The organism is Nocardioides sp. JCM 18998 (assembly GCF_055391535.1).
On record NZ_AP043886.1, the window covers coordinates 2,322,518 to 2,546,077 of the forward strand.

The following is a 223,560-nucleotide window of genomic DNA, read 5'->3' on the forward strand; positions in this document are numbered from 1 at the left end:
TCGGGCGCTCCTCTCGTTGCCGGGGCCAGCCGAGTCGGCCTCATGAGCGCGGCCGCCCTCCTAGGCTGGACGGGTCTCGACAAGCTCGACCAGCGAGGCTCGGGGACATGCCGCTACCAGCTAGGCCCCGCGACTAGCGTGGAGGCGTGGCTAACCGACTCGCGTCTGCGACCTCGCCGTACCTCCTCCAGCACGCCGACAACCCCGTCGAGTGGTGGGAGTGGGAGCCCGCTGCCTTCGAGGAGGCGAAGCGGCGCGACGTCCCCGTCATTTTGAGCGTTGGATACGCCGCATGTCACTGGTGCCACGTGATGGCGCACGAGTCGTTCGAGGATGAGGCGACGGCGGCGTACATGAACGAGCACTTCGTCAACATCAAGGTCGACCGGGAGGAGCGGCCGGATGTGGATGCGGTCTACATGGCCGCGACCACCGCGATGACGGGGCAGGGCGGGTGGCCGATGACGTGCGTGCTCGACCACGAGGGCAACCCGTTCTTCGCCGGCACCTACTTCCCGGACCAGCCGCGGCACGGGCAGCCGGCCTTCACCCAGGTCCTCCAAGCGCTGTCGGAGGCGTGGAGCGAGCGGCGGGACGAGATCGCGAGCGTGGCTGCGAACGTACGGGCGCACTTGGTCTCGACAAGCTCGACCTCCGGGGACAGCTCGACCTCCGGGGACAGCTCGACCTCCGGGGGCGGCTCGACCTCCGGGGGTGCGGGGGAGATCGACGTCGCGGCGGCCGTGGAGAAGCTGGCGGGGGAGTTCGACCCGATGGCCGGCGGGTTCGGAGGGGCGCCGAAGTTCCCGCCGTCGATGGTGCTGGAGTTCCTGCGGCGGGTCGACGGGGACCGAGCGCGCCACATGCTGCACCGCACGCTCGCGGCAATGGCCGGCGGCGGGATCTACGACCAGCTCGGCGGCGGGTTCGCGCGCTACAGCGTCGACCGGGGCTGGGTGGTGCCGCACTTCGAGAAGATGCTGTACGACAACGCGCAGCTGCTCGGCCTCTACGCCCGCGTCGGCGGTGCGCTGGGGGAGCGGGTCGCGCGCGAGACCGCCGAGTGGATGATCCGGGAGCTCGGCACCGCCGAGGGTGGGTTCGCCTCCGCGCTCGACGCCGACTCCGACGACGGTGCCGGCAGGCACGTCGAGGGTGCCTTCTACGCCTGGACCCCGGCACAGCTGAACGAGGCGCTCGGCGTCGATCGCGCTGCCTGGGCGGCCGAGACGTTCGGTGTCACCGAGGCGGGGACGTTCGAGCACGGGACCTCCACCCTGCAGCTGCGCCACCAGCCGCCCGCCGAGGAGCAGCGCCGGTTGGCCGAGGTCCGGGCGCGACTGTTCGACGTACGCGAGCAGCGGCTGCGCCCCGCTCGTGACGACAAGGTCGTCGCCGCCTGGAACGGCCTGGCGATCGCCGGGCTGGTCGACGCCGCGCTGGCACTCGACGAGCCGCGCTACCTCGATGCCGCGGTCGCTGCTGCCGACCTCCTCGACACGCTGCACCGTGACGAGAGCGGACGCCTGCTGAGGATCAGCCGCGACGGCATCGCCGGGCGGCACGCGGCCGTCCTGGAGGACCTGGGGTGTGTGGCGAGCGGCTTCCTCAGCCTCGTCCAGGCAAGCGCCGACCCGCGCTGGCTGCACGCCGCCACCGGGCTCATCGACGACGCACTCGCTCGCTTCCGCGCCGACGATGGCGGCTTCTTCGACACCGCCGCCGACGCCGAGACGCTGGTGACGCGCCCGCGCGACCCGGGCGACAACGCCTCACCGTCCGGCACCTCGGCGATCATCCACGCACTCATCACCGCGCACGCGCTGACCGGTGAGGGGCGCTACCGGCAGGCCGCCGAGGAGGCGCTCGCCACGGTTGCGCCACCGGCGGCCCAGGCTCCGCGCTTCGCGGGCTGGTCGCTCGCCGCGGCTGCCGCGATGGCGGGCGGCCCCGAGGAGATCGCCGTCGTCGGACCGGGTGGTGCAGCGCGTGAGGCACTCGCTGTCGCTGCTCGCAAGCGCCCCGGAGCGGTCGTCATCGTCGCCGACGGTCCGGTCGACGGGATCCCGCTGCTCGAGGGGCGCACCGCTGTCGGCGGCCAGCCCGCCGCGTACGTCTGCCGTGGGTTCGTCTGCGAGCGTCCGGTCACCGACCCTGCGGACCTGGGAGCCTGACGCAGGACGGATCGATCGTCGGCGTCGGTCTCGGAGGTCTCCCGGTGCTTGGCGCGGCGCCCCATCCACGACCGGAGCGGGGTGGTCTGACGCGGCCGCTGCGAGGGGTAACACGATGTCCACGGAGGTAGCACGGTGACGCAGCGGGCTGCTACCCACGTGGACATCGTGTTACCCCTGCCGGCGGCAGGCGGAGCTGACCGCGCCCACCCACCCAGGGGACCGACTGCGCGCCCTCAGTATCCGCAAAGTGTCACCGTGACACTTTGCGCCTCGAGTGACAGTTCAAGATGTCACTCGAGCCGCGAACTATCACGGTGACAGTTCGGATCTATCACGGTGACACTTTGGCCACCGGCCGAGCCTCAGCGCAGCGCGTACGTCGCGAGCGACACGCCGGTGTAGTGCGCGGCGAAGGCCAGGATGGTGAACGCGTGGAACACCTCGTGGAATCCGAAGGTCCGTGGCCAGGGGTTGGGCCGCTTGAAGCCGTAGACCACTCCGCCGAACGTGTACAGAGCGCCGCCGACGCAGATCAGGGTGAAGATCGCGACGCCGACCCCGACGCCCAGCGCCTCGGCGCCGTGGAAGAACCCGGGGATGAAGAAGATCGCGGCCCAGCCGAGCGCGATGTAGAGGGGGACGTAGAGCCAGCGCGGGGCATCGGTCCAGAACACCCGGAAGAACACACCGCCGATCGCGCCGGCCCACACCACCGAGAGCAGCACCCAGCGGGACGTGCCGTGCAGCAGGAGCAGCGAGAACGGCGTGTACGAGCCGGCGATCATCACCATGATGTTGGCGTGGTCCCAGCGCTTCAGCATGCTGTAGACGCGGGGTGACCAGTAGCCGTTGCCGCGGTGGTAGACCGCCGAGACGGTGAAGAGCGTCAGCGCAGCCAGCGTGTAGACGACGGCGCCGATCGCGGCCGCGCGGGTGGGGGAGAGGGCGATCAGCACGATGCCTGCGGCGAGCACCAGGGGTGCCGTCGCGAGGTGCAGCCAGCCGCGCAGCTTGGGCTTGATCTCGGCGACCTTCTCCGAGATCGTCTCCGCGATCTGACCGGTGATCGAGCCGGCGACGGTGCCGAGACCTGGGCGCGCGTTGTCGGACGTCTCACTCATGCCCTGACGGTACCCGTCCGGGCCAACCCGCAGGCAACCCCGGAAAGGGTGATCCCCGATAGCCTTAGTGGGTGGCTGATTGGAAGGAAGGCGTACGACGGGTCTTCTACCCGGCGTACGAGGCGCGGCTCCAGAGCACCCTCGCCAACGAGAAGCTGCCGCAGCACATCGGCGTGATGCTCGACGGCAACCGCCGCTGGGCCAAGGCCGTGGGTCGCGACACCGCGCACGGCCACCGCGCCGGCGCCGCGAACATCGAGCCGCTGCTGACCTGGTGCGAGGAGGTCGGCGTCGAGGTCGTCACGCTGTGGCTGCTCTCCACCGACAACCTCAATCGGCCCGCCGCCGAGCTCGAGCCGCTGCTCCAGATCATCACCGAGGCCGTCGACTCCCTCGCCGACCAGCGCCGCTGGCGGATCCATCCGGTGGGCGCCCTCGACCTGCTCCCGGAGGCGGTGGCCGACCGGCTGCGCACCGCCGCGGACGCGACCCGCGACGTCGAGGGGATGCTGGTCAACGTCGCCGTCGGCTACGGCGGTCGCCGCGAGATCGCCGATGCCGTACGAGGGCTGCTGCAGGAGCACGCCGCCAAGGGCACCTCGCTGGAGGAGCTCGCCCAGATCCTCGACGTCGAGCACATCGCCGACCACCTCTACACCGCCGGCCAGCCCGACCCCGACCTGGTCATCCGCACCAGCGGGGAGCAGCGCCTCGGCGGCTTCCTGCTGTGGCAGAGCGCCAAGTCGGAGTTCTACTTCTGCGAGGCCTACTGGCCGGAGTTCCGCAAGGTCGACTTCCTGCGGGCCCTGCGGGCCTACTCGCAACGCGAGCGCAGGATGGGGCGCTAGCGATCCCTGGGACTGCTGGGACGCGCGAAACAGACTGTTCACATTCCCGCGGCGGCGTGTTGCGCTGATCCTTCGGGTACCGGTCGTACCGTCGAAGACAACAGCGGGTGGGGAAGCCCGCTGCACCAGGAGGCCCGTTCGTGAGCACTCACGACTACATCACCCGGCACACGCCGTGCTCGGGTGTGGGAGGTCGGCACTCCGGCCTTCGGGTCGCCCGGTCCGTAAGCGACAACTAGGACCGGGGCGCCGAGTGCGCGTCTGGGTTCGTAAGGGGTAAGCGCCGTGCCCAACCAGACCGCTTCGACCGAGACCGCCCGCAAGACCGCCACCACGAGCGGGAAGTCTCCGGTCAAGACCTACGTCCTCGACACCAGCGTGCTGCTCTCCGATCCCGGGGCGCTGAAGCGGTTCGCCGAGCACGAGGTGGTCCTCCCCGTCGTCGTGATCACGGAGCTGGAGGCCAAGCGCCACCACCCGGAGCTCGGCTACTTCGCCCGTACGGCCCTGCGCCAGCTCGACGCCCTGCGCGTCGCTCACGGCCACCTCGATCAGGCCGTGCCGATCGGCGAGGACGGCGGCACGATCCGCGTCGAGCTCAACCACACCGACTCCTCGACGCTGCCCTCCGGCTTCCGCCTGGGCGACAACGACACCCGCATCCTGGCGGTCGCGTACAACCTCTCGACCGAGGGCTTCGACGTCACGGTGGTCTCCAAGGACCTGCCGATGCGGATCAAGGCCTCGGCCGTCGGGCTCAACGCCGAGGAGTACCGCGGCGAGACGATCAGCGACTCCGACCCGGGCTACTCCGGCATGGCCGAGCTCGACGTCAGCGCCGCCGACCTCGACGAGCTGTACGACGACGGCGTGATCGACCACGACGCCGCCCGCGAGTACCCCTGCCACACCGGTCTCGTCCTGCTCTCGGATCGCGGCACCGCGCTGGGCCGGGTCGGACCCGACAAGCAGATCCACCTGGTCCGCGGCGACCGCGAGGCGTTCGGCCTGCACGGTCGCTCCGCCGAGCAGCGCATCGCCCTCGAGATGCTGCTCGACCCGGAGGTCGGCATCGTCTCCCTCGGCGGCCGGGCCGGCACCGGCAAGTCGGCGCTCGCGCTCTGCGCCGGCCTCGAGGCCGTGATGGAGCGCCGTCAGCACAAGAAGGTCGTCATCTTCCGCCCGCTCTTCGCGGTCGGTGGCCAGGAGCTCGGCTACCTGCCCGGCACCGAGGCCGAGAAGATGGGCCCCTGGGGTCAGGCGGTGTTCGACACCCTCGGCGCCGTCACCTCGCAGGACGTGATCGACGAGATCCTCGACCGGGGGATGCTGGAGGTGCTCCCGCTCACCCACATCCGCGGGCGCTCGCTGCACGACTCGTACGTGATCGTCGACGAGGCCCAGTCGCTGGAGCGCAACGTGCTCCTGACCGTCCTCTCCCGGATCGGTGCGAACTCCAAGGTGGTGCTCACCCACGACGTCGCGCAGCGCGACAACCTGCGGGTCGGTCGGCACGACGGCGTCGTCGCGGTGGTGGAGAAGCTCAAGGGCCATCCGCTGTTCGCGCACGTCACCCTGACCCGCTCGGAGCGCTCGCCGATCGCCGCGCTGGTCACCGAGATGCTGGAGTCCGTCGTCATTTGACCTGTCAAGACCCAATCGCCCGGGACCTCTGGTGCTGCTGTGACTGCAGTGGCGCCAGAGGTCCCGTATTTGGGCCGTACCGGCGTGGTTGGGTTTGCATCCACTTGTCCAGTCATGCACTGTGTTCCGAGTTGTCTGACCCCCAAGACGACGCGCGACCCTGGCCCCCGACCCAGAGAACGAGACCTTGTCGAAGCACGCCGCCTACACCCCGAAGCATCGGGGAGCCGTCGAGCGACCCCTCGTCGAGGCGCCCAAGAAGGCGCTGAAGAAGACGCTGGTCCTCTCGGCACTCGCGGTCGGTGGCACCGGTCTGGTCGTGGGCGGCGGGCTCGCCATCGCCGGCGGCACGCCGTCGGTCTCGATGGCCGAGGACATCGCCAACCCGGTCTCCGCGGCCCAGAGCACCCCGGCCCCCGAGTCCGAGGTCTCGCAGAGTGCCGCGGCCGACATCGCCGCGCGCCGTGACACCGTCTCCCGCTCCGAGAGCCGCGACGCGGTCGACCCGACCAAGAAGGCCGCTCTCGGCCTCGCCGCCGGCACCGCCGCCCGCGCCGTCGTGCAGACCGAGGACCTCGGCTCCACCGGCGACCCGAAGGCGATCGCCTCGGCGCTGCTCGCCTCCTACGGGTGGAGCGGCGACCAGTTCAGCTGCCTGGTGAACCTCTGGAACCGCGAGTCCGGCTGGAACGTGCATGCGGCCAACCCCTCCGGCGCGTACGGCATCCCGCAGTCCCTGCCCGGCTCCAAGATGGCCTCCGCCGGTGCCGACTGGCAGGACAACGCCGAGACCCAGATCAAGTGGGGCCTGGGCTACATCCAGGACCGCTACGGCAGCCCCTGCGGCGCCTGGGGTCACTCCGAGTCCTACAACTGGTACTGATCCGGGACGCGTCAGCGGACCGGATCGTCGGTGGTCGAGTAGCGCCCACGGCCGAGCCTCTGAGGCCGTGACGGCGCGTATCGAGACCGTCTGCGGCACCCGGCACGCACGCTCGCGGCGTTGTCGGGCCTCGACGGCCCGCTTCGCTCGAAGGCCGACTTCGGCCCTCCGCCTTGCGATCGCACGCACCGGGCACCGCAGGTCGCAGCTCGGTGCGCGTATCGAGACCGAGTCCGCCTGCTCGGCGCTAGCCTGAGGGCGTGCTCATCGCGGAGGACCTGCTCCTGCTGCTGCTCGACGACGAGAGCGGCGCGAACCAGACCACCTTCATGCGCCCCGGGCTCGGGGGTGCGCTGCTGGTCGAGCTCGCGACGGGCGGGTGCGTGAGCGTCGGCGACCGTCGGGTGTTCCGTACGGCCAAGGTGGCGGTCGTGCCCGGCGCACCCGCCCCGGACGACGAGCTGCTCGCGGCCGCACTCGCGAGCGTCGCCTCGAAGCCGCGCAGCGCGCAGGACCTGGTCAGCCGGCTCGGCAAGGACCTCCAGCCGGTGCTCTGCGAGCGGCTCGCCGCGCGCGGCGTCCTCGAGCACCGCTCCAGCCGGGTGCTGGGGCTGTTCCCGCGCGAGCGCTGGCCGGTGCGCGACACCCAGCGCGAGGAGGAGGTCAGGCGGTCGATGACGCTGGCCCTCATCCGCGGGCAGGATCCCGACGACCGTACGGCCGCGCTGATCGCGCTGCTGTTCGCGCTCGACCGGGTGCATAAGAGCATCGACCGCGAGAGCACGCCGGCCCGTGAGGTGAAGCGCCGCGCCAAGCAGATCGCCGAGGGCAACTGGGCGGCCGCCGGCGTACGCGACGCGGTGCAGGCCGCGATGGCGGCGACGACCGCGGCTGCCGCGGCGGGCGGTGCCGCAGCCGCGACCGGTGCCGTGAGCTGACCTCTCGACCCGCAACAAGTGACCTCTCGACCCGCGAGAAGTGACGTCTCGGCTCAGGGGTGCGTCATCGACTCCACATCGAGGGCCGCATCCAGCTGTTCGAGGGTGATCTCGCCCCGGTCGACGTAGCCGAGCTGTAGCACGGTCTCACGGATGGTGGCCCCGTCGGCGAGTGCCTGCTTGGCGATCTTCGCGGCGGCCTCGTAGCCGACGTACTTGTTGAGCGGCGTGACGATCGAGGGGGAGGACTCCGCGTACGCGCGCATCCGCGCGACGTTGGCGCTGATGCCATCGACGGTGCGCTCGGCCAGGACGGTCATCGAGGTCGAGAGCAGCCGGATCGACTCGAGCAGATTGCGGGCGATCACCGGCATCGCGACGTTGAGCTCGAACGAGCCGGACGCCCCGGCGACGGCCACGGCGGCGTCGTTGCCGATCACCTGGAAGGCGACCATCAGGGTCGCCTCGGGCAGCACCGGGTTCACCTTGCCGGGCATGATCGAGGAGCCCGGCTGCAGGTCGGGCAGGTGGATCTCGGCGAGCCCCGCGGTCGGTCCCGAGGACATCCAGCGCAGGTCGTTGTTGATCTTGATCAGGCCGACGGCGATCGTGCGCAGGACGCCGGAGAGCTCGACGAGCGAGTCTCGCGTGCTCTGGGCCTCGAAGTGGTTGCGGGCCTCGGTGAAGGGCTGTCCGGTACGGCGCGACAGCTCGGCGATCACGGCCTGCGGGAAGCCGGCGGGCGTGTTGATCCCGGTGCCGACGGCGGTACCGCCCAGCGGCAGCTCGCGCACGCGCGGCAGCACGGAGGTGAGCCGCTCGGCCGCGTAGCCGAGCGTGGCGGCGTACCCCCCGAACTCCTGGCCGAGGGTGACCGGGGTGGCGTCCATCAGGTGGGTGCGGCCCGCCTTCACCAGGTCGGCGAACTCGACCGCCTTGGCGTCGAACGCGCTGGTCAGCCGGTCGACCGCGGGCAGCAGCTGCTCGGTCACGGCCAGTGCGGCGGCGACGTGGATCGCGGTCGGGAAGGTGTCGTTCGAGGATTGCGAGGCGTTGACGTGGTCGTTGGGGTGCACCGCCGCTCCGCCGGCGCGCGCCACCAGGGCGGCGATCACCTCGTTGGCGTTCATGTTCGACGAGGTGCCCGATCCGGTCTGGAAGACGTCGATGGGGAACGCGTCGTCGTGGCGCCCCTCGGCGACCTCGTCGGCCGCGGCCACGATCGCGTGCGCCCGCTCCGGGGTGAGGACGCTGAGCTCGGCGTTGATCGTCGCGGCAGCGGCCTTCACGTGCCCGATCGCGTGGATCAGGGCCGGCTCGATCGGGGTGCCGGAGATCGGGAAGTTCTCCACGGCGCGCTGGGTCTGCGCCGCCCACAGCGCGTCCGCCGGAACCCGCACCTCACCCATGCTGTCGTGCTCGATGCGGAAGTCTTGGTCACCACTCAGATCGTTCACGCTGGGCATAGCACCGAACGTACCCGGCTTATGCCTGACCCAATCCGCCGAGCCGGCGAGCCTAGGCCCGGGTGGTGGGGTCGACGCCCTCGTGCGAGAGATCGACGGTGCGGTGCGTGTTGGCCAGTGCGGTGACCGTGGCCGTGCCGATCGTGCCGCCTCGGTCGAACACCTCGGCGGTGCCGACCGCGAGGCCGTCGACCGAGACGTGGTCGACCGTGCGCAGCCCGACCTGGACGCCCTGCGGCAGCCGGGAGAGCGCGAGGCTGATGTCGGTGTTGATGTACTCGATCCCGCCGGCACCCCAGTTGGTCACCATGCTGGTGGCATCCGCGATCGAGGCCACCGCCTGGAACGGCGTCATCTGCTCCCCGGCCACGGTCGGCAGGGCGGTCTGCCAGGTCGCGTGCCGGCCGGCGTTCTGGTGATCGCTGAACGTCTGCGACCAGCCGGCCTTGCTGCGGAACCACGGCACGTGCGGCTCATCGGTCTCCGGCGCCCACTCCAGCGGCGGGGGAGTGCCGCGATCGTGGCTGCCCCAGACGTCGCCGGTCGTCGACGACGTCGGCATCAGGAAGGTCGCCGAAGCCCGCGAGCAGACCATCTCAGCGCCCGGTTCGCCCGAGGGATCGGCCTGGACCAGGTCGGCGTCCAGCAGCGCCAGCCGTGGCCCGCGCCGCACGGTCCGCACCCGGACGTACGTCGTGACCATCCGTGCCGGCCGGAAGAGATCCACGTGATATCGCGCCGGGATCAGGTCGCCGGCGCCCAGCTCCTCCTCCATCGCCTTCGCCAGCAGCCCGCTCGCCGCGACGCCGTGGATGGTGTCGGGGGACCAGAGCCCGGCCGCGATCGGCGTCGGCTCGAAGCCGTCGGGCGTACGGCGGAAGAAGACCAGGTCGCTCATGACGCCACCCTATAGAACGTGTTCTATGGAAGGGGTCGATCGGCACATCGAGCGGCTCGCGACCGGGACGCTCTAGACGTGACCGACGTACAGGAGATAGGTCTCCGCACGGCCCTGCAGGTCGACGTCGTAGGAGACCTCGGCCATCCGCCAGGGGCCGAACACCCGGCCCATCGTGGCCAGCAGCTCGGGTGACTCGGCGGCGCTCCACACCACGACCATGCCGCCCGGCCGGGTCGCACGCTGCGCCTCCTCGAGCGAGGGCGCCTCGTAGAGGTCCGCGTTGGCATCGTGGACCAGGTAGCCGGGGCCGTTGTCGACGTCGAGCAGGACCAGGTCGTACTCCGAGGGCGGCGCCTCGCGCAGCGCCACGGCGACGTCGGCCACGAGGATCGTGACGCGGGGGTCGGCGAGCAGCTCCGGGCCGTACGGGACGGTGCCGTCGTTCATCCATCCGACCAGGGCCGGCTCGATCTCGACGACCGTCACCGCCCGCACCCGCGGGTCGGCCAGGGTGGCGGCGAGGGTGAAGCCCAGACCCAGGCCGCCGATCAGGATGGTCTCGGGGTGGTCGTGCAGCTCGAGCGCACGGGTGGCCAGCTCCCGCTCGGTCGAGGTCTCGACGGTGTCCATCACGAAGACGCCGTTGGCCCTCAGCTCCAGTGAGCCGTCCTCGCGGCGCCGCAGCACCAGCTCACCGCTCGCCGACTCGCTGCGCGCCACCTCGTCCACGGGCCCAGTGTTCCAGCCCAGTCTTCCAGCCCAGTCTTCCAGCCCGGACTTCCCGGACGTGTGCCGCGGTGCGGTGCGGGCTACCTGACCGGCATGAGCGAGCAGAGCGAGGGCCAGGTCAGCGAGGTGCAGCGCCTCGACGAGGACGACGCCGAGAACCCGATCAGCCCGGAGGACGCGACGACGGGTGCGCCCGACGGCGAGTCGGGCGACGCGGACACGCGAGGCAGCGGCCCGGGCGCCGTCCCGCCGGAGAACCGGCGCGACAACGATATGAAGCCGTAGGAGTCGTGCACCTGCGAGGCGCGGGCGCCTCGCTGAGGCGCACGACGTCGATCAGCGCTCGCGGGAGCGGACCCGGATTCCGCTGAGCGGGACGGTGACGGTGCCGCTCGGGTCCTGGAAGAAGTCGTTGCCCTTGTCGTCGACGACGATGAAGGCCGGGAAGTCCTCGACCTCGATCTTCCAGACCGCCTCCATGCCGAGCTCCTCGTACTCGATCACCTCGACGGACTTGATGCAGTCCTGGGCGAGGCGGGCAGCGGGGCCGCCGATCGAGCCGAGGTAGAAGCCGCCGTGGCTGTGGCAGGCCTCCGTCACGACCTTGGAGCGGTTCCCCTTCGCCAGCATCACCATCGAGCCGCCGGCGGCCTGGAACTGCTCCACGTAGGAGTCCATCCGGCCGGCCGTGGTCGGGCCGAAGGAGCCCGACGCCATCCCGTCCGGCGTCTTCGCCGGGCCGGCGTAGTAGACCGGGTGGTCCTTGAGGTACTGCGGCATCTCCTCGCCGGCGTCCAGGCGCTCCTTGATCTTGGCGTGCGCGATGTCGCGCGCCACCACGAGCGGGCCGGTCAGGGAGAGACGGGTCTTCACCGGCAGCTGGGAGAGCGTGCTGAGGATCTTTGCCATCGGCTGGTTGAGGTCGATCGAGACGACCTCGCCGGAGGCGATGTCCTCGGCGACGCCCGCGTCGGGCATGTAGTGGGCCGGGTCGGTCTCGAGCTGCTCGAGGAAGACGCCCTCGGCGGTGATCTTGCCCAGCGCCTGGCGGTCGGCCGAGCAGGAGACGGCGATCGCGACCGGGCACGAGGCGCCGTGACGGGGGAGACGGACGACGCGGACGTCGTGGCAGAAGTACTTGCCGCCGAACTGCGCGCCGATGCCGAAGGACTGGGTCAGCTTGAAGACCTCCTCCTCCAGCTCCAGGTCGCGGAAGCCGTGACCGGAGATGTCGCCGGAGGTCGGCAGGTTGTCGAGGTAGTGCGCGGAGGCGTACTTGGCGGTCTTCAGCGCGAACTCCGCCGACGTACCGCCGATGACGATCGCGAGGTGGTACGGGGGACAGGCGGCCGTGCCGAGCGACTTGAGCTTCTCGTCGAGGAACTCCAGGATCCGCTTCGGGTTCAGGATCGCCTTCGTCTCCTGGTAGAGGAAGGACTTGTTGGCCGAGCCGCCACCCTTGGCCATGAAGAGGAACTTGTATTCGGGGCCGTGCCCGTCAGCAGTGTCCGCCGAGGACGGCGTCGAGTAGAGCTCGATCTGCGCCGGCAGGTTGTTGCCGGTCGGCTTCTCGTCGTAGGTGGTGATCGGAGCGAGCTGCGAGTAGCGCAGGTTGAGCTTGGTGTAGGCGTCGTACACGCCCTGGGAGATGACCTCGGCGTCGTCGACGCCGGTCAGCACGCCCTCGGCCTTCTTGCCCATCACGATCGCGGTGCCGGTGTCCTGGCACATCGGCAGCACGCCGCCGGCGGAGATGTTGACGTTCTTGAGCAGGTCGAGCGCCACGAAGCGGTCGTTGCCCGAGGCCTCCGGGTCGTCGATGATCTTGCGGAGCTGCCGCAGGTGGGCTGGGCGCAGGTAGTGCTGGATGTCGTGGATCGCCTCGTAGGTGAGCCGGCGGATCGCCTCCGGGTCCACCTTCAGGAAGGTCTGGCCGTCGACCGTGACGGTCGAGACGCCTTCCTTGGTGATCAGCCGGTACGGCGTGGTGTCCTCGCCGATCGGAAGGAGGTCGGAGTACCGGAACGCTGCGTCAGCCACGGTTACGCAGAATATCCGCCCGCGTGTCACATCCTGCGATCGGCCGGTGTCTGGATGTCATCAACCCCCTTGAAGGCATCGAAGAAGGAGAAATGACATGACCACCCGAGTCCCCGCCACGCAGATCACCGGACCGTACGGCGCCCTGGTGAAGATGTTCTCGCGCCGCATGTTCGGCTCGGTCCCGGAGTCCCTCGGCGTGATGTGGCACAACGTGCCCGTGCTCAAGGCCTCGATGGGCTTCGGCCAGAAGCTGAAGAAGTGGGACGCCTGCGACGAGCAGCTCAAGACGTACGCCCACATGGCGGTCGCGTCCTTCGTCGGCTGCACCTGGTGCCTGGACTTCAACTACTTCATGGCTCGCGACGCGGGCCTCGATCTGGAGAAGGCTCGCGAGATCCCGCGCTGGCGCGAGTCCGACGTCTTCACCAGCCTGGAGCGGGAGGTTCTGGAGTACGCCGAGGCGATGACCACCACGCCGCTCACCGTCACCGACGCGATGGTCGCCAGCCTGCTGCGCCAGCTCGGGCCGGCCGCGGTCGTCGAGCTGACCAACGTGATCGGCTTCGCCAACCTCACCACCCGCGGCAACGTCGCGCTCGGCATCGAGTCCGAGGGCTTCGCCGCCGCATGCGGCCTGCTCCCGCTCAGCCCTCCGTCCGCCGAGCTTGTCGAGGCGCCTCGACCCCTCGACAAGCTCGGGACGGCGCAAGCTCGGCGGGCGTAGCGGGTAGCGTCCCGGGCATGAGCGACGATCCGTTCGTCCGACACCGCAGCCTGCTCTTCACCGTGGCCTACGAGATGCTCGGCTCGGCGGCCGATGCCGAGGACGTCGTGCAGGAGAGCTGGCTGCGCTGGGACGGTCTCAGCCCGGCGGCCCGTGACGACGTGCTCGACCCGCGGGCCTACCTCGTCCGCACCGTCACGCGGCAGTCGCTCAACCGGCTGCGCACGATGGCGCGGCGCAAGGAGGAGTACGTCGGCGAGTGGCTGCCCGAGCCGCTGCTGACCGCGCCGGACGTCGCCGAGGACGTGGAGCTCGCCGAGAGCATCTCGCTGGCGATGCTGACCGTGCTGGAGACGCTCACGCCGACCGAGCGGGCGGTCTTCGTGCTGCGGGAGGTCTTCGACGTGCCGTACGAGGAGATCGCCGGCGCCGTCGACAAGACGCCGTCGGCCGTACGCCAGGTCGCGCACCGGGCGCGCTCGCACGTCGCGGCCCGCCGGCCGCGGGTGGTCGTGGACCGGGGCGAGCAGCGGGCCGTGATGGAGCGATTCGTCGCGGCGCTGCAGGGCGGGGACGTGCAGGCGCTGATGGACGTGCTGGCTCCCGACGTGGTGCTCATCGCCGACGGCGGCGGCTTCGCCCAGGCGGTGCGCGTCCCGATCCAGGGCGCGAAGAAGATCGTCGCCTTCCTCAGCAAGTACCCGCGCTTCTCGGCCGGCACCGAGCTGCGGATCGTCTGGATCAACGGCGCGCCCGCGCTGCGGATGGACGGGCCCGACCCGGTCGGGGTCTCGACGATCAGCGCGGAGATCGTGGACGGCCGGATCGCCCGGTTCTTCGCTGTCCGCAACCCGCACAAGCTGGGCCGGATCGACGACGCGACGATCCTCACGCGCTGACCGGGCATGCGGCCGGCCGGTCCCGCGTTGAGGGGGACGTGCACCTCCACGACGCGATCGTCATCGGGGCCGGCCAGGCCGGCCTGTCGACGTCGTACCACCTGAAGCGGCGCGGCATCGAGCACGTCGTCCTCGACGCCGACGCCCGCCCGGGCGGCGCCTGGCAGCACCGCTGGGACTCTCTGACGATGGCCGACGTGCACGGTGTCGCCGACCTGCCTGATGCGCCGGCGCCGAGCGGCTCGCGCGCTCGCGCCAACCAGGTGATCGCCGACTGGTTCGCGTCCTACGAGGCCGACCAGGGGCTGCCGGTGGAGCGGCCGGTGAAGGTCGATGGGGTGACGTCGGAGGGCGATCTGCTCGCCGTGCACGCAGGGGAGCGCACCTGGCTGACCCGCACCCTGGTCAACGCGACCGGTACGTGGACGCGCCCCTTCGTACCGTACTACCCGGGCGGCGAGACCTTCCTCGGCGAGCAGCTGCACACCCACGACTACCCGGGCGCCGCGCACTTCGCCGGCAAGCGGGTCCTGGTCGTCGGCGGGGGAGCCTCGGCGGTCCAGTTCCTGGGTGAGCTCGCCCCAGTCACCGACACGCTGTGGGTCACCCGCCACGAGCCGGTCTGGGTCGAGCGCGACGGCACCGACGGCGAGGGCTTCGACGGCCGAGGTGCCGTGGCCAAGGTGCTCGAGCGGGTCCGCGAGGGTCTGCCACCGGCGAGCGTGGTGAGCGTGACCGGGCTGGCGCTGCGCCCCCAGGAGCGGCTCGCCGAGAGCCTCGGGGCGTACGACCGCCGGCCGATGTTCGCCCGGATCGAGCCAGACGGGGTGCGCTGGGCGCCGGTGACCGGCCCTTCGACAGGCTCAGGGACCGTTTCAGGGGCCGGGGACTTCGAGTCAGGGGCCGGGGACTTCGAACGCGTCGACGTGATCCTGTGGGCGACCGGCTTCCGCCCGGCCGTCGACCACCTGGCACCGCTGCGGCTGCGCAGCAGCCACGGCGGGATCGCCCTGCTGCCCGGCGGGTCCGACGTCCAGACCGCCGTCACCGCCGCCCGTGACGAGCGCGTCCAGCTGGTCGGCTACGGCCCGTCCGCGAGCACGATCGGCGCGAGCCGGGCCGGCCGAGCCGCCGCCCTCGCCGTACGACGCCTGCTCGCCGCGTCGGCGAAGGCCGCAGCGGCGCCGGCCTCCTGAGCCACCGCCCGCGAACCGGCGATCGGATCAGGCCTCCACGGCGCCGACGGCCTCCTTGGCCGGGATCCTCCCGGCGTTCGACAGGTCGACGGTCAGGTTGTCGGTGCTCGACGGATCGAACAGGTGCACCTTCGCCGCGTCCATCCAGATCTTCACCGGGTCGCCGGCCTGCACCCGGCTGGAGCCGTCGAGGGTGATGACGAGCTGCGTCCTCACCACCTCGCCGTCGAGCTCCTGCTCGAGCTGGGTGAGCTGGCTCTGCACCTCCGGGGGAGCCTCGAACGGGATGTAGGCGTAGGTCTCGTTGCCCAGCCACTCGACCACGTCCACGGTCGCCTCGAAGGTGTTGTCGGCCGAGGCGTCGCGGGCGTGGGGTGCCGAGGCCTCGGCGAAGCTCTCCGGCCGGATGCCGGCGATCAGTAGACCCTTGCCCGCGACGGCGCGCGCCTTCTCCTCCGGGATCTGCACCTCGCCGAAGGGGAGCTTCAAGGTGGTGCCCTCGACCGTGGCCGGCATGAAGTTCATCGGCGGGGAGCCGATGAAGCCGGCGACGAACAGGTTGGCGGGGTTGTCGTAGAGCTCCCGCGGGGTGGCCAGCTGCTGCAGCAGTCCCCGCTTGAGCACCGCGACACGGTGGCCGAGCGTCATCGCCTCGATCTGGTCGTGGGTGACGTAGACGGTGGTGATGCCCATCCGCTTCTGCAGCCGGGAGATCTCGGTGCGCATCTGCCCGCGCAGCTTGGCGTCGAGGTTGGACAGCGGCTCGTCGAAGAGGAAGGCGTCGGCGTTGCGGACGATCGCGCGGCCCATCGCCACCCGCTGACGCTGGCCGCCGGACAGGTTGGCCGGCTTGCGGTCGAGGTGCTCGTTGAGCTCGAGGGTCTCGGCGGCGGCCTTCACCTTCTCCTCCACCTCCTTGTCCGAGGCGCCGGCCAGCCGGAGCGGGAAGGCGATGTTCTCGTAGACGGTCAGGTGCGGGTAGAGCGCGTAGTTCTGGAAGACCATCGCCAGGTTGCGGTCGCGCGGCGCCAGGTCGTTGACCCTCTTGTCGCCGATGAGCATGTCGCCGGAGGTGATGTCCTCCAGCCCGACGATCATCCGCAGCAGGGTCGACTTCCCGCAGCCGGAGGGCCCGACGAGGATCATGAACTCCCCGTCGGCGACGTCGATGCTGACGTCGTTGACCGCCGGGAAGCCATCGCCGTACGTCTTGACGATGTGGTTCATGGTGATGGAAGCCATCGGGTCACCCCTTCACCGCGCCGGACGTGAGGCCGGCGACGATCTTTCGCTGGAACAGCAGGACGATGATGATGATCGGGACCGTGACCACCACGGAGGCGGTGGCCAGCAGCCCGTACGGCGGGTTGAACGGATCCGGCCCGACGAAGAAGGACAGCTGCGCGGGCACGGTGCGGGTCGCTGTCGTGGAGGTCAACGAGATCGCCAGGACGAACTCGTTCCAGGCGAAGAAGAACGTCAGGATCGCCGCGGTGAACACGCCGGGCGCGGCGAGCGGCACGATCACCTTGCGGAACGCCTGCCACGGGGTGGCGCCGTCGACCTGGGCGGCCTGCTCCATCTCCCACGGGATCTCGCGGAAGAACGCCGACAGCGTCCAGATCGCGAGCGGCAGGGTGAAGGTCATGTACGGGATGATCAGACCGGGCCAGGTGTTGAACAGGTGCAGCGTCCGCCACAGGTCGAACAGTGGCCCGACCAGCGCGACCACCGGGAACATCGCGATCGCCAGCGCCAGCGAGAGCACCAGCCGCTTGCCCTTGAACTCCAGCCGGGCGATGGCGTAGGCCGCCAAGGTCGCGAAGATGACCGACAGCACCGTGGCGATCGCCGCGATCCCGAACGAGTTGCGCAGCGCGCTGAGGAAGTCGGTGTGGGTGCTCTCCTGGCCGGAGGTGACGCTGCCGAAGCCGAGGACGTCGCGGTAGTTCTGGATGGTCCAGTGCTTGGGGAGGAACTGCGCGCTGCCCGCGGCGGTCTCGCCGGGGCCCTTGAAGGACAGGGAGAGGATCCAGGCCACCGGGAGGAGGCACCAGACCAGGATGACGACGAAGCCGACGACGGTGCCGACCTTGTTGCGTCGCGCGCTCATCACGCCTCCCCTCGGGCCTGGGCCAGGTCGACCCGGAACAGCTTCACGATCAGCCAGGCCAGGAGCAGGACCGTGAGGAAGAGGAGCACCGACAAAGCCGAGCCCAGGCCGAGCTGGAACTGCTGGATCACCTGGCGATAGGTGAGGAAGGACGAGGACTCGGTGTCCTGCGCGCCTCGCGTCATCACGTAGATGTTGTCGAAGATGCGGAACGCGTCGAGTGCCCGGAAGAGCACCGCGACCATGATGGCCGCGCGCATGTTCGGGATGATCACCTTCCACAGCCGCTGCCACCACGTGGCGCCGTCGACCTGCGCGGCCTCGAGCATGTCCTCCGAGACCTGCGAGAGGCCGGCCAGCAGCAGCAGCGCCATGAACGGCGTGGTCTTCCAGATCTCGGAGACCATGATCGCGAACATCGCCGGCCAGTGACTGCCGAACCAGTTGGTGTCGGCGGTGATCCAGGGCAGCCAGGCGAACCAGCTGTTGACCCAGCCGTTGTTGAGGCTGAACGCGAACTGCCACGCGTAGGCCGAGACGACCGTGATGATGCCGTACGGGATCAGGATCGAGGTGCGGATCGCGCCCCTCGCGAAGACGATCCGGTGCATCACCATCGCGAACGCGAAGCCGATCACGAGCTCGACCGCCACGGTCACCACCATGATCACCACGGTGTTGACGGTGTCCTTCCAGAAGAGCGAGTCGGTGAGGACGGTGCCGTAGTTGGACAGCCCCACGAACGACTTGTCGTCGGGCGTGGTCAGCCGGTAGCGGAACAGCGAGAGGTAAAGCGCCTGGATCATCGGCCACGCGGTGACGAGCAGCATCACGATGACGGCCGGCAGCACCAGCCTCTGGCCGAGCCGGTTCTCGGCCCGCGAGCGGTCGCTCGTCACCGCCCGCTTGCCTGGCGGGGCGGTGGCGGCCGCCGTGGCGGTGGTGGTCACAGCAGGCTCCTTCCGTGGAGGACGTTGTCGATGAACGTCTGCGACGTCGCGGGCGTCGAGGAGCTGACGCCTGACGGCGGGTGCCAGGTCGACTGCAGCCCGCCGGAGATGTCGCTCCAGTACGGCGTCACCGTGCGGGGCGCGGCCTCGTTGAGGCTGTCCTGGAACAGCTGGAGCAGGTCGGCCGGATAGGTCTTCTGCAGCGCGTTGTCGTTGGCGGCGTAGCCCGCCTGGCTGGCCGGCATGTTGCCGGTGATCTCGGCGTTGACCTCTTGGTTCTCCGGGCTGGTGATGCACTTGATGGCCTGCATCGCATCGTCGACGTGCTTGGAGTAGGCGCTCACACCGAGGCCGATGCCGCCGTACGGTGGCCGCGACGGCTGACCCGCGACCGTCTCGGGGTAGCGGGTGTACCCGATGTCCTTGTTGAAGCCCTTATCGGTCGCCTCGTAGCTGTTGTAGATGTAGGTCCAGTTGACCATGAACGCGCCCTGGCTCCCGCCGAACGTGCTGCCGGCCTGGCCCTCCTGGGCCACCGACAGGTCCGCCGGCGCTGCGGAGGAGTGGGCGAGCTCCTGGATCACCGCGGCGGCCTGCTTGCCGGCCGGCGAGTCGATCTCGAGCTTCATGTCGAGGCCCTTGTCGGTGTCGGTCGCCAGCTGGCCCCCGGCGCCGGAGATCAGGGCGTTGATCCAGACGACATAGCCCTCGTACTTGTTGGCCTGGACCGCGACCTTGCCACCGTTGTCGGCGGCGGCCTTGATGATCTGGTCCCACGTGACGGGCTGGCTCATGTCGATGCCGGCCTTCTGGACGAAGGACTTCCGGTACCAGAGCACCTGGGTGTTGGACCAGAACGGCGCGACCACCATCTTGCCGTTCCAGGTGGCCGCCGCGGTCGCGCCCTTGAAGGACTGCTGCGTGAGGCTGTCCTGCAGCGCCTGCGGGATCGGCGCCAGGAAGCCGGCATTGGCGAACTCGGCCGTGAACGGCGGGTCGATGCTCATGATGTCGATGCCGGAGTCGTGGGCGGCCAGTCGTCTGGCCAGCTGGATCCTCTGCTCGTTGGCGTCCTGCGGCAGGACCTGCGTGGTGATCGTGTACTTGTCCGTGCTGCAGTTGGCCGCGACCTTGGCCTGGCCGCCGCTGTCCGGGTTCGTGTACCAGATCAGCTCGGGCTTGCTGCCGCTCGCCGCCCCACACGCCGTCAACGTCGTCGCCGCCAGGGCGCCGGCCGCCGCGACGGCGAGCCCTCTCCTTCGTCGCGATCGCGTCATGCGCGCTCTGCCCCTTCCCGAAAAATCGGCACAGTGACCTGCGTCACGCAAGCAGTTCCCCCTGGGGGCATGCCTCATGCCTCGGGGGGCATGACGTACAGTGATCGGCGCCACAGCAGTGGCGCCACTTCACTAAGGATCGTCCGGCACGTACCTGCCGGTGAAGGAGTAACTCAACATGGCATCTGTGACCTTCAAGAAGGCCCAGCGCTGGTACCCGGGGACGGACGTCCCGGCGGTGCCCGGAATTGACCTGGAGATCAAGGACGGCGAGTTCATGGTCCTCGTCGGCCCCTCGGGCTGCGGCAAGTCCACCACCCTGCGCATGCTCGCGGGTCTGGAGGAGGTGACCAACGGCGAGATCCTGATCGGCGACCGCGACGTCACCTCGATGCCGCCGAAGGACCGCGACATCGCGATGGTGTTCCAGAACTACGCGCTCTACCCGCACATGACCGTCGCCGAGAACATGGCGTTCTCGCTGAAGATGGCCAAGGTCGACAAGGCCGAGCAGAAGCGCCGCGTCGACGAGGCGGCCCGCATCCTCGGCCTGGCCGAGTACCTCGACCGCAAGCCGAAGGCGCTCTCCGGCGGTCAGCGCCAGCGTGTCGCCATGGGTCGCGCCATCGTCCGCCAGCCGCAGGTCTTCTGCATGGACGAGCCGCTGTCGAACCTCGACGCCAAGATGCGTGTCCAGACCCGTACGGACATCGCCAAGCTGCAGGCCGACCTCGGCGTCACCACCGTCTACGTCACCCACGACCAGGTCGAGGCCATGACGATGGGCGACCGCGTCGCCGTCATGAACAAGGGCGAGCTCCAGCAGGTCGACACCCCGCTGAACCTCTACAGCCGCCCGGTCAACCTCTTCGTCGCCGGCTTCATCGGCTCCCCGCAGATGAACCTCATCGAGGCCAAGGCCGACAACGGCACCGCGAAGATCGGCTCGTACAACGTGCCCGTCGACCCGGCCGCCTCGAAGAAGATGCAGGGCAACATCACCGTCGGCGTCCGCCCGGAGGCCTGGCGCCTCGTCGGCGCCGGTGAGGGCCTGCCGGTCAAGGTCACCGTCGTCGAGGAGCTCGGCTCCGACTCGTTCGTCTACGGCTCCTGCGACGTCGAGGGCACCCCGTCCTCGGTCATCGTCCGCGTCAGCCGCACCGACAAGGTCAACAAGGGCGACACGATCTACGTCACCACCGACCCGGCCGACGTCCACGTCTTCGACACCGAGAGCGGCCTGCGCCTCTCCGAGTGATCGAGCACGGCGTGATCTGACGCAGCGCTTACGAACGGCGCCGTCCTCCTCCGGGAGGGCGGCGCCGTTCGGCGTCCCACGCCTCGCTCAGGCCGTGATGCCGGCCCGGTCGGCGGTCTCGCGGATCACCTCGACGAAGACCGGCCACAGCGGCCGGGGCAGGTCGTGGCCCATGCCCTCGATGAGGCGCAGCCGGGCGCCGGGCACGGCCTTCGCGGTGGCCCGGCCTCCCGACGCGTGCACCATCCGGTCGGCGAGCCCGTGGATCACGGCGGTCGGCGCCGTCACCGAGCGCAGCGCCCGGGTCCGGTCGCGCTGGGTGAGGACCGCCATCGTCTGGCGCCCGGCGCCGGCGCTGGAGACGCCGTGCTCCCAGGACGCCTCGGCCAGGGTGCGGGTCTCCTCGGCCGTGGTGGGATAGGCCGGCGATCCGACCAGTCGCCAGAAGGCGACCATCCGGTCGAGGTACGCCTCCCGGCCCGGGGCGGAGCGGAGCATGCCGGGCAGGACGATCGGGTGCTGCCAGCCGACCCGCCGGCTGCCGGTCGTCGACATCACCGAGACCAGCGAGGAGAGCCGCTCGGGGTGCTCGACGGCGATCGTCTGGGCGATCATGCCGCCCATCGAGACGCCGCAGACGTGTGCCCGCTCGATGCCGAGGGCGTCGAGGAGGCCGATCGCGTCGGCGGCCAGGTCGGAGATGGAGTACGCGGCCCTGGTGGGGACGCCGGCGAAGGCCCGGACCATCATCGACACGGTGACGCGGCCGGTCATCCGGCTGGAGCGGCCGACGTCGCGGTTGTCGAAGCGGATCACGTGGAAGCCGGTCGCGGCCAGCTCCTCGCAGAGCTCGTCGGGCCACCAGACCATCGAGCAGGCCAGGCCCATCACCAGCAGCAGCGGCTCGTCGGCGGGGTCGCCGAACGTCTGGTAGCAGAGGTCGACGCCGCTGGGCAGCGTGACGACCCGCTCCTCGGAGGCGCTCATCGGCTCAGTCGTCGAAGTTGATCGCGGAGTAGGCCTGCAGCTTCGAGAGCTGGTGCTCGGAGGTGATCTTGCGGATCGTGCCCGAGCGCGAGCGCATCACCAGGGAGTCGGTGACGACGCTGCCGCGCGGGAGGTAGCGCACGCCGTGCATCAGGTCGCCGTCGGTGATGCCGGTGGCGACGAAGAAGCAGTCGTCGGCGGTGACCAGGTCGCTGGTGTGCAGCACGAAGTCGGGGTCGAGGTTGTGGCCGGCGTCGAGCGCCTTCTGCCGCTCGTCGTCGTCCTTGGGCCACAGCCGCCCCTGGATGGTGCCGCCCATCGCCTTCATCGCGCAGGCCGCCACGATGCCCTCCGGCGTACCGCCGATGCCGAGGAGCAGGTCGGCGCCCGAGTCGGTGGTGCGGGCGGCCGAGATGGCGCCGGCGACGTCGCCGTCGGTGATGAACTTGATCCGGGCGCCGGTCCTGCGGATCTCCTCGACGAGGTCCGCGTGGCGCGGGCGGTCCAGCACGATCACGGTGACATCGGACGGCTTGGAGCCCTTCGCCTTGGCGACCTGGAAGATGTTCTCCGAGACCGGGACGCGGATGTCGACGACGTCGGCGGCCTCCGGGCCGGTCACCAGCTTCTCCATGTAGAAGACGGCCGAGGGGTCGTACATCGTGCCGCGGGGCGCCACCGCCATCACCGAGACGGCGTTGCCCATCCCCTTGGCGGTCAGCGTGGTGCCGTCGATCGGGTCGACCGCGACGTCGACCTCGGGCCCGGTGCCATCGCCGACCCGCTCGCCGTTGTAGAGCATCGGGGCGTTGTCCTTCTCGCCCTCGCCGATGACGACGGTGCCGTCCATCGAGACCGTCGAGATCAGCACGCGCATGGCGTTGACCGCGACCCCGTCGGCGCCGTTCTTGTCGCCGCGACCGACCCAACGGGCGGCCGCCATGGCGGCCGCCTCGGTGACGCGCACCAGCTCGAGTGCCAGGTTGCGGTCCGGTGCCTGGGGCGCGGCATCCAGGGAGTCAGGGCGCTGGGAGTCGGTCATGGGGCCGACTGTAACCGCAGGTGAAGGGGTGATTCTTCGCTTGAACGATCCAGAGACGGAGACTTATCCCGCAATTTTTCCGGGCGTTACACGATCAGCTGGTCACCGCCAGCGCGGCGACCGCGGCGAGCAACGCCAGCGGGGTCAGCGTCAGCGAGACCAGGTGGAAGCGGCCGTTGCTCGGTGTGATCCCGCCACGCGCGAGGGTGCGCCGCCAGAGCAGGTTGGCCAGACTGCCGGTCCAGGTCAGGCCCGCGCCGATCGTCAGCCCGAGCAGCGCCGCGAGGATCGCGGTGTCGCCCAGCGGCACCAGCGCCGGCACGATCAGCAGGGTCGCGGAGAGGTTGGCCAGCAGCGCCGCGGCCACGGTGGCGATCACCGCGATCAGCAGGAGAGCACCGAAGCCGGTGCCGTCCGGGAGGACGCGCTCGACCAGGTCCCCGAGGAAGTCGTCGGCCAGTCCCGCGACCGTCACCCCCAGCGCCAGCACCCACAGCGCGAACGAGGGGTGCGCGGAGTGGAGGGCTTCGCGAGGCGTCAGGAGCCGACCACGGCTGGCCCAGGCCAGCAGCACGACGGCAGCCACCGCCGCCGGCACCCACGGCTCGACCCCGAGCGGACTCAGCACCCCGAACGCCACCAGCATCACGCCGACGACTCCCGCCGGGACCAGCAGCTGGGGACGGTCCCGCCCGGCACCCCGTCCGAGGGGACACGCTCCGGGCGCAAGCCGGCTCGTTCCTCGCCGCCTCGCTTCCTGCGCGGGGAGCCCCTCGGACGGCGCGCCGTTCGGGCCCGTCCCCTCACGCTGCAGGTCCCGGCGGAAGATCACCCGCAACCCGACGTACTCGACGACGAGGACGACCACGAGAGGGAGCGCCATCCGTGCCGCGAATCCCGCGAACGTCAGGTGCAGGTACGGCATCGCCAGCAGGTTGGTGAGGTTGGCGACCGGCAGCAGGAGCGAGCCGGAGTTCGCCAGCCGCAGGCAGGCGTACGCGCCGGGGGAGCCGGACGCCCCGAACCCGCGGGCCGCGACGATCACGACCGGGGTCAGCAGCACGACCGTCGCATCGAGGCTGAGCACGGTGGTGACCACGGCGGCCAGCAGGAAGACGCCGAGGAAGAGCCGCTGCGGATCGCGGCGGGAGTGGTCGCGGACCAGGTCGGCGGCGGCCTCGAAGAGGCCGGCTCGCGCGCAGACCTCCGCGACGACCAGGATCGCGACCAGGAAGCCGACCACGGGCAGCAGGTGATCGACCGCGTCCGCCGCGTCGTGGCGGCTGACGTAGCCCGTGCCGAGGACGAGCCCCGCGACGGCGACCGAGACCAGGGCCTCCGTGCGGGGGCTGGGGTGGCGGTGGGCGGTCACCAGCAGCGCCAGCAGACACACGACCCCGATCACGAGGCCAAGGGTAGGCAGTGCGCACCGCGCTCCGCGGGGCAGGTGCGGTTGGCGCCGTTTCGGTCCGGCCTGGGGGCACCTGAGACGATGGCGGGCGTGAGTGAGCAGGGCGCCAGTCGTTATCCGCGGACCTTCCGGGGTCTCCTCGCCTCGATGATCGTGCTGGTCGTCGCGGTGGTCGGGTTCTGGGCGCTGAACTACGGGCTCCACAAGCACCCCAGCGGCGATGCGGTCGCCGTCGACTACCGCTCGACGGTTTCCGACCTGCAGGCCGCCGGCGCGCCGCTCGACGTCATCTACCCGACCTCGCTGCCGCAGGGCTGGACCGCCACCAGTGCGGACTACACCCCGCAGAGCGGACTCGGCACCAAGCCGTCCTGGAGCCTCGGCGCGGTCACCGACCACGACACGTTCGTGGGCCTGCGGCTCGAGTCGACGTCGCTGGACTCGATGATCACGACCTACGTCGACAAGGACGCCGAGAAGGGCGCCGCGACGACGATCGACACCGCGTTCGGCGACTCGTGGGCGACCTACACCGACCGCGGCGGCGACACCGGCTACGCGGTCACCGTCGGCGACGACGTGCTGCTCGTCTACGGTTCGGCCGACAAGGCCGACTTCACCGCGTTCATGCGGTCGCTGACCGCGAAGAAGCTGGCCGGCGCCTCGACCGGCTCGGCGCCCGCTCAGTCCTGATCCGAGGCCGCCCTCGCGGCGGCGTCGAGTCGCGCGCGGGCGCCCTCGAGCCAGTCCTGGCAGATCGTGGCGAGGCGCTCGCCGCGCTCCCACAGCGCCAGCGACTCCTCGAGCGTGGTGCCGCCGGTCTCGAGTCGGCGGACCACCTCGATCAGCTCCTCGCGGGCCTCCTCGTACGAGGGCGTGGGCTCCTCGGCCGTCTCCGGGGTGCTCGCCGGGGCGGGTGCAGCGGCGTCAGTCTTCTTCGTTGCCATCGCCTGGCATCTCCTCGATCTCGTCGGTGGTGGCGTGCAGGCGGCCGTCGGCCAGCCGGATGTTGAGCTTGGCGCCGGGCGCGGTGCCGGCGACGCCGGCCAGGACATGCCCCTCGGCGTCCTGAACCACGGCGTATCCGCGGCGCAGCGTCTCGAGGGGGCTGAGAGCACGCGCCCGTGCGCGCTGGTGCGCGATGTCGTCGAACGCCCGGTCGAGCCGGTGGCCGAGGCTGCGGCGGGTGCGCTCACGCAGCTGGGCGATCTCGTCGAGCCGGCCGCCGATCAGGCTGGTGGGGTCGGCCAGCGCCGGGCGGGAGCGCAGCGAGTCGAGGAGGTTCTGCTCGCGCTGGAGCCACAGGGTCATCGAGCCGCGGAGCCGGTGGCGGGCCACCTCGACCAGGCGCAGCTCCTCGGCCACGTCGGGCACGACCAGCTTGGCGGCGTCGGTCGGCGTCGAGGCCCGTACGTCCGCGACCAGGTCGAGCAGCGGGGAGTCGGGCTCGTGGCCGATCGCGGAGACGACCGGGGTGCTCGCGGCGTGGACCGCGCGGATCATCGCCTCGTCGGAGAACGGCAACAGGTCCTCGACCGAGCCGCCGCCGCGCGCGATCACGATGACGTCGACGTCGGGGTTCTTGTCGAGGCGCTGGAGGGCGCCGATCACCTCCTCGGCGGAGCGCGGACCCTGCATCGCGGCGTACGCGACCTCGAAGGTCACCGCCGGCCAGCGGCGCCGCGCGTTCTCCAGGACGTCACGCTCGGCCGCGGAGTTGGGCGCGGTGACCAAGCCCACGGTGCGGGGGAGGAACGGCAGGCGGCGCTTGAGCTCGTGCGCGAATAGCCCCTCGGCGGCGAGGAGCTGACGACGACGCTCGAGCCGGGCGAGGAGCTCGCCGAGCCCGACCATCCGGATCTCCCGGATCGCCAGCGACAGGGAGCCGCGGTTGGCGTAGTAGGACGGCTTGCCGTGCACGACCACGCTGGCGCCCTCGACCAGCGGCGGGTTGAGGCCGTCGAACATCGTGCGGCTGCACGTCGCCGGGATCGAGATGTCGGCGACCGTGTCGCGCAGGGTGAGGAAGACGGTCTGCATCCCCGGGCGGCGGTTGACCTGGGCGATCTGGCCCTCGACCCACACCGCCCCCAGCCGGTCGATCCAGCCGGAGATCGCGTTGGCGATCTGCCGCACCGGTGCCGGTGACTCGAGGGAGGTCTCCAGGGCCATGCGGGTGACCCTACTGTCGCGATCCGACAGTCCGAAGCCTGCTCCGTAGACTTGCGCCCATGAGCATCGACCTCGGCACACCGCGCGTGATCTCCGACGAGGAGAAGGCGGTCCTGCTCGCCTCCCCGCGCGGCTACTGCGCCGGCGTCGATCGCGCGGTCGTCACCGTCGAGCAGGCGCTGGAGCTGTACGGCGCCCCGATCTACGTCCGCAAGGAGATCGTGCACAACAAGCACGTCGTCGGCGACCTGCGCTCGCGCGGCGCGATCTTCGTCGAGGAGCTCGACGAGGTGCCGGCCGGCGCCACTGTGATCTTCTCCGCGCACGGCGTCTCTCCGGCCGTCCATGCCGACGCCCAGGTGCGCGGGCTCAAGACGATCGACGCGACCTGCCCGCTGGTCACCAAGGTCCACCTGGAGGCGAAGCGCTTCGCCGACCAGGACTTCGACATCCTGCTCATCGGTCACGCCGGCCACGAGGAGGTCGAGGGCACGATGGGCGAGGCGCCCGAGCACATCCAGCTGGTCGAGCACCCCTCCGACGTCGACAACGTCGTCGTCCGCGACCCGAAGAAGCTGGTCTGGCTCTCCCAGACCACGCTGTCGGTCGACGAGACGATGGAGACGGTCAATGCGCTCAAGGCGCGCTTCCCCGAGCTGCTCGACCCGCCGAGCGACGACATCTGCTACGCCACCCAGAACCGCCAGCTCGCGATCAAGGAGATCTCGGCCCCCTCGGACCTGGTGATCGTGGTCGGCTCGCGCAACTCCTCCAACACGATGCGCCTGGTCGACGTCGCGCTCGAGGCCGGCGCCGGCGCCGCCTACCGCGTCGACGACGCCAGCGAGATCGACGAGGCCTGGCTCGAGGGCGTCGCTACGGTCTCGGTCACCAGCGGTGCCAGCGTCCCGGAGGAGCTGGTCCAGGCGGTGCTCGGCTGGCTCGCCGAGCGCGGCTACCCCGATGCCCGTACGGTCACCTCGGCCGAGGAGTCCCTCGTCTTCGCGCTTCCCGTGGAGCTGCGCCGCGCCCTGAAGGAGGCTGGCCGCTGATGGCTCGCTATCTCGACGTCCACCCGGACAACCCGCAGCCGCGCCTGGTGGCGCAGATCGTCGACGCGCTGCGCAACGACGAGCTGATCGCCTACCCGACCGACTCGGGCTACGCGCTCGGCTCGCGGCTGGGCAACAAGGACGGCCGCGACCGGATCCTGACGATCCGCGGTCTCGACGACCGCCACCACTTCACGCTGGTCTGCAAGGACTTCTCCCAGCTCGGCACGATGGTGCACGTCGACAACAGCGCCTTCCGGGCGATCCGGTCGGCGACGCCGGGGCCGTTCACGTTCATCCTGCCGGCCACGCCGGAGGTCCCGCGGCGGCTGCTGCACCCGAAGAAGAAGACCGTCGGCGTGCGCATCCCCGATCATGTGGTGGTGCAGGCGATCCTCGAGGAGCTCGGCGAGCCGATCCTCTCCTCGACGCTGATCATGCCGGGCGAGACCGAGCCGCGGACCAGCGGCTGGGACGTCAAGGAGGAGCTCGACCACGTCGTCGACGTCGTGGTGGAGGCCGGTGACACGCCGGCCGAGCCGACCACGGTCATCGACTGGTCGGATGGGGCTCCCGAGGTGATGCGGGAGGGCGCGGGCGACTCGTCCCGCTTCCTGGGCTGACGGGCCGGGTGCTCGCGCCCCGGGCGTGGTTGAGCCGGTTGCGCCGGATCACCAGGCAGGCCAGCGTCGCCGCGTAGCCGAGCCCGAGCGCGACCGCGTGACGACCCAGCGCGGAGACGACCGCCTGCAGGAAGCCGTCCCCGACATCGCCGCCGAGGCCGTCGCGGTTGCCGATCGCGAACAGCGCGATGACGCCGAGCATGAGCAGCGGCGGCAGCACGCCGACGGCGAAGAAGTCGCGCGGGTGCACCAGGATCGCCACCCCGGCGCAGATCATGATGAAGCAGAGGTCGAAGAGCAGGCCGATGTGCGTGCCGAGGCCGCTCTCCACGATGGCGACGCTCAATGCGAGCGCGACGGCCAGCGCCACGACGCGCGCGCCGGGCTCCTCGCCCTCATCCCAGATGGTGTGGGTCATCGCCTGAACCTTCCTTCTAGATGGCCACGTTAGGGTCCTGCCCCGCGTCGTCGACGGCGGCGCGCCGCACGGCGTGGAGCTCGACGGGCCGCGGTGACGGCAGCTGCTCGTCGGTGACGCCGAGCTCGCCGAAGCGGCGGGCGGCGACCAGGACCCGGCCCTCGAGGGAGCCGATCGCCTGGTTGTAGCGGGTGACGGTCGCGTTGAGGGAGCGGCCGACCGCGTCGAGGTGGCCGCTGAAGGTGGCCAGCCGGTGGTGCAGGTCGCGGCCGAGCCGGTGGATCTGGCGGGCCTCGTCGGCGAGGGTCTCCTGGGACCAGCCGTGGGCGACCGTGCGCAGCAGGGCGATGAGGGTCGTCGGGGTGGCGAGCACGACCTGGCGGGCGGCGGCGTACTCGATCAGCGAGCCGTCGGTCTCCAGCGCGGCGGCGAGGAACGACTCGGCCGGCACGAAGAGGACGACGAACTCGGGACTGCCGGGCAGGGAGCGCCAGTAGGCCTTCGAGCCGAGCTGGTCGATGTGGGTGCGCAGCTGGTGCGCGTGCCGGTTGAGGTGGTGCTGCCGCTCGGCGTCGTCCTCGGTGCTGGTCGCATCGAGGTGGGCGTCGAGGGGGACCTTGGCGTCGACGACGATCTCGCGGCCGCCGGCGAGGTGGACGACCAGGTCGGGGCGGAGCGCGCCATCCTCGACCCGGACCTGCTCGCTGAAGTCGCAGCGGTCGACCAGCCCGGCCAGCTCCACCGCCCGGCGCAGGTGCAGCTCGCCCCAGCGGCCCCGCACCTGCGGACGGCGCAGCGCCGTCGACAGCGTCCGGGTCTCGCGCTGCAGCTGGTCGACCTGGGCGTGGAACCGGCCCTGCCACTGCGCCCGCTCCCGGTCGAGGTGGTGCATCTGGTCGCTGAGCCGGTCGAGGCTCTGCATCACCTCGGCCTGATCGAGGGCGCCCTCCAGCGCGGCGGGACGCGACCGGATCCAGAAGACGCCGATCAGGGCGCCGAGGGCGAGGCCGACCACGAGGGCGACGAAGAGCGCGAAGATCTCCATGCGCTCACCGTGGCAGCGACCCCTGACAGTTTTGAGATCGCGCCTCGGAACGCCGTCGCGGGACCGGCCTCAGTCCAGCGGCTTGACCCACCGTCGCCAGTCCGGCTGCGGCGCGTAGCCGGCGGCTCGCCAGATGGTCTGACCCAGGTCGTTGCCCTCGAGGACCATCGCGTCGATCCGGGCCGCCCCGAGTGCACGGAAGCGCTCCTCCGCATGCGCGAGGAGCAGCCGGCCGACGCCTTGGCGGCGTACGTCCGGGTGCACGGCGAGGCGATACAGATGGGCCCGCCATCCGTCCCAGCCGGAGACGAGGGAGCCCACCAGCCGGCCGTCCTGCTCGGCCACCGTGCATGCCTCCGGGTCGCGCGCCAGCAGCAGCTCGAACTTCTCGGCGGTGTCGGTCGGGCGGGAGTCGTTCTCGGCGGCGACGTGCCACAGGGCCATCAGGTCCCGAACGTCGGAGGAGTCCGCACTCCGCAGGGTCGTCACGATCAGTCAGCGAGGTCGACGACCACCGGGGCGTGGTCCGACGGGGCGCCGGTGCCCTGGGCGGGGTCGCGCTCGTCGCGGTCGATGAAGGCGCCCGTCACCCGCGAGGCGAAGGCGGGGGAGCCGAGGACGAAGTCGATCCGCAGGCCACGGTTCCGCTCGAAGCGCTGGCGGTAGTAGTCGAAGTAGGTGTAGACGTCCGGGCCCGGGGTGTACGGCCGCACCACGTCGCGGTAGTCCTTCTCGATCGCGAAGAACGCCTCCCGCTCGGCCGGGGTCAGGTGCGTGGAGTTCTTGAACTGCGAGGGGTCGAAGCAGTCCTCGTCGTACGGGCAGACGTTCCAGTCACCCACCAGTGCGGTCGGAGAGTCGAGCCAGGCCTGCGAGGCCTCGCGCAGCCGGGCCAGCCAGTCGAGCTTGTAGACGTAGTGCGGGTCGTCGGGCTTGCGGCCGTTCGGGACGTAGAGCGAGGCGATCCGCACGCCGCCGCACACCGCGGAGATGGCGCGCGCCTCGGCGGTCTCCGGCTCGCCGTAGAGCGGCATGCCCTCGAAGCCCACCTGGACGTCCTCGAGCCCGACCCGGGAGAAGAGCGCGACGCCGTTCCACTGCGAGTGACCGACGGCGGCCATCTCGTACCCCCGCAGCTCCAGCTCCATGGTCGGGATCTGGTCGACCTTCGCCTTGGTCTCCTGGACGGCGAGCACGTCGATGTCGTGTCGGTCGATGAAGGCGTGCACCCGGTCGATCCGGGTGCGGATGGAGTTGACGTTCCAGGTCGCGATGCGCACCCCGGAAACCTACCCGCTCAGGCGAGCTTGATCGCCCGCGGCGCCTGGCCGCCCCGCTCGGCCTCGCTGCGCACGATGCAGAACTCGTTGCCCTCCGGATCGGCCAGGACGACCCATCCCGCCCCGTCGGGCTGGCGACGGTCGTCGAGCAGCGTCGCGCCGAGGTCCAGGGCATGCTCGACCTGCTCGTCGCGGCCGGCGTCGGTCGGCGCCAGGTCCAGGTGGATCCGGTTCTTCGCAGTCTTGCCCTCGGGCACCCGGATGAACAGCAGCGAGGTGCCGTCGTCGTTGGGATAGTGCGGTGCGACCAGCACCTCGTTGTCGTCCTCGTCGTAGAAGACGTTCCAGCCGGTCAGGTCGGCCCAGAAGTCGGCGAGTGCACGAGCATCGGCGCAGTCGAAGGTGATGGCGTGCACGGTCACGGTCATACGAACACCCAACACCAGCGGGCGGACGGCGTCACGCGGAATCGGCTCGACCCGCGCGGACTCCTTAGACTCAGGCCTCGTGGCTCTCACCATTGGCATCGTCGGTCTCCCGAACGCGGGCAAGTCGACGCTCTTCAACGCGCTGACCAAGAACAACGTGCTCGCCGCGAACTACCCGTTCGCGACGATCGAGCCGAACGTCGGCGTCGTGGGCGTGCCCGACGCGCGGCTGGCGGAGCTCTCCAAGATCTACGGCTCGGAGCGGCTGCTGCCCGCCACCGTCGAGTTCGTCGACATCGCCGGCATCGTCCGCGGCGCCTCGCAGGGCGAGGGCCTGGGCAACAAGTTCCTCGCGCACATCCGCGAGTCGGCCGCGATCTGCCAGGTCACCCGCGTCTTCCGCGACGACGACGTCACCCACGTCGACGGCGAGGTCAACCCGGGCTCCGACATCTCGACGATCCAGACCGAGCTGATCCTGGCCGACATCGAGACCGTCGAGAAGGCGATCACCCGCCTCGACAAGGAGTCCCGCAAGAACAAGGACCTCGTCGCGAACTTCGAGGCCGCCCAGGAGGCCAAGGAGGCGCTCGAGGCGGGTACCCCGATCATCTCCACCAAGATCGACCGCGAGCTGCTCCGCGAGCTCTCCCTGCTCACTGCGAAGCCGTTCATCTACGTCTTCAACTGCGACACCGACGAGCTGGCCGACGAGTCGCTCAAGGCGTCGATGCGGGAGCTGGTCGCCCCCGCTGAGGCGATCTTCCTGGACGCCAAGATCGAGTCCGAGCTCATCGAGATGACCGACGAGGAGGCGCTCGAGATGCTCAACGACCTCGGCATCGACGAGTCCGGCCTCAACCAGCTCGCCCGCGTCGGCTTCGACACCCTCGGCCTGCAGACCTACCTCACCGCCGGTCCGAAGGAGGTGCGCGCCTGGACGATCAACAAGGGCGCCACCGCCCCCGAGGCAGCCGGTGTGATCCACACCGACTTCCAGAAGGGCTTCATCAAGGCGGAGATCGTCTCGTACGACGACCTCATCGCCGCCGGCTCCGTCGCGAAGGCACGCGAGGTCGGCAAGGCTCGCATGGAGGGCAAGGACTACGTGATGCAGGACGGCGACGTGGTGGAGTTCCGCTTCAACGTATGAGGCTGATCGGCCGGATCTGGGAGTGGACGGATCGGCAGAACGGGTTCCGGCGTGTCGTTCTTGTCATCGCTCCCGGCGCCGGGCTCCTGCTCGGGTTGATCCTCGGCGCCGTCGGACTCCGCCAGTGGGCACACGTCCATGGTCGCCCCGTCGAGCATGCTCAGGTCGTCGTCGCCGAGCGGACCGGGCGGACCGACCACTGTGGCAAGTCCGGCTCCGCCGACGTCTACCGCTTGATCTGGGTCTCGGCGAACCCGCCGACCGGGCTGCCCGCCACATTCACCAACGAAGAGGGGTGTGACCGCAGCCAGGTCGGCGACAAGCACGACGTCGTCCGCGTTGTGTCCGACACGGATTCCGTCCACGTCTGGGATGACCCGGCGACCTCGCTCGCCGAGACGGCCGCGCTGTTCGCCGCTGGTCTGGGTGCTGGTTACGGAATCGGCTTCCTCACAGGGGCGGGCAGTTTGGTCTGGGGCCGGATCCGGCCTCGCCGAGCCAGGCACGTACGAACCACCGACGAGTCCTGAGAGGACCAGCAACCATGTCGAACGACGTCATCGCCACCGAGGCCCCGGCCGCCGAGCAGCCCGGCGAGCACCGTGCCATCGCGCTGGCCTTCCGGGCCACCGCACTGATCGAGGCCGTCACCTGGGCGGGCCTGCTGATCGGGATGCTGTTCAAGTACGTCGTCGGCCACAACGCCACCGGCGTGCACATCATGGGACCCATCCACGGGATGGCGTTCGTCGCGTACGTGGTGTCCACGACGTTGGCCGCTCGATCGTTCCGCTGGTCGTTCGGGCTGTGGGCCCTCGGTCTGGTGGCGAGCATCCCGCCGCTCGCGACCGTCCTGTTCGAGCGGTTCATCGTGCGCCGCGACCGGCTGCGCGGCTAGGCAGCGGCACAGATCCCGCACCTGCACGATCTGGCACGTGCTGAGGGGTCTCGACAGGCTCGACCTCCGGGGCTCGATCTGCGGGGGTCTCGACAGGCTCGACCTCCGGGGCTCGATCTGCGGGGGTCTCGACAGGCTCGACCTCCGGGGCTCGATCTGCGGGGGTCTCGACAGGCTCGACCTCCGGGGCTCGATCTGCGGGGTCTCGACAGGCTCGACCTCCGGGCGGGCTAGAAGACGGTCTCCCAGTCCCGGGCGATGCTGACCAGCGTCCAGCCGAGCCGGGTGCCGACGTCGGTGATCGACTCGTCGTTGGCGGTGGTGACGCCCTCGCCGGCGTAGCTGAACTCGCGGTCCGCGTCATCGTGCACCACCAGCATCGCCATCGTCGGACCGGTGCCGGCGGCGGTCCACTCGAGCATCTCCCGGTCGCCGCTGGAGTTGCCGGCCGCGAAGATCGGGCGCCGTCCCAGCTGGGTCTGGATGTTGAGCACCTTCGGCTCGCCCTCGTTGGCGTGGCCGAGGATCTGCGCGGTGCGGCGCAGCTCGGGGCGGTCGTGGGCGTCGCGCTCGAAGGTGTAGTCGATCAGGGAGCCGACCACCAGCTCGGGCGGTACGCCGTAGAGGTCCTCGCTCACCGCTCGGACGAACTCGGTCCCGCCGCCGGTGATGAGACCGACGGTGAACTCGCGACGCCGCAGCTCCTCGATCAGCTCCAGCATCGGGGCGAACACCCGACCCGGGTGGCGGGTCGCGAAGCCGCGCGCCTCGGCGGCGAACTCCTCGGGCGTCTGTCCCTCGAAGAGCTCGGCCAGGGCGAAGACGATCGCCGGCAGGCCAAGCTTGCCGATCGCCTCGTGGTCCTGGTGGATCAGCGCGGCATACTCGGCACGCTCGGCGAGCTTCGGATCGGCCTCCACCCGGCGCTTGAGCGCATCGAGGAAGAAGTACATCTGGACGTACTCCGGCTTCTCGGTCCACATCGTGCCGTCGTTGTCGAAGTAGGCCACCCGCTCGCGTACGGGCACCGACTCGGCAGCATCGAGGAAGGCCAGGATCGCGTCGCGGGTCGGGCCCGGGCGCCATGACGGGAGCAGGTTCTCAGACAAGGGTCAGTCCTTCCGTTCGGGGACGGGTGACGCATCGGAACCCGATGTGGCTCATCCCGGTGTCGATCATCTGGGGGCGGCGCGCGGCGGGCCGATAGCGCAGGCAGTAGGAGTCGGCACACAGGTGCGACCCGCCCTTGATCACCTTGCGGCCGACCTTGAACTGCGGCTGGGCGGGGTCGTAGCTGCCCGCGAGATCACCGCCGCGCGGCGCCTCGGGGGCGCAGCAGGCCGGGCCACCGTGGGCGTCGGGGTGCTGCGCGGTCCACCAGTCCTCGGTCCACTCCCAGACGTTGCCGGCCATGTCGAAGAGCCCGAAGCCGTTGGGCGGGAAGCTGCCGACCGGGGCGGTCCGCTGGAAGCCGCTCTCGCCGGTGCTGCGCCAGGGGAAGTCGGGGCCGTCCCAGGTGTTCGCCATGATCCTGCCGCCCGGACGCGCCTCGTCTCCCCAGGTGAAGGCCGCGCCGTCGAGTCCTCCGCGGGCGGCGTACTCCCACTCGGCTTCAGTCGGCAGCGCTCCACCGGCCCAGGCGGCGTACGCGGCCGCGTCGGCGTGCGCCACGTGCACGACCGGATGATCCAACCGCTTGTCGATGCCGCTCGCGGGACCGCTCGGGTGCTTCCAGCAAGCGCCCGGCTTCCAACGCCACCACTGGCTGAGGTGGCGCAGGTCGACCGGCCCGCGGGTCGGCGTGAACACCATCGAGCCGGGCTGCAGGTTCTCCGCCGGCGCATCCGGGTAGTCGGCCGGGTCGAGCGGGCGCTCGGCGACCGTCACGTAGCCGGTGGCCTCGACGAACGCGGCGAACTCCGCGTTGGTCACCTGGCGCACGTCGATGGCGAAGGCGCCGACCTGTACGTGGTGGGTCGGCGCCTCCTCCGGGTAGTGGTCGTCGGAGCCCATCCGGAAGGTGCCACCGGGCAGGTCGACCTGCATCCTCAGCTGCTCCCGGCGACCGACTGCAGCTTGGCGAGCACCTGGTCGACGCTGAAGCTCGGCGGCGTCTGGCGCACCGGGAACTCCTGGAACGACTGGATCATCTCGGCAACGTACGCCTGCGCGGGGACGAAGAGCCAGATGTGGTCCAGCACCCAGTCGAAGTAGGTGTTCGAGGTGACGTCCGCCCGCTCGTACGGATCCGTCTTCAGGTTGAACAGCTTCGGGAAGCGCAGCTCGGTGAACGGCTCCTGCCAGATCCGCAGGGTGCCGGTGGCGCGCTGCTCGAGGAAGACGAACTTCCAGTTGTCGTAGCGCAGTGCGGTCAGGTCGCCGTCGTCGGAGACGTAGAAGAAGTGGTTGCGCGGGCTCTTCTCCGCGGCCCCGGTGACGTAGTCGAGCTGGTTGTGCCCGTCGAGATGGACCTTGTACGAGGCTCCGGCCAGGTCGGTCCCGGCCTTCAGCCGGTTCGCGACGTCGGCGTCCCCGGCGGCGGCGAGCAGCGTGATGAACCAGTCGTTGTGGCTGACGATGCCGTTGCGCACCTCCCCGGCGGGGATGTGCCCGGGCCAGCGCACCATCGCCGGCACCCGGTAGGCACCCTCCCAGTTCGAGTTCTTCTCGCTGCGGAACGGCGTCATGCCGGCATCGGGCCAGGAGTTCATGTGCGGACCGTTGTCGGTGGAGTACATCACGATGGTGTTCTCCGCCAAGCCGTTCTCGTCCAGGTAGTCGAGCACCGACCCGACCAGCGCGTCGTGGTCGACCATCACGTCGTGGTATTCCGACTGCCAGCGACCCGCCTGCCCGCGCGAGCCGTCCTTGATGTGGGTGCGGAAGTGCATGTGGGTGGTGTTGAGCCAGACGAAGAACGGGGTGTCCGCGTCCTTCGCCTCACCCATGAAGCGCAGCGCCTCGGGCACGATCTCGTCGTCGATCGTCTTCATCCGCTCCTTGGTGAGCGGGCCGGTGTCCTCGATCCGCTGGGTGCCGTCCCCGTTGGCCCACGCGTGGATGACGCCGCGCGGGCCGAACCGCTTGCGGAAGTTCGGGAACTCCTCCTCGGTCGGGTAGTCGGGGAGCTCGGGCTCCTCCTCGGCGTTGAGGTGGTAGAGGTTGCCGAAGAACTCGTCGAAGCCGTGCATGGTCGGCAGGAACTCGTCGCGGTCGCCGAAGTGGTTCTTGCCGAACTGGCCGGTGGCGTACCCGAGGCTCTTCAGCGCGGTGGCGATCGTCGGGTCCTCGGCCCGCAAGCCGATGTCGGCGCCCGGGAAGCCGACCTTGGTCAGCCCGGTGCGATAGGGGTTCTGGCCGGTGATGAACGCGGCGCGCCCTGCCGTACAGCTCTGCTCGCCGTAGTAGTCGGTGAACAGCACGCCCTCCTCCGCGACCCGGTCGATGTTGGGCGTGCGATAGCCCATCAGGCCGTTGCTGTAGCAGCTGAGGTTGCTGATGCCGATGTCATCGCCCCAGATGATCAAGATGTTCGGCTTCTCCGACATGCCTTCTCCTCCTGCAGCGGCGATGAGGCCGCATCGACTGGCCCGACCCGGACACCCTGGCCCGCCGCCGACGGAGGACGCCTCCCCTGAGTCGGGTGACTCACCACGCCGACGCGGTTGGCGGTGATTCGGCGACCGCGGCGCTAGCGTCGGTCACATCCACGCTGCACCGTTCATGGAGCGCCACCCAGGGCGACGAAGGTGAGGGACCGATGATCGACTTCCTGCGCGAGCGCTGGCTCGCCGTCGTCCTGGTCCTGATCGCCGTCGTCTTCATCGCGCAGAACCCGGACGAGACCCGGATCAGCTTCCTGTGGTTCCACCTCACCTGGCCGCTGTGGCTGACCCTGACCATCGTGACGGTGATCGGGGCCGGGATCGGCTACTACATCAGCAAGCGCCGGCCCCAGGGCAAGGCCTGACCCGATGTGCACTCCGCAGGGACCCGGCGGCCGGCCACCGCGCGGTCCGGAGCAGGGACCCGAGCACGGGCTGATCGGCCGGGTCGCGGGTGCGGTGACCGGCAAGATGGTCGGGATCGTGCCGATCGAGGCGGTGCTGGACAACGTCGACGTGAACGCCGTCCTCGACGACGTCGACGTCGACCGGCTGATCGAGCGGGTCGACGTCAACCGGGTGCTGGCTCGCGTCGACGTGGACGCGCTGATGGCCCGGGTCGACGTCGAGCGGCTCGTGCAGCGCGCCGGCATCCCGCAGATCGTCGCCGAGACCACCGGGCACCTCGCCGGCGGCACCCTCGACATCGTCCGGGACCGGCTCGCCGACGGGGATCGGCTCGCGGCGGTCGTCGTGGACCGGGTCACGCAGCGCCGGCGGACCCGCCCGCAGTGGTACGACGCGCGCACCGGGCAGAGCGTCCCGTTCGCCGGCGGGGTCAGCCGGCTGCTCGCCTGGCTGGTCGACCTCGGCGTGGTCCTCGCCGCGTACGCCGGGGCGGCGTGGGTGATCGGCGTCGTCTTCGATGCGTTCGGGTTCTCCGGCAACTGGCTCACCGATCAGGGCGCCGCGCTGCTCGCGGCCGTGGCGCTGGGCGGATGGGCGGCGGTGTACGCGACCGTCTGCGTCGCCGTGGCCGACGCGACGGTGGGCAAGTGGCTGGTCGGCGTCCGGGTGCGGCGCGCCGACGGCAGTCGGGTCGGCCCGTTCCGTGCTCTGGTGCGGGCGGTGGCCTTCGCGCTCTCGGCCACCCTCGGCTTCCTCGGCCTGGTGCTGATCGCGTTCCAGCGCCGCTCCCGCGGCCTGCACGACCTCATCGCCGGCACGGTGGTCGTCCACGTCGGCCACGCCACCGCGTCATCCGTGTCGCCGGCCCCGAGCGGACCTGTAGCGGTTCGTCCACGGTAGGGAGGAATCAGTGGTGAACCACGGCTGCCGACTCCGGCCACCGACCCCGTGCCCGCGGCCCGCAGGGCTCGACGGCGTCCCGACCCGGGCCTCGCGCGCCGTCGTGCACCTGTGCCGTCATGCCCATCAGGAAGCTCACCCCGGTCCGCAACCAGGCCGAGCGCAGCCTGCGTGACAACGGCCTCGTCGGCCGGTCCTTCCTCGTCTTCGGCGCGATCACGCTCACCCCGTCACTGATCGCGCGCGGGATCCGGTTGGAGCGCGAGAGCCGCGAGGACACATGAGGGCACAGATCCCGCACGTGCGGGATCTGTGCGCCGGAACCCCGTCTCCGAGCGTGCAACATCCCGCACCTGCGCGATGTTGCACGCCGGCGGAGTTCAGCGGCTGAACGTCAGGTGGATCGTGCCGCTCTCGGCGGTCTCGGAGGTCACCGCGTAGCCGGACTCGAGGCCGCGCAGGTCGTCCCAGAGCCGGATGCCGCTGCCGATCAGGATCGGGGCGATCGCGACGTGGAGGCGGTCGACGAGACCGGCGCGGAGGAAGTCGCGCACGACGGTCGGGCCGCCGCCCACCCGTACGTCCTGGCCTCCGGCCGCCTCGGTCGCGAGCGCCAGCACGTCGTCGGGCGACGCGGTCAGGAAGTGGAAGGTGGTCCCGTTCGCGAACTCGATCGGCGCCTGCTCGCGGTGGCTCAGCACGAACACGGGGCAGTGGAACGGCGGCTCGTCGCCCCACCAGCCCTTCCAGTCGGGGTCGTCGGGGAAGGTGTGGAGGCCGAACATCCCGGCGCCCATGATCTCGGCGCCGATCCCCTCGAAGTACGCCGCGGCATACCGCTCGTCGACACCGGTCGTGCCCTCGCCGGTCTTGCCGAGGACGCGGGTCTGGAAGGTCCGGGTCGCGACGTACGCCGCCGTCATCCGCCCCCAGTCCTCGCCGAACGGGCTCTCGGGCGTCTGATCGGTCGTGGTCGCGAAACCATCGAGCGAGATGTTGAGGTCCACGCGCACAGCCATGGCCCCATCATGGACCACGGTGACCGGGAGCCACGTGCGCTAGCCGCGGATGGCCTCGACGATCGGCGTACGGCCGTTGCAGAAGCCGATCGTGCGCCCGACGGTGCTGTCGTCGTGCAGCGTCGCCGCGACCACGGCCGCGACGTCGGCGCGGGTGATCGAGGTGTCGCCCTCCGCGTCCGGGGTCACCACGTCGATCAGCCCGGTGGGGTCATCCAGGGTCAGTCGACCCGGGCCGAGGACCGTGAACGCGAGTGAGGAGGCGCGCAGGTGCTCGTCGGCGGCGGCCTTCGCCTCGGCATAGGCGTGGAACGCGTCGTCCGGCGCCACTCCGTGCTCGGGGCGGGCGCCGAGGTAGGAGACCATCACGTAGCGCGCCACCCCGGCTGCGGTCGCGGCATCCATGCTGCGGATCGCGGCGTCGCGATCGACGGCGTACGTCCTGGCCTCGTCGCCGCCCCCGGCACCGGCCGACCACACGACCGCGTCCTGGCCGCGCAGGAGCTCGGTCAGCTCCTCGGTCCCGAGCGTCTCGACATCGGCCACGACCGGGCGGGCCCCGGTGGCGGCGACGTCGGTCCGGTGGTCGGGGTTGCGGAAGACGCTGGTGACGACGTCTCCGCGCTCGACCAGCAGCGGGGCCAGTCGCAGGGCGACCTTGCCGTGTCCGCCCAGGATCAGGATGGTGGTCATCGCGCTCCTCACTCGCAGGGTCAGGTCCCCTCGACGGTACCCGCTCGAGCGCCCCGCAACCCGCGCCAGGGCGGCGTCCGGAGGCTCCGCCGGCGACGGTTAGGCTCCGGGCGTGACGTACTGGTTCAAGCGGCGACGCTACGGCTGGGGGTGGACCCCGTCGACGTGGCAGGGCTGGCTGCTGCTCGCGGCCGTGCTCCTGCTCGTCCTGGCGCCGATCCCGTTCCTGCCGCAGGGCGAGGACCAGGGTGGCCCGAACCCGTACGCCTATCTCTTCTACGTCCTCGTCGTGATCGTGGTCTTCATCCTCATCGCGATCAGGAAGGGCCCGACGCCGCACTGGCGCTGGGGGACGAAGGACGACGACGACCCCGACGAGGACTTCTGAGCATGGCGCGACCGATCACGATCCTCGTCGAGGGCGACTCCGACAAGGCGGCCGTCGAGGCGCTCGCACCGCGCTACGGCATCGAGCTGGGCCCCTCGGATGGCACGGCCGAAGATGTCGACGCCATCGAGCTGGTCAGCATGGGCGGTGCCGGCAACGCGGGCCGCTTCATCGCCGAGAAGGCGGCGGCCGGACGCCGCGTCGGTGGGCTCTACGACGAGGCCGAGGAGCGCTTCTTCGCGCGCGCCCTCAACCGCCAAGAGGGCGAGGACCTCTCCCGCCAGGGCTTCTTCGCCTGCCGCCGCGACCTCGAGGATGAGCTCGTCCGCGCGCTCGGCGTCACCGCGGTCACCGCCCTGCTGGAGCAGAAGAACGACCTGGGCGGCTTCCGCTCCTTCCAGAACCAGGACGCGCACAGCGGCGACGAGGCCATCGAGCAGCTGCGCCGCTTCATCAGCGCCAACGGCGCACGCAAGCGGACGTACGCCGCCGCCATGGCCGCGGTCGTTCCCCTCGAGGCGCTCCCGGAGCCGCTCGAGGGTCTGCTCGGCTGGATCTGGAGCGCATGAGCGCCGTACCGGACCCCGCCGAGGTCGTCACCATCCACACCGACGGCGGCTGCCGCCCCAACCCCGGCCCCGGTGGCTGGGGGGCCGTGCTGCGCTTCGGCGCGCACGTCCGGGAGATGTACGGCAGCGACCCGAGCGACACCACCAACAACCGGATGGAGCTGACCGCGCCGTGCGAGGCGCTGGAGACGCTCAACCGGCCGTGCGTGGTGCACGTCTACACCGACTCCACCTACGTCCGCAGCGGCATCACGTCGTGGCTGGCCGGCTGGAAGCGCAACGGCTGGAAGACCGCTGCCAAGCAGCCGGTCAAGAACGCCGATCTGTGGCAGCGTCTCGAGGCGGCGTGCGAGCGGCACCAGGTCGAGTGGTTCTGGGTGAAGGGCCACGCCGGCGTCGCCGACAACGAGCTCGCCGACCAGCTCGCCACCCGTGGGGTCGAGGAGGCGTCCGCCGCCGCGCGCTGAGCGATCGGCGGCCCGGGAGGCGCGCGTGAGGCGGCTCACGATCGCGGTGCGCCGGCGTTCAGGGTGTTCGGCGTGGAGCGCCCGTACGTTGGAGGCCGTGACGGTCGACGAGACACCGGGTTCGGGCCCGGCCGGTCCGCGATGACGCTGCGTCGTGTCGCGCTCGTCGCCGTGGTCGCCGTCCTCCTGGCCGCAGCCGTGGTCCTCCTTGTGGAGCGAGCGGGCGGAACCGCCGCCCCGAGCGCGGTGCCGCGCTCGACCGCCCCTTCCTCCGCGCCTCGGTCCGCCACGGCGAGCCCCTCGGCCGCCGCAACGCCGCCGCCTGCCGGCACCCGACACACCGTGGTGGCGCTCGGAGACTCGGTGCCCGCGGGCAACGTCTGCGGATGTCGGCCCTTCCCGCAGATCTACGGCACGCTGCTGAGCCGGAGCACCGGCGCGCAGGTCTCCGTCGACAACCTCGCCGTCGGCGGTCTCGACACGTCCGGCCTGCTCGGCCAGCTCGGCCGGCCCGGCTACCAGAGCGCCGTACGTCGCTCCGACATCGTCCTGATCACGATCGGTGCCAACGACTTCGTCGACCACCACGACCAGGTGGTCGCCGGCCGCTGCGGAACCGGCAGCGCCGACTGCGTCGCCGACGAGGTGGCGACGCTGCGGGCCCACCTCGCCTCGGTGCTCGAGCGGATCCGGGCGCTGCGCGGCAGCGCCCCGACCACGGTGCTGGTCACCGGCTACTGGAACGTCTTCCAGGACGGCGACGTGGCCCGTCGCGACGTTGGCCAGTCCGGGCTGGACGCCTCCCTGCGCCTCACCGACCGCGCCAACGCGGTGATCCGATCCGTCTCGACCGCCGAGGGCGCGCACTACGTCGACCTCTTCACCGCGTTCAACAGCACCGGCGAGGACATCACCGACCTGATGGCCGCCGACGGCGATCACCCGAATGCCGCCGGGCACGAGCTGATCGCGCACGCACTGCTCGATGCGGGCCTGCCTCGCGCGACCTGAGCCTGATCCCGCTCTGCAGGACCGTCGAGGCGTGCGCCGGGACGGTCGACACCGGCGGCGTCGGTGCGCCCGGCTCGAAGCCCTCCACGTTCTGGCCGAGCCAGCGCAGCGCCTCCGGCAGCAGCGAGACCCAGATCGAGAGCCGGTGTCCGGCGTTGCGCAGCACCACCGCGTGCACCGCCGTCGGATGGTGGACCGCACGCAGGAAGTCCGCGCTGGAGGAGTAGCTCAGCTGATCGGCGTGCGAGGTCTGGATCCACAGCGAGACCGGTGGCGCGTCGTGCTGCTCGGCGCGGACGAGGTCGTACCGTCGTCCAGGCGCGCTGTCCGGCGCGAACGGCTGGTAGTAGGGCCCGAAGTCGGGCCGGTAGTAGCCACCGAACACGATCCCGGCGCCGTACTGGGCGGGGTGCAGGACGGTCGCCATCGCCGCCACGTAGCCGCCGGCGGAGTCCCCGATCGTCGCCCAGCCGTTGCGGTCGGGATCGACCCGGAAGTGGGAACCCACCCAGTCCGGTACGTCACGGGTCAGCCAGGTCTCGACCGCGGGCCGTCCGGCCTGGCCGTTCACGCCCTCGGTGTCGACGCCTGCCGGGAACTCGATCTGCGGGATCACCAGCAGGGGCGCGCGGAGCTGGCCCTGGGTGGCGAGCTGCTGCGCGTCCTGCGGCTCCGGGAAGTTCTTGAGCCAGCCCTGCGGGGCGCTCGGGTAGCCGTGGAACGCCTCCAGCACCGGGTAGCGCTCGGTCGCGTCGGCCGCTGCGTCGTAGCCCGGTGGCAGCACCACGACCACCGTCCCGGTCAGGCCGCTGATCGCGCCGTGCACGGTGTAGACGAGTGCCCCCGACGAGTTGGGCGTCCCGGTCAGCGGCGGGACCTGCGCCGCCACCGCCGCCTTCACGCCGGCGACCGGCATGTTGGGCGCCTGGCGCTCGCCCCCGCCCCGGTGCACCGTGGTCTGGGCGACGGTGCCGCTGAACGAGCCGGCCAGGTCGGCCCAGTTGGCGTAGAAGAGGAAGTACGCGTTGAGCTGGGTGGCCGCGGTCAGCAGCACCAGCAGGTTGACGAGGACCAGCGAGCCCGCCCGCCCCGCGATGTGCCAGGGCGTACGCCTGGTCAGGCGTGGCCAGAGCACGATCACGGCGACGAAGGCCGCGAGGGTCACGGCGATGACCCCGTCGAGGAAGACGGCTCCGGTGAGCGACATGACCTACCCCCACTGCCGGCGTCGACTCCAGCGCCTTGTTGTGAGCGGCCGGCCTCATCATCAAAGCGCGCGGCTCTGGTCAGAACCTGATCGTGTGGGGACGGGGGCCTACGCCTCCGGCCGATGGGCCGGCGCAGGGTCGTGCCGAGGCGTCGGGTCGGCGGTCACCTCGCCGAACTGCGCGAGCGCCAGCGCCCCGCCCACCGCGACGACGAAGCCCGCCGCCGCCGGGAGGCCCCATCCGCTACGGGTGTGATCGCCCAGGAGCGCGAGCCCGGCGAGCGCCGGCAGCACCGTCTCGCCGACGACCAGCGGCGCCGTCGCCTGGACGACGCTGCCCCGCTGGAGGGCGGTGGCGTAGGCGACCAGCGCCAGCGGCGTGGCCACCAGCACGGCGTAGGTCGCCGGCGCGGTGAGCAGGAGATCGAGGTCGTGGGGCAGGCCGGGCCAGGTCAGCGTCGCGGTGAGCCCGCGGGCGGCCAGCGCGATCACGCCGAACCCGAGTCCGGCGACGGCGCCCAGCGCCCAGGCGCCGGCCCTGCCACCCAGGCGCGCCAGGGGTGCCGCGGTGATCGCCAGCAGAGCCGCGGCGCCGAGCACCAGCCACTGCGTCCGCGTGCTGAGGGGCTGCGCCGACTCCGGTGCCGCCGAGAGCCCGACCACGCCGAGTCCGACCACGACCGCCAGCAGGGCGATGACCTCGCGCCGGCGCAGCCGCAGGCCGAGGACCAGCGAGCCGACCACGGCGGTGACCGCCAGGAAGCTCGCCGCGATCGACTGCACGACGTAGAGCGGGAGCGACCGCAGGGCGACGAGCGAGAAGACGAAGCCGAGGGCGTCGAGGGCCAGTCCCACCGGATAGCGCCAGCTCCGGGCCAGGGTGACCAGCAGGCGCAGGTCGAGGTCGCCCGCGGGTGCCGCCTCCGCCGCCGCTGCGGCCTGGAGGACGGAGCCGACGCCGTAGCAGAGCGCGGTGGCGATCGCGCAGAGGAGACCCACGGGCATGGCTCACCGTACGGCGCCGAGCACCGGCGCCGTTCCCCGCGCGGCGTGACAGTCAGGTCGTGATCACACCTCGCGACGGATCGTGGAGGCGTCACCTTCCTTGGGCCGATTCTGAGGAGCATCGCATGGGCACTGTTCGCGGAACCACCACCGGCCGGGGCCCGCTCGCCACCCGTCGCCGCTCGATCACCCTGTCCGCACCGCACGCCGCCCCGCCTGTCGCCGGCCTGCCTGTCGCCGGCCCGCCTGTCGCCGGCCTGCCCTCCGACGACGCCACCCGGGTGCGCGTCAGGCGCATCGGGGAGCCGCCGGCGCGGCCGAAGCAGCCGCCGGCGGCGTACCGCTCGCGGCCCGCGAGCGCCTTCGAGCGGCTCGGCTCGCCGCGGGTGATCGCCCGGCTGGTGTGGCTGGTCGGGCTCGTCGCGCTGATCAGCGCGGCCTCGCCGGCGATCCACCACCGGGTCGAGGCCGTCACCCAGATCCTTCCGCCGGTGTTCCCGGCGGCCGCCACCACCGGCACGCTCGCGGCCGGGGTGATGCTGATGCTCCTGGCCACCGGCCTGCGCCGTGGCCAGCACCGCGCGTGGCTCCTGGCCGCCGCGCTGACCGGGTTCACCGCGATCGCCCATCTGGTCAAGGGACTCGACGTGGAGGAGGCCACCCTGACCGCGGCGGTCTTCGCACTGCTGCTGGCCACCCGGCATCGCTTCCGGGCTCGCACCGATCCGCGCTCGCCGCGAGCTGTCGTCGTGCTGATCCTGGCGGGCATCCCGATCGCCACCGCGCTCGGCTTCCTCTGGATCAGCGTCGACCTGGACGGGCTCGCCGCCGGCAGCACGCCGCTGTCGCGACTGACCGAGGCGCTGCTGGGCCTGGTCGGCATCCCGGGGCCGGTGGAGTTCGTCGATCACGGCGCCGCCACGCGGGCGGCCGTCGGGCTGGCCGTGCTCGGCGTCGCGCTGGTGTTCCTCGTCGTCCTTGCCGTCCTGCAGCCCGCCGACGGACCGCACCGGCTCGACGCCGCCGAGCGCGCGGGCGTACGCGGGCTGCTCGGCCGCTGGGGCGGCGTCGACTCGCTGTCGTGGTTCACCCTGCGCGACGACCGGGCGGTGATCTTCTCCTCGAGCGGCAAGGCGGCGGTCAGCTATCGCGTGGTCGGCGGCGTCTCGCTCGCCGGAGGCGATCCGATCGGCGACCCGCGCGCGTGGCCGGGGGCGATCGCCGCCTGGCTGGAGGAGGCGGACTCCTACGGCTGGGTGCCGGGCGTCATCGGCGCCAGTGGGCAGGGCGCCGAGGCCTATCACCGCGCGGGCCTCGACGTGCTCGAGCTCGGGGACGAGGCCGTGCTGCACAGCGCCGAGTTCACCACCGAGGGACGCCAGATGCGCGGGGTCCGTCAGGCCGTCGCGCGTTGCCACCGGGCCGGGCTGAGCACCGTCTGCGTCCGGGTGCGCGACCTCGACGGGGCCACCCGTACGGCCATCGTGGCCAGTGCCGACGCCTGGCGCGACGGCGACGTCGAGCGCGGCTTCTCGATGGCGCTGGGCCGGCTCGCCGACGCCGAGGACGGCGACGCGGTCATGGTGCTGTGCCACGACGAGACCGGTGCTCTACGCGGCCTGCTGCAGATGGTGCCATGGGGCGACGACGGGCTCTCCTTGGACGTGATGCGCCGCGACCGCTCCAGCGAGAACGGCATCATCGAGCTGATGGTGAGCGACCTGATGGCGGCCGCGCCCGACCTGGGCGTCGAGCGGGTCTCGCTCAACTTCGCCGTCTTCCGCGACGTGTTCGCCCGCGGCGAGCGCCTCGGCGCGGGGCCGGTGCTGCGGCTGTGGCGCGCGATCCTCGTGCAGGCCTCGCGCTTCTGGCAGATCGAGTCCCTCTACCGGGCGAACGCGAAGTTCCGCCCGGAGTGGGTGCCGCGGTTCGTCTGCTTCCGGTCGGTGGCCGACGTGCCGAGCGTCTCGGTCGCGATCCTGCGGGCCGAGGCGTTCCTGGTCGCGCCGGCATGGTGGCGCAACCTGGGCCGGCGCGGCCGGGCCTGAGACCCCCGGAGCCGAGCAGGCCCTGCCGCTGTTCGACGTGCGGTGGCAGGCTGGTGGGCATGCCGAAGATCCCACCGCCGGCGTACGTCGCCGCCGGGCTGCTCGCCCAGCACGTGCTCGCGCACCGAGGTCGTCGCCCCGGTCCCGTGCGGATCGCCGGGAGCGTGGCGGCCGCAGGTCTCGGTCTGGGCCTGTTCGCCAGCGCGGCCGCCGCCTTCCGTCAGCACCGCACCACGATCGACCCGGTCCATCCGGAGAGGGCGTCGACGATCGTGGAGGAGGGCCCCTTCGGCCTGACCCGCAATCCGATGTACGTGGGCATGACCGCCGTGCTCAGCGCACACGCGATCGCCCGCGGCGGGCTGCTGACCTGGCTGCCGGTCGCCGGCTTCGTCGCGGTGATCGACCGCGTCCAGATCCCCGCCGAGGAGGCGGCGATGCGCGCCAACTTCGGGGAGGCGTACGACGGCTACGCCCGGCGCGTCCCGCGGTGGACGCCCGGGACGTAGCCGGTCGTACGCCTCAGCGCCCGCGCGGGCGGGTCAGCGTGAAGGTCTCGAACGGCGTCAGGGTGCCGTACGGCCCGGCGACCTCGTGGTAGGTGACGGTGATCGTGGTCCGGCCGCCCGGACGGCCCGGGTCCACGTCGAACGAGGCGAAGCCGTACGCGTTGGCCGCATCGCTCGCGCCGAACCACGGCGCCGCCTCGGTCACCTTGGTGGCCACGCCCTTGGCCGTGCCGACCCGGTCGGCGACGGCGACGATGACGTCGCCCCGCGGCGGCGAGTAGAGCAGCTGGTTGGAGGGCGCCGAGGTGCCGCCGCCGCCGATGATCATGTGGACGGTGCCCCGGGTGGTGTCGATGACGTCGAGCGCCTCGACGGTGGGGATCGGGGTCAGGGTCTGGTTCTGCTGCCGGCCGCGGATCGCCTTGGAGCGCTCGTAGTGGTGCTCGTGGCCGCAGACGACGAGGTCGACGCCGTACGTGTCGAAGAGCGGCAGCCACTCCTTGCGGATGCCCAGGTCGGAGCCGTTGAAGCCCTTCGCGCTGGAGATCGCGACCTGGTGCATGCAGACCACGATCCAGTCGATGTCCTTGTCGGCGCGGGCGGCCTTGAGGGTGGCCTCGAGCCACCTCTTCTGCTCGCCGGCCGAGTAGCCGAGCACGCGGTTGTCACCGCCGTCCTGGAGGCAGACGTCGTCGTTGGCGATGAAGACGAAGCGGACAGCGCCGACCGTGAGGGCGTACCAGAGGCCGGCGGTGGTGTCGGTCTGGCCCTTCTGCCGGGGCAGGTCGAAGTAGGTCTGGTAGGCGGCGTAGCCGATCGGGCCGTTGCCGAGCTCGTTCTCGTGGTTGCCGGCCGACGGCTGCCAGGCGCGGTGGCGCGCCGAGCGGCTGTTGTTGGTCCAGAAGTCCGCCCAGGTCCGGACCCGGTCGTTGGCCAGGTTGGCGTAGCAGAGGTCCCCGTTGAACAGGTGCAGCAGCGGCTCGAGGCTCTCCACGCCCATGGTGGTGTCGCCGGCGGCGGGGGAGCCGAGGTTGTCGTTGACGTACCTCGTGCCGGAGAGCTTGCCGACGGTCGGGGTGCCCTGGTCGCCGAAGCTGGTGAACCGGAACGCCGCCCGGCCGCGCGGAGCGGTGCGGAAGGTGCCGAACTCCGGCTTCGCGCCCTCGTGGGAGGCGAGATACATGTACGACGTGTCCGGCTCGAGGCCGCGCAGCCGGGTGTGCAGGGCGTGCACGACGGTGCCGGACCTGGCGTCGGTGTAGGAGGCGACCTCGGCGGAGACCGCGCGCTCGAACTCGCCGCCGTCGCGGGCGATGAGGACCCGCGGACGCTTCACCGTGGTGACCGTGTGCCAGCTGACGTTGGCCTCCGAGCTGGCGTCCGCGCCGAAGCCGACGTGGAGCCCGGAGACCGGCGGGACCGGGGTGCCGGTGGTGGGTGAGGGGGCGGGCCGGGTGTCGGCGGCGGTGTACCGGCCGCCGGTGGCGCCGGGCGTACCGGCGGCTGTCGTGGCGGTGAGACCGCCGACGGCGACGACGGCACCGGTGGCGCCGAGCGCGGACAGGAGACTGCGGCGGGTGAGGTCGGAGCCCCGAGAAGAGTCAGACATGACAGCAACCTCCCGCCTCCGGTGAAGGGGTCGGGCCAACGCGGGCGGAACTCTGGACGAACCTCTGGACGACGCCCGACCGGTACCCGTCAGTAGCCCGGCGGCGATCCATGCCAAGATCGGCGGCATGAGCCAGGTCACAGGGTCGGTTGCCGGATCGGTCGCCGGGGAGCAGCAGGCGGACATCATCGTGGTCGGTGCGGGGCTGGCGGGGCTGGTCGCCGCCGCCGAGGCCGCGGATGCCGGCCGCTCGGTGCTGCTGGTGGACCAGGAGCCGGAGCAGTCGCTCGGCGGGCAGGCGTTCTGGAGCCTCGGCGGGCTCTTCTTCGTCGACAGCCCCGAGCAGCGCCGGATGGGCATCAAGGACTCCGTCGAGCTGGCCACCCAGGACTGGATGGGCTCGGCGCAGTTCGACCGCGACGAGGACCTGTGGCCGCGCCGGTGGGCTGAGGCCTACCTCGACTTCGCGGCGGGGGAGAAGCGCTCGTGGCTGCGCGAGATGGGCCACCGCGTCTTCCCGGTCGTCGGCTGGGCCGAGCGCGGCGACGGCCGCGCCGACGGGCACGGCAACTCCGTGCCGCGCTTCCACATCACGTGGGGCACCGGGCCGGGCGTGGTGGCGCCGTTCGAGGCGCGCGTACGGGCCCATGTCGAGGCCGGCCGGATCCGGTTCGCGTTCCGCCACCGGGTCGACGAGGTGATCATCGAGACGATCGACGGCACCCGCGTCTGCGTCGGCGTCCGGGGAGCGGTGCTGGAGCCCAGCGCGGTCGAGCGGGGCCAGGCCTCCTCACGTGAGGCGGTCGGCGACTTCGAGCTGCGCGCCCCGGCCACGATCGTCACCTCCGGCGGGATCGGGGGCAACCACGACCTCGTACGGAAGAGCTGGCCGGCGCGGCTCGGCGGGCCGCCGGCGTCGATGGTCTCCGGGGTGCCCGCGCACGTCGACGGGCGGATGATCGCGATCACCGAGTCGACGGGTGCCCGCGTCATCAATCGCGACCGGATGTGGCACTACGTCGAGGGCATCCGCAACTGGGACCCGATCTGGGAGAACCACGGCATCCGGATCCTGCCGGGACCCTCCAGCCTGTGGCTCGACGCGACCGGCGAGCGGCTGCCGGCCCCCAACTTCCCGGGCTTCGACACGCTCGGCACGCTCAAGCACCTGCGCACGACCGGGTACGACTACTCGTGGTTCGTGCTGACCGAGTCGATCATCAACAAGGAGTTCGCGCTCTCGGGCTCCGAGCAGAACCCCGACATGACCGGCAAGTCGGTGCGCGGCGTCATCGACCGGGCGCGCAAGGGCCCCGGCCCGGTGCACGCGTTCATGGAGCACGGCGAGGACTTCGTGGTCGCCTCGACGCTGCCCGAGCTGGTCGCGGGGATGAACCGGCTGGCCGCGGTCGCACCGGAGGGTCCACCGATCGACGAGGTCGCGCTGCGCCGCCTGATCGAGGCCCGTGACCGGCAGATCGACAACGGCTTCGCCAAGGACGCCCAGATCACCGCGATGTACGCCGCCCGGCACTACCTCGGCGACAAGGTCTCGCGGGTCGCGAAGCCGCACAAGCTGCTCGACGAGGGCAACGGGCCCCTGATCGCGGTCAAGCTGCACATCCTGTCGCGCAAGACGCTGGGTGGTCTCGAGACCGACCTGTCGGGTCGCTGTCTCACCGCCGACGGCCTGCCGCTCGCCGGCCTGTACGCCGCCGGTGAGGTCAACGGCTTCGGCGGTGGCGGGATGATGGGCTACAACGCGCTGGAGGGTACGTTCCTCGGCGGCTGTCTGTTCAGCGGCCGCACCGCGGGACGCGCTGCCGCTGCCGCGGTCTGAGCGTCCCGTATCGAAGGAGATCGATGAGCACCGGAATCCGCGTCGCCAGCCTGGACGACCTCGACGTCGAGGAGGGCCTGCAGATCTCGAGCGAGGTGACCGGCACCGAGGACGACATCGCCCTGCTGCGCGACACCGACGGGACGGTCTACGCGCTCAACGACACCTGCACCCACGCGGTCGCCTCGCTCGCCGACGGCTGGGTCGAGGACGGCACCGTCGAGTGCCCGGTGCACTCCTCGCGGTTCTGCCTGAAGAACGGCAAGGTGCTCGGCCCGCCCGCGCCGACCGACACGGTCGCGCACAAGGTCGAGGTCCGCGACGGCGAGATCTACCTGTTCCCGAACGAGGCGCCCGAGGACTGATCGGTCGGGCGTGCTGGTTCGTCGAGGTATGCAGGCGAACCAGCACTTCCCACGGTGAGTTCCGCACGGGAAGTGTTGGTCGGGCTGCATACCTCGATCGACCGACACCGGCCGCGCGGGACGTACGACGCGCGTCAGGCGGCGTGCGATCCACCCGCGTTGAGGGCGATCACGCCGGCGACGATCGCGGCGACCGCGAGCACCTTCACCAGCGAGAGCTCCTCGCCGGAGAACCAGCTGATCCCGACGACGGCGACCGTGCCGAGGCCGGCCCAGGTGGCGTACGCGACCCCCAGCGGGAGCGTCTTGACGACGATCGACAGGAGCCAGGTGGCGATGGCGTAGCCACCGACGACGACGAGGGACCACCCGACGTGGTGGAAGGACTGGGTGCGGGGGAGGACGGCGGTGGCGCCGACCTCGCAGCCGATGGCCGTCATCAGTAGCGTGACTGCGACGAACACGATTCTCACGACACTTTCTCTGCTTCTTGTATGAAGCGCTCGCTACATTAGGTGTCTCGACTGTAGCACCCGCTACGAGCTTTGGCATACTGCGCGCTATGAGCCGACGCGACGATCTGCTGGACCAGGTCACCGACCACGTCTCCCAGCACGGTCTCATCGGTCTGACCCTCCGCCCGGTCGCCGCCGCGATCGGGACCAGCGACCGGATGCTGCTCTACCACTTCCGCTCCCGCGACGAGCTGGTCGCCGCCGTCGTGGCCCGCACCTCCGACCGGTCGATGGCCGCCGTCGACGCGCTGCCGGGCGCCGACGGCGTACGGGCGGGGGTCAACCAGCTCTGGCAGGCGTTCCTCGTCGAGCCGCTGCACAACTGCCTCGACGTCTACGTCCAGGCGGCCGCGAGCGGCCTGATCGGCCAGGAGCCGTACCGCTCCGTGGTCCGCGAGTCGAACGACCGCTGGTCCGAGGCGCTGGAGCGCTACCTGGTGCGCTGCGGCGCCGACCCCGACCGGGTCGCGCGCGTGGTGACGCTGGTCGACTCCTCGCTCTTCGGCTTCCACCTCGACCTGGCCACCGACAAGCCGGACGAGCTGTTCCGCGGCGTCGACGACCTCGCGGTCGCCGCCGAGGCGCTCGCCACCGGATGAACCTCGCCACCGGATGAACCTCGCCACCGAATGAACAAGGATGAGATGAGCAGCCTGCGCGCCCGACTGATCGCCGTTCCGACCGAGCGGATGCACCTGTGGCTGATGCTGGTGCTGACGTTCACCACCGGCATCAACGACGCCGTCGGCTACCTCGGCCTCGGCAAGGTCTTCACCGGCAACATGACCGGCAACGTCGTCGTCCTCGGCATGGCCCTGGTCGGAGGATCCGGGCTGCCGGTCCTCGGTCCGGCCCTCGCGCTGTTCGGCTTCATGGCCGGCGCCGCCCTCGCTGGGCGCACGCTCAAGCACGGCACCCGCACGTGGCACGGGCGTACGACCGTCATCTTCGCGGCCGTCGCCGCCGTCATGCTCGCGCTCGGTGCGTGGCTGCTGATCGACCAGGGCGCGCCGACGCGCGCCGAGGAGATCACGGTGACGACGATCGCCGCGTTCGCGATGGGCATGCAGGCCGCCGCCGCCCGGCTGGTGGCGGTCAAGGACGTCACCACCGTCGTGGTCACCTCGACCATCACCGGCCTCGCCGCCGACTCGTTCCTCGGCAGCGGCAAGGGCGGCGGTACGGCGCGGCGCGCATCTGCCGTGCTCGCCATCATCTCGGGCGCCGTCTGTGGCGCGGCGCTGCTCAAGTGGCACCTCGGGGCCGGGCTGCTGCTCGCCGGCGTGGTGATCGCGCTGGCCACCTGGGTCGGCGACCTGCACGATCGGGCCCAGGCCCACCAGCCCTAGTCGAGGGTGAGCGTGAACGCGAGCAGGATCGCGACCAGGACGATCGCGGCGGTCAGCAGCCAGCCCAGCGAGAAGTGCGGGAGCGGCTGACGCAGCCGCATCGCGCGCTCGACCCGGGCCCAGCGGACGTAGGCCAGCACCGTGCAGGCCGCGCCGACCAGGAGCAGGACCACCACCACGACGGTGCGCAGCCACGAGGTCGCGGGCAGCTGCAGCGAGTGCAGCGCGACCGCACCGGCGAGCATCGCCAGCGCGGTGCGCACCCACGCCAGAAACGTGCGCTCGTTGGCCAGGGTGAAGCGCGGGTCCGGCTCGTCGCCGACGGCGTAGACGTACGAGGGCTTGCGCGGGGGGTGCGGAGCATCCGGGGCCATGCCGCCATCATGGCGTGAGCGGCGGTCCGACGACCAAGCGAGCGCTGGTGGCGAACGCGGAAGTCAGCCGCGCAGCGGCTAGGTTGCGGGCGTGGGCGCCGAATACGACCGTGACATCTCCGTGAACAGGACCGCCGATGGCGAGTACGCCGCCGAGCTGAGCGCCGGCTGGATCGTCGGCGGCGGCATCAACGGCGGCTACCTGCTGGCCACGATGGCCAACGCGATCCGCGCCACGCTCGCGGACAGCGCCCGCCCCAAGCCGGATCCGATCAGTGTCAGCGCCTACTACCTCAGCGCATCCGTACCGGGTCCCGCCGCGATCACCACGACGGTGAAGCGCGACGGTGGCTCGATCGCGACCGTCGCCGCCGACCTGGCCCAGGGCGGCGAGGCCCGGATCACGGCCCTGGCCACGTACGGCGACCTCTCCGCCCTGCCTGACGCGGTGGAGAGGTCCATCGAGGTGCCGGACTTCCCGCCGCTCGAGCGGTGCGTACCCAACACGATGGCGCCCGAGGAGATGCGCAGGTTCGTGCCGATGATGGAGCGCTTCGAGATGCTCTTCCATCCCGACCACGTCGGCTGGGCGGTCGGGCAGCCCACGGGCGAGGGCGTGATCAGTGCGTGGTTCCGGCTCAAGGACGGCCGCGAGCCGGACCCGATCTCGCTGCTGACGGTGGTCGACCTCCTTCCGCCGGTCACCTTCGACCTCGGCCGTCCGGGCTGGGCGCCGACGCTCGAGCTCACCGCGCACGTCCGCGCCGTCCCGGCTCCGGGGTGGCTGCGGGTGCGGCACGCGACCCGCAACGTCGCCGGCGGGATGTTCGAGGAGGACTGCGAGGTCTGGGACTCCACCGGTCGTCTGGTCGCGCAGTCGCGCCAGCTCGCCCGTCTGCCGCGCTGAGCGGACGTCATACGCCCGCTGCGGCCGATGGGCTCGCAGCGCATGACGTCCTGCGTCAGGCGCGTGGCGGCCTCAGGCCCACGATCCAGCGCTTGCCGGGATGCTCGGTGGCGGTCCACAGCAGGCCGTCGGACCAGGTCAGGTCCTCGGGGCCGATCGGGGTGGCGTAGCGGTGCTCGCGCAGGGCGTTCGCGCTCCCGACGACGAGGCTGCCGGGTCGCCGCGTCCCGCGCGAGGCCGTGATGAGGTAGCGCTCGCCGCGGCGGATCGCCCCCTGCATCTGCCGAACCCCGGGGTCGAGGGCGATGGCCGTCGCCGGGAGGCCGTCGGCATCGAGGCCGAAGCGGACCAGGCGGGTGCTCTGCTCGCCCCGGCCGTACTCGCCCGCCAGCAGCTCGCCCTCGTCGGTCACCGACAGGAACGAGTAGCGGAAGTGGGCGTGGTCGTCCGGGGGAGGCTGCAGATGCAGGCGTACGGGCCACAGCAGCTTGCCGTTCGGCAGTCGCCGGATGTCGTCGAGGTGGGCGGAGTAGAGCCCGCGGCCCGTCGCCGCCACGTGCAGCCAGGTGCCGGTCCAGGCGAGCCCGCCGGCGTGGATCGGCAGCGGCCCGAGGCCGCCGTCACCTGTGGGCAGGGCGAGCGGCACGTGCACGTACCGGTGCGTGGTCCGGTCGACGACGGAGATCCGTACGCCCCCGGCCGTGGCGTACCACGAGACGAGGAGGAGCCGGTCGCGACGGCCGGCGTCCGCCGAGCACGTGATGCCCTGCGGCCACCAGGTCCGGTCGACGCGGTCCGCCGCCGACCAGGCCCACGCCCGGCGCACCCGCAGCCCCGGCGCGAACGCCGGCCGCAGTCGCTCGCTCGCCCGCTCGAGCACCTCCGCCACGGACACGCTCTCGCCGACCTGGCCCCACCCCGGCAGGGGCGTGGGCGTCAGAAGCGGCATCACGCCCCGACCCTATGGCCGACTCGGCCCTCCGGCACCGCCGACTCGGCCCTCCGGCACTGCGACCGGAGTCGTCTAGATGGTGGTGGCCGGAAGGTCGTCGGCGGGTGGCGGCGTGTTCTGGAATGCGGCGCGGTAGCCCTGGGGGCTGAGGCCGAGCACGCGTCGGAAGTGAGGTCGTAGTGCGATGGCGCTGCTGAATCCGACGTGGTGGGCGACCTGCTCGATGGAGAGGCTGGTGGTCTCGAGGAGTCGCTGGGCATGCAGGATGCGCTGGTGGAGCAGCCATTGGAGTGGGGATTGGCCGGCAGCTGCGCGGAAGTCGCGGTCGAATGTGCGCCGGCTCGTGCCGTACCAGCGGGCGAGTTCGTCGATCTCGACGTGATGGGGCAGCAGTGTGAGCACACGTTCCTGGACGGCGGCGATCGTCGGGCTGCTCGCGCGTGGCGGATCTGTGGTGACGAACTGGTTCTGGTTGCCTGCGCGGTGTGGAGCGACCACCATGCGACGGGCAATCGCTGAGGCTGGCTGGGAACCCCATTCGCGTCTGACGTAGTGCAGGCATGCATCGAGGCCGGCCGCGGTTCCTGCGGACGTGATGACCTGTCCTTCGTCGACGTAGAGACCGGAGTCGTCGACGATGGCGTCGGGGAACCGGGTCGTGAAGTCGGCCAGCCAACGCCAGTGCGTGATCGCTCGGCGGCCGTCGAGGATGCCTGCGTGGCCGAGCGCGTAGGCGCCCATGCACAAGCCCATCACGGTCGCCCCCTCGGCGATGGCTCGCCGCAATGCGGAGCTCAGGTGCTCGGATGGTCGCATCTCGGGGTGTGGCCAGGCTGGGACGATGACCACACCCGCCTGATCGATGGCGTCGAGGTCGTGCAACCCAGACAGGCGCAGGCCCGCGGTGGTCACCGCATCCGAGGTCTCGGCGGCGACGATGACGCGTAGGGGTGGTCCGCCATCGTCCGTGCGGTCGGTCCCGAACACGCTGATCGGGACCGATGTCTCGAACAGGGGCGCGTCCTTGGTGACGACGACAGCGGCGAGATGGAGATCGCGCGGCATGGCCGGATCCTATCGAAGCAAGGCCGACCGGCCACTGGGCGATGCCCGTCGCGGCACTCAAGGTGGACCGTATGAGCACCACCGCACCCACCGGCACCCTTCCCCACGTCGCTGTCATCGGCTCAGGACGCATGGGCGAGGCGCTCACCCGCGTGCTCGCCACGAGCCCGTACGAGCTGGCATGGGCCGGACGAGACCCCGCGAGGCTGCAGCACCGCACGGATGAGCTCGGCCTGCACCACGTTCAGGTACGCAGCATCGGCGAGGCGATCACCGGCAGCGACATCATCATCCTCGCCCTCTGGCACCACCACGCCCTCGAACTCGCCGCCGACCACGCGCATCTCCTGACGGGCAAGGTCCTCGTCGACATCGCCAACCCCTTCACAGACGACTTCAGCGACTTCACCACCCCGGAGACGACCTCTGCCGCCGAGGAACTCGCCCGAACAGTTCCCACTGCCGCCGTCGTGGGCGCTTTGAAGAACACGTTCTGGGTCGTGTTGGAGGACCCGCAGTTCCCGGAAGGGACCTCGGACATCCTGGTGACAGCTGATGACGAGCACGCGAAGGAACTCGTCATCAACCTCTTCGGCGGCCTGCCGTTCCGCGCGTTGGATGCCGGGCCGCTGCGCAACAGCCGCACCATCGAACGTATGACGCTGCTGTCTCGCGAGATCGCCATCCGCTACGACCACTACCCTCGCGCAACCTGGCGGCTCCTGGGACAGCCGGCGGTCGAGACGTTGCGGTGACGCCGGGTGGGTGACGCACAAGGACGCAGCTCTTACCCCGGAAGGCCGCATCCGTCTCATCGAGCGTTGCCGTACCCGGCCGATCGCTCACGTCGCGACCGACATGGGAACCTCCCGCGCGACGGCATCCACATGGGTGGGTCGTGCCGGATGTACGGTGCGGCCGGTCTCTACGCAACGACAAGCGACCCCCGGGGCGGATCGCCGCGCTGGCCATGGCGCCCTCCGTCGGCCGGATCGCGATGTACGTCAACGCACGCATCGACGAGAGGACACGACCGCACCCGGCAGAATGGGCCCATGCGACAGACGGTGGTGGCGGCGGCGATCGTGCGTGACGGACGGGTGCTGGCATGCCGGCGGACCGCCCCGCCGGAGACGGCCGGGCGCTGGGAGCTGCCGGGTGGCAAGGCCGAGCCGGGCGAGACCCACGAGGCGGCTCTGATCCGCGAGATCGGGGAGGAGCTGGGCTGCCTCATCGACGTCGACGAGTGGCTCGACATCACCGTCCCCATCAGCGACGAGTACGAGCTCCGGGCGGCGCTCTGCCACGTCACCGCCGGCGAGGTCCGGCCCAAGGAGCACGACGCGTTCCGCTGGCTCGTGCCCGACGAGCTCGAGACGGTCGACTGGCTCGAGCCGGACCGCCCGTTCATCGAGATCCTGGCCGGCCCGAAGACGTTCCAGCGGGCGTTCTTCTACGACGAGGACGACGCGACGGCGGTCGTCGAGCGACTCGTGGCCGAGGGCTGGGAGGCGCACGCGAGCCGCGAGCGCTTCCACGGCGAGGACGACGACGAGGACCACCCGTGGGCCGTGCTCACCGACGCCCCGCAGATGATGGTCGAGGCGCTCACGGACGAGTACGACGGCTGGATGGACTTCCCCGAGGAGGCTCCCGACGCGTCGGTCGCGCCGGCACCCCTCCCGGACGCTCCGAAGCGGATCAAGCGCCCCCTTTAGGCCCTCACTAAAGTGGGGCCGTGACTCAGCCTGACCAGCGCGCCCTCTTCGTCCACGCCCACCCCGACGACGAGTCGCTCAACAACGGCGCCACGATGGCGAAGTACGTCGCGGAGGGCCGCGGCGTCACGATCGTCACCTGCACCGCCGGTGAGATGGGCGAGATCCTCGTCCCCGACCTGGAGCATCTCGCGGCCAACCGTGAGGACCGCCTCGGCGATCACCGCAAGACGGAGATCGAGGCGGCGATGAAGGAGCTCGGCGTCACCGACCACCGGTGGCTCGGCGGCTTCGGCACCTACCGCGACTCCGGCATGCAGTGGCACCCGGACGGCTACGCCATCGCCGAGGACACGCTGCACGACAACGCCTTCTTCAACACCGACATCCTCAAGTCGGCCACCGATCTCGTCCAGATCATCCGGGAGGTGAGGCCGCAGGTCGCCGTCACGTACAACGACTTCGGCGGCTATGGCCACCCGGACCACATCCAGGCCCACCGGGTGACCCACTATGCCGTCGCGCTCGCCGCCGTGCCGAGCTTCCGCCGCGACCTGGGCGAGGCGTGGGAGGTCAGCAAGGTCTACTGGTGTGCCATGTCGGAGAGCCGGATGCGGGCGGCGATCCGGGCGATGCGCGAGGCGGGCGACACCGAGTCCTTCCGTGGCATGGACCCCGAGGGCCCGATGCCGTGGTTCACCCCCGACGCCGATCTCACCGCCTTGGTCGACGGCTCGGACTTCTTCGACCAGAAGATGGCGGCGCTGCGCTCCTACCCGACGCAGATCGAGAGCGAGAACCCGCTCTTCAAGGCCGGCGACCACTCCGGGACGGCGCTCGCCCAGGAGTTCTACCGGCTCGCCGCCGGCAAGCCCGGCCCGCTCAACGCGGACGGGCTCGAGGACGACCTCTTCGCCGGGCTGTGACGAGCCGCCTCCCGAGGCGCGTCGTCGTCCCGGCGGTCGCGATCGGCCTGCTGGTCGCAGGCATGGCGATCGGGCTGGCGTCGATCGCGCTGCACACGCTCGGCTGGGGCCTGCTGCTCTCGGCGGCCGCCTCGCTGGCGGTCGTCTGGGCGCTCCCGCCCCGGCTGTGGACGCTTCCGCCGTACGCCGTCGGCTGGTGGATCCCGTTCCTGGTCGCCTGGCAGGGACGGCCCGAGGGCGACTACGCGATCGAGAGCAGCCGGTACGGCTACGGACTGCTCGTCCTCGCCGTCGCCGTGCTGGCCTCGTCGATGGTGATGGCGACCCTCAAGGCGCCGATCAGGACGCGCAGGCTCCGGCCGGCGGCACCAGGTAGCGCATCGCGTGGTGCTCGCTGAACCCGAGCCGCTCGTAGAGGGCCAGCGCGGGTGCGTTGTCGGTCTCCACGTGCAGCCAGGCCGTACGGGCGCCGCGCTCGGCGCCCCACTCGACCAGCTCGGCCAGCACGGCGGTGGCCAGGCCTCGGCGACGGTGCTCGGCGTCGACGCCCAGTCCGTGGAGGCAGAGCCAGTCGCCATCCAGCAGGGCCGCGCCGCGCGCGTGCTCGAGCTCGAGCTCGACACGTTGAGTGGTCTCGAGGCTCGTCGCGTGCGCTCCTCGCACCTCGACCACCGGCGCGATGCTCGACAGCAGCCGGTGCAGCTTCGCGACCGGCGCCGCCTGGAACGAGGAGTCGCCGCGGCCGAGGGGTGCCCAGCCGGCCGCCCGGAGCTCCTCCTCGACGGTGGAGCCGAGCTCGACCTGTGCCATCGGCGCCCGGTCGCGGTCGGCGTAGAACGCCACGAGGGTCGCCAGCGCCGCACCCGTCGACAGCCCGGGCGAGCCCAGCGCCAGACAGGAGTTGGCCCGCTTCAGCAGCCGGGACCCGGTGTCGGGGGAGGAGCGCAGCACCCAGTCGCCGAGCTCGACGGTCTCCACGCCGGGGACGAGGGCGAGCCCGCGCAGCTCGGCATCGCGCGCCGATACCCGGGCGAGATGGGACGGGCGCGGCGGCACCGGCTTGCCCGACACGATGTCGGCGAGCGCGATCATCACCGGTGCGCCGTCAGCCGGCGCCAGCGTCATCCGGCCCTCGCCCCAGGCCGTACAGATGCCGAGGAGGTCGGTGAAGGCCGGCCCGCCGGTGGGGCCGGTCTCGCCGCGCACCAGGCGGCGGATGACAACGCGGTGACCCACGACATGTGGACCTAGCAGGTGCTCGGGCACGCCGAGATACTAGGCTGTCTTCGACCGCGCTTCGAAGCTCTCGTAGGAGGATCAGGATGACCTACGTCATCGCCCAGCCCTGTGTTGACGTCAAGGACCGGGCCTGCGTCGACGAGTGCCCCGTCGACTGCATCTACGAGGGCAAGCGGATGCTCTACATCCACCCGGACGAGTGCGTCGACTGTGGCGCGTGCGAGCCGGTCTGCCCGGTCGAGGCCATCTTCTACGAGGACGACACCCCGGAGCAGTGGAAGGACTACTACGACGCCAACGTCAAGTTCTTCGACGACCTCGGCTCCCCGGGCGGTGCCGCCAAGATGGGCGAGATCGACAAGGACGCCGACTTCGTCGCCGCTCTTCCGCCGCAGAACCAGGACCACTGATCTCGTTGGTCGAGGTGCGAGGGGAGCGGGTCTCGGACCGGCTGCCCGACTTCCCGTGGGACAAGCTCACCGCTCACGCGGCGACGGCGCGCGCCCACGCTGACGGGATCGTCGACCTCTCCATCGGCACGCCGGTGGATCCGACGCCGCAGGTCGCGATCGACGCGCTGGTGGCCGGCGCGAACTGGCCGGGCTACCCCGTCACCATCGGTCTCGAGGCGACCCGCCAGTCGATCATCGACTGGTTCGCCCGGGTCCACGGCGTGACCGGGCTCGGCCTCGACCAGGTGCTGCCGGTGATCGGCACCAAGGAGCTGATCGCCCAGCTCGCGCTGCACCTCGGTGTCGGCGCCGGCGACGTGGTCGGCTACCCGGAGGCCGCCTATCCCACGTACGAGGTGGGTGCAGCCCTGGCCGGCGCGACCCCGATGGCGGCCGACTCGCTGACCTCCTTCGGTCCGCAGACCCCGAAGATCCTCTGGCTCAACAGCCCCTCCAACCCGACCGGCCGGGTGCTTCCGCCCGAGCACCTCAAGAAGGTCGTCGAGTGGTGCCGCGAGCGCGGCGTGCTGCTGGTCTCGGACGAGTGCTACCTCGACTGCGTGTGGGAGGGCGAGGCCGTCTCGGTCCTGCACCCGTCTATCTGCGACGGCAACAGCGACGGGATCCTGGTCGTCCATTCGCTGTCCAAGCGCTCCAACCTGGCCGGCTATCGCGCCGGCTTCGTCGCGGGCGACACCGCCGCCGTCCAGGAGCTGCTCGCGGTCCGCAAGAACCTCGGCCTCATCGTCCCCGGCCCCATCCAAGAGGTGATGACGGCCGTCTACGCCGACGACGCGCACGCCGCCGAGCAGTACGCCCGCTACGCCGCGCGCCGTACCCGTCTCAAGGCCGCGCTCGAGGCCGCGGGCTTCGTCGTCGACCACTCCCAGGCCGCGCTGTACCTCTGGTCGCGCCGTACGGTCGAAGGCCGGGGCGAGGACTGCTGGGATACCGTCGCGTGGCTCGCCGAGCGTGGCATCCTCGCCGCCCCGGGTGCCTTCTACGGCCCCGCGGGCCAGCAGCACGTACGCATCGCGATCACCGCGACCGACGAGCGGATCGACGCCGCCGTCGCCCGCCTCACCGCCTAACCGCCTCGAGACGGGACCTGGCGCGGGTCAGGTTTCGCGCAGCACCCCGGGGTTACCGTCGGTTCGATGACGACGGGCCGCTCGACCTCCGAGCGTCGGCGGCGGCGATGGTGGCCGCTGCTGGTGTGCGCCGTGCTCGTGGCGGTGCTGGTCAGCCCGTACGTGGGCCGGGCCGCGCCGACCGGGAGATACCGCCCGCCGCTTGCGACCGAGGCTCTCGCCGACGGCTGCTACCCGCTGCCGGCCGGGCTGACGATCGACTTCCCCTACCAGCTCCGCAGCGACCGCGACGTCCGCCGAGGCACGTCGCGCCACCGCCGGCTGGTCCTGCAGTACGACCGGATCGACCCGGCCGCCGCACGTGCCCGGATCACCGCGGCCCTCGAGCGTGCCGGACTGCCCGCGCGCGCCGCGACCGTCACCGCCTACCCGAGGATCCCGGCGGACGCGGTCGTCCGCGGGCGGATCGTGCTGCGGCTGCCGGTCGATCCGCTGACGGCCGAGGTCCAGCAGCGTGGTGCGTGCCTCGATCCGTTCGCCACCAAGCGGTTCCCGCGCTCCTGGCCACCCTCGAACAGCTATGCATGACCGCCGCGTCACCCTCGCCGGACGGATCGCGCGGGGAGCGACGCCGCGGCGTCTCGACGCCGCGCTCGCCGTCGTCCTCGGTCTCGGCGCGCTGCTCCAGGTCGTCCTCTTCCTCCAGGTCCGGCACGCACCGCTCGGCGGCGACGAGGTCGCCTACTCCGACGCCGCCAAGGCGCTCTCCAACGTCGTGCGCGACCTGGCCGCCCTGCACGCCCCCGACGCCGCGGAGCTGCAGCGGGACGTGATCGGCAACGGCTGGTTCATGCCGGGCCTGGCCGCGCTGCTGACCCCGCTCTACCTGCTCGTCCCCGACGCGAGCATCGCGCTGGTCCGGGGCTGGCTCGGCGTGCTCACGCTGGCCGTCCTCATCGTCGCCGTCCTCGACGTGCGTCGGGTGCTGGGCCGGTGGTGGGCGCTCGGCCTGGCCGTGGTTCCGGGGCTGGTGCCGATGTGGCGACTCCTCGGCTACGCGGTCTACGGCGACCTCCTGGCCGGGTTGGTCGCCACGCTCCTGATCACGCGGACGCTCGCGATGCTGCAGCGTGCCGGCGCCGGCACACCGCCCCGCCTCCGCGATGGCATGCGCATCGGCCTGCTCGCGATCGCGACCCTCTACCTGCGCTCCTCCTCGACCGTCCTGATCCTCGGAGTCGGCCTGACCGGGCTGCTGGCGCTCCGCTGGAGCGGGCGACGGGCGCTCGGGCCGATGCTCGCCGCGGCCGGCGTCTTCCTGGGCCTGCTCGCGCCCTGGTCCATCGCCGCGTCGGCGAGCTTCCACGCCCGGGTCCTCACCACCACGTCGGTGCCGATGTCACTCGCCAACACCTTCGGCGACCGCGACGCGGTCTGCTACGGCCCGTGTGACCCGGGCTCGACGATCTGGTTCTCCCCGGTGCGCTACGCCCGCGAGGTCGCCCGGGCGAGCGGCGCCAGCGAGGTCCGGGTGCTCACCCAGATGTCCGCGTACGCCCGTCGGGACGTCACCGTCCACTCGTACGCCCGCGACGTGCTGCGCGACTGGCACCGCTACCGCGACGACCCGTCGGGCTTCCTCTTCAAGCTGCACCCGCCGGGGCACGGCGAGGCGGAGTGGATCCGCACCTGGACGAACCGGTTCTTCGGGCCGATGGTCTGGCTGGCGGCGGCGGGCCTGCTCGTCGTCACCCGCCGCTCATGTCGGCTGCAACTGCTCAGCGTGCTGGTCAAGGCCTGCCTGCTCGGCCTGCTCGTGCAGCCCTTCGTGCACATGGCCGGCACCCGCTACTGGACCACCGCAGCGCCGCTCGCCGCGCTGTCGGCGATGCTGGCGCTCGCCATGGCCGGGGGATGGCTGCTCGACCGGGTGCGTCATCGTCGGCGAGCGACGGTGCCCAGCTCGCGAGCGCTCGTCCTCGCCCAGGCCGGGTTGGCGGCCATCGCCCTGGCCGCGGTCGCGTTCGTGCAGCTCCTGGCCTGATCACGCCAGCGTGACGGTGACCGAGCCGCTGGAGCCCGTGCCGGTGTGTCGCCACCGGCCGTCGTCGCCGGTCGACCAGGTCCAGCCGTCGTAGGACACCTTCCGCACGCCCAGGCGCTGGGCCTCGGCGACGATGTAGTGCGCCACCGCCCAGCCCGCGGTCTTCGAGGACACCGCGATCGTGACCGACGAGCCACGGACGACCGGCTGCTCGACGATCCCCTCGAAGAGGCTGCCGACCTCCTTGCTCAGCGCCGCCGGGTGGCCGGTGCCGGCCTCCGGCTCGTCGAAGCGGCACGAGAACGCGTGCGCCGAGTAGCCGGTGAGCGAGGAGGCGAATGCGCGGGCGTCCGGCTCGTGCTTGGCGTACGCGGTCGGGTAGGCGCTGCGCTGCACCTGCTGGGCGGCGTCGGTGATCTCGAGGGTCTCGTAGTCGGGGATCTTGACCAGCGCGTCGTAGAACGCGTTGGCCGCATGCACGGGGTCCATCACCTGCGCGTGCGTGCCCCAGCCCTGGCTGGGGCGCTGCTGGAACAGGCCGAGCGAGTCCCGGTCGCCACCCTCGAGGTTGTAGAGCTTGGACTCCTGCATCGCCGTCGCCAGCGCGATCGTCACGGCCCGCGCGGGCAGGCCCCGCCGGACCGCGATCGCGCTGATGAGCGCGGCGTTGGCGGCCTGCTCGGCGTTGAGCGTCGCCTGGTGGCCGCCGACGTCGGCGGTGCAGTCCTCGGGCCGGGGGAGCAGCGAGTGGATCCGGCTGGTGATCTCGTGCAGCCCGGTGACGGCGACCACGCCGACGATCGCGACCACCACGAGGGCGGTCACGAGTCGGCTCAGGCGGCGGCCCTTAGTTGGCGTGGAGCGCGGCATTCAGGGTGATGCCCTCGCCCTTCCACGCGACGCCCTCGATGGCGCCGGTGGTCGAGTTGCGGCGGAAGAGCACGTTGCTGGCCCCGGAGAGCTCGCTCGCCTTCACGACCGCGCCGTCGGCGAGGGTGACCTTCGTACCGGCGGTGACGTACGTGCCTGCCTCGACGACGCAGTCGTCGCCGAGCGAGATGCCGATGCCGGAGTTGGCACCGAGCAGGCAGCGCTGGCCGACCGAGATGACCTGCTTGCCGCCGCCGGAGAGGGTGCCCATGATCGAGGCGCCGCCGCCGACGTCGGAGCCGTCGCCCACGACGACGCCGGCCGAGATGCGGCCCTCGACCATCGAGGTGCCGAGCGTGCCGGCGTTGAAGTTCACGAAGCCCTCGTGCATGACCGTGGTGCCGGCCGCGAGGTGGGCGCCGAGGCGGACCCGGTCGGCGTCGGCGATCCGGACGCCGCCGGGGATGACGTAGTCGACCAGGCGCGGGAACTTGTCCACGCCGTAGACGGTGACGTGCTGGCCGGCGGCCTGCAGCCGGGCCCGGGTGAGCTCGAAGCCCTCGACGGCACACGGGCCGGCGGAGGTCCACACCACATTGGCGAGCAGGCCGAAGATGCCGTCGAGGTTCTGGCCGTGCGGCTGGACGAGACGGTGGGAGAGCAGGTGGAGGCGCAGCCACACGTCCTGGGTGGTCTGCGGGGCCTGGTCGAGGTCGATCTCGACCAGCTCGACGACGCGCTCGACTCGGCGGAGCTCGTCGCTGCCGGCGAGCTGGGCCAGCTCGGCCGCCTGGGCGGCGTCGGACGGGGCAGTGCCGAGCGCGGGGCTCGGGAACCACACGTCGAGGACAGTGTTGTCGGCGGCGTACGTCGTCAGGCCGAAGCCCCAGGCGGTCCTAGTCACGGTGCGGAAGCCTACCGGGGCGGCGGTGGTCAGCCGGCCACGATCTCGGCGTCCGCGTGCGCGAGCTCGCCGATCGGGCGCCACAGCGCGACCAGGATCACGCCGGCTCCGACGAAGCCGGCCCAGTACGGCGCCGTGATGCCCCACTGGTGCGCGAGCACGCCGCTCGCGCCCGCGCCGACGACGAGTCCTCCGGTCAGCAGCATCAGGTAGACGCTGCCGACCCGGCCCTGCAGCTCCTGCGGGACGGCGCGCTGCTGCACCGCCGAGCCCGTCGCGCTCCAGTAGCCCTCGTGCACGCCGAAGACGGTCAGGATCGCGAAGGCGACCTGCCAGCGGTCGGTCCACGCCAGCACGCCCCAGGTGCCGACCTCCAGCACGAGGCCGTAGCGCATGATGTCGCGGATCGCGACCCGCCGCTCGACCCAGCCGTACGTGCTGGTGCCCACGACGCCGCCCAACGCGACGCTGGCCAGGAGCAGGCCGTAGCCGGCCGCGGGCAGGCCCAGGCGATCGCGGGCGTAGAGCACCAGCGTGGCGAAGACACATCCGTACGCGACGTTGAATGTGACGATCTGCACGTTCAGCACCCGCATGCCCGGGATGCTCCAGGACGCGGTCCAACCGGCGCGCAGGTCCTGTAGCACCGGTCGGCGATCGGTCCGCGGGACGCCGTGCGGCGGCAGCGTGACCTGCGCGACCAGCAACAGCGCGAGGAGGTCGAAGACCAGCTCGGCGATGAACGGCACCACCTGGGAGAGGGCGAAGAGCGCCGCGCCGATCGGCGGGCCGGCCATCCGGTTGATCCCCATCATGCCGAGCGCGAAGCGTGCGTTGGCGATGCCGAGGTCGGCCTTGTCGACGATCATCGGCAGCACGGTGCGGCCCGCCGTCATCGAGAAGGTGTCGGCCACGCCCATCGCGAGCATCATCACCAGCACCGCCCAGACGGTGGCGTGGTGGCCGGCGAGCATCGCGATGAGCAGCGTGAGGGCGACGGCGGCGGGGATCCGGCTGAGCAGGATCAGCAGCCGCCGGTCGTGCCGGTCGGCGAGCACGCCGGCGTAGAGCCCGAAGACCATGCCCGGCAGCCAGTCCAGCAGCGCGGCCAGCGCGATCAGCCGCGGATCGTGGGTCAGGTGGGCGATCAGCAGCGGACCCGCCGCAGTGGCGATGCCGTTGGCCAGCGCCCCCGTCCACGTGTTGGCCAGCATGAAGCGGAAGCTCCGCCCCAGCCGCGGTGGGGCGATGAGATCGACGAGACGGCCCACCGGCGGGAGGCTACGCAGGTGAGCCGGGGGCCGGCCCTCCGGGTCCGCTCCCGGACGGCCCGCCGTCGACGGCCTCGCGCAGGAGGTCGGCGTGCCCGTTGTGCCGGGCGTACTCCTCGACGAGGTGCACCAGCACGTCCCGTACTGACGCCTCCTCGCCGTGCCGGTCGAGCCGGAGGCCGGACAGGTCCGCATCGGTGAGCCGGTCGAGGCAGGCCTCGGCGTACGCGACCTCCTCGTCCCACCGGGCGAACGCCTCCGCGACCGACTCCGGCGTGGGCGCGATCGAGCGGAAGCCGCCGGTCGGGTCGTCGGCGTCGAGCCGGGGCTGGTCCAGGTGCTCGTCGAGCACCATCCGGAACCAGTAGTGCTCGACCCGGCCGAGGTGGCGGACCAGCCCGAGCAGGCTCAGCTCGCTCGGCGCCAGGCTCTGGGCGGCGAGCTGCTCGGGGGTGAGCCCCTCGCAGCGGGCCTCGAGGATGCGACGGTGCCCGTCGAGGTAGAAACGGTAGGTCGCCAGCTCGCCGCGCTCCGGCGCCGGCTCGAACGCTCCGGTGATCGTCACAGTCCCGTCCTCCCGTCGATCAGCTCGCGCAGCAGGTCGGCGTGACCGGCGTGACGGGCGTACTCCTCGATCAGGTGCACCAGCACCTCGCGGGTCGTGCCCGTGCGACCGTCTCGATGGAGCGTCAGCTCGGTGGCCATCGCCTCGTCGCTCTGGGCGTCGAGCCAGGCGTCGGCGCGCGCGATCTGGTCGCGCCAGGCGGCCATCGCCTCGTCGACCTCGGCCGGGGTCCCGGCGAACCCGTTGAACTCGTGGTCCTGGTCGGCGGGGTCGGCGAACAGCGCCGGCTCCTCGGTCAGCCCCTGCAGCTCCCGGCGGAACCAGATCTGCTCGACCAGCGCGAGGTGGCGCACCAGCCCCAGGAGGGTCAGCGAGCTGGGCGCTGCGCTGCGGGTGGCGAGCTGCTCGGGGGTGAGGCCGTCGCACTGGTTCGCGATCGTCTGACGGTAGTGGTCGAGGTAGGAGCGGTAGTTCACGAGCTCGCCGGGTTGCATGGGTCCATGCAACCGAGTCGTCCTCGCGGCGTCCAGCCGGTTATCCTTGCCGGACAGGCGCTCGAGCCGTCATCAGCGGCGAGCCTGGGGAAGAAATCCTCGATGTCTCGAGACGGCCCTCGCGGGCCTGCTCGGCCAGCGCGGTGAGTAGAACCCCACGGGTAAGCCCGTCACAGCAGTCAAGAAGTGGCATCTCGACAGCGCTCGATCTCCGGACGCCGAGCCTGACGAGGCGCAACCGGGGTGGTACCGCGGTGGCCGGGTGACCGGCCGACGTCCCCGGGGTTTCGACAGGATCGACACCGGAATCCCAGGAGCGCACCATGGCCGAAGGCCGCTACCCGAAGGTCACCACCGACCCCGCCGCGAGCGTGGCCGCGAGCCCTCGCTTCCCCGAGCTCGAGAAGCGGGTCCTGGCCTACTGGGCCGAGGACGGCACCTTCCAGGCGAGCATCGACCAGCGAGACGCGGGCGAGAACGGCAGCAACGAGTTCGTCTTCTACGACGGCCCGCCGTTCGCCAACGGCCTGCCGCACTACGGCCACCTGCTGACCGGCTATGTCAAGGACATCGTCCCGCGCTACCAGACGATGCGGGGCAAGCGCGTCGAGCGCCGCTTCGGCTGGGACACCCACGGCCTGCCGGCCGAGCTCGAGGCGATGCGCCAGCTCGACATCAAGACCACCGACGAGATCCACGAGATGGGCATCGACGTCTTCAACGACGCCTGCCGCACCTCGGTGATGAAGTACTCCGGCGACTGGCAGGAGTACGTCACCCGCCAGGCCCGCTGGGTCGACTTCGACAACGACTACAAGACGCTCAACCCCGACTACATGGAGTCGGTGATCTGGGCGTTCAAGACGCTCTTCGACAAGGGCCTGATCTACGAGGGCTTCCGCGTCCTGCCGTACTGCTGGAACGACGAGACCCCGCTGTCGAACCACGAGCTGCGGATGGACGACGACGTCTACAAGATGCGTCAGGACCCCGCCGTCACGGTCGGCTACGAGATCACCGGCGGCCCGTCCGCGGAGCTGGTCGGCAAGAAGCTGCTGATCTGGACCACCACCCCGTGGACCCTGCCGAGCAACCTCGCGATCATGGTCGGCACCGAGATCGACTACGTCGCCGTCACCGCTCCGGACGGCCACGACTACGTCCTCGCCGAGGCGCGCGTCGCGGCGTACAAGAAGGAGCTGTACCCCGAGGCCGACGAGCCCACGATCACCTGGCGCGGCCGGGGCAGCGACCTGCTCGGCGTGACCTACACCCCGCCGTTCCGCTACTACCTCGGCCACGAGAACGCCTTCCGCGTGGTCGCGGCCGACGATGCGGTCACCACCGACTCCGGTGTCGGCCTGGTCCACACCGCCGGCGCGTTCGGTGAGGTCGACAAGGAGGTGACCGACCGCGAGCACATCGAGGCGGTCATGCCGGTCGGCAAGGACGGCCGGTTCACCCACCCCGTCGAGGAGTACGCCGGGCTGCAGGTCTTCGAGGCCAACAAGCCGATCATCGCCGACCTGAAGCGGGTCGCGACCCCCTCGACAGGCTCGGGGACCGGCGACTCGGACAACCCGGTGACCCCGGGCACGGTCCTGCTCCGGCACGAGTCGTACGAGCACTCGTACCCCCACTGCTGGCGCTGCCGCCAGCCCCTCATCTACAAGGGCGTCTCCTCGTGGTTCGTCGAGGTGACCGCCTTCAAGGCCCGGATGCTCGAGCTCAACGAGCAGATCCGCTGGGTCCCCGAGCACATCCAGCACGGCCAGTTCGGCAAGTGGCTGGAGAACGCCCGCGACTGGTCGATCACCCGCAACCGCTTCTGGGGCTCCCCGGTCCCGGTGTGGAAGTCGGACGACCCGGAGTACCCGCGGATCGACGTCTACGGCTCGTTCGAGGAGATCGAGCGCGACTTCGGCACGCTGCCGCTCAACAAGGCCGGCGAGCGCGACCTGCACCGTCCCTGGGTCGACGACCTGACCCGCCCGAACCCGGACGACCCGACCGGTCAGTCGACCATGCGCCGGGTCGACGACGTCCTCGACGTCTGGTTCGACTCGGGCTCGATGAGCTTCGCGCAGAACCACGTGCCGTTCGAGAACCAGGAATGGTTCGAGCACCACTTCCCCGGCGACTTCATCGTCGAGTACATCGGCCAGACCCGCGGCTGGTTCTACACGCTGCACATCCTGGCCACCGCGCTCTTCGACAAGCCGGCCTTCTCCAGCTGCGTCAGCCACGGCATCGTGCTGGGCTCGGACGGCAACAAGATGTCCAAGTCGCTGCGCAACTACCCGGACGTCTCGGAGGTCTTCGACCGCGACGGCGCCGACGCGATGCGCTGGTTCCTGATGTCGAGCCCGATCCTGCGCGGCGGCAACCTGGTCGTCACCGAGCAGGGTATCCGCGACTCGGTGCGCCAGGTGATGATCCCGCTGTGGAACAGCTGGTACTTCTTCCAGCTCTACGCCAACGCCGCCCAGCTCGAGGCGACCTGGTCGACGGACTCCCAGGACCCGCTGGACCGCTACATCCTGGCCAAGCTGCGCGCGTACGTCGCGGAGATGACCGAGGCGATGGACCTCTACTACGTGGCCGACGCCTGCGAGGCCACGCAGCGGTTCCTCGACGTGCTCACGAACTGGTACATCCGGCGTAGCCGCGAGCGGTTCTGGAACGAGGAGCAGGACGCCTTCGACACGCTCTACACCGTGCTGGAGACCGTCTGCCGCGTCACCGGCCCGCTGCTGCCGCTGACCACCGAGGAGGTTTGGCGCGGGCTCACCGGCGGTCGCTCGGTGCACCTCGCCGACTGGCCCACGGACGCCGAGCTCGTCGAGGCGCCCGGCGACATCGATCTGGTCGCCCGGATGGACGCCGTCCGCGACGTCTGCTCGGCGACCTCGGCGCTGCGCAAGGCGCGCAAGCTGCGCAACCGGCTGCCGCTCGCCGGCCTCACGGTCGTCGGCGCCGACGTCACCGGCTTCGACGAGATCATCGGCGACGAGGTCAACGTCAAGGGCGTCCGCGTGCTCGACGCGGAGGCGGACGAGGCGAAGTCGTACGGCGTGGAGCAGCGGCTGACCGTCAACGCCCGCACGGCCGGGCCGCGGCTGGGCAAGAGCGTCCAGCAGGCGATCAAGGGCTCGAAGTCCGGCGACTGGTCCGTCGGTGCCGACGGCGTGGTCACCTCCGGTGGCCTCGCGCTGGTCGAGGGGGAGTACACCCTCGAGACCGTGGCCGGTACGGCCGACGACTCCAGCGCGGTCGGCATGCTGCCGGGCGGCGCCTTCGTCGTCCTCGACACCGCTGTCACGCCCGAGCTCGCCGCCGAGGGCCTGGCCCGCGACCTGGTCCGCGCCGTCCAGCAGGCCCGCAAGGACGCCGGCTTCAACGTCGAGGACCGGATCGCGCTGACGATCGCCGGAGGCGACGGCGTGCAGGAGGCTGCTCGTGCGTACGAGCAGCTGATCGCCCAGGAGACGCTCGCGACGTCGTACGCGATCGTGGACGCGCTCGACGGAGTCGGGTCGGAGGTATCGGTCGGCGAGGGCGAGAAGGCGACCGTCTCGGTCGCCCTCGCGTGACCCGCAAGGTCGTCGCCGACTCGCTGGGAGTAGGGGTCGCGACGGGCGCGTACGGCATCTCGTTCGGCGCCCTCGCGACCACCTCCGGGATGAGCGTGCTGCAGGCCTGCGCGCTCTCGTTCCTGGTCTTCACCGGCGCCTCGCAGTTCGCGTTCGTCGGCGTCATCGCGGCGGGCGGCGCTCCTCTCACCGGTGCCCTCACCGCGGTGGCGCTCGGCAGCCGCAACCTCTTCTACGGCGTGGCGCTCGCCCCGCGGCTCGGCCTGCGGGGATGGCGTCGGCTGCTCGGTGCTCAGGTCGTCATCGACGAGTCGACGGCGATGGGACTGGGGCAGAGCGAGGAGAAGGACGTACGGCTCGCCTTCCACCTCACCGGCTGGTCCGTCTTCGTCCTCTGGAACCTGATGACCCTCGTCGGTGCCCTCGCGGGCACCGCGATCGGCGACCCGAAGACCTTCGGGCTCGACGCGGCTGTCGGCGGGGCGTTCCTCGCGCTGCTGTGGCCGCGGCTGACCGCCTGGCCGCAGCGCGTGGTCGCGGTCGTCGGCGCCGCGGTCGCGATGGGGCTGGTGCCCTTCACCGCGGCCGGGCTGCCGATCATCCTCGGCGGTGCCGCAGCGGTCGTCGTCGGCCTGGCGACCACCCGGAGCGACCCTGGCCCGGAGATCGAGCCTGACGAGATCGATCCTGGCCCGGTGATCGAGCCTGGCCCGGAGATCGAGCCTGGCCCGGTGATCGAGCCTGTCGAGATCGATCCTGGCCCGGTGATCGAGCCTGTCGAGATCCAGCCCAGCGAGACCAGTTCGGAGGACGACGCATGACCTGGATCGGCATCCTCGCCGCGATCGTCGGCTGCTACGGCCTCAAGCTGGCCGGCCTGTCGGTGCCCGAGCGGGTGCTGGTGCACCCGCTGACCACCCGGATCTCGGCGCTCATCCCGCCCGCTCTGCTGGGAGCGCTCATCGCCGTCCAGGTGCTCGCCGACGGGCACAGCCTCGTGGTCGACGCCCGCCTGGTCGGCCTCGGCGCGGCCGTCGTGCTCCTGCTGCTCCGGGCACCCTTCCTCGCGGTCGTCTGCGGCGCCGCGCTCGCCGCCGCGGCCGTGCGAGCCCTCGGCTGGGGCTGATCCCCGGCCGAGGGCTGAGACCGGTACCGGACTCGCCCGAGATCGAATCCGATACCGGTCGCTCAGTCGCGGACCACGAAGCTCGCGCGCAGCAGCTGGTCGTCGCGTGACGACGGGCCGACGAGCAGCTCGAACGCGCCGGGCTCGACGACCCGGTTCCCGCGTGCGTCGACGATCGTGCAGTCCGTGACCGGGATCTCCAGCGAGACCGTGACGCTCTCGCCCGGCGCGACGTCGACCAGCCGGAAGCCCTTGAGCTCCTTGTCGGTCCAGCTCGTCGAGGTGACGAGATCCCTCACGTACGCCTGCACCGTCTCTCGCGCAGGGCGGGTGCCGGTGTTGTGCAGCGTGAGCTCGGCCCGGACCACGCCCGAGCGCTCGAGGTCCTCCTGCTCGAGTCGCAGGTCGTCATAGGTGACGGTCGTGTAGGACAGGCCCTCGCCGAACGCGAACGCGGGTCGCTGGGTGAGGTCGGCGTACCGGTCACCGTGCTGGCCGCGGATCTGGTTGTAGTACGTCGGCTGCTGACCGGCGTGCCGGGCGAACGAGATCGGCAGGCGCCCGACCGGCTCGATCTGTCCGAGGAGCAGCTCGGCCAGGGCACGGCCGCCCTGCATGCCGGGGCTCGCGGCGAAGATGAGCGCTTCGGCGTCCGCGGCGGCGGCCGGAAGGACGTGCGGCTTCGAGGCCTGGAGGACCACGACCAGCGGGGTGCCGGTCGCGGCGACCGCTTCGAGCATGGCGATCTGTCCGCCGAGCAGCTCCAGCGTCGCGGTCGAGCGCCCCTCGCCGACCAGCTCGATCCGGTCGCCGACGACCGCCACCACCAGATCGGCGTCGCGGGCGGCCGCGACGGCCTCGTCGAGCTGCGCCTGGTCCACCGGCGCCGGTACGACGATGCGGGGGCGTGGCTGTCCGTCCGGGAACAGCTCGCCCTCGGGATCGGGGGCGGTCGTGAGGATCTCGGCGCCCCGGGCGTAGGTCACCGACCAGTCGTCCGGGACGAGGGCGCGCAGCCCGTCGAGCACCGTCGTGATCATCTCCCTCGGCTGGCCGGGCTCGGGCAGCCACCCGGCCTGGCCGGAGGACCCCGCCCAGTCGCCGAGCTGCGTGGCCGGGTCATCGGCCAGCGGACCGACGACAGCGATCCGCCGGGCCGCTGCGCCGGCGGCGCCCGTCTCGCCGGTGAGGTCGCCGGTGAACGGGAGCACGCCCTCGTTGCGGAGCAGGACCAGCGACTCGCGGGCGATCTGGAGATTGACCGCGGCGTGCTCGGCACTTCCGATGACGGACTCCTGCAGTGCCGCGTCGGGCAGCCGCGGGTTCTCGAAGAGGCCGAAGCGGAACTTCAGCGTCAGCACCCGCTCGACGGCCGCATCGAGCGCGGAGGAGTCCATGAAGCCGGCCTCGATCGCCTCGAGCGCGCCCTCGAAGAACAACGGCGTGTTCATCACCAGGTCGTTGCCGGCGAGCACGGCGGCCGCTGCGGCATGGGCATGATCGGGCTGGACGAACTGCTCCCAGACCATCCGGCCGACGTTGTCCCAGTCGGTGACGAGCATGCCGGGGTAGGACCACTCGCCGCGCAGGACGTCGTTGAGCAGCCAGTCGCTGATCGTGATCGGCACGCCGTCGATCGACTGGTAGCCGAGCATGAACGTGGCCACGCCCTCGCGTGCGACCCGCTCGAACGGCGGCAGGAACCACGACCGCAGCTTGCGCGGGGTCAGGTCGGCCTCGCTGGCGTCCCGTCCGCCCTGGGTCTCGGAGTAGCCGACGAAGTGCTTGGCCGTGGCCAGGACGGCGGTCGCGTCCGTCAGCCCGTCGCCCTGGTAGCCCCTGACCATCGCCGAGGAGAGCTCGCCGATGAGGAACGGGTCCTCGCCGAACGTCTCGCCGACCCGGCCCCAGCGCAGGTCGCGGGCGACACACAGGACGGGGGAGAAGGTCCAGTGCACGCCGGTCGGCGCGATCTCGCGTGCGCTGATCCGGGCGACCCGCTGGACCAGGGGAGCGTTCCAGGACGCGGCCATCGCGAGCTGGATGGGGAAGATGGTCGCGCCCCACCAGAACGAGTGTCCGTGGATGCAGTCCTCGCCGATGAGCAGCGGGATCTGCAGCCGGGTCTGCTGGTTGAGGCGGTGCGCCTCGGCGAGCCGTTCGGGTGAGGCGTGCAGCAGCGAGCCGGCCATGCGCCGCAGGATGTGGTCGGCGAGGTCGTCGCGCGCGTCCAGCTGGAGCATCTGGCCGACCTTCTCCTCCGCGGTCATGCGGTGGAGAAGGTCCTTGACCCGCTCGTCGACCGGTCGGGTCGGATCGAGGTAGGGCAGATCGATGATCAAGAGGGGTTCTCCTCGGAGAGGGCGGGGGAGGTGGGGGAGCTGGCGGCCGCAGGCACCGCGGCAGATACGGGGGCAGGCCCAGTGGCAGGCCCGGTGGCAGGGTCGGGTGCAGGTTCGGGGGAGGGCGTACGCACCGGGGTGGCGCTGCTGGAGAGGACCTGGCCGCGCTTGCGCAGTGCTCGGGCGCGCTCGCCGGCGGAGCGCAGCCGCGGGTTCACGTACTCGTCGATGCCGAAGTTGATCAGCGAGAGCGCGGTGCCGAGCAGGGCGATGCACAGGCCGGCGGGGACGTACCACCACCAGTAGGACGGGAACGCACCGTTCTGCTGGGCCCAGAACAGGATCGTTCCCCAGTTCAGGTTGGTGATCGGGATGACGCCGACGAAGGCCAGCGTGGTCAGGCCCAGGACGGCGGCCGTCAGGGTGCTCACGAAGCTGGAGGCGACCATCGCCGACAGGTTCGGCAGCATCTCCACCGCGATGATCCGCCACAGCTGCTCGCCGTTGGCGCGGGCGGCCTGGACGAAGTCGCGGTTGCGCAGCGACAGCGTCTGGGCGCGCAGCACCCGGCCGCCCCAGGCCCAGCCGGTGAGCGCGAGCACCGAGGCGACGAGGAAGAGGCTCGGGTTCTCGAACTGCGAGGCGACGATGATGATCAGCGGCAGCCCCGGGATGACCAGGAAGACGTTGGTCACCGCGGAGAGCAGCTCGCCGCGCCAGCCGGGCAGGTAACCCGAGGAGACGCCGATGACGATCGCCAGCAGCGTCGCGATGATCGCGGCGCTGAAGCCGACGATGAGCACGCCGCGGGTGCCGTAGACGATCTGGGAGAAGATGTCCTCGCCCATGTGGGTCGTGCCCAGCCAGTGCTGGGCCGAGGGGGCCTGGTGCAGTGCGTGCAGGTCGTTGTCGTGCGGCCCGTACTTGGTGATCGGGCCGGCGAAGACGGCCGCCAGCACGAAGATCGCGAGGATCGTCAGGCCGGTGAGCGACTTGCCGTTGCGGAACATGGCGAACGCGGAGCCGAAGCGTGCGCGCAGGGTGCGGTCGGTCATGGTCACGACTCCATCTGGCGGGTGCGCGGGTCGAGGATGGCGTACACGACGTCGGCCAGGATGTTGGCGGCCAGGACGGTCAGCGTGATCACCAGGAAGATGCCTTGCATCAGCGGGTAGTCCTTGGCGTTGGTCGCCTGGAGCAGCAGGTCGCCGATGCCCGGGTAGGAGAACACCAGCTCCATCACGAGGGTGCCGGTGACGATGAAGCCCAGGGCGAGCGCGAAGCTCTGCAGCTGCGGCAGGACGGCGTTGCGGGCGGCGTAGGCGAAGAGCACCCGACGCGGGCTGAGCCCCTTGGCCTGCGCGACCGTCACGTAGTCCTCGTCCAGGACGGTGACCATCATGTTGCGCATGCCGAGCACCCAGCCGCCGAGCGAGGCGACCACGATGGTCAGCGCGGGCAGGGTGCCGTGGCTGATCACCTGTTGGATGAAGGCCCAGTTCCACGCCGGGTAGTAGCCGAGCGAGTAGGCGTGCGACGCCGGGAACCAGCCCAGGCCGGTGGAGAAGACGGCGATCGCGATCAGGCCCATCCAGAAGTACGGGACGGTCCCCAGGAAGGTCGCGACCGGGACCACCAGGTCGGCGCGGCTGCCGCGCCGCCAGCCGGCGATCGCGCCGAGCAGGGTGCCGATGAGGAAGCTGAGGACGGTGGCCAGGCCGACCAGGCCGATGGTCCAGGGCAGCGCCTGCCGGATCACCACGGTGACCGGTGCCAGGCCCTGGGAGAGCGAGTCGCCGAGGTCGCCGTGGAAGAGCAGGCTCCAGTAGTCGAGGTACTGGTGGAACAACGACTCGTGGGAGTCCATGCCGAACAGGATCCGCAGCGAGTTGACCGCGTCCGGCGTCACGGCGCCGGGGTGCGAGGTCATGTACGCGGTGATGGGGTCGCCCTTCATCATCCGCGGCAGGAAGAAGTTGATGGTGATGGCCGCCCAGGCCGTGAAGAGGTAGAAGGCGGCGCGACGGAGCAGGAAGCGCACGGGCTCAGCCCTCCGTGATCGTGGTGGGGGAGCCGGCGCCGAAGTGCCGGTCCGGATCGGGCGAGGCGTCCCGCAGGGCACGGGTGTACTCGTGCTGCGGACGCAGGATGACGTCGTCGGCGAGGCCGCGCTCCACGACCTTGCCGTGGTTCAGCACCATGATCTGGTCGCTGAAGTGGCGTGCCGTGGCCAGGTCGTGGGTGATGTAGAGGAGCCCGAGGTTCTCCTCGCGCTGCAGCTCTGCCAGCAGCTGGAGGACGCCGAGGCGGATCGAGACGTCCAGCATCGACACCGGCTCGTCGGCGATCAGCAGCGACGGGCGCGAGGCGAGCGCGCGAGCGATCGCGACCCGCTGACGCTGGCCGCCGGAGAGCTCGTGGGGGCGTCGCTCGAGCGTCGCGGTGGGCTCGAGCCGGACCCGCTCGAGCAGGCGTCGTACCTCCGCCTCGAGGGCAGCGCTGCCGAGGGCCGGGGTGCCGGCGACCTTGCCCGCCAGCCGGATCGGGCGCTCCAGGTGGTGGCGGATCGTGTGGTACGGGTTGAGCGAGGCGAACGGGTCCTGGAAGACCATCCGGACCGATTGCCGGTACGCCCGCAGACCGCGGCCGAAGTGCGGGATCGGGGCCCCGTCGAGGAGCACCCGCCCGGAGTCGGCACGCTCGAGCTGGGTCAGGATCTTGGCGATCGTGGACTTGCCACTGCCGCTCTGGCCGACCAGGGCGATCGTCTCGCCGCTGGTCAGGGTGAAGGAGACGTCGTCGAGGGCGGTGAGCTGCTGCGCACCGCGGCCCGCGCCGCGGATGCGGTACCTCTTCGTGACGTTCTCGAAGGTGAGGGTGGTCATCGGGTCAGCTCCTCGGTCGCGGACTGCTCCCCGGCGGCTCCGCCGGAGCGCAGGAACGCACCGCGGTCACCGGTCAGGCTCGGGAAGGAGCCGAGCAGCTCGCGGGTGTACGGGTGGTCGGGGGATCGATAGATCCGCTCGGCGGTGTCCAGCTCGACGATCCGGCCGGCGCGCATCACTGCGATCCGGTCGGAGATCTCGAGCAGCAGCGGCAGATCGTGGGTGATGAAGATGACCGAGAAGCCGAACTGTCGGCGCAGCTCGGAGATCTGCTGGAGGATGTCGCGCTGCACGAGGACGTCCAGGGCGGTGGTCGGCTCGTCCATGATCATCAGCTGCGGCTTGAGGGCGAGTGCCATCGCGATCATGACGCGCTGACGCATGCCGCCGGAGAGCTCGTGCGGATAGGACTTGAGCCGGTCGCGGCCCACGCCGACCAGGTCGAGCAGCTCGGCGCACTCCTCGCGGCGTGCGGCCTTCCGCATCTGGGGGCGGTGCGCGGTGAAGACGTCCTCGAGCTGCTTGCCGATCGTCAGGACCGGGTTGAGCGCATTCATCGCGCCCTGGAAGACCATCGAGGCCTTCTCCCAGCGGAAGGCGCGCAGCTCGCTGGTGGAGAGGCCGGCGATATCGATGTCGGGGCCGGCGGCGTCGTGGAACGACACCGAGCCACCGGAGATGACGGCCGGCGGCTTGAGCAGTCGCTGGATGCCGTACGCGAGGGTGGTCTTGCCGCAGCCGGACTCGCCGGCCAGGCCGAGGATCTCGCCGCGATGTAGCTCGAAGGAGACGTCGCGGACGGCCTCCACCGGCGGCTCGACGTCGTAGGTGACGCTGAAGCTCGAGACCGTCAGCAGCGTCGTGTCGTGGCTCACGGGAGGGTTGCCCTTTCTGCAGGCGGATGGTGCGGGTGACGTGGTGATGACCGGGGCGGGGTCCACGATGGGACCCCGCCCCGGTCCTGCCTCACCACGAGGCGTGGATCGTCAGCTCGCGCCCTTGAGGGCCATCAGGATCGCGACGACCGAGGGCTGCGTCGGGTCCGGGTTGGCGTAGGGGTTGGAGGCGTCGGGCCAGCCCGTGTAGTTGCGGCTGCTGTAGTCGCCGATCCAGGGGCGCATGCTCACGGCCATCGCCGGGACGTCGGTGGTCGCGATCTGCTCGACCTGGGCCAGCGCGGTGGCGCGGGCGTCGTCGCTGGTGGCGTTGGCGTACGCGTTGAGCGCCTCGGTGGCCTTCGGGTTGTCGTAGCGGCCGTAGTTGAAGCTCGCGCTCTGGCCGATCTTCTTCAGGAACGAGCCGTCCATGGTGTCGTCGAAGATCTGGTACGGCGTGTTGCCGGTGTCCGTCCAGTGCTCCGCGGCCTGGAAGTTGCCGTTGGCGATGTCGGTGCTCCAGCTGTCAGCGTCGGGGGTGGCCGTCTTGGCCTCGGCACCGATCGACTGGGCGGCCTTGGCGATCAGGCTGATCCCGGTGACGTAGTCGCTCCAGCCCTCGGGGTCGGTGAGGGTGAAGCTGACCGGCTGACCCTTCGGGTCCATCAGCTTGTCGCCCTGGTAGGTGTAGCCGGCGTCGGTGAGGACCTTCTTCGCGCCGGCGACGTCGACGGCGTAGTTCTTGCCCTTGACGTCGTCGGACAGGAAGCTGTCGCCCGCGGGGCTGGGGAGGCCCGTGATCGAGGTGAGCGGGTCGACGGCGCCCTCGCGGGCGATCTGGGCGTACTGCGGGCGGTCGATGACCATGTTGAGCGCCTGGCGGAACGCCACGTTGTCGAACGGCGCCTTGGTCGTGTTCACGAAGAGCGTGTCGATGCCGAGGGTGCCGGCCGCCCAGTAGTGGTTGTGGTCCGTGTCCTTGCTGACGAAGGCCGACTGGACGTTCGGGATGACGGCCTGGGCCCAGTCGGCGTCGCCGTTGACGAGGGCGGTGGTCAGCGCCGTGTTGTCGTTGTACGAGACGTAGTTCAGCGACGGCGCGGCCGGCTTCCCGCCCCAGTAGTCGGCGTTCGCCTTGAGGGTGACGCCCTGGGAGCTGAAGTGGTCCAGCACGTACGGGCCGGTGCCGACCGGCTTCATGTTGGTGTCGGTCGAGGGGTCGCTGATGCTCTGCCAGATGTGCTGGGGAACGATGTGCTCCATCAGCACCTTGTCCTGGCGGACGTACATCGCGGTCTTGAAGGTGATCGTCGCCGTGGAGCCGCTCGCGGTGGCGCTGACGATGCCGAGGCTGTCGGTGTCGATCGCCGGGTTGTCCTTCAGCAGGTTGAACGTGAAGGCGATGTCGTCGGCGGTGAACGGCTTGCCGTCGCTCCACTTCACCCCGTCGCGCGCGGTGAGCGTGACCGTCTTGTAGTCGGCCGACCACGAGACGTCCGAGGCGAGCCACGGCTTGACCGCCGCGCTGGGGTCGACCAGGTTCACGATCGCCAGCGGCTCGTAGATCGCATTGACGTAGCCCAGGGTCTTGGCCGGGTCCGTGGCGTTCCACGGGTTGTTGTTCTCCGGGGCGATCGGGCCGTCCGGCTTGGCGATCGTCAGCGGCGCACCGCCGCCGTTGCCGCCCGAAGCGTGGTGGCCCTCGTCGTTGGCGCCACATGCGCTCAGGGCCAGGGTGGCCACCGCGAGGACGGCGGCAGCGTTCTTCAACCTCATCGAAGCTCCTTTGAGAGACCCGTGAACATCCCATGACGCACCAGGTCGATCGAGTGACGACCGTCACCTTACTGGTCTGTCAGTAAGTTATTTCAAGACCGGAAATATAACGATTAGGTCACTGAGGCCTGAGAGCGCTCTCATCTCGAATGGCCCTAAGATGCAGCTCGTGAAGGAGGTCAGATGAACGCCCAGCGTGGTCCGCGCCGTCGCCCGGAGACGGTCGAGAAGCGCAACGAGATCCTGCGCGCCGCCACCAAGACGTTCGGCAGCAAGGGGTACCAGAACGGTCCACTGACCGAGATCGCCGAGCAGGTCAACATGACCCACGCGGGGATCCTCCATCACTTCGGTTCCAAGGAGCGGCTGCTCCTCGAGGTGCTGACACACCGCGACCGCACCGACGTCGAGGGGCTCGAGGGACAGCGCCTCCCCGAGGGCGAGGCGACCTTCCGCCACCTCGTCCGGACGGCGTTCCTCAACGCTCGGCGCGCGCCGATCGTGCAGGCGTACGCGGTGCTGTCGGCCGAGTCGGTGACCGAGGACCACCCGGCGCGCGCGTACTTCGAGGACCGCTATCGCGAGCTGCGCCGCCAGCTCGCCGACGCCTTCCACAAGATGTGCGAGGAGCGAGGCATCGAGGACCCCGACACCGTTGCCCGTGCCTCGGCGAGCATCCTGGCCGTGATGGACGGCCTGCAGGTGCAGTGGCTGCTGGACCCTGAGGCCGTCGATCTCGCCGAGACCACGGCGTACGCGATCGAGGGTCTGGTCGGCCTCGTCGTCGGGGAGCCGGTCTCGCTGCGCAGCGACGTGCCGTCCGGGCCGCGCGCGGAGTAGGTCGCACGCGTCCGGGCGCAGGCCCGCTGTCCGGACGGATCGAGCACGCAGGAGGGGCCCGACACGCGCGAGCGCGTGCCGGGCCCCTCTCATTGATGCCTCGCTGCGACGGGCAGCGCCGTCGATCAGCGACGCGCCGTGACGTGCACCTTGACGTTCTTGGTGTGGTGCTGACCCTCGACGTCGACGTACATCACGGTGAACCCGTGCCTGCCCGGCGCCACCTTGTCGGTCGGCAGCTTGAGCTCGAGCCGACCGCCCGCGTGCACCTGGCCGTGCGCGACGACCTTGCCGCGGGCGTTGCGCACCACGACCCGGGAGCCGGGCTTCGCGCCCCTGATCGTGACCGCGGCACGGCGCCCGACGGGCACCCGGTCCGTGACCTGCACCTTGCTGACCACGGCGGAGGGCTCGTACGGCTCCTCCGGCGTGGTCGCGCCCGCCGACGAGCCGCCGGACGTGCCCCCGGACGCGCCGCCGGGCGTGCCACCGGGCGTGCCACCGGACGTGCCGGCGCCCCCGGTCGTGTCGCCCGACGTGTCACCGGTCGTGCCCGTGCCGCCGGCGGAGTCACCCGACGAGACGGGGTTCGCACCGCCTGAGCCGTCGGAGGAGTCCGATCCCGGGACCGGGTTCTGGTGCGGCATCTCCTGCGTCGCGCCCGGTCGGGCCGGCATCGCCAGCTTGGAGGCCGCGAGCTGCGCCTCGTAGTTGGCCTCACGCGTGGTGGACTTGAATTCGGCGTCCTTCGGTGCCGTGAGCGCGTTGCTCTGGAACGCCCCAACGAAGTCGTCGAACGTCTCGCGGCGCCAGGCGGTGATGTTGTTGAAGACGACCGGGGTGCGCCCGCCCGGCTGGGTGGAGGTGGTGGCGTTCAGGCCGCCGGCGTGGGTGATCGCCTCGACGAGCTGCAGCGGCGAGGTGTGGTCGGCGACCTGTGAGTAGACGTGGCCACCCACGGTCCACGGCGAGATGATGATGCAGGGCACCCGGAAGCCGGCGCCGGCAGGGAGCCCGCCGCCGGGCGTGCCGCGCGGCGAGGAGACGGTGACGTACTCCTCGGGGTGGAGGTCCGGGTCCGGGACCGGCGGCGGCACGTGGTCGAAGAAGCCGTCGTTCTCGTCGTAGTTGATGATGAAGACGGTCGAGTTCCACAGCGCCTCGTTGGCGGCCAGTGCCTCCAGCTTCGAGGCCAGGAAGTACGCGCCGGCGGCCGGCGTGTTCGGCGGGTGCTCGTCGGAGGCGTAGGGACCGTCGGGGAAGAGCCAGGTGACGTCGGCCAGGGTGCCGTTCTCGCAGTCCTCCTCGAAGGCGTTGTAGCCGATCTGCGCCGACGTCTGGTTGAGCGGCTCACCGGCGCCGCCCTTGCCGTTGCCGAACAGCTTGCCGTTGTTCATCAACAGGTTGTAGAGAGTGGTGTCGACCTTCTTGTTCTTGATCCCGTCGTACCAGCTGAAGTAGTTGTACGAGCCGGAGCTGGTGTAGGTCTTGACGGTGTAGCCGGCCTTGTAGAGGACCTCCGCGGCCGACTCCCACATCAGGGTGTTGGGGGCCACTGTCTCCAGGATCGGGCCGCCGCGGGCGCCGGTCGGGTCGTTGGTGCCCGACATCCAGACCGCGCGGTTGGGGTAGGTCGGGCCCATCACCGAGCAGTGGTAGTTGTCCAGCAGCGTGAAGTTCTCGGCCAGCGCCCAGTGGAACGGGATGTCGGCCTGGGTGTGGTAGCCCATCGTGTAGGAGCCCTTGAGTGCCCCGTCGGAGGCGACGTGGGTGTGCAGCCACCCGTCCATCGCGCCCTTGTTCCACGACGCGTGCTGGTCGCGCCAGTCGTGGGAGAGCGACGGCACCGCGGCCGCCGCCGTGCTCGCGGTGTCCATGTGGAACGGCTCGAGGTAGCCGTCCGGGTTCGCCGGGTCGGGCTGCTGGAAGACGGAGTTGCCGTTGGGCAGCGTCATCGCGGTCGGGTCGTCGAAGCCCCGGACGCCGGGGAAGGTGCCGAAGTAGTGATCGAAGGAGCGGTTCTCCTGCATCACGTAGACGACGTGCTTGATCTGCGACAGGTCGAAGGAGGTCGGCTCGGCGGCCGAGGCCGCCTCGGCGAGCCGGGTCGGCAGGATGCCGGACATGCCGGCCGCGCCGGCGATCGCCGCCGCGCTGGCGATGACCGTGCGCCGCGAGACGCGGTTGTCACCGGTCGAGGAGCTGGTGTTCTCAGTCATGGGATGTCTTTCGTGATACGTCGGATGCGTCAGTGCCGCAGGGCGTTGACGTGGTGGTGGTCGGCCTTGACGGTCTTCTTCAGCTGCGCGGTCTTCTTCTGGAGCCGGTCGCGGAGCTTCTGGAGGTGCTTCTTGGACGCGGGGGAGAGGTGGCCCTTGTGGAGCGCCCTCTGGACCCGCTGCAGCTTCTTCTGCTTGGCCTTCAGCACCGTCGTGTCGTGGGCGAGCTTCTGCTTCGCCTGGTGAAGGCGGCTGTTGTCGATCTGCGACGGCGACGTCGTCGGGGACCCGGTCGAGGTCGGGCTCGGCGATCCGGTCGGCGTACCGGTGGGGGTGCCCGTCGGCGTGCCCGTGGGGCTCGGGGTCGGGGTGTCGATGACGGGCGTCGGAACAGCGACCGTCGCCGAGGTGGCGCTTGCCGAGAGGAACTCGGACCTGATTGCCGTCACCGCGACCGAGAGCACGTGACCGCCGTCGGCGTACGCCACCACGTAGGTCGCCTGCGTCGCACCGTCGATCGCCGTGCCATCACGCAGCCACTGGTAGGTGAACGAGTCCGGGGTCGGGCTCCACGTACCGGAGTCGGCGGTCAGGGTCGAGCCGATCGCGGGCGTGCCCGTGACGGCCGGGGCGACCGTCGAGGTGACCGGACCGTTCGAGAGCGCCGTGCATGCCTGCGAGGCCGTCGGCGAGCTCGTGACGGCGAGGGCAGCGTCGGACTCGATGGGGCCGGAGGCGTTGCCGTCGAAACCGGCGTTGACGACCTCGGCGATGGCGCTGTTCTTGGTGTCGGCGATGTAGATCGCGTTGGTCACCGAGTCGACCGCCACGGCGTACGGCGTGTTGAGATGCGTCCCCGCCGGGAAAGCGCCGGCGCCCGTGCGTCCGGTGCCCTCCGCGCCGGCCGTGGCGCTGCTGTTCACCAGTGTCGTGATGGTGCCGTCGGGCGTCACCTGGCGGACCGCGTGGTTGAACGTGTCGGCGATGAACAGGTCGCCCGCCCCGTCGAGCGCAACGCCCTGCGGGTCGTTGAGCAGCGCCGAGGTAGCGGGTCCACCGTCGCCGGCGTAGCCACCAAGGCAGCTGTTACGGACGCCGGCGGCGTAGTCTCCCGCCACCGTCGTGATCACGCCGGTGACGGCGTCCACCCGACGGACCACGTTGTTCGAGGAGTCCGCGACGTAGACGTCGTCCTGTGCATCGACGGCTAGCCCCGCGGGCTGGGACAGGCGGGCCGCGGTGGCGGCCGAGCCGTCCCCGGAGTAGCCGGCCGTACCGGTGCCCGCCACGACCGTGATGGTGCCGTCCGTGGCGACCTCGAGGACCCGGTTGTCATTGGTGTCGGCGATGAAGACGTTGCCGTCGCCGTCGACCGCGACGCCGTTCGGGTGCCACAGGTTCACGCTGGTCGGAGTGCTGGTCGGGGTGACCGCCGCGCCCGCGCCGCCCGGCTCACCGGTGCCGGCGAACCGGTGGATGATGCCGTCCTTGTCGATCCGACGGATCACGTTGTCGCCGCTGTCGGCGATGTAGAGGTTGCCGTCGGCGTCCTGGGCGGTGCCGCCCGGCTGGTAGAGGGTGGCGTTCTTGGTGGAGTCGTTCGGGTTGACTGCCGGTCCCTCGTCGCCGTTGTCGCCGTAGCCCGCCAGGGTGCCGGCGATGATGGTGTTCCCGCCGTTGGCCAGCGAGGCGACGACGTTGTCGCCGGTATTGGAGACGATGACCGTGCCGTTGTGCGCCGAGACCCCGGCCGGACGGTAGAGACCGCCGGCAGGGGGCAGCGGCAGGCCGGTGGTCACGTCGATGACCGGGTCCTCACCCGAGGTCGCGTCGTAGGAGAGCGTGTGCAGGAACGGGCCGGTGGTGTCGACGATGCCGTAGCCGTCGGCGTACGCGTACCCACGCGGCGCGAGCAGCGTGACGTAGTCGCGTGCCCCGAGCGTCAGGCCCGAGTCGCCCGAGCCGACGACGAGGTCGGCGCCTGCGGCGATCGTGGTGCCGGCGGGCAGGCTGTACCCGGTGCCGGTGTTGTCCTTCTGGAGCACGTAGCCGGAGACGTCGATCGGGCCGCTCGCCGTGTTGTGCAGGGTCACCTGGCTGCTGGTGGCCGAGGTGAGCTTCACCGCGCGGGAGAAGCCGAGCTGCTCCAGGTCGATGGTGCCCGGACTGCTGAGTGCCGGCTTCAACGTGTAGTTGATGCTGTCGCCACCGGCGTGCAGCGAGTTGTACCAAACGGTCGCGATCGGGTTGCTGCGATCGGTGGGCATCGCGTAGTGCTCGGCGTAGTTGCCGTTGGTCGCGGTGCAGGCGAGCGTGCCGTTGAGCGTGTTAGCCGCGCACGGCGTGTCGACCCACGCCTGGGTGATCGGCGTGGAGCCCTGGTTCACCGAGATGTAGAAGGTGTGGTCGCCGCCGGAGTTGGCCATCGAGGAGAAGCCCTCGGCCAGCACCACCGAGGTGGAGGACGGCAGACCGTAGTTCGCCAGGAACTGCCCCGTCGTCTTGGCGCCGACGTCCAGGGTGCCGCCGTACTGGTCCTCGACCCACCACACGAGCTGGGTGCCATGCGCGGGGATGATCGGGTCGATGACGGGCGAGTGCTTGGACGTGTCCGAAGCGTCGTGGAACGTCATCACCGCGCCGCTCTTGGTGAGCGAGAGGCCATACGCCGCCATGTCGATCGGGTGATCGGTGGTGTTCGTGATCTCGCTGTACTCGTAGTAGTCGGTCGAGTTGTTGTCGTAGTTGGCCTCGGTGACGAGCAGGTCGTTCGGGTGGATGACCGGGGCGCCGGAGTTGGCCGCTCCCTTGGTCGGCCAGGCCGCGACGGCGAAGTCCCCGGTGCCGTCCGTGGTGCGAGCCCACGAGCTGGGCGCGAACGCGGTCCACGAGGTCTGGTCGAGGACGCTGTCGTCGCTCGCGTTGAGGTAGAGCGTGTCGCTGGCGGCGAGGTCGAAGCCGGCGGCGGCCAGAGCGGCGCCGTTGACGACGACGTACCCGTGCGCGGCGACGTCCTGGGTAGGCACCTGGTAGGTGTCGCCCGCCTCGTCGCTGAGGCCGACGGTCGCGCCGGCGATCGCGGTGCCGGTGTTGTAGAGCTCGATCCAGTCGTTGGCCGGCGTGCCGGTGGCCTTGACCTCGTTGATGGTCAGGCCGTTCGCCGCACCGGTGCCCGCCTTCGGCAACTCGACGATGGTGAAGTCCTGCGAGACCGACGAGCGAGCGACGCCGACGCCGCTGTCGCTGACGGTGACGTGCACCGCGTAGTGGCCGAGCGCGGCGGTCGGGGTGCCGCTGATCACGCCGGTGGCTGCATCGAGCGTGAGCCCGGTAGGCAGGCCGCTCGCGGCGTACGAGTACGGAGCGACGCCGCCGTGGGTGACCAGCTGGATGGCGTTGAGTGCGGCGCCCTTGCGGACCGAGACGTTCGCGATCGGGGCCAGACGGAGGGTCTTGCTCAGTGTCAACTTGAACGACACCGACGTGGTGTCACTGGGCACGCCGTCCGCGACCGTGACGGTGACGGTCGTGGTGCCGAGGTCGCTCTCGGAGATCGGGGTGCCACTGATGACGCCGGTAGAGGGGTCGATCGTGACGCCCATCGGCAGGCCGCCCGCGGAGAACTTCAGGTCGCCGTAGATCGCGGTCGCCTTGACCGGCAGGGTGACGGGCTCGTTCAGCGAGATCTCGGTATCGTTGATCGACGCGATCGCGACCCGGTCACTCGTCTGCGAGTGCAGCGTGAAGTTGCTCGGAGTCTGCACGGTGGTGAAGTCCGTGCTGTTGGCATCGGCGTCGATCGGGTAGCCGACACCGAACCGGCGTGAGATCACGCAGGCGTTGTTCGTGCCCGAGTTGAGGCCCGCGACGCCCGCCGAGCCCGTGCTCTCCGCGCCGGTGGGCTCGGTGGTGCCGCTGGCGGTCCAGCCGACGCCGTCGACCACCCCGGCGGCGCGCGCCGATGCCGCCGCCATGTCGCCGCCAGGCGCCACACCGCCGCTTGCAGCGTTGAGCAGCCAGAGCTGACCGCCGGTGCTGCAGCCGCCGAAGCCGTTGTTGACCTGCCCGGACGGGTCGTTGGCTGCCTTGGTGTCGGCGTTGTTGGTGTCGTTGGTTCCGTAGCGGAAGTCGAGGTCGGGCGTGATGCCGGCCGGCGGCTGGCCCTTGCTGTGCGCGTCGACGGTGGTGTCCCCGTTGTGGCCGTTCCAGATCAGGAAGTAGTGGTGCGGCTGCACCGTGCCGTACAGCTTCATCGAGGAGCATGTGTTGGACGAGTTGCTCCGGTAGCACTGGTAGTAGTTCGGGGCGACCGTGTTGTCGCTGTTGAGCGTGCCGAGGGAGATCGGGGCGTCGGTGGGGTTGTAGAGCTCGACCCAGTCGGCGTTGAACGTGGTGCCATCGGCGCCGTAGACCGCGGCGACGACCAGGTGGTCGGCGGCGTAGTCCGCGGGAAGGGCGTTCTGGGCGCCCCGGGTGGGCTGCTTCGAGGCCGCGAACTCGCCGGTGCCGTCCGGGTAGCGCGCCCACGAGGTGGCGGCCGACACCGCCCAGGAGGTCTGGTCGAGGACGGAGTCGTCGGCCTCGGTCAGGTAGAGGTCGTCCTTGGCCGCGAGGTCGATGCCGGACGTGTGCAGGTCGGCACCGTCGATCGTGAGGTAGGCGTGCGCGGCGATGTCCTGGGTGGGCACCGCGTACGTGTTGCCCTGGCCGTCCACGACGCGCACCGAGGCGCCGGTGATGGCCGCGCCGGTGTTGTAGAGCTCGAGCCAGTCGTTGGCCGGCGTGCCGGTCGTCTTCACCTCGTTGAGCTTGAGGCCGGCGAGCGGGTCGCTGTCGGAGGGGCCGGTGGACTTCGGCAGCTCGGTGACGGCCAGGTCGATGGAGGCCGACTGGGCCGCGCCGCCCACGCCGCTGTCGTCGACGATCACGTGCGCGGTGTAGCGACCGATCGCAGCGGTCGGGGTGCCGCTGATGACGCCCGTCACCGAGTCGATGTCGACCCCGGTCGGCAGTCCGCTGGCGGCGAACGAGTAGGCCGGGGTGCCCCCGTGCGGCGTCACGGCGATCGGGGCGATCGCGGATCCCCTGCGGAAGGACACGGCGTCGAGCGCGTCGATGTGCAGCGTGTTGCTCACCGTCAGTGTGAAGGACGTTGTGGCTGTCTCGGCTCCACTCGGCGAGGAGTCCGTGACCGTGACGGTGACCGGGTAGGCCTGGAGTGCGTCGCTCGGCAGCGGCGTACCGCTGATGACGCCGGTGGTCGCGTCGATGGAGACCCCGCCCGGCAGGCCGGATGCCCCGTAGGTGAGCGCGCCGGTGCCCTTGCTGCCCTGTACCTGGATCGGGCTCATCTGCTCGTTGCGGCTGATCGCGGTGTTGGCCACCGCCGCAACCGCGACGTGGTCGCTGATCTGGGAGTGCTGCACGAAGGTGGTGGCGGCGACGGCGGTGAAGTCCGTGCGGTTGGTGTCGGTGTCGACCGGGACGCCGTTGGCGAAGGTGCGCGCGATCACGTTCGTGTTCGCCGACCCGCCCTGGGTGCCGGTCATCGCGGTGGCGCCGTTCGTCTCGGCGCTGCCCGGCTGCGTGTAGGTCGAGGATGCGTAGTTGGTCCAGCCGACGGCGTCGACGACGCCGGCGGTTCGGGCCGCCTGCGAGGACAGGTCGCCGGTCATGGCTGCGGCGCCGTTGCTGGCTGCGTTGAGCAGCAGCACCTGGCCACCAGTGGTCGAGCCACCCATGTTGGTGCCGGTCTTGCCGGCGGCGTTCTTCGCGGCAGCCGTGAAGTCGAGGTCGGGGGTGACCCCGTTCGCCGCGGGCCCCGCCGTGCCCGACTCTGCGATGAAGAAGTAGTGGTGGGCCTTGACGGTGCCCCAGAGCGGCAGCGCGGTGCTGCACGAGGCCGCGGCGACGCCGCGGTAGCACACGTAGTAGTTCGGCGTGACCGCCGTGCCCGCGATGCTACCGAGGGTGATGTCGGCGTCGGTCGGGTTGTAGAGCTCGACCCAGTCGTAGGTGCTGCTTCCGCCTGAGCCCCCGTACGCGCCGGCGACTACGAGGTGGTTCGGCGGAGTCGGGTCCGCCTGGGCGGCGGTGGCCGTGACCACGGACGCCATTGCCGCGGTCGTCGCCGCAGCCGCCAGGAGGGCAGCGCAGCGCCGCCTCATCTTCACACGCAGGTTCAATGACACCGATAAACCTTTCCCAGTGCGGCGCCGCGCCGGGGTCGGGGTACCGGCGGAGTCGTGCGCAGCGCAGGGAATCTGACCAGTGACAGGTGAACTGTTCAGGTGCGAACGGTGAAGCAGAGGCGCGTATTGACCATCGGGTTGCCCCTGAATGGGTGACATCTCTGCCGCCCTGAGAGGCTGTCGGCGTGAGCGAGTTCGTGATGCCCCTGCCGCTGCCCCTCGACGTCGTCTCCCTGACCATGGGACTGATCAACATCGAGTCGGTCAGCCACCACGAGGGGCCGATCGCCGACTCCGTCGAGCAGGCGATGCGCACGCTGCCCCACCTCGAGGTGGAGCGCTTCGGCAACACCGTCGTCGCCCGGACGAACCTCGGCCAGGCCGAGCGCGTCATCGTCGCCGGGCATCTCGACACGGTGCCGGAGAACGACAACCTCCAGCCGTACGTCGAGATGGGCAAGCTGTTCGGTCTCGGCGCGTGCGACATGAAGGGCGGGGTCGCGGTGATGCTGAAGTCCGCCGCGCTCGGCACGTACGGACGCGACGTCACCTTCCTCTTCTACGACGGCGAGGAGGTCGCCGCCGAGCACAACGGCCTGGGCAAGCTCGCCCAGGAGCGCCCCGACCTTCTTCAGGGCGACCTCGCGATCCTGATGGAGCCGAGCAACGCCGGCGTCGAGGCCGGCTGCCAGGGGACCATGCGGGTGCGCGTCACCACCACCGGCGTGCGCGCACACTCCGCACGCTCGTGGATGGGCGAGAACGCGATCCACAAGGCGGGCGAGATCCTGCGCAAGCTCGAGGCGTACGAGCCGCGTGAGCCCGTGATCGACGGTCTGCAGTTCCACGAGGGCCTCAACGCGGTCTTCATCGAGGGCGGCGTCGCCGGCAACGTCGTACCGGACGCGTGCACCATCACGGTCAACTACCGGTTCGCGCCCGACCGCTCCGAGGCCGAGGCCGAGGCGTTCCTGCGGGACTTCTTCGACGGCTTCGAGGTCGAGGTCACCGACAGCGCCCCGGGAGCCGTCCCCGGCCTGGACAACCCGCTGGTCCGGGCGTTCGTGGAGCGCTCCGGGGCCGAGCCGCAGCCGAAGCTCGGCTGGACCGATGTGGCCCGTTTCAGCGCGCTCGGCATCCCCGCGATCAACTACGGACCCGGCGATCCTCAACTCGCCCACACCAAGGACGAGTATGTTCCTACCGCACAGCTGACGGAGTGCGAGCACGTGATGAGGGAGTGGCTTCGGGGATGAGTGCCATGCGCAGCGGGTTCAACGGCGGCCGGCCGGCGAACAGCCCGGGCGCGCAGTCGGGTGGCATGACCAGTGACCAGGCGCTCCTGGACAGCCGTGGTCCGAAGGACTGGAACCACACCGACATCTGGCGGGTGATGAAGATCCAGTCCGAGTTCGTCGAGGCGTTCAACGACCTCGCCGAGATCGGCCCGGCGATCAGCGTCTTCGGCAGCGCCCGGACGAAGCCCGACGACCCGACGTACGAGATGGGCGTCAAGGTCGGTGCCGCCCTGGCGCAGGCCGGCTTCGCCGTGATCACCGGCGGCGGCCCCGGCACGATGGAGGCGACCAACAAGGGCGCCGCGGAGGCGGGCGGCACCAGCGCCGGCTTCGGCATCGAGCTCCCGTGGGAGGCGCGGCTCAACGAGCACGTCAACCTCGGCATGGAGTTCCGCTACTTCTTCGTCCGCAAGACGATGTTCATCAAGTACTCCCAGGGCTATGTCGTCCTCCCGGGCGGCGTCGGCACCCTCGACGAGCTCTTCGAGGCGATGACGCTCGTCCAGACCGACAAGGTCACCCGCTTCCCGATCGTGCTGATGGGGGTCAGGCACTGGTCCGGCCTGGTCGACTGGATGCGCGAGACGATGCTCGCGGACGGCAGGATCGCTGCCTCCGACCTCGACATGCTCACGCTGACCGACGACGTCGACGAGGCCGTCGACCTGATGGTGAAGGCACGGGATAGCCGATGATGTGGGTCTTCGCGATCCTGATCGTGCTCGCGATGGGATCGATCGCGGTGATCGCGGCCGGTCGCGGCACGCCGATGCAGGACGAGTACGACGACCGTCCCGACGCCTTCGTGCCCGCGGAGGACGAGCTGATCGGGCCCGGCGACCTCAAGGCGGTGCGCTTCTCGCTCGCCGTTCGGGGCTACCGGATGTCCGAGGTCGACGCGCTGCTGTCCCGGCTGGCCAAGCAGCTGGAGGAGGAGAACGGCGCGCCCGTGCCGCTCGCGCTGCCGGCGCCGCAGGCCGCTGAGGTCCCCGTCGTGCCGCCTGCCGGCGCGGCCGCACCCAGCCGCGACGACGACCGTACCGACTCCCCGGAGGACCCTGCCTGATGGCAGTGGTGGTCTACGTCCTCACGGGACTGGCCGGGCTGATCGTGCTGCTGACCCGGCTGCGCTGGCAGCAGGAGGCCGTCGCCGGCCGTGCCGCCGTCAGCGACCGCTGGGCGCTGTGGCACACGCTCTGCGGGGTGCTCGCGCTGATCACGTGGACGACGTTCCTGATCGGCTCGGAGGACACCTGGTTCGGCGGCGCCGGGATGGGGATCGTCGGGCTCGGCCTGTGGTGGCTGGTGGTGATCTTCGGGATCGTCATCCTGGCCCGCTGGCTGCCCAGCCGCGGCCGGCACGCGGGAGAGGGCGGCGAGGACGGCTGGACCGGCGGGCCGTGGCTCTCCTTCCTTGCCCATGGCGGCATGCTCGTCATCACCCTGGTCTTCACCTGGGCCTACGTCCTGCAGAAAGTGTGATCCCGTGACCCTGCGACTCGGCGCAGCACTCACCACCCTGACCCTCCTCGCCCCGCTCGGCCTGGCCGCGACCTCGACCCCCGCCGGGGCCGAGGTCGGCTCCGTCAGCGCGCGGCCGCGCCCCGCGGTGGTGGGGAAGGTGGTGATCGGGCGCTCCGTCCAGCACCGGCCGATCGTCGCCTGGCACCTCGGCGAGCAGGGCCCGCACATCCCGACGGTGGTGATCGTCAGCACGATGCACGGCAACGAGCGCCAGATCCAGCAGATCCCGCAGGCCCTGCGCGACGGCGGGAAGGTGCACGGCATCGACCTGTGGGTGCTGCCGGTGATGAACCCCGACGGGCTGGCCCGCGACACCCGGCAGAACGCCCATGGCGTCGACCTCAACCGGAACTTCCCGACCAAGTGGGTGCACACCACCGGGCACTACGCGTCGGGCCCCAGCGCCGCCAGCGAGCCGGAGACGCGCGCGATGATGCGCTTCCTGCTCAAGGTCCGGCCCGACCGGCTGATCAGCTTCCACCAGCCGCTGCACGGCGTCGACGTCGACGAGCGGCGCCCCGGGTTCTCCCACCGGGTCGCGCGCGCCCTGCGCCTGCCGGTCTCGCACGTGCGCTGCGGCGGCGTGTGCGGCGGCACCATGACGCAGTGGTTCGAGGCGCACCTGCCGGGCTCGGCGATCACCGTCGAGTACGGCGACAGCCCATCTCCGCGGACCCTGCGCTGGCAGGCGCCGAGCGCTCTCGTACGCCTCTTCGGTGGGCATCGCTGACGTGCGTACACCCCATAGGGGATAATGGTGCGCGCACTCAGAGCCACAGACCGGCTCTGTTCGACTTTTGATGAAGGGGTGCCACGATGGCGGCGATGAAGCCACGGACGGGCGACGGTCCGATGGAGGTCACCAAGGAGGGACGCGGCATCGTGATGCGCGTTCCGCTCGAGGGTGGGGGTCGTCTCGTCGTTGAGCTCAACGCAGAAGAGGCCACCGCCCTTCGCGACGCCCTCCAGGGCGTCGTCGGCTGATCGTGGCCGCACCCACGCTTCCGCCCCAGGTCGTCCCGCCGCTCTTCCTCCTCGCCGCCAGCGGTCCCGAGGACCTCGAGGTCGAGGTCGTCGCGCTGCCGGTCGCGCTCCCGCTCGACGGGGACGCGACGACGGAGGACGGGCCGGGCCTGATCCTGGGGCCGGGAGCGGTGGCGCTCGACGAGCGCTACGACCTGCTCGCCCTCCTGGAGAGCGAGCGGGCCACCGGCAAGGCCGGCGAGGTCGTCTCCGTGCCCGTGGCCGGGGGCGGCACGCTCAAGCGGATCCTCCTGGTGGGGGTCGGCGCCCAGCGCGGCGACGACTTCCGGCGAGCGGGCGCGGCCCTGGCTCGTGCGACCCGCGACGTGGCCTCGGTGGCCACCACCATCCCGGCCCTCGAGCCGGACGTCGCACTCGAGCCGTTCGTGGTCGGCGCGATCCTCGGCTCGTTCGCCTTCACGTGGCGCTCGAGCGGACCGCAGTGGCACCCGGCGGCGGCCATCACGCTCGCCGACCTCGCCCCGCAGACGTACGCCGCCGCGCTCGCCCGGGCCGAGGTCATCGGACGCGCGAGCTGGCGCGCCCGCTTCCTGGCCACCGTGCCGTCCAACCTCAAGAACCCCGCCTGGCTCGCCGAGCAGGCCCTCGAGGTCGCCGGATCGACCGGGCTGAAGTCCCAGGTCTGGGACGAGAAGCAGCTCGCGGCCGAGGGCTTCGGCGGCATCCTGGCCGTCGGGCAGGCCTCGGCCACCCCGCCGCGGCTCATCCGGCTGGACTACACGCCGCCGAAGGCGGGCCGGAAGACGCCGACGGTGGTCCTGGTCGGCAAGGGCATCACGTTCGACAGCGGCGGTCTCTCCATCAAGACCGCCGACGGCATGGCCACGATGAAGCGCGACATGACCGGCGGGGCCGTGGTGCTCTCGACGATGGCCGCGCTCGCCGAGGTCGGCTGCCCGGTCCGTGTGGTCGGCCTGATCGCTGCTGCCGAGAACGTCATCTCCGGCAACGCCCTGCGTCCGGGCGACGTCATCCGGCACTACCCGGGCGAGAAGGGCCGTACGACCGAGGTCACCAACACCGACGCCGAGGGGCGTCTGGTGATGGCCGACGCGCTCGCCTATGCCGTCGACAAGATCAAGCCCGACGTCCTTGTCGACGTCGCCACCTTGACCGGCGCGATGAAGGTGGCGCTCGGTCAGCAGGTCGGCGGCTACTTCGCCACCGACGACGTCCTCGCCGGCCGGCTCGCGGAGGCCGCCGACGTCTCCGGCGAGCCGCTGTGGCGGATGCCGCTGTTCGCCGCGTACGAGGAGCGGATCGCCTCGACCGTCGCCGACGCCGACAACGCCGGCGGGGGACCGGGCGCGATCACCGCCGCCCTCTTCCTGCGGCCGTTCACCGGCGGCCTGCCCTGGGCACACCTCGACGTCGCCTCGGTCGGCGATGCTCCTGAAGAGCGCTTCGAGTGGACCAAGGGCCCGACCGGCTTCGGTACGCGCCTGCTGCTCAGCTGGCTCGGTCAGCCCGAACCGCTCGCCGGCATCAACGGCTGACTGGGCCCTCGCGCAGCTTCGCAGCACCGCGGCGACGTCTAGCGGCCAACTCGCTCGTGCCGGAGGGCCGAGTCGGTGGTGCGGGAGGGCCGAGTCGGCGTCAGGCCTCGGGGACCCACTCCTTCTTCGCGACCAGTAGGCCGTCGCCGACCGGGAGCAGCAAGGGCGTGAGCTCCTCGTGCTGCGCGACCGTGCGGACCAGGTCACGGATGGAGACGGTCTCGGGGTCGCGCTGGGCGGGGTCGGCGACCCGGTCGTGCCACAGCGCGTTGTCGAACGCGACCACGCCGCCGGGACGCAGCAGCCGCAGCGCCTCGGTGAGGTACGCGGCGTACTCGGTCTTGTCGCCATCGCAGAACACGATGTCGTAATGGCCGTCGGTCAGGCGCGGCAGCACGTCGAGCGCGGCACCGGAGATGGTGCGGGCGCGCTGGGTGGGGACGCCGGCCTCGGTGAAGGTCTGACGCGCCAGGCGCTGGTGCTCGGTCTCGATGTCGACGGTGGTCAGCACGCCATCGGCGCGCATGCCGCGCAGCAACCACAGCCCGGACACGCCCGTGCCGGTGCCGATCTCGACCACCGCGCGCGCGTCCAGGACCGAGGCGAGGAACCGCAGTGCGGCGCCGGCACCGGGACTGATCGGGGACACCCCGACCTCCTCGGCGCGCGTACGGGCTGCGGCGAGGAGCTCGTCCTCGGCGACGTACTCCTCCGCGAACGTCCAGGTGGCGGCGGTGGGCGGCGGGAACTGCTTGACCATGGGGGCCAACCTATCGCCCGCAGTGTGCCGGTGGCGGGAACATGGGGAGCGGGAAGTTCGTTGGCCCCATTAAGGAAGCGTTCAGACGACTTTCCTACCGTGGTGGGGACCGAACCCGGTCCGACGTGAGGGAGACACGAAGTGAGTACGGAACAGCAGGCGCCCGGTGTGGCTGCGACCGTCCCGACGTGGGACGAGATCGTCGAGCAGCACTCCGACCGCGTCTACCGCCTCGCCTACCGCCTGACCGGCAACCGCCCCGACGCCGAGGACCTCACCCAGGAGGTCTTCGTCCGGGTCTTCCGCTCGCTCGACAGCTACGTGCCCGGCACCTTCGAGGGCTGGCTGCACCGGATCACCACGAACCTCTTCCTCGACCAGGCCCGCCGCAAGCAGCGGATCCGGTTCGACGCACTGTCCGACGAGCGCGCGGCCCGGCTGACCAGTGCCGCGCCGACGCCGGACCTCGCCTACACCGACCAGCGCTTCGACGACGACATCGAGCGGGCGCTGTCGACCCTGCCGCCGGACTTCCGCGCGGCGGTCGTGCTGTGCGACGTCGAGGGTCTGTCGTACGAGGAGATCGCCGAGATCCTCGGCGCCAAGCTCGGCACCGTCCGCTCCCGGATCCACCGCGGCCGGGCCATGCTCCGCAACGCCCTGTCCCACCGGGCCCCGCGCTCGGGGCGCATGCGCTACTCCGGTCCGAAGGTGCTGTGGGGCGGAGCCTCGTGATCTCGGGGCTCGGCGGTGGCCTCAGCGGTTGGGGTGGCCACCTCGGCGATCGCGCGAGCGCGCTGCTCGACGGCCAGCTCGGCGCCGAGGAGACCGAGCGCGCCTGGGCACATGTGCACGGCTGCCACACCTGTCGTGACCAGGTCGAGCGCGAGGGCTGGCTCAAGCGCCGCCTCGCCGGGCTGACCTACGACCCGACCGCCCGGGCCGTCCCGGACAACCTCAAGGGCACCTTGCTCGGAGCTCCGGGCGACGTCTTCTTCGGGTTCCACGCGGAGGCGGACAACGCGGTCCGGTCGCACCGGCGTGCCATCGGCCTGGCCGCGCTCGGCGGCAGCGCCGTCGGCGCCGCGATGATGGGGGTGCTCGCGTTCGCGGCGGCCCCCGCCTCGGCCCCGACCACGCCGGCGCCCGCCGCGGTCGGCTCGGCCGTCCCCGTGCCGATCGCCGCGATCACGCTGCGCCCGCAGCCGTAGCGGCGGCACCCGCCTAGCTCTCGGCGTCGGCGTCCTCGAACGGATGCTCCGCCACGAACGCCTTGGTCTCGGCGTACAGCTGCTGGATGTACTCCTCGAGCGCCGTCGCCTCGACCCGCCACTGCCCCCGGCCGCCGATCTTGATCGCGGGCAGGTCACCGCGGCGTACGAGCGCGTAGACCTGGGCCGACGAGGTGTTGAGCGTCTCCGCCACGTCGGCAAGGGTCAGGAAGCGAGGGGTCCCCGGCATGGGGCCATGCTCCCACCTCCGTCCCACCGCAGGGCCGGTGGGCGCGCGGACTGTGGATAACGGGAGCACCGGGTTTGACGGACCCAGGTTCTGGTCATGATCCGGGACGTGGCTCGCACACTGCGCCCGGCCCTGGGCACCTCGGTGACGCTCCCGGCGGTCTCCGCCGGCGGCGTCGGCACCGCCGCACCACCCCAAGCCGCTCGTACGAGCCGACCCGGCTGGCGTGACCCGCGCCTGTGGATCGGCATCGCGATCGTGGCGGCCTGCGTCGTCATCGGCGCCCGCGCGCTGGGTTCCGCCGACGAGACGGTCGGGGTCTGGGCGGTCCGGGCCGATGCCGGGACGGGCGCCGTCCTCAGTCGCGACGACCTGGAGGTCCGGCAGGTCCACTTCGCCGCCGACTCCGATCTGGCCGGCTACCTCCGCGCCGACCAGCCGCTGCCGGCGACGATGCCGCTGGCCCGTCCGGTCGGCGGGGGAGAGCTGCTGCCCCGTGCGGCCCTCGCCGCCGACACCCCGACCGACACCGTCGAGCTCCCGCTCTCGGTGGATCCCGCGCAGGTGCCGCCGGCGGTGCGCAGTGGCTCGGTGGTCGATGTCTACGTCGTCGGCACCGGCAACGGCGCGGTGAGCGGTCCGAGCGATCCGACGCTCGACGTCGCCGGCGCCACCCCGGCGACCCCGGCGCTCAGCGCCGTCACCGTCGTCTCCGCCCCCGGCGTCGACGACGTCTTCGGCAGCGGCCAGACCCGGCGACAGCTGACCCTGGCGGTCCCGGAGAAGCGTGCGCAGGCGTTCTTCGGCCTGCTCGGCAGCGCCGCCGACCCGACCGTCACGGTCGTGCTGCGTCCGGCGGGCTGAGCGATGACGCCGGTGCTGATCCTCGCGGCCGGCGCCGGCTGGGAGACAGCCGCCCTCGGCGTGCTCGAGCGGGCGCCCGGCCTGGTCGTGCTGCGCCGCTGCGTCGACGTGGACGACCTTCTCGCCGCCGCCACGTCGGGTCAGGCCGAGGCGGCGGTGGTCGCCCTCGACGTGCCGGGTCTCGATGCCCGTGTGGTCGACCAGCTGCGCCACCACGGCGTCCGCGCGATCGGGGTGCTTCCGCTCGGTGCGGGCCAGGAGTCGGCCCGCAGCGCCGCCAGCCGCGCGGGGATCGGCCGGGTCGTGAGCGAGGACGACCTCGCCGCGCTGCCCGGCGCCATCACCGCCCCCGAGGTCGCGGCGCCGCCGACGCCGGCCGGCGGCACGCCCACCAGCCTGCGTGGCGAGCAGCCGGCGATCGCGGGGCGTCTCGTCGTGGTCTGGGGGCCGGCCGGCGCTCCGGGGCGCAGCACCGTGGCCGCAGCGGTCGGCGCCGAGATCGCGCGGCGCCAGCGTCCGGTGCTGCTGGTCGACGCCGATCCGTACGGCGGATCGATCGCGCAGCAGCTCGGCATCCTCGACGAGGTCTCCGGCCTCCTCGCCGCCTCACGCAGCGGCCTCGGCCCGGCCACCCGCCTGCTCGGCACCCACCTCGCCGTGCTCACGGGCCTGCCCCGCCCGGACCGCTGGGCGGAGATCCGTCCGGGCGTCCTCGCGGACCTCGTCGAGCAGGGTCAGCGCGTGGGGGAGGTCGTCGTCGACACGGGCTTCAGCCTCGAGGAGGCGCCCGACCCCACCGCCCGTGCCGGGCGCAACCAGCTGACCCTCGAGGCGCTCGACGCCGCGGACGAGGTGCTCGTGGTGGGCTCCGCCGATCCGGTGGGGCTCAGCCGGCTGGCCCGCGGGCTGGTCGACCTGCGCGATCTGGTGCCCGCCACCCCCGTACGGGTGGTGGTGAACCGGATGCGGCCCAGCCTCGGGTGGAGCGAGCAGGACGTCGCCGGGATGGTGGCCGGGCTGGTGCGACCGGTCGGGATGCACTTCCTGCCCGATGACCGGGTCGCGCTCGACAAGGCGCTCGTCGCCGGCCGTACGCTCGCCGAGACCGCGCCGGACTCGCCGCTCGGGCGAGCGGTCTCCGCGCTGGTCGGCGAGCTGCTACCCGGCCTGACGGCGCCCGTCGCCGGGCACCGCCGTCTCCCTACGCCGAGAAGAGCAGGTAGAGGCCGCCGATCGTGAAGCCGACCATCGTGACCAGCAGCGGGATCTGACCAGTGACCATGTGCCGGCGCGGTAGCACCGCGATCGCGCGGCGGTGTGCGGAGACGACGCCGACGATGTGGCCGATCACGACGGCGAGCACCTTGAGGTTGGCCAGCAGGGTCGGGTGGTAGGCGAAGAAGTAGTTCACCGACCAGTCGGCGGTGCCGAACCAGTTGGCGCCGTTGCTGAACGGGTCGCTGGCCTGCACCAGGGTCGCCTGGCCGCCCTCCCAGAAGTAGCTGAGGTAGTGGGCCACGACGTACCCGCCGACGATCGGCACCAGCGACGGCGCCAGGATCCCCGGCAGGGCCCGGCGCTCGAGGTCGTCGCCGACGCCCGTCAGCATCGTGCCCGCGCAGAAGAACGCCGCCACCCCGATCGGGAAGACGACGAGCGCGATGTTGTCGGCGAGGTAGGAGTGCCGGGCGACGATGTTCTCGCCCTGGATGAACTTGAGCCACGGCGTCGCGTCGCGGAACGAGTCGAAGACGATCGTGCCGAAGAGCACGGCCAGCACCGCGACCAGGCCGCGGTGCGGGGCCAAGGTGTCGAGGTTGGCGAGCGGGCTGCGCACCACGAGACGACCCTCCGGGTCGCGTCCCCAGACGGACAGCTTCGACATCAGCGTCGAGTAGACCTCGAACGGGTCGGCGTTCTCGTAGAACCGCTCGCCCCACAGCTGGCCGCCGATCAGCATCGCCGCGACGTAGAGCGCGATCCACAGCCGCACCGGGCCGAGGTAGGAGTTGTGGGTGTAGACCAGCTCCATCCAGGTGAACGCGAGCAGGCCGACGACCGCCGGCCAGTAGCCGAACCGGGCCTCGTCGTAGACGAAGAGCCCACCCCCTTCGACGCCGGCGTCGCCCCGCAGCCGGTTGATGCCGGCATTGATGGTGCGGACGGGACTGATCGCCTTCCACACCGGGCCCAGCAGCATCGAGGCGAAGACGAGTCCGACCCACCACCAGATGTAGAAGACGCCGAAGACGGGGTTGATCTCCAGGTCCTGCCCGAAGACGGCCACCATCGCCGTGTAGGCGAACAGAAGGATGCCGAAGGCGCGCAGCGCGATCGTCCAGGCGCGGGAGTCGACGAACGCGCCGATGCGGCGCACCCGGATGCCCGACTCCGCAGGGTCGGTACGGGGCGCGACCGGGGTCAGGTCGTCGGGGCCGATCCCGTCTCGGTCGCGTACGGTCCACGCCAGGACGACGAAGCTGACCACCAACGCGATGACCGCCGCGACGATCGCGGTCTCCAGCGGGACCGGGAGGTCCTGCTGGCCACCGATGCCGTGCGCGAGCGTCAGATCGCCACCGCGCGCGGCCACTCCTGGGGTCACTGGACCTGGAGCTGGACGATGGTCTTGTCCAGGGCGTGGGACTCGACCTCGATGATGCCGGGCTTGTCGAACGGCCCGACGGTGAGCTCGGTCGTGCCGGCGTTGTACTCGAGCTGCTGCTCCGGGGTGGAGTGGACGTGGATCTCGCCGGCCGCGTCGGCCTTGACCACGAACTGGACCTTCTGGCCGACGGCCACGTCGACCCGCTCGCCGTTCGGCGTCACCGAGTCGCCGTCGAAGGTCACGTTGATGACGAGGGGCTTCGAGGTCGAGCCGTCACCGGTGGTGTCGGAGTCGTTCGAGGAGCCGCAGGCGGTCACCAGACCCGCCATGCCCAGCAGCACTGCCAGGGTCGCCATCAGTCGTCGCATGTCTGCCACAATCGCATGCGAACCAAAGAACCGTCTGAGAGGGCGGACCGGGAGAGATGGGGTGACATGGCGGACCGTCTGTCGGCACGCGACCTGGCCTTCCTGACACGCGAGACGATGACCAGCCCGCACCACCTGGCCAGCATCGAGATCCTCGAGCCCGGCGAGAGCGGGTTCGACTACGACACCCTGCTCCAGCTCGTCGCCGACCGGCTCTCCTTCGTGCCGCGCTACCGCCAGCGCGTCCAGGTCGTCCCCGGGCGGCTGGCCAACCCGGTGTGGGCGGACGACGACCGCTTCGACATCGAGTACCACGTACGCCGCTCCGCGGTGCCGCGTCCCGGCTCGCTCGACCAGCTCCGCGACCTGGTCGGCCGGATCATCTCCCGCCCGCTGGACCGCACCCGGCCGCTGTGGGAGATCTACTACGTCGAGGGCCTCGCCGACGGCCGCGTCGCGCTCCTCAGCAAGGTCCACCAGGCCCTGGTCGACGGCGTCCACACCGTGGATCTCGGCCAGCTCCTGCTCGACGTCAGCCCCGACGCCAAGCCCCTCACCGAGGACGTCTGGAACCCGCGCCGCGAGAGCAGTACCGCGCTCGTGCTCGGGGCCGTCCGGGACTCGCTGACCGACGCCGACACACTCTCCTCCACCGCACGCCGTACGGGCGAGTCCCTGCTGGCCCTCGCCACCGGGCTCAGCGCCCGCGTGGTCGAGGTCGCCGAGACGGTCACCGGCCGCCGCTCCGACCGGCCCACACCGCTGTCCGGCCCGCTGTCGCAGCAGCGCCTCATCGTCACCCTCGACATCGCGCTGGACGACGTCCGCCGGGTGCGCGACACCCAGGGCGGCACCGTCAACGACGTCATCCTCGCGGTCGTCGCGGGCGGCCTGCGCGGATGGCTGATGACCCGCGCCGAGTCGCTCGCCGGGCTGCGGAAGGTGCGCGCCCTGGTGCCGATCAGCGTCAACGACGACCTGCTCGAGAACACCTCGCTCGGTGCTCCGGTCATCGCGCACTACGTCGACCTCCCGGTCGGGGAGGCCAGTCCGGTGGTGCGGCTGCACCAGGTCTCCTACTCCTTCGAGTCGCACAAGCAGACCGGGCGCGCGATCCCGGCCGAGCACATGACCGGCATCACCGGCTTCGCACCGACCACGTTCCACGCGGTCGGTGCCCGGGTCGCGGCGGAGGCCGACCCGCACGGCTTCCAGATCAGCGTCACCAACGTCCCGGGGCCGCAGACCCCTCGGTACTCGGCGGGTGCGACCCTGCTGGCGAGCTACCCGGTCAACCCGCTGCTGCCGGGACAGGCGATCGCGATCGGCGTGACGTCCTACGCCGGGCGGGTCTACTTCGGGATCACGGCCGACCGCGACCTCGTACCGGATGCCGACGTCTTCGGCCAATGTCTCGTCGAGGCGCTCGACGAACTGCTCGACACGGTCAACGGTGGTCGCCTGCAGGCGCCGCGCGGACGCAAGAAGAAGGGCGACTGATGACCCGCATCTACGTGCCGGCCACCCGTGAGCTGCTCACGGCCTGGCACACCGCCGGACAGATCCCGGCCGACGCGGTCGTCGACGCGTTCGAGGCCCCGGACGAGACCGAGGAGGGCGAGTACGCCGCGCTCATGTCGGCCGCCGACATCTCCGCCGAGATGCTCGACGGGCCGGGCCGCCGGATCGTGGTCGTCTGCGAGACCGACTACGCCCCGGCCGACTGGTCCGACGTGGTCGCCGTCCACGCGGACGCCGAGGACCGACCGGCCGGGGCCGACCCGGACGAGGATCTCGCGTGGTTCACCACCCAGGAGGTCCCGGACCTTCTGGGCTAGGCGGCGAGGTAGGCCTTGCCGGTGGCGTACTCCTTGGTCAGCGCCTTCTTCATCATGTCGGCGACCAGGGACTCGAGCTTGCCGCCGACCAGCGGCACCTTGACGCTGACCTGGAGCGTGATCGTCTCGATGGTCTGGGTGCCCTGCTCCTGCAGGGCGACCGACCCCTTGATGTCGGCGATCGGGACGCCGGCGTTGATGTCGAGGGTGGCGGCCAGCGGGGTCGACCAGGTCTCGTGCTGGGTCACCGTGATCGAGCTGCCGACGAACTTCTTGGCGAACGACGGGACGCCCTCGGTCTGCTGGCTGAACGTGATGTCCACGGTGCCGGGGATGCCGCTGATCGAGACGGACCGCGAGGTGGCGTGCTGCGCGTTGCACACCTTCTCCCGGAACGACGGGTCGGCGAGCATCGCCGTCACCGTCGCGAGCGGGGCGTCGTACGTCATGTCGAAGGTCACCGTGGTGCTCATGAGGTCATCATGCCCGGTCGGTGCAGGTCACGGTCAGGCGCTCTTCTTGGCCTTGCTCGCCGACTTCTTCGCGGGCTTCTTCTTCGCCGGCTTGGACCCCTCGGCGTCGTGGGCCTCGTCGGGCACCTTCTCCCCGCGGGCCTCCTTGGCCGCCGCGACGGAGCGCTGCAGGGCGGCCAACAGGTCGACGACCTCGCCCCCGGTCTTGGTGGAGGTCTCGGTGCGGGTGACCTCACCGCCCTCGATCTTGGCCTTCACCAGCGTCTCGACGGCCTCGGCGTAGTCGTCCTCGAACTCGGTCGGATCGAAGTCGCCGGCCAGCGTCTCGACGAGCATGTGCGCCATCTTGACCTCGGTGTCCTTCGGCTCGCCGAGCTCCTCGAAGGACAGCGAGAAGTCCGGGACGCGCACCTCGTCGGGCCACATCATCGTCTGGAGCACGATCACCTCGCCGTTGGGTGTGTCCCGCACCCGCAGCACCGCGACCGTGGTGCGCTGGCGCAGCGCGACGGTCACCACCGCCACCCGGTCGGCGTCCATCAGGGCCTGGCGCAGCAGCGCGTACGGCTTCGCGCCGGTCTTCTCCGGCTCGAGGTAGTAGGCCTTCTCGAACAGCATCGGGTCGATCTGGTCGCTCGGCACGAACTTCTCCACCGAGATCTCCCGCGACGACGACGACGGCAGCTCGGCCATGTCGTCGTTGGTCAGCACGACCATCTCGCCGTCCTCGGTCTCATACCCCTTCGCGATCTCGGAGTAGGGCACCTCCTCGCCGTCGACCGAGCAGACCCGCTGGTAGCGGATCCGACCGCCGTCCTTCTCGTGCACCTGCCGGAAGGAGACGTCGTGGGACTCGGTCGCCGAGTACAGCTTCACCGGCACGTTGACCAGCCCGAAGGAGACCGCGCCCTTCCAGATCGCTCGCATGCCCACCATCCTTGCTCCATGCGTCCCATGCTCGCCACTGCCGGTACCCACGTTCCGGCGGGTGAGGGCTGGATCCACGAGGTGAAGTGGGACGGCATCCGCCTGCTCGCGGAGCGTTCGGGTGGGGTCTCGACAGGCTCGCCCTCCGGGGGCTCGCCCTCCGGCGTACGCCTCACCACGCGCAACGAGAACGACGCCACCGCCGCCTGGCCCGAGCTGCTGGAGGAGCAGGCCGCCCACCTGCCGAGCGACCTGGTCGTGGACGGCGAGGTGATCGCGCTCAACGAGCGTGGCCTGCCGGACTTCCGCGTACTGGGGGAGCGGATGCACGCCCGGGACCCGCGCAAGGCCGCGCGCTTCGCCTCGACGGTCCCGGCGACGTTCATGGTCTTCGACGTGATCCGGCTCGACGGCGCCGACCTCACCGCGCTCCCGTGGACCGAGCGGCGCGCGATCCTCGAGCGGCTGGCGCAGGACGGCGCGCTCGGGCGCTGGCAGGTCCCGCCGACCTACGACGACGGCGCGATGCTGCACGCCGCGACGCTCGCGCAGGGACTCGAGGGGATCGTCAGCAAGCGGGACGGTTCACGTTACGAGCCTGGGGTACGTAGCAGGGCATGGCTCAAGTTCCCGCACCGCTTTCGCGCCTCCTACGTCGTCGGAGGCTGGCGGCCCCAGGAGGGCACGAGCGACCGGCTCGCGGCCCTGCTCGTGGGCGAGCCGACAGCGGCGGGGCTGCTGTACCGGGGCCGGGTGGGCAGCGGGATCACGGGCCGGCAGAGCACGCTGCTGCGCGAGCTGCTGACGCCGGCGTCAGCCAGCCCGTTCGCAGACGAGGTGCCGCGGGAGGACGTGAGCGGGACGCGCTGGACCGAGCCGCTGCTGGTGGTCGAGGTGGAGACGCACGGCGTCGGGACGGGGCTGGCCTCCGGCGGTCGGCTGCGGCAGCCGTCGTTCCAGGGCGTGCGCGCCGACGTGACGCCCGGGGACCTGGCGTGATCCGGACCGCGATCGCGTTGCTCATCGCCGTCACGGTGCTGGTCACGGGGCTGGTCACGGGGCTGGTCACGGGGCTGGTCACGGGGCTGGTCACGGGGCTGCTCGCGGCAGGCTCCGCCGAGGCCGCCCCGGCCTCGGTACGAGGCGACGTGGTCCGTCTCGACGGCGTCACCGTCCACCTGCGCTCCGGCACCCGCCAGGTCGTCACCGTCAACCACTCCCACGACACGTTCGCGCAGGTCAGCCTGTGGGCCTTGCGAGGCGGGCACTGGCGCCGGATCCTCGCCACCGGCGACGGCCGTACGGGCTACGGCGGGCTGGTCCCCGGCAACCGCCGCCACCAGGGCACCGGCGCGACGCCGTTGGGGACGTACGGCCTGGTCTCCGCCTTCGGCACCCACAGCGCGAGCGCCACGGCCACGGCGCTGCCCTATCGACGGATCCGGTCGGGGGACTTCTGGGTGGAGGACAACGCCTCCGCGTTCTACAACCGCTTCCGCAACCAGAGCGAGGGCGGGTTCCGCTGGTGGCTGCCGCTGAGCGACGAGAACGGCTCGGAGCGGTTGAGCGACTTCCCGGTCCAGTACGAGGATGCGATCGTGCTCGACTACAACCACCAGCAGGTCCGCCACCGGGGCGCCGGGATCTTCCTGCACGTGAACGGCAGCGGAGCGACGGCGGGCTGCGTCAGCGTCCCGCGAGCGGTGCTGCAGCGGCTGCTGCACCGCCTCGACCCGGCGTACGTGCCGGTGATCGCGATCGGGCGATGAGGTGGCCGACGACAAGCAGGAGATCCGGGTCGAGATCGAGGGCCGTACCCTCAAGGTCAGCAACCTCGCCAAGGTGCTCTACCCGGCGACCGGCACCACCAAGGGCGAGGTGCTGCACTACTACGCCACCGTCGCCGCGGCGATCCTGCCGCAGCTGAGCGGGCGTGCGGTCACCCGGGTGCGCTGGCCGCACGGCGTCGCCGGCCAGTCCTTCTTCGAGAAGAACGCGCCCGCCGGCACTCCGTCGTGGGTACGGACGGTGACCGTGCCGACCACCGGCTCGCGCACCGCCTCCCGGGAGGAGGACACCCTGACCTTCCCGGTCGTGGAGGACCTGGCCACGCTCACCTGGCTGGCCAACCTCGCCGCGATCGAGCTGCACGTCCACCAGTGGCGGGTCGACGAGCACGGTGTGCCGCTGGGCGCGGACCGGATCGTCATCGACCTGGACCCGGGCGAGCCGGCCGGGCTGCACGAGTGCGCCCGGGTGGCGCTGCTCGCCCGCGAGAAGCTCGCCGCGATCGGGGTGCCGTGCACGCCCGTGCTCAGCGGCAGCAAGGGTCTGCACCTCTACGCGCTGCTGGCGTCGCCGATGGCCAGCGACGACGCCACCGCTGTCGCCAAGGAGGTTGCCGAGCAGCTCCAGAAGGAGCACCCGAGCCTCGTCACCGCCACGATGACCAAGTCCAAGCGGTCCGGCAAGGTCTTCCTCGACTGGTCACAGAACGCCGGATCGAAGACCACCGTCTGCCCGTACTCGCTGCGGGGCAAGGAGCGCCCGACGGTCGCCGCTCCGATCAGCTGGGACGAGGTCGAGGCGGGGGCCGAGGACCCCCTCGCGCTGGAGCAGCTCACCTTCGGCGAGGTCCTCGTGCGGCTCGAGGAGCACGGCGACCTCTTCGCTGTTACCGCGCCGTAGAAACCTGTGGACACGGCGTGCCACCGCCGTTCGCTCGGTCGTCCTACCTTTCGGATGTGGAGATTCCGGCCGTGCCCCAGCGCCGCCCGGCGCGGGCCTGGCGCTGGCGGGTGATCGGGGTGGTGGCCGTCGCCGTGGTCGCCTTCGGGGTCCTCATCCCGGTCACACTCGGGCTGCGGGTCACGGTGGTCGGCAACGATGACCTGGCCGGTCGGGTCGACCGGGGCACGGTCCTGTTCACGCTCCGCACCACCTCGGGCGCGGTGGAGCGCGGCGACACGATCAGGTTCAAAGAGCCCGCCGACTACGGAGACAAGTCGGTGGTGCGTCAGGTCGACGGCGTCAACGACCTGGGGATCCGGACGGTGCGTACGGGCGCCATCGACCCGTGGCAGCTGCCCGCCGGCACAGCGGTGTCCAAGGTCGTCGCCAGCGTCCCGTACGCCGGCTATCCGATCCTCGGGGCCGCGGATCCGGCGGCGTGGCTGGTCCTCGCGGCGATCCTCGGATCGGGGCTGGTGGTGCTCGCCATCGCCCGGCTCGTGGTCGCGGAGCGGGGGCGCCGCCGGGGCGCTCGCGAGACGGTTGTGGCAATTGCCCGACAGACGGGCGAGTGATCCCTATCCTTCTCCCGTGAGCCATCGCGTGCTGGTCGTCGAGGACGAGGAAGACATCGCCTTCCCCCTTGTGCGCACGTTGGAGCGCGAGGGCTACGCGGTGACCTGGGTCGAGACCGGCTCGGCGGCTCTGCACGAGCTCGAGCGCGGGGCGGAGTCACCGGCCGACGTGGTCATCCTCGACCTCGGCCTGGGGGACATGGACGGCCTGGACGTGTGCCGTGAGGCCCGCTCCGGCGGCTTCGACGGCGGCATCATGATCGTGACCGCGCGCTCGGGCGAGCTCGACCGGGTGGTGGGCCTCGACTACGGCGCCGATGACTACCTGGCCAAGCCCTTCGGCCTGGCCGAGCTGCAGGCCCGGGTGCGCGCGTTGCTGCGCCGCACCGTCGGTCGAGCGGTGTCGGTCGACGGCGGCGGCCTGCGGATCGACGTCGGCGCGCACCGCGTCTACACCGAGGACCGCGAGGTCCCGCTCACCGGCAAGGAGTTCGAGGTCCTCGCCCTGCTCGCCAGCCAGCGCGGCAAGGTCGTGGCCCGCGAGCGGCTGATGGCCGAGGTGTGGGACGAGAACTGGTTCGGCTCCACCAAGACACTCGACGTCACCATCGGACGTCTGCGCAGCAAGCTCGAGGCCGCCGCGGTGACCGACAAGGTCGTCGCGGTGCGAGGAGTGGGATTCCGCCTCGAGGGCGGCCAGGAGGATGCGTAGGCGGAGCACGCCTCTCTTCGTGCTTCTCGTTCTGCTCGTCGCGTCCTTCGGCTACCTCCTGCGCACCTGGTCGGTGGAGCACAGGGTCCGTGACCACGACGACCTCCTGATCAGGCAGACAGCCGCGGCGATCGCCGTCGCTGTCCACGAGCGCCGCGACGACGGCGGGGTGATCAACGCCGAGTTCCTGCGCCCGTTCCTGGAGGACGGGACCGGGGTGCGCTACCACGCCGTCGACGGTGCCGACATCGAGGTTCGCTCGACCGGCTTCTCGGGTCCGCTCGGCCCGGACGACGGCACCGCGAACCTGTGGGCCACGGTCAGCATCGACGACGGCGGCTACGTCCTGGTGAGCGAGGACGACCACGTCCCCCACGATGTGGCCTGGCCGAGCACCGCCACCCTGCTGCTCGCCCTGCTTGCGGTCGGAGCGCTGTCCACCCTCGGGGGGATCGCCCTCGCCCGGGCGTACGAGCGGCCGTTCCACCAGCTCGCCGAGGCGGCGGCGGCGCTGGGGCGGGGCCGCTTCCAGCTCGACCTGAGACCCAGCAACGTCCCGGCCGCCAATGAGATCGCCTCGGCGCTGGAGGCCAGCGCCCAGCAGCTCCAGGACCGGATGGAGACCGACGAGCGGCTGGCCCAGCGTGCCTCGCACGTGCTGCGGACCCCGCTGACCGGCCTGCGCCTCGAGCTCGAGGAGGCCGCTCTCGACGAGGACCTCAAGCCCGAGACCGCGGCCGCGCTGCAGCGCTCGCTCGCCCGGGTCGACCAGCTCGACGCGGTCACCGGCGAGCTGGTGGCGCTGGCCCGCCATCGGGCCCTGGTGGCCGACGCCGCGATCGAGCTCGGGACGCTGGCCCGCCAGCTCACCCAGCGCTGGGCCGACGAGCTCGATACGCAGCACCGCACCCTGACCGCGGCGATCGAGGGCGACGCCACCACGACCTACACCCCGGGACCCGTCGAGCAGATCCTCGAGCTGCTCCTCGCCGACCTGGAGCATCGCAGCGCCGGGGACGTCAGGCTGGTCTTCGCCGCCGGCTCCGACGGTCACCTGCGGATCACGATCACCGCCGAGTCGGCGATCGCGGTGCGCAAGGCGAGCACCTCGCCGCTGCTGCGCGCCCGTACGGTCGCCGTCGCGCTGGGCGGACGACTGGAGGGCGAGTACGCCGAGGGTGGTGTGGAAGTGGTCCTCCCGCGGCGATGAGCACACCGGGATGAAAGGATGCGCATCATGACGACCTCGCGGCCGATCGAGACCTGGCTGACCGACATGGACGGCGTGCTCGTCCACGAGGAGGTGCCGCTGCCCGGCGCCTCGGAGTTCATCGAGGCGCTGAAGGCCACCGGCCGGCGCTTCCTCGTGCTCACCAACAACTCGATCTTCACCCCACGCGACCTGCGCGCACGCCTGCTCGGCAGCGGCATCGACGTGCCGGAGGACGCGATCTGGACCTCGGCGCTCGCGACCGCGAAGTTCCTCGCCGACCAGCGCCCCGGCGGCTCGGCGTACGTCGTCGGCGAGGCCGGCCTGACCACCGCCCTGCACGACGTGGGCTACGTGATGACCGACCGCAAGCCGGACTACGTCGTGCTGGGGGAGACCCGCACCTACTCGTTCGAGGCGATCACGCGAGCGATCCGGCTGATCGAGGGCGGCGCGCGCTTCATCGCCACCAACCCCGACGCGAGCGGCCCCTCCCAGCAGGGCACCCTGCCGGCGACCGGGTCGGTGGCGGCCCTGATCTCGACCGCGACCGGGCGCCAGCCGTACTTCATCGGCAAGCCCAACCCGCTGATGATGCGCTCCGCGCTCGACCGGATCGAGGGTCACTCGGCAACCACCGCGATGGTCGGCGACCGGATGGACACCGACGTGATCAGTGGCCTGGAGGCCGGCCTGCGGACCTTCCTGGTGCTCACCGGATCCACCCGTGCCGACCAGGTCGAGAACTTCCCGTACCGGCCCACCCACGTGGTCGACGGCGTCAAGGATCTGGTCTCGCTCGTCCAGTGAGTTGAAAAGTAAACATGTGTGAAACGCGTCACGGTAAAGGACGCGATTCACGCGGGGGATGTGACCTGGGGCACGCCTGGTCGAGTGTCCGAGTTGGATTTCGGCCGAGAGGCGTGCCTACCGTCCTGACCGCTTGCAGAGGCAAGCATCGGTCCACCGGGCACGCCGAGTCCTGTCCCTTCCGGTAACCGATCCTCGAGCTTGAAACCAGGGGCAGGAGCGGGGGACCCACGTTTTACGCCGTACGCCGGATGCCGGTGTGCGGCTCGGGGTGAAGCCGAGGCTCTGAGAGATCAGGGCACGGCCGGGCAACCTTCTCGCCCGAACCCGACAGCTCACCTCGCAGGCGTGGGAAGGACACCCACGCATGCCCACATTCATTCGCACCACCCTGGCCGCGACCGCATCGATCGGTCTGCTGGCACTTGTTCCGGCGGCTGCCCAGGCGGCCACCACCCCGGCCGCGTCGACCACGGCCACGTCCAGCACGGCCACGTCCAGCACGGCGGTGACAGCCACGGCCCCGCGCCTGACGGCCCACCAGCGCAAGGTCGAGCGCGAGCATCGGCGCAAGGTCCGCAAGCGTCACCGCGCGCACCTGCACCAGGTCCGCGAGCACCGACGCGTCGTGGCTCGCAACCACAGCGTCTACCGCGCCCTCGCGGTGGCCACGCACCAGCAGGGCGACCCGTACGTGTACGGCGCCGTCGGCCCGGGCTCGTTCGACTGCTCCGGCCTCATGCTGTTCTCGTTCCGCGCGGCCGGCATCCACCTGCCGCGCACCTCCGCGGCCCAGGCCGGCGCCGTGCGCCACATCCCGCGCTCCGCGATGCGCCCGGGCGACCTGGTCTTCTTCACCGAGGGCAGCCACGTCTACCACGTCGGCATGTTCGACGGCTGGAGCCACGGTCGTCGGATCATCGTGCACGCGCCCTACAGCGGCACCCACGTCCGCAAGGAAGCCATCTGGACCAACAGCTGGTTCGCGGGCACCGAGCGCCTCCCGCGCTGATCCCACCGCTTCACCCCACAGCTTCACCCCACAGCTTCACCCCACCGGCAGCGCCGGCGGCTCGTCCGACCCTTCGGTCACACGAGCCGCTGGCGCTGGCGTTGTTTGATCTGCTCGGCGAAGAGCGCGCGGCGCAGGGTGGTGGCGTCGCGGTTGTCGGCCTCGAGCGCGAGGACGACCTCGGTGCCCTCGTCGTGCGTGGTGACGCGATAGACCACGCCGGGCAGGGCGAACAGGTCCTCGCCGACGCTGAAGGAGGCGACCACCTCGGCGGCCTCGGGGAGGTCGGCGAGGGAGAGCCGGCAGCGCAGACCCGCCTCGCTGGCGTCCAGCATGATCCCGTCGTACGAGGTGCCGTCGTGCTCCACGGTGATCCGGCTGCTCACCGGGACCCGGACGTGCGCGCGCCGGTTGATGTGGCGCGTACGGGTGGCGCTGCTCGCCGGGCGTGTGTGCCAGACCCGGACCGGGCCGTCGACGGCGCTGCCGACGATGACGAGCACGAGCTCGCACAGGCCGGCGGTGGAGGTCCAGCACACCGTGATCTCGGTGCCCTCCATGGACCGGGCGCGGCTCATCAGCTCGAACGGCGTGGCGAGCACCAGGGCGCCGTCCTCGACGCCCTCGCTGCGGCTGGTGTACTCGGCACCCTCCGAGCTGCGGAGGATCACGGGGTGGTTCAGCGGTGGGATCTCCACGACTCTCCTTCAGGCCATGTGCAGCCGCAGGATAGGCGCGATCGGGAAGCTTCGCCCGCGACACGCGAACGGCGTTACCCGAGCGTCACTCGACCGCGAGCTGCCGTGCCCGGATCTGCTCGGCGAAGACCGCGCGTCGTACGGCGGTGGCGGTGCGCTCGTCGTCCGGCAGGCTGATGATCAGCTCGGTGTCGGAGCCCGACGGCGTGCTGCGGAAGATCGTGCCCTTGAGGGCGAAGTCCTGGCCGCCGAGGGTGAACATCACCCGCACCCGCCGCGGCTCGTCCGGCGCGGCGTCGTGCTCGGAGGTGGACTCGGGCGTCGGCTCGGGCAGCCGCTCGCGCACGAGGCAGCGCACTGCCGCCTCGCTGATGTCGAGCATCGAGGCGGCGACCTCCGCGCCGTCGATCTCGATGACCAGGGCGATGGCGACGGCGACCCGGACGTGCGCGCGCCGGTTGGCCCGACGGGCGGGGCCGGTGGGTACCGCGTGCCAGATCCGGACCTTGCCGTCGACGGAGCGCTCCGTCACCCGTACGGGCAGGGAGTGCAGGCCACCATCGCTGGTCCACTGCACGTCGAACGGACGGCCCACGTCGAGCGTGGTGTCGAGCGGGAGGCCGAACGGCCGGGCCAGGGTGAGGCCACCACCGTCGACACCCTCGACGCGACTGGCGTAGTCGCCCTCCTCGCCCCGCAGGAGAACGGGCTGGTTCACGTCCGGGCTTTGCACGGACCCATCATCGGCGATCCGGCGCCGGATCAGTGCTAAACGCGCCAAGTCGAGGTCACGTTCCTGTCACTTGACCACGAGTTATCCACAGAACGTTGTCGTCGGTTTCGCTGGCCGCTGCGGCGGAGAGAGAGCGGGCATGGGGATGTCGCCATCGGTCGACGTGCTGGCCGACCAGCAGCTGGTCGAGCTGCTCGACGCGCAGCTGCGCGAGCTGGTCCGCCGCGAGGCGGTCGATCCGCAGCGCGAGGGCGCTGTCGTACGGCGCCTCGCCGAGGCCGTGGTCCGCGCTCACGACGAGCGCTCCCTGACCGGCGCGGTCCTGCCCGTCCCCGACCCCCAGGCCGTGGTCGCTGAGCTGATCGCCCGCGTCGCGGGCTTCGGGGTGCTGCAGCCCTACCTCGACGACGACGAGGTCGAGGAGGTCTGGATCAACGACGTCTCGAAGGTCTTCATCGCCCGCAACGGTCGCCACGAGCTGACCAACCTGGTCCTGGACCCGCAGCAGGTGACGGAGCTGGTCGAGCGGATGCTCAAGGTGTCGGGGCGCCGGCTCGACCGCTCGACGCCGTTCGTCGACGCGACCATGCCGGGCGGCCACCGGCTGCATGTGGTGCTGGAGGGGATATCCCGGGGCTTCTCCGCGGTCAACATCCGCAAGTTCACGATGCGTGCCACCCGCCTGGCCGACCTGGTCGAGCTCGGCTCCCTCACCGCACCCGCCGCTGCCTTCCTGGAGGCGAGCGTCCGCGCCGGGCTCAACATCCTCGTCGCCGGCGGGACGCAGGCCGGCAAGACCACCATGCTGAACTGTCTGGCCGCCGCGATCCCCGGCGCCGACCGGGTGATCAGCGCGGAGGAGGTCTGGGAGCTGCGCTTCCCGCATCCCGACTGGGTCGCGATGCAGACCCGGCAGGCCGGTCTGGAGGGCACCGGCGAGGTGCGCCTGCGCGATCTGGTGAAGGAGTCGCTGCGGATGCGGCCCTCGCGGATCATCGTCGGCGAGGTGCGCGCCGAGGAGTGCCTCGACCTGTTGCTGGCGCTCAACAGCGGGATCCCGGGGATGTGCACGATCCACGCCAACTCCGGGCGCGAGGCACTGGTCAAGGTCTGCACGCTCCCGCTGCTGGCCGGCGAGAACATCTCACCGAAGTTCGTGATCCCGACCGTCGCCTCGAGCGTCGACCTGGTCGTCCATCTCGGCATGGACGCCCGCGGCGTGCGTCGGGTGAACGAGATCGTTGCCGTCCCGGGCCGGGTCGAGAACGACATCATCGAGACCGCGCCGGTCTTCGAGCGCCGCGGCGGCGAGCTGCTCCGGGGGAGCGGGGTGCCGCCGAGGAGCGAGCGGTACGAGCGGATCGGCGTCGATCTCCACGCCCTGTTGGCGGGAGCCCGCTGATGGGCGCCGTGCTGGGGCTGGGCATCGGCGTGGGCCTGCTGCTGTGCTGGTCGGCGTTCGCGCTGCCCCGGACCCCGCGCGGCCCCCGCGAGGCCGACCGGACCGGCGCCCTCCTGGCCCGGGCCGGGTTGCAGGGTGTCTCCTCCACCAGCCTCTGGCTGCTCTGCGGCGCCTGCGGACTCGTGGTGTTCCTGCTGAGCGAGATCGTCACCCGTACGCCTCCGGTCGCGGTGAGCTTCGCCGCCATGGCGGGCTACCTCCCCGTGGCGATCGTGGCGGGGCGGGCGCGGCGCCGGCAGCGCGAGTTCGCCGAGGTCTGGCCCGAGGCGGTCGACAACCTGGCCTCCGCGGTCCGCGCCGGGCTCTCGCTGCCCGAGGCGCTCTCGGGATTGGCGGTCCGGGGCCCCGAGGCGCTGCGCGAGCCGTTCGGGCAGTTCGCTCGACTACCAGGTGTCGGGTCGGTTCGGTGACTGTCTCGACCGGCTCAAGGACCGACTCGCCGACCCCGTCGGCGACCGGGTCGTCGAGGGCCTGCGGATCGCCCGCGAGGTCGGCGGCGGCGAGCTCGGCCGGCTGCTGCGCAACCTGTCGGGATACCTGCGCGCCGAGGCCCGCACCCGATCCGAGCTCGAGGCGCGCCAGGCCTGGGCCGTGAACGGCGCTCGGCTCGCGGTGGCGGCGCCGTGGCTGGTGCTGCTCTTCCTCTCCTTCCAACCCGACGTGATCCAGCGCTACTCCTCGCCCGGCGGCATCGTGGTGCTGGCCGGCGGCGCGGCGGCCTGCGTCATGGCCTACCGGGTGATGCTCCGGATCGGCCGTCTCCCGACCGAGCGGCGGATCCTGCGATGAACCCCATCCGGATGCTCGCTCCGCTCCGCTGTGGGCAGGGACCCCGATGAGCACCGGCGCGATCGGCGGGGCAGCGCTCGGCGCGGTCGCCGGAGGAGGCCTGCTGCTGGTGGCCACCCGGGTGCGCGCGATCCGGCGCCCCCAGCTGGCCGACCGGGTGCTCCCCTACATCCGCGATCTGTCGACCGCGCCGGCCGCGCCTCCCGCCGCCGGCCCGCTGCCGCCGGTCGTGGGAGCGGTCTTCGGCCCGGTGCTGCGCCGCGCTGCCGACGCCGTCGAGCGGGTGCTGGGAGGCGCGACCTCGGTGCAGCGTCGCCTCGACCGGGCCGGCCTCGACCGCAGCGTGCACGACTTCCGCGTCGAACAGGTGCTCTGGGGCCTCGGCTGCTTCGCCGCCGCTGCGCTCTACGGCCTGCTTCGCGGCCTGGGCGATCCGGGGAGCGCGGTGCCTGCGCTGCTGGTCTGTGCGATCGCCTTCGTCTTCGGCGTGCTCGCCCGTGACTCGTGGCTGACCAGCCAGGTGCGCGATCGCGAACGGCGGATCGTGGCGGAGTTCCCGGCCGTCGCCGAGATGCTCGCGCTCGCGGTCGCGGCGGGGGAGTCGCCGATAGGCGCGCTCGATCGGGTCGTACGCCGCAGCGACGGCGAGCTGTCCGTGGAGCTCGCCCGCGTGCTGGCCGCCGTGCGGACGGGCCAGCCGGTCGCAGCGGCGTTCGACGACCTCGCCGCCCGTACGGGACTCCCGCTCGTGGCCCGCTTCGCCTCCGGCATCGCCGTCGCGATCGAGCGCGGCACCCCGCTGGCCGACGTCCTGCACGCACAGGCCGCCGACGTCCGCGAGGCGGGCCGCCGCGAGCTGATCGAGGTCGCGGCCCGCAAGGAGGTCCTGATGATGCTGCCGATCGTCTTCCTCGTCATGCCCACCACCGTCATCTTCGCGTTCTTCCCCGGCGTCCTCGGCCTCCACCTCGGTCTGTCCTGAAACTCGGAAAGGAACATCCCATGGACCGTCTCCTGCTCGCCCTCCTCAGGCTCCATCACGACCTCGCCGAACGGCGCGACGACCGCGGCGACGTCCCGGGCTGGGTGATGATCGTGGTGATGACAGCGGGCTTGTGCGCTGCGCTCTACGGCGTCGCGCGCGACCAGCTCAACACCATGCTCACCAACGCCCTGGCCCAGGTGAAGTAGCTGCCCGGCGGTCGAGGTGCGAGCCAAGCAGATCCGAGCGACGTGGCCGTCGAAGCCACAGCGCGGGTCGGCGGTCGTCGACTTCGTGCTGGTGCTGCTCGTCCTGGTCCCGCTCGTGCTCGGCATCCTCCAGGTCGCGCTCGTCCTCTACGTGCGCAACACCCTCGCCTCGGCCGCGTCCGAGGGCGCGCGCTACGCCGCCACACTCGGCCACAGCGAGGCCGACGGCGTCGCCCGGACGCGAAGCCAGCTGCAGGGCGTGATGTCGGCCGACTACGCCCGGGAGATCGATGCCGGCCCGACGACGATCGCGGGCGCCCCGGCCGTCCAGATCACCGTGCATGCGAAGGTACCGGCGCTCGGGCTCTGGGGCCCGGCGGTCTCGCTCACCGTCACGGGGCACGCCGTGCGGGAGGCGCCGTGAGGCTCACCGGGAGGCGGGACGAGCGGGGGAGCGGTCTGGTCGAGCTGACCTGGCTCGGCATCCTGCTGCTCGTACCCCTGGTCTGGATCCTGCTCTCCGTCTTCACCGTGCAGCGTGGCGCGTTCGCGGTGAGCGGCGCCGCGCGGGCCGCGGGGCGGGCGTATGTCCTGGCGCCCAGTGACGCCATCGGTCTGGAGCGCGCCCGGGCAGCCGCGCAGCAAGCGCTCGCCGACCAGGGCATCACGGATGCGCCGCTCGAGGTCACGGTCACCTGCGAGCCGTACCCCCAGGCCTGCCACAGCGGCACCTCGGTGGTCACCATCCGGATCGGCAGCAGCGTCCAGCTCCCGCTGTTGCCGGTGCTCCTGGGCGGCGGCGCCCCGCGGTTCGCGCTCGACGCCACCCAGGTGGTGCCGGTCGGGCAGTACCGGGAGGTGGCAGCCCGTGACGCGCCGTGAGCGGAGGTACGAACGGGGGTCGACGATCCCGCTGATCATCGGCTTCGCCCTCGTGCTCGCGCTGGTCGTCGGGGTGGTCGTGGACGCCACCGCCGCATACCTCCGGCGTCAGGAGCTCGACTCGCTCGCCGACGGCGCGGCGCTGCGCGGTGCGGACCTGGGCGCCGCCGGCACGGAGGTGTACGGCGGCGGCCTCGGTGCTGCCGACCTCGAGCTCACGCCGGCGGCCGCGCGGGAGGCGGTCGACGCCTACCTCGCCGCCGTCGGTGCCTACCGCCGCTACCCGGGGCTGCTGGCCGAGGTCAGCATCGACGTGCCCGCCCACCGGATCCGCGTGCACCTCCAGGCACCCGCCGACCTGCCCCTGCACGTCCCCGGCTCACCCGCGCACCCGCTTGTGGGCGCGGAGGGCTCGGCCGTGGTCATGCTGGATCGATAGCGTTCTTCGGTTCGGGTTCGCCGCTACTTCACCTGCGGTTCTCCCGCCGGCACCAGTCTTCGTAGGTCCGTCTCGGGGCCACCCATCAGCGAGGACCTCCTGTGAAACCGCTTCACCGCGCTCTGGCCGCCGTTCCGGCCGCCACCCTTGCGCTCGCCAGCCTGGCCGTCGTCTCCGCCGCCCAGGCCACGCCGCCCGTAGGCACCGCCAACATCCAGATCACCGAGGTCGCCTATGGCGGGAAGGCGCCGAGCGCCGACACCGAGGGCGACGGTGAGTACATCGAGGTCACGAATGTCGGTGACGCGTCGCAGGATCTGACCGGTTGGTCGTACGCGGCGAACAAGACGACGACTATGCCGACCGCTGGCGTCGTGGATCTGTCCTCGTTGGGCACGATCGCTCCGGGTGAGTCCTTCGTGATCACTGACCTCACGGCCGACCACTTCCGCACTGAGTGGGGTCTGAAGGCGTCGGTGAAGGTGATCAACGACGCCCCCGCGGCGATCAGCAGCAGCGCCACGCGGGTTGCGATCTTCAACGGTTCGACCCTGGTCGACTCTCTTGGGTGGGCTGCGGGCTACCTGAGTGCCAAGGGTGTGGGCGCGTACGTCAACGCCGGCCACCTCGCCGACACCGACACGGCGACCGCTGGTGCTTGGACCACGCCAGCGACCGCGAGCGATGCTGAGGGCTCGTGGACCAGCGTCGGCGGAGCAGTGGGCTCGCCGGGCGCCTCCACCTTCGGCACCGGGACCCCGTCGAGCGTCCGTGTCGCGGGCGTCTCCATCGCGGGCGCGAGCGCGCAGAGTGCGACCGTCAACACCGCGTTCTCCTACAGGGGCCTGTCCGCCTCCGGCGGATCGGGCACGTACGCGTGGAGCGCCACCGGCCTGAGCGGCAGCGGTCTGAGCATCAACGCGACCACCGGCGCGATCGCGGGCACGCCGACCGCCGCCGGCACCATCAACGTCACCGTGACCGCGACCGACACGACCACGCCCACCGCCCTGACCGCGAGCACGTCGTTCGCGATCACGGTCGACGCTGGCCTCGACCCGAACTGGCGCGACATCGTGATCAACGAGGTCAGCTCGGACAACAACGTCGCCCAGCTCACCGACCACCTGCCCGGCGCGCTGAAGACCGCTCTGGGTGCCAACGCCGCCGACCTCGTCGAGCTCTACAACAAGGGCGCGCAGGGCGTCGACATCACCGGCTGGAAGCAGATCGACAGCGGCGCCGCCGGCTCCGCGACCGACTTCTCCGGCCGCGTGTACGACATGAGCGGCGCACTCATCACCACCATCCCGGCCCACGGCTTCGGCGTCTTCAAATCCGGCGCCGGGCTGGGCAGCGGTGGCGACCAGGTGAAGATCTACCTCCCCGACGGCACCCTGGTCGACTCGGTCGCCTACGCAGCGGGCCAGGCCGGCTACGACGAGAGCCTCGGCGCCGACCAGGACACCGACGAGATCTACCACGCGATCGCGCGCTGCGGTGACGGCGAGGGCGCACTCAACTCCGCCACGAGCGACGTCACGACCTGGTTCAGCGTCAAGGCCGCGTCGTTCGGCTCGAGCAACGACGCCAGCTGTGACACCAGCACCGACCCCGATGCCGCTGCCACCCGCTACAACGAGCAGCCGCCGACCGGACTGCCCGGCACCTGCGCGCCCAGCGTGGCCTCGGGCAGCGACGCGATCACCGTCTCCGGCGCGGTTCCGTGGCCGACGATCGACCCGGTGAAGACGGTCGACAGCACGTGCGAGTTCGTCACCGCCCAGGACCCGAGCGGCAACGACATGAGCGGCCTCGTGTTCAGCGCCGACGGCAGCGTGCTGTGGGGCGCCCAGAACAAGAACCACCTCTGGAAGCTCGTGAAGGACCCGACGACCGGCAACTACCTGCCGGCCACCGACACCGGCTGGAGCGGCGGCAAGGGCATCACCTTCGCCGGGACCGACCCCAACACCAGTCAGGTGGACAGCGAGGGCCTGACCGTCGGCGGCAACGGCCACCTGTTCGTCACCTCCGAGCGCGACAACGCCAACAGCGGCGTCTCCAAGGACGAGGTGCTCGAGTACGACCCGACCGCGACCGGCACCACCCTGGCCCCGGTCAAGCAGTGGGACCTCACCTCGGAGTTCGTGCCGTCGGTGCTGGCGGCCTCCGGCGACGACGCCAACCTCGGCTTCGAGGGTGTCACGTACGTGCCGGACTCGTTCCTCACCGGGCACGGCTTCCGCGACCAGCACCTGGGCAGGACGTACGCCCCGGCCGACTACCCGCTGCACGGCGACGGCCTGTTCTTCGTCGCCCTGGAGAAGACCGGCCACCTGTACGCGTACGCGCTGAACTCGGACGGCACGTTCCAGCGGGTCGCCGACGTCGACACCGGCATCAACGGCTCCAGCGCCGTCGCCGACGTCCAGTTCAACGCCGACGACCAGGGCATCTGGACCCACTGCGACAACGACTGCGGCGTAGTCGACAGCCTGCTCCGGATCGACGCCCACGGCGACTTCGCCCGGGTGGTCAGCTACAGCCGCCCGATCGGGCTGCCCGACGGCAACCTGGAGGGCTTCGCGATCGCCCCGGCCTCGACCGCGGTGAACGGCACGCGTGAGGTGGTCTGGTCCGACGACGGCATCTTCGGCAACGGCAACGCCTGGAACCTCGACAAGACCGCTAACGTCCCCTCGTACGGATGGGGCCACGCCCTGTACAGCAGCACGCTGCCGCTGGCGGTGCCGGTCCCGAGCGAGCCGACGGGCACCCCGACCGGCACGCCCACGGGTACCCCGACCGGCACACCCACGGGCACTCCGACCGGGACGCCCACGGGCAACCCCACGGGCACCCCGACCGGCGGCGTCACCGGCCAGAAGCCGGTCTTCCACCCGGTGACGGGCAAGCCCAAGCCGGGCAGGAAGCTGCACGTGAAGGTCACCGTGCCCAGCGGCTCGACCGTCCGGTACCAGTGGTTCGCCGGCGGCAAGAGGGTCAAGCACGCCACCACGAGCTCGCTCAAGGTGACCAAGGCCTTCAAGCACAAGGCGATCAAGGTCAAGGTCGTCGTCACCACCCCGGGCCACGCCCCGGTGACGAAGGTGATCCGGGTCCACGGACGGATCCGCTGATCGCGACGAGCGTGGATTGAGGCGGCGTCACGGGGACCGACTAGTTTGGTCCCCGTGGCAGCCACCGACTTCGACGCCGAGATCAAGCAGCTCCAGGCGACGCTTCACACCGTCGAGCAGGTCCTCGACCTGACTCAGATGAAGACCGAGATCGCCGACCTCGGCGAGCAGGTCGCCGCGCCCGACCTCTGGGACGACCAGGACAACGCACAGCGGATCACCAGCCGTCTCTCCATGCTCCAGGGAGAGGTCGAGCGCTTCGAGGTCCTCGCCGGTCGCGTCGAGGACCTCGGCGTCCTCGCCGAGCTCGCGCAGGAGGAGGGCGACGCCGACACGCTCGCCGAGGCCGACGCCGAGCTGGTCCGCGTCCAGAAGGACGTCGAGGCGCTCGAGGTCCGCACGCTCCTGTCCGGCGAGTACGACGCCCGCGAGGCGATCGTGACGATCCGATCGGGCGCCGGTGGCGTCGACGCTGCCGACTTCGCCGAGACCCTGATGCGGATGTACACGCGCTGGGCCGAGCAGCACAAGTACCCCGTCGAGGTCTTCGACGTCTCCTACGCGGAGGAGGCAGGCATCAAGTCCGCCGAGTTCGCGATCCACGCGCCCTACGCGTACGGAACGCTCTCCGTCGAGGCCGGCACCCACCGCCTCGTCCGGATCTCGCCGTTCGACAACCAGGGCCGCCGCCAGACGTCGTTCGCCGCCGTCGAGGTGGTGCCGGTGCTCGAGCAGACCGACAACATCGAGGTCGACGAGAACGACCTGCGCGTCGACGTCTTCCGGTCCGGCGGCCCCGGCGGCCAGTCGGTCAACACCACCGACTCCGCGGTCCGACTCACCCACCTTCCCACCGGCATCGTGGTGAGCTGCCAGAACGAGAAGTCGCAGCTGCAGAACAAGGCCTCCGCGATGGTCGTCCTCAAGGCCAAGCTGCTCGCCAAGAAGAAGGCGGAGGAGGCGGCGCTCAAGAAGGAGCTCAAGGGCGACGTCGCCGCGTCCTGGGGCGATCAGATGCGCAACTACGTGCTCAACCCGTACCAGATCGTCAAGGACCTCCGGACGGGCTTCGAGACCGGCAACCCGACCTCCGTCTTCGACGGCGACCTGGACGGCTTCCTCGAGGCCGGCATCCGCTGGCGCCGCGACGGCGAGAAGGCCGCCGCCAGCTAGGCCGCCGCACCGAGACGCACGACAGGGCCGCGACCCCCATCCCTGGGGTCGCGGCCCTGCTGCGTGGTCGCCGGACGCTGTGCGCCGGGCCGACCACCTGCCGCGGCTGCTCTGACTCAGCCGCGGCCCTCGGCGTGCGTGACGCCGGTGTCTAGGCCGTGGCCTGGCGCTCGGTCGTGGCCTCGACCGGCGCGGAGGTGGTCGGTACGGGAGTGCCGATCCGATCGGCCATGCGGGCACGGAGCTCGGCGGCGCCCGCGTCGTGGTGGCGCGGCACGGTGATCTCCTCGACGATCCGGCCGGCCTCGAGCACGACGGCACGGTCGGCCACCTCGAGCACCTGGTCGGCGTCGTTGGAGACGAGCAGGACCGCCGTACGGCGCGCGGCGGCGCTGCGTCGCAGCGCCCGGTGCAGGGCGAGCCTTCCCAGCGGGTCGAGGGTCTGCCAGGGCTGGTCGGCCAGGATCAGCTCCGGGTCGCCGGCCAGGACACGCGCGAGGGCGAGCCGCTGCTGGTCGAGGAACGACAGGTCGCCGACCCAGGAGGCCTCGGCGTCGAGCAACCCGACCTCCGCGAGCGCCTGCCGCGCCGGGCGACGGCTGGCAGCACCCGGAACGCCGGCCGCCACATGCTCCAGCGTCCGCTTCCACGGCGGCACGTCGGTCGAGCCGTCGAGCTGCGCGATCCGCTCGGGCAGCCGCAGGTAGCCGGAGGCGGCCACGTCGCGGTCCTGGCGGGCGAGCGCCCGCAGCAGGCTGGCGCGGCCACTGCCGCGGCGGCCCACCAGGGCGACCACCTCGCCCGCGCCCAGGTCGAGGTCGACGCCGTCCAGGATGCCCGCATCCGGCGTGAAGCGGCGGCACAGTCCGCGGGCCCGTACGACGCTGTCGGCCGGGTCGTAGGTCGGGTGGGTCATGCCGCCTCCTTGTCTAGATCGTTTAAGACAATCAAAATACTAGACAAAGAAGCCAGGCGGGACAAGCCCTGGTGTGGACGTCATGCGATCCGTGGCCATCCACGGAGTCCGCCGTATGACGTCAGGCGGCGGCCTTCGCCACCGCGAGACACCAGCGGCCGACCAGGTCGACGTCGTGGCTCTCCAGCGAGCAGCTCAGCCACGCGTCGCCGAAGAGGCCGCGCACCACTGTCGCATCGCCGCAGGCGAGCGCCGAGGTCGGTGCGCCGTAGGCGGGCATCGCGGCGACCGGTCGGCACCTCGAGGCGGGCTTCGCGGCCGCCAGCTCCTTGGCGCGATCGGCGGTCACCGGGGGAGCGAAGACCCAGGCCCGTGCCTCGGCTCCCGAGGCGGTCGCCCAGGTACAGCCGAACTCGTCGGCGACGTCCTTGACGTGCGGTGTGAGCTGGGTCCGGTCTCCCGGCTGCCACGATGCGTGCGAGGCCACCGTCGACCCCAGCGCCGCCGTGGCGGCGTCCGTCAGCCCGTCGCAGAACGCCGCGCGTCGTACGGTCATCGTGGTGGTGTCCGCCGAGGCCAGCCCGGTCGCCAGCGGGTTCGCCGGAGGCGGGGGCGTGGGGGAGGTTCGCAGCACCCCGACACCGACGACGAGGGCCGTGAATACCACAGGGACTCCCACCTTGAAGGGCAAAGAGTCGAAGAGCGACGGCACGCGGAGACCTTAACTGCTCGGTCCATCGTCTAACCTCGATCGGGTGATTCGCTTCGAGAAGGTCACCAAGACCTACCCCGGCTCGGGGAAGCCCGCGCTCGACCAGGTCTCCATCGATGTGGAGAAGGGTGAGTTCGTCTTCCTCGTCGGCCAATCGGGCTCGGGCAAGTCCACGGCGCTGCGCCTCATCCTGCGTGAGGCCCGCCCCAGCGCCGGTCGCGTCTACGTCGCCGGCAAGGAGATCAACCGGCTCGCGGGCTGGAAGGTGCCGCGGCTGCGCCGCCAGATCGGCACCGTCTTCCAGGACTTCCGCCTGCTGCAGAACAAGAACGTCGCCGAGAACGTCGCCTTCGCGATGCAGGTGACCGGGCACTCCCGCGACGAGATCGCCGAGCGCATCCCCGAGACGCTCGAGCTGGTCGGCCTCGACGGCAAGGCCGACCGGATGCCCGACGAGCTCTCCGGAGGGGAGCAGCAGCGCGTCGCGATCGCGCGCGCCTTCGTCAACAAGCCGATGATCCTCATCGCCGACGAGCCGACCGGAAATCTCGACCCGACCACCAGCGTCGGCATCATGAAGCTGCTCGACCGGATCAACCGCACCGGCACCACCGTGGTGATGGCGACCCACGACGCGAGCATCGTGGACCAGATGCGCAAGCGCGTCATCGAGCTCGAGGGCGGCAAGGTCGTACGCGACCAGGCACAGGGCGTCTACGGCTTCCAGCACTGACCCCGACCCGCGTCCGACCCACGTCGATCCACAACAGAGAGAGCCATCTCCCTCCCATGCAGCTTCGTTACGTCTTCACCGAGCTCCGCCAGGGCCTGCGCCGCAACCTGTCGATGCACCTGGCCGTCGTGCTCACCCTGCTGGTCTCGCTGACCCTCGTCGGCGTCGGCATCCTGCTCAACCAGGAGGCGGAGAAGACCGCCGACCAGTGGGGCAGCGAGCTCCAGATCACCGTCTTCCTGTGCAACGGCACCACCGACGCGACCCCGTCGTGCGTCGGGCCGGTCACCGACGCGCAGAAGTCGGCGATCGAGAAGGTCCTCGACGAGAACCCCAACGTCGACTCCTTCCGCCTCGAGTCGCAGCAGGAGGCGTACGAGCGCATCCAGCACCTCAACGTGCCGGCCAGCAGCTTCGCCGGGCCCGACCCCGCGATCAAGGTCTCGGACATGCCGGAGTCCTACTGGATCACGATGAAGGACCCGCACAAGGCCGCCACCATCAAGGAGTCGGTGCAGGGCCTGGACGGCGTCGCCAACGTGCAGGACCTGCACAACATCATGGGCTCGATCCTCGGGGCCATCGACAAGCTCCGCTTCGGCGCCTACGCCGCCGCGATCTTCCTGGTGGTCGCCGCGCTGCTGCTGGTCGCCAACACCATCCGGCTGGCCGCGTTCGCACGCCGCCGCGAGATCGCGATCATGCGTCTGGTCGGCGCCTCGACGCTCTACATCGCGCTGCCGTTCCTCCTCGAGGCGCTGGTCACCGCGGTCGTCGGCGTCGCGCTCGCGGGCGGCGCACTGGCCGCCGTGATGAAGTTCGGCGTCATCGACAGCCTCTCCAAGCTGCGCTGGGATGCGTGGATCGGCTGGCACGAGTACTGGATCGCGGTCGGGTTCATCGCCGTCCTCGGCGTGGTCATGACCGTCGCGCCGACACTCCTGCTGACCCGCAAATACATCAAAGTCTGATCCCCGTCCCGTACGGTCGAGGCGTTCACTTCCCCGAACACTCGTTAGGCAGACCCCGGTGCGTTCCTTCCCCCGTACCGTCCGTCGGCGCCTCCTCGCAGCCAGCCTGGTTGCGGTGAGCGTGGGTGGACTCTCCGTCCCCGTCGCGTACGGCAGCGACCACAGCGACAAGCTGAAGCAGCAGCAGAAGGCTGCCAAGCATCAGGTCGCGACCGTCCAGAATGACCTCGACGACTCGAGCGCCGCGCTGCAGGCGGCGGCCACGAAGCTGGCCGACGCGAAGGCGAAGCTCGCCGACGCGCAGGCGCACCTGGCCAGCGTCAACACGCAGCTCGCCGCCGCGCAGAGCGTCGAGGCCGCGGCCCAGGCCGCCCTCGACCAGGCGAAGGCGGACCTCGCCGATGCGGTCGCCGACCTCAAGGCCGGGCAGGACGCCGTGGACACGCAGCGGGCAGCGGTGAAGCAGGCGGCGCTGACCACGTTCACCGCCGGTGACCCGAGCCTGCTCGAGATGGGCGACCTTCTCAACGCGACCTCGCCGTCGGACATCGTGCGCAAGCTCGATTACGGCCGGGTGGTCTCCACCGCGCAGACGAACACGTACCAGGAGCTGCAGTCGGCCGAGGTCGTGCTGAACGTCAAGAAGCAGAACATGGCCGCCGCCGAGGCGAAGGTCGCCGCCGACGAGCAGGTCGCCGCCGACCACCTCGCCGAGGTCCAGGACCTCCAGGCGCAGGCCGAGGCGGCCGAGAGCTCGGTCGCCGGCCTGGTGGCCCAGGCCGCCACCGCGAAGTCGGACGCCCAGGCCGCCAAGGAGCACGACGAGACGCTGCTCGCCGCCGCCAAGAAGCGCGAGCAGAAGATCACCCAGCAGATCCTCGCCGACGCCGCGAAGCACGGCCAGAAGCGCACCGTCGCCTCCACCAACGGGATGTTCGTCAACCCCGTCGCGGACACCTACGTGACCTCGCCGTACGGCTGGCGGATCCACCCGATCTACCACTACTGGGGCCTGCACGACGGCGACGACTTCCACGCTCCGTGCGGCACCCACGAGGTGGCGGTCGGCACCGGCCGGGTGGTCTCGGAGTACTACTCCGACGTCTGGGGCAACCGCCTCTTCCTCGACCTCGGCACGATCAACGGCGACCAGTACACCGCGATCTACAACCACATCCAGGACGGCGGCTACCGGGCCAGCGTCGGCGAGGTCGTCGACACCGGTCAGACCGTCGGCCTGGCCGGCACGACCGGCTGGTCGACCGCCTGCCACCTGCACTTCACGATCATGCGCAACGGCACCGCGATCGACCCGCAGACGGTCCTGCAGTAGCACCGGCGGGTGCGGTGGTTGAGGAGCGAGCCCTTCGACAGGCTCAGGAGGGCCCGCAGCGAGCCACGAAGCCACCGGTGCGCGTCGAGCGGACCGGTCCGGTCACCACGGTGATCATCGACCGGCCTGCGGCGCGCAACGCCGTCGACCGGCCGACCGCCGAGGCGCTGGCGGCGGCGTTCCGCGCCTTCGACGCCGACGCGTCGGCATCGGTCGCGGTGCTGACCGGTGCCGACGACACCTTCTGCGCCGGAGCCGACCTCAAGGCGGTCGGCACGGAGCGGCAGAACTCCCTGGCCGCTGACGGCGATGCCCCGATGGGCGTCTCGCGTCTGGTCCTGGGGAAGCCGGTGATCGCCGCGATCGAGGGGCACGCGGTCGCGGGCGGTCTCGAGCTGGCGATCTGGTGCGACCTGCGCGTCGCGGCCTCCGACGCCGTGCTCGGGATCTTCTGCCGTCGCTTCGGCGTACCGCTGATCGACGGGGGCACCGTCCGCCTGCCCGCCCTGATCGGAACCTCCCGGGCGATGGACCTCATCCTCACCGGCCGCGCCGTCGACGCCGAGGAGGCGTACGGGATGGGACTGGTCAACCGCGTCGTCGAGCCGGGGACGGCGCGCGAGGCGGCCGAGGCGCTCGCCCACCAGCTCGCCGCCCTCCCGCAGACGACGATGCGCAACGACCGGCTCTCGGTGCTGCACGCGCAGGGCCGGGCGACCGAGGAGGCGATGGCGTACGAGCTCAGGATCGGTCTCGCGTCGCTCGCTGCCGACGGCGTCGGGGGAGCCGCGAGGTTCCGTGACGGCGCCGGAAGGCACGGCGAGTCTTAATCTCTTGCCCATCTTTGGGATGATGGTGGGATGCCGAAGGAGCAGGGCCGCAAGCCGATCGCGCAGAACAAGAAGGCGCGACACGACTACCACATCGAGGACACCTACGAGGCCGGGATGGTCCTGCAGGGCACCGAGGTGAAGTCGTTGCGCGAGGGCCGTGCCTCCATCGTCGACGGCTTCGTCGAGATCGACCGCGGCGAGGCCTGGCTGCACCAGGTCTACATCCCGGAGTACCTCAACGGCTCCTGGACCAACCACGCCGCCCGCCGCAAGCGCAAGCTGCTGCTCAACCGCGCCGAGATCACCAAGATCGAGCGCGAGATCTCGATCAAGGGCATGACGATCGTCCCGCTCTCGCTCTACTTCAACGACGGTCGCGCCAAGATCGAGATCGCGCTCGCCAAGGGCAAGAAGGCGTGGGACAAGCGTCAGTCGATCGCCGAGCGCACCGCCGACCGGGAGAAGGAGCAGGAGCTCGGCCGCCACCTCAAGGGCATGCGGGACTGAGCGACCGTGCCGAGCCGGCCGCCGCAGTGGGCACGGACCCGCTTCGAGGAGTCTCGGGTCGCCCGGCTCGCGACGGTCACCCCGGCAGGCGCGCCGCACCTGGTCCCGGTCGTCTTCGCGGTCCTCGGCGACACCATCGTGACGGCGGTGGACCACAAGCCGAAGTCGACCACGCGGCTGCGCCGACTCGAGAACGTCGCCGGCGAGCCGCGCGTCAGCCTCCTCGTCGACGCCTACGACGAGGACTGGTCACAGCTGTGGTGGGCGCGCGCCGACGGGCGCGCGCGGGTCGTGGCCGGCCCGGACGCCGAGACGGTCGCCGCCCTCGCCACCCGCTATCGCCAGTACGACGGCCGGCCGCCCGGCGGCCCGTACCTCCTGATCGAGGTCTCGCGCTGGAGCGGCTGGACGGCCGGATCCGACTGACGACCGGGCCGGGTACCCACACGCAGGACCCGGCATGATGATCGGGTGACAGTGCTCGAGGACCTCACGCCCGACGCCGCCTCGGTGAGGGCCTGGTGGCAGCGCCACGACCTGCCCGGCCTCTTCGACGTCCACGTCCACTTCATGGCGCCGCCCGTGCAGCGGGCGGTGTGGGAGGTCTTCGACTCCGCCGGCCCGAAGATCGGCCGCCCCTGGCCGATCCGCTACCGCCTCCCCGACGAGGATCGGGTCGCGCTCCTGCGCGCGATGGGCGTACGCCGCTTCTCCGCGCTCTCCTACGCCCACAAGCCGGGCGTCGCGGAGTTCCTGAACGCCTGGTCGCGCTCGTTCGCCAAGCAGGTGCCCGAATCGCTGTGGTCGGCGACGCTCTACCCCGAGGAGTCCGCGCTCGGCTACGTCACCGAGCTGGTCGCCGCCGGCGTCGAGCTCTTCAAGGTGCACGTGCAGGTGGGGGAGTTCCTACTCGACGACCCGCTGCTCGACCCGGTCTGGGGGCTGCTCGCCGAGAGCGGCACCCCGGCGGTCATCCACGTCGGGTCGGGGCCGGTCGGCAACGAGTTCACCGGACCGGCCTCGCTGCGCCGGGTGCTGGCGCGCCATCCGCGGCTGACCGTGATCGTGGCCCACCTCGGCGCCCCGGAGTACGCCGACTTCCTCGAACTCGCCGAACGCTTCGAACGCGTCCACCTCGACACCACGATGGTCTTCACCGACTTCTTCGACGAGGCGACGGCTGCCTTCCCTGCCGAGCTGCTGCCGCGGCTGCGCGACCTGGGCGACAAGGTGCTGCTCGGCACCGACTACCCGACGATCCCGTACCCGTACCTCCATCAGCTGGAGTCTCTCGAGGCCCTTGACCTGGGGGAACAGTGGCTGCGGGCGGTGTGTTGGGATAACGGTTCGTCACTCTTCGGTCCTGCCCGATAGACTGAGGGCTACAACTCAAAAGGGGCTGATCGGTTTCGACTTGGGACGTTAGTCCGAAGGGAAGCGGGTCGAGGAGCCAGCGTTATCTCGTTAACGATCGCTGGAAAAAATATAACTGCCAACGCTAAGCGCAGTTCCTTCGCTCTCGCCGCCTGAGCGGTGATCGAAGCGTCTGACCGGGTATCCGTCTTCGGCCCGGACCCAGGCGTCGACTAGAAGACTTACCGTGCGTGCTTCGTCAGTGAGCCGCTAGGGACACTTAGCTGACTGAGCCTGTCGGGGAGGTGTCTGTGCCAGCCCCGGGGCCGAGAAAAGCGACATCGCAGACTGCACCCGGAGAAGACTTCGTTCGACGCTCGAGGACCGGGGTTCGATTCCCCGCAGCTCCACCATGGTGGCCTTGCTCGAACTCTGCCTACGCAGAGCCGCATCGAGCATGGCGACCAAGGGACGATCAGCAGGAACAGCGCTCAGGGAGACCTGGGCGCTGTTTCTGTGTGCCCGCGTGTGGCTCCGGCTCGTGCGGTGGGAGCGGTTGTAGGTCACCACGGTCGAAGCGCAGCATCAGGGACCGTCCTGCATCGAAGTCGGTCTCTGGGTCTCCAGCTGGCGCCGTAGCGATGCCTGCTGGTGCCGCACAGTCTTTCGGTGCTCCCGCAGCTTGGCCTGGGGCCAGTCGGGGTCGCCGATGAGGTCGAAGTAGCTGTCTTCCTTCTCGTCGAGCGCAGCGAGCTGCTTGGTGGCCTCCCGGCGCAGGGTCAGCGACACGGACGAGCTGCTGGCCGCTGCCTCGTCGACCCGCGCCCGGATCTCGACTCGGAGTAGAGGAACAAGCAATGACCAACGAACACACCCCTCACAACCACAACAACGAGGGGGGTAACAACAGCCCCTCCCAGGGGCAGACTCACGTGCCTAACGTCGATCACATGACGACCCTCATCCTGAACAACAGTGTGGCGATGCCGGCCATCGGCCTCGGTGTCTTCCAGACGCCGCCGGACGAGACCCGTGCAGCCGTCAGCGCCGCCCTGGAGACCGGCTACCGCCATATCGACACCGCGGCGGCCTACGGCAACGAGCGCGAGGTCGGTGAAGCCATCGCGGCCTCTGGCGTGAACCGTGACGACATCTTCGTCGAGACCAAGATCTGGATCAGCGACTACGGCTACGAGGAGACGCTGCACGGCTTCGAGAAGAGCGCCGGCAAGCTCGGCGTCGACCAGATCGACCTGCTGATCCTGCACCAGGCGCTGCCGTCTGGGTTCGGTAAGACCAAGGAGGCCTACCGGGCGCTGGAGACCCTGCTCGGGCAGGGCAAGGTCCGCGCCATCGGCGTCAGCAACTTCATGGTCGAACACCTGACCGAGCTGCTGGAGAGCGCCAAGGTCGTACCGGCCGTGAACCAGATCGAGGTCCACCCCTACTTCCAGCAGAGCGAGGTACAGGCCTTCGGCGCCGAGCACGGCATCCTGACCCAAGCCTGGTCGCCGATCGGTGGCATCACCTTCTACCGCGAGGGCGAGCACACCAGCACCCTCGAAGACCCGACCATTGTGGGCATCGCCGAAGCGCACTCGAAGAGCCCGGCCCAGGTCATGCTCCGCTGGCACCTGCAGCAGGGCCGATCTGTCATCCCGAAGTCGACCAAGGCGCACCGCATCGCCGAGAACTTCGACGTCTTCGACTTCGAGCTGTCCGCTGACGAGTTGGCCTCGATCGATGCCCTCGACACCGGCAAGCGCGGCGGCCCCGAGCCCGAAGCCATCACGCTTGAGAGCTTCGGCCGAGAGATCCCGGAGGCCTGATGAGCGACACCAACACACAACCACGGGTCGCCGTCGTTACGGGCGCTTCTTCAGGCATCGGCGAGGCCACAGCCCGCGCACTGGCCGCCAGCGGCTACAAGGTCGCTCTGCTAGCTCGGCGCCTCGACCGCATCACCGCGCTGGCCGATGAACTCGGCGACGGCGCAATCGCTATCGCTGCCGATGTCACCGACCGCGGCAGCATCGTCGCCGCGGCCGAGCGCGTCCAGCAGGAACTTGGCGGCGCCGACGTCCTGATCAACAACGCTGGAGTCATGCTCCTCGGGCCGTTCACGAGCAATCAGCGCGACGACTACCGTCAGATGATCGAGGTCAACCTGCTCGGCGCCATCACGGCCACCGAAGTATTCCTTGACCAGCTCAAGAGCGGATCGAGTAACCGTGGCGGCGACATCATCAACATCTCGTCGGTCGCTGGCCGAACCGCCCGCGCGGGCAATGGGGTCTACGCCGCCACAAAGTGGGGCATGAACGGCTGGTCGGAGTCGCTCCGCCAAGAGCTTCTTCCCGACGTGCGCGTGACTCTCATCGAGCCCGGCGTCGTCGCGACCGAACTGCCGAACCACATCACCCACTCGGAGACCAAGCAGGCGGTCGGCGCGCTCTACGACCAAGCCGAGGTCACGGCGGACGACGTCGCGGAGATCATCGCCTTCACGCTCAGCCGTCCCAGACACCTGGCCATCAACGAGATCCTGCTGCGCCCGGCGGGACAGGCCTAACCGTCCTGTTCCAGGGTCGCGGGCGGTATGTCCAACCGCTGGGCGAGCTCGGAGAGATCCACGGAAGGCTCAAAGTTCGAGTAGATCCGAAGCGGCTCCACTCGCCGCAGGCGAGGTGTGTTCGCGCAAGGCGCGAACACACCTCGCCTCGTCATCTTGGTGGGGCCTCGCCCCACACCCCGAGCGCGTGCGGACCCACCCCCACGCGGTCAAGTCCCTCAGCGTCGAGCCCGCTGACGTCACCTTGTTCGGGGGAGCAGGCCAGCCGCGCGGTCGGTGAGAGTGCCGCTATGCCTACCGCTTGGGCTGCGCTCGGCTGGGGTGCGGTGTCCTCGGCCTCGCTCTACATCGGCCAGTGGCTCGCCGGCCCGCTGGGGCGATCCCCACGTCGGGTGGGACAGCTGATGGGCTTCGGGGCGGGCACGATGCTCAGCGCGGTCGCCTACGAGCTGATCCCGGAGTCCAATCTCGAGCACGGTCTGTCCGTGGGGATCAGCTGCCTGGTCGGCGCGCTGGCGTACTACGTGGGCGACTGGCTCGTGGATCACGGTGGCGGTGCGGAGCGTCAGGCGATCGACGGATCGCCTCCCAGCGGGTCGGGAGCGGCGATGTTCATCGGAGCCCTGCTGGACGGTGTGCCGGAGGCGCTCATCCTCGGCATCACGCTGGCGGCCGGAGGCGCCGTCAACCTCGCCTTCCTCGCCGCCATCCTGGTCTCGAACATCCCGCAGGGGCTCGCCGGCACGGCCAGCCTGCGCGATGCCGGCTACGCCAACCGGCGCATCGCGGTCATGTGGGGCGCGCTGACGCTCGCGTGCGCCGTCACCTCGGTAGCGGGCTACCTGCTCTCCGACCAGCTGCCGACCCCGGGCCTCGACGCCGAGGCGTTCGCCGGGGGAGCGGTGCTCGTGATGCTCGCCGACTCGATGATGCCCGAGGCCTTCGAGCACGGCGGTCGCTCGGTCGGCCTGCTCACCGTCTTCGGCTTCCTGGTCGCCGGCGCCCTCACCGTCGTGCAATGAGGCCTGGTCGGGGGCTATTCTCGCCACACAGCAGCCGGGAGCTCGGCTGAGCGCGACGCGAGAGGGGTGGTAGCCATGGATGGCGAGCCCCCTAGTTGCGTCACGTCGCCCCTCTGATCGATCGAGCCCCGACGCGCTCCTGCGTGCCGCGACCCTCCACCGGGTCGTCAGGCGGATCGATCGCGTGCCTTCGCGCGCCGTCCCGTTCCGTCTGCTGTCCCCGTATCGACGGGGGAGGTTTCGTCATGTCTGAGCACTCCTTCCGGTCCCTCCGCACCCTGGCCAAGCTGCGCCGGCCCACGCCGGCGGCCGGCGCCTCGCTACGAGCGATCGCGCCTTCCGCGCCCGTCGACCAGCCGCCGGTCGCCTCGAGCCTCGTGGACAGCGCGATCTACCTCGACGGCGCCCGCGTCGAGTCCCCGAGCACGCTGGCCGCGACCTATCGCTCGCTGCACTCGCACGAGAGCGCGGTGGCCTGGATCGGGCTGTGCAAGCCCAGCCAGCACGAGCTCGGCTCGCTCGCCGAGGAGTTCGGGCTGCACGAGCTCGCGGTCGAGGACGCGATCCTCGCCCACCAGCGTCCCAAGATCGAGCGCTACGACGACACCCTGTTCGTCGTCCTGCGTGCCGCTTGGTACGTGGACGAAACCGAGGAGGTCGAGTTCGGCGAGCTGCACGTCTTCGTCGGTCGCGACTTCGTGCTGACCGTCCGGCACGGCGACCAGCCCGACATCTCGCCCGTACGCCGCCGGATGGAGAGCAACCCCGACCTGCTCCGGCTCGGTCCGGAGGCGATCCTGTACGCGATCCTCGACCGCGTCGTCGACGGCTACGCGCCGGTCGTCGCCGGCCTGGCGAACGACATCGACGAGATCGAGACCGAGATGTTCAGCGGCCAGACCCACGTCTCCCGCCGCATCCACGAGCTCAGCCGCGAGGTGGTGGAGTTCCAGCGGGCGACCCGTCCGCTGCTCCAGGTCGTCCGCTCGCTGACCGCGGGCTTCGAGAAGTACCGCACCGACGAGGAGCTGCAGCGCTACCTGCGCGACGTGGAGGACCACCTCACCCAGGTGGTCGAGCAGGTCGACGAGTTCCGGCACCTGCTGCGCGACATCCTCACCGTCAACGCCACCCTCGTGGCGCAGCAGCAGAACGAGGAGATGAAGGCGCTCAGCGAGGTCAGCCTGCAGCAGAACGACGAGGTGAAGAAGATCTCCAGCTGGGCGGCCATCCTGTTCGCGCCCACGCTGGTCGGCACCGTCTACGGCATGAACTTCGACAACATGCCCGAGCTGCACTGGCGCTACGGCTACTTCGTCGCGCTCGCGCTGATGCTGCTGGTCAACCTCACGCTCTACGTGATCTTCCGGCGGCGCCGGTGGATCTAGCGGTCCGTACGCCGGGCGGCGCGCGGCGCTAGGACGGGTCCTTCGTGGCGAGCAGCCAGCTCTGGAAGAACGGGTGCAGGTCGCGTCCCGAGGCCGTGCTCCACCAGTCCTCGAGCGACTCGCGGCTCTGCGCGGAGTGCGGGTGGCTGGCGGGCCAGCGCCGGAGCAGCTCGTCGAACCGGGCGGTCCCCAGTGTCTTGGAGAGCTTCCACCACATCCGGGCGGGCGGCAGGTAGACGTTCGAGGAGGCGAAGTCCGCCGGGTCGTACGCGCCCGCCGGGCCGTACTTCCTGAGCAGGCCGCTGTCCTGGTGAGCGGTCTCGTAGCGGACCCAGGTGCCGACGGGGTAGCCGTAGACGTGGTCGAGCCAGCGGTACTGGACGTACATCGCCATGCCCTCGTTCATCCACACGTCACGCCAGTCGTTCGGCGTGACCTGGTCGCCGTACCACTGGTGCGACATCTCGTGGACGAGGGTGTCGTCGGACAGGTCTCCGCGGGTGTGACCGATGGTCATCATCGTCTCGGTCTCCATCGCGCTGGTGCTGGGCACCACCACCAGGGAGAGCGAGTCGAACGGGTAACGGCCGAGCAGGTGCTCGACCCAGCGGAAGTCGGCTGCCATGGACCTCAGCTTGTGGACGAGCTCCGGCCGATCGGTCGGCGTCCAGTACGACAGCGGCGTCCCGTTGACCCTGCCGAGGCGGGTCTGCCGGTAGCTCCCGAACGCCACGGTGGTGAGGTAGGACGAGGCCGGCGAGCCCAGGTGCCAGCGCGTCGTCGTGGTGCCACCGCGGGTGTGCCGGCCCCGGAGCGTGCCGTTGGCGATCCCGACGAAAGGCGCGGGCACGTGCAGGGTGAAGTCGTAGAGAGCCTTGTCGGCGGGCTGGTCGTTGACGGCGTACCAGGTGAAGGCCCCGTACGGCTCCTGCATCGCGTAGGCGCGGCCGTCGGGCTTGCTGATGAAGCCGTTCACGGTCTCGTCGCTGCGGGTGCCGGGTGCCGCCACCGGGCGCGGGACCCCGGCGTAGCTCAGCGTGATGGTGTGTACCTGGTCGGCGCTGACGGGCACGGGCAGGGTGAGGTGGTCGCCGCTCTGCTGCGCCCGGACGACGTGGCCGTCCACCGCGGCGGTGCTGACCCTGAGGTCGCTGTCGAGGTCCAGCGGGATCGCGCTCGCGGACGTCGCGGCGCGGAAGACGAGGTTCTCGGTGCCGCTCAGCCTGCGGGCGCGCGGGTGCCAGGTCAGGTCGAGGCCGTAGTGCAGTGCGTCCACGACGTCGTTGCCGTGCGCGGGGTAGTACGAGTCGATCTTCGGCGTGCTCAGTGCCGAGTCGTAGCCGGCTTGCGGGGCCGAGTCCCGCGCCACGGCAGGTCCTCCGTCTGTGCCCACGACGGCCGCGGCGCCGACGACGGTGGCGATCGAGGTGAGCGTGGCTGCCACGCGGTACGGGCGGCCACGCATGCGCCGGCCATGGTGTCGGCCGCGCGCGGCCCCGAGAGTGATCACGGAGCAATGGTCCGCGAGATCCCTCCTGCCGTCCCAAATTCCGGAGAACTCGCTCGAGACGGCTCGACACCGGGTCGGTGACCTCCGGCCGCTGTCGTTTTCCTGACCGGGGGATCCCCAGGCACAATGGAGATCTGAATACGTAGAGGGTTCCACGCGTCTTGGAGGTGGGTTCGGCGCGTCGTCCGACGCACCCGAAAGGTCCTCACGTGTCACCCCTCGCCTGGTATCGCAGGCTCTTCCACCTGGCCGGGACGCCGTACGTCCTGGTCGCCTTCCTGGCCCGCCTGCCGCTGGCGATGAGCCAGCTCGGCACCCTCCTGCTCGTCTCGCACGCGACCGACAGCTACGGCCTGGGTGGACTGGCCGCCGGCGCGCTCGCCGTCGGCAACGCCATCGGAGCCCCCTACGCCGGTGCGCTGGCCGACCGACTCGGCCAGCGCCACGTCGTGCTCGTCCAGTCGCTGGCCGGCGCCGCGGCGCTCATCGCACTGGTGAGCCTGGTCCACGGTGGCGCGCCGGATCCGGTCATCGTCGGCATCGCCGCTCTCGCAGGTCTCGCCATGCCGCAGGTCGGCCCGCTCGCCCGGGTGCGCTGGCGCCCGATCACGGCCGGGACCGGCCGCCAGCAGCGCCAGCTGATCGACGTCGCGTTCTCCTACGAGGGTGCCGCGGACGAGGCATCGTTCGCGATCGGGCCGGCGCTGGTCGGCCTCGGTGCGGTCGCCGTGTCCCCGGGCGGAGCGCTGCTGCTCGCCGCCGCGATGCTGGCCGCCTTCGGCACGGCGTTCGCGTTGCACCGCACCGCCCTGCTCGGCGCCGCCGAGCGCGCCGCTCGCCCGCGGGCCGGAGACGCGCGCGCAGCCCGGCTCCTCGGCCCCGTCCTGATCGTCCTGATCGGCGCCCAGCTCCTGATCGGGATGCTCTTCGGTGCCACCCAGACGGGCACGACCGTCGTCGCCACCGAGGCCGGCCAGCCCGGTATCGCCGGCCTGGTTCATGCCACCCTCGGTGTCGGCAGCGCCGTCGCGGGCGTGGCCACCGCGTTCATCCCCGAGCGCATCGGCCTCGAGCGCCGGATCCTGATCGCCGCGGTGGCGCTGCTGGTGCTGTCCACACCGCTGCTCCTCGTCGGCGGCCTCGCCTCGCTCGTCCCGGTCGTCGCGGTGCTGGGCTGCGCCGTGGCCCCGTTCATGATCGGCGTCTTCACCATCGCCGAGCGGGTCGTGGCGCCCACCCGGGTCTCCATGGCGATGACCCTGCTCGCCAGTGCCACCGGGCTGGGCTATGCGTCGGGCGCAGGCATCGCGGGGCGCCTGGCCGATGCACACGGCCACACCGCTGCGTTCGCCGTCACCGTCACGGCGATGGCGCTCGCCGTCGTGCTCGTCGCCACCAGCCGGCGCCGTCTCCGCGCCGCCCTCGTCACGGAGCCGGCACCCAGCGCTCCGCTCCTGGTCACCGCCGACGCCTAGGCTGCCCGACGTGGGTGAGTGCCTGTTCTGCTCCATCGCGGCGGGGGAGACCGCTGCCGAGCTCGTCCTTGCGGACGCCGACTTCGTGGCCTTCCTCGACCACCGCCCCGTCTTCAAGGGCCACGTCCTGCTGGTGCCCCGGCGCCACGTGGTGACCCTGCCGGACCTGCCGGGGGAGCTGCGCGACCCGTTCCTCGCCCACGGCCAGCGACTCGCGACCGCGATGGTCGAGGGGCTGGGGGCGCAGGGCAGCTTCGTCGCGATCAACAACACCGTCAGCCAGTCGGTGCCGCACCTGCACCTCCACGTCGTCCCCCGCACCAAGGGCGACGGGCTGCGCGGCTTCTTCTGGCCGCGCACCAACTACCGCGACGACGAGCGGGCCACGTACGGCGAGCGTCTGCGAGCGAGTCTCGACCGACCCGACGGGCGCGCCCCCTAGAGTCGCGGCGTGGAGATACGAGCCGCTCGATCCGAGGACCAGGGCGCCGTCGAGCACGTCATCGCGGCCGCCTTCGGGGACGAGGGCGATCACGTCGTGCTCATGAAGCGCGCGCTCGACGACAGCGGTGCGTCACGGCACGGCCTCGTGGCAGCAGACGGCGCCGACATCGTCGGGTACGTCCAGCTCAGTCGGGCGTGGATCGACGCCCGTGAGCGTCTCGTCGACGCCCTCGTCCTCACGCCATTGGCGGTGCGCCCGGGACACCAGGGGCGGCGGATCGGCCGGATACTGGTCGAGCGAGCGCTCGCGGTCGCGGAGGAGTCCGGCGCGCCGGCGGTGATGCTCGAGGGCGATCCGCGCTACTACGGCCGACTCGGTCTCATCGCCGGGTCATCGGTCGGCCTGCTTCGGCCCTCGCTGCGGATCCCCGACCCGTCCTTCCAGGTCGTGACGCTGTCGCGGTACGAGAGCTGGATGACCGGCCAGGCCGTCTACCCCGAGGCCGTCTGGGCCAGCGACGCCGTCGGCCTGCGCGACCCGCTGCTCGCCGACCTCGAGGCGAGTCGCGGCTGACGCGGGTTCTGGCCCGCGCCTGTGGTCATCTCCGACCAGATCATGTCGAGGAGCCCGTACGCCTCCGCGCGGTTCGTCTCCGCCCGCAGCCGGACCCGCTCGATGTGCGGCGCGGCCAGCTCGGGTTCGGTGCCGAGGTGGTCGAACCACACCTCGAGCAGCTCGGCCGTCACCTCGGGGTGGAACTGGAGTCCCCAGGACCGACCCCGGCGGAAGCCGACCGTGGCGTGGTCCGTGTCGGCGAGGAGCTCGACGTCGCGCGGCAGCGTGAAGTGGTCCTCGTGCAGGAAGAACCACTCGCGGCCCACGACGGGGAGCTCGCTGCGCGGGGCCGACCACCCGGTGAAGCTGCTCGGCAGCGGGTCCACCTCACCGCCCAGCGCGGCGCACAGCATCTGGCCGCCGAAGCAGATCCCGAGCGTCGGGAGGTCGGTGGCGAGGCGCTGCGCGAGGAGCCGGCTCTCGGCGGCGATCGCCGCCGTCGCGTGCGGGGCGTCGCCGAGGCGGGTCATCGGCCGGGCGACCGACCACTTCGAGCCGAGCATCACGAGCAGGTCGGCGCGCGCCGCCCGCTCGAGCGTGCCGGCGGTGATCGGGCGGTCGCGATCGATCAGGTCGAGCTCGAAGCCGCGTTCCTCGAGCCAGGAGCCGACGTGGCCGAAGCCCCCGCCGATGGAGGAGTTGAAGGTGACTGCTGCGATGGGCATGGGTCCAGCGTGATGGAGTCTCGGCATAAGCACCAATGAAGTTCTCGCATATGTCTATAAACTGAGCGAATGAACGCCGAGCGTCTCGACCCCCGCCTGCTCTCGACGCTGGAGGCGGTGGCGGAGAGCGGATCGTTCAGCGCTGCCGCCGATGCCCGGCACCTCACCCAGCCGGCCGTGTCGCAGCAGATCGCCATGCTGGAGCGCCAGATCGGCGCTCCGGTGCTGCACCGGCGCCCGCTGCGGTTGACCGCCACCGGCGAGGTCCTGCTCGCGGCCGCGGGCCGGATCCGCGCCGCACTGACCGCCGCCGATCAGGACCTGCGGGCACTCCAGGACGGCGACGGGGGCAGCATCACGGTGGCATCGTTCAACTCCGCGGCGGCCGGCCCGGTCCCGGCGGCCTTGGCGGCGTTCCACGGCGAGCGACCCGGCGTCTCGATCGGCCTGACCCAGATGGAGCCTCGCGAGGCGTACCCCGCGCTCGTACGGGGCGACGTCGACATCGCCGTCACCTACCGCTACCCGCAGTCCCAGAAGAAGATCCCGGCCGACGTCCGCGTGGACGTGGTCGCCGTCGACGATTTCGTCGCGGTCGTCCCGGACAGCCACCCCTTGGCGGGCCACGCCAGCGTCACGTTGCACGAGGCCGCCCACGCGGGTCTCATCGGCACGCCGTTGTCCGAGGTGCCGCTGCCCTGGCCCGGCGGCGCGCAGCCGCAGGAGGTCCACGGCGTGCGCTTCGCGGGCGAGGACTACGCGACGACGCTGCAGCTGGTCTCGCACGGCCTCGGCGTCGCCCTGGTCCCCGAGCTCGTCACCCGGCAGCACCCGGCCGGGGTGCGTGTCGTCCCGCTCGAGGGCCGGCCGTGGCATCGGCGCGTCATGGTCGCCTCGCTCGCCAGCGCCCGCCCGAGCGAGGCGATGGGCGCGATGACACGCCACCTCACTGCCGCGCTGCGCTCCCCGGTGTGATGAGGTTCGAGGTGTGCGCTCCCGACTGATCGCCCTTGTCGCGCTCCTGATGATCCTGCCCGCCGCGTCGACCGAGGTCGGCTCGGCCGAGGCCGCCCCGACGCCGAACGACCGCACCGTGCCGGCCCGTACGGCGCAGGGCGTGCTCGCCGCGATGACGCTCCCGCAGCGCGTCGGCGAGCTGCTGATGGTCGGCACGCCGACCACACGCCCCTCGGCGTCGGCCCTCGCCACGATCGGCCGCAACCACGTGGGCAGCGTCATCCTGATGGGCAACAGCACCGGGGGCCGCAGCCAGGTCGCCGACACCGTCGGTGCGCTCCAGGCCCGGGCCACGGCCGCCGCGACCGGTGGCACGCGGCTGTTCGTCGCGGTCGATCAGGAGGGCGGCCAGGTCCAGCACCTCAAGGGGCGCGGCTTCTCCACGATGCCCACGGCACTCACCCAGGGCACCTGGAGTCCGGCGACTCTCCGGTCGCGGGCGAACGCCTGGGCCCAGGAGCTGCGCGCAGCCGGGGTCAACCTCGACCTGGCTCCGGTCACCGACACCGTCCCGGCTGCCCACCCGGGCACGAACGCGCCGATCGGGCACTACCAGCGCGAGCTCGGCCACGACCCGGGCACCGTCGCCATCCATGCGGCGGCCTTCGTCCGAGGCATGAGCGCGGCCGGTGTCGCGACCTCCGCCAAGCACTTCCCGGGTCTGGGCCGGGTGCGGGGCAACACCGATCTCGTCGAGAACGTCATCGACCGGACGACGACGCGGCACGACGCCTACCTGCGCCCGTTCGCGGCCACGATCAGGGCCGACGTGCCGTTCGTGATGATGTCGCTGGCGACGTACAGCCGCATCGACGGGACCCGGCCGGCCGCGTTCAGCCACACGATCGTGACGGGGATGCTGCGCAAGCAGCTCGGCTTCGACGGGGTGGTGATCTCCGACAGCCTCACCGCTGCCGCCGCCCGGCGCTACGGCGTGGGGGAGCGGGCGGTCCGCTTCGTGCAGGCCGGCGGCGACGTCGCGCTGGTGACCGAGGCCGGTCCCGTTCCGGCGATGTACGCCGCCCTGCTCCGCAGGGCCCGTACGGACCCATCGTTCCGCGCCCGCGTGAACGATGCGGCGCTCCACGTGCTGGAGTCCAAGCAGCGGCTCGGCCTGCTCTAGGCGGGCACGCGAGCGTCGGGCGCGGAGCGCCTCAGGCGCTCGACGCGGCCCGATCGATCAGTGGGCGATGCCGTAGACGAAGCCGAAGATGCCGCAGGCCACGCCGGCGATGATGATCAGCCACAGCGACCACATCGCGAGGGTGTGCATGTTCTCCTGGTAGGAGTTGTGCTCGAAGCCGTTGAACTGCTCGCCGCTGACGTCGGTCATGGAACTCTCCTGCTCGCGTGATGTGTCGGGGAGCACGCTAGCGCCTCTCACTCGGCCTGTCCCAGATCGCGAGCCACCTCGAGCACTGTCGCGACGTCGGACGGCGTCGTGCGGAAGTTCACGAAGCAGGCCCGCAGGCAGGTCCGGCCGTCGACGTCGGCGGGCGCGATGAACACCCGACCGTCGACCTGCATCCGGCGCGCCAACCGGTCGTTGTGGGCGTTCGTCTCCTCGAGCGAGAGTCCCACCGGCACGTGCCGGAAGCAGACGGTCGACAGCATCGGCTCGTGCAGCAGCTCGAACTCCGGATCGGCCCGAACGGCCTCCGCCAGCAGCCGCGCCAGGTGGAGCGAGCCCTCCAGCCACGCCCGGAACTGGTCGGCGCCGTGCACCCGCAGCGAGAGCCACAGCCGCAGCGAGCGGAACGGCCGCGAGTACTCGAACGTCGAGTCGACCGGGTTCGCGACGTCGCCCTCGTGCAGCATGTAGCGCTCCTGGTGGCCGAACGCGGCCTGCAGCGCCCCCTCGCGCCGCAACAGCACCGCGCTGCAGCTCTTCGGCAGCCCGAGCCACTTGTGGGCGTCCACCGTCACCGAGTCGGCCCGGTCGAGCCCGTCGAACCAGTGCCCGGCGCTCGCAGTCGCCGCCGCCGGCACGCCGTACGCCCCGTCGACGTGCAGCCACACGTCCTCGCGCTCACACACCTCGGCGATATCGCCCAGCGGATCGACGGCGCCGGTGAGCGTCGTCCCCGCCGTCGCCACCACCGCCACCGGCGTGCAGCCTGCGGCCCGGTCCGCCGCGATCGCCTCGGCCAGCGCGGGCACGGAGAGACGCCGCATCCCGTCCAGCGGGATCCGGCGCAGCGCGCGGCTCCCGAGGCCGGCGGTCTCGATCGCTCGCACGATCGAGTGGTGCGCCTCGTCGGAGCAGTAGACGGTCGGCCCGCCCGATCCGACGCCGGTGCCGACGCCGTTCTCCCGGGTGCCGGGCAGCGCCGCCTCGCGGGCCGCCAGCAGCGCCGTCAGGTTGGAGGTCTGGCCGCCCGAGGTGAAGTGCCCCTCGGTCACCGGGAACCCGATCAGCTCCGCCAGCCAGCGCAGTGCCTGCCGATCGAGCAGGTCGGCCGCGCCCGCCGAGATCGCGAGGTTCGCGTCGTACGCCGCGGAGAGCGCCGAGGCGAGCACGCCGGTGTGCAGACCGCTCGAGCCGACGTAGGCCACGAACAGCGGACGTGACGGCGAGATGCTCGCGTCCAGCACCCGTACGGCGTCGGCGAGCGCCTCGTGCAGCTCCGTCGGCCCGGCGGGCAGGCCCGTCGCGAGCCGTCCCGCCAGCAGTGCGTCGACCTGGGGCTCGGACTCGCGGGGCCGGGCGAACGACTCCCACGCGCCGGACAGGTACTGGGAGAGGTCGCGAAGGACGTCCTGGCGGTCGGCGAGCGCCGCGTCGGCGAGGTAGGCCGGGATCCTGGGATCGATCGGGTCCGTCATGTGACCCACGTTACGGGCAGCGTCCGGGTGCGGCATCGTTACAGTGACGCTGGCAACGAGAGCTACGAGAATGGAGTCACACCATGGGTCGTTTCGACGGTCGGGTCGCCGTGATCACCGGCGCCGCGCGGGGCATCGGCTTCGGGGTCGCCACCCGCTTCGCCGAGGAAGGTGCGTCGGTCGCGATCGTCGACCTCGACGAGACCGCCGCCGCTGAGGCGGCCGCCAAGCTCCCGGCCTCCGCCGACGGGAACACCGCCAAGCACATCGGGATCGTCGCCGACGTCGGCGACGCCGCGTCGGTCGACGCCGCCATCGAGCGGGTCGTCACGGACCTCGGCGGCATCCACATCCTGATGAACAACGCCGGGATCACCCGCGACAACCTGCTCTTCAAGATGTCCGAGGACGACTGGGACCTCGTCATGAACGTCCACCTCAAGGGCTCGTTCCTGATGACCAAGGCCGCCCAGAAGCATTTCGTCGCGCAGAAGTACGGGAAGATCGTCAACGTCTCCTCGATCTCCGCGCTGGGCAACCGCGGCCAGGCCAACTACTCGGCCGCCAAGATGGGTCTGCAGGGCTTCACCCGCACCCTCGGCATCGAGCTGGGCCCGTTCGGCATCAACGCCAACGCGATCGCTCCCGGCTTCATCGCCACCGAGATGACCGACGCCACCGCCGCCCGTCTGGGCATGGACGTCGAGGACTTCCGCAAGGCCGCGGCCGAGCAGAACCCGGTCCGTCGCGTCGGCTTCCCCGAGGACATCGCGGCCGCTGCCGCGTTCCTCGCGAGCGACGAGTCGTCCTACATCACCGGCCAGACGCTGTACGTCGACGGCGGTGTGACGCTCGGCTGATAGTCCACCGGATCACCCGATAAAGGTGGCGAGGGTGCGGGCGCGCCTTCGTCACCTGGGTGGTCCATCGGTGACACTGGTGATGCATTCCCGGTTTCGAAACAGTTGGAGTTCTCCCATGCGCCCTTCCCGCACCCTCGTGCGCGCCATCGTCCCCCTCGCCCTGGGCAGCGTCGTGCTGACCGGCTGCGGTGGCGGCAGCAAGGAGAGCAGCAGCGGTGACACCACCCCCGCCGCCGCGTCCGCCCCGGCCACGCCGAAGGTCCCGAGCACCTGGCCGCTCACCGGCCTCCCGGCCGCCGACGGCGCGGCCGCGACCAAGCACTCGGTCTACATCGCCAAGATCGACAACACGTACGACAGCAAGCCGCAGTACGGCATCGGCCAGGCCGACATGGTCACCCAGGAGCTGGTCGAGGGCGGCATCACCCGCCTCGCCGTCTTCTTCTACTCCAAGCTCCCGGAGAAGGCCGGCCCGATCCGCTCGATGCGCCTCACCGACATCGGTGTCGCCAAGCCGCTCGACGCGAAGCTGGTCACCTCCGGTGCCGCCCCGGTCACGCTCCAGGGCCTGGACAAGGCCGGCGTGAAGTTCATCGACATGAACAACGACAACGTCAAGCGCGACCTCGATGGCACGCACGACACCCTGCACAGCGTCGAGGCCAACCTGCAGGGCCTGGCCAAGAGCTCGCAGCAGAAGGCCGCGATCCGCCCGCAGGACTTCTTCGAGTGGGGCAGCGACGCCGACTGGCACGGCCAGGGCAAGGCGACCACCGTCAACACCCGCATCAGCAACCAGTCCGGCAGCGACGACGTGTGGAAGTACACCTCCGGCAAGTACGTCCTCCAGAACAGCTACATGGACCCGGCCAGCACCTTCAACCCGGACACCGTCATCGCGCTGAGCGTGAAGACGAGCATCGCCCCCTATCGCGACCCGGCCGGCAACCCCGTCCCGGTCACCCACTTCGAGGGCAAGGGCAAGGCCGTGATCTTCCACGACGGCCAGTTCGTCAAGGGGACGTGGAGCAAGGACGGCGTCGAGGGCCTGCCGACCTTCACCGCGAAGGACGGCACCGCCATCAAGATCCCTGCCGGCCACGTGTGGCTGGCGCTCGTCCCCGAGGGCGGCGAGTCGGTCCAGGCCGGCTCGGTCAGCTGGACCAAGTGAGCCACCGCCGAGGCCGGGTCACTCCTCGGAGCGGCCCGGCTCCTCGGCGCTGACCTCGTCCTCTCCGCTCAGGCGCACGCCCTGGGCGGAGAGGGCCTGCATTCCGGCGAGGATGAAGCTCATCGCCTCCTCGACCCGGCGCGCCGCGGCGGCCCGGTCCTCGGCCTCGGCAACGCTGTCGCCGACCGAGGAGAGGGCGCCGAAGAAGATCCGGGCGAACGTCGTGCGCATCGCCTCGTCCACGACCTGGCCCGCGGCGGCGAGGACCGTAGCGACGATCTCCTCGACCACGGTGAACGCCGAGCGCTCCTCCTGCTCGCGGTAGCGCTCGTGGCCCAGGACGGCCGGGCCGTCCTGGATGACGATGCGCCGGTACGCGGGGTCCTGGACCGCGGTCATGAACGCGCGCAGCCCGATGATGGCCCGCTCCCAGGGGTCCCTGACCCCCTTGATCTGCTGGCGGATCACCCGCGTGGAGGCGCTCTGCACCTCGACGAAGACGGCGTCGAAGAGTGCCTGCTTGCCGCTGAAGTGGTGGTAGAGCGCGCCCTTGGTGACCTTCGCGCCGGCCACGATCGCGTCGAGCGAGGCGCCGGCGTAGCCGTTCTCGGCGAACAGCTCGGTGGCGACCTCCAGCAGGGCCTTCTTGGTCGAGGCGGAGTACTGCTGACGGCGGCTCACGCCCGGAACGGTCGGCAGGGAGGGGACCTTCGGCACGAGCTTGCTCACGGACTTCGCCACCGGGCAACTTAATCATGCGGGCGGTATGCGAGGCGGCCGGTGGCGTGGCCATGATCACGCGCGTCCCGGCTGGCATACCGTCGGTATGGCTCGTACTGTCGTTACGTACTCACGGTATGTGAGTCGACTAGCGATGGGGGCCGACCATGACCTGGAACAGCTACCACTCCCGCGGGGAGATCCTCGCCGACGTCATCGCGACCGCCGACCGGCGACGGGACGGGCGCCTCCCGATGGACGTCGAGGGCGTCACGGAGAGGTTCGACGACGAGTTCGACCTGCTCACCACCCTGCAGCTCAAGTGGCACACCCGCCTCGCGGGCAACCTCGAGCGCCTGCTCGCCGAGCAGCCGATGGACCTGCACGCCGCCGCGATCGCCGGCTGGCACGCCACCGCCGACGAGATGCCTGGCGTCCGCACGATCCTCGACGGCTACCGTGCGGCGCCGACCGACGCCCGGATGGCTCTGGCGATGAGCAAGGCGACCTCGAAGGAGCACCTGCTGCTCGCCGTCATGGCCGGCATGGGCTCCTATGCCGACGAGCTCGCGGTCCCGGCGGGCGCTCGGATCGCGGAGGAGGCACGGGCCGCGTACGTCCCGGCTCCGATCGTCGTGGAGCGGCCGACGCTCCTCGGTCGGTTGCGCTCGGCGCTCGCCGCCTGAGGGCGGCCCGGGCCTCCGGAGGCTCGCGGTGCGATGATGCCGTCATGGAGATCGCGCCCGGTCACCTCCTCGTCGCCACCGCCGAGCTGGGCGACCCCAACTTCGTGCGTACGGTCGTCCTGGTGGTCGACGTCGACGGCGAGGGCGCCGTCGGCGTGGTGCTGAACCGTCCGACCGGGGTCCAGATCGGCGACGTGCTCGAGTCCTGGGTGGACGGTGTCGTCGAGCCGACGGTCCTCTTCGAGGGCGGCCCGGTCCGCACCGAGGCGGCGCTCGCCGTCGGTCTCCTCCGTGACGAGGCCGACGTCCCGGTCGGCTTCCAGCCCGTGCACGGGCGACTCGGCCTGCTCGACCTCGACACGCCCCGGGCGCTGGTGGAGGGCTCGCTGAGCGGGCTGCGGATCTTCGCCGGGTACGCCGGCTGGGGCGCCGACCAGCTCGCAGGCGAGATCGCGGAGGGCAGCTGGCACGTCGTGCCGGCGCTGCGCGAGGACGTCTTCCGTCCCTCGGTGGACACGCTGTGGAGCGACGTGCTGCGCCGCCAGCCGGGGGAGCTGGCCTGGCAGTCGACCCGGCCCGCCGACCCCCGCGACAACTGAGAGTCCCCGTAGACTCGGCGCCATGGGATTCGGCTTCAGCAGCACGGGCACGGACACCGCTCTCAAAGAGCGGGTGGGGGAGCGCGAGGAGACGATCCCGACCGAGGAGGGCGACCACGACCGCTACTCGCACTATGTCGAGAAGGAGAAGCTGACCGAGGCGATGGTGATGGGCACGCCCGTCGTCGCCCTGTGCGGCAAGGTCTGGGTGCCCAGCCGGGATGGCACGAAGTTCCCCGTCTGCCCTGACTGCAAGGAGATCTGGGAGTCCATGACTCCCGAGGGTGACGCGTGAACAATCTGAGTCCGGCCTACCCCAACAAGGCTGCCTGGGGTACGGCGCCGTCGCTGCGCGCCTGGCAGGCGGCGGCCATGCAGAAGTACATCGACGAGCAACCCCGCGACTTCCTCGCGGTCGCGACCCCGGGCGCCGGCAAGACGACCTTCGCGCTGACCGTCGCCTCCGAGCTGCTCGGACGGCGGATCGTCGACCGGGTGATCATCGTGGCGCCGACCGAGCACCTCAAGACCCAGTGGGCCGAGGCGGCCGGTCGCGCGGGCATCCCGATCGACCCCAACTACTCCGCCGGCCAGGGCAGGACGTCCGCCGAGTTCCTGGGGGTCGCCGTCACGTACGCCGGTGTCGGCGTCAACCCGAACGCGATGCGGATCCGTGCCGACCGTTGGAAGACCCTCGTCATCCTCGACGAGGTCCACCACGCCGGCGACGCCCTGTCGTGGGGCGAGGGCGTCCGTGAGGCGTTCGAGGACGCCACCCGGCGGCTGTGCCTGACCGGTACGCCGTTCCGCTCCGACATCAACCCGATCCCGTTCGTCACCTACGCGCCGGACGAATCGGATCCCGCGCGCCCCCTCACCTCGCGAGCCGACTACACCTATGGCTACGCCGAGGCGCTCGCCGACCACGTCGTGCGTCCCGTCCTCTTCATGGCCTACTCCGGCCAGATGACGTGGCGCACGAGCGCCGGCGACGAGATCGCCGCGCACCTGGGCGAGCCGCTCACCAAGGACCTCACCCAACAGGCCCTGCGCACCGCGCTCGACCCGAAGGGGTCGTGGATGCCCGCCGTCCTCGAGGCCGCCGACAAGCGGCTGAGCGAGGTCCGGCGTCACGTGCCGGACGCCGGCGCGCTGGTGATCGCGACCGACCAGGACTCCGCGCGGGCGTACGCCAAGACGCTCAAGGAGATCACCGGCGAGCTGCCGACGATCGTCCTCTCGGACGAGAAGGACGGCTCGAAGAAGATCGCTGCCTACGCCGACAGCGACCAGCGCTGGATGGTCGCGGTCAGGATGGTCTCCGAGGGCGTCGACGTGCCGCGGCTCGCGGTCGGCGTCTATGCCACCACCATCTCGACCCCGCTCTTCTTCGCCCAGGCCATCGGCCGCTTCGTGCGTGCGCGTACCCGTGGCGAGACGGCCTCGGTCTTCCTGCCGTCGGTGCCCAACCTCCTCGGCTTCGCCGCCGAGATGGAGGTCGCCCGCGACCACGTACTCAAGAAGAAGGAGCGCGAGGACGGCGACATGTTCGCTCCCGAGGACGCCCTGATGGCGGCGGCCAACGCCACCGAGCAGGCCTCGGCGGACGAGGCCAAGGGCCCGTGGGAGGCGCTCGGATCCGAGGCCCGCTTCGACCGCGTGCTGTTCGACGGAGGCGAGTTCGGCCACGCCGGCGAGGTGCACGTCGGGTCCGAGGAGGAGATGGACTTCCTCGGCATCCCCGGCCTGCTCGAGCCGGACCAGATGCGTCAGCTGCTCCAGCAGCGACAGAGCGACCGTGCCAAGCAGCAGCAGGCCCGCGGCGACCACCTCGAGGAGGCGCGCCGTCGCGCGGCCGCCGAGGGGCTCGCCGAGACCTCGACCCACGAGCAGCTCGCCGTCCTGCGGCGCGAGCTCAACGGCCTGGTCGCCGCCTGGCACCACCGGACCGGGCAGGCGCACGGCATCACCCACGCGGCGCTGCGCCGCGAGTGCGGCGGCCCCGCCGCGGCGGTCGCCACCGCCGACCAGCTCCGCTCCCGCATCGAGCGGGTCCGGGAGTGGGCCAGCCAGCGCAAGAGCTCCTGACCCGCGACTCGGCGCGACTTGTCGTGAGATACGCGCCGAGTCGGCGCATCTTCAGAGTGAAGATGCGCCGACTCGGCGATTCGGGGTCGGGTCAGTCGACGTCGGCGGTCTCGAGGATCTCCGCCTCCTCGACCGACCCGTGCACGGGGGCGGGCGCGATGGTGACGAAGCGGCGGAAGACCACGAGCACGAGCAGCGCGACGGCGACGATGCCGGCACCGAGCCAGAACGCACCCTGGAAGCTGTGCTCGGCGACCTTGCCCGAGACGTACGCGCCGACGGCGCCGCCGAAGAAGCGCACGAAGGAGTACGCCGCCGAGGCCACCGGCCGCGGCACCGGCGCGGCACCCATCACCAGGGTGGTCAGCACCGTGTTGGTGATGCCGAGGAAGAAGCCGGCGACCACGACGCAGACCACGATGCCCCACGGCTGGCCGGTCGTCGCGGCGGCCGCGTTGTCGGGAGCGAAGACGCCCATCAGCGCCAGGCAGGCGGCGAAGCCGAGCATCGCGATCACGATGGCACCGAACGTGCCGACCGCCTTCTCGATCCAGCCCGCGCCCCAGATCGACGTGAACGCCAGCGCCAGGCCCCAGCCGAAGAAGACCCAGCCGATCTGGGCGGCATCGAAGTGCGTCGAGCCGAGCTGCAGGGGGTACGGCGCCACCGACATGAGGGCGAAGAAGCCGTAGTTGTAGAACAGCGCCGCGATCGAGACCACCAGCAGGCCGGGGTACCGGAGCGCCTTGATCGGGTCGGCGATCGAGGTCTTGGTCTCCGGCTTCGGGGTCTGCGGCAGGAAGAACAGGGTGGCGAGCAGGCCGATCGCCATCAGCACGGCGACGCCGAAGAACGGTCCGCGCCAGCCGATGTGCTGGCCGAGCTGGCCGCCGACGATCGGGCCGAGCCCGATGCCGATGCCGAGCGCCGACTCGTAGAGCAGGATGGCCTGCTTGAGCGAGCCCTTGGTCAGGCTGACGATCGTCGCGAGCGAGGTCGCGATGAAGAGTGCGTTGCCCAGTCCCCAGAAGGCCCGGGCGACGACGATGCCGCCGACGCTGTTCATCAGGCCGCCGGCGGCGGAGAAGACCACGATGATCGCGAGGCCGCTGATCAGGGTCCACTTCACGCCGATCCGGCTGGAGACGTACCCCGTCACCAGCATCGCGACGGCGGTGACCACGAGGTAGGACGTGAAGAGGAGCGAGACGTCGCCCGAGGAGGCGTGCAGGTCCTTGGCGATCGCGGTGAGGATCGGGTCGACCAGGCCGAGACCCATGAACGAGACGACACACGCGAAGGCGACGGCCCAGACGGCTCGAGGCTGCTGGAGGAGCGAGCCCTGGGGCTCACTCGTGGTGGTTGCGGGGGAGTTCACGCGATTCCTTTCTCGGTGAGGCTGGTGAGCACGGCGATCGCGATCGCGACGTCGGCCTCGGAGTGTGACCGGAGCCGGCCGCGGACCGTCTCGGTGATGTGATCGCGGCTCTCCTGCAGGTACGCCCGGCCGCTCTCGGTCAGGCTCAGCACCTGCGCCCGCGCGTCGGTCGGGTGCGGCGTCTTGGCGACGTACCCCTCCTGCACGAGCGCGGCGACCTGGTTGCTCATCGTCGGCTGCGAGACGCGGTCGGCGGCGGCGAGCTGGCTGATCCCGGCCGTGCCGAGATCGTCGAGCGAGGCCAGGACGCGGTAGGAGGCCGGCATGTTGACGTCGCGGCGCAGCTGGCGGACCAGCTTGCCGGCGAGGAGGACGAGCTCCATGGTCGCATCAGTCACATAGAGAAACTATATACCTAACCTATGCACATGTCGAGGGGTAGGCATACGAGCGGCACTAGGCTGGCGGCATGGCTCGCGCGCTGATCGTGGTCGATGTGCAGAACGACTTCTGCGAGGGCGGCTCGTTGCCCGTCGCCGGCGGGGCGCAGGTCGCCCATGCGATCGCCGAGGTGCTGCGCGCACGCAGCGCCGGGCTGCCGGGCGCTGCGAGCTACGACCGGGTGGTGGCGACCAAGGACCACCACGTCGATCCGGGTGGGCACTTCGGCGACCCGCCGGACTACGTGGACAGCTGGCCGGCGCACTGCGTGGCCGGCAGCGACGGCGAGGCGTTCCACCCCAACCTCGACCCCGAGCCGTTCGACGCGATCTTCCGCAAGGGAGAGCACCGGGCGGCGTACTCCGGCTTCGAGGGCGCGGAGGCCTCCGGCGAGGGCCTCGAGACGTGGCTCCGGGCCCACCGGATCACCGAGGTCGACGTCTGTGGGCTGGCCACCGACCACTGCGTACGGGCCACCGCGCTCGATGCCCGGCGCGCCGGCTTCGACACCCGTGTCCTCACCGCCCTCGTGGCCGGGGTCGCGCCGGACACGACCGAGCGGGCCCTCGCCGAGATGGCCGCGGCCGGGATCGAGCTCGCCTGATGGCCGAGCTCATCCGGACCGGCGACCCGGCGCTCACGTCGTTCGTCGAGGCACTGCTGCGGGACGCGGGGATCCCGTACCAGATCGCCGACCGTGGGGTGGTGAACCTGCAGGGCGCCCTGCCCGTGATCCTGCCGCGGATCCTGGTCGCCGAGGACCGCATCGCCGAGGCCCGTCAGATCCTGGTCGACGCCGATCTCGTCTGACCGGCCCCAGCCGCGCTCAGACGAAGATCGTGGGGATCGCCGGCTCGCCCTTCATCATCGACTGGACCGGGATCGGCAGCTCGGCGAGGGCCGCCCGGTGGCGGTCGCGGGCAGCGGCGAGCGGCTCGTGGCCGACGATCTCGCCAGCACGGACCAGCGGCACCAGCAGCGTGCGGTCGTCTCCGCGCCGTCCTGAGCCTGTCGAAGGGTCGTCGACGGGTGGCGTGCCGATGCCGATCACCTCGGCCTCGGCGACGCCGGCGGCCGAGCGGCGTCGCAGGGCGTACTTCCGGCCGCCGATGGAGACCTTGTCGGCGCTCTTCTTCGCCACCGGCACCATCGCGCCGTCTGACCCCTCGCGGGAGACCAGCTTGTAGACGAAGCCGCAGGTCGGGTGGCCCGAGCCGGTGACCAGCTGGGTGCCGACCCCGTAGCCGTCCACCGGTGCCACCGCGAGCGAGGCGATCGCGAACTCGTCCAGGTCCGACGTCACGATGATCCGGGTGTCGTGCGCGCCGAGGGAGTCGAGCTGATCGCGGACCTGCACGGCCAGCACGCTCAGGTCTCCGGAGTCGAGCCGGACCGCGCCCAGGCCTGGCCCGGCCACCTCGATCGCCACCCGCACCGCCTCGGCGATGTCGTACGTGTCGACGAGCAGGGTGGTCCCGGTGCCGAGCGAGCGCACCTGCGCGGTGAAGGCGTCGCGCTCGGTGTCGTGCAACAGGGTGAACGCGTGCGCGGAGGTGCCGGTCGAGGGCACCCCGTACGTGGCGCGCGCGGCCAGGTTCGAGGTCGCGGTGAACCCTGCGATGTAGGCGGCGCGGGCCGAGGCCACGGCGGCGGCCTCGTGGGTGCGGCGCGACCCCATCTCGATGCAGGGGCGGCCGGCTGCCGCGAGCGTCATCCGGGAGGCCGCCGAGGCGATCGCGCTGTCATGGTTGTAGATCGACAGCAGCAGCGTCTCGAGCAGGACCGCGTCCGCGAAGGTGCCCTCCACGATCAGGAGCGGCGAGTGCGGGAAGTAGACCTCGCCCTCGGCATAGCCCCAGATGTCCCCGGAGAAGCGGTAGGAGGCCAGCCAGGTCAGCGTCGCGTCGTCGACCACGCCCTCCAGTGCCGCCAGCTCCTCGGGCCCGAACCGGAACGCCTCCAGCGCGTCCAGCGCCCGGCCGACCCCGGCGACGACGCCGTATCGGCGACCCTCGGGCAGACGCCGCGGGAAGAGCTCGAAGACCGCGCGCCGGCGGGCGGTCCCGGCCGCGAGCGCGGCCTCGAGCATCGTCAGCTCGTAGTGATCCGTCAGGAGCGCGGTGCTGGGGAGTCGGGGAGAGGCCACGGGACTGATCGTGGCACGATGGGCCATATGTCTGCGCCGAGCCCAGTCGAACTCGACGAGCCCGTCACCGATGACCTGACCCTCGCGTCCACGCCGTGGGTGACCATCGTCTGGAACGATCCGGTCAACCTCATGTCGTACGTGAGCTACGTCTTTCGGACCTACTTCGGCTACGAGAAGAAGAAGGCCGAGAAGCTGATGATGGAGGTCCACAACGACGGCCGCTCCGCGGTGAGCTCCGGCTCCCGCGAGGAGATGGAGCGCGACGTCCAGGCGATGCACGGGTACGGCCTCTGGGCGACGCTGGAGAAGCAGCAGTGAAGCGGGGGTGAGATGTCCATGACCGGTTTCTCCTACCAGCGGCGAGGCAAGCAGATCGCCGCGACGTTCACCGGCTTCGAGGCCGACCTGCTGCGCTCGCTCGCGGCCCAGCTGATCGAGCTGCTGCACGACGAGTCGGCGCTCCCGCAGCAGGCGATCGACCCGCTCGAGGCGCTGCTGGACTTCTCCGGCCCGACCACCGCGCCCGACGACCCCGTGCTGGCCCGGCTCTTCCCGACCGCGTACCAGCACGACGAGGAGGCCGCGGGGGAGTTCCGCCGCTTCACCGAGGGCACGCTGCGCGAGGGCAAGACCGCCGGTGCCACGGCGATCGTGGAGGCCCTCGAGGAGGCGGGGCTGCCGCCCGAGCTCGAGGAGGACGGGCTGATGATCGACGTCGAGCTCTCGCGCGCCGAGGCAGAGACGTGGATGCGCTCCCTCACCGATCTGCGTCTCGCCCTGGCCACGCGGCTCGGGATCGAGGAGGACGACGAGGACCGCTGGGACTCGATGGACGACGAGGACCCGCACGGGCAGGTGTACGGCATCTACCAATGGCTCGGCTACCTCCAGGAGACCCTGGTCGAGTCGCTCACCCGCGCGGCCTGACCCGCAGGCGCGACGGGCGGCCGTGCGGCCACCGTGAGGTGTCTCACTGTCCGGGACCCGGGCATGTCAAGGGCGGGGCGATCGACGGCCTAGGCTTGGCCCGTGCTGACCATCGACCAGGCGACGTACGACGCCATCGTCGCCCACGCGAAGCGTGACCACCCCGACGAGGCGTGCGGCATCGTCGCCGGCCCCGAGGGCAGCGATCGCCCGGCGCGGTTCGTCGAGATGGTCAACGCCGCCGGAAGCCCGACGTTCTACGAGTTCGACTCCACCGACCTCTTCCAGCTCTACAAGGAGATGGACGATCGCGACGAGGAGCCGGTGGTCGTCTACCACTCGCACACCGCCACCGAGGCCTACCCGAGTCGCACCGACATCGGCCTGGCGAGCGAGCCCAACGCGCACTACGTGCTGGTCAGCACGCGCGAGCACGGGAATAACGAGGGCCCCGTGGAGTTTCGTTCCTATCGGATCGTCGACGGCGAGGTGACCGAGGAGCCGGTCACCGTCGTCGCGAGTCTTTGATCCCACCCCGAGCCTTCAGCAACAGAACCAAGGAGTAAGACATGGCCATCGAGGTCCGCATCCCGACCATCCTGCGCACCTACACGGGCGGCGAGAAGGCCGTCCAGAGCAACAGTGCAGGCGACGGCGCCACGACTCTGTCCGCGCTCATCGACGACCTCGAGGCCAACCACACCGGCATCAAGGACCGCCTCATCGACAACGGCGACCTGCGCCGCTTCGTCAACGTCTACATCAACGACGAGGACGTCCGCTTCATCGGCGGTCTCGAGGCCGAGCTCAAGGACGGCGACAACGTGGTCATCCTCCCGGCCGTCGCGGGCGGAGCCCGCTGATCGGCTCCGCCGACGGCGACGAACAACGACAGACTCGATCTCGATGACGCGCTACGACAACCTGATCAGCTCGGTCGGCGGTACGCCGCTCGTCGGGCTGCCCAGGCTGTCGGAGATGGTCGGCGGCACCAACCCGGACGGCCCCGCCGTCCGGCTGTGGGCCAAGCTCGAGGACCGCAACCCGACCGGCTCGATCAAGGACCGTCCGGCCCTGAAGATGATCGAGCAGGCCGAGAAGGACGGCACGCTGCGTCCTGCCTGCACGATCCTGGAGCCCACCTCCGGCAACACCGGCATCTCGCTCGCGATGGCGGCCAAGCTCAAGGGCTACCGCATCGTCTGCGTGATGCCGGAGAACACCTCCGAGGAGCGGCGCCAGCTGCTGCGGATGTGGGGCGCCGAGATCGTCTCCTCGCCCGCCGCAGGCGGGTCCAACGAGGCCGTACGGGTGGCGAAGCGACTCGCCGCCGAGCACCCCGACTGGGTGATGCTCTACCAGTACGGCAACGCCGCCAACGCGCTCGCCCACGAGGAGGGCACCGGGCCTGAGCTGCTGGCCGACCTCCCGTCGATCACCCACTTCGTCGCGGGCCTGGGCACCACCGGCACTCTGATGGGCGTGTCCCGGTACTTCCGCAAGGCCAAGCCGGACACCCGGATCATCGCCGCCGAGCCGCGCTACGGTGAGCTCGTCTACGGCCTGCGCAACCTCGACGAGGGGTTCGTCCCCGAGCTCTACGACGCCTCCCTCATCGACTCGCGCTTCTCGGTCGGCCCACGCGACGCCGTCCGACGCGTGCGCGAGCTGCTGGAGTTCGAGGGCATCTTCGCCGGCATCTCCACCGGTGCGATCCTGCACGCCGCCCTCGGCCAGGCCGCCAAATGCGTCAAGACGGGGGAGTCCGCCGACATCGCGTTCGTCGTCGCCGACGGCGGCTGGAAGTACCTCTCCACCGGCGCGTACGAGGGCACGATCGACGAGGCCGAGGAAGGCCTCGAAGGCCAGCTCTGGGCCTGACGGTCGCCGAGCTTGTCGAGGCGCCTGACGGTCGCCGAGCTTGTCGAGGCGCCTGACGGTCACCGAGCTTGTCGAGGCGTCAGCTGCGTTTCTTCGCGCTGTTGTGTGACAGAGCCGGTAGATCGCCGAGCCGGCCCTCGATGAACGCCCGTTTCTTCGCGTGGCTCCAGCCCTGCAGCCTCTTCTCCAGCAGGTAGGCGTCGCGGACGGGCTCGAACTCGGCGCTCCAGATCAGGTGAACGGGTCGCCGCATCGCGGTGTAGCGCGCGCCGGCGCCGTCGCTGTGCTGACGTAGGCGCAGCTCCAGATCGGTGGTGCTGCCGACATACAACGTGCCGTCGGAGCACTCCAGCATGTAGGTGTGTGCCATGCATTCGAGCATGGGCGGTCACGGGGGCTGGCGGTACCCGGATCCGAGAATCTGTGGATACGCCTCGACAGGCTCGGCGGCCGTAAGGGGTTCGTGACGTTCGCCGAGCTTGTCGAGGTGCGGTGTGGTCGGGGGTGTGCCTCGACGGGCTCGGAGGCCGCAGGGGGTTGGCGGCCGTAAGGGGTTCGTGACGTTCGCCGAGCTTGTCGAGGTGCGGTGTGGTCGGAGGGGCGCCTCGACGGGCTCGGCGTCCGCGAGAGGCGTGGTGTGGTCGGAGGGGCGCCTCGACGGGCTCGGCGTCCGCGAGAGGCGTGGTGTCGTCGAGAGGGGCGCCTCGACGGGCTCGGCGGCCGTAAGGGGTTCGTGCGGGTCGGCGTACGGCGGCTCAGCCCGCGGCGCGCGGGATCGCGCGGAGTGCCACGTCCACCGACGCGTGCAGGGCATCGCGCCCGACGCCCGCGGCTGCGTGGACCGCGTGGCCCTCGCTGAGCGCCATCACGAACCTCGCCATGGCGATGGTGTCGGTGTCGCCCGGCAGGTCGCCGTCGACCACCGCTCGCGCGAGTCGCTCGGCCAGCGCCTGCTCACCGGCGAGCCTGCTCTGCGCCAGGAACGCTGAGACCCTCCCGTCGTCGGAGCCGGTGGCGAGTCCGCCCTGCACCGACAGGCAGCCATGGGGGCGGTCGGGGCGCGTGAGGGCGTCCACGTTGTCGTGCAGGAACTGCTCCACGACCGCATAGGCCGTCGGCTGCTCCAGCGCCGCGCGCGCATAGGACATGTCGACCTCGGCGTATCGGGCAACCGCCCGGCGGAAGAGCGACTCCTTGTCGCCGAAGGCCGCGTAGAGGCTCGGCCGGTTGATCCCCATCGCATCGGTCAGCGCTGTCAGGGAGGCGCCCTCGTAGCCCAGGCGCCAGAACACCTCGACGGCCTTGTCGAGCGCCTCGTCGGCGTCGAAGGTCCGCGGTCGCCCCCGCGGTGCTCGCTCGGTCGTCATTGCATCTCCGCCTCTCCTGACTGAACGGTACAGAAATCCGCCGCGCCGGGAATGGATCGTCGCCCATCCGACTTATGTACCGCACGATACAAAATAGTGGCGAGGGGATCCTCGCCCGGACGTGAGGAGAAGGTCATGGCACGCTTCGAGAACAAGACGGTCCTGGTAACGGGCGGAACGTCGGGCATCGGCCTGGCGGCGGCGCGTCGATTCGCCGAAGAGGGGGCTCGGGTCGTGGTGACCGGACGCCGCCAGGAGGCCCTCGACAGGGCGGTGGCCGAGATCGGCGCCGGCGCGACCGGCGTACGTGGCGACGTCGCGGATCTCGCTGACCTCGACCGGGTGGTCGATGCCGTGCAGGAGCTGGGTCACGGTCTCGATGTCGTCTTCGCGAACGCCGGCGGTGGCGAGTTCGGCGCGCTCGAGGACATCACCTGGCAGCACTACGCCGACACCTTCAACGCCAACGTCGGCGGCACCCTGTTCACCGTGCAGAAGACGCTCCCGCTGCTCAACCCGGGTGCGGCCATCGTCATCACGAGCTCCAACATCGACGTGAAGGGCGTGCCCGCATTCAGCGTGTACGCCGCATCGAAGGCCGCCCTGCGCTCCTTCACCCGGAGCTGGGCCGCCGAGCTGACCGGGCGTGGGATCCGGGTCAACAGCGTCGCGCCCGGGCCGGTCGGGACGCCCGGCCTCAGCGGCCTGGCCCCGGACGCGGCTGCGGCCGACCAGCTGTTCGAGGGACTCGCTGCCGGGGTGCCGATGGGCCGGCTGGGCACCACCGAGGAGATCGCGGACGCGGTGCTCTTCCTCGCCTCCGACGCGAGCTCCTACCTCACCGGCGCCGAGCTGTACGTCGACGGCGGCGCGAGCCAGATCTGACAGACTCCGAGCCGACACCAAGGAGACAGCCCGATGGACGAGTACGTCGCACTGATGCGCGCCAACCTGCACCAGGTCTTCGGAGAGCGCGACGCCGCGCGTCGGGCACTGGCCGCCGCGACGACCTACGCCGAAGACGTCACCTTCACCGACGAGGAGGGGGTCGTCATCGGGCGGGAGGCGATCGTCGAGCGCGCGCGGACCCTCCTCGCCCGGGTGCCCGCCGGATTCGCCTTCGCCGAGGACGGGCCCGTGTACGGCGACGGGAGCAGGGCCGCACTGACACGGCGGTTCGGCGCTCCGGGAGCCGACCCGGTCGCTCGCGGGGTCGACATCGCGACGATCGCGGACGGGCGGATCATCTCGCTGGAGACACTGCTCGTCGGCTGAGCCTCGCGACGCCCGCCCGGAGGCCGCGCAGCAGTAATGACACCGATCCTCCTCGGCTGCCGGGTCGGAGACGGCAGCTCGAGGGGGCCGGTGCCCCGGCGCGGTGCAACCTGCCGCGACCACCTACGATCGCGGTGTGCCCGGCCTGACCACCACCTCCGACCGAGACGCGCCGATCGGCATCTTCGACTCCGGGTTCGGCGGCCTCACCGTCGCGCGCTCGGTCATCGACCAGCTGCCCCACGAGTCGATCCTCTACGTCGGTGACACCGCCCGCGCCCCGTACGGTGAGAAGCCGATCGCGGAGGTGCGCGAGTACGCCCTCGAGTGCCTCGACCACCTCGTCGAGGAGGGTGTGAAGGCGCTCGTCATCGCCTGCAACTCCGCGAGCGCGGCCATGCTGCGCGACGCCCGCGAGCGCTACGACGTGCCGGTCGTCGAGGTGATCCTCCCCGCGACCCGTCGCGCCGTCGCGGCCTCCCGTACGGGCCGGATCGGCGTCATCTGCACCGAGGCGACCGCCGAGTCGATGGCCTACGACGACGCGTTCGCGGCGGCGCCGCACATCGAGCTGCACACCCAGGCCTGCCCGCGGTTCGTGCCGCTCGTCGAGGCCGGCATCACCAGCGGCCCCGACCTGCTGGACGCGGCCCACGACTACCTCGACCCGCTGACCAGCGCGGGCGTGGACACCCTCATCCTCGGCTGCACCCACTACCCGCTGCTCACCGGCGTCATCTCCTACGTGATGGGCGACAACGTCACCCTGGTCAGCAGCGCCGAGGAGTGCGGCAAGGACGTCTACCGGATGCTCGCCCAGCGCGATCTGATGCGGTCCGGCGGCGAGCCCACGTACTCCTTCCTCACCACCGGGTCGCCGGACCAGTTCGAGACGATCGGACGGCGCTTCCTGGGGCCGGAGATGGCACAGGCCAAGCAGTTCGTCGGCGGGCTCTCCTAGAGGTCATCGCGACCCGCAGCCCGCAGCGCGCTCGGGGTGGGTCGCCCGCGCGGTCGTCTAGGGTCAGGAGCAGGTCACATGTGACCTCGGTCAAGACGTACTGCCAAGCACAGTGTTAAGCCCTAGCCTTGCGACCCATGTGCGGAGGTCTCCTGTGAAGCTGACGATCGTGGGGTGCAGCGGGTCCTATCCGGGACCCGACTCGCCGGCCAGCTGCTACCTGCTCCAGGCCGACGATGCCGAGGGACGCACCTGGAACCTCCTGCTCGACCTGGGCAACGGGGCGCTCGGCGCGCTCCACCGCTACATCGATCCGCTGCAGCTGGACGCGATCCTGCTCAGTCACCTGCACGCCGATCACTGCATCGACATCACGAGCTACTACGTGCTGCGCAAGTACCACCCCAGTGGCTCGCAACCGGTGATCCCGATCCACGGCCCGAAGGGCTCGGCGCGCCGGCTGGCGCACGCCTTCGATCTGCCCCGCAAGCCGGGGATGCGCGAGGAGTTCGCGTTCCACCGCTACCGGGAGACCTTCGAGGTCGGCCCCTTCACGATCGAGCCGCGCGAGGTCGACCACCTCGGCATGCCCGCGTACGGCATGCGGATCACCGCGGACGGCGCCACCCTGGCCTACAGCGGCGACACCGGACCCACGGACGTGCTGGTCGAGCTGGCCACGGACGCGGATCTCTTCCTGTGCGAGGCCTCCTTCCGCGAGGGGGACGACAACCCGCCCAGCCTGCACCTCACCGGGCGGGAGGCGGGCGAGGCGGCGCAGCGGGCCGGCGCGAAGCGGCTGGTCATCACCCACGTGCCGCCGTGGCACGACGAGCAGGAGATCCTGGCCGAGGCGGTGCCGGCCTTCTCCGGCCACACCGAGCTCGCCCGCCCGGGGGCCACCTACGTCCTCTGACGTGGTCGCGGTGCGAGTGAGGCGAGCCTCGAGACCACCTCGTCCATGACATCTGTCGTGCGACATTCGGGGTGAACCCCGATGCGCCGGAGGCCGGGACAGGGCAGGCTGTAGCCATGATCAAGGTCGAGGGACTCACCCGCACGTACGGGGCCTACACCGCGGTCGACGACGTCACGTTCACCTGCGAGCCCGGCCGGGTCACCGGCTTCCTCGGGCCGAACGGTGCCGGCAAGTCGACCACGATGCGCATCATGGTCGGCCTGACGCCGCCCACGAAGGGCCGTGCCACCATCAAGGGCGTCGACTACCACGAGCTGCCCAACCCGGGCCGCACCGTGGGTGTCCTGCTGGACGCCTCGGCGCAGCACGGCGGTCGTACCGGGAGGGAGATCCTCACCCTCGGGGCGATGACGATGGGCCTGCCCGACAGCCGGGTCGAGGAGATGCTCCAGCTCGTCTCGCTCAGCCCCAGTGAGGCCAAGCGCCGCCTCAAGAACTACTCCCTCGGGATGAAGCAGCGCCTCGGCATCGCCCACGCCCTGCTCGGCGACCCGGAGATCCTGATCCTCGACGAGCCCGCCAACGGCCTCGACCCGGCCGGCATCCGGTGGATGCGCGGCCTGCTGAAGTCGTACGCCGACCGCGGCGGCACGGTGCTGCTCTCCAGCCACCTGCTGCACGAGGTCGAGCTGATCGCCGACGAGATGATCCTGATCGGGCGCGGCAAGATCCTCGCCCAGGGCGACCGGGCGGCGCTGCTGGCCCGCAACAACAAGGTCGAGGCGCTGGCCACGTCGCTGGACAACGACGCGCTGGCGGCGGCACTGACCGCGAAGGGCATCACCGTCGTCCCGGCCGGCGAGGGCCTGCGGGTCACCGCTGAGCCGGTCGAGGTCGGCCGCACGGCCGTCGAGCACCACATCGTCCTGACCGACCTGCGCTCCGGCGACGGCGGTCTGGAAGAGCTGTTCCTCGAACTCACCGCCGACACCCAGCGCGAAGGAGTGGTCGCATGAGCGCCGCCGCCCAGAGCACGACCGCTGTCCGCCCGACCGCACCGAGCGGCATCCCGTTCGCCCGGCTGACCAAGGTCGAGTTCCGCAAGTCGTACGACACCAAGGCCGGCTTCTGGCTGCTCTTCTCGATCGGCGCGGTCGTCATCGTCGCCGAGCTGATCACCGCGATCGTCACCGGCGTCAACGACGTCAGCGACGTCGACTTCGGCACCTTCGCCGCGGTGGCCGGCTTCGTCACCCAGCTGCTGCTGCCGCCGCTGGCGATTATGCTCGCCACCTCGGAGTGGAGCCAGCGCACCGCGATGGTCACCTTCGCGCTCGAGCCGCGCCGAGGCCGCGTCGTCCAGGCCAAGCTCGTGGTCGCGCTGATCTGGACCGCCCTCACGGTGATCTTCGCGCTCGCCATGGGCATCGTCTTCAACGCGCTCTCCGGCGCGATCGCCGGCCACTACACGTGGTCCGGCGGGTCGGGCATCTTCGCCTTCGTCCTGACCCAGACGCTGGCGATGCTGATCGGCTTCTCGTTCGGCGCCCTGCTGCTCAGCACGCCCGCGGCACTGGTCGTCTACTTCGCCTACTTGTTCGCCCTGCCGATCATCCTGGGGCTCGCGAGCCTGGTGGGTGACTGGGCGGAGTCGCTGGTCAAGTGGATCTCGCTGAACAGCGCCGAGCAGCCGCTCTACGACGACTTCTTCGGCACCAGCGCGACCGAGTGGGCCCGGTTCGTGGTCGCGGCGCTGATCTGGCTGGGGCTGCCGATGGCCTTCGGCCTGCGTCGCATCCTGCGCGCCGAGGTCAAGTAGCGCTCCACCGAGCACGACGACGCGTCTGGGATCGTCTCTTCGACGTCTCGGCACACGACATCTCGACGGGGCCGGCTGGTAGCCGGCCCCGTCGGTCTTCCAGCGTGACCGGATACCTCCGCTGCGCGGCGTTGGGTGACAGCACCACCTTCGGCATCGGTATCCGTCCCGACCGTTTCTCGCCCTGGCCGCCCGGGCCGCCCGGAGCGAAAGATAGGCTCGCCCGCATGACGAGCACCCGCGCCGACGGCCGCGCCAACGACCAGCTTCGCGACATCACCATCACCCGCAACTGGCTCGACCACGCCGCCGGCTCGGTGCTGATCGAGTTCGGCCGGACCAAGGTGCTGTGCGCCGCCTCCGCCTCCGAGGGCGTGCCGCGCTGGCGCAAGGGCTCCGGCCTGGGCTGGGTCACGGCCGAGTACTCCATGCTCCCGGCCTCCACGAACACCCGCTCGGACCGCGAGTCGGTCAAGGGACGCATCGGCGGACGCACGCACGAGATCTCGCGCCTGATCGGCCGCTCGCTGCGCGCCGTCATCGACTACGAGAAGCTCGGCGAGAACACCATCCAGATCGACTGCGACGTGCTCCAGGCCGACGGCGGCACCCGGACCGCCTCGATCACCGGCGCCTACATCGCCCTCGCGGACGCCTGTGCCAAGCTCGGCGTCCCGCAGGCGCTGTCCGGCTCGGTCGCCGCCATCTCGGTCGGCATCATCGACGGCGAGGCCCGTCTCGATCTCCCGTACGAGGAGGACGTCCGCGCCGAGACCGACATGAACATCGTGATGACCGGCGAGGGCAAGTTCGTCGAGGTCCAGGGCACCGCCGAGGGCGTCGCCTTCGACCGGATCGAGCTGGACGCCCTGCTCGCCCTGGGGGAGAAGGGCTGCGCGGACCTCACCCGGCTCCAGCGAGAGTCGCTGGGCCGATGACGCTCGGCCAGGCGCAGGACGACGGCCCCCGGATCTTCGTCGCCTCCCGCAACGCCAAGAAGATCGCCGAGATGGAGCGGATCCTCGCTCCGCTCATCCCGGGCGTACGGGTGCTCGGCCTCGACGACGTCGACTTCTACGAGGAGCCGGTCGAGGACGCGTCGACCTTCGAGGGCAACGCCCTGCTGAAGGCCCGCGCGGGATTCGCCGCCACCGGGCTTCCGTCGGTCTCCGACGACTCCGGCCTCTGCGTCGACGCGCTCAACGGGATGCCGGGCATCCTCTCGGCCCGCTGGGGCGGTCAGCCGAAGAGCGACCAGCGCAACAACGAGCTCCTCCTCGACCAGCTCCACGACGTCCCGGACGAGCGCCGTGGCGCGCACTTCGCCTGCGCGATCGCGTTCGTCCACCCCGGCACCGACGGGAGCGAGCAGAGCCTGGTCGTCGAGGGCCGGATGGACGGCCACGTCATCCGCGAGATCCGCGGTGCGGGCGGCTTCGGGTACGACGTCCTCTTCGTCGCCACCGACACGCCCGACGGCCGCACCTCCGCCGAGCTGACGGTGGCCGAGAAGGACGCGATCTCGCACCGGGGCAAGGCAATGCGCGAGATCGGGCCGCTGATCGCGGCGCGGCTCGCCTGAGAGGACGTACGGAGATCGCGCAGTTCTTGGTCGAAACGCGGTCGATCGGCAAGAAATAGTCAGGATTTACTTTCGTGGGTCGGCAGCCCGGCCGAAAAGGATCGAGAGTCACGCGTCATTCACCGTCGTGACCTCCATTCCACCAGGAGAGTTCTGAAGATGTTCCACAACACCTGGCGCCGCGCTGCGGGTGCCGTCGCCGTCTCGACCGCCCTCCTCGCCGCGGGCGTCGGCACCGCCGCCGCGTTCGCTGACGACTCCGCCTCGGACCCGACGACCGTCGCGTGTGGCACCACCCCGACGGGCGAGCCGACCGAGGCCACGCCGAGCGAGGACCCGACGGGCGCGCCGAGCGAGGACCCGACGGGCGCGCCGAGCGAGGACCCTACGGGCGCGCCGAGCGAGGACCCTACGGGCGCGCCGACCGAGGCCACGCCGAGCGAGGACCCGACGGGCGCGCCGACCGAGGCCACGCCGAGCGAGGACCCGACGGGCGAGCCGACCGAGGCGGCACCGCTCGCGACGACCGCGGGGGACGACTGCGCCACCGGCACGGACAAGGGTGACGACACCTCGGGGACCGACAAGGGTGACGACACCAAGACGCCCGTCGTCGCCACGCCGACCCCGGCTCAGAAGAAGGTCGCCCAGGCCACCAAGCACGTCGCCGTGGCCCAGAAGCAGGTCAAGGAGCTCAAGGGCGAGCTGCGGGCCGCGAAGAAGGCCGGCAAGACGGTGAAGGTCGCCAAGCTGAAGAAGCAGGTCGCCGCCGCGAACAAGTCGCTCGCCAAGGCTCAGAAGAGCCTCAAGAGCGCCAAGGCCAACCTCAAGAAGGCCAACAGCACCAAGAAGTGATCAACCTGCGATGACCGACGAAGACCCTCGCTCGGGCGGGGGTCTTCGTCGCATCCGTGCGCGCGAGCGCCCGCGCTCCGGATAGTCGGTGGTGCCAATCGGGCCGAGCCACCAGAATCCGCGCATGACGCTCTATCGCCATGCGGCCGCCGCCATCGCCGGGTACGACACCGACCCGAAGGTCTGGGACCTTCCGATCGCGGACCAGCGGGCGGGCGCCCGGGCGCAGGCGGCTCGAGAGGAGCGTGAGGACGTCGCGGAGGTCCGCGAGATCGACGCCGACGGCGTGGCGTGCCGGCTGTACCGGCCCGCCGAGGCGGTCCGGCCGGGACGCAGCGGGCTGATCGTCCACTTCCACGGCGGTGGCTTCGTCTTCCACGACATCGACGTCCACGACGAGGCCTGCCGGCGCTTCGCGAACCGCAGCGGACTAGCCGTGCTGAGCGTCGACTACCGCCGTCCGCCGGAGCACCGCTTCCCGGCCGCTGTCGACGACGCCGACGCCGTGGTCGGCTGGCTCGCGCGCCAGGAGCGCGACCCCGAGCACCGCACGTACGTCCACGGCGACAGCGCCGGTGGCAACCTCGCACTGGTGGCCGCGCTGCGTCATCCGGGCGTCTTCGACGGTGTCGCGCTGATCTACCCGTTCCTCGACCCGAGCCAGGGGTTCGACTCCTACGACACCGCCGCCGAGGGGTTCGACCGTGCCGAGGCGGGCTGGTACTGGGAGCAGTACGCGGCCGCTCCAGGCGACCTGGCGAACCCGGACCTGGCGCCGTTGCTCAGCAGCGACGAGCGCCTGGCCACGCTGCCGCCCACCCTCATCGTCACCGCCGAGCACGACCCGCTGCGCGACGAGGGCGAGCACCTCGCGGCCCGACTGGACGGGCTCGGCGTCGACGTCACCGGCAGTCGTGCCCTCGGCCAGGTGCACGGCTTCTGGCGGAACGCCGCGATGCCGGCCTCCGACCGGGTGATGCGCCAGGCCAGCGGCTTCTTCGCCAGCTGCCCGTAACCGGTGCGAAGTGGCGGACGCCGGCCCCTCGTTCCTGCCACTCACCACCAGTTGTCGAGCCGAAGGCGCTCGAGGAAGAGCCGCCGCCCCGAGGGAACCCGTAGAGATCCGGCGAGCAGCGCGAGCCACGGCGTGGCCGACGGCGGCACGGGACGCCCGAGCGCCTCAGCGGCGGGGCGCAGGGTCTCGTACGGATGATCGATCACGGTCTTGGCCGTGTAGCCACGTCGGACACAGCCGGCGTCGCCGATCCGCCGCTCGCGCTCCAGGTCACGCCGACGCTCGGTGGCGTCGCGATGCTGAGCGCCGTCGTACTCCTGGAGCAGACGGGTGCCACGCACCCAGAGGTCAGCCCGGGCGGCGAAGCGTCCTGCGTCGTCGAAGATCTCGTCTGCGGCACGACGTCGATCCCACAGGCGACGTGCATCAGCCGCAGCATGGTCTCCCACGGAGACTCGGCGCGGGCATCGGTCAGCGCCAGCGCCGCGCGCATCAGCCGCACCCCACGGCGCCGCTCGGAGGCGGCCGACCGAAGGTCCGCGATGGTGGTGAGCCCGCGGTGGAGCGCCCCATCGGTCGCGACGACCAGGTCGAGGAGCCCCAGCGTGGTCGCCGCCGAGCGAAGGGCAGGCCCCGGGCTGCACGATGACGCCGTCGACCTCGACGCCGCTCGGTGCGACCGGATGGCGCGCGACCCGCAGCCGAGCTCGCGTCGGCTTCACCTCGCCCCGGACCTCGCCCATCGCCATGAAGTGCGGCAGTGCTGGCGGGAGGTCGGGCAGCCAGACGTCGTGGACGCGGAGGGCCGTGAGGCTGGACCAGACTCCGCTCGCTGGCCGGAGATGACTATGGGCGGCCAGCTCGGCGAGGAGCCGGTCTCGTCCGGTGAGGCCCGCCGGGACCTGGATGCCGTATCCGAGCTGCTCCCACCGGGCGCCCCGCCGACGCGCCGGGCGCGCGGTGGAGGTCGGGTCGGAGGCCATGGTCGCGTCCTACCCGCGTGGCGAGCTCCGAACCGCGGGCCGAGGTCCTGTGGAAAACGACCCCGACAACTGGTGGTGAGTGGCAGCCCGGCGCCGATCCTCGCCGCCACTCGACACCGGTTGCGTCAGCAGGTGGGCGTGATGGTCCTCGCCGACGGCGCGGCCGCCGCGATCCGGCCCCGGTCCTTGCGGCTCAGGGTGAAGTAGCGGACCCAGTCGGCGGTCAGCTTGGTGTGCTTCATCGACGCGCCCGGCTTGCCGAGCAGCTCGAGCTGGGGCACCAGCGGCACGCCGGGCACGGCGCCCGGGTTGTTGAGCACCGCCGTGACCTTCGCGTCGAGGAACCACACGATCCGCTTCGGAGTGATCTCGACGGCCAGGGTGTGCCAGTTGTCGCGGTTGCGCGACAGGCTGCGGGTCGTGGTCCAGTCGGTCGTGCCCCTGCGGACGCCGATGGTCGTGCTGCTGCCGTATCCGGTCCATGTGCCGAGGTTGACGCTGCGGTCGACGCCGGTCCCGGCGCACGGGGCGTACGTCGAGGAGACCGGGACCAGGTCGAGTCCCATCGTGTAGTCGGTGGTGCCGCCGGCGAAGATCGGGCCGCGGACACGGGCCTCCCAGCGACCGTACGTGTGGCCACTGTTCTGCAGCGTCGCCATCACGGTGCCGGTGCTGATCGCCCGGCCGTTGCCCCACTGGCCCGAGTCGAGGGACATCATCGCCGTGTAGATCGACGCGCGGCCGGTGCCGTCGGCGTAGATCTGCCACGGGTCGGTGGACTGACCGGTCTCCCACTCCCACGCCTCGGCCATCGGACCCCACTTGAACGTGTTGGCCGCGTTGACCTGGCCGGGCTGCGCCTTCTTCCGCGCCGCGGCGACCTGGCCCTGCCACAGCGCGGCCGGCGCGGCCGTACGGGCGGAGCCTGCTCCGACGCTCAGCGTGACCGGGAACGACGGGTACCAGCCGGCGCCGTTCCAGCTCTCCGCGCGGACCCGGTAGGCGTACGACCCGGCGCTCGAGGTGTCGAGCGTGAACGTCGCCTGGCCGCGGCCGTTCTCCGGCACGCTCACGCCGATCGTCTGCCAGGTGGTCGGGCTGGTCCTCCGCTGGAGGGCCAGGGGCCGGCCCGGCCGGACCGGCGTGCCGCTCGCGGTCAGGGTGGCGGAGGCGCCGACGCCGACGCTGTCGGCGGAGAGGGTCACCGCGACGTCGGGCTCCTGCGTCTTCACGACCTTGATGGGCGTGCTGATCGCCGGAAGGACCTTGTGGTGGATCCGCACCTTGCGCGCGACCACGCGGTAGGGGTCGCTCGGCATGCCGTTCTTCGGGATCCGGAACGTGAAGTGGCCCCTCGCGTCGGTACGTCCGCGGGCGATGTCGGAGTACTTCCCGTACATCCCACGCTGGACCGCCACGGGCCGCCGGACCTTGGTCGGCAGCGTGCCGGTCAGCGTCAGCGTCTCGCCGGGGGCGGCCTGCGCGGGGGAGACGCTCAGCGTGCCCTTCGGGGCCGCCTGGGCGGATGCCGGGATCATCAGGATCGAGCCGGCGACGAGCGCGAGAACGGGCGCCCAACGGGCGCGATGTAGGGAGGTGTGGAGGCTCATGGGGACTCCAAACGAGTGATGGGAGGGAGCAGTTGCCTCACAGGGTATCCGTGGGCTCGGGTGGCGCGCGTCTGAGAGGATGAGGCTCATGCGCGTTCACCTCGGCTGCGACCACGCCGGACTCGACCTCAAGGCCCATCTCACCAGCAGGCTCACCGAGCTCGGGTACGACGTCGTCGACCACGGACCGTTCGTCTACGACGCGCTGGACGACTACCCGGTCTTCTGCATCCGTGCCGCCGAGGCGGTCGCCCGCGAGCGCTCCGAGGGGCTCGACAGCCTCGGCGTCGTGATCGGCGGCTCCGGGAACGGCGAGCAGATGGCCGCCAACAAGGTGAAGGGCATCCGCTCGGCGCTGGTCTGGTCCGACGAGACCGCGAAGCTCGCCCGCGACCACAACGACTCCCAGGTCATCGCCGTCGGCGGCCGGATGCACAGCCTCGAGGACATGACCCGCTTCGTCGAGCTCTTCCTGGCCGAGCCGTTCAGCCAGGACGAGCGGCACGTGCGCCGGATCGGCCAGATGGCCGCGTACGAGTCGACCGGCCGGCGTCCCGCGCTGCCGGACTCAGCGGTGGGCCTCGGCCCGGCCGAAGACCAAGACTGAGCCCAGGACTCCTCCTGCATGCCTGAGGGACACACCCTCCACCGGCTCGCCGCCGACCTGACCGCAGCGTTCGGCGGGGAGCGTGTGCGTGTCGGCAGCCCGCAGGGCCGGTTCGCGGAGTCGGCCGCTCAGATCGACGGCCAGGTGCTGGAGCGCGCCGAGGCGTGGGGCAAACAGCTCTTCATCGGGTTCCCCGGTGAGCGGTACGTCCACATCCACCTCGGCCTGTACGGCAAGTTCCTCATCGCCCGCGGCGAGGCACCGGCCCCGGTCGGGCAGGTCCGGCTGCGGATCGTGGGCGCCGACGCGTACGCCGATCTGCGCGGCGCGACCCGGTGCGATCTCATCACCGAGGCGCAGCGCGATGCCGCCATCGCGTCGCTCGGCCCGGATCCGCTCCGCGCCGACAGCGACCCCGCGCGCGCCTGGGCCCGGATCAGCCGAAGCAAGGTCGCGATCGGAGCGCTGCTGATGGACCAGGGCGTCCTCGCCGGCGTCGGCAACGTCTATCGCGCCGAGCTCCTCTTCCGCCACCGGATCGACCCGATGCGCCCGGGCAACACGCTCCAGCGCAAGCAGTGGGACGCGATGTGGGCCGACCTGGTGGAGCTGATGGGCCAGGGCGTGGTCGACAACCGGATCGACACCGTCCGCCCCGAGCACACCCCGGAGGCGATGGGCCGCCCGCCGCGCAAGGACGACCACGGCGGCGAGGTCTACGTCTACCGACGGACCGGCCAGCCCTGCCACGAGTGCGGCACGGTGGTGCGCACCGCCGAGCTGCAGGGTCGCAACCTGTTCTGGTGCCCGGGCTGCCAGCGGCCCTACCGGCCGCGAACCGCCCGTTCCGGCCCTGACAGAGCACGCACAGCCCCCTTACAGTCGGGCCTACAGTGAAGCGACGAACCCCGACGCGGAGGCGAGGCTCGATGAGTGCGTTGGCGGCGATGACGCCTGCCGCGGTCCGACGGACGCTGGCGGAGCTGCGCGCTCAGCAGCGTCGATCGGGTGCCGAGGGAAGTGCGCTGCTGTGGCTGATGCTGCTCGGTCTGGTGCTGGCCGTCCTCATCGTCCTACAGCCCGACCGGGTCCCGCTCAACTCGCTGCTGGTGCCCCTGCTGGTGGGCAGTCTGGTCCTCGGTCCGCGGGTGCTGCCGTGGTTCGTGGTGCTCCTGATGGCGATGCTCGTCGTCGCGGTGCTGCTGAGACACGGCGAGATCACGACGCTCACCCAGGCCTCGATCGCGATCGAGTTCCTGCTGGGCCTGCTGGTGCTGCTGATGTCGTTCCGGCGCTCCCGGCTCGGTGTCGCCGGCTTCATGGGCGAGTCGATGCTCGTCGACCTGCGCGACCGGATCCTCAACCAGGGCGGCATCCCGGTGATGCCGGAGGGCTGGCACGTCGAGTCCTCCCTGGCCTCGGCCGGCGGCACGCTCTTCGCCGGCGACTTCGTCGTCGCCAGTCGCCCGACGCCCGATCGGCTCGACGTCGTCGTCGTCGACGTCTCGGGCAAGGGCGAGCAGGCGGGCACCCGCGCGCTGCTTCTCTCGGGCGCGTTCGGCGGGATGCTCAGCGCGCTGCCGCCGGACGGCTTCCTGCCCGCCGCCAACGCCTACCTCCTGCGCCAGGGCTGGGAGGAGGGCTTCGCCACCGCCGTCCAGCTCACCCTGCACTTCTCCACCGGCGAGTTCGAGGTCCGGACGGCGGGTCACCCGCCCGCCGTGCGCCGTACGGCCGGCGACGGTCGCTGGAAGGTGCTGGCCAGCGAGGGCCCGCTGCTGGGCCTGATCGACGACGCCGAGTTCATCGCCGCCACCGGCACGCTGCGCCACGGTGACGCGGTCCTGCTCTACACCGACGGCATGGTCGAGGAGCCGCGGCGCGACATCGACCTCGGCATCGACCGGCTGCTGGGGGAGGCCGAGCAGCTGCTGCGCGGCGACTTCCACGGTGCGGCCCGCCGACTCGTCGACGCGCTCGGCTCGAAGGACGACGACCGGGCGATGGTCGTGGTCACCCGCTCCGCGGGCACGACCCTCTGAATCCCGCTCGCCGATCACGGTGGCGAGCGGACCGGGTTGGGTCGCCGTGCCGCCGGTGTGGCACCATGTGCGGGTTGCTCGCAGGCGGCCAGCCGCCCGCGGAACAGCACGCGGATGTAGCTCAATGGTAGAGCCTCAGTCTTCCAAACTGATTACGCGGGTTCGATTCCCGTCATCCGCTCGAAGCCGGCTCAATGGGGGTCGATTCGCGGGGCGTAGCGTAGTGGCTAGCGCGCCTGCTTTGGGAGCAGGAGACCGCAGGTTCGAGTCCTGTCGCCCCGACTGCTTCACCACCAGATCTACAAGAGGAGAAAGCCTGTGAAGAGCGCCGTCGAGACCTTGAGCCCGACCCGGGCCAAGCTGACCGTCGAGGTGCCCTTCGAGGAGCTCAAGCCGAGCCTCGACAAGGCATACAAGCAGATCGCCCAGCAGGTGAACGTGCCCGGCTTCCGCCGCGGCAAGGTTCCGCCGGCAGTGATCGACCGCCAGGTCGGCCGCGGCGCCGTCCTCGACCAGGCCCTCAACGAGGTCCTGCCGCAGAAGTACAGCGAGGCGCTGCAGGAGAACAACCTGACCCCGCTGGCCCAGCCGGAGCTCGAGGTCACCAAGTTCGACGACAACGGCCCGCTGGAGTTCGTGGCCGAGGTCGACGTCAAGCCCGAGATCGTCGTCCCGGACTACGCCGGCATCGCCGCCGAGGTCGAGGACATCGAGATCAGCGACGAGGACGTCGAGGAGCAGGTCCAGGCGCTGCGTGAGCGCTTCGGCACCCTCAAGGACGTCGAGCGCGCCGCCGCCGAGAACGACTTCGTCGTGATCGACCTCAAGGCCACCCAGGACGGCGAGGACGTCGAGGGTGCCGAGGTCAGCGGCATGAGCTACCAGGTCGGCCGTGGCGGCATGCTCGACGGTCTCGACGAGGCCGTCACCGGCCTGTCCGCCGGCGACGAGAAGGCCTTTACCAGCCAGCTCGTCGGTGGTGACCTGGTCGGCGCGGACGTCGACGTGGTCGTCAAGGTCACCCAGGTCCAGGAGCAGGAGCTGCCCGAGGTCGACGACGACTTCGCCCAGCTCGCCAGCGAGTTCGACACCGTCGCCGAGCTGAAGGCCGACGTCCAGGAGCGTCTCGGTCGCGGCAAGCGTCTCGAGCAGGCCGCCGCCGCCCGCGATGCCGTCCTCGAGGCCCTGCTCGAGAAGGTCGAGATCCCGCTGCCCGAGGGCCTGGTGACCGACGAGCTCAACACCCGTCGCGAGCAGTTCGAGCAGCAGCTCGTCTTCGCCGGCCTCACCCTGGAGAAGTACCTCGAGGACGAGGGCCAGACCCAGGACGAGTTCGAGGCCGACCTCGAGCGCCGCGTCCGTGACTCGATCGCCGCGCAGATGCTCCTCGACGAGATCGCCGCCAAGAACGAGTACGGCGTGGACCAGAACGAGCTGACCCAGCACGTCATCCGTCGCGCTCAGCAGCAGGGCCAGGACCCGCAGCAGGCCTTCGCCCACCTGCAGGAGCACCCGCACCACATCAGCGAGTACGCCGCCGAGATCGTCCGCGGCAAGGCGCTCGCCGAGATCGTCGAGGCCGCCAAGGTCACCGACAAGTCGGGCAACGAGGTCGTCCTCAAGGGCCTCCTCCCCGACGGCAGCTTCGCCCCCGAGGGCGACGAGGCCGCTGAGCCGGCCGAGGCCGGCGACGAGACCGAGGCCTGAGCCACGGTCTAGCGCATCGCAGGCGCCCCGCACCCGGATCCCGGGTGCGGGGCGCTTCTGTGTCCGGCCCGGGCTCGGGACCCGCGGTCGTCGCCGGCGTCCCGGGAGGGGGAACGCCGGTTACCCGTGCGTAACGTTGGAACCCCGGCGTCCTCTAGGGTTGCCCGGGTGAGCCCGACCGCGCCGCGTCGCACCCGCGTCGGCGGTCTGCTGCGCCGCACCTGGCGTGCGGGCGCGCTGGCCCGGCGTCCGCTCACCCGCGCGATCGTGCCGATCGCGGCGCCCATCGCCCGGCCTCTCGCAGCCCTGGCCGCTCCGGTGGCGCGGACGCCGCTCGCCCTCGCCGGCGCCACCCTCGCCCGGTCCGTCGCCGAGGTCGACCGTCCGATGGTCGCGCTCCGGCACGGCGACCGCGACGTCGGGCCGGCCGAGCTCGTCGTACTGCTCGACCGGGATGCCGCGCCCACGGGGCGCCTGCTGGTCCTGGTCCCATCGCCCGGAGGCGATGAGCACCTCTGGGCGGAGGGACGCGCGACGACCGGAGCGACGTACGCCGAACGGCTCCAGGCCCTGCTCGGCTGGACGCCGATCTACGTCCGCCTCGAGCCCGGCCCGCCGACGGAGGCCGGGCTCGAGCTGGCCTCGCTCCTGCAGCGCGTCACCCGGGCATGGCCCGTCCCGGTGGAGCGGATCGTCCTGCTCGCCGCGGGTGGTGGGGGACTGGCGGTACGGGCCGCCACCGCGATGCGCCTCCCGGACGTCGAGCCCTGGACGGCGCGGGTCACCGAGGTGATCGGTCTCGGAGTACCGCGTTACGCCACCGAGCAGAGCCTGCTGTCCAGTCGGATCGGACGACGCCTCGACGAGCAGCTCGCCGGCATCGTGCAGACGGATGCCGCCTTCATCGGGCTGGAGCCGGCCGTCACGGCCGACCACCTGATGGTGGGGGAGCGGATGGCCGGTCCCAACCCGTTCGGCAGCGCCTTCGGTCGGCTCCTCTGGGGGCGACACCGCCGCGGTGGGCGGCGCCCGCGCGAGGTCGTCGACCTGTTCCCGGACGCCGAGACCTTCGACCTCCCGGCCGGCGACCCGCTGACCAACCGGGGCGACATCCACGACGCGCTGCTGCGTTGGCTCGGCTGACGGCGCAGGCGTCCACGCCCGCGCCGTCGAAATCTGCTGTCGGCGAACAGGGCACGCCATCCCGTGGTTCTGTCTGCTCCGGCGGCTAGTGTCGCCACTGTGAACCTGAACTCCAGCGCACCCCAGGGGTACGACGCGCCGACCATGAACGGTGGCGCCGGGCTCAACTTCCTCGACGACAACATCTACAGCCGGCTGCTCAAGGAGCGGATCGTGTTCCTCGGCTCCGAGGTCCGCGACCAGAACGCCAACGCGATCTGCGCCCAGCTGCTGCTGCTCTCGGCCGAGGACCCCGAGGCCGACATCTTCCTGCACATCAACAGCCCCGGCGGCTCGGTCGATGCCGGCATGGCGATCTACGACACCATGAACTACATCCCCAACGACGTGGCCACGGTCGGCATGGGCCTGGCCGCCTCGATGGGCCAGTTCCTGCTCTGCGCCGGTGCGGCGGGCAAGCGCTACGCGCTGCCGCACGCGCGCATCATGATGCACCAGCCCTCCTCGGGCATGGGTGGCTCCGCTTCGGACATCAAGATCCAGGCCCAGCAGTCGCTGCACATCAAGAAGGTGCTGCTCGACCTGATCTCCAAGCACACGGGTCAGCCCGTCGAGCAGGTCATCACGGATGCCGACCGCGACCGCTGGTTCACCGCTGACGAGGCCCTCGCGTACGGCCTGGTCGACAAGGTGATCACCAGCGCCAAGGAAGCCGCCAGTGAAGGACGGCCCGCTCATTCGAACAACGGGCAGAAGGACTGACGCATGAACTACTACATCCCGCAGTGGGAGGAGCGCACGTCGTACGGCTTCCGCCGGATCGACCCCTACGCGAAGCTCTTCGAGGAGCGGATCATCTACCTGGGCACCCCGATCAGCGACGACGTCGCCAACGCGGTGATCGCCCAGCTGCTGTGCCTGCAGTCGATGAACCCCGACCAGGACATCAGCATCTACATCAACAGCCCGGGTGGCTCGTTCACGGCGCTGACCGCGATCTACGACACCATCCAGTTCATCAAGCCCGACGTGCAGACCGTCTGCATGGGTCAGGCCGCCTCGGCGGCCGCGATCCTGCTCGCGGCCGGCACCCGGGGCAAGCGGATGGCGCTGCCCAACAGCCGCATCCTGATCCACCAGCCCTACACCGAGGGCACGTTCGGCCAGACCTCCGACATCGAGATCCAGGCCAACGAGATCCTGCGGATGCGGGAGCTGCTGGAGAAGATGATCGCTGAGCACAGCGGCAAGTCGATCGAGGAGGTCAGTCGCGACATCGAGCGCGACAAGATCCTCACCGCGCAGCAGGCCGTCGAGTACGGCATCGTGGACCAGGTCCTGGGCTCGCTCAAGACCCCTGCGGCCGCGCTCGCCTGAGCCGATAGGCACAGCACGATCAGACACGACCTCGCGCCGTACCGACGGTGGCTCCGGCGCCGGCGGCACGGCGCGAGGTACGGTCAGCAGAACCGCCAGCAGCGCCCGGTGCCGTTCCTTGGCACCATCTCGAACCAGCAACACATGCAATCGCGGAGGATGATCGCCCATGGCACGCATCGGTGACGGTGGTGACCTGCTCAAGTGCTCCTTCTGTGGGAAGAGCCAGAAGCAGGTGAAGAAGCTGATCGCCGGGCCGGGCGTCTACATCTGCGATGAGTGCATCGACCTGTGCAACGAGATCATCGAGGAGGAGCTCGCCGAGGGCGCCGAGGTCAGCATCGAGGAGCTGCCCAAGCCGCGCGAGATCTTCGAGTTCCTCAACTCCTACGTGATCGGCCAGGAGCAGGCCAAGAAGGCGCTCGCGGTCGCCGTCTACAACCACTACAAGCGGGTCCAGGCCGGCGTCCAGAGCGGTGCGGCCGGTCCCGGCAAGCACAAGGACGAGCAGGTCGAGGTCGCCAAGTCCAACATCCTGGTGATCGGCCCGACCGGCTGTGGCAAGACGTACCTCGCCCAGACCCTCGCGCGGATGCTCAACGTCCCGTTCGCGATCGCGGACGCGACAGCGCTGACCGAGGCCGGCTACGTCGGCGAGGATGTCGAGAACATCCTGCTCAAGCTGATCCAGGCCGCCGACTACGACGTCAAGAAGGCCGAGACCGGCATTATCTACATCGACGAGATCGACAAGGTGGCCCGCAAGGCCGAGAACCCGTCGATCACGCGTGACGTCTCCGGTGAGGGCGTGCAGCAGGCCCTGCTGAAGATCATCGAGGGCACCACCGCCTCGGTGCCGCCCCAGGGCGGGCGCAAGCACCCGCACCAGGAGTTCATCCAGATCGACACCACGAACATCCTGTTCGTGGTCGGCGGGGCCTTCGCCGGTCTGGAGCACATCATCGAGCAGCGGGTGGGCAAGAAGACCCTCGGCTTCACCGCCGAGGTGCACAGCAAGGCCGAGAAGGACGCCGAGGACCTGCTCAAGCTGGTCCGCCCCGAGGACCTCACCAAGTTCGGCCTGATCCCCGAGTTCATCGGTCGTCTGCCCCTCATCGCCAGCGTCGCCAAGCTCGACCAGGCCGCGCTCGTGCAGATCCTCACCGAGCCCCGCAACGCGCTGATCAAGCAGTACCAGAAGCTCTTCGACCTCGACGGCGTCGAGCTCGAGTTCACCGAGGACGCCATCCAGGCGATCGCGGACAAGGCCCTGGAGCGCCAGACCGGCGCCCGCGGCCTGCGTGCGATCATCGAGGAGATCCTGCTCCACGCCATGTACGAAGTGCCCTCGCGCGGCGATGTCGCCAAGGTGATCGTCACCGCCGAGGTGGCCCTGGGCGAGGCTGCTCCGACCCTCATCCCGGTCGGCGAGGCGAAGAAGAAGAAGTCCGCCTGAGGCGAGAGCTGGCCACTCGTCCTGAAATGACCCGAGCGACGTAGTCCGTTCGGGTCATTTGCCTTGGGACGGTTCGCCACCGGTCGATGGGATAGGCAAGACTAGTGTCCTGTCCACCAGGTCCGGGCTGGGAAGGGGCGAGCGTGAGCTCGAATCACAAGGCACCGCTGACGGCATTCGTCGTCGTGGCGATCGCCTGTGTCGTCGTCCTGGCGACCAACAGCATGCGCAGCTACGCGAAGGACGCGTGGCGCAGCTTCGCTGCGCCCGTCGTCGCGGGGCTCCAGCTGATGGAGATCCAGAACGGTGAGACGCTCCAGCCCTCCCCGCCGGCCACGTCGGCCACCCCGGCCGCTCCGGCGAAGACGTCCGCGGCGACCGACGTCGCCGACGCGACAGGGCTGCGCCCGGCACACCACGCCACCGCCCAGGCCAAGCCCACCAAGCACGCGCACCACGACGCCGTGCCGGCGGTGCACACCAAGGCGAAGCACGCGAAGTCCAAGCACGCCGATCACGCGGTGAACGCCGTGGTCAAGACGCCGGCCAGCTCCCCGAGCACGGGCTCCTCGACCGGCAGCTCGTCGAGCCACGGCTCCTCGAGTCACGGATGGGGCAGTTCGTCGAGCAACAGCGGCGACCACAACGGCTGGTGGGGTCACAGCTCCTCGGGCTCGAGCAACTCGTACGGCAACGACGACAGCGACCGGCACTACAGCTGGAGCGGCTCGTCCGACGACGCCCAGGGCAGCTCGTCGTCGAAGACGCGGAGCTACACCAACAGCTACTCGTTCTCCTCGAGCACCAGCGACGACGATGACAGCGACAACGACGGCGCCGGCTACGACGACAATGACAACGACGACTACAGCGGCCACTCGTACGGCCACTCGTATGGGCACTCGTACGGCGGCCACTGGTACGGCCACGGCGACCACTGACGTCGCGCGGGTCGCCCGACCTGCTGCAGCACCACCGACCAACGCGAACGGCGGTCCACCCCGAAGGGTGGACCGCCGTTGGCGTTCAGTCGCGGCGGATCACTCCGCGGCCGGGGCCTCCGGCTCCGGCGCCAGCTCGGCGGTGACCCGCAGCTCGGTGGCCTCGGCGTCCACGGTGAAGACCAGGTCGCCCACGATCGTGCCGGAGCGGCGCAGGTCGCCCTGGGCGAGCTCGGCCGCGCGGACGAGGGCCTCGGGGCCGGTGACCTCGGTGCGGTCGAGCGGCGCGCGCATCTTGACCTTGGCGTTCGACTTCACACCACGGATGCCCGAGAGCGCGACCGCGGCAGCGCTCAGGACGGCATCGTCGGCCGCCGCGGCGGAGCCGAGCTCGAGCTCGGTCGGCCACGAGGCACGGTGGATGGATCCCTCCTGCCACCAGGACCAGACCTCCTCGGTGACGTACGGGAGGAACGGCGCGAGGAGGCGCAGCTGGGTGTGCAGCGTGATCGCCAGGGCGGCCTTCGCGGACAGGGTGCCCGGGTCGGCCGGGTCGCCGTACGCGCGCTCCTTGACCAGCTCCACGTAGTCGTCGCAGAAGTCCCAGAAGAACTTCTCCGCGGTCTCCAGCGCGGTGGTGTAGTCGTAGGACTCGAACGCCTCGGTCGACTTGGTCACGACCCCGGCGAGACGCCCGAGCAGGGCGCAGTCGACGGGCTCGGAGACCGCGAACGTGTCCAGCGCTGTCGCACCGAGGTTGCCCAGGACGAGCTTGGCGGCGTTGAGCACCTTCATCGCCAGGCGGCGGCCGACCTTCATCTGGGTCTCGTCGAACGGCGAGTCCATGCCCGGCCGGGAGAGCGCGGCGCGCCAGCGGACGGCGTCGGCGCCGAACTTGTCCAGGATCTCGGTCGGGACGACCACGTTGCCCTTCGACTTCGACATCTTCTTGCGGTCGGGGTCGAGGATCCAGCCCGACAGCATCGCGTGCGACCACGGCACGGCGCCGTTCTCGAAGTGGGCGCGTACGACCCGCGAGAAGAGCCAGGTCCGGATGATGTCGTGGCCCTGGGTGCACAGGTCCATCGGGAAGACCCTGTTGAAAAGATCATCGGGGTCGTCGCCTGCATCATCCAGGCCCCACTTGCCCGCGATGTGGGGCGTGAGCGAGGAGGTCGCCCAGGTGTCCATCACATCGGGGTCGCCGATGAAGCCACCGGGCACGCCGCGCTGGTCCTCGCTGTAGCCCTCGGGCGCCACCGTGGACGGGTCGAGCGGCAGCTGCGCCTCGTCGGCGACGATGGGGTGCGCGTAGTCCGGGTTGCCCTCGGCGTCGAGCGCGTACCAGACCGGGAAGGGGATGCCGAAGTAGCGCTGCCGGCTGATCAGCCAGTCGCCGTTGAGGCCGCCGACCCAGTTGTCGTAGCGGTGCTTCATGTGCTCGGGCAGCCACGTGATCGAGGCGCCGTCCTCGAGCAGGGAGGTGCGCAGATCGGTGTCGCGGCCGCCGTTGGTGATGTACCACTGGCGGGTGGCGACGATCTCGAGCGGCTTGTCGCCCTTCTCGTAGAAGTTCGCCATCCGCTGCGTCGGCTTCGGCTCGCCGTCCAGGTCGCCGGTCTCGCGCAGCTTGGCGACGATCGCCTCGCGCGCCGAGTGGGTGGTCTTGCCGGCCAGCTCGCCGTAGAAGTCGGCTCCGGAGGTCGAGCCCGTCGAGACCAGCCACTCCGGCGTCTCGCCGGTGAAGCGGCCGTCGCGCCCGATGACCGTACGGACCGGGAGGTTGAGCTCGCGCCACCACTGCACGTCGGTGAGGTCGCCGAAGGTGCAGCACATCGCGATGCCCGCGCCCTTGTCGGGCTCGGCGGCCGGGTGCGCCACGACCGGGATCTCGACGCCGAAGATCGGCGACGTCACGGTGGTGCCGAAGAGGGGCTGGTAGCGCTCGTCGTCGGGGTGCGCGATCAGGGCGACCACCGACGGGATCAGCTCGGGACGGGTCGTCTCGATAAAGATCGGAGACCGGTCGGCGGCGTTGTTGGTGGGGTGGAACGCGACCCGATGATAGGCGCCCGGGTATTCACGCGCCTCCAGCTCGGCCTGGGCGACGGCGGTCTGGAACGTCACGTCCCACAGCGTCGGCGCCTCCTGGAGGTAGGCCTCGCCGCGGCTCAGGTTGCGCAGGAAGGCGCGCTGGCTGACGGCGGTCGCGTCCTTGCCGATGGTGGTGTACTGCAGCGACCAGTCGTACGACATGCCGAGCGTGCGCCACAGCGACTCGAAGACCTTCTCGTCCTCCACGACCAGCTGGGCGCAGAGCTCGATGAAGTTCGGCCGCGAGATCGGGATCTGCTTCTTCGGGTCCGGCTTCTCCGGCGGGGTGAAGTCGGCGTCGTACGGCAGCGACGGGTCGCAGCGCACGCCGAAGTAGTTCTGCACCCGGCGCTCGGTCGGCAGGCCGTTGTCGTCCCAGCCGATCGGGTAGAAGACCGACTTGCCGCGCATCCGCTGGAAGCGGGCGACCAGGTCGGCGTGGGTGTAGCTGAAGACGTGGCCGACGTGCAGCGAACCCGAGACGGTGGGCGGCGGCGTGTCGATCGAGTAGACGTTCTCGCGCGGCTGGGTGCGGTCGAAGGCGTACGTGTCGTCGGCCTTCCACTGCTCCGACCACTTCTCCTCGAGGCCCTCGAGCGCCGGCTTCTCCGGTACCGATACGACGTCGCTGGCGGCTTCGCTCACGTCGGGGCTCGGGTTGGTGGTGGACTCACTCATGGGCAAATCCTAGAGTCGCGCGCTGACCTGCGCGAAATGGGTTGAGCGCCGAGGGTGCGGCGCGCAACGATCGGGCATCGCCGACACCCCGCCGAACGCGGCGTTCGACGACGAGCCGGGCGTGTCCATCGAGGCCGAGACCGACGGCAGCGCCGACCCCACGGCGGGCCGCCGATCGCAGCTCGCAGTGTCACCGTGATGGTTTGCGGCACGAGTGACAGATCCCACGTGTCACCAATGCCCCGAACTGTCACCGTGACAGTTCGGAAGTGTCACCGTGACACTTCCGGCACCGGAGCCTCCGCCGATCCGAGCGCGGCCGAGCACCTCGCCTAAACTGGCAACGCGATGAGTGAGACTCCCCAGGCCCGCCCGGCCCAGACGATCCAAGAGACCGAGGAAGCGCTGCTCTCCCGGTGGCCCGAGACCCGCCTCGAGCCCAGCCTCGACCGGATCCGGGCGTTCACCGAGCTGCTCGGCGACCCGCAGCACACCTACCAGGTGGTGCACCTGACGGGCACCAACGGCAAGACGTCCACGGCGCGGATGATCGAGACCCTGCTCGGCGCCCTCGACCTGCGCACCGGCCGCTTCACCAGCCCCCACGTGGAGCGGATCAACGAGCGGATCAGCGTCGACGGTGAGCCGCTGAGCGACGAGGAGTTCGTCGCGGCGTTCAACGACGTCGCGCCCTACACGCACCTGGTCGACGAGGATCAGCCACACCCGCTCTCCTTCTTCGAGACGGTCGTCGCGATGGCGTTCGCCAAGTTCGCGGAGGCCCCGGTCGACGTCGCGGTCGTCGAGGTCGGCATGGGCGGCAGCTGGGACGCCACCAACGTCGCGGACGGCAACGTCGCGGTGATCACGCCGATCGGCCTCGACCACGCGCAGTACCTCGGCGACACGCCTGTCGCGATCGCCCAGGAGAAGGCCGGCATCATCAAGCCGGGCGCCGTCGTGGTGAGCGCCAAGCAGCTGCCCGAGGTGCGCGACGTGCTGCTCGCCCGCGCTGCCGAGGTCGGTGCCACGGTGGTCGAGGAGGACGTCGACTTCGGCGTGCTCAGCACCACTGCCGCGGTCGGCGGACAGGTGCTCGGCCTCCGCGGCCTGCGTGCGTCGTACGAGGAGCTCTTCCTCCCGCTCTACGGCGCCCACCAGGCCCAGAACGCGGCGCTGGCGCTGGCCGCGGTCGAGGCGCTACTCGGTGACCGCGAGAGCGAGCCGCTGTCGGCCGAGGTCGTCACCGACGCGTACGCCCGGGTCAGCTCGCCGGGTCGCCTCGAGATCGTCCGCTCCAGCCCCACGATCCTGCTCGACGCAGCGCACAACCCGCACGGTGCCGAGGCGACCGCGGCCGCGCTGGAGGACAGCTTCAGCTTCGAGTCCGTCATCGGCGTCGTCGGCGTGATGGGGGACAAGGACGTCGAGGGTCTGCTCGCGGTCTTCGAACCACACCTCGCACACCTCGTCGTCACCCAGAACAGCACCGAGCGCGCGATGCCCGCCCGCCGGCTGGCCGAGCTCGCCATCGAGATCTACGGCGAGGAGCGGGTCAGCGTCGTGCCGCGCCTGGACGACGCCATCGACGCGGCCGCCGCGCTGGCCGAGGACTCGGACAGCTCGATCAGCGGCGGAGCGGTGCTGGTCACCGGCTCGGTGGTCACCGTCGGCGAGGCCCGGGTCCTGCTACGCCGGAAGGGGGCTCGATGAGCGAGCCCGAGGTGCCGATCTCGCTGCCGGAGATCGAGTACGCCGACGACCGCGACAAGTCGCCGCGCCGGGGCATGGCCGCCGCGATCCTGGTGCTGCAGGGCATCACGCTCGGCCTGACGTCGCCGGTGCTGATCTCGATCGGCAACGTCTCCGCCAAGGTCGCCGTGCCGCTCGGCATCGGGCTCTGCGTCGTCTGCATCCTGCTCTCCGGGATGCTGCGCCACCGCTGGGCCTATGCGGCGGGGTGGCTGGTCCAGGTCGTGACGCTGGTGCTGGCGATCTGGGTGCACCTGATGCTGGTGCTCGGGGTCGTCTTCCTGGTCCTGTGGTGGGGCGCGATGGCGCTCTCGACCAAGATCGAGCGGGAGAAGGCCGCCGCGTACGCCGCCTACGACGCGCTCACCCCCGAGGAGCAGGCGCAGCAGGACCTCGCGGTGCAGCAGCACCGGCCGCCCGCGCGCGAGTGAGCACCGCCCGGGCGGCCTGGAGCTCGGCATCGGTGACCCCGCCGAGCCCGAGGTCTGGAGACCCGATCGACGAGCCGGAGGATGTGGCTGCGGGCATCTGGGGCGGCGTCATCCCGCTGCGGCGGAAGCGACTCGACGTGGTGACCTCGGCCGACTCGCACGGCGTAGTGCCGTCCGATGTCGCAATGCGGGCCGAGATGCTGCGATGAGGACCGCGATGCGGGCGCGCTGAGCGTGCCCGGATAATCTCGGCGCCATGACCGAGATCCAGCGCACCCTCGTCCTCGTCAAGCCGGACGGCGTCCGCCGCGGCCTCACCGGTGAGATCATCCGCCGGATCGAGGCGAAGGGGTACACCCTGGCCGCGCTCGAGCTGCGCAGCGCGACGCCCGAGCTGCTCGCCGCGCACTACGCGGAGCACGAGGGCAAGCCGTTCTACGGCCCGCTGGTGGAGTTCATGCTCTCCGGCCCGGTCGCCGCGATGGTCGTCGAGGGCCACCGTGTGATCGAGGGCTTCCGCTCGCTCGCCGGCACCACCGACCCGACCACCGCCGCGCCCGGCACCATCCGCGGCGACCTCGGCCGTGACTGGGGACTGGCCGTGCAGCAGAACCTCGTGCACGGATCGGACGCCGTCGAGTCCGCCGAGCGCGAGATCGGCATCTGGTTCCCCAACCTCTGATCCGTGCGCCCCGGGCGCCCGCCTCGCCTCCGAACCGCCCACCGGCACCGCCGGTGGGCGGTTCTGTCTTTAGTCAATGCGCGGAGCGAAACTTTCGAACATGATATTCGAAAATTACTCTTCCCAACGCGCGGACTTGCTGTGTAATCTCCGTCACACTTCCGGGTGAATTGTGTGCGAAGGAGCCACTTGATGCAGTCCAACATGCGCCGTGACAGGCGCGAAACTTTCGGTCGAGGTCTGGCAGCGGCGGCGGTGACAGGCGCGATCGTGCTGGGACCGCTCGTGCTCGTGCCCGGCGTGGCGCACGCCGAGGCGACATCCACGGACGGCGGCGTGGGCGTCACGACGGTCGCGTCGGCGAGCTTCGACGATCAGACGCTGGACGGCTTCTGGCCCGACGGCAACCAGAGCGGCAAGATCACGTTCGAGCACGTGGACGGTCCATCGACCAACTACGCGGCGCGACTGAACGGGCGTACGGCCAGCTTCGACTCGATCCAGACCGCTGGCGCGAGCGGCGGTGGCCTGGCGGGTATCGCGACCGGTGACGTGTTGACGGTCTCGGCGAGGGTGCGCCTGGTCCCAGGCGCGGCGCCGACGACGGCGAAGATCACCGCTCACGACGGCAGCGCGTACAACCAGGTCGTCGCGGCGACGGCCGTCACCGACGGTGCCTGGACCACCTTGAGCGGTACGTACACGGTGACCGACCCGTCGTCCCTGCAGTTCTACGTCGAGGGCCTGGCGGACGCGAACAACGCCTACAGCGACCTGTACATCGACGACTTCACCGTCACCAAGCCCGCTCCGACGGCCCACGTCATCAGCTCGACCTTCGAGGACGGCACCGTCGGTGCCTGGACCCCGCGCGACGACGGCCACGGCACCGCCACCCTCGGGGTCGTCTCCGACCCCGCCGACGCCACCAACCACGCCCTGCAGGCCACCGGCCGCGGCAGCTCCGGGCAGGGCGTCCTGACCGACGTCACCGGCAAGCTCACCCCGGGTGAGACGTACGACTTCAGCGGCGACGTCCGCTTCGCCGCAGGCCAGGCCGCGGACGAGGTGTGGCTCAGCCTGGCCAACACCGCGTCGGGTACGACCACCTACACCACGCTCGGCAAGTTCGCCGTCACCAACAGCGGCTGGACCCACGTCGACCAGCAGTTCACCATGCCGTCGGGCGACAGCGCGCAGCTCTACCTCGAGACGAAGTACAGCAGCAGCGGCACGGGCAACACCTCGGACATGCTGTTCGACAACCTGCAGGTCGAGCACGTCGACGTCGAGGTCCAGAACCTCACGCCGATCAAGGACACTCTGCCGTTCCCGGTCGGGGCGGCGGTCTCCGACCCGCAGATCTCGGGCGCCGCCGGCCAGCTGCTGGCCAAGCACTTCGACCAGGTCACGCCGGAGAACACGATGAAGCCGGAGTCGTGGTACGACGACGACGGCAACTTCGTGACCAGCAACCCCAGTGCCGACGCCCTGATGACGTACGCCCACGACAACGGCATGCGTCTCTACGGCCACAACCTGGCCTGGTACCAGCAGACGCCGGCCTGGTTCTTCAACGTCTCGCCGACCGACGACACCCCGTTGGGCGACAGCGAGGCCGACAAGCAGATCCTGCGTGACCGGCTCAAGCAGCACATCGACGACGTCGCCGCCTACCTGTCGCAGCCGAAGTTCGGGAAGTTCGGCAGCGCCACCAACCCGCTCGTCTCCTTCGACGTCGTCAACGAGGCCGTCTCCGACAACGTCGGCGACCCCGAGGGTCTGCGCCAGAGCCGCTGGTACCAGGTGCTCGGATCGGAGTACATCGAGGACGCGTTCAACGACGCCGACCAGGCGTTCAACCACACCTACGCCGCGGACGGCACCGATCGACCGATCGCCCTGTTCTACAACGACTACAACACCGAGCAGGCGGGCAAGCGCCAGCGGACGCTCGACCTCATCAACAGGCTGATCGCGGACGACGTCCCGATCGACGGCATCGGCCACCAGTTCCACGTCACGCTGTCCACGCCGGTCAGCAACCTGCGGGCCGCCATCGAGGCGTTCCAGCACATCGACACCGCCGCCTCGGCGGGCGGTCACGAGCTGCAGCAGGCCGTCACCGAGCTCGATGTCCCGACCGGCACCCCGGTGACGACCGCCAACCAGGTCGACCAGGGCTACTACTACAAGGCGGTCTTCGACATGCTCCGCGAGGAGTGGGCGACCGACCCGGACATCTTCTCGGCGACGGTCTGGGGCCTGGTCGACAGCCAGAGCTGGCGGCTGAGCTCCGGTGCTCCGCTGATCTTCACCGACACGCTGCAGGCGAAGCCGGCCTACTACGGCATCACCGACCAGGGCCTGCCGGCCAAGCAGCTCAGCGCCAACGTCTTCCAGCAGAGCGCCTCCGACGTCGATGCCGCCAGCGCCGGCACGGCGGCAGCCATCACCGGCGACGTCGAGTGGCGCCGGCTTCCGCTGCTCCCCGTCGGCGACGACGCCGGCTTCCAGCTCCGCTGGAGCGGCGACCACCTGACCGCGTACGTCTCCTCGACCGACGCCAGCGACGACGCGACCGACGCAGCCGGCTTCACCTGGGGCGACGGCTCCTCGACCGCCACGGTCACGCGTGACGGCAGCGTCACCGGGGCAGGCGTCCGTGCCAAGGTCACCTCGACGGCCACCGGTTGGTCGGCAGTGGTGGACCTCCCGGCCACGGGCCTCGACACCACCAGCACCCCGAAGCTCGACGTCACCGTCACCGACGGGACGCGTACGGCGGACTGGAACACCCCGGGCAGTCTCGGCACGTTGCAGCTGATCGAGCCGCTCTCGGTCACCACGATCCCGGAGGCCAGCACCACGCCGGTGATCGATGCGACCCTCGCCAAGGACCCGATCTGGGCCGAGGCGACCAGCGTCTCGCCCGGCAAGCTCATCCAGGGCACCGCAAGCGGCACGACGGCGAGGATCTACCAGCTGTGGAAGGGCCAGTACCTCTACATCCGAGCCGAGGTCAGCGACGCGACCGGCGCAGACCAGGGCGGCGACGCCTCGCCGAACGCCTACGAGCGCGACTCGCTGGAGATCTTCACCGACCCGGGCAACGCGAAGAACGGCTCCTACCGGGCCGACGACGCGCAGATGCGTCTCGGGGCCAACGGCGACGTCTCCTTCGGGGCAGGCGACTCCGAGGCCGCGCAGGGCGCGCGGCTGGAGCACTTCGCCCAGCGCGTCGACGGCGGCTACGTCATCGAGGCCCGCATCGATCTCAAGGACGGCAGCACCGGGGTCGGCGCCTTCGAAGGCCTCGACTACGAGATCAACGACGGCGTCGACGGCGCGCGTACGGCCAACTACGGCTGGGCCGAGCAGACCGGTGCCGCCTACCAGACCACCTCACGGTGGGGCGTCGCCCAGCTGGTGCCCGCTGCGGCCACAGGGGGCGACACCGGCGGGAGCACCGGCGGCGACCAGGGCGGAAGCACGGGTGGCAGCACGGGCGGGAACACGGGTGGCAGCACCGGTGGGAACACGGGTGGCAACACCGGTGGCAACACCGGTGGCAGCACGGGCGGCGACCAGGGCGGCACAACCCAGCACCCGGCCCACCCGACGCCGGTCCAGAAGGCCCAGATCAGGGTCCACCACGCCCAGGCCGCGGTGCGCTCGCTGAAGCAGCAGCTGCGTCACGCCGACGGCCCGAAGCAGGAGAAGCGGCTCCAGCGCAAGCTGAAGCAGGCCCAGGCCAAGGTCGCTCATGCCAAGTCGGCCCTCGCCAAGGCGAAGGCCAAGAACCACAAGTCGCACCACTGACGCTCGTGGTCTTGGGAGGATGACCGCATGAGCATCGACGCGCCCGGAACCGACGGCACCTCGGCCGAGCCGGAGGCCACCGCGGTGACGATCAACACCATCGCGCGCGAGGCCGGCGTCTCGGTCGCCACCGTGTCGAAGGTCGTCAACGGGCGCGTCGATGTCGCCTCCTCCACCCGGCTGCGGGTGGAGGAGGTCATCCAGCGGTACGGGTACAGGCCGCGTCGCGCCGCCAACGCGGCGGGGCCCGGTCTGCTGGAGCTGGTCTTCCACGAGCTCGACTCGCCGTGGGCGCTGGAGATCATCGCCAGCGTCGAGCGGATCGCCGGTCAGCACCGGATGGCCGTCGTCCTCTCCGAGCTCGGCGGCGCCCACCGGCCGCGCCAGCAATGGCTCGACGACGTCTTGCAGCGCCGCCCGCGCGGCGTGATCCTGGTCCAGTCCGAGCTCGGAGCCGACCAGTGCCGTCAGCTGGAGAGCCGCTCGATCCCGTACGTCATGGTCGACACCGCCGGCGAGCGACTGCCCGGCGTGCCCACGGTCGGCTCGGCCAACTGGGACGGCGGCCTGGCCGCCACCCGCCATCTGCTCGAGCTCGGGCACCGGCGGATCGCGATGATCTCCGGCCCCGACGACGTGCTGTGCAGCCGCGCGCGCGTCGACGGCTACCGCTCGGCGCTGGAGGAGGCAGGGGTCGAGCTCGACCCCTCCTTCATCCGCTACGGCGACTTCTACGTCGGCGGCGGCTACGACCACGGCCGCGAGCTGCTCGCCCGGCCCGACCGCCCGACCGCGATCTTCGCCGGCTCCGACTACACCGCGCTCGGGGTCATGCGCGCCGCTCGCGAGCTGGGACTCGGTGTCCCGGAGGACCTCTCCGTGGTCGGCTACGACAACCTGCCGGTCGCGGAGTGGACCTGGCCGATGCTCACCACGATCCACCAGCCGCTGGCCGAGATGGCGGCCAGCGCGACCCGGATGGTGCTCGCGATCGCCCAGGGCGAGCCGCCGGCCAGCCTGCGGATCGACCTGGCCACCGATCTGGTGGTGCGGGAGAGCACCGCGCCGCCTCGCGCCTGACCGCGACGTCGTACGGACGGCGCCCGCCGCCCGGCGTGCCTCACCAGAAACACCAGTCACGCCGCTTAGCCTCGTGAGCGGGTAGGCCAGCGGGGTGTCTGCCTGCTTCTTCCCCAGCACAGCAGCGAGGCAGATCCGTGGCGAACAGCTTGATCGGTCGTGACATGGCCGTCGACCTCGGCACCGCCAACACGCTCGTCTACGTGCGCGGCCGTGGCGTCCTGGTCGACGAGCCGAGCGTCGTCGCGCTCAACCAGACCACCGGCGAGGTGCTCGCCGTCGGGCACGAGGCCAAGCGGATGCTCGGCCGCACCCCCGACAACATCACCGCCATCCGCCCGCTCAAGGACGGCGTCATCGCCGACTTCGAGGCGACTGAGCAGATGCTGCGCTACTTCATCCAGCAGGTCCACCGCCGGCGCTACTTCGCCAAGCCGCGGATGGTGATCTGCGTCCCCTCGGGCATCACCGCCGTCGAGACCCGCGCGGTCAAGGAGGCCGGCTACCAGGCCGGCGCCCGCCAGGTCTTCATCGTCGAGGAGCCGATGGCCGCCGCGATCGGCGCCGGGCTCCCGGTCCACCTGCCCACCGGCAACATGGTCGTCGACGTGGGTGGTGGCACCACCGAGGTCGCCGTCATCTCGCTCGGCGGCATCGTCACGTCCCTGTCCGTGCGGACGGCCGGCGACGACCTGGACAACGCGATCGTGCAGTGGATGAAGAAGGAGCACGCGCTGCTCCTCGGCGAGCGCACCGCGGAGGAGGTCAAGATGAGCCTCGGCTCGGCCTGGCCGGCCGCGGAGGAGCCGGAGGCCGAGATCCGAGGTCGCGACATGGTCAGCGGCCTGCCCCGCACCGTCAGTGTCTCCAGCGCCGACATCCGGCACGCCCTCGAGGAGCCGGTCAGCGGCATCGTCGATGCCGTGCGGGCCACCCTCGACCAGACGCCGCCCGAGCTGGCCGGCGACATCATGGACCGCGGCATCGTCCTGACCGGCGGGGGAGCGCTGCTCAAGGGCCTCGACGAGCGCATCCGGCACGAGACCGGCATGCCGGTCCACGTCGCCGAGGACCCGCTCACCTCGGTCGCGCACGGCGCGGGACGCTGCGTCGAGGAGTTCGAGGCGCTGCAGAAGGTCCTCGTCACCGAGACCCGGCGCTGGTGATCGGTGGTGACCCGATGACCCAGCTGCAGAGCCGGCCCGACCGCAACCTCACCTCGCGACGCGAGGGCATCAACCGCCGCGGCAGCCTCGAGCCCCGCGACCCCCGCTCGCCACGACGCGCCACCGCCGTGGCGCTGCTGCTCGCCTGCGCCACCCTGATCACCCTCGACAAGACCGGCGGCGTGCTCGACCCGGCCCGCCGGGTCGCCGGCGAGGTCTTCGGGCCCGCCGAGTCCGCCGTCGCCACCGTCTCCCGCCCGATCACATCGGTGCCGGGGTGGTTCCGCACCCGTGACGGCCTCAGGAGCCGGATCGCGGACCTGCAGGAGCAGAACGCCAAGCTCCAGGAGCAGGTCCACACCGCCGACTTCGACCGCAACCGCCTGGCCGAGTACGACGGCCTGACCCGCACGGCCGAGAGCATCGGCTACGCCGTCGTGCCCGCTCGCGTGGTCGCGCTCGGCCCCGCGCAGTCCTTCCACCGCACCGCCACCATCGATGCCGGCTCCGCCTCGGGCGTGCGGCCCGACATGACGGTCGTCGCTGCCCAGGGCCTGGTCGGCCGGGTCCTGCGGGTCACCAGCACCACCGCCACCGTGCTGCTCATCACCGACGGCGACGCGACGGTCGGCGGCAGGGTCGGGTCCTCGATGAAGGTCGGCTTCGTGCACGGCGACAGCGACCTCGGCGACGCCACCTCGAACCAGCTCGAGCTCCAGCTCGTCGACCAGTCGGCGGTCCCCAGCAGCGGAGACACCGTCGTCACCTGGGGGTCGGCCAAGGCCGCCCCGTACGTCTCCGGCGTGCCGATCGGCCAGGTCACCTCGGTCTACTCCAGCGTGCGGGACTCCTCGACGACAGCGGCGATCAAGCCGTTCGTCGACTTCGGCGCGCTCGACCTGGTCGGCGTCGTCGTGCCCAGCGGCACCAAGAGCGACCGAGCCGTCATCGACGCCGACGGAAGGCTGAAGAAGTGAGCGCGCGGATGTGGACGATGAGCGGCCTGCTCGTCGCGATCGCGCTGGTCCTCCAGGTCAGCCTCTTCGACGCGTTCGCCTGGCAGGGTGTGGTGCCCAACCTCGTCCTCATGGTCGTCGTCGCCGGGGCGCTCTCCCGCGGTGGTCAGGCCGGCATGGTGCTCGGCTTTGCCGCCGGCCTCGTGCTGGACATCGCCCCGCCCGCCGACACCGTCGCCGGCCGCTGGGCCCTCGCGCTGCTGGTCGCGGGGTACGTCGCCGGCCGCTTCCGCCAGGACGCCAGTCTTCCCGGTGGCCGCCCCAGCGTCGCCGCCGTGGTGGCGACCATGGCGGCCTGCTCCTTCGTCGCGACCAGCATCTTCGCGCTCACCGGCATGCTGCTGCAGGACCCCGCCCTCGGCTTCGGCGAGGTGCTGCGGGTGATCGGCATCGGCCTCTTCTGGGACCTGCTGCTCACCCCGATCGTCCTGCCGGCCCTGCTGGCCCTCTACCAGCGCGCCGACGTCGAGGCGCGCCGCGCCGCCTGACCCTGATGGATCTCGGATGAGCACTTCCTCGAACCGCACCAGCCGCCTGCGCCTGATCGTCCTGCAGGCGCTGGTCCTGTCCCTGTTCGCCACCCTCGGGGTCCGGCTCTGGTACCTCCAGGTCGCGCATGGCTCGACCTATCGCGCGGCCGCTGCATCACAGTCCGTCCGCGACGTGATCGAGCAGCCGACCCGTGGCCTGATCGTCGACGACATGGGCCGCCCGCTGGTCTCCAACCGCACCTCGTGGGTCGTCAGCATCGACAAGACCACCCTCGCCGGGCTGTCGGAGGACGACCAGGCGACGCTGCTCACGCGGGTCGCCGACGCCACCGGCGAGAAGGTCAAGGAGATCAAGCTCGCCCTGGCAGGCTGGAACGGCTCGGCGTACCAGCCCGTCCCGATCGCCGAGGACGTGAAGCAGCAGGTCGCGCTGCGGATCCTCGAGCAGCCCGAGGACTACCCGGGCGTCGTCGCCGACCAACAGACCGTGCGCTCGTACCCCCGTCCCTACGGCGTCAACGCCGCGGGCGTCCTCGGCTACCTCAGCCCGATCACCGCCGACGAGTACGACCAGGCGAAGTCCGACAAGGACCAGTCGCTCAACGCCACCTCCGTCGTCGGGCGTGCCGGCGTGGAGAAGGAGTACGACAAGTGGCTGCGCGGCATGCCGGGCCACAAGTCGGTCGCGGTCGACTCGTTGGGACGCGAGCTCGGGGATACTTCCGAGGTGCCCTCGCAGCCCGGTGACACGCTCGTGACCAGCATCGACGCCAAGGTCCAGGCGACCGCCGAGACCGAGCTGCACGACGCGATCACGTCCGCGCGCGCCACCTACGACCCGGTCACGCACAAGAACTACGTCGCCGACTCCGGCGCCGTCGTGGTGATGGAGGCGAAGACCGGCCGCGTCGTCGCGATGGCCAGCGAGCCCACGTACGACCCGTCGGTCTGGGTCGGCGGCATCAGCCAGAAGCAGCTCGACGCGCTCTACTCCAAGAAGTCCGGCGACCCGCTGCTCTCGCGTGCCACCCAGGGCCAGTTCGCGCCGGGCTCGACCTGGAAGCCGATCATGACCACGGGCGCGATCACCGGCGGGATGTCGACCGACACCCACCTCACGTGCGGCCCGGGCCTACAGATCGGCAACCGGTACTTCAAGAACTACGAGTCGGAGTCCTACGGCTCGATCAGCTTCGCCGAGGCGCTCAACGTCTCCTGCGACACGTTCTTCTACCAGGTGGGCCTGCACTTCTGGAACAAGTACGGCTCCGACCCGACCGACGTGCACGCCAAGGACCCGCTCGCCGCCGCCGCGCACTCGTTCGGCTTCGGCAAGCCCACCGGGATCGACATCCCGGGAGAGGCCAGCGGCCGCGTCGGCGACCGGGTCTGGCGCGCCGACTACTACAAGGCGATGAAGAGCTACTACTGCACGATGGACCGCAAGGGCACCGGCTCGACGGCGTTCCTCAAGCTCTTCGCGCACGAGTTCTGCCTGCAGGGCAACTACTTCCGCCAGGGCGACTCGGCGAACTTCACCATCGGTCAGGGCGACACCATGGTCACCCCCCTCCAGCTGGCGCGGGCCTACAGCGCGCTGGCCAACGGCGGCACGCTCTACCAGCCGACCATCGGCAAGGCGATCGTCGCCGCCGACGGCACCGTGCTCAAGACGATCAAGCCGAAGGTCGTACGCCACGTCGCGGTCTCGAAGAAGGCGATCGACTACGTCAACACCGCCCTCCTGGGCACGCTGACGGCGCACGGCAGCTTCAACGGCACCCTGGCTTGGAAGTTCGGCGGCTTCCCGCTCGACCAGATCCCGCTGCGCGGCAAGACCGGCTCGGCCGAGGTCGAGGGCAAGCAGTCCACCTCGTGGGTCGCGACCTACGACAAGGACTACGTCGTGATCATGGTCGTCACCCAGGCCGGTACCGGGTCCGGCACCTCCGGGCCGGCGGTCCGCGCGATCTGGGAGAGCCTGTACGGCGTCCAGGGCGACGAGAACACCACCCAGACCGTCGATGAGTCGAAGGCGATCATCCCCGGCGTGACCCCGCCGGCGGGGCTGCCCACCTTCGCCCAGGACGGCTCGATCCTGCCGCCCGTACGGGACAAGAAGTCAGACACCGGGAAGGCGACCAGGAAGTGACCCGTCTCCTTAAGCTCGATCTGGTCCTGAGCGCCGCGGTCGCGGCGCTCCTGGTCCTCTCCACGCTGCTGGTCTGGTCGGCCACCGCCCACCATCCCGATCTCACCGGCGGCGACTCGACGGCGTTCGTCCGCAAGCACGTGATCAACATCGCGATCGGCCTCGGCCTGATGGCGGCGGTCTTCGCCACCGACCACCGCTGGGTGCGGATCCTGGCCCCGCTCGTCTACGTCGCCTCGCTCGGCGGCCTGGTCGCGGTGCTGGTGATGGGGAGCACCATCAACGGCTCCAAGTCGTGGATCAACCTCGGCGGGATGTCGATCCAGCCCAGCGAGTTCGCCAAGCTGGCCGTGGTGATCGGGATGGCGCTGGTCCTCGCCGAGCGGACCGAGGGCCGCTGGCGCGCCCGGGTCGGCACCGGCGACGTGGTCGCGATGCTGCTGGTCGCCGCCGTCCCCGCCGGCCTGATCATCCTGCAGCCGGACCTCGGCACCATGCTCGTCCTCTCCGCGACGGTCTTCGGCGTCCTGGCCGCGGCCGGCACGCCGCGGCGCTGGCTGGCACTGCTCTTCGCGGGCGGCATCGCCGCGGCGGCCGCGGTGGTCTCCGGCGGGCTGCTGAAGGAGTACCAGATCCACCGCTTCATGGCGTTCACCGATCCCTCGCTCGACCCGAAGGGCGCCGGCTACAACGTGCAGCAGGCGCGGATCGCGATCGGCGACGGCGGTCTGTTCGGCCAGGGGCTGCTGCACGGCTCGCAGACCCGGGGAGGCTACGTCCCCGAGCAGCACACCGACTTCATCTTCACCGTGGCCGGGGAGGAGCTCGGCCTGGTCGGTGCAGGGGTCCTGATCGCGCTGCTGGCGATCGTGATCTGGCGGGCGCTGCGGATCGCGTCGCGCACCGACGACCTCTTCGGCCGGGTCGCCGCGGCGGGCATCGCCTGCTGGTTCGGCTTCCAGGCGTTCCAGAACATCGGGATGTGCCTCGGCATCATGCCGGTCACCGGAGTGCCGCTGCCGTTCGTCTCCTACGGCGGCTCGTCGATGTTCGCGGGCCTGCTGGCGATCGGGCTGTTGCAGAACATCCATGCCCGTACGGTCGCGCCCGCCGCCGTCCGCCTGGCCGCTGCACCGAGGCCCTTGCCGGGCTGGTAAACTGGTTGTCGATGACAACCAACGAAGCCACCATCTCGACGGCCGGCCACGCGGCCCCCGGTGAGTACAGCCACAAGCAGATCCTCACCATCCTCACCGGCCTCCTGCTCGGGATGTTCCTGGGCTCGCTCGACCAGACGATCGTCAGCACGTCCATCCGGACCATCGCCGACGATCTGCACGGTCTCGACGCGCAGGCCTGGGTGACCACCGCGTACCTGATCACCTCGACGATCACCACCCCGATCTACGGCAAGCTCGGCGACCTGTGGGGTCGCAAGAAGCTGTTCATGTTCGCGATCAGCATCTTCATCCTCGGCTCGGTGCTCTGCACCTTCGCCACCTCGATGTACGAGCTCGCCGCCTTCCGCGCCTTCCAGGGCCTGGGTGCCGGCGGTCTCTTCACCCTCGTGCTCGCCATCATCGGCGACATCGTCAGCCCGCGCGAGCGGGCCAAGTACACCGGCTACTTCATGGCCACCTTCGGCACCTCGAGCGTGCTCGGCCCGGTCATCGGCGGCTTCTTCGCCGGTGCCAGCACCATCCTCGGCATCGCCGGCTGGCGCTGGGTCTTCCTGGTCAACGTGCCGATCGGCATCGTGGCGCTGATCGTCGTCTTCCGTACGCTGCACGTGCACCACGTCCCGCGCAAGGCGCGCATCGACTTCCTCGGCGCGATCGCCCTCGTCGTCTGCCTGGTGCCGCTGCTGACCGTGGCCGAGCAGGGCCAGCGCTGGGGCTGGGGCTCGACCAAGTCGATCGTGTGCTTCGTCGTCGGTGCGGCCGGCCTGGTGTTCTTCATCGCCGCCGAGGCCTACATGAAGGACTCGGCGCTGATCCCGCTGCGGCTCTTCCGGATCAAGGCCGCCTGGGTCACGGTCGTGGCCAGCGTGCTGGTCGGCATGGCGCTCTTCGGCGGCATGATGATGCTCCCGCTCTACCTGCAGATCGTGCACGGCGCCTCGCCGACCGAGTCCGGCCTGCTGATGCTGCCGATGGTCCTGGGGCTGATGTCGGCGGCGATGATCTCCGGAAAGATCACCTCCAAGACCGGACGTCCGCGGATCTTCCCGATCGCCGGCTCCCTCATCATGGCGGTGGGCTTCTTCCTGCTGACCCAGGTCAGCGCCGGTACTCCGCTCCCGCTGGTGATGGTGTTCATGCTCATCGTCGGGTTCGGCGTCGGCAACTGCATGCAGCCGCTCATCCTCACGGTGCAGAGCGCCGTGCCGCCGCAGGAGATCGGCGTCGCCACCGCGTCGGCGACCTTCTTCCGTCAGATGGGCGGCACCATCGGCGTTGCGGTCTTCCTCTCGATCCTCTTCGGCACCGTGGGCGGACACATCGCCGACGCGTTCCACGACGAGGCTCCGAAGATCCAGGCGGCCGTGCAGTCGGGACAGTTCGTGCCCAACGCGCTGGACAAGCAGGTCCTGGCCGGCGACCCGAAGGTGACCGAGGAGTTCAACAAGGACTCCTCGATCATCAACCAGATGAGCCCGGAGGTCGCGCACCCGTTCAAGGTCGGCTTCACCGACTCGATGACCAAGGTCTTCTGGATCACCGGTGGCGTCGGGGTGCTGGCCTTCCTGATCCTGCTGATGATGCCCGAGGTGGTGCTGCGCAACAGCTCGGCGTCGTCGGCCGCCGCGGCCCAGCGGGCAGCGGCCGCGGAGTCTGCCGGCTGAGGCCTACGCGGGTAGCATCGGTCGGGTGTCCAGCAGCGTCTTCCCCCGTCTCGAGCCCCGTCTGACCTCGGTCGCCAAGCCGATCCAGTACGTCGGAGGCGAGCTCAACTCCACGGTGAAGGACTGGGACTGTGGCGAGCAGGCCGGGACCGGTCCCACCGTCAGGTGGGCGCTCATGTACCCCGACGCGTACGAGGTCGGCCTGCCCAACCAGGGCGTCGCGATCCTGTACGAGGTGCTCAACGAGCGTGACTGGATCGTGGCCGAGCGCACCTACTCGGTGTGGCCGGACATGGAGCAGGTCATGCGTACGGGCGACGAGCTCGGCCCGATCCCGCAGTTCACCGTCGACGCCCACCGCCCGGTCGGCGACTTCGACCTGTTCGGGATGAGCTTCTCCACCGAGCTCGGCTACACCAACATGCTCAACGCGCTCGACCTGGCGCAGATCCCGCTGCGCGCGGCCGACCGCGGTCTCGATCACCCGATCGTGATCGCGGGCGGTCACGCCGCGTTCAACCCCGAGCCGATCGCCGACTTCATCGACTGCGCCGTCCTGGGGGACGGCGAGGAGATCGTGCTGGCGATCTCCGAGGTGGTGCGCGAGTGGAAGGAAGAGCGCAGCCGTCCCGGCGGCGAGCATCTGGACAGGGACGAGCTGCTGCGCCGCCTCGCCGTCTCCGGCGGCGTCTACGTGCCGCGCTTCTACGACGTCACCTACGCCGAGGACGGCGCCATCGAGGCCGTCGTCCCCAACCGGCCGGGCATCCCGTGGCGGGTCAGCAAGCACACCCTGATGGACCTCGACGCCTGGCCCTACCCGGCCAAGCCGCTGGTGCCGCTCGCCGAGACCGTGCACGAGCGCTTCTCCGTCGAGATCTTCCGCGGCTGCACCCGCGGCTGCCGCTTCTGCCAGGCCGGCATGATCACCCGCCCGGTTCGCGAGCGCTCGATCAACACCATCGGCGCGATGGTCGAGAACGGCATCCGCAAGTCCGGCTTCGAGGAGGTCGGCCTGCTCTCGCTGTCGAGCGCCGACCACACCGAGATCGGCGACATCGCCACCGGTCTGGCCGACCGCTACGAGGGCAAGAACGTCTCGCTCTCGCTGCCCTCCACCCGCGTCGACGCCTTCAACATCACCCTCGCCAACGAGTTCTCCCGCAACGGCCGGCGCTCGGGTCTGACCTTCGCCCCCGAGGGCGGCTCGGACCGGATGCGCGCCGTGATCAACAAGATGGTGTCGGAGGAGGACCTGATCCGGACGGTCTCCACCGCCTACGCGCACGGCTGGCGCCAGGTGAAGCTCTACTTCATGTGTGGCCTGCCGACCGAGACCGACGAGGACGTCCTCGCGATCGCCGACCTGGCGAAGAAGGTCATCGCCGAGGGTCGTGCGGTCACGGGCCGCAACGACATCCGCTGCACCGTCTCGATCGGCGGCTTCGTGCCGAAGCCGCACACGCCCTTCCAGTGGGCGGCCCAGCTCGACCACGAGACGACCGACCACCGCCTCAAGCGGCTGCGCGACGTCGTCCGGGACGACAAGCGGTTCGGCCGCGCCATCGGCTTCCGCTACCACGACGGCAAGCCCGGCATCGTCGAGGGCCTGCTCTCGCGCGGCGACCGCCGGGTCGGACGGATCATCGAGGAGGTGTGGCGCGACGGCGGCCGCTTCGACGGTTGGAGCGAGCACTTCTCGTACGACCGCTGGATGGAGTCCGCCGTGAAGGGCCTCGAGGGCACCGGCGTCTCGGTCGATTGGTTCACCACCCGTGAGCGCGAGTACGACGAGATCCTGCCCTGGGACCACCTCGACTCCGGTCTCGACAAGGACTGGCTGTGGGGTGACTGGGAGGACGCGCTCGCGGCCGCCCGCGGCGAGGACATCGAGATCGAGGACTGCCGCTGGACCCCGTGCTACGACTGCGGCGTCTGCCCGGAGATGGGCACCGAGATCCAGATCGGCCCGACCGGGCAGAAGCTCCTCCCGCTCTCGGTCGTCTGATCCGTGAGCGGGCGTGAGCCCATCGCGGTCGTCCACGAGCGGGCGATCGCGGCGAGCGCCGTCGCGGTGTGGGCGGTGGTCTCCGATCCCGAGGTGCTGGCGCGGCTCGATCCGCGCCTGCGGCTGGTGACGGCGACCGGGGAGCCGGGCGCCGTCGGATCGACCTACTCCCTGTCGATGAAGGCCGGCTCGTGGACCCGGGTCACGACCCAGACCGTCGTCACCGAGTCAGAGCCGGGCGTGCGGATCGTGAGCGAGTCGTCCTTCCGCGGCCGTCGCCTCGGCGAGCAACGCGGCGAGATCCGGCCCGAGGGCGACGGCGTCGTCCTCCGCTGGAGCGTGACGCAGTGGCCGAACCGGCTGCTGCGCGCCGCCGCCGTACGCACGGCCGAGCGCGAGCTACCGACCTGGCTGGACGCCGTCGAGCGGGTCGCGCTCGCATCGATCATCACCCGCTGAAGCGGCGGCGGCGGCCAGCCGACGAGACGCGCGCCTTCCGCCCAACGCGACGCGTACGGGACTAGGTTGTCGAGCGTGACCCAGCGCCTCGCGGAGTCCCAGCCCCAGTCGCCGTCGATGTACCACCAGGACTACTGGTGGTACCGGGCGCGCTCGGAGATGCTCCGCACCGTCGTGGAGCCGGAGCTGGGCGCGCCTGGTCGGGTGCTGGACGTGGGGAGCGCGGACGGACCGTCGGTGGAGTGGATGAGCGGGCATGGGATCCGTACGGCCGTCGACCTCGACTTCGCGGCGCTGCGCCGCGGCGACGTGCAGGCCTCGGCCACCGACCTGCCGTTCGCGGACGGGAGCTTCGACGTCCTCACCGCGTTCGACGTGCTGGAGCACCTGGATCCTGAGGACAGGGCGGTCGAGGAGCTGGTACGGGTGGTACGCCCTGGCGGCCGGCTCTTCGTCGCCGTGCCCGCCTATCAGTGGGCCTGGTCGGACTTCGACCGCGACATCGGCCATTACCGCCGCTACACCAAGCGGCGGCTGGTGCGGGTGCTGCGTGCCCAGGGGCTCGAGGTGCGCCGCGCGACCTACCTCTTCGCCGGCGTCTTCCCGATCTTCGCCGCCGAGCGGATCAGCCGCAGGTGGCGTGGGCTCGAGGGCAAGGCCACCACCGAGCCACCGCGGGTCTCGCCGTTCCAGGACAGGGTGCTGATGGGACTCTGCGGCCTGGACGCGAGGGTGTTGCGTCACGCCGACCTGCCGTTCGGCTCCTCCGTGATGGCGGTCGCGACCAAGCCCGCCTGAGGCTCAGCGGTCGGGGAGCTCGTCTTCGAGGAACCGCGGCCGCGAGACGACCAGCCCGGCCACGTACTGCGGCACGCACAGCGCCAGCAGCGCGGCGATCGGCACGCGCCATCCGTCGGTCGCGTCGTGCAGCACGCCGACGCCGAACGGGCCGATGAAGGCGATCAGGTAGCCGACGGACTGGGTGAACCCCGAGAGGGCGGCCGTCCCGGGAGAGCTGCGAGCGCGCAGCCCGATCAGGGTCAGCGCCATCGGGAACGTCGTCGTGCCGATGCCGATCAGCACCGCCCAGACCAGGGCGCCGTCGTGTGGCGCGGCAAGCATGCCCACGTACCCGACGAGGTAGCAGCCCATCAGCGCGGTCAGGAGTCGCGTCGGGTCGCCGAGTCGTGCGGTGACCTGCGGGATCACCCAGGAGAAGGGGATGGCGACCCCGGTGACGATGCCGAGCAGCAGCCCGGCGGTGTGGGCGCTGAACCCGCTGTCGCGGAAGATGTCGGCGAACCAGCCGAAGATCGAGTACGCCTGGAGTGACTGGAGACCGAAGAAGACGGCCATCGCCCAGCCGAGCCGGGTCCTGGCGACGTCGGTGAACCGGATGGACGCCGCGCTCGAGGTCGCGTGCCGCTCGTGGCGCACCAGGCCGAGCCAGGGCAGCGCGGCGAGGGCGGCGGTGAGCGCCCAGACGACCAGGCCGCGGCGCCAGTCGATCTCCCCGTCCACCCGATGGTGCTCGGCGATCGGCACGCTCAGCGTCGAGCTGGCGGTGATGCCGACAGCCAGGGCGGTCGAGTAGAGCCCGGTGACCTGCCCGACCCGATCGGGGAAGTGCAGCTTGACCAGCGAGGGCAGCAGGACGTTGGAGGCGGCCATCCCGGACAGGGCGAGGAACGACAGCGCCAGGAACGCCCACACCCCGTCGACGTGCGAGCGCGCGAAGAGCCCTGCGGCGATGGCGATCAGGCCGATCAGGACCGAGCGGTGCAGCCCGACGAGCTGGCCGATCCGCGGCGCCAACGCGCCGACGGAGGCGAAGCACAACACCGGCAGCGAGGTCAGCAGGGCCGTCTCGGTGCCGCTCATGCCCAGCCCGTCGCTGATCTCGTCGAGCAGCGGCCCGACGCTGACCGCGGCCGGGCGCAGGTTGAAGGCCAGGACGACGACTCCGACCAGGATCAGCGCCTGCTGCCAGCGCGAGCCGGCGGCGGGTGTGTCGGCAGCGGGCGAGCCGGGCGCCGACTCAGGCTGCACGGGTGGCACGAAGCTGGTCCTCGACCGAGGCCGGGGTGGCGGCGCGGGCCGCGAGGAACGGGATGGGGAGCGCCAGCACGAGGAGCAGGCCCATCGGCCAGCCCCAGGAGCCGAGGTGCAGGTGGAGCACGCCGAAGCCGAAGGTGCCCAGACCGGCGACCAGGTAGCCAACCGCCTGCGCGACCCCCGCCAGCGAGAGCGCCGTGTCGTGGGAGCGGGCGTGCCGACCGATCAGCGAGAGCGACATCGGGAAGCTGATGGCGGCCACGCCGAGCACGATCGCGGCCGGGACCGCGGCCCCGCGCGGGGCGATCAGGACCAGCGCGTCGCCGAGCGGGAAGCAGAGCCCGACGAGCACCAGGAGCCGGCGCGGGTCGCGGCGGATCCCGACCACGGCCGGGAGCCAGAGCGTGAACGGCAGACCGCACAGGGCGAGGACGGCCATCAGCACGCCGGCGCTGGCGGCGTGGTAGCCGTGCTCACGCCACAGCGTCGGCAGCCAGCCGATCATCACCCAGGTCTGCACGAGCTGGAGCGAGAAGAGCAGCGCGAGCTGCTGGCACGACCGGGTGCGGATCATCTGCACGAGCGTGATCGTGCGGGGGAGCGGTGCCAGGACCAGGTCCTGTCGGATCAGCGGGAGCCACGGGATCGCCGCCACCACGGCGAGCGCGCCCCAGAACGCCAGCCCGGTCCTCCAGCCGCCGTCGCTGTGCGCGATCGGCACGGTGAAGGCGGCCGCGATCGCGAAGCCGATCGAGAGCAGGCGCGAGTACGGCGCCGCCAGCGTGCTCAGCCGGTCCGGGTAGTGCAGCAGCACGAGGTTCGGGAGCAGCATGCTGGCCGCCGCCATGCCCGCGAGGGCGAAGGTGGACAGCACCAGGAAGACGCGGGGGTCGTCGGCGAGCGAGCGGGCGAAGAGCCCGATCGCGATCGCGAAGAGCGAGAGCAGCGTCGCCCGGTGTACGCCGAAGAGGCGGGCCATCGCGGGCCCGATCGCGGCGAAGCAGGCGAAGGCAAGCGCCGGGAGCGCCGTCAGCAGCGCGGTCTCGACGTGGCCGAGTCCCATGCCGCGCACGACGTCGGGCAGCACCGGACCCACGCTGGCGGCGGCAGGGCGCAGGTTGAGCGCGAGCAGCACGATGCCGGCGAGGACGAGGGTGGAGGGGCGGCGGTTCACTGCCCGCATCCTTGCACTTCGGTGGCCCGGCTCGTCGGCGGGTAGCATCGGCGGGTGCGTGAACAGCCCGAACAGCAGGCCCCGCCGGTCCAGCGGCTCCGTGTCCGCTACGCCAAGCGTGGCCGGATGCGGTTCACCAGCCACCGCGACTTCAGCCGGGCCTTCGAGCGGGCCGTCTTCCGCGCGCAGGTGCCGATGGCGTACTCCTCGGGCTTCAACCCCCACCCGCGCATCTCGTACGCGGGCGCCTCGCCGACCGGCGCGGCCAGCGAGGCCGAGTACCTCGAGCTCGCGCTGCGCGAGCTCGTCGACCCCGCCGCGATCCAGGTCCAGCTCGACGAGGTGATGCCGGCTGGGCTCGACATCGTCGACGTCGTGACCTCGCCCGGTGGAGCACTCGCCGACGTGCTCACCGCCAGCACCTGGGTGATCGATCTTCCGGTCGAGTCGGGCGTGGCGGAGACGGCCGTCGCCGCCTTCCTCGCCTCCGAGTCGGTGCTCGTCGAGCGGATGACCAAGCGCGGCCTGCGCGAGTTCGACTGCCGTGCTGCGGTGCTCTCGCTGGCTGCAGGCCCGGCCCCTGAGGGCACGGGCGGCACCCGGCTCGCGCTCACCCTGAAGCACGTCGAGCCGGCCGTGCGCCCGGACGACGTGATGACCGGCCTGCGTACCGTCGGCGACCTCGATCTGGGCTCGGCGGCGCCGCTGCTGACCCGCCTGGAGCAGGGGCCGCTCGACGAGGAGACCGGCACCATCGGCGACCCGCTGAGGATCGACGTCAAGCGGATTTGACGAATGGTGTGCGATACTCGCCACGGTTGTTGAAGGGCCCGGGTGTGTGACAGACGCTCGCCGACAACGATCCGACGACGTTCTCGCCGGTGCACATCCACCAGATGGTGCTCCGGCACACCGGGACGGTGATGACTCGCCAGCCCGCGACGCGGCCACCATGCCTGCGACCGCGGTAGGCGGATGATCCCGTTGCGATGACGCATCCAGCGGAGGGGTCGCCGCCACCGACAAGCTTTGCGTCTCGTGTCCGGCCGATGGTCGGCGCGACGGCGTCCTGACATGTCCGGTGCGCGCGCCGCGCGAGCCGGGCCGAGGAGTACGGCATGGCCGAAGAGACCACCGTCGAGACCCAGAACAACGAATCAGCGGAGACCGCCGCGCCCGCCAAGAAGGCGCCGGCGAAGCGGGCCACCGCCAAGACGGCCGCCAAGAAGGCGACCACCGCCAAGGCGGCCGCCCCTGCGAAGAAGGCGCCCGCCAAGCGGACCGCCAAGAAGGCGGCGGCTACCGCCGACGCTGCGGAGGCCGTCGTCGAGACCCCGACCGCCGATGTCCCCGTCGCGGCGGACGCGCCGGCCAAGAAGGCCGCTGCCAAGAGGCCCGCTCGCAAGGCGGCCGCGAAGAAGATCGCCGCGGCCGAGGCTCCCGAGCAGGCGCCCGCAGACCTTTCCGCTGAGGCCGCCGAGGCCACCGAGGTCACCGCCCCGGCGAAGAAGGCCCCGGCTCGGAAGGCGGCCGCCAAGAAGACGGCCAAGACCGCCTCTCCGGCCCCGGCGGAGGCTGAGGAGATCGCCGAGGTCGCCGAGGTCACCGCCCCGGCGAAGAAGGCCACGGCGCGCAAGACGACCGCGAAGAGGGCGAGTGCCAAGAAGGCCGTTGCCCCCGAGGAGCTCCCCGCGGCGTCTGCCGAGACGACCGAGGCCACGGCCGAGGAGAGCGGCGCCCTGGGCGTCCTCTTCCAGGCGCCGCCCAAGACCACCCGCAAGCGCACGGCCCGCAAGGCGAAGCCCGAGCCGGTCGTCGAGGAGCCGGCCGAGGACACCGAAGAGACCGACGAGCTCACCGAGACGGCCGAGACCGCCGTCGAGGCCGACGCGGCCGGCGACGAGGCTGCGGCCGAGGGCACCGACGAGTCCGGTGAGGACTCCGACGACAGCGACGACGAGTCCGGTACGCCGGCGCGTCGTCGTCGCCGCCGTGGCGGTCGCCGTCGGCGCAAGCCGGCCGGTGAGGCCAACGGCGAGGGCGAGGACGGCGACGCCTCCGACGGCGAGGGCGACGCCTCCGCCGAGGGCGAGGAGCAGGGCGAGGACGGGGATGACCCGGCCGACGGCGGCACGTCCCGTCGTCGCCGTCGCCGTCGCCGTGCCGGCGAGGCCGGCTCCGACAGCGACGACGAGCCCAACACCGTCGTCAAGGTCCGCGAGTCGCGTCCGCTCGAGCAGCAGATCACCGCCGTCTCGGGCTCTACCCGCCTCGAGGCCAAGAAGCAGCGCCGTCGCGAGGGCCGCGAGGCCGGCCGCCGCCGCGCCCCGATCGTGAGCGAGGCCGAGTTCCTCGCCCGCCGCGAGTCGGTCGACCGGGTCATGGTCATCCGCCAGCGCGACGACCTCACCCAGATCGGCGTCCTCGAGGACAAGGTCCTCGTCGAGCACTACGTCGCCCGCGAGTCGCAGACCTCGCTGATCGGCAACATCTACCTCGGCCGCGTCCAGAACGTGCTGCCGAGCATGGAGGCCGCCTTCGTCGACATCGGCAAGGGCCGCAACGCCGTGCTCTACGCCGGTGAGGTCAACTGGGCCGCACTGGGCTGGCGGGAGGGCCAGCCGCGCAAGATCGAGTCGGTGCTGAGCTCCGGCCAGACCATCCTGGTGCAGGTCACCAAGGACCCGATCGGCCACAAGGGCGCCCGCCTCACCAGCCAGATCAGCCTGGCGGGCCGGTTCCTGGTCTATGTCCCGGACGGCACCACCTCGGGCATCTCGCGCAAGCTGCCCGACACCGAGCGCAACCGGCTCAAGACGCTGCTCAAGGAGATCGTCCCGGACACGGCCGGCGTGATCGTGCGTACGGCGGCCGAGGGTGCCGCCGAGGACGAGCTCACCCGCGACGTCGAGCGCCTCAAGGCGCGCTGGGAGGACATCGAGGCGAAGACGTCCGGCAAGGGCAGCGGCAACCCGCAGCTCCTGTACGGCGAGCCCGACCTCACCCTCAAGGTCGTCCGCGATCTCTTCACCGAGGACTTCGCCAAGCTGGTCATCCAGGGCGACGAGGCGTGGGAGACCGTGAACGGGTACGTCGAGCACGTCGCCCCCGACCTGGCGGAGCGGCTCGAGCGGTTCGTGCCCGGTGAGGACGGCCGCGACGCCTTCCTGACCTACCGGATCGACGAGCAGATCGCCAAGGGCCTGGACCGCAAGGTCTGGCTGCCCTCCGGCGGCTCGCTGATCATCGACCGCACCGAGGCGATGACGGTCGTCGACGTCAACACCGGCAAGTTCACCGGCTCCGGCGGCAACCTCGAGGAGACCGTCACCAAGAACAACCTGGAGGCGGCCGAGGAGATCGTGCGCCAGCTCCGGCTGCGCGACATCGGCGGCATCATCGTCGTCGACTTCATCGACATGGTGCTCGAGTCCAACCGCGACCTGGTGCTGCGCCGCCTGGTCGAGTGCCTGGGCCGCGACCGCACCCGCCACCAGGTCGCCGAGGTCACCTCGCTGGGCCTGGTGCAGATGACGCGCAAGCGGATCGGCACCGGTCTGCTCGAGGCGTTCTCCGAGAACTGCACGCACTGCCACGGCCGCGGCGTGATCACCCACGAGCACCCGGTCGAGGAGGGCAAGAGCTCCGGCGTCCTGCCCGACGAGCCGCGTCGCTCGCGTCGTCGTGGCGGCAAGGGCCGCGGCAACGGTGGCGACGAGCAGCCCGCCGCCCAGCAGCCGGGCCAGCAGTCGGGCCAGCAGTCGGCGGCCGCTGACGAGCACCACCACCCGTCCCCGGCGGAGTTCGCCGCGATGGCGCGCCACGACGAGGAGCTCGCCGCGGCAGCCGCCGAGGCGCTCGAGGTCGAGGCGGCCGAGCCGGCCGAGCCGGCCGAGGCCGTCGTGGTCGAGGAGTTCGAGGTGACCGCGGACGTCGAGGACGAGGTCGCGCCGGTCGCCGAGGCCCCTGCGGAGCCCACCGAGGCCCCGGCGGAGCCCACCGAAGCCCCGGCCGTCACCGTCGTCACCCGTACGCGCGGTCGCCGCGGTGCGAGCCGTCCGGCGGGTGTGACCCCGGCTGTCACCGAGCCCGTCCCGGTGGTCGTCGCCGCCGAGCCGGTCGCGGCGGAGATCTCCACCCCGGAGCCGCCGAAGGTGATCACCCGGACCCGTGGCGGCGCGAGCCGCGCGGTGACCACCGCAGAGCCGGCCGAGGAGCCCGCCGTCGAGGAGCACCCGATGGAGCACGTCCCGGTGAAGAAGCGGGGCGCGCGCAAGCGCTGATCCCGTGCCCGGACCGGGCATCGAGCAACGATCGGATGGCCGTCGTACGCCGCGTTTTGCGGTGTTCGGCGGCCATCCGTACTATTGATCTTCGGCGTGTGTTGCACGTCCTCTGTGAGCATCCCACCTCGTCAGCCGAGGTCGTTGTGTGCCGCAGATCCAAGGATTTGAGTTCGGCAAGCAGATGAAGGAGACCGCGGTGTACGCGATCGTGAAGGCTGGCAGCACCCAGCAGAAGGTTGCCGTCGGCGACGTCATCGAGATCGACCTGGTCGAGACCGGTGTCGGCGAGTCCCTGACCCTGCCGGTCGTGCTCGTGGTCGATGGCGAGAAGGTCAGCTCGACGGGTCTGGACAAGGCGTCCGTGACGGCTGAGGTCCTCGGTGGCACCAAGGGCCCGAAGATCATCATCCAGAAGTACAAGAACAAGACCGGCTACAAGAAGCGCCAGGGTCACCGCCAGAAGTACACCCAGGTCAAGGTCACCGCGATCAACGCCTGAGCGTTGCGCGACTCTTCCTTCGAACAGATCCCAAAGGACTGAATCATGGCTCACAAGAAGGGTGCGGCGTCCACCAAGAACGGCCGCGACTCGAACTCCCAGCGCCTCGGCGTCAAGCGCTTCGGCGGTCAGCTCGTCAACGCCGGCGAGATCATCGTCCGCCAGCGTGGCACGCACTTCCACCCGGGCGCCGGCGTCGGCCGCGGCAGCGACGACACCCTCTTCGCGCTGCAGCCGGGTGCGGTCGAGTTCGGCACGCGTCGCGGTCGCCGCGTCGTCAACATCGTCGCGCAGGGCTGACACCAGCTCCGCTGACGCATCACTTCCCGCAGGGCGCCCCTAGGATTGGGGGCGCCCTGCGGCATTTGCCGGCTGTTTGCCTGGACGCCGGCCCGACAACCTCCGAAAGTAGAAGTGCCATGGCTGTGCCCTCGTTCGTCGACCGCGTCACGCTGCACGTCAGCGGAGGACGCGGTGGCCACGGCGTGGCCTCGGTCCACCGCGAGAAGTTCAAGCCCCTCGGCGGCCCCGACGGCGGCAACGGCGGCCCCGGTGGCTCCGTCATCCTGCGGGTCGACGGCGACGTCAGCACGCTGATCGACTACCACCACAGCCCCAAGCGTCGCGCCGGCAACGGCGGCCAGGGCGCCGGCAACTTCCGCAACGGCGGCCACGGCGAGGACGTCGTGCTCTCCGTCCCGGACGGCACCGTCGTCACCGACATGGAGGGCAACGTCCTCGCCGACATGGTCGGCATCGGCACCGAGCTCGTCATCGCCGAGGGTGGCCGTGGCGGCCTCGGCAACGCCGCGCTGGCCTCGGCCAAGCGCAAGGCCCCCGGGTTCGCGCTGCTCGGCGAGCCGGGCGAGGAGCGCCAGATCGGCCTCGAGCTCAAGGTCGTCGCCGACATCGGTCTGGTCGGCTACCCGAGCGCGGGCAAGTCGTCGCTGATCGCCGCGATCTCGCGGGCCCGTCCCAAGATCGCCGACTACCCGTTCACCACGCTCGTCCCCAACCTCGGCGTCGTCCAGGCCGGCGAGATGACCTTCACCGTGGCCGACGTGCCCGGCCTGATCGAGGGCGCCGCCGAGGGTCGCGGCCTGGGTCATGACTTCCTGCGTCACATCGAGCGCTGTGCTGCCCTGCTGCACGTCATCGACACGATCAACATCGAGCCGGGCCGCAACCCGCTCGACGACCTCGAGGTGATGGAGGACGAGCTGCGGCGCTACGGCGGCCTCGACGACCGTCCTCGCCTGGTCGCGCTCAACAAGGTCGACGTACCCGACGGCCGTGAGATGGCCGAGATCACCCGCGCGGACATCGAGGCCCGGGGCTTCCGGGTCTTCGAGATCTCCGCGGCCTCCGGCGAGGGCACCCGCGAGCTGATCTTCGCGATGGCCGAGCTGGTCGCGGCGGCCCGCGTCGACAAGCCGGTCGTCGAGCCGCAGCGGATCGTGCTGCGCCCGCACGAGGGCAAGCGCGGCGCCGAATTCACCATCACGGCGACCCCCGACGGCTACGTCGTGCGGGGCGAGAAGCCGGAGCGCTGGGTGCGCCAGACCGACTTCAACAACGAGGAGGCCGTCGGCTACCTCGCGGACCGGCTCAACCGGCTCGGCGTCGAGACCGAGCTGGCCAAGATCGGTGCCGAGGAGGGCGACGCCGTCATCATCGGCGACCCGACGGGCAACGCGGTCGTCTTCGACTTCAAGCCCTCGATCGAGGCCGGCGCGGAGATGCTCGGCCGGCGTGGCGAGGACGAGCGTCTGCGGGAGGACCGCCCCGCGGCCAAGCGTCGTCGCGACATCCAGGAGGCCATGCCGGAGCGTGCCGAGAACGAGACCCGCGCCGATGTCGCCCGCCGCCTCGACAAGGACAACTACGTCGACGGCACCTACGGCTACGAGATCGGCTCGGCGGAGGACCCGGACGTGGACCCGGCCCCTGATCTCTTCGACCTCTCGGAGAGCGACCCGGGCACGCCTGCGGAAAAGAGCACCGAGGAGTCCGCCGAGGGCGAGGAGTGAGCCTCCGGCCCGAGGTCTCGGAGGCGAAGCGGGTCGTCGTCAAGGTCGGCTCCTCGTCACTGACGACCGTCGACGGCGGCATCGACCCGGCCCGGCTCTCCGCGCTGGTCGACGTCCTCGCCGGCGTACGCGCACGTGGCGCCGAGGTCGTCCTGGTCTCCTCGGGTGCGATCGCCGCGGGCCTGGCCCCGCTCGGGCTGAGCAAGCGGCCCAAGGCACTTGCGGCCCAGCAGGCCGCCGCCTCCGTGGGACAGGGGCTGCTGGTGCACCGCTACACCGCGGAGCTCGCCCGGCACGGTCTCATCGCCGGGCAGGTCCTGCTGACCGTGGACGACGTCACCCGCCGTGGGCACTACCGCAACGCCACCCAGACCTTCTCGACCCTGCTCGAGCTCGGTGTCATCCCGATCGTCAACGAGAACGACACCGTCGCCACCTCGGAGATCCGCTTCGGCGACAACGACCGGTTGGCCGCGCTCGTCGCGCACCTCGTGCGGGCCGACCTGCTGATCCTGCTGAGCGACGTCGAGGGCCTCTACGACGCCCCGCCCTCGCAGCCCGGCTCCCAGCTGATCGCCGAGGTCGCCGACCTGGCCGACCTGGCCGGCGTGAAGGTGGGCTCGGCGGGCGTCGCCGGCGTCGGCACCGGCGGCATGGTGACGAAGCTCGAGGCAGCCCGGATCGCCGTCGAGGCCGGCATCCCGGTCGTGCTGACCGCCGCCCCCAACGCCGCCGACGCCCTGGCGGGGGAGCGGGTCGGCACCCTCTTCCACGCCACCGGCAAGCGCCGCGCCACCCGGCTGCTGTGGCTGGAGCACGCCACCGAGCCCACCGGCGCCATCATGCTGGACGCGGGCGCCGTCCGGGCGCTGCGCGAGCGCGGCGCCTCGTTGCTGGCTGCGGGCGTCACGGGTGCTCGGGGCGAGTTCCACGCCGGTGACCCGGTCGACCTGATCGGCCCCGACGGGGTCGCCGTCGCGCGTGGCCTGGTCAACTTCGACGCCGACGAGGTGCCCCGTCTCCAGGGCCGCTCGACCCAGCAGATCGCGGAGGAGCTCGGCTCCTCGTACGCACGCGCCGTGGTGCACCGCGACGACCTCGTCCTGCTCCCCGCCTGATCGGGTGAACCGGAGTTGAACAATCGGCGAACTGGCCGTCGGCGATGTGGTTGAGGGGCTCGGGAGCAGTCACGCTCTAGTCGTGAGCGCAGAGACTCTGGTGTTGGTGCTTGTCGTCGTGACGGCACTCGGCTTCGACTTCACCAACGGATTCCACGACACCGGCAACGCCATGGCGACGTCGATCGCGACCGGGGCGCTGAAGCCCAAGGTCGCCGTGGCGCTCTCGGCGGTGATGAACCTCGTCGGAGCGTTCCTCTCCGTCGCCGTGGCCCTGACCGTGACCAATGCGGTCGTCAAGACCTTCTCGGCGTCGACGACCGATCCGACGACCGGTGCCGTGACGCCGGCGCACCTCACGATGTCGGGTGATGCGCTGCTCATGATCGTCCTGGGCGGTCTCATCGGCGGCATCGTGTGGAACCTGCTGACCTGGCTGCTCGGCCTCCCGTCCAGCTCGAGCCACGCGCTCTTCGGCGGCCTCATCGGCGCCGCGATCGCGGCGAACGGCTGGGACGGCGTCAACTGGGTCGGCGACGGCACCAAGCTGGACGGCGTCGTCGGCAAGGTGCTCCTGCCCGCGTTCGCCTCGCCGGTCGTCGCGGCCCTGGTCGCCGGCCTCGGCACCTGGATCATCTACAAGATCATCGCCGGCATGTCGCACAAGACCAGCGAATCAGGCTTCCGCTGGGGCCAGATCGGCACCGCCTCGCTGGTCAGCCTCGCGCACGGCACCAACGACGCACAGAAGACGATGGGCGTGATCACCCTCGCCCTGATCGCGACCAACCACTGGAGCGCCGACGCCACCAACATCCCGTTCTGGGTCAAGCTGGTCTGCGCCGTGGCCATCGCCGCCGGCACCTACCTCGGCGGCTGGCGCATCATCCGTACGCTCGGCAAGGGCCTCGTCGAGATCGAGTCGCCGCAGGGCATGGCGGCCGAGGCGTCCTCGGCCGCGGTCATCCTGTCCTCCAGCCATCTCGGCTTCGCGCTCTCCACCACCCACGTCGCCACCGGCTCCATCCTCGGCACCGGCCTCGGCAAGCCCGGCGCCGAGGTGCGCTGGGGCGTAGCCGGCCGGATGGTCGTCGGCTGGCTGCTCACCCTGCCCGCAGCTGCCGTCGTCGGCGGTGCGATGTGGGTGATCGGGCACCTGCTGGGCGACGTCGCCGGCGCGATCGTGGAGTTCGTCATCATGCTCGGCCTGGCCGGGTACATCTACCAGCGCTCGCGGGCCAACGCGGTCGGCGCACACAACGTCAACGACGACTGGTCGGGCATGCCGGCCGCCTCGGCCCCCGACGCCGAGCTCACTTCGGGAGGTGTCGCATGAGCGGCGGAGAAGCGTTCGTCAAGGATCTGCACTACGCCGGCAAGGCGATCTGGCAGGTCCTGCTCGCCAGCGTCGTCCTCGGTGCCGGCCTTCCGGTGATCTTCGCTCTCGGAGTGCGCTCTCTCGCCTGGGGCTCGGCCAGCGAGGCCACCGAGGGTGCCCCTGCCCGCTCCGGCCACCCGGCCGGCAAGCTGTTGGCGTACGTGCTCTTCGCGGTGGTGCTCTACATCCTCGCGATCGGGATCTACTACATCATCGTCGGCGGCCACGGCAAGGAGCTGCAGTTCAACGGGATCTGGCCGTCGCAGGTGGCGAAGAAGTGACGTCGCCGGTCGGCCGGATCGTCGCCTGGCTCAAAGCGGGCTACCCCGACGGCATCCCGCCGGGGGACTACCCGCCGGTGCTGGCGGTCATGCGACGCCAGCTGAGCGAGGAGGAGCTGGTCGAGATCGCCGACCAGCTGGCGATGCAGTCGATCTCGCTCGGTGACGTCCCGACCACCGCCGAGGACATCAAGGCGCTCGTGCGCGAGCACGCCTACCAGCGGTGCAGCGCCGACGACCTCATCCGGGTCTCCGCGCTGCTCGCCAGCGGCGGCTGGCCGCTCGAGACCGAGCTCCAGGCCGACCTCGAGCAATAGCCGTCGGGCGATCAGTCGCCGATGGCGTGCTTGCCGCGCTTGACGATCAGCGGGTCGGGCTCACCGACGACCGACTCGTCCTTGCCGTCGTAGTCGACGGTGGACAGGAAGTAGCGCATCGCATTGAGCCGGGCGCGCTTCTTGTCGTTGGACTTGATCGTGATCCACGGCGCCGTCTTGGTGTCCGTCTGGAGGAACATCTCCTCCTTGGCCGCGGTGTAGGAGTCCCAGCGGTCCAGCGACTCGAGGTCCATGGGCGAGAGCTTCCACTGCCGCACCGGGTCGACCTGCCGGATGATGAAGCGGGTGCGCTGCTCGGACTGGGTCACCGAGAACCAGAACTTGGTGACGGCGATGCCTGAGTCGACCAGCATCTTCTCCAGCTTCGGCGCCTGCTCCATGAACCTGTCGTACTCGGTGTCCGAGCAGAAGCCCATCACCCGCTCGACGCCGGCCCGGTTGTACCAGGAGCGGTCGAACAGGACGAGCTCGCCGGCCGCGGGCAGGTGGTTGAGGTAGCGCTGGAAGTACCACTGCGTCTGTTCGCGCTCGCTCGGCTTCACCAGGGCGACGGTGCGCGCGTAGCGCGGGTTGAGGTGCTCCATGAAGCGCTTGATCGTGCCGCCCTTGCCGGCCGCGTCGCGGCCCTCGAAGAGGACGATGTGGCGGTGGCCGGTGCGTTGCTGCCAGTTCTGGAACTTGATCAGCTCGACCTGCAGCTCGTACTTCTGCAGGTCGTAGACCGCGCGGTCCAGACGCTCCTCGTACGGGTAGTTCTCCCGCCACGTGTCGACGGCCTTGCCGGTCGGATCGATGAGGATCGGGTCGTCGTCGTGGTCGTCACCGATCGTGTGGCCCTCCACCAGGAGGCGATCGATGTAGGCGCGCAGGTCGTCGATCATGCTGCGAGGCTAGGCGCAGAGGTTGAACGCCGGGTTACGGGGCGTGCACGGGTGCGCCGTACCCTGGGGTCGTCATGAATCGTGCGCCGCGGACCGTCTACCTCGACCATGCTGCCACCACGCCGATGGTGCCGGCCGCCGTCGAGGCGATGAACGCCCATCTCCTCCAGGTGGGCAACGCCTCGTCGCTGCACGCCTCCGGGCGCCGCGCGCGCCGGGTGGTGGAGGAGTCGCGCGAGACGATCGCGCAGGCGCTCGGCTGCCGGCCCGGCGAGGTGGTGTTCACCTCCGGTGGCACGGAGGCCGACAACCTGGCGATCAAGGGGACCCACTGGGCCCGGGTCGCGCAGGACCCGCGTCGTACCCGGATCCTCTCCACCGCGATCGAGCACCATGCCGTGCTCGATGCGCTCCACTGGCTCGGCTCGACCGGAGGCGTCGAGGTCGAGCTGCTCCCGGTCGACGGCGACGGCCGCCTCGTGGTGAGCGCGCTGCGCGAGTCGATCGCACGCGACCCCGACACCGTCTCGCTGGTGTCGGTGATGTGGGCCAACAACGAGGTCGGCACCGTGCAGCCCCTCGACCTGGTCGTCGACATCGCGAGCGAGCACGGCATCCCGGTGCACACCGACGCCGTCCAGGCCGTCGGAGCGGTTTCCGTGGACTTCTCGGCACGCGGTGTCGACGGGCTCACCCTCACCGGGCACAAGCTCGGCGGCCCCTACGGCGTCGGCGCCCTGCTGGTCCGCCGCGAGCTCGAGCTCACCGCGCTGCTGCACGGCGGCGGGCAGGAGCGTGACGTGCGCAGCGGCACCATCGACGTACCCGCGATCGCCGGGTTCGCGGCGGCCATCGAGCTGGCGGTGAAGGAGCAGGCCGCGTACGCCCAGCGCCTCGGCGCACTGCGGGACCGGCTCGTGGCCGGCGTCCTCGCCTCGGTGCCGGACGCCGTCCTCAACGGCGCGGCCACCGATCCGGCCGGGGTCCATCGCCTTCCGGGCAACGCGCACTTCTCCTTCCCCGGCTGCGAGGGCGACTCGCTGCTGATGCTGCTCGACGCCCAGGGCATCGAGTGCTCCACCGGCTCGGCGTGCTCCGCAGGCGTGCCGCAGCCCTCGCACGTGCTGCTCGCGATGGGGCGCACCGAGGACGAGGCGCGCAGCTCCCTGCGCTTCTCCCTCGGGCACACCTCGACCGTGGAGGATGTCGACGCACTGGTCGCCGCCATCGGGCCGTGCGTCGAGCGGGCCACATCGGCGGGGATGCGGTGAGCCGATGAGAGTGATCGCCGCCATGTCCGGCGGGGTCGACTCGGCCGTCGCCGCCGCCCGCGCGGTCGAGGCCGGACACGACGTCACCGGCATCCACCTCGCGCTCTCGCGCAACCCTGCGTCCTACCGCTCCGGCGCGCGCGGCTGCTGCACGATCGAGGACGCCAACGACGCCCGCCGTGCCGCCGACGTCATCGGCATCCCGTTCTACGTCTGGGACCTCTCCGAGCGGTTCCACGAGGACGTGGTCGAGGACTTCATGAGCGAGTACGCCGCCGGGCGTACGCCCAACCCGTGCCTGCGGTGCAACGAGAAGATCAAGTTCGAGGCGGTGCTCGACCGTGCGCTGGCGCTCGGCTTCGACGCCGTGGTGACCGGGCACTACGCCGAGGTGCGCGAGACCGGCGACGGGTCCGTCGAGCTGCACCGCGCGATCGACGGCGCCAAGGACCAGAGCTACGTGCTCGGCGTCCTGACCCAGGACCAGCTCAGGCACGCGCTCTTCCCGCTCGCGGACACGCCCAAGCCGTTGGTGCGCGAGGAGGCCGCCCGTCGCGGGCTGCTGGTCGCGGACAAGCCCGACTCGCACGACATCTGCTTCGTCGCCGACGGCGACAACGCGGGCTGGCTCAAGGAGAAGCTCGGCGAGCGGCAGCCCAACCAGGGCGGCTCGATCGTCGACGAGGCCGGCGAGGTGGTCGGCTCGCACGCCGGCACCGTCGCCTTCACCATCGGCCAGCGCCGCGGCCTGCGCCTCGGCGTCCCTGCGGCCGACGGCAAGCCGCGCTTCGTGCTCGACATCGAGCCGGTCTCCGGCACCGTCACCGTCGGGCCGCGCGAGCATCTCGCGATCGACCGGATCACCGGCATCCGACCGCGCTGGTGCGGCGTCGCGCCGCAGCACCTCTCCGGGGAGGGCGTCACGGTCCAGCTGCGCGCCCACGGCGGCGAGCACCGGGCCGTCGTCACCGTCGAACGGGGTCCGGAGATCGCGCCGGTCGAGACCGTCGCCATCGAGCTGCTCGATCCGGCGTACGGCGTCGCCCCCGGCCAGGCCGCGGTGATCTACGACGGCAGCCGCGTCGTCGGGTCGGCGACGATCGCCTCGACCCGGCGCGTGCAGGAGGGGTAACACGATGTCCACTGGAGTAACCGCACGTTGCGTCGCGCTGCTACCCGAGCAGACATCGTGTTACCCCCACCGCTGGGCGCGCCGATGAGCGTCGTCGCCACCGGGATCGGATCGCTGCCCGGCACCGATCTCGCCGAGGCGGTCAAGACGGTCTTCGACCAGCTGGCGGGTGACCACGGACTGCCGCACCTGCCCGAGCTGCCCGCTCGCGGGGTCGGCGCCGACATGATCGGCCGCGCCCTCGCGGTCGTCGAGGGACTCGACGCCGATCTCCAGCCCGCCGGCTGGCGGCTCACCGGCTCCGCAGGCTCCCCGGGCGTGGACCAGCGCCGCGCTCGCTCGCTGCTGGCGCAGGACCTCGACGTGCTCGAGGAGCTGGCACAGGGGTACGAGGGCGACTTCAAGATCCAGGTCGCCGGCCCGTGGACGCTGGCCTCGACCGTCGAGCGCCCTCGCGGTGACCGCCTCCTCGCCGACCACGGCGCACGCCGCGAGCTCGCGCAGGCGCTGGCGGAGGGCGTACGGACGCATCTGCGCGACGTGCGCCGCCGACTCCCTGGCGTCGGACGACTGGTCGTACAGGTCGACGAGCCCGCGCTCGACGCGGTGATCAACGCTCGGATCCCCACCGCGAGCGGCTACGGCCGGCACCGCTCCATCGACCTGCCGGAGGCCTCGCAGGGCCTCGCGTGGGTCCTCGAGGCGATCGCCGGCGAGGGTGCCGAGCCGTGGGTGCACTCGTGCGCCGCGGCCACGCCGTGGGACCTGGTCCGGGGCGCCCTCCGGGACGCCTGCTCCTCGGTCGAAGGCTCCTCAGGGTCTGCGGGGGCGAGGGGACTGGCGGTCGACATGGCCCAGCTGAGCGCCCGCGACGTCGATCAGCTGGCCGAGGCGCTGGAGGCGGGAGAGACGGTGGCGCTCGGCGCCGTCCCGTCGGTGCTCGAGACGGACCCGGTCGACCGGCTGTCGGACAAGCAGGTCACCGAGCGGGTGCTGCGCTGGCTCGACCTGGTCGGCCTCGATCCGCACGAGGTCTCGCTCGCGATCACCCCGGCCTGTGGCCTGGCCGGCGCCTCGGTGGAGTGGAGCCGGCGCGCGATGGCGCTGGCGCGCACCAGCGCCTCCTCGCTGAGCGACTGACCGGATGGTGGGTACCGGGGGACGGCAGTGACCGACAACCTCAGGAGGTAGCCCATGACCGGCATGTCCGGAAAGCGGATCGCGATCATCGCCACCGACTTCTTCGAGGAGGCCGAGCTCGTCGTCCCACGCGACCGGCTGCGCGCGGCGGGGGCGAGCGTCGGGGTCTACTCGAGCGCACGTGAGCCGATCCAGGCCACGCAGGGCGACACCGAGCCGACGCAGAAGGTCGACGTGGACGGCACCTTCGACGACCTCGACGTCGCACGTACGGACGTGCTCGTCGTGCCGGGCGGCACGGTGAACGCCGATCGCATCCGGACGGACGAGCGCGCTCAGGAGCTGGTCAGGGCGTTCGACGAGGCCGGCAAGACGCTCGCGATGATCTGCCACGGGCCCTGGCTGCTCGTCTCCGCCGGCCGGGCGGGCGACCGCACGCTGACCAGCTGGCCGAGCCTGGCCGACGACCTGCGCAACGCCGGTGCGAGCTGGGTGGACGAGGAGGTCGTGGTCGACGGCAACCTCATCACCAGCCGCAAGCCGGACGACCTCGACGCCTTCGTCGAGGCGATCGAGAGCGCCGTGACCGCCTGAGCCGCGACCGGCTACCGGATCGCCGTCAGGAACGTCCCGACGTGTCGACGAAGGTCCGTCGCCAACCGGGTCAGGTCCTGCGCTGAGGACGTCAGCTGGGCCGCGCCCGCGCTGGTGCTCTCCGTCGCGCTGCCGATCTCGCCGATGTCGGTGCCGACCTCCGTCACGGCGCCGGCCGCTCGCGTGGTGGTCTCGCTGAGCTCGCCGGTCGCCCGGCGCTGCTCGGAGACCGCTTGGGCGATCTGCCCCAGGTTGGTGCCCATGCCCCGGACCGTGCCGGTGATGCCGTTGATGGCCTTGACGACCTCCTCGGTCGCGCCCTGGATCGAGCCGACCTGCTCGGAGATCCGGTCGGTGGCCTCCGACGTCTGGGTGGCCAGCGTCTTCACCTCGGAGGCGACCACGGCGAAGCCCTTGCCGACCTCTCCGGCGCGGGCCGCCTCGATGGTCGCGTTGAGGGCGAGCAGCCGGGTCTGGCTCGCGACCTGTTGGATCAGGCCGACGATCGCGCCGATCTCCTGCGAGGCGGTCGCGAGGAGTGTGACGGTGCCGTGGGTCGCCTCGGCGTCCTGGACTGCCTGCTCGCCGGCGCGGTTGGACTCGTCGGTCTGCTCGGCGATCGCGCCGACGGTGCTGGCCAGCTCCTCCACGGCCGCGGCCGCGGTGGTGACCGCCTGGGTGGCGGTGTCCGAGCCGGTGGCGACCAGACCGGCCCGTACGGCCGTCTGCTCGGCGGTGCAGGCCAGGCCGTGGGCGGCGTCCTGCACCTCGCCCGCCGCCGCCGAGACCCGGTCGGAGAGGCCGAGCACGACCTCCTCGAACTCGTCGGCGAGTCGGCGCCGCTCCTCGTGCGCGGCCTGCAGCTGGGCCTGGGTGCCGGCCATCGCCGCGATCGCGACGTTGATCGTGCGCGCACCGGCGCCGAAGGAGCCGACCATGCCCTCGGGCAGGAAGCGGCGGTGGAACCGCTGCTCGCTCGCGGCCTGCAGGGAGGCCTGCGACTCGCGGACGTAGGCGTCGGTCAGATCGAGGAAGTGGTTGACGCTGTCCCGTACGGCGATCAGGTCGCCGCTGCTCCCACCCAGGGCGGGCAGCCGCGGCTCGAGGTCACCGGCGGCGGCGCCGTCGAACAGCGCGGCGATGGCGGCGAGGGCACCCTCGTAGCGGGCGATCCGGTCCTGCAGCGCCGCGATCTCGAGGTCGGGCCCCGGCTCGAGCCCCGGGCGGCTCGCCATCGCGGTCATGCCGCCACCCCCGCGTTGATGACCGACCAGATCCGCTCGTCGTACGCCGCGCACGCGGGTGCGAAGTGCCGCTCCAGCACCGCGCGGCCGGCGGCGACGGCCTCGTGGGCGTTCGCGTACGGCGCCTCGGCGGCGCGGACCTCGCGGTAGAGCGCGCCGATCTGAGCGGCCTTCGCCGGCGGGACGGCGCGTCGGTTGGAGTGGTAGCCGATGATCGCGCCGGACGCGTCGAGGCTCGGCGTGACGTGGGCGAGCACCCAGTAGTGCGCGCCGTCGCGGGCCAGGTTGATCACGTACGCGAAGATCTCCTGCCCGGCCCGGATCCGCTCCCACATCAGCGCGAAGACGGCGCGGGGCATGTCGGGGTGGCGGATGACGTTGTGCGGCTCCCCGATCAGCTCCTCCTCGCGGAAGGCGCTGATCTCGGCGAAGAGCCGGTTGACGTACGTCAGCCGTCCTTGCGGATCCGTCTTCGAGACGATGATCTGGTCGTCGCGGAAGGTCCGTTCGATCCCGGTCGGCGTGACGTCGGCACGGCGCATGCTGTTGTTTCCCCTCGTCTGTTTCCCCTCGTCCTGGTGCGCCCCCTCCTTCGGCCCGCGGCCGGATCGGATGAGGCTTGAGGGCACAAGGTCCCTGCGGGGTCCCGGTGGGGCATGACGGGGGTACGAGACGCCGAACGGGCCCCGACTCCGCAGAGTCCGGGCCCGTTCGGGCGTGGGTTGGTGCAGGCTGTACGACCGCAGGCTCAGCCCGCGTGCACGCCCTCCGGGCCGTCGGTGGCGAGCTCCTCGTGCTTCACGTTGAGGAAGAGCCAGATGATCGCCGAGCCGACGATCGCCATGATCGAGCCGACCAGGAACGCGGTGGTCGCGCCGTGGGCGAAGATCTGGTGGTAGATCGTGGCCAGCACGTTCGCGTCGGGCTTGCCGCCGCCGGCGGCCGCGGCCTCCTTGGTGATGCGGGCGGTGTCGTTGGTCATCACGTGGGTGGCGACCGAGGAGAGGATCGCCAGGCCCAGCGCGCCGCCGACCTGCTGCATCGTGTTGAGGACGCCGGAGCCGATGCCCGAGTCCTCGGGGCGCAGGTGGTGCACGGCGGTCAGGGTGACCGTCACGAAGGTCATGCCCATGCCGATCGACATCAGCAGCATCCACGGGAACAGGTGGGTCCAGTAGTTGCCCTGGACGTCCTGGATCGGCAGCGAGGTGTCGTACGGCATCCGCGAGAACCCGAAGAGGGCGATCGCAGCCAGCAGGGTGCCGACGCCGGCGATGTAGCGCGGGTCGATCCGGTTGACCAGCTGCGAGGCGAGCGTCGCCGCGAAGACCATGCCGAAGCAGAACGGCAGGAACGAGACGCCGGTGTGCAGCGGGCTGAAGCCCTTGACCAGCTGGGTGTACTGCGACAGGTAGAAGAACATCGCGAACATCGCGGCCGGCAGCAGCATCATCGCCACGAAGGACGACGCGCGGGTCTGGTTGGCGAAGATCCGGAACGGCAGCAGCGGGTGCTGCACCCGGGTCTCGATGACGGCGAAGATCGCGAGCAGGACGATGCCGCCGATGAGGAAGCCGAGGGTCGCGCCGTCGGTCCAGCCGTCGCTGCCGGCGCGGGAGAGGCCGTACACGATCGCCAGCAGGCCGCCGGTGGCGGTGATGGCGCCGGGGACGTCGAGGTCACCGGTGTGACGCTCGGAGTCCGGCAGGACCATCGGGGCGAGGATCGCGGCGATGATGCCGATCGGGACGTTGATCAGGAACGTCAGGCGCCAGCCCTCGACGTCGACGCCGAAGACACCGTTCAGGCCGGTCAGCCAGCCGCCGAGGACGAGGCCGACGGCCGCGCCGACACCCGACATGGCCGCGTAGACGGCGAAGGCGCGGCTGCGGGACGGGCCGGCCGGGAAGGTGGTGGTGATCAGCGCGAGGGCCGACGGCGCGGCGAGCGCGGCAGCGGCGCCCTGGACGCCGCGCGAGATCAGCAGCATGGCCTCGTCCTGCGCGAGGCCTCCGACGAGGGAGGCGATCGCGAAGGCGACCAGGCCGATCATGAAGACCGTACGGCGGCCGTAGAGGTCTCCCAGGCGGCCGCCGAGGAGCAGCAGGCCACCGAAGGTGAGGGAGTAGCCGGTCACGACCCAGGTCAGGGACGAGGCGGAGAAGTCGAGGTCCTTCTGGATGAAGGGGAGCGCGATGTTCGCGATGCTCGAGTCGAGCACCACCATCAGCTGGGCGATGCAGATGAGCACGAGTGCCCATCCGAGGTGCTTGCTGCCGGTGGTCTTCTCGACGCTTGTGGCGTCGGTGGTGGTCATGTCAGTCCTTGTGGGTCGTGGATGTCGCGGCGGGCAGGATGATCTGGTCGATCACGTGCGTGACGAGCTCCTCGGTGGCGGGCTCGCCGAGCATGAGGACGCGGTGCAGGACGATGCCGGGCATCGCATGGCTGATCAGCTCGATGTCGAGGTCGGGACGGAGCTCGCCGCGCGCCTGGGCGCGGTCCCAGATCGTCCGGCTCGCCTCGAGCTTGGTGCCGATGAAGTGCTCCCGGAATGCGGCCGCGAACTCCTGGTCGCGGCCGATCGCGGTGATGACGCTGCTCATCGTGGCCAGCATCTCGGGGTCGGTCAGGCCACCCAGTCCGCAGAACGCCGCCGTCAGGTCGTCGCGCAGGTTGCCGGTGTCCGGCAGGTCCGTGTGTGACTTGTCGGCGTGGAGGGCGTCGATGACGAGGGTGGCCTTGGAGGACCAGCGCCGGTAGAGCGTGGCCTTGGACGCCTTCGCCCGGCTGGCCACGGCATCCATGGTCAGCCGGTCGTAGCCCACCTCGCCGAGGATCGCGAGCGTGGTCCGGAAGATCTCCTGCTCGCGGTCACCCTCGACACGGGGGCGGCGCAGGGAGCGGGGGAGGTTCACCGGTGTCTCCTGTTTACGTCGTGTTCACATGAAACGAAACCGTTTCGTTTCATGTGGAAGATGGTACGACGTCGTTTCATTCCGACCTAGTCGATATTCGCGATCCGGTCTAGACCAGCGGGTCGGGGCGACGCGTCCTGAGCACCAGCCTGCTCCTGCGGCTGTCGGAGGTCCACGGCAAGATGGGATCCATGACCTCCGAGCGCCCCGTCGAGGATCCCGCCGCCCTGCACGCCGACCTGTCGGGGCAGATCGAGGCGGCCTCGGACGCCTACTACCGCGACGGCTCCTCGCCTCTGTCCGACGCCGACTACGACGTGCTGCTGCGGCGGCTGGGCGATCTCGAGGAGCAGTACCCGGAGCTGGTGACGCCCGACAGCCCGACCCAGCGGGTGATGGGCAAGGGGGCGTACGAGGGCACCGCCTTCGCCTCGATCGACCACCTCCAGCGGATGGAGTCGCTCGACAACTCCTTCTCGACCGAGGAGACCACTGCCTGGTACGAGCGCGTGGTGCGCGACGCCGGGGTGGCGCCGGCGCTGCTGTGCGAGGTGAAGTTCGACGGCCTGGCGATCAACCTGCTCTACGAGGGCGGCCGGCTCACCCGAGCACTGACCCGCGGGGACGGCCGGACGGGTGAGGACGTCACCGCCAACGTGCTGACCATCGAGGGGATCCCGCAGCGGCTGACCGGATCGGCCCAGCACCCGGTGCCCGCGCTGATCGAGGTCAGGGGGGAGGTATACCTGCCGACCAAGCGGTTCGAGGAGATCAACGCCGAACAGGAGGCCGCCGGGAAGCCGCTCTACGCGAACGCCCGCAACACCGCCGCCGGCTCCCTGCGACAGAAGGATCCCGCGATCACCGCGTCGCGCCGGCTGCGGATGACCTGCCACGGCGTCGGGGCACGCGAGGGCTTCGAGGCCGGGTCGCAGTCCGAGGCCTACGCCGCGCTCTCGTCGTGGGGCCTGCCGGTCTCGCCGCTGGTCAAGGTGGTGCCCGACCTGGCCGGCGTGGAGGAGTTCATCGCGTACTTCGCCGAGCACCGGCACGACCCCGAGGTGCTGACCCACGAGATCGACGGTGTCGTGATCAAGGTCGACGACGTCGGGCTGCAGCGCCGCCTCGGCTCCACGTCGCGCGCCCCGCGCTGGGCGATCGCGTACAAGTACCCGCCGGAGGAGGTCACCACCCAGCTCTTGGCGATCGAGGTCAACACCGGCCGCACCGGCCGGGTGACGCCGTTCGGGGTGATGGAGCCGGTCAAGGTGGCCGGATCGACGGTCGAGATGGCGACCCTGCACAACTTCTACGAGGTCGCCCGCAAGGACGTCCGCCCCGGCGACACGATCGTGCTGCGCAAGGCCGGGGACGTCATCCCGGAGATCCTCGGGCCGGTGCTGGCGCTGCGTCCCGAGGGCCTGGCCGCGTGGGAGCCGCCGACCGTATGCCCGGCGTGCGGCACCGAGCTGGTGGAGCAGAAGGCCGGCGACAAGGACCGGCGCTGCCCTAACCACCAGTACTGCCGAGCTCAGGTCACCGAGCGGGTCAACCACGTCGCCGGCCGCGGCTCGTTCGACATCGAGGGGATGGGCTACGAGGCCTGCGTCGCGCTGCTCGAGTCGGGTGCACTGCGCAACGAGGGCGACATCTTCGCCCTCGACGCCGAGGCGCTGGCCCGTACGCCCCTGTTCACCCGCGCACCCAAGAAGGGCGAGGACGGTCCGCAGCTGACGGCCACCGCGCTCAAGCTCCTGACCAACCTCGAGGAGCGCAAGTCGGTGCCGCTGTGGCGGGTGCTGGTCGGCCTCTCCATCCGCCACGTCGGCCCGACCGCCTCGCGCGCGGTCGCGGGGGAGTTCGGCTCGATGGAGGCGCTGCGTGAGGTCGTCGCGGCCGCCGACGAGGCGGTCGCCGCCGACGTCGACCCCGATGCTGACGAGGCGGCCGAGGTGGGTGGCGAGGCGGTCGCGTCGGCGTCGGCCGGTGCGCTCGCGGCGCGAGCCCGGCTCGCCGAGATCGAGGGCGTCGGCGGGGTCATCGCCGACTCGCTGATCGCCTGGTTCCGCGAGCCCTGGCACGCCGAGATCGTGGACAAGTGGGCCGCCGCCGGGGTGGTGATGGCCGACGAGCGCGACGAGTCGGTCGAGCGCACGCTCGAGGGCCTCACCGTCGTCGTCACCGGCTCCCTCGACGGCTTCTCCCGCGACTCGGCCAAGGAGGCCGTCATCAGCCGCGGCGGCAAGGCCGCCGGCTCGGTGTCCAAGAAGACGGACTACGTCGTGATCGGCGAGAACGCGGGCTCGAAGGCCGAGAAGGCCGAGGAGCTCGGTCTCACCATCCTCGACGAGCCCGGCTTCGTTCGGCTGCTCGAGGGCGGTCCCGCCGCGCTCTGAGCCGAGAGGTCACTTCTTGTCGGTCGAGAGGTCACTTCTCGCGGGTCGAGAGGTCACTTCTCGTGCTGGAGACCGAGCACGCCTAGGGGCCGCCCACGAGCCCGTACGCGTACGACGTCTCACCGTCGCGCACCCAGAGCACGGTCGGGAGTCCGGCTGCGGTCGTCGTCCAGATCTGGCCGCCGCCCCAGGTGTGCCCGCGCTCGACGTCGACGTCGGGGACCGGCTGCTCGAGGCCGCGCCGGAAGTGGCGGCCGTCGAAGTGCAGCGTGGACGGTGTCGCCGACGGCCATGCTCGGACGTCGCCGGTCCGGTAGCGCACGACGCCGATCCAGATCACGATCAGCGCTCCCACGATCAGCGCCACCCGCCGAGCCGTCACCGTGTCCACCGGGCCAGCATGACCGACGCTGGCTGCAACTTCCGCGACCCGGCCACAAGACTGACGACTGGTCTGCACCAGCGTGCTGCGCGTTTCGTGGCCCGGTCGGGGAAGTCGCGTCGGCGGGTCCGGCTAGCTCTCGTTGTCGTTCCCGCTCACCCGGATCGGCCCGGTGCCGTCGAGGGTGACC

228 protein-coding genes, 2 tRNA genes, 1 other RNA gene and 1 riboswitch (2 of these 232 only partly in view) are annotated in these 223,560 nt (G+C 70.9%); of the genes, 152 read left to right on the forward strand and 79 right to left on the reverse strand.

Translation table 11 applies throughout. The features are described 5' to 3' along the window. Position 1, reverse strand: a 1-nt sliver of a protein-coding gene (locus ACZ5L9_RS10795; RefSeq protein WP_464527499.1) for a hypothetical protein. It extends 1,343 nt beyond the left edge of the window; a 1-nt sliver of its 1,344-nt coding sequence is all that appears in the window; its start codon straddles the left edge of the window (only 1 of its three bases is visible, at position 1); the stop codon falls past the left edge of the window. Positions 2–146: 145 nt separating this feature from the next. Here ACZ5L9_RS10795 and ACZ5L9_RS10800 point away from each other — a divergent pair, with 145 nt between their 5' ends. Continuing rightward, positions 147–2,174, forward strand: coding sequence for a thioredoxin domain-containing protein (locus ACZ5L9_RS10800; protein ID WP_464527501.1), 2,028 nt, complete (start codon positions 147–149; stop codon positions 2,172–2,174). 365 nt (positions 2,175–2,539) lie between these two features. Here the strand turns inward: ACZ5L9_RS10800 and trhA are convergent, their stop codons facing one another. Next, positions 2,540–3,298, reverse strand: a complete 759-nt coding sequence (trhA, locus tag ACZ5L9_RS10805) for a PAQR family membrane homeostasis protein TrhA (RefSeq protein WP_464527502.1) — start codon at positions 3,296–3,298, stop codon at positions 2,540–2,542. Positions 3,299–3,369: 71 nt separating this feature from the next. On the opposite strand from trhA, the gene ACZ5L9_RS10810 reads away from it, so the two are divergent. The 4 genes from ACZ5L9_RS10810 to ACZ5L9_RS10825 all read left to right on the forward strand — a co-directional run bounded on the left by ACZ5L9_RS10810 (position 3,370) and on the right by ACZ5L9_RS10825 (position 7,611). After that, positions 3,370–4,146 carry an isoprenyl transferase gene (locus tag ACZ5L9_RS10810; protein ID WP_464527504.1) on the forward strand — a complete coding sequence of 259 codons (777 nt, stop codon included), beginning with the start codon at positions 3,370–3,372 and terminating at the stop codon, positions 4,144–4,146. A 285-nt stretch (positions 4,147–4,431) separates the two neighbouring features. Then, positions 4,432–5,790 carry a PhoH family protein gene (locus ACZ5L9_RS10815; RefSeq protein WP_464527506.1) on the forward strand — a complete coding sequence of 453 codons (1,359 nt, stop codon included), beginning with the start codon at positions 4,432–4,434 and terminating at the stop codon, positions 5,788–5,790. 187 nt (positions 5,791–5,977) lie between these two features. Continuing rightward, the gene (locus ACZ5L9_RS10820; protein ID WP_464527508.1) at positions 5,978–6,673 is read left to right on the forward strand and encodes an aggregation-promoting factor C-terminal-like domain-containing protein; all 696 of its coding nucleotides are present in this window, start codon (positions 5,978–5,980) and stop codon (positions 6,671–6,673) included. Positions 6,674–6,933: 260 nt separating this feature from the next. Then, positions 6,934–7,611 carry a GOLPH3/VPS74 family protein gene (locus tag ACZ5L9_RS10825; protein WP_464527510.1) on the forward strand — a complete coding sequence of 226 codons (678 nt, stop codon included), beginning with the start codon at positions 6,934–6,936 and terminating at the stop codon, positions 7,609–7,611. 53 nt (positions 7,612–7,664) lie between these two features. On the opposite strand, the gene ACZ5L9_RS10830 is transcribed toward ACZ5L9_RS10825, so the two are convergent. The 3 genes from ACZ5L9_RS10830 to ACZ5L9_RS10840 form a co-directional block, all read right to left on the reverse strand. After that, entirely contained in the window at positions 7,665–9,077 is a 1,413-nt protein-coding gene (locus ACZ5L9_RS10830; protein ID WP_464527512.1) for a class II fumarate hydratase, read from the reverse strand. Positions 9,078–9,129: 52 nt separating this feature from the next. After that, positions 9,130–9,975 (reverse strand): acyl-CoA thioesterase domain-containing protein, encoded by an 846-nt coding sequence (locus tag ACZ5L9_RS10835; protein ID WP_464527514.1) that lies wholly within the window; start codon positions 9,973–9,975, stop codon positions 9,130–9,132. A gap of 72 nt (positions 9,976–10,047) precedes the next feature. Next, positions 10,048–10,707, reverse strand: a complete 660-nt coding sequence (locus ACZ5L9_RS10840; protein ID WP_464527516.1) for a spermidine synthase — start codon at positions 10,705–10,707, stop codon at positions 10,048–10,050. 93 nt (positions 10,708–10,800) lie between these two features. Here ACZ5L9_RS10840 and ACZ5L9_RS10845 point away from each other — a divergent pair, with 93 nt between their 5' ends. Then, positions 10,801–10,992 (forward strand): hypothetical protein, encoded by a 192-nt coding sequence (locus tag ACZ5L9_RS10845; RefSeq protein WP_464527518.1) that lies wholly within the window; start codon positions 10,801–10,803, stop codon positions 10,990–10,992. Positions 10,993–11,043: 51 nt separating this feature from the next. On the opposite strand, the gene ACZ5L9_RS10850 is transcribed toward ACZ5L9_RS10845, so the two are convergent. Continuing rightward, positions 11,044–12,747 (reverse strand): fumarate hydratase, encoded by a 1,704-nt coding sequence (locus ACZ5L9_RS10850; protein ID WP_464527520.1) that lies wholly within the window; start codon positions 12,745–12,747, stop codon positions 11,044–11,046. A gap of 97 nt (positions 12,748–12,844) precedes the next feature. On the opposite strand from ACZ5L9_RS10850, the gene ACZ5L9_RS10855 reads away from it, so the two are divergent. Genes ACZ5L9_RS10855 through ACZ5L9_RS10865 form a run of 3 tightly spaced genes read left to right on the forward strand, consistent with a single transcriptional unit; the run spans position 12,845 to position 15,569 of the window. Continuing rightward, positions 12,845–13,474: a carboxymuconolactone decarboxylase family protein gene (locus tag ACZ5L9_RS10855; RefSeq protein WP_464527522.1), complete on the forward strand. Its 630-nt coding sequence runs from the start codon at positions 12,845–12,847 to the stop codon at positions 13,472–13,474. Positions 13,475–13,491: 17 nt separating this feature from the next. After that, entirely contained in the window at positions 13,492–14,373 is an 882-nt protein-coding gene (locus ACZ5L9_RS10860; protein WP_464527525.1) for an RNA polymerase sigma-70 factor, read from the forward strand. A gap of 38 nt (positions 14,374–14,411) precedes the next feature. Further along, positions 14,412–15,569 carry an FAD-dependent oxidoreductase gene (locus tag ACZ5L9_RS10865; protein ID WP_464527527.1) on the forward strand — a complete coding sequence of 386 codons (1,158 nt, stop codon included), beginning with the start codon at positions 14,412–14,414 and terminating at the stop codon, positions 15,567–15,569. 27 nt (positions 15,570–15,596) lie between these two features. Here ACZ5L9_RS10865 and ACZ5L9_RS10870 read toward each other — a convergent pair whose 3' ends face one another. Genes ACZ5L9_RS10870 through ACZ5L9_RS10885 form a run of 4 tightly spaced genes read right to left on the reverse strand, consistent with a single transcriptional unit; the run spans position 15,597 to position 19,909 of the window. Beyond that, positions 15,597–16,811, reverse strand: coding sequence for an ABC transporter ATP-binding protein (locus tag ACZ5L9_RS10870; protein ID WP_464527529.1), 1,215 nt, complete (start codon positions 16,809–16,811; stop codon positions 15,597–15,599). Positions 16,812–16,815: 4 nt separating this feature from the next. Then, complete coding sequence (locus ACZ5L9_RS10875) at positions 16,816–17,682, reverse strand: carbohydrate ABC transporter permease (RefSeq protein ID WP_464527531.1); 867 nt, start codon at positions 17,680–17,682, stop codon at positions 16,816–16,818. Beyond that, a complete protein-coding gene (locus ACZ5L9_RS10880) occupies positions 17,682–18,632 on the reverse strand; it encodes a carbohydrate ABC transporter permease (protein WP_464527533.1) in 951 nt (316 codons plus the stop codon). The genes ACZ5L9_RS10875 and ACZ5L9_RS10880 overlap by 1 nt, the downstream gene beginning before the upstream one ends. Then, complete coding sequence (locus ACZ5L9_RS10885; protein WP_464527536.1) at positions 18,629–19,909, reverse strand: extracellular solute-binding protein; 1,281 nt, start codon at positions 19,907–19,909, stop codon at positions 18,629–18,631. The genes ACZ5L9_RS10880 and ACZ5L9_RS10885 overlap by 4 nt, the downstream gene beginning before the upstream one ends. 178 nt (positions 19,910–20,087) lie before the next feature. On the opposite strand from ACZ5L9_RS10885, the gene ACZ5L9_RS10890 reads away from it, so the two are divergent. Then, a complete protein-coding gene (locus ACZ5L9_RS10890; RefSeq protein ID WP_464527538.1) occupies positions 20,088–21,167 on the forward strand; it encodes an ABC transporter ATP-binding protein in 1,080 nt (359 codons plus the stop codon). An 87-nt stretch (positions 21,168–21,254) separates the two neighbouring features. Here ACZ5L9_RS10890 and ACZ5L9_RS10895 read toward each other — a convergent pair whose 3' ends face one another. From ACZ5L9_RS10895 to ACZ5L9_RS10905, 3 genes are all read right to left on the reverse strand, one after another. Continuing rightward, on the reverse strand, positions 21,255–22,154 hold the full coding sequence (locus ACZ5L9_RS10895) for an alpha/beta fold hydrolase (RefSeq protein WP_464527540.1): 900 nt from the start codon (positions 22,152–22,154) through the stop codon (positions 21,255–21,257). Positions 22,155–22,158: 4 nt separating this feature from the next. Beyond that, the gene (gene glpX, locus ACZ5L9_RS10900; protein WP_464527541.1) at positions 22,159–23,196 is read right to left on the reverse strand and encodes a class II fructose-bisphosphatase; all 1,038 of its coding nucleotides are present in this window, start codon (positions 23,194–23,196) and stop codon (positions 22,159–22,161) included. A gap of 94 nt (positions 23,197–23,290) precedes the next feature. Continuing rightward, the gene (locus ACZ5L9_RS10905) at positions 23,291–24,601 is read right to left on the reverse strand and encodes an SLC13 family permease (RefSeq protein ID WP_464527543.1); all 1,311 of its coding nucleotides are present in this window, start codon (positions 24,599–24,601) and stop codon (positions 23,291–23,293) included. A gap of 96 nt (positions 24,602–24,697) precedes the next feature. Here ACZ5L9_RS10905 and ACZ5L9_RS10910 point away from each other — a divergent pair, with 96 nt between their 5' ends. Beyond that, positions 24,698–25,300, forward strand: a complete 603-nt coding sequence (locus ACZ5L9_RS10910; protein WP_464527545.1) for a DUF4245 family protein — start codon at positions 24,698–24,700, stop codon at positions 25,298–25,300. Here the strand turns inward: ACZ5L9_RS10910 and ACZ5L9_RS10915 are convergent. After that, the gene (locus ACZ5L9_RS10915) at positions 25,291–25,554 is read right to left on the reverse strand and encodes an exodeoxyribonuclease VII small subunit (RefSeq protein WP_464527547.1); all 264 of its coding nucleotides are present in this window, start codon (positions 25,552–25,554) and stop codon (positions 25,291–25,293) included. The genes ACZ5L9_RS10910 and ACZ5L9_RS10915 overlap by 10 nt on opposite strands. Then, on the reverse strand, positions 25,535–26,779 hold the full coding sequence (gene xseA / locus ACZ5L9_RS10920; protein WP_464527549.1) for an exodeoxyribonuclease VII large subunit: 1,245 nt from the start codon (positions 26,777–26,779) through the stop codon (positions 25,535–25,537). Before xseA ends, ACZ5L9_RS10915 begins: the two co-directional genes overlap by 20 nt. Positions 26,780–26,838: 59 nt before the next feature. Here xseA and ACZ5L9_RS10925 point away from each other — a divergent pair, with 59 nt between their 5' ends. Continuing rightward, positions 26,839–27,831, forward strand: a complete 993-nt coding sequence (locus ACZ5L9_RS10925) for a 4-hydroxy-3-methylbut-2-enyl diphosphate reductase (RefSeq protein ID WP_464527551.1) — start codon at positions 26,839–26,841, stop codon at positions 27,829–27,831. Then, positions 27,831–28,454 (forward strand): L-threonylcarbamoyladenylate synthase, encoded by a 624-nt coding sequence (locus tag ACZ5L9_RS10930; protein ID WP_464527553.1) that lies wholly within the window; start codon positions 27,831–27,833, stop codon positions 28,452–28,454. The genes ACZ5L9_RS10925 and ACZ5L9_RS10930 overlap by 1 nt, the downstream gene beginning before the upstream one ends. On the opposite strand, the gene ACZ5L9_RS10935 is transcribed toward ACZ5L9_RS10930, so the two are convergent. The 5 genes from ACZ5L9_RS10935 to ACZ5L9_RS10955 form a co-directional block, all read right to left on the reverse strand. Beyond that, on the reverse strand, positions 28,381–28,872 hold the full coding sequence (locus ACZ5L9_RS10935) for a DUF6542 domain-containing protein (RefSeq protein WP_464527555.1): 492 nt from the start codon (positions 28,870–28,872) through the stop codon (positions 28,381–28,383). The two genes, ACZ5L9_RS10930 and ACZ5L9_RS10935, sit on opposite strands and share 74 nt — an antisense overlap. Positions 28,873–28,888: 16 nt before the next feature. Further along, positions 28,889–29,917 carry a DNA recombination protein RmuC gene (locus ACZ5L9_RS10940; protein WP_464527558.1) on the reverse strand — a complete coding sequence of 343 codons (1,029 nt, stop codon included), beginning with the start codon at positions 29,915–29,917 and terminating at the stop codon, positions 28,889–28,891. A gap of 69 nt (positions 29,918–29,986) precedes the next feature. Continuing rightward, complete coding sequence (locus ACZ5L9_RS10945) at positions 29,987–30,406, reverse strand: GNAT family N-acetyltransferase (protein ID WP_464527560.1); 420 nt, start codon at positions 30,404–30,406, stop codon at positions 29,987–29,989. 2 nt (positions 30,407–30,408) lie between these two features. After that, positions 30,409–31,197 (reverse strand): exodeoxyribonuclease III, encoded by a 789-nt coding sequence (locus tag ACZ5L9_RS10950; RefSeq protein ID WP_464527561.1) that lies wholly within the window; start codon positions 31,195–31,197, stop codon positions 30,409–30,411. 17 nt (positions 31,198–31,214) lie between these two features. Beyond that, positions 31,215–31,625, reverse strand: a complete 411-nt coding sequence (locus ACZ5L9_RS10955; RefSeq protein ID WP_464527563.1) for a VOC family protein — start codon at positions 31,623–31,625, stop codon at positions 31,215–31,217. A gap of 79 nt (positions 31,626–31,704) precedes the next feature. On the opposite strand from ACZ5L9_RS10955, the gene ychF reads away from it, so the two are divergent. From ychF to ACZ5L9_RS10970, 3 genes are read left to right on the forward strand one after another with little or no spacing between them, the layout of a single operon-like run. Continuing rightward, positions 31,705–32,778, forward strand: a complete 1,074-nt coding sequence (ychF, locus tag ACZ5L9_RS10960) for a redox-regulated ATPase YchF (RefSeq protein WP_464527564.1) — start codon at positions 31,705–31,707, stop codon at positions 32,776–32,778. Beyond that, positions 32,775–33,308, forward strand: a complete 534-nt coding sequence (locus ACZ5L9_RS10965) for a hypothetical protein (protein WP_464527565.1) — start codon at positions 32,775–32,777, stop codon at positions 33,306–33,308. The genes ychF and ACZ5L9_RS10965 overlap by 4 nt, the downstream gene beginning before the upstream one ends. A 14-nt stretch (positions 33,309–33,322) precedes the next feature. Then, positions 33,323–33,676, forward strand: coding sequence for a DUF3817 domain-containing protein (locus tag ACZ5L9_RS10970; RefSeq protein ID WP_464527568.1), 354 nt, complete (start codon positions 33,323–33,325; stop codon positions 33,674–33,676). Positions 33,677–33,906: 230 nt separating this feature from the next. Here the strand turns inward: ACZ5L9_RS10970 and ACZ5L9_RS10975 are convergent, their stop codons facing one another. The 3 genes from ACZ5L9_RS10975 to ACZ5L9_RS10985 are packed head-to-tail and all read right to left on the reverse strand — an operon-like array spanning position 33,907 to position 37,224. Then, positions 33,907–34,785, reverse strand: a complete 879-nt coding sequence (locus ACZ5L9_RS10975) for an HAD family hydrolase (protein ID WP_464527570.1) — start codon at positions 34,783–34,785, stop codon at positions 33,907–33,909. Beyond that, the gene (locus tag ACZ5L9_RS10980; RefSeq protein ID WP_464527572.1) at positions 34,778–35,722 is read right to left on the reverse strand and encodes a formylglycine-generating enzyme family protein; all 945 of its coding nucleotides are present in this window, start codon (positions 35,720–35,722) and stop codon (positions 34,778–34,780) included. Before ACZ5L9_RS10980 ends, ACZ5L9_RS10975 begins: the two co-directional genes overlap by 8 nt. 2 nt (positions 35,723–35,724) lie before the next feature. Continuing rightward, entirely contained in the window at positions 35,725–37,224 is a 1,500-nt protein-coding gene (locus tag ACZ5L9_RS10985; RefSeq protein ID WP_464527573.1) for an arylsulfatase, read from the reverse strand. 212 nt (positions 37,225–37,436) lie between these two features. On the opposite strand from ACZ5L9_RS10985, the gene ACZ5L9_RS10990 reads away from it, so the two are divergent. The 3 genes from ACZ5L9_RS10990 (at position 37,437) to ACZ5L9_RS11000 (ending at position 38,873) form a co-directional block, all read left to right on the forward strand. Further along, on the forward strand, positions 37,437–37,646 hold the full coding sequence (locus tag ACZ5L9_RS10990) for a LapA family protein (protein WP_464527575.1): 210 nt from the start codon (positions 37,437–37,439) through the stop codon (positions 37,644–37,646). A 4-nt stretch (positions 37,647–37,650) separates the two neighbouring features. Then, positions 37,651–38,589, forward strand: coding sequence for an RDD family protein (locus ACZ5L9_RS10995; RefSeq protein ID WP_464527577.1), 939 nt, complete (start codon positions 37,651–37,653; stop codon positions 38,587–38,589). A 119-nt stretch (positions 38,590–38,708) separates the two neighbouring features. Then, positions 38,709–38,873, forward strand: a complete 165-nt coding sequence (locus tag ACZ5L9_RS11000) for a hypothetical protein (protein WP_464527579.1) — start codon at positions 38,709–38,711, stop codon at positions 38,871–38,873. A 96-nt stretch (positions 38,874–38,969) separates the two neighbouring features. On the opposite strand, the gene ACZ5L9_RS11005 is transcribed toward ACZ5L9_RS11000, so the two are convergent. Further along, positions 38,970–39,608: a dihydrofolate reductase family protein gene (locus ACZ5L9_RS11005; protein ID WP_464527580.1), complete on the reverse strand. Its 639-nt coding sequence runs from the start codon at positions 39,606–39,608 to the stop codon at positions 38,970–38,972. A 39-nt stretch (positions 39,609–39,647) separates the two neighbouring features. Continuing rightward, a complete protein-coding gene (locus ACZ5L9_RS11010; protein ID WP_464527582.1) occupies positions 39,648–40,301 on the reverse strand; it encodes an NAD(P)H-binding protein in 654 nt (217 codons plus the stop codon). A 112-nt stretch (positions 40,302–40,413) separates the two neighbouring features. Here ACZ5L9_RS11010 and ACZ5L9_RS11015 point away from each other — a divergent pair, with 112 nt between their 5' ends. The 4 genes from ACZ5L9_RS11015 (at position 40,414) to ACZ5L9_RS11030 (ending at position 42,736) form a co-directional block, all read left to right on the forward strand. Next, a complete protein-coding gene (locus tag ACZ5L9_RS11015; protein ID WP_464527583.1) occupies positions 40,414–40,689 on the forward strand; it encodes a hypothetical protein in 276 nt (91 codons plus the stop codon). Positions 40,690–40,691: 2 nt separating this feature from the next. After that, positions 40,692–41,258: a TOPRIM nucleotidyl transferase/hydrolase domain-containing protein gene (locus ACZ5L9_RS11020; RefSeq protein ID WP_464527585.1), complete on the forward strand. Its 567-nt coding sequence runs from the start codon at positions 40,692–40,694 to the stop codon at positions 41,256–41,258. Continuing rightward, a complete protein-coding gene (rnhA, locus tag ACZ5L9_RS11025; protein WP_464527587.1) occupies positions 41,255–41,725 on the forward strand; it encodes a ribonuclease HI in 471 nt (156 codons plus the stop codon). Before ACZ5L9_RS11020 ends, rnhA begins: the two co-directional genes overlap by 4 nt. A gap of 141 nt (positions 41,726–41,866) precedes the next feature. Beyond that, positions 41,867–42,736 carry an SGNH/GDSL hydrolase family protein gene (locus tag ACZ5L9_RS11030; protein WP_464527589.1) on the forward strand — a complete coding sequence of 290 codons (870 nt, stop codon included), beginning with the start codon at positions 41,867–41,869 and terminating at the stop codon, positions 42,734–42,736. Here ACZ5L9_RS11030 and ACZ5L9_RS11035 read toward each other — a convergent pair. Together ACZ5L9_RS11035 and ACZ5L9_RS11040 are read right to left on the reverse strand one after the other, a co-directional pair. Further along, on the reverse strand, positions 42,636–43,943 hold the full coding sequence (locus ACZ5L9_RS11035) for an alpha/beta hydrolase (RefSeq protein ID WP_464527591.1): 1,308 nt from the start codon (positions 43,941–43,943) through the stop codon (positions 42,636–42,638). The genes ACZ5L9_RS11030 and ACZ5L9_RS11035 overlap by 101 nt on opposite strands. Positions 43,944–44,051: 108 nt before the next feature. Then, entirely contained in the window at positions 44,052–44,948 is an 897-nt protein-coding gene (locus tag ACZ5L9_RS11040; protein WP_464527594.1) for a hypothetical protein, read from the reverse strand. Positions 44,949–45,073: 125 nt separating this feature from the next. Between ACZ5L9_RS11040 and ACZ5L9_RS11045 the strand changes: the two genes are divergently transcribed. Both ACZ5L9_RS11045 and ACZ5L9_RS11050 read left to right on the forward strand, forming a co-directional pair. After that, entirely contained in the window at positions 45,074–46,996 is a 1,923-nt protein-coding gene (locus tag ACZ5L9_RS11045) for a phosphatidylglycerol lysyltransferase domain-containing protein (RefSeq protein ID WP_464527597.1), read from the forward strand. Between the two features lie 59 nt (positions 46,997–47,055). Continuing rightward, the gene (locus ACZ5L9_RS11050; protein ID WP_464527598.1) at positions 47,056–47,505 is read left to right on the forward strand and encodes a methyltransferase family protein; all 450 of its coding nucleotides are present in this window, start codon (positions 47,056–47,058) and stop codon (positions 47,503–47,505) included. Between the two features lie 13 nt (positions 47,506–47,518). On the opposite strand, the gene ACZ5L9_RS11055 is transcribed toward ACZ5L9_RS11050, so the two are convergent. Beyond that, the gene (locus ACZ5L9_RS11055) at positions 47,519–49,114 is read right to left on the reverse strand and encodes a fibronectin type III domain-containing protein (protein WP_464527600.1); all 1,596 of its coding nucleotides are present in this window, start codon (positions 49,112–49,114) and stop codon (positions 47,519–47,521) included. 127 nt (positions 49,115–49,241) lie between these two features. Between ACZ5L9_RS11055 and ACZ5L9_RS11060 the strand changes: the two genes are divergently transcribed. Next, on the forward strand, positions 49,242–50,954 hold the full coding sequence (locus tag ACZ5L9_RS11060) for an FAD-binding dehydrogenase (RefSeq protein WP_464527602.1): 1,713 nt from the start codon (positions 49,242–49,244) through the stop codon (positions 50,952–50,954). Positions 50,955–50,977: 23 nt separating this feature from the next. Further along, positions 50,978–51,319, forward strand: coding sequence for a non-heme iron oxygenase ferredoxin subunit (locus tag ACZ5L9_RS11065; protein WP_464527604.1), 342 nt, complete (start codon positions 50,978–50,980; stop codon positions 51,317–51,319). 134 nt (positions 51,320–51,453) lie between these two features. Here ACZ5L9_RS11065 and ACZ5L9_RS11070 read toward each other — a convergent pair whose 3' ends face one another. Then, positions 51,454–51,759 (reverse strand): DMT family transporter, encoded by a 306-nt coding sequence (locus ACZ5L9_RS11070; protein WP_464527605.1) that lies wholly within the window; start codon positions 51,757–51,759, stop codon positions 51,454–51,456. 122 nt (positions 51,760–51,881) lie between these two features. Here ACZ5L9_RS11070 and ACZ5L9_RS11075 point away from each other — a divergent pair, with 122 nt between their 5' ends. Both ACZ5L9_RS11075 and ACZ5L9_RS11080 read left to right on the forward strand, forming a co-directional pair. Then, entirely contained in the window at positions 51,882–52,433 is a 552-nt protein-coding gene (locus tag ACZ5L9_RS11075; protein WP_464527607.1) for a TetR/AcrR family transcriptional regulator, read from the forward strand. Between the two features lie 45 nt (positions 52,434–52,478). Further along, positions 52,479–53,183 carry a YoaK family protein gene (locus ACZ5L9_RS11080; RefSeq protein ID WP_464527609.1) on the forward strand — a complete coding sequence of 235 codons (705 nt, stop codon included), beginning with the start codon at positions 52,479–52,481 and terminating at the stop codon, positions 53,181–53,183. On the opposite strand, the gene ACZ5L9_RS11085 is transcribed toward ACZ5L9_RS11080, so the two are convergent. Then, positions 53,180–53,557 carry a YidH family protein gene (locus ACZ5L9_RS11085; RefSeq protein WP_464527611.1) on the reverse strand — a complete coding sequence of 126 codons (378 nt, stop codon included), beginning with the start codon at positions 53,555–53,557 and terminating at the stop codon, positions 53,180–53,182. The genes ACZ5L9_RS11080 and ACZ5L9_RS11085 overlap by 4 nt on opposite strands. A gap of 91 nt (positions 53,558–53,648) precedes the next feature. Between ACZ5L9_RS11085 and ACZ5L9_RS11090 the strand changes: the two genes are divergently transcribed. Then, positions 53,649–54,464, forward strand: coding sequence for a thioesterase family protein (locus ACZ5L9_RS11090; RefSeq protein WP_464527613.1), 816 nt, complete (start codon positions 53,649–53,651; stop codon positions 54,462–54,464). Between the two features lie 55 nt (positions 54,465–54,519). On the opposite strand, the gene ACZ5L9_RS11095 is transcribed toward ACZ5L9_RS11090, so the two are convergent. Further along, the gene (locus ACZ5L9_RS11095) at positions 54,520–55,416 is read right to left on the reverse strand and encodes a hypothetical protein (RefSeq protein ID WP_464527615.1); all 897 of its coding nucleotides are present in this window, start codon (positions 55,414–55,416) and stop codon (positions 54,520–54,522) included. A 72-nt stretch (positions 55,417–55,488) separates the two neighbouring features. Continuing rightward, positions 55,489–56,481, reverse strand: coding sequence for a GlxA family transcriptional regulator (locus ACZ5L9_RS11100; RefSeq protein WP_464527618.1), 993 nt, complete (start codon positions 56,479–56,481; stop codon positions 55,489–55,491). Positions 56,482–56,552: 71 nt separating this feature from the next. Here ACZ5L9_RS11100 and ACZ5L9_RS11105 point away from each other — a divergent pair, with 71 nt between their 5' ends. The 4 genes from ACZ5L9_RS11105 (at position 56,553) to ACZ5L9_RS11120 (ending at position 59,523) form a co-directional block, all read left to right on the forward strand. Continuing rightward, on the forward strand, positions 56,553–57,236 hold the full coding sequence (locus ACZ5L9_RS11105) for an NADPH-dependent F420 reductase (protein ID WP_464527620.1): 684 nt from the start codon (positions 56,553–56,555) through the stop codon (positions 57,234–57,236). A gap of 300 nt (positions 57,237–57,536) precedes the next feature. After that, the gene (locus tag ACZ5L9_RS11110) at positions 57,537–58,199 is read left to right on the forward strand and encodes a (deoxy)nucleoside triphosphate pyrophosphohydrolase (RefSeq protein ID WP_464527621.1); all 663 of its coding nucleotides are present in this window, start codon (positions 57,537–57,539) and stop codon (positions 58,197–58,199) included. Between the two features lie 20 nt (positions 58,200–58,219). Then, entirely contained in the window at positions 58,220–59,125 is a 906-nt protein-coding gene (gene mshB, locus ACZ5L9_RS11115) for an N-acetyl-1-D-myo-inositol-2-amino-2-deoxy-alpha-D-glucopyranoside deacetylase (protein ID WP_464527624.1), read from the forward strand. After that, positions 59,122–59,523 carry a hypothetical protein gene (locus tag ACZ5L9_RS11120; RefSeq protein ID WP_464527625.1) on the forward strand — a complete coding sequence of 134 codons (402 nt, stop codon included), beginning with the start codon at positions 59,122–59,124 and terminating at the stop codon, positions 59,521–59,523. The genes mshB and ACZ5L9_RS11120 overlap by 4 nt, the downstream gene beginning before the upstream one ends. Here the strand turns inward: ACZ5L9_RS11120 and ACZ5L9_RS11125 are convergent. Next, on the reverse strand, positions 59,465–60,361 hold the full coding sequence (locus tag ACZ5L9_RS11125; RefSeq protein ID WP_464527627.1) for a GNAT family N-acetyltransferase: 897 nt from the start codon (positions 60,359–60,361) through the stop codon (positions 59,465–59,467). The genes ACZ5L9_RS11120 and ACZ5L9_RS11125 overlap by 59 nt on opposite strands. 86 nt (positions 60,362–60,447) lie before the next feature. Between ACZ5L9_RS11125 and fdxA the strand changes: the two genes are divergently transcribed. The 4 genes from fdxA (at position 60,448) to ACZ5L9_RS11145 (ending at position 63,951) form a co-directional block, all read left to right on the forward strand. Further along, positions 60,448–60,774, forward strand: coding sequence for a ferredoxin (gene fdxA, locus ACZ5L9_RS11130; RefSeq protein ID WP_464527629.1), 327 nt, complete (start codon positions 60,448–60,450; stop codon positions 60,772–60,774). Between the two features lie 5 nt (positions 60,775–60,779). Next, positions 60,780–61,907: a succinyldiaminopimelate transaminase gene (dapC, locus tag ACZ5L9_RS11135; protein ID WP_464527631.1), complete on the forward strand. Its 1,128-nt coding sequence runs from the start codon at positions 60,780–60,782 to the stop codon at positions 61,905–61,907. 66 nt (positions 61,908–61,973) lie between these two features. Then, on the forward strand, positions 61,974–62,495 hold the full coding sequence (locus ACZ5L9_RS11140; protein WP_464527634.1) for a hypothetical protein: 522 nt from the start codon (positions 61,974–61,976) through the stop codon (positions 62,493–62,495). Next, positions 62,488–63,951: a hypothetical protein gene (locus ACZ5L9_RS11145; RefSeq protein ID WP_464527636.1), complete on the forward strand. Its 1,464-nt coding sequence runs from the start codon at positions 62,488–62,490 to the stop codon at positions 63,949–63,951. Before ACZ5L9_RS11140 ends, ACZ5L9_RS11145 begins: the two co-directional genes overlap by 8 nt. On the opposite strand, the gene ACZ5L9_RS11150 is transcribed toward ACZ5L9_RS11145, so the two are convergent. The 5 genes from ACZ5L9_RS11150 to ACZ5L9_RS11170 are packed head-to-tail and all read right to left on the reverse strand — an operon-like array spanning position 63,952 to position 68,055. Continuing rightward, entirely contained in the window at positions 63,952–64,776 is an 825-nt protein-coding gene (locus ACZ5L9_RS11150) for a hypothetical protein (RefSeq protein WP_464527638.1), read from the reverse strand. A 22-nt stretch (positions 64,777–64,798) separates the two neighbouring features. Next, positions 64,799–65,725, reverse strand: a complete 927-nt coding sequence (dapD, locus tag ACZ5L9_RS11155) for a 2,3,4,5-tetrahydropyridine-2,6-dicarboxylate N-succinyltransferase (RefSeq protein ID WP_464527641.1) — start codon at positions 65,723–65,725, stop codon at positions 64,799–64,801. A 29-nt stretch (positions 65,726–65,754) separates the two neighbouring features. Beyond that, positions 65,755–66,996 carry an MFS transporter gene (locus ACZ5L9_RS11160; RefSeq protein ID WP_464527642.1) on the reverse strand — a complete coding sequence of 414 codons (1,242 nt, stop codon included), beginning with the start codon at positions 66,994–66,996 and terminating at the stop codon, positions 65,755–65,757. A gap of 10 nt (positions 66,997–67,006) precedes the next feature. Continuing rightward, positions 67,007–67,561: a DinB family protein gene (locus tag ACZ5L9_RS11165; protein WP_464527644.1), complete on the reverse strand. Its 555-nt coding sequence runs from the start codon at positions 67,559–67,561 to the stop codon at positions 67,007–67,009. Further along, a complete protein-coding gene (locus ACZ5L9_RS11170) occupies positions 67,558–68,055 on the reverse strand; it encodes a DinB family protein (protein WP_464527646.1) in 498 nt (165 codons plus the stop codon). The genes ACZ5L9_RS11165 and ACZ5L9_RS11170 overlap by 4 nt, the downstream gene beginning before the upstream one ends. A gap of 323 nt (positions 68,056–68,378) precedes the next feature. On the opposite strand from ACZ5L9_RS11170, the gene ileS reads away from it, so the two are divergent. From ileS to ACZ5L9_RS11185, 3 genes are read left to right on the forward strand one after another with little or no spacing between them, the layout of a single operon-like run. Continuing rightward, positions 68,379–71,648 (forward strand): isoleucine--tRNA ligase, encoded by a 3,270-nt coding sequence (gene ileS, locus ACZ5L9_RS11175; RefSeq protein WP_464527648.1) that lies wholly within the window; start codon positions 68,379–68,381, stop codon positions 71,646–71,648. Continuing rightward, positions 71,645–72,469: an AzlC family ABC transporter permease gene (locus ACZ5L9_RS11180; RefSeq protein ID WP_464527650.1), complete on the forward strand. Its 825-nt coding sequence runs from the start codon at positions 71,645–71,647 to the stop codon at positions 72,467–72,469. Before ileS ends, ACZ5L9_RS11180 begins: the two co-directional genes overlap by 4 nt. Continuing rightward, positions 72,466–72,774 carry an AzlD domain-containing protein gene (locus ACZ5L9_RS11185; protein ID WP_464527652.1) on the forward strand — a complete coding sequence of 103 codons (309 nt, stop codon included), beginning with the start codon at positions 72,466–72,468 and terminating at the stop codon, positions 72,772–72,774. The genes ACZ5L9_RS11180 and ACZ5L9_RS11185 overlap by 4 nt, the downstream gene beginning before the upstream one ends. 62 nt (positions 72,775–72,836) lie before the next feature. On the opposite strand, the gene ACZ5L9_RS11190 is transcribed toward ACZ5L9_RS11185, so the two are convergent. The 6 genes from ACZ5L9_RS11190 to ACZ5L9_RS11215 all read right to left on the reverse strand — a co-directional run bounded on the left by ACZ5L9_RS11190 (position 72,837) and on the right by ACZ5L9_RS11215 (position 80,652). Continuing rightward, a complete protein-coding gene (locus tag ACZ5L9_RS11190; RefSeq protein ID WP_464527653.1) occupies positions 72,837–75,116 on the reverse strand; it encodes an exo-beta-d-1,3/1,6-glucosidase in 2,280 nt (759 codons plus the stop codon). Next, positions 75,113–76,171 (reverse strand): ABC transporter permease, encoded by a 1,059-nt coding sequence (locus ACZ5L9_RS11195; RefSeq protein ID WP_464527655.1) that lies wholly within the window; start codon positions 76,169–76,171, stop codon positions 75,113–75,115. The genes ACZ5L9_RS11190 and ACZ5L9_RS11195 overlap by 4 nt, the downstream gene beginning before the upstream one ends. A 2-nt stretch (positions 76,172–76,173) precedes the next feature. Next, the gene (locus ACZ5L9_RS11200) at positions 76,174–77,157 is read right to left on the reverse strand and encodes an ABC transporter permease (RefSeq protein WP_464527658.1); all 984 of its coding nucleotides are present in this window, start codon (positions 77,155–77,157) and stop codon (positions 76,174–76,176) included. Positions 77,158–77,161: 4 nt separating this feature from the next. Beyond that, positions 77,162–78,001, reverse strand: a complete 840-nt coding sequence (locus ACZ5L9_RS11205; RefSeq protein WP_464527660.1) for an ABC transporter ATP-binding protein — start codon at positions 77,999–78,001, stop codon at positions 77,162–77,164. Further along, positions 77,998–78,876, reverse strand: a complete 879-nt coding sequence (locus ACZ5L9_RS11210; RefSeq protein WP_464527663.1) for an ABC transporter ATP-binding protein — start codon at positions 78,874–78,876, stop codon at positions 77,998–78,000. Before ACZ5L9_RS11210 ends, ACZ5L9_RS11205 begins: the two co-directional genes overlap by 4 nt. Before the next feature lie 111 nt (positions 78,877–78,987). Next, positions 78,988–80,652: an ABC transporter substrate-binding protein gene (locus tag ACZ5L9_RS11215; protein WP_464527665.1), complete on the reverse strand. Its 1,665-nt coding sequence runs from the start codon at positions 80,650–80,652 to the stop codon at positions 78,988–78,990. A 183-nt stretch (positions 80,653–80,835) separates the two neighbouring features. Between ACZ5L9_RS11215 and ACZ5L9_RS11220 the strand changes: the two genes are divergently transcribed. After that, positions 80,836–81,492 (forward strand): TetR/AcrR family transcriptional regulator, encoded by a 657-nt coding sequence (locus tag ACZ5L9_RS11220; RefSeq protein ID WP_464527667.1) that lies wholly within the window; start codon positions 80,836–80,838, stop codon positions 81,490–81,492. Positions 81,493–81,617: 125 nt separating this feature from the next. On the opposite strand, the gene ACZ5L9_RS11225 is transcribed toward ACZ5L9_RS11220, so the two are convergent. Further along, entirely contained in the window at positions 81,618–83,711 is a 2,094-nt protein-coding gene (locus ACZ5L9_RS11225) for an alkaline phosphatase family protein (protein WP_464527669.1), read from the reverse strand. 29 nt (positions 83,712–83,740) lie between these two features. After that, on the reverse strand, positions 83,741–89,827 hold the full coding sequence (locus ACZ5L9_RS11230; protein ID WP_464527671.1) for a putative Ig domain-containing protein: 6,087 nt from the start codon (positions 89,825–89,827) through the stop codon (positions 83,741–83,743). Positions 89,828–90,102: 275 nt separating this feature from the next. Here ACZ5L9_RS11230 and dapE point away from each other — a divergent pair, with 275 nt between their 5' ends. The 7 genes from dapE (at position 90,103) to ACZ5L9_RS11265 (ending at position 95,264) form a co-directional block, all read left to right on the forward strand. Then, complete coding sequence (gene dapE / locus ACZ5L9_RS11235) at positions 90,103–91,158, forward strand: succinyl-diaminopimelate desuccinylase (RefSeq protein WP_464536851.1); 1,056 nt, start codon at positions 90,103–90,105, stop codon at positions 91,156–91,158. Then, positions 91,155–91,895, forward strand: coding sequence for an LOG family protein (locus tag ACZ5L9_RS11240; RefSeq protein WP_464527673.1), 741 nt, complete (start codon positions 91,155–91,157; stop codon positions 91,893–91,895). Before dapE ends, ACZ5L9_RS11240 begins: the two co-directional genes overlap by 4 nt. Next, positions 91,892–92,266, forward strand: coding sequence for a DivIVA domain-containing protein (locus ACZ5L9_RS11245; RefSeq protein ID WP_464527675.1), 375 nt, complete (start codon positions 91,892–91,894; stop codon positions 92,264–92,266). Before ACZ5L9_RS11240 ends, ACZ5L9_RS11245 begins: the two co-directional genes overlap by 4 nt. After that, positions 92,266–92,682, forward strand: a complete 417-nt coding sequence (locus ACZ5L9_RS11250) for an SHOCT domain-containing protein (RefSeq protein WP_464527677.1) — start codon at positions 92,266–92,268, stop codon at positions 92,680–92,682. Before ACZ5L9_RS11245 ends, ACZ5L9_RS11250 begins: the two co-directional genes overlap by 1 nt. 4 nt (positions 92,683–92,686) lie before the next feature. Next, positions 92,687–93,454 (forward strand): M14 family zinc carboxypeptidase, encoded by a 768-nt coding sequence (locus tag ACZ5L9_RS11255; protein ID WP_464527679.1) that lies wholly within the window; start codon positions 92,687–92,689, stop codon positions 93,452–93,454. Positions 93,455–93,540: 86 nt separating this feature from the next. Beyond that, the gene (locus tag ACZ5L9_RS11260) at positions 93,541–93,708 is read left to right on the forward strand and encodes a DUF3117 domain-containing protein (protein ID WP_464527681.1); all 168 of its coding nucleotides are present in this window, start codon (positions 93,541–93,543) and stop codon (positions 93,706–93,708) included. Positions 93,709–93,710: 2 nt separating this feature from the next. Next, positions 93,711–95,264, forward strand: coding sequence for a leucyl aminopeptidase family protein (locus tag ACZ5L9_RS11265; RefSeq protein ID WP_464527683.1), 1,554 nt, complete (start codon positions 93,711–93,713; stop codon positions 95,262–95,264). A gap of 100 nt (positions 95,265–95,364) precedes the next feature. Here the strand turns inward: ACZ5L9_RS11265 and ACZ5L9_RS11270 are convergent, their stop codons facing one another. Beyond that, on the reverse strand, positions 95,365–96,024 hold the full coding sequence (locus ACZ5L9_RS11270; protein WP_464527685.1) for an O-methyltransferase: 660 nt from the start codon (positions 96,022–96,024) through the stop codon (positions 95,365–95,367). Between the two features lie 168 nt (positions 96,025–96,192). Here ACZ5L9_RS11270 and sigE point away from each other — a divergent pair, with 168 nt between their 5' ends. Both sigE and ACZ5L9_RS11280 read left to right on the forward strand, forming a co-directional pair. Beyond that, positions 96,193–96,759, forward strand: a complete 567-nt coding sequence (gene sigE, locus ACZ5L9_RS11275; RefSeq protein ID WP_464527687.1) for an RNA polymerase sigma factor SigE — start codon at positions 96,193–96,195, stop codon at positions 96,757–96,759. Then, positions 96,756–97,235 (forward strand): anti-sigma factor, encoded by a 480-nt coding sequence (locus tag ACZ5L9_RS11280; protein WP_464527689.1) that lies wholly within the window; start codon positions 96,756–96,758, stop codon positions 97,233–97,235. The genes sigE and ACZ5L9_RS11280 overlap by 4 nt, the downstream gene beginning before the upstream one ends. A 13-nt stretch (positions 97,236–97,248) precedes the next feature. On the opposite strand, the gene ACZ5L9_RS11285 is transcribed toward ACZ5L9_RS11280, so the two are convergent. Further along, a complete protein-coding gene (locus ACZ5L9_RS11285; protein ID WP_464527691.1) occupies positions 97,249–97,485 on the reverse strand; it encodes a helix-turn-helix domain-containing protein in 237 nt (78 codons plus the stop codon). A gap of 108 nt (positions 97,486–97,593) precedes the next feature. Between ACZ5L9_RS11285 and ACZ5L9_RS11290 the strand changes: the two genes are divergently transcribed. Both ACZ5L9_RS11290 and ACZ5L9_RS11295 read left to right on the forward strand, forming a co-directional pair. Continuing rightward, positions 97,594–98,349, forward strand: coding sequence for a hypothetical protein (locus ACZ5L9_RS11290; protein WP_464527693.1), 756 nt, complete (start codon positions 97,594–97,596; stop codon positions 98,347–98,349). A 3-nt stretch (positions 98,350–98,352) separates the two neighbouring features. Next, entirely contained in the window at positions 98,353–99,588 is a 1,236-nt protein-coding gene (locus ACZ5L9_RS11295) for an AAA family ATPase (protein ID WP_464527694.1), read from the forward strand. Here ACZ5L9_RS11295 and ACZ5L9_RS11300 read toward each other — a convergent pair. Both ACZ5L9_RS11300 and ACZ5L9_RS11305 read right to left on the reverse strand, forming a co-directional pair. Next, complete coding sequence (locus tag ACZ5L9_RS11300) at positions 99,551–100,954, reverse strand: hypothetical protein (protein ID WP_464527696.1); 1,404 nt, start codon at positions 100,952–100,954, stop codon at positions 99,551–99,553. The two genes, ACZ5L9_RS11295 and ACZ5L9_RS11300, sit on opposite strands and share 38 nt — an antisense overlap. Next, positions 100,951–101,313: a hypothetical protein gene (locus tag ACZ5L9_RS11305; RefSeq protein WP_464527698.1), complete on the reverse strand. Its 363-nt coding sequence runs from the start codon at positions 101,311–101,313 to the stop codon at positions 100,951–100,953. The genes ACZ5L9_RS11300 and ACZ5L9_RS11305 overlap by 4 nt, the downstream gene beginning before the upstream one ends. 78 nt (positions 101,314–101,391) lie before the next feature. Here ACZ5L9_RS11305 and ACZ5L9_RS11310 point away from each other — a divergent pair, with 78 nt between their 5' ends. Beyond that, positions 101,392–102,825, forward strand: coding sequence for a WS/DGAT/MGAT family O-acyltransferase (locus ACZ5L9_RS11310; protein ID WP_464527700.1), 1,434 nt, complete (start codon positions 101,392–101,394; stop codon positions 102,823–102,825). Further along, a complete protein-coding gene (locus ACZ5L9_RS11315; RefSeq protein ID WP_464527702.1) occupies positions 102,825–103,163 on the forward strand; it encodes a DUF6912 family protein in 339 nt (112 codons plus the stop codon). The genes ACZ5L9_RS11310 and ACZ5L9_RS11315 overlap by 1 nt, the downstream gene beginning before the upstream one ends. Here the strand turns inward: ACZ5L9_RS11315 and ACZ5L9_RS11320 are convergent. Beyond that, entirely contained in the window at positions 103,160–103,636 is a 477-nt protein-coding gene (locus ACZ5L9_RS11320) for a DUF2505 domain-containing protein (protein ID WP_464527703.1), read from the reverse strand. The genes ACZ5L9_RS11315 and ACZ5L9_RS11320 overlap by 4 nt on opposite strands. 33 nt (positions 103,637–103,669) lie before the next feature. After that, entirely contained in the window at positions 103,670–104,563 is an 894-nt protein-coding gene (gene ku / locus ACZ5L9_RS11325; RefSeq protein ID WP_464527705.1) for a non-homologous end joining protein Ku, read from the reverse strand. An 18-nt stretch (positions 104,564–104,581) separates the two neighbouring features. Between ku and ACZ5L9_RS11330 the strand changes: the two genes are divergently transcribed. From ACZ5L9_RS11330 to ACZ5L9_RS11365, 8 genes are all read left to right on the forward strand, one after another. Continuing rightward, positions 104,582–105,562 (forward strand): ATP-dependent DNA ligase, encoded by a 981-nt coding sequence (locus ACZ5L9_RS11330; protein WP_464527707.1) that lies wholly within the window; start codon positions 104,582–104,584, stop codon positions 105,560–105,562. Further along, positions 105,559–106,332, forward strand: coding sequence for a L,D-transpeptidase family protein (locus ACZ5L9_RS11335; RefSeq protein WP_464527709.1), 774 nt, complete (start codon positions 105,559–105,561; stop codon positions 106,330–106,332). The genes ACZ5L9_RS11330 and ACZ5L9_RS11335 overlap by 4 nt, the downstream gene beginning before the upstream one ends. A gap of 1 nt (position 106,333) precedes the next feature. Beyond that, positions 106,334–107,251: a non-homologous end-joining DNA ligase gene (gene ligD / locus ACZ5L9_RS11340; RefSeq protein WP_464527710.1), complete on the forward strand. Its 918-nt coding sequence runs from the start codon at positions 106,334–106,336 to the stop codon at positions 107,249–107,251. Between the two features lie 56 nt (positions 107,252–107,307). Further along, positions 107,308–107,868, forward strand: coding sequence for a hypothetical protein (locus ACZ5L9_RS11345; RefSeq protein WP_464527711.1), 561 nt, complete (start codon positions 107,308–107,310; stop codon positions 107,866–107,868). A gap of 16 nt (positions 107,869–107,884) precedes the next feature. Further along, positions 107,885–108,580, forward strand: a complete 696-nt coding sequence (locus tag ACZ5L9_RS11350) for a response regulator transcription factor (RefSeq protein ID WP_464527712.1) — start codon at positions 107,885–107,887, stop codon at positions 108,578–108,580. A gap of 19 nt (positions 108,581–108,599) precedes the next feature. After that, a complete protein-coding gene (locus tag ACZ5L9_RS11355; RefSeq protein ID WP_464527714.1) occupies positions 108,600–109,790 on the forward strand; it encodes a histidine kinase dimerization/phospho-acceptor domain-containing protein in 1,191 nt (396 codons plus the stop codon). 27 nt (positions 109,791–109,817) lie between these two features. Beyond that, the gene (locus tag ACZ5L9_RS11360; protein WP_464527716.1) at positions 109,818–110,600 is read left to right on the forward strand and encodes an HAD-IIA family hydrolase; all 783 of its coding nucleotides are present in this window, start codon (positions 109,818–109,820) and stop codon (positions 110,598–110,600) included. Positions 110,601–110,788: 188 nt separating this feature from the next. Beyond that, a riboswitch (cyclic di-AMP (ydaO/yuaA leader) is annotated at positions 110,789–110,964 on the forward strand. Positions 110,965–110,967: 3 nt separating this feature from the next. Continuing rightward, complete coding sequence (locus tag ACZ5L9_RS11365) at positions 110,968–111,612, forward strand: C40 family peptidase (protein WP_464527718.1); 645 nt, start codon at positions 110,968–110,970, stop codon at positions 111,610–111,612. Positions 111,613–111,689: 77 nt separating this feature from the next. On the opposite strand, the gene ACZ5L9_RS11370 is transcribed toward ACZ5L9_RS11365, so the two are convergent. Together ACZ5L9_RS11370 and ACZ5L9_RS11375 are read right to left on the reverse strand one after the other, a co-directional pair. Further along, positions 111,690–112,310: a PilZ domain-containing protein gene (locus tag ACZ5L9_RS11370; protein ID WP_464527720.1), complete on the reverse strand. Its 621-nt coding sequence runs from the start codon at positions 112,308–112,310 to the stop codon at positions 111,690–111,692. An 85-nt stretch (positions 112,311–112,395) separates the two neighbouring features. Beyond that, the gene (locus tag ACZ5L9_RS11375) at positions 112,396–113,043 is read right to left on the reverse strand and encodes a PilZ domain-containing protein (RefSeq protein ID WP_464527722.1); all 648 of its coding nucleotides are present in this window, start codon (positions 113,041–113,043) and stop codon (positions 112,396–112,398) included. Between the two features lie 139 nt (positions 113,044–113,182). Here ACZ5L9_RS11375 and ACZ5L9_RS11380 point away from each other — a divergent pair, with 139 nt between their 5' ends. From ACZ5L9_RS11380 to prfB, 10 genes are all read left to right on the forward strand, one after another. After that, entirely contained in the window at positions 113,183–114,445 is a 1,263-nt protein-coding gene (locus tag ACZ5L9_RS11380) for a CpaF family protein (RefSeq protein ID WP_464527724.1), read from the forward strand. Further along, a complete protein-coding gene (locus ACZ5L9_RS11385) occupies positions 114,445–114,915 on the forward strand; it encodes a type II secretion system F family protein (protein WP_464527727.1) in 471 nt (156 codons plus the stop codon). Before ACZ5L9_RS11380 ends, ACZ5L9_RS11385 begins: the two co-directional genes overlap by 1 nt. Further along, the gene (locus ACZ5L9_RS11390; protein ID WP_464527728.1) at positions 114,896–115,294 is read left to right on the forward strand and encodes a type II secretion system F family protein; all 399 of its coding nucleotides are present in this window, start codon (positions 114,896–114,898) and stop codon (positions 115,292–115,294) included. The genes ACZ5L9_RS11385 and ACZ5L9_RS11390 overlap by 20 nt, the downstream gene beginning before the upstream one ends. A 46-nt stretch (positions 115,295–115,340) precedes the next feature. Then, positions 115,341–116,276: a type II secretion system F family protein gene (locus ACZ5L9_RS11395; RefSeq protein WP_464527730.1), complete on the forward strand. Its 936-nt coding sequence runs from the start codon at positions 115,341–115,343 to the stop codon at positions 116,274–116,276. Positions 116,277–116,296: 20 nt separating this feature from the next. Beyond that, entirely contained in the window at positions 116,297–116,485 is a 189-nt protein-coding gene (locus ACZ5L9_RS11400; RefSeq protein WP_464527732.1) for a hypothetical protein, read from the forward strand. A gap of 16 nt (positions 116,486–116,501) precedes the next feature. Then, positions 116,502–116,909 (forward strand): TadE/TadG family type IV pilus assembly protein, encoded by a 408-nt coding sequence (locus ACZ5L9_RS11405; RefSeq protein WP_464527734.1) that lies wholly within the window; start codon positions 116,502–116,504, stop codon positions 116,907–116,909. After that, positions 116,906–117,367: a hypothetical protein gene (locus tag ACZ5L9_RS11410; protein ID WP_464527736.1), complete on the forward strand. Its 462-nt coding sequence runs from the start codon at positions 116,906–116,908 to the stop codon at positions 117,365–117,367. Before ACZ5L9_RS11405 ends, ACZ5L9_RS11410 begins: the two co-directional genes overlap by 4 nt. Further along, positions 117,354–117,806, forward strand: coding sequence for a pilus assembly protein TadG-related protein (locus tag ACZ5L9_RS11415; RefSeq protein ID WP_464527737.1), 453 nt, complete (start codon positions 117,354–117,356; stop codon positions 117,804–117,806). Before ACZ5L9_RS11410 ends, ACZ5L9_RS11415 begins: the two co-directional genes overlap by 14 nt. Before the next feature lie 101 nt (positions 117,807–117,907). Next, positions 117,908–120,949, forward strand: coding sequence for a lamin tail domain-containing protein (locus ACZ5L9_RS11420; RefSeq protein ID WP_464527739.1), 3,042 nt, complete (start codon positions 117,908–117,910; stop codon positions 120,947–120,949). Between the two features lie 54 nt (positions 120,950–121,003). Further along, the gene (gene prfB, locus ACZ5L9_RS11425) at positions 121,004–122,122 is read left to right on the forward strand and encodes a peptide chain release factor 2 (RefSeq protein WP_464527741.1); all 1,119 of its coding nucleotides are present in this window, start codon (positions 121,004–121,006) and stop codon (positions 122,120–122,122) included. A gap of 151 nt (positions 122,123–122,273) precedes the next feature. On the opposite strand, the gene ACZ5L9_RS11430 is transcribed toward prfB, so the two are convergent. Then, positions 122,274–123,038 carry an ATP-binding cassette domain-containing protein gene (locus ACZ5L9_RS11430; protein ID WP_464527743.1) on the reverse strand — a complete coding sequence of 255 codons (765 nt, stop codon included), beginning with the start codon at positions 123,036–123,038 and terminating at the stop codon, positions 122,274–122,276. 121 nt (positions 123,039–123,159) lie between these two features. Then, complete coding sequence (locus tag ACZ5L9_RS11435; RefSeq protein ID WP_464527745.1) at positions 123,160–123,705, reverse strand: hypothetical protein; 546 nt, start codon at positions 123,703–123,705, stop codon at positions 123,160–123,162. 88 nt (positions 123,706–123,793) lie between these two features. On the opposite strand from ACZ5L9_RS11435, the gene ftsE reads away from it, so the two are divergent. The 8 genes from ftsE (at position 123,794) to ssrA (ending at position 129,893) form a co-directional block, all read left to right on the forward strand. Then, positions 123,794–124,483, forward strand: a complete 690-nt coding sequence (ftsE, locus tag ACZ5L9_RS11440) for a cell division ATP-binding protein FtsE (protein ID WP_464527746.1) — start codon at positions 123,794–123,796, stop codon at positions 124,481–124,483. 56 nt (positions 124,484–124,539) lie between these two features. Beyond that, complete coding sequence (ftsX, locus tag ACZ5L9_RS11445) at positions 124,540–125,454, forward strand: permease-like cell division protein FtsX (protein WP_464527748.1); 915 nt, start codon at positions 124,540–124,542, stop codon at positions 125,452–125,454. A gap of 115 nt (positions 125,455–125,569) precedes the next feature. Beyond that, complete coding sequence (locus tag ACZ5L9_RS11450) at positions 125,570–126,787, forward strand: peptidoglycan DD-metalloendopeptidase family protein (RefSeq protein ID WP_464527750.1); 1,218 nt, start codon at positions 125,570–125,572, stop codon at positions 126,785–126,787. 77 nt (positions 126,788–126,864) lie between these two features. Beyond that, complete coding sequence (locus ACZ5L9_RS11455; RefSeq protein ID WP_464527752.1) at positions 126,865–127,617, forward strand: crotonase/enoyl-CoA hydratase family protein; 753 nt, start codon at positions 126,865–126,867, stop codon at positions 127,615–127,617. Between the two features lie 30 nt (positions 127,618–127,647). After that, a complete protein-coding gene (smpB, locus tag ACZ5L9_RS11460; RefSeq protein WP_464527754.1) occupies positions 127,648–128,127 on the forward strand; it encodes an SsrA-binding protein SmpB in 480 nt (159 codons plus the stop codon). A gap of 6 nt (positions 128,128–128,133) precedes the next feature. After that, the gene (locus ACZ5L9_RS11465; protein WP_464527756.1) at positions 128,134–128,553 is read left to right on the forward strand and encodes a TIGR03668 family PPOX class F420-dependent oxidoreductase; all 420 of its coding nucleotides are present in this window, start codon (positions 128,134–128,136) and stop codon (positions 128,551–128,553) included. Between the two features lie 45 nt (positions 128,554–128,598). After that, on the forward strand, positions 128,599–129,501 hold the full coding sequence (locus tag ACZ5L9_RS11470) for an amidohydrolase family protein (RefSeq protein WP_464527757.1): 903 nt from the start codon (positions 128,599–128,601) through the stop codon (positions 129,499–129,501). Between the two features lie 21 nt (positions 129,502–129,522). Next, positions 129,523–129,893, forward strand: a transfer-messenger RNA (tmRNA) gene (gene ssrA, locus ACZ5L9_RS11475). Between the two features lie 172 nt (positions 129,894–130,065). Here the strand turns inward: ssrA and ACZ5L9_RS11480 are convergent. Further along, positions 130,066–130,269: a hypothetical protein gene (locus ACZ5L9_RS11480; protein WP_464527759.1), complete on the reverse strand. Its 204-nt coding sequence runs from the start codon at positions 130,267–130,269 to the stop codon at positions 130,066–130,068. A gap of 161 nt (positions 130,270–130,430) precedes the next feature. Here ACZ5L9_RS11480 and ACZ5L9_RS11485 point away from each other — a divergent pair, with 161 nt between their 5' ends. From ACZ5L9_RS11485 to corA, 4 genes are all read left to right on the forward strand, one after another. Continuing rightward, a complete protein-coding gene (locus ACZ5L9_RS11485; RefSeq protein WP_464527761.1) occupies positions 130,431–131,309 on the forward strand; it encodes an aldo/keto reductase in 879 nt (292 codons plus the stop codon). Further along, the gene (locus tag ACZ5L9_RS11490; protein ID WP_464527763.1) at positions 131,309–132,052 is read left to right on the forward strand and encodes an SDR family oxidoreductase; all 744 of its coding nucleotides are present in this window, start codon (positions 131,309–131,311) and stop codon (positions 132,050–132,052) included. The genes ACZ5L9_RS11485 and ACZ5L9_RS11490 overlap by 1 nt, the downstream gene beginning before the upstream one ends. Positions 132,053–132,342: 290 nt before the next feature. Further along, on the forward strand, positions 132,343–133,074 hold the full coding sequence (locus tag ACZ5L9_RS11495) for a ZIP family metal transporter (RefSeq protein WP_464527765.1): 732 nt from the start codon (positions 132,343–132,345) through the stop codon (positions 133,072–133,074). A gap of 245 nt (positions 133,075–133,319) precedes the next feature. Further along, a complete protein-coding gene (corA, locus tag ACZ5L9_RS11500) occupies positions 133,320–134,462 on the forward strand; it encodes a magnesium/cobalt transporter CorA (RefSeq protein ID WP_464527767.1) in 1,143 nt (380 codons plus the stop codon). A gap of 28 nt (positions 134,463–134,490) precedes the next feature. Here corA and ACZ5L9_RS11505 read toward each other — a convergent pair whose 3' ends face one another. Continuing rightward, positions 134,491–135,927 carry a M1 family aminopeptidase gene (locus ACZ5L9_RS11505; protein ID WP_464527769.1) on the reverse strand — a complete coding sequence of 479 codons (1,437 nt, stop codon included), beginning with the start codon at positions 135,925–135,927 and terminating at the stop codon, positions 134,491–134,493. Between the two features lie 254 nt (positions 135,928–136,181). Here ACZ5L9_RS11505 and ACZ5L9_RS11510 point away from each other — a divergent pair, with 254 nt between their 5' ends. The 3 genes from ACZ5L9_RS11510 to ACZ5L9_RS11520 are packed head-to-tail and all read left to right on the forward strand — an operon-like array spanning position 136,182 to position 138,465. Further along, entirely contained in the window at positions 136,182–137,447 is a 1,266-nt protein-coding gene (locus tag ACZ5L9_RS11510) for an MFS transporter (protein ID WP_464527771.1), read from the forward strand. A gap of 10 nt (positions 137,448–137,457) precedes the next feature. Then, complete coding sequence (locus ACZ5L9_RS11515; protein ID WP_464527773.1) at positions 137,458–137,889, forward strand: HIT family protein; 432 nt, start codon at positions 137,458–137,460, stop codon at positions 137,887–137,889. Positions 137,890–137,898: 9 nt separating this feature from the next. Then, the gene (locus ACZ5L9_RS11520; RefSeq protein WP_464527775.1) at positions 137,899–138,465 is read left to right on the forward strand and encodes a GNAT family N-acetyltransferase; all 567 of its coding nucleotides are present in this window, start codon (positions 137,899–137,901) and stop codon (positions 138,463–138,465) included. Here ACZ5L9_RS11520 and ACZ5L9_RS11525 read toward each other — a convergent pair. Beyond that, positions 138,384–139,172: a type 1 glutamine amidotransferase gene (locus tag ACZ5L9_RS11525; RefSeq protein WP_464527777.1), complete on the reverse strand. Its 789-nt coding sequence runs from the start codon at positions 139,170–139,172 to the stop codon at positions 138,384–138,386. The two genes, ACZ5L9_RS11520 and ACZ5L9_RS11525, sit on opposite strands and share 82 nt — an antisense overlap. Before the next feature lie 69 nt (positions 139,173–139,241). Between ACZ5L9_RS11525 and ACZ5L9_RS11530 the strand changes: the two genes are divergently transcribed. Together ACZ5L9_RS11530 and ACZ5L9_RS11535 are read left to right on the forward strand one after the other, a co-directional pair. Then, positions 139,242–140,147 (forward strand): LysR family transcriptional regulator, encoded by a 906-nt coding sequence (locus ACZ5L9_RS11530; protein WP_464527779.1) that lies wholly within the window; start codon positions 139,242–139,244, stop codon positions 140,145–140,147. Positions 140,148–140,160: 13 nt separating this feature from the next. Beyond that, positions 140,161–141,312, forward strand: a complete 1,152-nt coding sequence (locus tag ACZ5L9_RS11535) for a glycoside hydrolase family 3 N-terminal domain-containing protein (RefSeq protein WP_464527781.1) — start codon at positions 140,161–140,163, stop codon at positions 141,310–141,312. A 57-nt stretch (positions 141,313–141,369) separates the two neighbouring features. On the opposite strand, the gene ACZ5L9_RS11540 is transcribed toward ACZ5L9_RS11535, so the two are convergent. Next, complete coding sequence (locus ACZ5L9_RS11540; protein WP_464527782.1) at positions 141,370–141,522, reverse strand: hypothetical protein; 153 nt, start codon at positions 141,520–141,522, stop codon at positions 141,370–141,372. 47 nt (positions 141,523–141,569) lie between these two features. After that, positions 141,570–143,015: a pyridoxal phosphate-dependent decarboxylase family protein gene (locus tag ACZ5L9_RS11545; protein WP_464527784.1), complete on the reverse strand. Its 1,446-nt coding sequence runs from the start codon at positions 143,013–143,015 to the stop codon at positions 141,570–141,572. Positions 143,016–143,098: 83 nt separating this feature from the next. Between ACZ5L9_RS11545 and ACZ5L9_RS11550 the strand changes: the two genes are divergently transcribed. Further along, on the forward strand, positions 143,099–143,875 hold the full coding sequence (locus ACZ5L9_RS11550) for an SDR family NAD(P)-dependent oxidoreductase (protein WP_464527785.1): 777 nt from the start codon (positions 143,099–143,101) through the stop codon (positions 143,873–143,875). 118 nt (positions 143,876–143,993) lie between these two features. Beyond that, positions 143,994–145,049, forward strand: a complete 1,056-nt coding sequence (locus ACZ5L9_RS11555; RefSeq protein ID WP_464527786.1) for a DUF3048 domain-containing protein — start codon at positions 143,994–143,996, stop codon at positions 145,047–145,049. A gap of 18 nt (positions 145,050–145,067) precedes the next feature. Here the strand turns inward: ACZ5L9_RS11555 and ACZ5L9_RS11560 are convergent, their stop codons facing one another. After that, positions 145,068–145,778: a TetR/AcrR family transcriptional regulator gene (locus ACZ5L9_RS11560; RefSeq protein WP_464527788.1), complete on the reverse strand. Its 711-nt coding sequence runs from the start codon at positions 145,776–145,778 to the stop codon at positions 145,068–145,070. A gap of 158 nt (positions 145,779–145,936) precedes the next feature. On the opposite strand from ACZ5L9_RS11560, the gene ACZ5L9_RS11565 reads away from it, so the two are divergent. Genes ACZ5L9_RS11565 through ACZ5L9_RS11580 form a run of 4 tightly spaced genes read left to right on the forward strand, consistent with a single transcriptional unit; the run spans position 145,937 to position 149,142 of the window. After that, a complete protein-coding gene (locus ACZ5L9_RS11565; protein ID WP_464527790.1) occupies positions 145,937–146,455 on the forward strand; it encodes a hypothetical protein in 519 nt (172 codons plus the stop codon). A gap of 44 nt (positions 146,456–146,499) precedes the next feature. Beyond that, on the forward strand, positions 146,500–147,054 hold the full coding sequence (locus ACZ5L9_RS11570; RefSeq protein WP_464527791.1) for a YqgE/AlgH family protein: 555 nt from the start codon (positions 146,500–146,502) through the stop codon (positions 147,052–147,054). Between the two features lie 22 nt (positions 147,055–147,076). Continuing rightward, complete coding sequence (locus ACZ5L9_RS11575) at positions 147,077–147,349, forward strand: DUF3039 domain-containing protein (RefSeq protein WP_464527793.1); 273 nt, start codon at positions 147,077–147,079, stop codon at positions 147,347–147,349. After that, a complete protein-coding gene (locus ACZ5L9_RS11580; RefSeq protein WP_464527795.1) occupies positions 147,346–149,142 on the forward strand; it encodes a DEAD/DEAH box helicase in 1,797 nt (598 codons plus the stop codon). Before ACZ5L9_RS11575 ends, ACZ5L9_RS11580 begins: the two co-directional genes overlap by 4 nt. Positions 149,143–149,233: 91 nt before the next feature. Here ACZ5L9_RS11580 and ACZ5L9_RS11585 read toward each other — a convergent pair whose 3' ends face one another. Continuing rightward, the gene (locus ACZ5L9_RS11585; protein ID WP_464527797.1) at positions 149,234–150,520 is read right to left on the reverse strand and encodes an MFS transporter; all 1,287 of its coding nucleotides are present in this window, start codon (positions 150,518–150,520) and stop codon (positions 149,234–149,236) included. Continuing rightward, positions 150,517–150,918: a MarR family winged helix-turn-helix transcriptional regulator gene (locus tag ACZ5L9_RS11590; protein WP_464527798.1), complete on the reverse strand. Its 402-nt coding sequence runs from the start codon at positions 150,916–150,918 to the stop codon at positions 150,517–150,519. Before ACZ5L9_RS11590 ends, ACZ5L9_RS11585 begins: the two co-directional genes overlap by 4 nt. Positions 150,919–150,989: 71 nt before the next feature. On the opposite strand from ACZ5L9_RS11590, the gene ACZ5L9_RS11595 reads away from it, so the two are divergent. Together ACZ5L9_RS11595 and ACZ5L9_RS11600 are read left to right on the forward strand one after the other, a co-directional pair. Then, positions 150,990–151,565 (forward strand): nicotinamidase, encoded by a 576-nt coding sequence (locus tag ACZ5L9_RS11595; RefSeq protein ID WP_464527800.1) that lies wholly within the window; start codon positions 150,990–150,992, stop codon positions 151,563–151,565. After that, positions 151,565–151,771 carry a putative signal transducing protein gene (locus ACZ5L9_RS11600; protein WP_464527801.1) on the forward strand — a complete coding sequence of 69 codons (207 nt, stop codon included), beginning with the start codon at positions 151,565–151,567 and terminating at the stop codon, positions 151,769–151,771. The genes ACZ5L9_RS11595 and ACZ5L9_RS11600 overlap by 1 nt, the downstream gene beginning before the upstream one ends. 16 nt (positions 151,772–151,787) lie before the next feature. On the opposite strand, the gene ACZ5L9_RS11605 is transcribed toward ACZ5L9_RS11600, so the two are convergent. Then, positions 151,788–153,050 (reverse strand): nicotinate phosphoribosyltransferase, encoded by a 1,263-nt coding sequence (locus ACZ5L9_RS11605; protein ID WP_464536853.1) that lies wholly within the window; start codon positions 153,048–153,050, stop codon positions 151,788–151,790. A gap of 84 nt (positions 153,051–153,134) precedes the next feature. Here ACZ5L9_RS11605 and clpS point away from each other — a divergent pair, with 84 nt between their 5' ends. The 5 genes from clpS (at position 153,135) to ACZ5L9_RS11630 (ending at position 155,918) form a co-directional block, all read left to right on the forward strand. Then, positions 153,135–153,428 carry an ATP-dependent Clp protease adapter ClpS gene (gene clpS / locus ACZ5L9_RS11610; protein ID WP_464527803.1) on the forward strand — a complete coding sequence of 98 codons (294 nt, stop codon included), beginning with the start codon at positions 153,135–153,137 and terminating at the stop codon, positions 153,426–153,428. Positions 153,429–153,446: 18 nt separating this feature from the next. Beyond that, a complete protein-coding gene (locus tag ACZ5L9_RS11615; protein ID WP_464527804.1) occupies positions 153,447–154,037 on the forward strand; it encodes a DUF2017 domain-containing protein in 591 nt (196 codons plus the stop codon). A 102-nt stretch (positions 154,038–154,139) separates the two neighbouring features. Next, positions 154,140–154,565 (forward strand): M67 family metallopeptidase, encoded by a 426-nt coding sequence (locus ACZ5L9_RS11620; protein WP_464527806.1) that lies wholly within the window; start codon positions 154,140–154,142, stop codon positions 154,563–154,565. A 41-nt stretch (positions 154,566–154,606) separates the two neighbouring features. After that, positions 154,607–154,900 carry a MoaD/ThiS family protein gene (locus ACZ5L9_RS11625; protein WP_464527808.1) on the forward strand — a complete coding sequence of 98 codons (294 nt, stop codon included), beginning with the start codon at positions 154,607–154,609 and terminating at the stop codon, positions 154,898–154,900. 43 nt (positions 154,901–154,943) lie between these two features. Next, on the forward strand, positions 154,944–155,918 hold the full coding sequence (locus ACZ5L9_RS11630; protein WP_464527810.1) for a PLP-dependent cysteine synthase family protein: 975 nt from the start codon (positions 154,944–154,946) through the stop codon (positions 155,916–155,918). A 79-nt stretch (positions 155,919–155,997) separates the two neighbouring features. Here the strand turns inward: ACZ5L9_RS11630 and ACZ5L9_RS11635 are convergent, their stop codons facing one another. Continuing rightward, the gene (locus ACZ5L9_RS11635; RefSeq protein ID WP_464527812.1) at positions 155,998–156,288 is read right to left on the reverse strand and encodes a GIY-YIG nuclease family protein; all 291 of its coding nucleotides are present in this window, start codon (positions 156,286–156,288) and stop codon (positions 155,998–156,000) included. 385 nt (positions 156,289–156,673) lie between these two features. Then, positions 156,674–157,285, reverse strand: a complete 612-nt coding sequence (locus tag ACZ5L9_RS11640; protein WP_464527814.1) for a TetR/AcrR family transcriptional regulator — start codon at positions 157,283–157,285, stop codon at positions 156,674–156,676. Between the two features lie 135 nt (positions 157,286–157,420). On the opposite strand from ACZ5L9_RS11640, the gene ACZ5L9_RS11645 reads away from it, so the two are divergent. From ACZ5L9_RS11645 to ACZ5L9_RS11690, 10 genes are all read left to right on the forward strand, one after another. Then, a complete protein-coding gene (locus tag ACZ5L9_RS11645; RefSeq protein WP_464527816.1) occupies positions 157,421–158,170 on the forward strand; it encodes an SDR family oxidoreductase in 750 nt (249 codons plus the stop codon). 33 nt (positions 158,171–158,203) lie between these two features. Then, positions 158,204–158,560, forward strand: coding sequence for a nuclear transport factor 2 family protein (locus ACZ5L9_RS11650; protein WP_464527817.1), 357 nt, complete (start codon positions 158,204–158,206; stop codon positions 158,558–158,560). Positions 158,561–158,696: 136 nt separating this feature from the next. Further along, entirely contained in the window at positions 158,697–159,521 is an 825-nt protein-coding gene (gene murI, locus ACZ5L9_RS11655; RefSeq protein WP_464527819.1) for a glutamate racemase, read from the forward strand. A gap of 154 nt (positions 159,522–159,675) precedes the next feature. Next, positions 159,676–160,437, forward strand: coding sequence for an MBL fold metallo-hydrolase (locus tag ACZ5L9_RS11660; protein ID WP_464527821.1), 762 nt, complete (start codon positions 159,676–159,678; stop codon positions 160,435–160,437). A 116-nt stretch (positions 160,438–160,553) separates the two neighbouring features. Continuing rightward, positions 160,554–161,456 (forward strand): ABC transporter ATP-binding protein, encoded by a 903-nt coding sequence (locus ACZ5L9_RS11665; RefSeq protein WP_464527822.1) that lies wholly within the window; start codon positions 160,554–160,556, stop codon positions 161,454–161,456. Further along, the gene (locus tag ACZ5L9_RS11670; protein ID WP_464527823.1) at positions 161,453–162,259 is read left to right on the forward strand and encodes an ABC transporter permease; all 807 of its coding nucleotides are present in this window, start codon (positions 161,453–161,455) and stop codon (positions 162,257–162,259) included. Before ACZ5L9_RS11665 ends, ACZ5L9_RS11670 begins: the two co-directional genes overlap by 4 nt. 227 nt (positions 162,260–162,486) lie before the next feature. Further along, positions 162,487–163,197: a ribonuclease PH gene (gene rph, locus ACZ5L9_RS11675; protein ID WP_464527824.1), complete on the forward strand. Its 711-nt coding sequence runs from the start codon at positions 162,487–162,489 to the stop codon at positions 163,195–163,197. Beyond that, positions 163,194–163,841 carry an RdgB/HAM1 family non-canonical purine NTP pyrophosphatase gene (gene rdgB, locus ACZ5L9_RS11680; RefSeq protein ID WP_464527826.1) on the forward strand — a complete coding sequence of 216 codons (648 nt, stop codon included), beginning with the start codon at positions 163,194–163,196 and terminating at the stop codon, positions 163,839–163,841. Before rph ends, rdgB begins: the two co-directional genes overlap by 4 nt. A gap of 159 nt (positions 163,842–164,000) precedes the next feature. After that, positions 164,001–164,696: a hypothetical protein gene (locus ACZ5L9_RS11685; protein ID WP_464527828.1), complete on the forward strand. Its 696-nt coding sequence runs from the start codon at positions 164,001–164,003 to the stop codon at positions 164,694–164,696. Positions 164,697–164,820: 124 nt separating this feature from the next. Continuing rightward, entirely contained in the window at positions 164,821–165,711 is an 891-nt protein-coding gene (locus ACZ5L9_RS11690) for an alpha/beta hydrolase (RefSeq protein WP_464527830.1), read from the forward strand. Between the two features lie 41 nt (positions 165,712–165,752). Here ACZ5L9_RS11690 and ACZ5L9_RS11695 read toward each other — a convergent pair whose 3' ends face one another. Together ACZ5L9_RS11695 and ACZ5L9_RS11700 are read right to left on the reverse strand one after the other, a co-directional pair. Then, positions 165,753–166,052 carry a hypothetical protein gene (locus tag ACZ5L9_RS11695; protein WP_464527832.1) on the reverse strand — a complete coding sequence of 100 codons (300 nt, stop codon included), beginning with the start codon at positions 166,050–166,052 and terminating at the stop codon, positions 165,753–165,755. A gap of 767 nt (positions 166,053–166,819) precedes the next feature. Next, the gene (locus tag ACZ5L9_RS11700; RefSeq protein WP_464527834.1) at positions 166,820–168,304 is read right to left on the reverse strand and encodes a LamG domain-containing protein; all 1,485 of its coding nucleotides are present in this window, start codon (positions 168,302–168,304) and stop codon (positions 166,820–166,822) included. Between the two features lie 88 nt (positions 168,305–168,392). Between ACZ5L9_RS11700 and ACZ5L9_RS11705 the strand changes: the two genes are divergently transcribed. From ACZ5L9_RS11705 to ACZ5L9_RS11755, 11 genes are all read left to right on the forward strand, one after another. Continuing rightward, complete coding sequence (locus ACZ5L9_RS11705; protein ID WP_464527836.1) at positions 168,393–168,911, forward strand: ribose-5-phosphate isomerase; 519 nt, start codon at positions 168,393–168,395, stop codon at positions 168,909–168,911. Between the two features lie 18 nt (positions 168,912–168,929). Beyond that, the gene (locus ACZ5L9_RS11710; RefSeq protein WP_464527838.1) at positions 168,930–169,808 is read left to right on the forward strand and encodes an Fpg/Nei family DNA glycosylase; all 879 of its coding nucleotides are present in this window, start codon (positions 168,930–168,932) and stop codon (positions 169,806–169,808) included. A gap of 32 nt (positions 169,809–169,840) precedes the next feature. Next, positions 169,841–170,953: a PP2C family protein-serine/threonine phosphatase gene (locus ACZ5L9_RS11715; RefSeq protein ID WP_464527840.1), complete on the forward strand. Its 1,113-nt coding sequence runs from the start codon at positions 169,841–169,843 to the stop codon at positions 170,951–170,953. Positions 170,954–171,063: 110 nt separating this feature from the next. Continuing rightward, positions 171,064–171,134, forward strand: a tRNA-Gly gene (locus ACZ5L9_RS11720). A 28-nt stretch (positions 171,135–171,162) separates the two neighbouring features. After that, a tRNA-Pro gene (locus tag ACZ5L9_RS11725) sits at positions 171,163–171,235 on the forward strand. Between the two features lie 36 nt (positions 171,236–171,271). After that, a complete protein-coding gene (gene tig, locus ACZ5L9_RS11730) occupies positions 171,272–172,660 on the forward strand; it encodes a trigger factor (protein WP_464527842.1) in 1,389 nt (462 codons plus the stop codon). A gap of 168 nt (positions 172,661–172,828) precedes the next feature. After that, positions 172,829–173,803, forward strand: coding sequence for a hypothetical protein (locus ACZ5L9_RS11735; protein ID WP_464527844.1), 975 nt, complete (start codon positions 172,829–172,831; stop codon positions 173,801–173,803). 99 nt (positions 173,804–173,902) lie between these two features. Continuing rightward, positions 173,903–174,565 (forward strand): ATP-dependent Clp protease proteolytic subunit, encoded by a 663-nt coding sequence (locus ACZ5L9_RS11740; RefSeq protein WP_464527845.1) that lies wholly within the window; start codon positions 173,903–173,905, stop codon positions 174,563–174,565. Between the two features lie 3 nt (positions 174,566–174,568). Then, entirely contained in the window at positions 174,569–175,180 is a 612-nt protein-coding gene (locus ACZ5L9_RS11745) for an ATP-dependent Clp protease proteolytic subunit (protein ID WP_464527847.1), read from the forward strand. A gap of 169 nt (positions 175,181–175,349) precedes the next feature. Beyond that, on the forward strand, positions 175,350–176,636 hold the full coding sequence (gene clpX / locus ACZ5L9_RS11750; RefSeq protein ID WP_464527849.1) for an ATP-dependent Clp protease ATP-binding subunit ClpX: 1,287 nt from the start codon (positions 175,350–175,352) through the stop codon (positions 176,634–176,636). Between the two features lie 143 nt (positions 176,637–176,779). Continuing rightward, entirely contained in the window at positions 176,780–177,577 is a 798-nt protein-coding gene (locus tag ACZ5L9_RS11755; protein ID WP_464527851.1) for a hypothetical protein, read from the forward strand. A 99-nt stretch (positions 177,578–177,676) separates the two neighbouring features. On the opposite strand, the gene valS is transcribed toward ACZ5L9_RS11755, so the two are convergent. Continuing rightward, positions 177,677–180,349: a valine--tRNA ligase gene (valS, locus tag ACZ5L9_RS11760; protein ID WP_464527853.1), complete on the reverse strand. Its 2,673-nt coding sequence runs from the start codon at positions 180,347–180,349 to the stop codon at positions 177,677–177,679. A 348-nt stretch (positions 180,350–180,697) separates the two neighbouring features. Between valS and ACZ5L9_RS11765 the strand changes: the two genes are divergently transcribed. From ACZ5L9_RS11765 to ACZ5L9_RS11830, 14 genes are all read left to right on the forward strand, one after another. Continuing rightward, positions 180,698–182,062 (forward strand): bifunctional folylpolyglutamate synthase/dihydrofolate synthase, encoded by a 1,365-nt coding sequence (locus ACZ5L9_RS11765; protein ID WP_464527855.1) that lies wholly within the window; start codon positions 180,698–180,700, stop codon positions 182,060–182,062. Continuing rightward, the gene (locus ACZ5L9_RS11770) at positions 182,059–182,532 is read left to right on the forward strand and encodes a DUF4233 domain-containing protein (protein ID WP_464527857.1); all 474 of its coding nucleotides are present in this window, start codon (positions 182,059–182,061) and stop codon (positions 182,530–182,532) included. The genes ACZ5L9_RS11765 and ACZ5L9_RS11770 overlap by 4 nt, the downstream gene beginning before the upstream one ends. A 256-nt stretch (positions 182,533–182,788) precedes the next feature. Continuing rightward, complete coding sequence (gene ndk, locus ACZ5L9_RS11775; RefSeq protein WP_464527860.1) at positions 182,789–183,214, forward strand: nucleoside-diphosphate kinase; 426 nt, start codon at positions 182,789–182,791, stop codon at positions 183,212–183,214. Positions 183,215–183,484: 270 nt separating this feature from the next. Continuing rightward, positions 183,485–187,036 carry an endo-1,4-beta-xylanase gene (locus tag ACZ5L9_RS11780; RefSeq protein ID WP_464527862.1) on the forward strand — a complete coding sequence of 1,184 codons (3,552 nt, stop codon included), beginning with the start codon at positions 183,485–183,487 and terminating at the stop codon, positions 187,034–187,036. A 27-nt stretch (positions 187,037–187,063) separates the two neighbouring features. Continuing rightward, entirely contained in the window at positions 187,064–188,116 is a 1,053-nt protein-coding gene (locus tag ACZ5L9_RS11785) for a LacI family DNA-binding transcriptional regulator (RefSeq protein ID WP_464527864.1), read from the forward strand. Positions 188,117–188,253: 137 nt separating this feature from the next. After that, the gene (locus ACZ5L9_RS11790; protein WP_464527866.1) at positions 188,254–189,282 is read left to right on the forward strand and encodes a rod shape-determining protein; all 1,029 of its coding nucleotides are present in this window, start codon (positions 188,254–188,256) and stop codon (positions 189,280–189,282) included. A 14-nt stretch (positions 189,283–189,296) separates the two neighbouring features. Then, positions 189,297–190,259 (forward strand): rod shape-determining protein MreC, encoded by a 963-nt coding sequence (gene mreC, locus ACZ5L9_RS11795; protein WP_464527867.1) that lies wholly within the window; start codon positions 189,297–189,299, stop codon positions 190,257–190,259. After that, positions 190,256–190,786 (forward strand): rod shape-determining protein MreD, encoded by a 531-nt coding sequence (gene mreD / locus ACZ5L9_RS11800; RefSeq protein WP_464527868.1) that lies wholly within the window; start codon positions 190,256–190,258, stop codon positions 190,784–190,786. Before mreC ends, mreD begins: the two co-directional genes overlap by 4 nt. A 16-nt stretch (positions 190,787–190,802) precedes the next feature. After that, complete coding sequence (gene mrdA / locus ACZ5L9_RS11805) at positions 190,803–192,941, forward strand: penicillin-binding protein 2 (RefSeq protein ID WP_464527869.1); 2,139 nt, start codon at positions 190,803–190,805, stop codon at positions 192,939–192,941. Beyond that, positions 192,938–194,098 (forward strand): rod shape-determining protein RodA, encoded by a 1,161-nt coding sequence (gene rodA, locus ACZ5L9_RS11810; protein ID WP_464527870.1) that lies wholly within the window; start codon positions 192,938–192,940, stop codon positions 194,096–194,098. The genes mrdA and rodA overlap by 4 nt, the downstream gene beginning before the upstream one ends. Before the next feature lie 11 nt (positions 194,099–194,109). Then, entirely contained in the window at positions 194,110–195,786 is a 1,677-nt protein-coding gene (locus ACZ5L9_RS11815) for an MDR family MFS transporter (RefSeq protein WP_464527871.1), read from the forward strand. A 25-nt stretch (positions 195,787–195,811) separates the two neighbouring features. After that, complete coding sequence (locus ACZ5L9_RS11820) at positions 195,812–197,794, forward strand: TIGR03960 family B12-binding radical SAM protein (protein ID WP_464527874.1); 1,983 nt, start codon at positions 195,812–195,814, stop codon at positions 197,792–197,794. 3 nt (positions 197,795–197,797) lie between these two features. Beyond that, positions 197,798–198,253: an SRPBCC family protein gene (locus ACZ5L9_RS11825; protein ID WP_464527876.1), complete on the forward strand. Its 456-nt coding sequence runs from the start codon at positions 197,798–197,800 to the stop codon at positions 198,251–198,253. A 75-nt stretch (positions 198,254–198,328) separates the two neighbouring features. After that, positions 198,329–199,051: a class I SAM-dependent methyltransferase gene (locus ACZ5L9_RS11830; RefSeq protein ID WP_464527877.1), complete on the forward strand. Its 723-nt coding sequence runs from the start codon at positions 198,329–198,331 to the stop codon at positions 199,049–199,051. 3 nt (positions 199,052–199,054) lie between these two features. Here the strand turns inward: ACZ5L9_RS11830 and ACZ5L9_RS11835 are convergent, their stop codons facing one another. Together ACZ5L9_RS11835 and ACZ5L9_RS11840 are read right to left on the reverse strand one after the other, a co-directional pair. Beyond that, the gene (locus ACZ5L9_RS11835; RefSeq protein WP_464527879.1) at positions 199,055–200,311 is read right to left on the reverse strand and encodes a CynX/NimT family MFS transporter; all 1,257 of its coding nucleotides are present in this window, start codon (positions 200,309–200,311) and stop codon (positions 199,055–199,057) included. After that, positions 200,292–201,482: an MFS transporter gene (locus ACZ5L9_RS11840; protein ID WP_464527881.1), complete on the reverse strand. Its 1,191-nt coding sequence runs from the start codon at positions 201,480–201,482 to the stop codon at positions 200,292–200,294. The genes ACZ5L9_RS11835 and ACZ5L9_RS11840 overlap by 20 nt, the downstream gene beginning before the upstream one ends. A 54-nt stretch (positions 201,483–201,536) precedes the next feature. On the opposite strand from ACZ5L9_RS11840, the gene ACZ5L9_RS11845 reads away from it, so the two are divergent. The 9 genes from ACZ5L9_RS11845 to ACZ5L9_RS11885 all read left to right on the forward strand — a co-directional run bounded on the left by ACZ5L9_RS11845 (position 201,537) and on the right by ACZ5L9_RS11885 (position 211,391). Next, positions 201,537–202,274, forward strand: coding sequence for a TIGR03936 family radical SAM-associated protein (locus ACZ5L9_RS11845; protein ID WP_464527883.1), 738 nt, complete (start codon positions 201,537–201,539; stop codon positions 202,272–202,274). Between the two features lie 326 nt (positions 202,275–202,600). After that, positions 202,601–205,765: an Rne/Rng family ribonuclease gene (locus ACZ5L9_RS11850; RefSeq protein ID WP_464527885.1), complete on the forward strand. Its 3,165-nt coding sequence runs from the start codon at positions 202,601–202,603 to the stop codon at positions 205,763–205,765. Between the two features lie 199 nt (positions 205,766–205,964). Further along, complete coding sequence (gene rplU / locus ACZ5L9_RS11855; protein ID WP_464527887.1) at positions 205,965–206,267, forward strand: 50S ribosomal protein L21; 303 nt, start codon at positions 205,965–205,967, stop codon at positions 206,265–206,267. 45 nt (positions 206,268–206,312) lie between these two features. Further along, on the forward strand, positions 206,313–206,567 hold the full coding sequence (gene rpmA, locus ACZ5L9_RS11860) for a 50S ribosomal protein L27 (protein WP_225286408.1): 255 nt from the start codon (positions 206,313–206,315) through the stop codon (positions 206,565–206,567). Between the two features lie 119 nt (positions 206,568–206,686). Then, complete coding sequence (gene obgE, locus ACZ5L9_RS11865) at positions 206,687–208,297, forward strand: GTPase ObgE (RefSeq protein WP_464527889.1); 1,611 nt, start codon at positions 206,687–206,689, stop codon at positions 208,295–208,297. After that, the gene (proB, locus tag ACZ5L9_RS11870; protein WP_464527890.1) at positions 208,294–209,415 is read left to right on the forward strand and encodes a glutamate 5-kinase; all 1,122 of its coding nucleotides are present in this window, start codon (positions 208,294–208,296) and stop codon (positions 209,413–209,415) included. Before obgE ends, proB begins: the two co-directional genes overlap by 4 nt. A gap of 82 nt (positions 209,416–209,497) precedes the next feature. After that, positions 209,498–210,751: an anion permease gene (locus ACZ5L9_RS11875; RefSeq protein WP_464527894.1), complete on the forward strand. Its 1,254-nt coding sequence runs from the start codon at positions 209,498–209,500 to the stop codon at positions 210,749–210,751. Continuing rightward, positions 210,748–211,074 (forward strand): hypothetical protein, encoded by a 327-nt coding sequence (locus ACZ5L9_RS11880; protein WP_464527897.1) that lies wholly within the window; start codon positions 210,748–210,750, stop codon positions 211,072–211,074. The genes ACZ5L9_RS11875 and ACZ5L9_RS11880 overlap by 4 nt, the downstream gene beginning before the upstream one ends. Then, complete coding sequence (locus tag ACZ5L9_RS11885; protein ID WP_464527898.1) at positions 211,071–211,391, forward strand: DUF3349 domain-containing protein; 321 nt, start codon at positions 211,071–211,073, stop codon at positions 211,389–211,391. Before ACZ5L9_RS11880 ends, ACZ5L9_RS11885 begins: the two co-directional genes overlap by 4 nt. Before the next feature lie 11 nt (positions 211,392–211,402). On the opposite strand, the gene ppk2 is transcribed toward ACZ5L9_RS11885, so the two are convergent. Then, the gene (ppk2, locus tag ACZ5L9_RS11890; RefSeq protein ID WP_464527901.1) at positions 211,403–212,293 is read right to left on the reverse strand and encodes a polyphosphate kinase 2; all 891 of its coding nucleotides are present in this window, start codon (positions 212,291–212,293) and stop codon (positions 211,403–211,405) included. A 74-nt stretch (positions 212,294–212,367) separates the two neighbouring features. Between ppk2 and ACZ5L9_RS11895 the strand changes: the two genes are divergently transcribed. The 4 genes from ACZ5L9_RS11895 to ACZ5L9_RS11910 are packed head-to-tail and all read left to right on the forward strand — an operon-like array spanning position 212,368 to position 216,430. After that, the gene (locus ACZ5L9_RS11895; protein ID WP_464527903.1) at positions 212,368–213,564 is read left to right on the forward strand and encodes a cysteine desulfurase family protein; all 1,197 of its coding nucleotides are present in this window, start codon (positions 212,368–212,370) and stop codon (positions 213,562–213,564) included. A 4-nt stretch (positions 213,565–213,568) separates the two neighbouring features. Further along, positions 213,569–214,696 carry a tRNA 2-thiouridine(34) synthase MnmA gene (mnmA, locus tag ACZ5L9_RS11900; RefSeq protein ID WP_464527906.1) on the forward strand — a complete coding sequence of 376 codons (1,128 nt, stop codon included), beginning with the start codon at positions 213,569–213,571 and terminating at the stop codon, positions 214,694–214,696. A 57-nt stretch (positions 214,697–214,753) separates the two neighbouring features. After that, positions 214,754–215,836 (forward strand): uroporphyrinogen decarboxylase/cobalamine-independent methonine synthase family protein, encoded by a 1,083-nt coding sequence (locus ACZ5L9_RS11905; RefSeq protein WP_464527908.1) that lies wholly within the window; start codon positions 214,754–214,756, stop codon positions 215,834–215,836. A gap of 54 nt (positions 215,837–215,890) precedes the next feature. Further along, positions 215,891–216,430, forward strand: coding sequence for a type 1 glutamine amidotransferase domain-containing protein (locus tag ACZ5L9_RS11910; RefSeq protein ID WP_464527910.1), 540 nt, complete (start codon positions 215,891–215,893; stop codon positions 216,428–216,430). 11 nt (positions 216,431–216,441) lie between these two features. Here the strand turns inward: ACZ5L9_RS11910 and ACZ5L9_RS11915 are convergent, their stop codons facing one another. The 4 genes from ACZ5L9_RS11915 to ACZ5L9_RS11930 form a co-directional block, all read right to left on the reverse strand. Continuing rightward, positions 216,442–217,674, reverse strand: coding sequence for a methyl-accepting chemotaxis protein (locus ACZ5L9_RS11915; RefSeq protein ID WP_464527912.1), 1,233 nt, complete (start codon positions 217,672–217,674; stop codon positions 216,442–216,444). Next, the gene (locus tag ACZ5L9_RS11920; protein ID WP_464527913.1) at positions 217,671–218,216 is read right to left on the reverse strand and encodes a PAS domain-containing protein; all 546 of its coding nucleotides are present in this window, start codon (positions 218,214–218,216) and stop codon (positions 217,671–217,673) included. The genes ACZ5L9_RS11915 and ACZ5L9_RS11920 overlap by 4 nt, the downstream gene beginning before the upstream one ends. 206 nt (positions 218,217–218,422) lie before the next feature. Further along, positions 218,423–219,991: an MFS transporter gene (locus tag ACZ5L9_RS11925; protein WP_464527914.1), complete on the reverse strand. Its 1,569-nt coding sequence runs from the start codon at positions 219,989–219,991 to the stop codon at positions 218,423–218,425. A 1-nt stretch (position 219,992) separates the two neighbouring features. Further along, on the reverse strand, positions 219,993–220,592 hold the full coding sequence (locus ACZ5L9_RS11930; RefSeq protein ID WP_464527916.1) for a TetR/AcrR family transcriptional regulator: 600 nt from the start codon (positions 220,590–220,592) through the stop codon (positions 219,993–219,995). 191 nt (positions 220,593–220,783) lie between these two features. Here ACZ5L9_RS11930 and ligA point away from each other — a divergent pair, with 191 nt between their 5' ends. Beyond that, the gene (gene ligA, locus ACZ5L9_RS11935; RefSeq protein WP_464527919.1) at positions 220,784–222,988 is read left to right on the forward strand and encodes an NAD-dependent DNA ligase LigA; all 2,205 of its coding nucleotides are present in this window, start codon (positions 220,784–220,786) and stop codon (positions 222,986–222,988) included. Between the two features lie 82 nt (positions 222,989–223,070). Here the strand turns inward: ligA and ACZ5L9_RS11940 are convergent, their stop codons facing one another. Then, positions 223,071–223,379 (reverse strand): hypothetical protein, encoded by a 309-nt coding sequence (locus tag ACZ5L9_RS11940; RefSeq protein WP_464527922.1) that lies wholly within the window; start codon positions 223,377–223,379, stop codon positions 223,071–223,073. A gap of 123 nt (positions 223,380–223,502) precedes the next feature. Further along, positions 223,503–223,560 carry the end of a hypothetical protein gene (locus tag ACZ5L9_RS11945; protein WP_464527924.1) on the reverse strand. The gene runs 1,082 nt beyond the window's last position, so only the last 58 of its 1,140 coding nucleotides appear in the window; its start codon lies off the right edge, out of view; the stop codon is at positions 223,503–223,505.

Excerpts from the sequence above, each read along its gene's own strand:
- trhA (WP_464527502.1), bottom strand. The coding sequence starts at position 3,298 with ATGAGTGAGACGTCCGACAACGCGCGCCCAGGTCTCGGCACCGTCGCC.
- ACZ5L9_RS10830 (WP_464527512.1), bottom strand. The coding sequence starts at position 9,077 with ATGCCCAGCGTGAACGATCTGAGTGGTGACCAAGACTTCCGCATCGAG.
- ACZ5L9_RS10835 (WP_464527514.1), bottom strand. The coding sequence starts at position 9,975 with ATGAGCGACCTGGTCTTCTTCCGCCGTACGCCCGACGGCTTCGAGCCG.
- ACZ5L9_RS10845 (WP_464527518.1), top strand. The coding sequence starts at position 10,801 with ATGAGCGAGCAGAGCGAGGGCCAGGTCAGCGAGGTGCAGCGCCTCGAC.
- ACZ5L9_RS10855 (WP_464527522.1), top strand. The coding sequence starts at position 12,845 with ATGACCACCCGAGTCCCCGCCACGCAGATCACCGGACCGTACGGCGCC.
- ACZ5L9_RS10860 (WP_464527525.1), top strand. The coding sequence starts at position 13,492 with ATGAGCGACGATCCGTTCGTCCGACACCGCAGCCTGCTCTTCACCGTG.
- ACZ5L9_RS10870 (WP_464527529.1), bottom strand. The coding sequence starts at position 16,811 with ATGGCTTCCATCACCATGAACCACATCGTCAAGACGTACGGCGATGGC.
- ACZ5L9_RS10875 (WP_464527531.1), bottom strand. The coding sequence starts at position 17,682 with ATGAGCGCGCGACGCAACAAGGTCGGCACCGTCGTCGGCTTCGTCGTC.
- ACZ5L9_RS10885 (WP_464527536.1), bottom strand. The coding sequence starts at position 19,909 with ATGACGCGATCGCGACGAAGGAGAGGGCTCGCCGTCGCGGCGGCCGGC.
- ACZ5L9_RS10890 (WP_464527538.1), top strand. The coding sequence starts at position 20,088 with ATGGCATCTGTGACCTTCAAGAAGGCCCAGCGCTGGTACCCGGGGACG.
- ACZ5L9_RS10895 (WP_464527540.1), bottom strand. The coding sequence starts at position 22,154 with ATGAGCGCCTCCGAGGAGCGGGTCGTCACGCTGCCCAGCGGCGTCGAC.
- glpX (WP_464527541.1), bottom strand. The coding sequence starts at position 23,196 with ATGACCGACTCCCAGCGCCCTGACTCCCTGGATGCCGCGCCCCAGGCA.
- ACZ5L9_RS10915 (WP_464527547.1), bottom strand. The coding sequence starts at position 25,554 with ATGGCAACGAAGAAGACTGACGCCGCTGCACCCGCCCCGGCGAGCACC.
- xseA (WP_464527549.1), bottom strand. The coding sequence starts at position 26,779 with ATGGCCCTGGAGACCTCCCTCGAGTCACCGGCACCGGTGCGGCAGATC.
- ACZ5L9_RS10925 (WP_464527551.1), top strand. The coding sequence starts at position 26,839 with ATGAGCATCGACCTCGGCACACCGCGCGTGATCTCCGACGAGGAGAAG.
- ACZ5L9_RS10930 (WP_464527553.1), top strand. The coding sequence starts at position 27,831 with ATGGCTCGCTATCTCGACGTCCACCCGGACAACCCGCAGCCGCGCCTG.
- ACZ5L9_RS10935 (WP_464527555.1), bottom strand. The coding sequence starts at position 28,872 with ATGACCCACACCATCTGGGATGAGGGCGAGGAGCCCGGCGCGCGCGTC.
- ACZ5L9_RS10940 (WP_464527558.1), bottom strand. The coding sequence starts at position 29,917 with ATGGAGATCTTCGCGCTCTTCGTCGCCCTCGTGGTCGGCCTCGCCCTC.
- ACZ5L9_RS10955 (WP_464527563.1), bottom strand. The coding sequence starts at position 31,625 with ATGACCGTGACCGTGCACGCCATCACCTTCGACTGCGCCGATGCTCGT.
- ACZ5L9_RS10965 (WP_464527565.1), top strand. The coding sequence starts at position 32,775 with ATGAGGCTGATCGGCCGGATCTGGGAGTGGACGGATCGGCAGAACGGG.
- ACZ5L9_RS10970 (WP_464527568.1), top strand. The coding sequence starts at position 33,323 with ATGTCGAACGACGTCATCGCCACCGAGGCCCCGGCCGCCGAGCAGCCC.
- ACZ5L9_RS10980 (WP_464527572.1), bottom strand. The coding sequence starts at position 35,722 with ATGCAGGTCGACCTGCCCGGTGGCACCTTCCGGATGGGCTCCGACGAC.
- ACZ5L9_RS10985 (WP_464527573.1), bottom strand. The coding sequence starts at position 37,224 with ATGTCGGAGAAGCCGAACATCTTGATCATCTGGGGCGATGACATCGGC.
- ACZ5L9_RS10990 (WP_464527575.1), top strand. The coding sequence starts at position 37,437 with ATGATCGACTTCCTGCGCGAGCGCTGGCTCGCCGTCGTCCTGGTCCTG.
- ACZ5L9_RS10995 (WP_464527577.1), top strand. The coding sequence starts at position 37,651 with ATGTGCACTCCGCAGGGACCCGGCGGCCGGCCACCGCGCGGTCCGGAG.
- ACZ5L9_RS11000 (WP_464527579.1), top strand. The coding sequence starts at position 38,709 with ATGCCCATCAGGAAGCTCACCCCGGTCCGCAACCAGGCCGAGCGCAGC.
- ACZ5L9_RS11005 (WP_464527580.1), bottom strand. The coding sequence starts at position 39,608 with ATGGCTGTGCGCGTGGACCTCAACATCTCGCTCGATGGTTTCGCGACC.
- ACZ5L9_RS11010 (WP_464527582.1), bottom strand. The coding sequence starts at position 40,301 with ATGACCACCATCCTGATCCTGGGCGGACACGGCAAGGTCGCCCTGCGA.
- ACZ5L9_RS11020 (WP_464527585.1), top strand. The coding sequence starts at position 40,692 with ATGGCGCGACCGATCACGATCCTCGTCGAGGGCGACTCCGACAAGGCG.
- rnhA (WP_464527587.1), top strand. The coding sequence starts at position 41,255 with ATGAGCGCCGTACCGGACCCCGCCGAGGTCGTCACCATCCACACCGAC.
- ACZ5L9_RS11030 (WP_464527589.1), top strand. The coding sequence starts at position 41,867 with ATGACGCTGCGTCGTGTCGCGCTCGTCGCCGTGGTCGCCGTCCTCCTG.
- ACZ5L9_RS11035 (WP_464527591.1), bottom strand. The coding sequence starts at position 43,943 with ATGTCGCTCACCGGAGCCGTCTTCCTCGACGGGGTCATCGCCGTGACC.
- ACZ5L9_RS11040 (WP_464527594.1), bottom strand. The coding sequence starts at position 44,948 with ATGCCCGTGGGTCTCCTCTGCGCGATCGCCACCGCGCTCTGCTACGGC.
- ACZ5L9_RS11045 (WP_464527597.1), top strand. The coding sequence starts at position 45,074 with ATGGGCACTGTTCGCGGAACCACCACCGGCCGGGGCCCGCTCGCCACC.
- ACZ5L9_RS11050 (WP_464527598.1), top strand. The coding sequence starts at position 47,056 with ATGCCGAAGATCCCACCGCCGGCGTACGTCGCCGCCGGGCTGCTCGCC.
- ACZ5L9_RS11055 (WP_464527600.1), bottom strand. The coding sequence starts at position 49,114 with ATGTCTGACTCTTCTCGGGGCTCCGACCTCACCCGCCGCAGTCTCCTG.
- ACZ5L9_RS11060 (WP_464527602.1), top strand. The coding sequence starts at position 49,242 with ATGAGCCAGGTCACAGGGTCGGTTGCCGGATCGGTCGCCGGGGAGCAG.
- ACZ5L9_RS11065 (WP_464527604.1), top strand. The coding sequence starts at position 50,978 with ATGAGCACCGGAATCCGCGTCGCCAGCCTGGACGACCTCGACGTCGAG.
- ACZ5L9_RS11070 (WP_464527605.1), bottom strand. The coding sequence starts at position 51,759 with ATGACGGCCATCGGCTGCGAGGTCGGCGCCACCGCCGTCCTCCCCCGC.
- ACZ5L9_RS11075 (WP_464527607.1), top strand. The coding sequence starts at position 51,882 with ATGAGCCGACGCGACGATCTGCTGGACCAGGTCACCGACCACGTCTCC.
- ACZ5L9_RS11080 (WP_464527609.1), top strand. The coding sequence starts at position 52,479 with ATGAGCAGCCTGCGCGCCCGACTGATCGCCGTTCCGACCGAGCGGATG.
- ACZ5L9_RS11085 (WP_464527611.1), bottom strand. The coding sequence starts at position 53,557 with ATGGCCCCGGATGCTCCGCACCCCCCGCGCAAGCCCTCGTACGTCTAC.
- ACZ5L9_RS11100 (WP_464527618.1), bottom strand. The coding sequence starts at position 56,481 with ATGCCGCGCGATCTCCATCTCGCCGCTGTCGTCGTCACCAAGGACGCG.
- ACZ5L9_RS11105 (WP_464527620.1), top strand. The coding sequence starts at position 56,553 with ATGAGCACCACCGCACCCACCGGCACCCTTCCCCACGTCGCTGTCATC.
- ACZ5L9_RS11110 (WP_464527621.1), top strand. The coding sequence starts at position 57,537 with ATGCGACAGACGGTGGTGGCGGCGGCGATCGTGCGTGACGGACGGGTG.
- fdxA (WP_464527629.1), top strand. The coding sequence starts at position 60,448 with ATGACCTACGTCATCGCCCAGCCCTGTGTTGACGTCAAGGACCGGGCC.
- ACZ5L9_RS11140 (WP_464527634.1), top strand. The coding sequence starts at position 61,974 with ATGACGACGGGCCGCTCGACCTCCGAGCGTCGGCGGCGGCGATGGTGG.
- ACZ5L9_RS11145 (WP_464527636.1), top strand. The coding sequence starts at position 62,488 with ATGCATGACCGCCGCGTCACCCTCGCCGGACGGATCGCGCGGGGAGCG.
- ACZ5L9_RS11170 (WP_464527646.1), bottom strand. The coding sequence starts at position 68,055 with ATGCAACCCGGCGAGCTCGTGAACTACCGCTCCTACCTCGACCACTAC.
- ileS (WP_464527648.1), top strand. The coding sequence starts at position 68,379 with ATGGCCGAAGGCCGCTACCCGAAGGTCACCACCGACCCCGCCGCGAGC.
- ACZ5L9_RS11185 (WP_464527652.1), top strand. The coding sequence starts at position 72,466 with ATGACCTGGATCGGCATCCTCGCCGCGATCGTCGGCTGCTACGGCCTC.
- ACZ5L9_RS11195 (WP_464527655.1), bottom strand. The coding sequence starts at position 76,171 with ATGACCGACCGCACCCTGCGCGCACGCTTCGGCTCCGCGTTCGCCATG.
- ACZ5L9_RS11205 (WP_464527660.1), bottom strand. The coding sequence starts at position 78,001 with ATGACCACCCTCACCTTCGAGAACGTCACGAAGAGGTACCGCATCCGC.
- ACZ5L9_RS11215 (WP_464527665.1), bottom strand. The coding sequence starts at position 80,652 with ATGAGGTTGAAGAACGCTGCCGCCGTCCTCGCGGTGGCCACCCTGGCC.
- ACZ5L9_RS11220 (WP_464527667.1), top strand. The coding sequence starts at position 80,836 with ATGAACGCCCAGCGTGGTCCGCGCCGTCGCCCGGAGACGGTCGAGAAG.
- ACZ5L9_RS11225 (WP_464527669.1), bottom strand. The coding sequence starts at position 83,711 with ATGACTGAGAACACCAGCTCCTCGACCGGTGACAACCGCGTCTCGCGG.
- ACZ5L9_RS11230 (WP_464527671.1), bottom strand. The coding sequence starts at position 89,827 with ATGGCGTCCGTGGTCACGGCCACCGCCGCCCAGGCGGACCCGACTCCG.
- dapE (WP_464536851.1), top strand. The coding sequence starts at position 90,103 with ATGCCCCTGCCGCTGCCCCTCGACGTCGTCTCCCTGACCATGGGACTG.
- ACZ5L9_RS11240 (WP_464527673.1), top strand. The coding sequence starts at position 91,155 with ATGAGTGCCATGCGCAGCGGGTTCAACGGCGGCCGGCCGGCGAACAGC.
- ACZ5L9_RS11245 (WP_464527675.1), top strand. The coding sequence starts at position 91,892 with ATGATGTGGGTCTTCGCGATCCTGATCGTGCTCGCGATGGGATCGATC.
- ACZ5L9_RS11250 (WP_464527677.1), top strand. The coding sequence starts at position 92,266 with ATGGCAGTGGTGGTCTACGTCCTCACGGGACTGGCCGGGCTGATCGTG.
- ACZ5L9_RS11260 (WP_464527681.1), top strand. The coding sequence starts at position 93,541 with ATGGCGGCGATGAAGCCACGGACGGGCGACGGTCCGATGGAGGTCACC.
- ACZ5L9_RS11270 (WP_464527685.1), bottom strand. The coding sequence starts at position 96,024 with ATGGTCAAGCAGTTCCCGCCGCCCACCGCCGCCACCTGGACGTTCGCG.
- ACZ5L9_RS11285 (WP_464527691.1), bottom strand. The coding sequence starts at position 97,485 with ATGCCGGGGACCCCTCGCTTCCTGACCCTTGCCGACGTGGCGGAGACG.
- ACZ5L9_RS11295 (WP_464527694.1), top strand. The coding sequence starts at position 98,353 with ATGACGCCGGTGCTGATCCTCGCGGCCGGCGCCGGCTGGGAGACAGCC.
- ACZ5L9_RS11305 (WP_464527698.1), bottom strand. The coding sequence starts at position 101,313 with ATGGCGACCCTGGCAGTGCTGCTGGGCATGGCGGGTCTGGTGACCGCC.
- ACZ5L9_RS11310 (WP_464527700.1), top strand. The coding sequence starts at position 101,392 with ATGGCGGACCGTCTGTCGGCACGCGACCTGGCCTTCCTGACACGCGAG.
- ACZ5L9_RS11315 (WP_464527702.1), top strand. The coding sequence starts at position 102,825 with ATGACCCGCATCTACGTGCCGGCCACCCGTGAGCTGCTCACGGCCTGG.
- ACZ5L9_RS11320 (WP_464527703.1), bottom strand. The coding sequence starts at position 103,636 with ATGAGCACCACGGTGACCTTCGACATGACGTACGACGCCCCGCTCGCG.
- ku (WP_464527705.1), bottom strand. The coding sequence starts at position 104,563 with ATGCGAGCGATCTGGAAGGGCGCGGTCTCCTTCGGGCTGGTCAACGTG.
- ACZ5L9_RS11330 (WP_464527707.1), top strand. The coding sequence starts at position 104,582 with ATGCGTCCCATGCTCGCCACTGCCGGTACCCACGTTCCGGCGGGTGAG.
- ACZ5L9_RS11360 (WP_464527716.1), top strand. The coding sequence starts at position 109,818 with ATGACGACCTCGCGGCCGATCGAGACCTGGCTGACCGACATGGACGGC.
- ACZ5L9_RS11365 (WP_464527718.1), top strand. The coding sequence starts at position 110,968 with ATGCCCACATTCATTCGCACCACCCTGGCCGCGACCGCATCGATCGGT.
- ACZ5L9_RS11380 (WP_464527724.1), top strand. The coding sequence starts at position 113,183 with ATGGGGATGTCGCCATCGGTCGACGTGCTGGCCGACCAGCAGCTGGTC.
- ACZ5L9_RS11385 (WP_464527727.1), top strand. The coding sequence starts at position 114,445 with ATGGGCGCCGTGCTGGGGCTGGGCATCGGCGTGGGCCTGCTGCTGTGC.
- ACZ5L9_RS11395 (WP_464527730.1), top strand. The coding sequence starts at position 115,341 with ATGAGCACCGGCGCGATCGGCGGGGCAGCGCTCGGCGCGGTCGCCGGA.
- ACZ5L9_RS11400 (WP_464527732.1), top strand. The coding sequence starts at position 116,297 with ATGGACCGTCTCCTGCTCGCCCTCCTCAGGCTCCATCACGACCTCGCC.
- ACZ5L9_RS11430 (WP_464527743.1), bottom strand. The coding sequence starts at position 123,038 with ATGACCCACCCGACCTACGACCCGGCCGACAGCGTCGTACGGGCCCGC.
- ftsX (WP_464527748.1), top strand. The coding sequence starts at position 124,540 with ATGCAGCTTCGTTACGTCTTCACCGAGCTCCGCCAGGGCCTGCGCCGC.
- smpB (WP_464527754.1), top strand. The coding sequence starts at position 127,648 with ATGCCGAAGGAGCAGGGCCGCAAGCCGATCGCGCAGAACAAGAAGGCG.
- ACZ5L9_RS11485 (WP_464527761.1), top strand. The coding sequence starts at position 130,431 with ATGACGACCCTCATCCTGAACAACAGTGTGGCGATGCCGGCCATCGGC.
- ACZ5L9_RS11490 (WP_464527763.1), top strand. The coding sequence starts at position 131,309 with ATGAGCGACACCAACACACAACCACGGGTCGCCGTCGTTACGGGCGCT.
- ACZ5L9_RS11495 (WP_464527765.1), top strand. The coding sequence starts at position 132,343 with ATGCCTACCGCTTGGGCTGCGCTCGGCTGGGGTGCGGTGTCCTCGGCC.
- corA (WP_464527767.1), top strand. The coding sequence starts at position 133,320 with ATGTCTGAGCACTCCTTCCGGTCCCTCCGCACCCTGGCCAAGCTGCGC.
- ACZ5L9_RS11505 (WP_464527769.1), bottom strand. The coding sequence starts at position 135,927 with ATGCGTGGCCGCCCGTACCGCGTGGCAGCCACGCTCACCTCGATCGCC.
- ACZ5L9_RS11525 (WP_464527777.1), bottom strand. The coding sequence starts at position 139,172 with ATGCCCATCGCAGCAGTCACCTTCAACTCCTCCATCGGCGGGGGCTTC.
- ACZ5L9_RS11530 (WP_464527779.1), top strand. The coding sequence starts at position 139,242 with ATGAACGCCGAGCGTCTCGACCCCCGCCTGCTCTCGACGCTGGAGGCG.
- ACZ5L9_RS11540 (WP_464527782.1), bottom strand. The coding sequence starts at position 141,522 with ATGACCGACGTCAGCGGCGAGCAGTTCAACGGCTTCGAGCACAACTCC.
- ACZ5L9_RS11545 (WP_464527784.1), bottom strand. The coding sequence starts at position 143,015 with ATGACGGACCCGATCGATCCCAGGATCCCGGCCTACCTCGCCGACGCG.
- ACZ5L9_RS11550 (WP_464527785.1), top strand. The coding sequence starts at position 143,099 with ATGGGTCGTTTCGACGGTCGGGTCGCCGTGATCACCGGCGCCGCGCGG.
- ACZ5L9_RS11555 (WP_464527786.1), top strand. The coding sequence starts at position 143,994 with ATGCGCCCTTCCCGCACCCTCGTGCGCGCCATCGTCCCCCTCGCCCTG.
- ACZ5L9_RS11565 (WP_464527790.1), top strand. The coding sequence starts at position 145,937 with ATGACCTGGAACAGCTACCACTCCCGCGGGGAGATCCTCGCCGACGTC.
- ACZ5L9_RS11570 (WP_464527791.1), top strand. The coding sequence starts at position 146,500 with ATGGAGATCGCGCCCGGTCACCTCCTCGTCGCCACCGCCGAGCTGGGC.
- ACZ5L9_RS11575 (WP_464527793.1), top strand. The coding sequence starts at position 147,077 with ATGGGATTCGGCTTCAGCAGCACGGGCACGGACACCGCTCTCAAAGAG.
- ACZ5L9_RS11595 (WP_464527800.1), top strand. The coding sequence starts at position 150,990 with ATGGCTCGCGCGCTGATCGTGGTCGATGTGCAGAACGACTTCTGCGAG.
- ACZ5L9_RS11600 (WP_464527801.1), top strand. The coding sequence starts at position 151,565 with ATGGCCGAGCTCATCCGGACCGGCGACCCGGCGCTCACGTCGTTCGTC.
- ACZ5L9_RS11605 (WP_464536853.1), bottom strand. The coding sequence starts at position 153,050 with ATGCTCGAGGCCGCGCTCGCGGCCGGGACCGCCCGCCGGCGCGCGGTC.
- clpS (WP_464527803.1), top strand. The coding sequence starts at position 153,135 with ATGTCTGCGCCGAGCCCAGTCGAACTCGACGAGCCCGTCACCGATGAC.
- ACZ5L9_RS11615 (WP_464527804.1), top strand. The coding sequence starts at position 153,447 with ATGACCGGTTTCTCCTACCAGCGGCGAGGCAAGCAGATCGCCGCGACG.
- ACZ5L9_RS11625 (WP_464527808.1), top strand. The coding sequence starts at position 154,607 with ATGGCCATCGAGGTCCGCATCCCGACCATCCTGCGCACCTACACGGGC.
- ACZ5L9_RS11630 (WP_464527810.1), top strand. The coding sequence starts at position 154,944 with ATGACGCGCTACGACAACCTGATCAGCTCGGTCGGCGGTACGCCGCTC.
- ACZ5L9_RS11635 (WP_464527812.1), bottom strand. The coding sequence starts at position 156,288 with ATGGCACACACCTACATGCTGGAGTGCTCCGACGGCACGTTGTATGTC.
- ACZ5L9_RS11640 (WP_464527814.1), bottom strand. The coding sequence starts at position 157,285 with ATGACGACCGAGCGAGCACCGCGGGGGCGACCGCGGACCTTCGACGCC.
- ACZ5L9_RS11645 (WP_464527816.1), top strand. The coding sequence starts at position 157,421 with ATGGCACGCTTCGAGAACAAGACGGTCCTGGTAACGGGCGGAACGTCG.
- ACZ5L9_RS11650 (WP_464527817.1), top strand. The coding sequence starts at position 158,204 with ATGGACGAGTACGTCGCACTGATGCGCGCCAACCTGCACCAGGTCTTC.
- ACZ5L9_RS11665 (WP_464527822.1), top strand. The coding sequence starts at position 160,554 with ATGATCAAGGTCGAGGGACTCACCCGCACGTACGGGGCCTACACCGCG.
- ACZ5L9_RS11670 (WP_464527823.1), top strand. The coding sequence starts at position 161,453 with ATGAGCGCCGCCGCCCAGAGCACGACCGCTGTCCGCCCGACCGCACCG.
- rph (WP_464527824.1), top strand. The coding sequence starts at position 162,487 with ATGACGAGCACCCGCGCCGACGGCCGCGCCAACGACCAGCTTCGCGAC.
- rdgB (WP_464527826.1), top strand. The coding sequence starts at position 163,194 with ATGACGCTCGGCCAGGCGCAGGACGACGGCCCCCGGATCTTCGTCGCC.
- ACZ5L9_RS11685 (WP_464527828.1), top strand. The coding sequence starts at position 164,001 with ATGTTCCACAACACCTGGCGCCGCGCTGCGGGTGCCGTCGCCGTCTCG.
- ACZ5L9_RS11690 (WP_464527830.1), top strand. The coding sequence starts at position 164,821 with ATGACGCTCTATCGCCATGCGGCCGCCGCCATCGCCGGGTACGACACC.
- ACZ5L9_RS11700 (WP_464527834.1), bottom strand. The coding sequence starts at position 168,304 with ATGAGCCTCCACACCTCCCTACATCGCGCCCGTTGGGCGCCCGTTCTC.
- ACZ5L9_RS11705 (WP_464527836.1), top strand. The coding sequence starts at position 168,393 with ATGCGCGTTCACCTCGGCTGCGACCACGCCGGACTCGACCTCAAGGCC.
- ACZ5L9_RS11710 (WP_464527838.1), top strand. The coding sequence starts at position 168,930 with ATGCCTGAGGGACACACCCTCCACCGGCTCGCCGCCGACCTGACCGCA.
- ACZ5L9_RS11715 (WP_464527840.1), top strand. The coding sequence starts at position 169,841 with ATGAGTGCGTTGGCGGCGATGACGCCTGCCGCGGTCCGACGGACGCTG.
- ACZ5L9_RS11745 (WP_464527847.1), top strand. The coding sequence starts at position 174,569 with ATGAACTACTACATCCCGCAGTGGGAGGAGCGCACGTCGTACGGCTTC.
- clpX (WP_464527849.1), top strand. The coding sequence starts at position 175,350 with ATGGCACGCATCGGTGACGGTGGTGACCTGCTCAAGTGCTCCTTCTGT.
- valS (WP_464527853.1), bottom strand. The coding sequence starts at position 180,349 with ATGAGTGAGTCCACCACCAACCCGAGCCCCGACGTGAGCGAAGCCGCC.
- ACZ5L9_RS11765 (WP_464527855.1), top strand. The coding sequence starts at position 180,698 with ATGAGTGAGACTCCCCAGGCCCGCCCGGCCCAGACGATCCAAGAGACC.
- ACZ5L9_RS11770 (WP_464527857.1), top strand. The coding sequence starts at position 182,059 with ATGAGCGAGCCCGAGGTGCCGATCTCGCTGCCGGAGATCGAGTACGCC.
- ndk (WP_464527860.1), top strand. The coding sequence starts at position 182,789 with ATGACCGAGATCCAGCGCACCCTCGTCCTCGTCAAGCCGGACGGCGTC.
- ACZ5L9_RS11785 (WP_464527864.1), top strand. The coding sequence starts at position 187,064 with ATGAGCATCGACGCGCCCGGAACCGACGGCACCTCGGCCGAGCCGGAG.
- mreC (WP_464527867.1), top strand. The coding sequence starts at position 189,297 with ATGACCCAGCTGCAGAGCCGGCCCGACCGCAACCTCACCTCGCGACGC.
- mrdA (WP_464527869.1), top strand. The coding sequence starts at position 190,803 with ATGAGCACTTCCTCGAACCGCACCAGCCGCCTGCGCCTGATCGTCCTG.
- ACZ5L9_RS11815 (WP_464527871.1), top strand. The coding sequence starts at position 194,110 with ATGACAACCAACGAAGCCACCATCTCGACGGCCGGCCACGCGGCCCCC.
- ACZ5L9_RS11850 (WP_464527885.1), top strand. The coding sequence starts at position 202,601 with ATGGCCGAAGAGACCACCGTCGAGACCCAGAACAACGAATCAGCGGAG.
- rpmA (WP_225286408.1), top strand. The coding sequence starts at position 206,313 with ATGGCTCACAAGAAGGGTGCGGCGTCCACCAAGAACGGCCGCGACTCG.
- obgE (WP_464527889.1), top strand. The coding sequence starts at position 206,687 with ATGGCTGTGCCCTCGTTCGTCGACCGCGTCACGCTGCACGTCAGCGGA.
- ACZ5L9_RS11880 (WP_464527897.1), top strand. The coding sequence starts at position 210,748 with ATGAGCGGCGGAGAAGCGTTCGTCAAGGATCTGCACTACGCCGGCAAG.
- ppk2 (WP_464527901.1), bottom strand. The coding sequence starts at position 212,293 with ATGATCGACGACCTGCGCGCCTACATCGATCGCCTCCTGGTGGAGGGC.
- ACZ5L9_RS11895 (WP_464527903.1), top strand. The coding sequence starts at position 212,368 with ATGAATCGTGCGCCGCGGACCGTCTACCTCGACCATGCTGCCACCACG.
- mnmA (WP_464527906.1), top strand. The coding sequence starts at position 213,569 with ATGAGAGTGATCGCCGCCATGTCCGGCGGGGTCGACTCGGCCGTCGCC.
- ACZ5L9_RS11910 (WP_464527910.1), top strand. The coding sequence starts at position 215,891 with ATGACCGGCATGTCCGGAAAGCGGATCGCGATCATCGCCACCGACTTC.
- ACZ5L9_RS11915 (WP_464527912.1), bottom strand. The coding sequence starts at position 217,674 with ATGACCGCGATGGCGAGCCGCCCGGGGCTCGAGCCGGGGCCCGACCTC.
- ACZ5L9_RS11920 (WP_464527913.1), bottom strand. The coding sequence starts at position 218,216 with ATGCGCCGTGCCGACGTCACGCCGACCGGGATCGAACGGACCTTCCGC.
- ACZ5L9_RS11925 (WP_464527914.1), bottom strand. The coding sequence starts at position 219,991 with ATGACCACCACCGACGCCACAAGCGTCGAGAAGACCACCGGCAGCAAG.
- ligA (WP_464527919.1), top strand. The coding sequence starts at position 220,784 with ATGACCTCCGAGCGCCCCGTCGAGGATCCCGCCGCCCTGCACGCCGAC.